Annotated in this window: 209 protein-coding genes, 10 pseudogenes, 2 riboswitches and 1 other annotated feature (2 of these 222 running past the window's edge); of the genes and pseudogenes, 117 read left to right on the top strand and 102 right to left on the bottom strand. The window is 61.5% G+C overall.

The genetic code is table 11. From position 1 onward, the window contains the following. Positions 1–185: the start of a GTP-binding protein gene (locus J3O30_RS14655; protein ID WP_207581019.1), read on the bottom strand. The gene continues 1,021 nt to the left of window position 1, outside the view; the window shows 185 of its 1,206 coding nt (coding positions 1–185); it begins with the start codon at positions 183–185; its stop codon lies beyond the left edge, outside the window. Positions 186–304: 119 nt separating this feature from the next. Further along, a complete protein-coding gene (locus tag J3O30_RS14650; protein WP_281438235.1) occupies positions 305–1,315 on the bottom strand; it encodes a zinc ABC transporter substrate-binding protein in 1,011 nt (336 codons plus the stop codon). Positions 1,316–1,417: 102 nt separating this feature from the next. On the opposite strand from J3O30_RS14650, the gene znuC reads away from it, so the two are divergent. From znuC to J3O30_RS14635, 3 genes are read left to right on the top strand one after another with little or no spacing between them, the layout of a single operon-like run. Continuing rightward, positions 1,418–2,341 carry a metal ABC transporter ATP-binding protein gene (gene znuC, locus J3O30_RS14645; RefSeq protein ID WP_207581018.1) on the top strand — a complete coding sequence of 308 codons (924 nt, stop codon included), beginning with the start codon at positions 1,418–1,420 and terminating at the stop codon, positions 2,339–2,341. Beyond that, entirely contained in the window at positions 2,334–3,149 is an 816-nt protein-coding gene (gene znuB / locus J3O30_RS14640; protein ID WP_207581017.1) for a zinc ABC transporter permease subunit ZnuB, read from the top strand. The genes znuC and znuB overlap by 8 nt, the downstream gene beginning before the upstream one ends. After that, positions 3,146–3,544 (top strand): Fur family transcriptional regulator, encoded by a 399-nt coding sequence (locus J3O30_RS14635; RefSeq protein WP_207581016.1) that lies wholly within the window; start codon positions 3,146–3,148, stop codon positions 3,542–3,544. The genes znuB and J3O30_RS14635 overlap by 4 nt, the downstream gene beginning before the upstream one ends. Positions 3,545–3,811: 267 nt before the next feature. Here the strand turns inward: J3O30_RS14635 and J3O30_RS14630 are convergent, their stop codons facing one another. After that, the gene (locus J3O30_RS14630) at positions 3,812–4,987 is read right to left on the bottom strand and encodes a hypothetical protein (protein ID WP_207581015.1); all 1,176 of its coding nucleotides are present in this window, start codon (positions 4,985–4,987) and stop codon (positions 3,812–3,814) included. A gap of 191 nt (positions 4,988–5,178) precedes the next feature. Between J3O30_RS14630 and J3O30_RS14625 the strand changes: the two genes are divergently transcribed. Both J3O30_RS14625 and J3O30_RS14620 read left to right on the top strand, forming a co-directional pair. Beyond that, entirely contained in the window at positions 5,179–5,754 is a 576-nt protein-coding gene (locus J3O30_RS14625) for a transglutaminase-like cysteine peptidase (protein WP_207581014.1), read from the top strand. Positions 5,755–6,088: 334 nt separating this feature from the next. Then, positions 6,089–6,487, top strand: coding sequence for an ester cyclase (locus tag J3O30_RS14620; RefSeq protein WP_207581013.1), 399 nt, complete (start codon positions 6,089–6,091; stop codon positions 6,485–6,487). Between the two features lie 11 nt (positions 6,488–6,498). Here the strand turns inward: J3O30_RS14620 and J3O30_RS33740 are convergent. Next, positions 6,499–6,859: pseudogene (locus tag J3O30_RS33740) on the bottom strand (hypothetical protein). Between the two features lie 332 nt (positions 6,860–7,191). Here J3O30_RS33740 and J3O30_RS14610 point away from each other — a divergent pair. Next, positions 7,192–7,593: a hypothetical protein gene (locus J3O30_RS14610; protein WP_207581012.1), complete on the top strand. Its 402-nt coding sequence runs from the start codon at positions 7,192–7,194 to the stop codon at positions 7,591–7,593. Between the two features lie 148 nt (positions 7,594–7,741). On the opposite strand, the gene J3O30_RS14605 is transcribed toward J3O30_RS14610, so the two are convergent. Both J3O30_RS14605 and J3O30_RS14600 read right to left on the bottom strand, forming a co-directional pair. Beyond that, positions 7,742–8,272: a gamma carbonic anhydrase family protein gene (locus tag J3O30_RS14605; RefSeq protein WP_207581011.1), complete on the bottom strand. Its 531-nt coding sequence runs from the start codon at positions 8,270–8,272 to the stop codon at positions 7,742–7,744. A 10-nt stretch (positions 8,273–8,282) separates the two neighbouring features. Next, complete coding sequence (locus J3O30_RS14600) at positions 8,283–8,978, bottom strand: fumarylacetoacetate hydrolase family protein (protein ID WP_207581010.1); 696 nt, start codon at positions 8,976–8,978, stop codon at positions 8,283–8,285. Between the two features lie 284 nt (positions 8,979–9,262). Between J3O30_RS14600 and J3O30_RS14595 the strand changes: the two genes are divergently transcribed. Together J3O30_RS14595 and J3O30_RS14590 are read left to right on the top strand one after the other, a co-directional pair. After that, positions 9,263–10,015, top strand: coding sequence for a nucleotidyltransferase domain-containing protein (locus J3O30_RS14595; RefSeq protein WP_207581009.1), 753 nt, complete (start codon positions 9,263–9,265; stop codon positions 10,013–10,015). Positions 10,016–10,192: 177 nt separating this feature from the next. After that, a complete protein-coding gene (locus J3O30_RS14590) occupies positions 10,193–11,005 on the top strand; it encodes a methyltransferase domain-containing protein (protein WP_207584341.1) in 813 nt (270 codons plus the stop codon). Positions 11,006–11,135: 130 nt separating this feature from the next. Here the strand turns inward: J3O30_RS14590 and J3O30_RS14585 are convergent, their stop codons facing one another. Beyond that, positions 11,136–12,116, bottom strand: a complete 981-nt coding sequence (locus J3O30_RS14585; RefSeq protein WP_207581008.1) for an SDR family oxidoreductase — start codon at positions 12,114–12,116, stop codon at positions 11,136–11,138. Between the two features lie 311 nt (positions 12,117–12,427). Between J3O30_RS14585 and J3O30_RS14580 the strand changes: the two genes are divergently transcribed. Further along, complete coding sequence (locus tag J3O30_RS14580) at positions 12,428–12,964, top strand: GNAT family N-acetyltransferase (RefSeq protein WP_207581007.1); 537 nt, start codon at positions 12,428–12,430, stop codon at positions 12,962–12,964. A 67-nt stretch (positions 12,965–13,031) separates the two neighbouring features. Here the strand turns inward: J3O30_RS14580 and J3O30_RS14575 are convergent, their stop codons facing one another. Continuing rightward, entirely contained in the window at positions 13,032–14,003 is a 972-nt protein-coding gene (locus J3O30_RS14575) for a quinone oxidoreductase (protein WP_207581006.1), read from the bottom strand. A gap of 68 nt (positions 14,004–14,071) precedes the next feature. On the opposite strand from J3O30_RS14575, the gene J3O30_RS14570 reads away from it, so the two are divergent. Next, positions 14,072–14,938: a LysR family transcriptional regulator gene (locus J3O30_RS14570; RefSeq protein ID WP_207581005.1), complete on the top strand. Its 867-nt coding sequence runs from the start codon at positions 14,072–14,074 to the stop codon at positions 14,936–14,938. Between the two features lie 108 nt (positions 14,939–15,046). On the opposite strand, the gene J3O30_RS14565 is transcribed toward J3O30_RS14570, so the two are convergent. Together J3O30_RS14565 and J3O30_RS14560 are read right to left on the bottom strand one after the other, a co-directional pair. After that, positions 15,047–17,029, bottom strand: coding sequence for an adenylate/guanylate cyclase domain-containing protein (locus J3O30_RS14565; protein WP_207581004.1), 1,983 nt, complete (start codon positions 17,027–17,029; stop codon positions 15,047–15,049). After that, a complete protein-coding gene (locus tag J3O30_RS14560) occupies positions 17,029–20,787 on the bottom strand; it encodes a FecR domain-containing protein (protein ID WP_207584340.1) in 3,759 nt (1,252 codons plus the stop codon). Before J3O30_RS14560 ends, J3O30_RS14565 begins: the two co-directional genes overlap by 1 nt. A gap of 128 nt (positions 20,788–20,915) precedes the next feature. Here J3O30_RS14560 and J3O30_RS14555 point away from each other — a divergent pair, with 128 nt between their 5' ends. Continuing rightward, positions 20,916–21,455 carry a Pycsar system effector family protein gene (locus tag J3O30_RS14555; protein WP_207581003.1) on the top strand — a complete coding sequence of 180 codons (540 nt, stop codon included), beginning with the start codon at positions 20,916–20,918 and terminating at the stop codon, positions 21,453–21,455. A 97-nt stretch (positions 21,456–21,552) separates the two neighbouring features. Here the strand turns inward: J3O30_RS14555 and J3O30_RS14550 are convergent, their stop codons facing one another. Together J3O30_RS14550 and J3O30_RS14545 are read right to left on the bottom strand one after the other, a co-directional pair. Then, positions 21,553–22,041, bottom strand: coding sequence for a RidA family protein (locus J3O30_RS14550; protein ID WP_207581002.1), 489 nt, complete (start codon positions 22,039–22,041; stop codon positions 21,553–21,555). Next, on the bottom strand, positions 22,035–22,760 hold the full coding sequence (locus J3O30_RS14545; protein ID WP_207581001.1) for an SDR family oxidoreductase: 726 nt from the start codon (positions 22,758–22,760) through the stop codon (positions 22,035–22,037). Before J3O30_RS14545 ends, J3O30_RS14550 begins: the two co-directional genes overlap by 7 nt. Before the next feature lie 186 nt (positions 22,761–22,946). Between J3O30_RS14545 and J3O30_RS14540 the strand changes: the two genes are divergently transcribed. Further along, positions 22,947–23,849, top strand: coding sequence for a LysR family transcriptional regulator (locus J3O30_RS14540; protein ID WP_207581000.1), 903 nt, complete (start codon positions 22,947–22,949; stop codon positions 23,847–23,849). A 101-nt stretch (positions 23,850–23,950) separates the two neighbouring features. After that, the gene (locus tag J3O30_RS14535) at positions 23,951–24,727 is read left to right on the top strand and encodes a DUF1194 domain-containing protein (RefSeq protein WP_207580999.1); all 777 of its coding nucleotides are present in this window, start codon (positions 23,951–23,953) and stop codon (positions 24,725–24,727) included. A gap of 156 nt (positions 24,728–24,883) precedes the next feature. On the opposite strand, the gene J3O30_RS14530 is transcribed toward J3O30_RS14535, so the two are convergent. Together J3O30_RS14530 and J3O30_RS14525 are read right to left on the bottom strand one after the other, a co-directional pair. After that, positions 24,884–25,573: a VOC family protein gene (locus J3O30_RS14530; protein ID WP_207580998.1), complete on the bottom strand. Its 690-nt coding sequence runs from the start codon at positions 25,571–25,573 to the stop codon at positions 24,884–24,886. Positions 25,574–25,733: 160 nt separating this feature from the next. After that, positions 25,734–26,168 (bottom strand): 6,7-dimethyl-8-ribityllumazine synthase, encoded by a 435-nt coding sequence (locus J3O30_RS14525; protein ID WP_007630468.1) that lies wholly within the window; start codon positions 26,166–26,168, stop codon positions 25,734–25,736. A 75-nt stretch (positions 26,169–26,243) separates the two neighbouring features. Next, positions 26,244–26,386: riboswitch (FMN riboswitch) on the bottom strand. A gap of 415 nt (positions 26,387–26,801) precedes the next feature. On the opposite strand from J3O30_RS14525, the gene J3O30_RS14520 reads away from it, so the two are divergent. Both J3O30_RS14520 and J3O30_RS14515 read left to right on the top strand, forming a co-directional pair. Then, positions 26,802–27,248: an SRPBCC family protein gene (locus tag J3O30_RS14520; RefSeq protein WP_207580997.1), complete on the top strand. Its 447-nt coding sequence runs from the start codon at positions 26,802–26,804 to the stop codon at positions 27,246–27,248. Between the two features lie 184 nt (positions 27,249–27,432). Further along, positions 27,433–27,753: a hypothetical protein gene (locus J3O30_RS14515; RefSeq protein WP_207580996.1), complete on the top strand. Its 321-nt coding sequence runs from the start codon at positions 27,433–27,435 to the stop codon at positions 27,751–27,753. A gap of 82 nt (positions 27,754–27,835) precedes the next feature. Here the strand turns inward: J3O30_RS14515 and J3O30_RS14510 are convergent, their stop codons facing one another. Continuing rightward, positions 27,836–28,060 (bottom strand): hypothetical protein, encoded by a 225-nt coding sequence (locus J3O30_RS14510; RefSeq protein WP_207580995.1) that lies wholly within the window; start codon positions 28,058–28,060, stop codon positions 27,836–27,838. Positions 28,061–28,254: 194 nt separating this feature from the next. Between J3O30_RS14510 and J3O30_RS14505 the strand changes: the two genes are divergently transcribed. The 3 genes from J3O30_RS14505 (at position 28,255) to J3O30_RS14495 (ending at position 31,352) form a co-directional block, all read left to right on the top strand. Next, positions 28,255–29,373 (top strand): adenylate/guanylate cyclase domain-containing protein, encoded by a 1,119-nt coding sequence (locus J3O30_RS14505; protein WP_207580994.1) that lies wholly within the window; start codon positions 28,255–28,257, stop codon positions 29,371–29,373. 72 nt (positions 29,374–29,445) lie between these two features. Then, complete coding sequence (locus J3O30_RS14500; protein ID WP_207580993.1) at positions 29,446–30,090, top strand: helix-turn-helix domain-containing protein; 645 nt, start codon at positions 29,446–29,448, stop codon at positions 30,088–30,090. Beyond that, the gene (locus tag J3O30_RS14495) at positions 30,087–31,352 is read left to right on the top strand and encodes an MFS transporter (RefSeq protein WP_207580992.1); all 1,266 of its coding nucleotides are present in this window, start codon (positions 30,087–30,089) and stop codon (positions 31,350–31,352) included. Before J3O30_RS14500 ends, J3O30_RS14495 begins: the two co-directional genes overlap by 4 nt. Here the strand turns inward: J3O30_RS14495 and J3O30_RS14490 are convergent. Next, complete coding sequence (locus J3O30_RS14490) at positions 31,341–32,258, bottom strand: LysR family transcriptional regulator (RefSeq protein ID WP_207580991.1); 918 nt, start codon at positions 32,256–32,258, stop codon at positions 31,341–31,343. The two genes, J3O30_RS14495 and J3O30_RS14490, sit on opposite strands and share 12 nt — an antisense overlap. A 206-nt stretch (positions 32,259–32,464) precedes the next feature. Beyond that, entirely contained in the window at positions 32,465–33,388 is a 924-nt protein-coding gene (locus tag J3O30_RS14485; protein ID WP_207580990.1) for a phytanoyl-CoA dioxygenase family protein, read from the bottom strand. Positions 33,389–33,485: 97 nt separating this feature from the next. On the opposite strand from J3O30_RS14485, the gene J3O30_RS14480 reads away from it, so the two are divergent. After that, entirely contained in the window at positions 33,486–34,310 is an 825-nt protein-coding gene (locus tag J3O30_RS14480) for an AraC family transcriptional regulator (RefSeq protein WP_207580989.1), read from the top strand. A 25-nt stretch (positions 34,311–34,335) separates the two neighbouring features. On the opposite strand, the gene J3O30_RS14475 is transcribed toward J3O30_RS14480, so the two are convergent. Next, a complete protein-coding gene (locus J3O30_RS14475) occupies positions 34,336–35,358 on the bottom strand; it encodes an LLM class flavin-dependent oxidoreductase (protein WP_207584339.1) in 1,023 nt (340 codons plus the stop codon). A 444-nt stretch (positions 35,359–35,802) separates the two neighbouring features. Here J3O30_RS14475 and J3O30_RS14470 point away from each other — a divergent pair, with 444 nt between their 5' ends. Next, a complete protein-coding gene (locus J3O30_RS14470; RefSeq protein ID WP_207580988.1) occupies positions 35,803–36,444 on the top strand; it encodes a metallophosphoesterase family protein in 642 nt (213 codons plus the stop codon). 147 nt (positions 36,445–36,591) lie between these two features. Here the strand turns inward: J3O30_RS14470 and J3O30_RS14465 are convergent, their stop codons facing one another. Both J3O30_RS14465 and J3O30_RS14460 read right to left on the bottom strand, forming a co-directional pair. Further along, positions 36,592–36,978, bottom strand: coding sequence for a hypothetical protein (locus J3O30_RS14465; RefSeq protein ID WP_207580987.1), 387 nt, complete (start codon positions 36,976–36,978; stop codon positions 36,592–36,594). A gap of 5 nt (positions 36,979–36,983) precedes the next feature. After that, a complete protein-coding gene (locus J3O30_RS14460; RefSeq protein ID WP_207580986.1) occupies positions 36,984–37,793 on the bottom strand; it encodes a thioredoxin family protein in 810 nt (269 codons plus the stop codon). Between the two features lie 119 nt (positions 37,794–37,912). On the opposite strand from J3O30_RS14460, the gene J3O30_RS14455 reads away from it, so the two are divergent. The 3 genes from J3O30_RS14455 (at position 37,913) to J3O30_RS14445 (ending at position 41,084) form a co-directional block, all read left to right on the top strand. Next, positions 37,913–39,133 (top strand): helix-turn-helix domain-containing protein, encoded by a 1,221-nt coding sequence (locus tag J3O30_RS14455; protein WP_207580985.1) that lies wholly within the window; start codon positions 37,913–37,915, stop codon positions 39,131–39,133. A 93-nt stretch (positions 39,134–39,226) separates the two neighbouring features. Then, positions 39,227–39,859 (top strand): PQQ-binding-like beta-propeller repeat protein, encoded by a 633-nt coding sequence (locus J3O30_RS14450; protein WP_207580984.1) that lies wholly within the window; start codon positions 39,227–39,229, stop codon positions 39,857–39,859. A gap of 310 nt (positions 39,860–40,169) precedes the next feature. Beyond that, positions 40,170–41,084 carry an esterase gene (locus tag J3O30_RS14445; protein ID WP_207584338.1) on the top strand — a complete coding sequence of 305 codons (915 nt, stop codon included), beginning with the start codon at positions 40,170–40,172 and terminating at the stop codon, positions 41,082–41,084. 200 nt (positions 41,085–41,284) lie between these two features. Here J3O30_RS14445 and J3O30_RS14440 read toward each other — a convergent pair whose 3' ends face one another. Further along, positions 41,285–41,818, bottom strand: coding sequence for a GNAT family N-acetyltransferase (locus J3O30_RS14440; protein WP_207580983.1), 534 nt, complete (start codon positions 41,816–41,818; stop codon positions 41,285–41,287). A gap of 84 nt (positions 41,819–41,902) precedes the next feature. Between J3O30_RS14440 and J3O30_RS14435 the strand changes: the two genes are divergently transcribed. Together J3O30_RS14435 and J3O30_RS14430 are read left to right on the top strand one after the other, a co-directional pair. Then, on the top strand, positions 41,903–43,645 hold the full coding sequence (locus tag J3O30_RS14435) for an ATP-binding protein (RefSeq protein ID WP_207580982.1): 1,743 nt from the start codon (positions 41,903–41,905) through the stop codon (positions 43,643–43,645). A 10-nt stretch (positions 43,646–43,655) separates the two neighbouring features. Continuing rightward, positions 43,656–44,057 (top strand): response regulator, encoded by a 402-nt coding sequence (locus J3O30_RS14430; RefSeq protein WP_164011395.1) that lies wholly within the window; start codon positions 43,656–43,658, stop codon positions 44,055–44,057. Positions 44,058–44,351: 294 nt separating this feature from the next. Here J3O30_RS14430 and J3O30_RS14425 read toward each other — a convergent pair whose 3' ends face one another. Next, a complete protein-coding gene (locus tag J3O30_RS14425) occupies positions 44,352–45,734 on the bottom strand; it encodes a PLP-dependent aminotransferase family protein (RefSeq protein ID WP_207580981.1) in 1,383 nt (460 codons plus the stop codon). Positions 45,735–45,856: 122 nt separating this feature from the next. On the opposite strand from J3O30_RS14425, the gene J3O30_RS14420 reads away from it, so the two are divergent. Next, positions 45,857–46,720 (top strand): DMT family transporter, encoded by an 864-nt coding sequence (locus J3O30_RS14420; protein WP_207584337.1) that lies wholly within the window; start codon positions 45,857–45,859, stop codon positions 46,718–46,720. A gap of 24 nt (positions 46,721–46,744) precedes the next feature. On the opposite strand, the gene J3O30_RS14415 is transcribed toward J3O30_RS14420, so the two are convergent. Beyond that, positions 46,745–47,359 (bottom strand): 3'-5' exonuclease, encoded by a 615-nt coding sequence (locus J3O30_RS14415; RefSeq protein WP_207580980.1) that lies wholly within the window; start codon positions 47,357–47,359, stop codon positions 46,745–46,747. A 227-nt stretch (positions 47,360–47,586) separates the two neighbouring features. Here J3O30_RS14415 and J3O30_RS14410 point away from each other — a divergent pair, with 227 nt between their 5' ends. Continuing rightward, entirely contained in the window at positions 47,587–48,054 is a 468-nt protein-coding gene (locus J3O30_RS14410; RefSeq protein WP_207580979.1) for a DUF4168 domain-containing protein, read from the top strand. An 82-nt stretch (positions 48,055–48,136) separates the two neighbouring features. Here J3O30_RS14410 and J3O30_RS14405 read toward each other — a convergent pair whose 3' ends face one another. Further along, a complete protein-coding gene (locus J3O30_RS14405; protein WP_207580978.1) occupies positions 48,137–48,523 on the bottom strand; it encodes a cupin domain-containing protein in 387 nt (128 codons plus the stop codon). A gap of 383 nt (positions 48,524–48,906) precedes the next feature. Further along, a complete protein-coding gene (locus J3O30_RS14400; RefSeq protein WP_207580977.1) occupies positions 48,907–50,118 on the bottom strand; it encodes an ROK family protein in 1,212 nt (403 codons plus the stop codon). A gap of 195 nt (positions 50,119–50,313) precedes the next feature. Here J3O30_RS14400 and J3O30_RS14395 point away from each other — a divergent pair, with 195 nt between their 5' ends. From J3O30_RS14395 to J3O30_RS14375, 5 genes are all read left to right on the top strand, one after another. Next, positions 50,314–51,588 (top strand): ABC transporter substrate-binding protein, encoded by a 1,275-nt coding sequence (locus J3O30_RS14395; RefSeq protein WP_207580976.1) that lies wholly within the window; start codon positions 50,314–50,316, stop codon positions 51,586–51,588. Positions 51,589–51,736: 148 nt separating this feature from the next. Continuing rightward, a complete protein-coding gene (locus tag J3O30_RS14390; RefSeq protein ID WP_207580975.1) occupies positions 51,737–52,621 on the top strand; it encodes a sugar ABC transporter permease in 885 nt (294 codons plus the stop codon). Beyond that, positions 52,621–53,472 (top strand): carbohydrate ABC transporter permease, encoded by an 852-nt coding sequence (locus tag J3O30_RS14385; protein ID WP_207580974.1) that lies wholly within the window; start codon positions 52,621–52,623, stop codon positions 53,470–53,472. Before J3O30_RS14390 ends, J3O30_RS14385 begins: the two co-directional genes overlap by 1 nt. A 38-nt stretch (positions 53,473–53,510) precedes the next feature. Next, complete coding sequence (gene ugpC / locus J3O30_RS14380; RefSeq protein WP_207580973.1) at positions 53,511–54,656, top strand: sn-glycerol-3-phosphate ABC transporter ATP-binding protein UgpC; 1,146 nt, start codon at positions 53,511–53,513, stop codon at positions 54,654–54,656. Between the two features lie 13 nt (positions 54,657–54,669). Then, on the top strand, positions 54,670–56,802 hold the full coding sequence (locus J3O30_RS14375) for a beta-galactosidase (RefSeq protein WP_207580972.1): 2,133 nt from the start codon (positions 54,670–54,672) through the stop codon (positions 56,800–56,802). 406 nt (positions 56,803–57,208) lie between these two features. Here the strand turns inward: J3O30_RS14375 and J3O30_RS14370 are convergent, their stop codons facing one another. Continuing rightward, positions 57,209–57,694 carry a hypothetical protein gene (locus J3O30_RS14370; protein ID WP_207580971.1) on the bottom strand — a complete coding sequence of 162 codons (486 nt, stop codon included), beginning with the start codon at positions 57,692–57,694 and terminating at the stop codon, positions 57,209–57,211. A 159-nt stretch (positions 57,695–57,853) separates the two neighbouring features. On the opposite strand from J3O30_RS14370, the pseudogene J3O30_RS14365 reads away from it, so the two are divergent. Further along, positions 57,854–58,083: pseudogene (locus J3O30_RS14365) on the top strand (ATP-binding protein); the annotation flags it as partial. A 111-nt stretch (positions 58,084–58,194) separates the two neighbouring features. Here the strand turns inward: J3O30_RS14365 and J3O30_RS14360 are convergent. From J3O30_RS14360 to J3O30_RS14350, 3 genes and pseudogenes are all read right to left on the bottom strand, one after another. Then, a pseudogene (locus J3O30_RS14360) lies at positions 58,195–58,977 on the bottom strand (dihydroxy-acid dehydratase); the annotation flags it as partial. Between the two features lie 291 nt (positions 58,978–59,268). Continuing rightward, positions 59,269–60,975 (bottom strand): adenylate/guanylate cyclase domain-containing protein, encoded by a 1,707-nt coding sequence (locus J3O30_RS14355; RefSeq protein ID WP_207580970.1) that lies wholly within the window; start codon positions 60,973–60,975, stop codon positions 59,269–59,271. Between the two features lie 315 nt (positions 60,976–61,290). After that, entirely contained in the window at positions 61,291–61,893 is a 603-nt protein-coding gene (locus tag J3O30_RS14350) for a hypothetical protein (protein WP_207580969.1), read from the bottom strand. A gap of 128 nt (positions 61,894–62,021) precedes the next feature. Between J3O30_RS14350 and J3O30_RS14345 the strand changes: the two are divergent. Beyond that, a pseudogene (locus J3O30_RS14345) lies at positions 62,022–62,228 on the top strand (GFA family protein); the annotation flags it as partial. A 1,262-nt stretch (positions 62,229–63,490) separates the two neighbouring features. Next, positions 63,491–66,274, top strand: a complete 2,784-nt coding sequence (locus J3O30_RS14340; protein WP_207580968.1) for an EAL domain-containing protein — start codon at positions 63,491–63,493, stop codon at positions 66,272–66,274. Positions 66,275–66,655: 381 nt separating this feature from the next. Here J3O30_RS14340 and J3O30_RS14335 read toward each other — a convergent pair whose 3' ends face one another. The 3 genes from J3O30_RS14335 to J3O30_RS14325 form a co-directional block, all read right to left on the bottom strand. After that, positions 66,656–67,315, bottom strand: a complete 660-nt coding sequence (locus tag J3O30_RS14335; RefSeq protein ID WP_207580967.1) for a hypothetical protein — start codon at positions 67,313–67,315, stop codon at positions 66,656–66,658. 694 nt (positions 67,316–68,009) lie between these two features. Continuing rightward, the gene (locus J3O30_RS14330) at positions 68,010–70,523 is read right to left on the bottom strand and encodes a CoA transferase (RefSeq protein ID WP_207580966.1); all 2,514 of its coding nucleotides are present in this window, start codon (positions 70,521–70,523) and stop codon (positions 68,010–68,012) included. Positions 70,524–70,551: 28 nt separating this feature from the next. Further along, positions 70,552–72,243, bottom strand: coding sequence for a GMC family oxidoreductase N-terminal domain-containing protein (locus J3O30_RS14325; RefSeq protein WP_207580965.1), 1,692 nt, complete (start codon positions 72,241–72,243; stop codon positions 70,552–70,554). Between the two features lie 155 nt (positions 72,244–72,398). Here J3O30_RS14325 and J3O30_RS14320 point away from each other — a divergent pair, with 155 nt between their 5' ends. Then, positions 72,399–73,334, top strand: a complete 936-nt coding sequence (locus J3O30_RS14320) for a LysR family transcriptional regulator (RefSeq protein WP_207580964.1) — start codon at positions 72,399–72,401, stop codon at positions 73,332–73,334. Between the two features lie 333 nt (positions 73,335–73,667). On the opposite strand, the gene J3O30_RS14315 is transcribed toward J3O30_RS14320, so the two are convergent. The 12 genes from J3O30_RS14315 to J3O30_RS14260 all read right to left on the bottom strand — a co-directional run bounded on the left by J3O30_RS14315 (position 73,668) and on the right by J3O30_RS14260 (position 85,783). Further along, positions 73,668–74,093: a pyridoxamine 5'-phosphate oxidase family protein gene (locus tag J3O30_RS14315; RefSeq protein WP_207580963.1), complete on the bottom strand. Its 426-nt coding sequence runs from the start codon at positions 74,091–74,093 to the stop codon at positions 73,668–73,670. 172 nt (positions 74,094–74,265) lie between these two features. Continuing rightward, on the bottom strand, positions 74,266–74,604 hold the full coding sequence (locus J3O30_RS14310) for a hypothetical protein (RefSeq protein ID WP_207580962.1): 339 nt from the start codon (positions 74,602–74,604) through the stop codon (positions 74,266–74,268). 7 nt (positions 74,605–74,611) lie between these two features. Further along, the gene (locus J3O30_RS14305) at positions 74,612–75,172 is read right to left on the bottom strand and encodes a hypothetical protein (protein WP_207580961.1); all 561 of its coding nucleotides are present in this window, start codon (positions 75,170–75,172) and stop codon (positions 74,612–74,614) included. A gap of 3 nt (positions 75,173–75,175) precedes the next feature. Further along, on the bottom strand, positions 75,176–77,539 hold the full coding sequence (locus J3O30_RS14300; protein WP_207580960.1) for a SpoIIE family protein phosphatase: 2,364 nt from the start codon (positions 77,537–77,539) through the stop codon (positions 75,176–75,178). Next, on the bottom strand, positions 77,536–78,708 hold the full coding sequence (locus tag J3O30_RS14295; RefSeq protein ID WP_207580959.1) for a methyltransferase domain-containing protein: 1,173 nt from the start codon (positions 78,706–78,708) through the stop codon (positions 77,536–77,538). Before J3O30_RS14295 ends, J3O30_RS14300 begins: the two co-directional genes overlap by 4 nt. Then, the gene (locus J3O30_RS14290; protein WP_207584336.1) at positions 78,705–79,211 is read right to left on the bottom strand and encodes a hypothetical protein; all 507 of its coding nucleotides are present in this window, start codon (positions 79,209–79,211) and stop codon (positions 78,705–78,707) included. The genes J3O30_RS14295 and J3O30_RS14290 overlap by 4 nt, the downstream gene beginning before the upstream one ends. A gap of 77 nt (positions 79,212–79,288) precedes the next feature. Continuing rightward, positions 79,289–80,941: an EAL domain-containing protein gene (locus J3O30_RS14285; protein ID WP_207580958.1), complete on the bottom strand. Its 1,653-nt coding sequence runs from the start codon at positions 80,939–80,941 to the stop codon at positions 79,289–79,291. Between the two features lie 145 nt (positions 80,942–81,086). Next, positions 81,087–81,974: a sugar phosphate isomerase/epimerase gene (locus J3O30_RS14280; protein WP_207580957.1), complete on the bottom strand. Its 888-nt coding sequence runs from the start codon at positions 81,972–81,974 to the stop codon at positions 81,087–81,089. Beyond that, positions 81,971–83,176, bottom strand: a complete 1,206-nt coding sequence (locus J3O30_RS14275) for an FAD-dependent oxidoreductase (RefSeq protein ID WP_207580956.1) — start codon at positions 83,174–83,176, stop codon at positions 81,971–81,973. The genes J3O30_RS14280 and J3O30_RS14275 overlap by 4 nt, the downstream gene beginning before the upstream one ends. A gap of 151 nt (positions 83,177–83,327) precedes the next feature. Beyond that, positions 83,328–83,639 (bottom strand): MocE family 2Fe-2S type ferredoxin, encoded by a 312-nt coding sequence (locus J3O30_RS14270; RefSeq protein ID WP_207580955.1) that lies wholly within the window; start codon positions 83,637–83,639, stop codon positions 83,328–83,330. Continuing rightward, positions 83,636–84,670, bottom strand: coding sequence for a sterol desaturase family protein (locus J3O30_RS14265; protein ID WP_207580954.1), 1,035 nt, complete (start codon positions 84,668–84,670; stop codon positions 83,636–83,638). Before J3O30_RS14265 ends, J3O30_RS14270 begins: the two co-directional genes overlap by 4 nt. Positions 84,671–84,781: 111 nt before the next feature. Further along, positions 84,782–85,783, bottom strand: a complete 1,002-nt coding sequence (locus J3O30_RS14260; RefSeq protein WP_207580953.1) for a LacI family DNA-binding transcriptional regulator — start codon at positions 85,781–85,783, stop codon at positions 84,782–84,784. 223 nt (positions 85,784–86,006) lie between these two features. On the opposite strand from J3O30_RS14260, the gene J3O30_RS14255 reads away from it, so the two are divergent. The 3 genes and pseudogenes from J3O30_RS14255 (at position 86,007) to J3O30_RS14245 (ending at position 87,722) form a co-directional block, all read left to right on the top strand. Then, on the top strand, positions 86,007–86,699 hold the full coding sequence (locus J3O30_RS14255) for a type 1 glutamine amidotransferase domain-containing protein (protein ID WP_207580952.1): 693 nt from the start codon (positions 86,007–86,009) through the stop codon (positions 86,697–86,699). Positions 86,700–86,749: 50 nt separating this feature from the next. Further along, a pseudogene (locus tag J3O30_RS14250) lies at positions 86,750–87,162 on the top strand (GFA family protein). A gap of 116 nt (positions 87,163–87,278) precedes the next feature. Beyond that, a complete protein-coding gene (locus J3O30_RS14245) occupies positions 87,279–87,722 on the top strand; it encodes an SRPBCC family protein (protein ID WP_207580951.1) in 444 nt (147 codons plus the stop codon). Positions 87,723–87,821: 99 nt separating this feature from the next. On the opposite strand, the gene J3O30_RS14240 is transcribed toward J3O30_RS14245, so the two are convergent. Beyond that, positions 87,822–88,721: an SDR family oxidoreductase gene (locus J3O30_RS14240; protein WP_207580950.1), complete on the bottom strand. Its 900-nt coding sequence runs from the start codon at positions 88,719–88,721 to the stop codon at positions 87,822–87,824. Positions 88,722–88,812: 91 nt separating this feature from the next. Here J3O30_RS14240 and J3O30_RS14235 point away from each other — a divergent pair, with 91 nt between their 5' ends. Together J3O30_RS14235 and J3O30_RS14230 are read left to right on the top strand one after the other, a co-directional pair. Further along, the gene (locus J3O30_RS14235; protein ID WP_207584335.1) at positions 88,813–89,637 is read left to right on the top strand and encodes a helix-turn-helix transcriptional regulator; all 825 of its coding nucleotides are present in this window, start codon (positions 88,813–88,815) and stop codon (positions 89,635–89,637) included. Positions 89,638–89,887: 250 nt separating this feature from the next. Further along, positions 89,888–91,399, top strand: a complete 1,512-nt coding sequence (locus J3O30_RS14230; RefSeq protein WP_207580949.1) for an Ig-like domain-containing protein — start codon at positions 89,888–89,890, stop codon at positions 91,397–91,399. 75 nt (positions 91,400–91,474) lie between these two features. Here the strand turns inward: J3O30_RS14230 and ftsZ are convergent, their stop codons facing one another. The 3 genes from ftsZ to J3O30_RS14215 form a co-directional block, all read right to left on the bottom strand. Further along, positions 91,475–92,497: a cell division protein FtsZ gene (gene ftsZ, locus J3O30_RS14225; RefSeq protein ID WP_207580948.1), complete on the bottom strand. Its 1,023-nt coding sequence runs from the start codon at positions 92,495–92,497 to the stop codon at positions 91,475–91,477. 217 nt (positions 92,498–92,714) lie between these two features. Further along, on the bottom strand, positions 92,715–94,082 hold the full coding sequence (locus J3O30_RS14220; protein ID WP_207580947.1) for a HAMP domain-containing sensor histidine kinase: 1,368 nt from the start codon (positions 94,080–94,082) through the stop codon (positions 92,715–92,717). Continuing rightward, positions 94,079–94,747 carry a response regulator transcription factor gene (locus J3O30_RS14215; protein ID WP_207580946.1) on the bottom strand — a complete coding sequence of 223 codons (669 nt, stop codon included), beginning with the start codon at positions 94,745–94,747 and terminating at the stop codon, positions 94,079–94,081. The genes J3O30_RS14220 and J3O30_RS14215 overlap by 4 nt, the downstream gene beginning before the upstream one ends. A 148-nt stretch (positions 94,748–94,895) precedes the next feature. Between J3O30_RS14215 and J3O30_RS14210 the strand changes: the two genes are divergently transcribed. From J3O30_RS14210 to ilvB, 3 genes are all read left to right on the top strand, one after another. Continuing rightward, on the top strand, positions 94,896–95,384 hold the full coding sequence (locus J3O30_RS14210) for a hypothetical protein (RefSeq protein WP_207580945.1): 489 nt from the start codon (positions 94,896–94,898) through the stop codon (positions 95,382–95,384). A 72-nt stretch (positions 95,385–95,456) separates the two neighbouring features. After that, positions 95,457–95,888 (top strand): hypothetical protein, encoded by a 432-nt coding sequence (locus J3O30_RS14205; protein WP_207580944.1) that lies wholly within the window; start codon positions 95,457–95,459, stop codon positions 95,886–95,888. Between the two features lie 346 nt (positions 95,889–96,234). Beyond that, the gene (ilvB, locus tag J3O30_RS14200) at positions 96,235–97,857 is read left to right on the top strand and encodes a biosynthetic-type acetolactate synthase large subunit (protein WP_246762762.1); all 1,623 of its coding nucleotides are present in this window, start codon (positions 96,235–96,237) and stop codon (positions 97,855–97,857) included. Positions 97,858–98,159: 302 nt separating this feature from the next. Here the strand turns inward: ilvB and J3O30_RS14195 are convergent, their stop codons facing one another. Continuing rightward, a complete protein-coding gene (locus J3O30_RS14195; protein WP_207580942.1) occupies positions 98,160–98,690 on the bottom strand; it encodes a 2'-5' RNA ligase family protein in 531 nt (176 codons plus the stop codon). A gap of 200 nt (positions 98,691–98,890) precedes the next feature. On the opposite strand from J3O30_RS14195, the gene J3O30_RS14190 reads away from it, so the two are divergent. The 14 genes from J3O30_RS14190 to J3O30_RS14125 all read left to right on the top strand — a co-directional run bounded on the left by J3O30_RS14190 (position 98,891) and on the right by J3O30_RS14125 (position 112,524). Beyond that, positions 98,891–99,364 carry a cupin domain-containing protein gene (locus J3O30_RS14190; RefSeq protein WP_207580941.1) on the top strand — a complete coding sequence of 158 codons (474 nt, stop codon included), beginning with the start codon at positions 98,891–98,893 and terminating at the stop codon, positions 99,362–99,364. A gap of 535 nt (positions 99,365–99,899) precedes the next feature. Next, on the top strand, positions 99,900–101,180 hold the full coding sequence (gene blh / locus J3O30_RS14185; protein WP_207580940.1) for a bifunctional sulfur transferase/dioxygenase Blh: 1,281 nt from the start codon (positions 99,900–99,902) through the stop codon (positions 101,178–101,180). 255 nt (positions 101,181–101,435) lie between these two features. Next, positions 101,436–101,692: riboswitch (cobalamin riboswitch) on the top strand. 173 nt (positions 101,693–101,865) lie between these two features. Beyond that, positions 101,866–102,882 carry an ABC transporter substrate-binding protein gene (locus J3O30_RS14180; RefSeq protein ID WP_207580939.1) on the top strand — a complete coding sequence of 339 codons (1,017 nt, stop codon included), beginning with the start codon at positions 101,866–101,868 and terminating at the stop codon, positions 102,880–102,882. 5 nt (positions 102,883–102,887) lie between these two features. Next, entirely contained in the window at positions 102,888–103,919 is a 1,032-nt protein-coding gene (locus tag J3O30_RS14175) for an iron ABC transporter permease (RefSeq protein ID WP_207580938.1), read from the top strand. Continuing rightward, the gene (locus J3O30_RS14170; RefSeq protein WP_207580937.1) at positions 103,916–104,680 is read left to right on the top strand and encodes an ABC transporter ATP-binding protein; all 765 of its coding nucleotides are present in this window, start codon (positions 103,916–103,918) and stop codon (positions 104,678–104,680) included. The genes J3O30_RS14175 and J3O30_RS14170 overlap by 4 nt, the downstream gene beginning before the upstream one ends. Before the next feature lie 101 nt (positions 104,681–104,781). Next, positions 104,782–105,345, top strand: a complete 564-nt coding sequence (locus J3O30_RS14165) for a hypothetical protein (RefSeq protein WP_207580936.1) — start codon at positions 104,782–104,784, stop codon at positions 105,343–105,345. Positions 105,346–105,699: 354 nt separating this feature from the next. Beyond that, complete coding sequence (locus J3O30_RS14160) at positions 105,700–106,623, top strand: MYG1 family protein (RefSeq protein WP_207580935.1); 924 nt, start codon at positions 105,700–105,702, stop codon at positions 106,621–106,623. A 200-nt stretch (positions 106,624–106,823) separates the two neighbouring features. Next, the gene (locus tag J3O30_RS14155) at positions 106,824–107,213 is read left to right on the top strand and encodes a cytochrome c family protein (protein ID WP_207580934.1); all 390 of its coding nucleotides are present in this window, start codon (positions 106,824–106,826) and stop codon (positions 107,211–107,213) included. Between the two features lie 145 nt (positions 107,214–107,358). Beyond that, positions 107,359–108,177 (top strand): cytochrome c oxidase subunit II, encoded by an 819-nt coding sequence (locus tag J3O30_RS14150; protein WP_207580933.1) that lies wholly within the window; start codon positions 107,359–107,361, stop codon positions 108,175–108,177. Positions 108,178–108,242: 65 nt separating this feature from the next. Further along, positions 108,243–110,012, top strand: a complete 1,770-nt coding sequence (gene ctaD / locus J3O30_RS14145) for a cytochrome c oxidase subunit I (RefSeq protein WP_207580932.1) — start codon at positions 108,243–108,245, stop codon at positions 110,010–110,012. Then, positions 110,009–110,722 carry a cytochrome c oxidase subunit 3 gene (locus tag J3O30_RS14140; protein WP_207580931.1) on the top strand — a complete coding sequence of 238 codons (714 nt, stop codon included), beginning with the start codon at positions 110,009–110,011 and terminating at the stop codon, positions 110,720–110,722. The genes ctaD and J3O30_RS14140 overlap by 4 nt, the downstream gene beginning before the upstream one ends. A 58-nt stretch (positions 110,723–110,780) precedes the next feature. Next, positions 110,781–111,500: a heme-copper oxidase subunit III family protein gene (locus J3O30_RS14135; RefSeq protein WP_207580930.1), complete on the top strand. Its 720-nt coding sequence runs from the start codon at positions 110,781–110,783 to the stop codon at positions 111,498–111,500. A 7-nt stretch (positions 111,501–111,507) separates the two neighbouring features. Further along, entirely contained in the window at positions 111,508–111,885 is a 378-nt protein-coding gene (locus tag J3O30_RS14130; protein WP_207580929.1) for a cytochrome C oxidase subunit IV family protein, read from the top strand. 57 nt (positions 111,886–111,942) lie between these two features. Next, the gene (locus J3O30_RS14125; protein ID WP_207580928.1) at positions 111,943–112,524 is read left to right on the top strand and encodes a dienelactone hydrolase family protein; all 582 of its coding nucleotides are present in this window, start codon (positions 111,943–111,945) and stop codon (positions 112,522–112,524) included. 131 nt (positions 112,525–112,655) lie between these two features. On the opposite strand, the gene J3O30_RS14120 is transcribed toward J3O30_RS14125, so the two are convergent. Continuing rightward, positions 112,656–113,573 carry a LysR family transcriptional regulator gene (locus tag J3O30_RS14120; protein ID WP_207580927.1) on the bottom strand — a complete coding sequence of 306 codons (918 nt, stop codon included), beginning with the start codon at positions 113,571–113,573 and terminating at the stop codon, positions 112,656–112,658. A 98-nt stretch (positions 113,574–113,671) separates the two neighbouring features. Here J3O30_RS14120 and J3O30_RS14115 point away from each other — a divergent pair, with 98 nt between their 5' ends. The 8 genes from J3O30_RS14115 (at position 113,672) to J3O30_RS14080 (ending at position 124,230) form a co-directional block, all read left to right on the top strand. Further along, positions 113,672–114,463, top strand: coding sequence for an SDR family oxidoreductase (locus J3O30_RS14115; protein WP_207584334.1), 792 nt, complete (start codon positions 113,672–113,674; stop codon positions 114,461–114,463). Positions 114,464–114,641: 178 nt separating this feature from the next. After that, positions 114,642–115,685, top strand: a complete 1,044-nt coding sequence (locus tag J3O30_RS14110; protein ID WP_207580926.1) for an AraC family transcriptional regulator — start codon at positions 114,642–114,644, stop codon at positions 115,683–115,685. A 176-nt stretch (positions 115,686–115,861) separates the two neighbouring features. Beyond that, positions 115,862–117,106: an efflux RND transporter periplasmic adaptor subunit gene (locus J3O30_RS14105; protein WP_207580925.1), complete on the top strand. Its 1,245-nt coding sequence runs from the start codon at positions 115,862–115,864 to the stop codon at positions 117,104–117,106. 234 nt (positions 117,107–117,340) lie between these two features. Then, on the top strand, positions 117,341–118,039 hold the full coding sequence (locus tag J3O30_RS14100; RefSeq protein WP_207580924.1) for an ABC transporter ATP-binding protein: 699 nt from the start codon (positions 117,341–117,343) through the stop codon (positions 118,037–118,039). Next, positions 118,036–119,175, top strand: coding sequence for an FtsX-like permease family protein (locus tag J3O30_RS14095; protein WP_207580923.1), 1,140 nt, complete (start codon positions 118,036–118,038; stop codon positions 119,173–119,175). Before J3O30_RS14100 ends, J3O30_RS14095 begins: the two co-directional genes overlap by 4 nt. A gap of 4 nt (positions 119,176–119,179) precedes the next feature. Then, positions 119,180–120,388 (top strand): ABC transporter permease, encoded by a 1,209-nt coding sequence (locus J3O30_RS14090; RefSeq protein WP_207580922.1) that lies wholly within the window; start codon positions 119,180–119,182, stop codon positions 120,386–120,388. Between the two features lie 309 nt (positions 120,389–120,697). Next, complete coding sequence (locus tag J3O30_RS14085; protein ID WP_207580921.1) at positions 120,698–122,185, top strand: right-handed parallel beta-helix repeat-containing protein; 1,488 nt, start codon at positions 120,698–120,700, stop codon at positions 122,183–122,185. A 554-nt stretch (positions 122,186–122,739) separates the two neighbouring features. Continuing rightward, on the top strand, positions 122,740–124,230 hold the full coding sequence (locus tag J3O30_RS14080; protein ID WP_207580920.1) for a right-handed parallel beta-helix repeat-containing protein: 1,491 nt from the start codon (positions 122,740–122,742) through the stop codon (positions 124,228–124,230). Between the two features lie 24 nt (positions 124,231–124,254). On the opposite strand, the gene J3O30_RS14075 is transcribed toward J3O30_RS14080, so the two are convergent. Beyond that, entirely contained in the window at positions 124,255–124,533 is a 279-nt protein-coding gene (locus J3O30_RS14075) for a nodulation protein (protein ID WP_207584333.1), read from the bottom strand. Between the two features lie 191 nt (positions 124,534–124,724). After that, positions 124,725–125,501, bottom strand: a complete 777-nt coding sequence (locus J3O30_RS14070; protein ID WP_207580919.1) for a protocatechuate 3,4-dioxygenase — start codon at positions 125,499–125,501, stop codon at positions 124,725–124,727. A 75-nt stretch (positions 125,502–125,576) separates the two neighbouring features. Here J3O30_RS14070 and J3O30_RS14065 point away from each other — a divergent pair, with 75 nt between their 5' ends. Together J3O30_RS14065 and J3O30_RS14060 are read left to right on the top strand one after the other, a co-directional pair. Next, positions 125,577–125,813, top strand: coding sequence for a hypothetical protein (locus J3O30_RS14065; protein ID WP_207580918.1), 237 nt, complete (start codon positions 125,577–125,579; stop codon positions 125,811–125,813). Positions 125,814–125,828: 15 nt separating this feature from the next. Continuing rightward, positions 125,829–127,409: a Na+/H+ antiporter gene (locus tag J3O30_RS14060; RefSeq protein WP_207580917.1), complete on the top strand. Its 1,581-nt coding sequence runs from the start codon at positions 125,829–125,831 to the stop codon at positions 127,407–127,409. Between the two features lie 68 nt (positions 127,410–127,477). Here J3O30_RS14060 and J3O30_RS14055 read toward each other — a convergent pair. Beyond that, a pseudogene (locus J3O30_RS14055) lies at positions 127,478–128,480 on the bottom strand (KUP/HAK/KT family potassium transporter). Positions 128,481–129,118: 638 nt separating this feature from the next. Between J3O30_RS14055 and J3O30_RS14050 the strand changes: the two are divergent. Further along, complete coding sequence (locus J3O30_RS14050) at positions 129,119–129,541, top strand: TIGR02594 family protein (RefSeq protein ID WP_207580916.1); 423 nt, start codon at positions 129,119–129,121, stop codon at positions 129,539–129,541. Between the two features lie 174 nt (positions 129,542–129,715). Here J3O30_RS14050 and J3O30_RS14045 read toward each other — a convergent pair whose 3' ends face one another. Further along, positions 129,716–131,131 (bottom strand): aspartate aminotransferase family protein, encoded by a 1,416-nt coding sequence (locus J3O30_RS14045; RefSeq protein ID WP_207580915.1) that lies wholly within the window; start codon positions 131,129–131,131, stop codon positions 129,716–129,718. Positions 131,132–132,359: 1,228 nt separating this feature from the next. Here J3O30_RS14045 and J3O30_RS14040 point away from each other — a divergent pair. Both J3O30_RS14040 and J3O30_RS14035 read left to right on the top strand, forming a co-directional pair. Continuing rightward, positions 132,360–132,872 (top strand): GNAT family N-acetyltransferase, encoded by a 513-nt coding sequence (locus J3O30_RS14040; protein WP_207580914.1) that lies wholly within the window; start codon positions 132,360–132,362, stop codon positions 132,870–132,872. Positions 132,873–133,068: 196 nt separating this feature from the next. Next, on the top strand, positions 133,069–134,001 hold the full coding sequence (locus J3O30_RS14035; RefSeq protein ID WP_207580913.1) for an ornithine cyclodeaminase family protein: 933 nt from the start codon (positions 133,069–133,071) through the stop codon (positions 133,999–134,001). Positions 134,002–134,202: 201 nt separating this feature from the next. Here J3O30_RS14035 and dapB read toward each other — a convergent pair whose 3' ends face one another. After that, positions 134,203–134,973 carry a 4-hydroxy-tetrahydrodipicolinate reductase gene (gene dapB, locus J3O30_RS14030; RefSeq protein WP_207580912.1) on the bottom strand — a complete coding sequence of 257 codons (771 nt, stop codon included), beginning with the start codon at positions 134,971–134,973 and terminating at the stop codon, positions 134,203–134,205. A 129-nt stretch (positions 134,974–135,102) separates the two neighbouring features. After that, positions 135,103–135,318, bottom strand: coding sequence for a hypothetical protein (locus tag J3O30_RS14025; protein ID WP_207580911.1), 216 nt, complete (start codon positions 135,316–135,318; stop codon positions 135,103–135,105). 196 nt (positions 135,319–135,514) lie between these two features. Between J3O30_RS14025 and J3O30_RS14020 the strand changes: the two genes are divergently transcribed. Both J3O30_RS14020 and J3O30_RS14015 read left to right on the top strand, forming a co-directional pair. Beyond that, positions 135,515–135,943: a VOC family protein gene (locus J3O30_RS14020; protein ID WP_207580910.1), complete on the top strand. Its 429-nt coding sequence runs from the start codon at positions 135,515–135,517 to the stop codon at positions 135,941–135,943. A 180-nt stretch (positions 135,944–136,123) separates the two neighbouring features. Then, the gene (locus tag J3O30_RS14015) at positions 136,124–137,128 is read left to right on the top strand and encodes a carbon-nitrogen hydrolase family protein (protein WP_207580909.1); all 1,005 of its coding nucleotides are present in this window, start codon (positions 136,124–136,126) and stop codon (positions 137,126–137,128) included. 169 nt (positions 137,129–137,297) lie between these two features. On the opposite strand, the gene J3O30_RS14010 is transcribed toward J3O30_RS14015, so the two are convergent. After that, entirely contained in the window at positions 137,298–137,900 is a 603-nt protein-coding gene (locus tag J3O30_RS14010; RefSeq protein ID WP_207580908.1) for a histidine phosphatase family protein, read from the bottom strand. A gap of 256 nt (positions 137,901–138,156) precedes the next feature. On the opposite strand from J3O30_RS14010, the gene J3O30_RS14005 reads away from it, so the two are divergent. Further along, a complete protein-coding gene (locus tag J3O30_RS14005) occupies positions 138,157–138,630 on the top strand; it encodes a VOC family protein (RefSeq protein ID WP_207580907.1) in 474 nt (157 codons plus the stop codon). Positions 138,631–138,715: 85 nt separating this feature from the next. Here J3O30_RS14005 and J3O30_RS14000 read toward each other — a convergent pair whose 3' ends face one another. Beyond that, positions 138,716–139,117: a GFA family protein gene (locus J3O30_RS14000; RefSeq protein ID WP_207580906.1), complete on the bottom strand. Its 402-nt coding sequence runs from the start codon at positions 139,115–139,117 to the stop codon at positions 138,716–138,718. 237 nt (positions 139,118–139,354) lie between these two features. Between J3O30_RS14000 and J3O30_RS13995 the strand changes: the two genes are divergently transcribed. From J3O30_RS13995 to J3O30_RS13985, 3 genes are all read left to right on the top strand, one after another. Beyond that, on the top strand, positions 139,355–141,238 hold the full coding sequence (locus J3O30_RS13995; protein WP_207580905.1) for an ABC transporter ATP-binding protein: 1,884 nt from the start codon (positions 139,355–139,357) through the stop codon (positions 141,236–141,238). A 101-nt stretch (positions 141,239–141,339) separates the two neighbouring features. Then, positions 141,340–141,936, top strand: coding sequence for a demethoxyubiquinone hydroxylase family protein (locus J3O30_RS13990; protein ID WP_207580904.1), 597 nt, complete (start codon positions 141,340–141,342; stop codon positions 141,934–141,936). Between the two features lie 28 nt (positions 141,937–141,964). Continuing rightward, entirely contained in the window at positions 141,965–142,780 is an 816-nt protein-coding gene (locus J3O30_RS13985) for an alpha/beta fold hydrolase (RefSeq protein WP_207580903.1), read from the top strand. A 38-nt stretch (positions 142,781–142,818) separates the two neighbouring features. Here the strand turns inward: J3O30_RS13985 and J3O30_RS13980 are convergent, their stop codons facing one another. The 3 genes from J3O30_RS13980 to J3O30_RS13970 all read right to left on the bottom strand — a co-directional run bounded on the left by J3O30_RS13980 (position 142,819) and on the right by J3O30_RS13970 (position 145,698). Then, complete coding sequence (locus J3O30_RS13980; protein WP_207580902.1) at positions 142,819–143,595, bottom strand: phosphodiester glycosidase family protein; 777 nt, start codon at positions 143,593–143,595, stop codon at positions 142,819–142,821. 22 nt (positions 143,596–143,617) lie between these two features. After that, positions 143,618–144,532: a 4-hydroxybenzoate octaprenyltransferase gene (ubiA, locus tag J3O30_RS13975; RefSeq protein WP_207580901.1), complete on the bottom strand. Its 915-nt coding sequence runs from the start codon at positions 144,530–144,532 to the stop codon at positions 143,618–143,620. A 335-nt stretch (positions 144,533–144,867) separates the two neighbouring features. Beyond that, positions 144,868–145,698 (bottom strand): SAM-dependent methyltransferase, encoded by an 831-nt coding sequence (locus J3O30_RS13970; protein ID WP_207580900.1) that lies wholly within the window; start codon positions 145,696–145,698, stop codon positions 144,868–144,870. A 111-nt stretch (positions 145,699–145,809) separates the two neighbouring features. Here J3O30_RS13970 and J3O30_RS13965 point away from each other — a divergent pair, with 111 nt between their 5' ends. Further along, a complete protein-coding gene (locus J3O30_RS13965; protein WP_207580899.1) occupies positions 145,810–146,400 on the top strand; it encodes a TetR/AcrR family transcriptional regulator in 591 nt (196 codons plus the stop codon). Positions 146,401–146,770: 370 nt separating this feature from the next. Continuing rightward, complete coding sequence (locus J3O30_RS13960) at positions 146,771–147,274, top strand: Lrp/AsnC family transcriptional regulator (protein WP_246762671.1); 504 nt, start codon at positions 146,771–146,773, stop codon at positions 147,272–147,274. A 148-nt stretch (positions 147,275–147,422) separates the two neighbouring features. Here J3O30_RS13960 and J3O30_RS13955 read toward each other — a convergent pair whose 3' ends face one another. The 3 genes from J3O30_RS13955 to J3O30_RS13945 all read right to left on the bottom strand — a co-directional run bounded on the left by J3O30_RS13955 (position 147,423) and on the right by J3O30_RS13945 (position 149,321). Beyond that, on the bottom strand, positions 147,423–147,788 hold the full coding sequence (locus J3O30_RS13955; RefSeq protein ID WP_207580898.1) for a hypothetical protein: 366 nt from the start codon (positions 147,786–147,788) through the stop codon (positions 147,423–147,425). Positions 147,789–147,816: 28 nt separating this feature from the next. Beyond that, complete coding sequence (locus J3O30_RS13950; RefSeq protein WP_207580897.1) at positions 147,817–148,431, bottom strand: chloramphenicol phosphotransferase; 615 nt, start codon at positions 148,429–148,431, stop codon at positions 147,817–147,819. Positions 148,432–148,508: 77 nt separating this feature from the next. After that, positions 148,509–149,321, bottom strand: coding sequence for a hypothetical protein (locus J3O30_RS13945; RefSeq protein ID WP_207580896.1), 813 nt, complete (start codon positions 149,319–149,321; stop codon positions 148,509–148,511). Positions 149,322–149,462: 141 nt separating this feature from the next. Here J3O30_RS13945 and J3O30_RS13940 point away from each other — a divergent pair, with 141 nt between their 5' ends. Beyond that, positions 149,463–150,338 (top strand): helix-turn-helix domain-containing GNAT family N-acetyltransferase, encoded by an 876-nt coding sequence (locus J3O30_RS13940; RefSeq protein ID WP_207580895.1) that lies wholly within the window; start codon positions 149,463–149,465, stop codon positions 150,336–150,338. A 26-nt stretch (positions 150,339–150,364) separates the two neighbouring features. On the opposite strand, the gene J3O30_RS13935 is transcribed toward J3O30_RS13940, so the two are convergent. Both J3O30_RS13935 and J3O30_RS13930 read right to left on the bottom strand, forming a co-directional pair. Further along, complete coding sequence (locus J3O30_RS13935) at positions 150,365–150,568, bottom strand: hypothetical protein (RefSeq protein WP_207580894.1); 204 nt, start codon at positions 150,566–150,568, stop codon at positions 150,365–150,367. A gap of 301 nt (positions 150,569–150,869) precedes the next feature. Beyond that, positions 150,870–151,328 (bottom strand): Lrp/AsnC family transcriptional regulator, encoded by a 459-nt coding sequence (locus tag J3O30_RS13930; protein WP_207580893.1) that lies wholly within the window; start codon positions 151,326–151,328, stop codon positions 150,870–150,872. A 189-nt stretch (positions 151,329–151,517) separates the two neighbouring features. Between J3O30_RS13930 and J3O30_RS13925 the strand changes: the two genes are divergently transcribed. After that, the gene (locus J3O30_RS13925) at positions 151,518–152,213 is read left to right on the top strand and encodes an AzlC family ABC transporter permease (RefSeq protein ID WP_207580892.1); all 696 of its coding nucleotides are present in this window, start codon (positions 151,518–151,520) and stop codon (positions 152,211–152,213) included. After that, the gene (locus J3O30_RS13920; protein WP_207580891.1) at positions 152,206–152,505 is read left to right on the top strand and encodes an AzlD family protein; all 300 of its coding nucleotides are present in this window, start codon (positions 152,206–152,208) and stop codon (positions 152,503–152,505) included. Before J3O30_RS13925 ends, J3O30_RS13920 begins: the two co-directional genes overlap by 8 nt. Positions 152,506–152,534: 29 nt before the next feature. Here the strand turns inward: J3O30_RS13920 and J3O30_RS13915 are convergent, their stop codons facing one another. After that, complete coding sequence (locus tag J3O30_RS13915) at positions 152,535–153,176, bottom strand: dihydrofolate reductase family protein (RefSeq protein ID WP_207580890.1); 642 nt, start codon at positions 153,174–153,176, stop codon at positions 152,535–152,537. A 90-nt stretch (positions 153,177–153,266) separates the two neighbouring features. Between J3O30_RS13915 and J3O30_RS13910 the strand changes: the two genes are divergently transcribed. Further along, positions 153,267–153,788, top strand: a complete 522-nt coding sequence (locus tag J3O30_RS13910) for a helix-turn-helix domain-containing protein (protein ID WP_207580889.1) — start codon at positions 153,267–153,269, stop codon at positions 153,786–153,788. Positions 153,789–153,800: 12 nt separating this feature from the next. Here the strand turns inward: J3O30_RS13910 and J3O30_RS13905 are convergent, their stop codons facing one another. The 3 genes from J3O30_RS13905 to J3O30_RS13895 all read right to left on the bottom strand — a co-directional run bounded on the left by J3O30_RS13905 (position 153,801) and on the right by J3O30_RS13895 (position 156,545). Beyond that, entirely contained in the window at positions 153,801–154,604 is an 804-nt protein-coding gene (locus tag J3O30_RS13905) for an ABC-2 family transporter protein (protein WP_207580888.1), read from the bottom strand. Between the two features lies 1 nt (position 154,605). Next, positions 154,606–155,406, bottom strand: a complete 801-nt coding sequence (locus J3O30_RS13900) for an ABC-2 family transporter protein (protein WP_207580887.1) — start codon at positions 155,404–155,406, stop codon at positions 154,606–154,608. A gap of 137 nt (positions 155,407–155,543) precedes the next feature. Beyond that, positions 155,544–156,545: an ATP-binding cassette domain-containing protein gene (locus J3O30_RS13895; protein ID WP_207580886.1), complete on the bottom strand. Its 1,002-nt coding sequence runs from the start codon at positions 156,543–156,545 to the stop codon at positions 155,544–155,546. A gap of 203 nt (positions 156,546–156,748) precedes the next feature. Here J3O30_RS13895 and J3O30_RS13890 point away from each other — a divergent pair, with 203 nt between their 5' ends. Beyond that, positions 156,749–157,282: an NADPH-dependent FMN reductase gene (locus J3O30_RS13890; protein ID WP_207580885.1), complete on the top strand. Its 534-nt coding sequence runs from the start codon at positions 156,749–156,751 to the stop codon at positions 157,280–157,282. Between the two features lie 20 nt (positions 157,283–157,302). On the opposite strand, the gene J3O30_RS13885 is transcribed toward J3O30_RS13890, so the two are convergent. Then, on the bottom strand, positions 157,303–157,449 hold the full coding sequence (locus tag J3O30_RS13885) for a hypothetical protein (protein WP_207580884.1): 147 nt from the start codon (positions 157,447–157,449) through the stop codon (positions 157,303–157,305). 139 nt (positions 157,450–157,588) lie between these two features. Between J3O30_RS13885 and J3O30_RS13880 the strand changes: the two genes are divergently transcribed. From J3O30_RS13880 to J3O30_RS13870, 3 genes are all read left to right on the top strand, one after another. Continuing rightward, complete coding sequence (locus J3O30_RS13880) at positions 157,589–158,260, top strand: response regulator transcription factor (RefSeq protein ID WP_207580883.1); 672 nt, start codon at positions 157,589–157,591, stop codon at positions 158,258–158,260. Further along, entirely contained in the window at positions 158,260–159,612 is a 1,353-nt protein-coding gene (locus tag J3O30_RS13875; protein ID WP_207580882.1) for a HAMP domain-containing sensor histidine kinase, read from the top strand. The genes J3O30_RS13880 and J3O30_RS13875 overlap by 1 nt, the downstream gene beginning before the upstream one ends. Positions 159,613–159,797: 185 nt before the next feature. Then, complete coding sequence (locus J3O30_RS13870) at positions 159,798–160,697, top strand: DUF3313 domain-containing protein (RefSeq protein ID WP_207580881.1); 900 nt, start codon at positions 159,798–159,800, stop codon at positions 160,695–160,697. 95 nt (positions 160,698–160,792) lie between these two features. Here J3O30_RS13870 and J3O30_RS13865 read toward each other — a convergent pair whose 3' ends face one another. From J3O30_RS13865 to J3O30_RS13855, 3 genes are all read right to left on the bottom strand, one after another. Next, complete coding sequence (locus J3O30_RS13865; RefSeq protein ID WP_207580880.1) at positions 160,793–161,275, bottom strand: BA14K family protein; 483 nt, start codon at positions 161,273–161,275, stop codon at positions 160,793–160,795. A 210-nt stretch (positions 161,276–161,485) separates the two neighbouring features. After that, positions 161,486–161,701, bottom strand: coding sequence for a hypothetical protein (locus tag J3O30_RS13860; protein WP_207584331.1), 216 nt, complete (start codon positions 161,699–161,701; stop codon positions 161,486–161,488). Positions 161,702–162,254: 553 nt separating this feature from the next. Next, positions 162,255–163,091 (bottom strand): alpha/beta hydrolase, encoded by an 837-nt coding sequence (locus J3O30_RS13855; RefSeq protein ID WP_207580879.1) that lies wholly within the window; start codon positions 163,089–163,091, stop codon positions 162,255–162,257. 498 nt (positions 163,092–163,589) lie between these two features. On the opposite strand from J3O30_RS13855, the gene J3O30_RS13850 reads away from it, so the two are divergent. Continuing rightward, the gene (locus J3O30_RS13850) at positions 163,590–164,549 is read left to right on the top strand and encodes a trypsin-like peptidase domain-containing protein (protein WP_207580878.1); all 960 of its coding nucleotides are present in this window, start codon (positions 163,590–163,592) and stop codon (positions 164,547–164,549) included. Positions 164,550–164,567: 18 nt separating this feature from the next. Here the strand turns inward: J3O30_RS13850 and dusA are convergent, their stop codons facing one another. Together dusA and J3O30_RS13840 are read right to left on the bottom strand one after the other, a co-directional pair. Then, positions 164,568–165,569: a tRNA dihydrouridine(20/20a) synthase DusA gene (gene dusA / locus J3O30_RS13845; protein WP_207580877.1), complete on the bottom strand. Its 1,002-nt coding sequence runs from the start codon at positions 165,567–165,569 to the stop codon at positions 164,568–164,570. A 183-nt stretch (positions 165,570–165,752) separates the two neighbouring features. Then, entirely contained in the window at positions 165,753–165,965 is a 213-nt protein-coding gene (locus J3O30_RS13840; protein ID WP_003540801.1) for a cold-shock protein, read from the bottom strand. A 722-nt stretch (positions 165,966–166,687) separates the two neighbouring features. Between J3O30_RS13840 and J3O30_RS13835 the strand changes: the two genes are divergently transcribed. Further along, on the top strand, positions 166,688–167,776 hold the full coding sequence (locus tag J3O30_RS13835; protein ID WP_207580876.1) for a preprotein translocase subunit SecY: 1,089 nt from the start codon (positions 166,688–166,690) through the stop codon (positions 167,774–167,776). Between the two features lie 101 nt (positions 167,777–167,877). Here J3O30_RS13835 and J3O30_RS13830 read toward each other — a convergent pair whose 3' ends face one another. The 5 genes and pseudogenes from J3O30_RS13830 to J3O30_RS13810 all read right to left on the bottom strand — a co-directional run bounded on the left by J3O30_RS13830 (position 167,878) and on the right by J3O30_RS13810 (position 176,130). Beyond that, a complete protein-coding gene (locus tag J3O30_RS13830) occupies positions 167,878–168,345 on the bottom strand; it encodes a DUF3828 domain-containing protein (RefSeq protein ID WP_164012128.1) in 468 nt (155 codons plus the stop codon). Positions 168,346–168,575: 230 nt separating this feature from the next. Further along, positions 168,576–171,362: a cadherin domain-containing protein gene (locus tag J3O30_RS13825; RefSeq protein WP_207580875.1), complete on the bottom strand. Its 2,787-nt coding sequence runs from the start codon at positions 171,360–171,362 to the stop codon at positions 168,576–168,578. 75 nt (positions 171,363–171,437) lie between these two features. Further along, positions 171,438–174,791, bottom strand: coding sequence for a metal-binding protein (locus J3O30_RS13820; protein WP_246762761.1), 3,354 nt, complete (start codon positions 174,789–174,791; stop codon positions 171,438–171,440). Positions 174,792–175,056: 265 nt separating this feature from the next. Next, positions 175,057–175,313 (bottom strand): annotated as a pseudogene (locus J3O30_RS33175) (calcium-binding protein); the annotation flags it as partial. Positions 175,314–175,743: 430 nt separating this feature from the next. Continuing rightward, on the bottom strand, positions 175,744–176,130 hold the full coding sequence (locus tag J3O30_RS13810) for a GNAT family N-acetyltransferase (RefSeq protein ID WP_207580874.1): 387 nt from the start codon (positions 176,128–176,130) through the stop codon (positions 175,744–175,746). A 257-nt stretch (positions 176,131–176,387) separates the two neighbouring features. Between J3O30_RS13810 and J3O30_RS13805 the strand changes: the two genes are divergently transcribed. Continuing rightward, positions 176,388–177,110, top strand: coding sequence for an SOS response-associated peptidase (locus J3O30_RS13805; RefSeq protein WP_207580873.1), 723 nt, complete (start codon positions 176,388–176,390; stop codon positions 177,108–177,110). 70 nt (positions 177,111–177,180) lie between these two features. Beyond that, positions 177,181–177,879 (top strand): hypothetical protein, encoded by a 699-nt coding sequence (locus J3O30_RS13800; RefSeq protein ID WP_207580872.1) that lies wholly within the window; start codon positions 177,181–177,183, stop codon positions 177,877–177,879. A 68-nt stretch (positions 177,880–177,947) separates the two neighbouring features. Here the strand turns inward: J3O30_RS13800 and uvrB are convergent, their stop codons facing one another. After that, the gene (uvrB, locus tag J3O30_RS13795) at positions 177,948–180,980 is read right to left on the bottom strand and encodes an excinuclease ABC subunit UvrB (RefSeq protein WP_207580871.1); all 3,033 of its coding nucleotides are present in this window, start codon (positions 180,978–180,980) and stop codon (positions 177,948–177,950) included. Between the two features lie 228 nt (positions 180,981–181,208). Here uvrB and J3O30_RS13790 point away from each other — a divergent pair, with 228 nt between their 5' ends. The 4 genes from J3O30_RS13790 to J3O30_RS13775 all read left to right on the top strand — a co-directional run bounded on the left by J3O30_RS13790 (position 181,209) and on the right by J3O30_RS13775 (position 183,203). Continuing rightward, positions 181,209–181,550 carry a hypothetical protein gene (locus J3O30_RS13790; protein ID WP_207580870.1) on the top strand — a complete coding sequence of 114 codons (342 nt, stop codon included), beginning with the start codon at positions 181,209–181,211 and terminating at the stop codon, positions 181,548–181,550. Between the two features lie 197 nt (positions 181,551–181,747). After that, positions 181,748–182,197 (top strand): DUF982 domain-containing protein, encoded by a 450-nt coding sequence (locus J3O30_RS33735; protein WP_311043801.1) that lies wholly within the window; start codon positions 181,748–181,750, stop codon positions 182,195–182,197. A gap of 101 nt (positions 182,198–182,298) precedes the next feature. After that, a complete protein-coding gene (locus tag J3O30_RS13780; protein WP_207580869.1) occupies positions 182,299–182,688 on the top strand; it encodes a hypothetical protein in 390 nt (129 codons plus the stop codon). Positions 182,689–182,825: 137 nt separating this feature from the next. Further along, a complete protein-coding gene (locus J3O30_RS13775) occupies positions 182,826–183,203 on the top strand; it encodes a hypothetical protein (RefSeq protein ID WP_207580868.1) in 378 nt (125 codons plus the stop codon). A 142-nt stretch (positions 183,204–183,345) separates the two neighbouring features. On the opposite strand, the gene J3O30_RS13770 is transcribed toward J3O30_RS13775, so the two are convergent. After that, on the bottom strand, positions 183,346–184,113 hold the full coding sequence (locus tag J3O30_RS13770) for an adenylate/guanylate cyclase domain-containing protein (RefSeq protein WP_207580867.1): 768 nt from the start codon (positions 184,111–184,113) through the stop codon (positions 183,346–183,348). Positions 184,114–184,346: 233 nt separating this feature from the next. Between J3O30_RS13770 and J3O30_RS13765 the strand changes: the two are divergent. From J3O30_RS13765 to J3O30_RS13745, 5 genes and pseudogenes are all read left to right on the top strand, one after another. Beyond that, a pseudogene (locus tag J3O30_RS13765) lies at positions 184,347–184,691 on the top strand (adenylate/guanylate cyclase domain-containing protein); the annotation flags it as partial. A gap of 191 nt (positions 184,692–184,882) precedes the next feature. Beyond that, positions 184,883–185,671, top strand: coding sequence for a DUF899 domain-containing protein (locus J3O30_RS13760; protein WP_207580866.1), 789 nt, complete (start codon positions 184,883–184,885; stop codon positions 185,669–185,671). 444 nt (positions 185,672–186,115) lie between these two features. Next, the gene (locus J3O30_RS13755; RefSeq protein ID WP_207580865.1) at positions 186,116–186,496 is read left to right on the top strand and encodes a response regulator; all 381 of its coding nucleotides are present in this window, start codon (positions 186,116–186,118) and stop codon (positions 186,494–186,496) included. A gap of 55 nt (positions 186,497–186,551) precedes the next feature. Beyond that, the gene (locus J3O30_RS13750; RefSeq protein ID WP_207580864.1) at positions 186,552–186,803 is read left to right on the top strand and encodes a hypothetical protein; all 252 of its coding nucleotides are present in this window, start codon (positions 186,552–186,554) and stop codon (positions 186,801–186,803) included. 178 nt (positions 186,804–186,981) lie between these two features. Beyond that, positions 186,982–187,037: a sequence feature (sul1 is cis-regulatory element that is thought to sense ions involved in sulfur or methionine metabolism; They are found in Alphaproteobacteria), on the top strand. Positions 187,038–187,106: 69 nt separating this feature from the next. Beyond that, positions 187,107–188,573, top strand: a complete 1,467-nt coding sequence (locus tag J3O30_RS13745) for a SulP family inorganic anion transporter (RefSeq protein WP_207580863.1) — start codon at positions 187,107–187,109, stop codon at positions 188,571–188,573. Positions 188,574–188,584: 11 nt separating this feature from the next. Here J3O30_RS13745 and J3O30_RS13740 read toward each other — a convergent pair whose 3' ends face one another. Beyond that, entirely contained in the window at positions 188,585–189,499 is a 915-nt protein-coding gene (locus J3O30_RS13740; protein WP_207580862.1) for a LysR family transcriptional regulator, read from the bottom strand. A gap of 101 nt (positions 189,500–189,600) precedes the next feature. Here J3O30_RS13740 and J3O30_RS13735 point away from each other — a divergent pair, with 101 nt between their 5' ends. The 5 genes from J3O30_RS13735 to J3O30_RS13715 all read left to right on the top strand — a co-directional run bounded on the left by J3O30_RS13735 (position 189,601) and on the right by J3O30_RS13715 (position 194,961). Further along, positions 189,601–190,482, top strand: coding sequence for an NmrA/HSCARG family protein (locus tag J3O30_RS13735; protein WP_207580861.1), 882 nt, complete (start codon positions 189,601–189,603; stop codon positions 190,480–190,482). Positions 190,483–190,604: 122 nt separating this feature from the next. Then, positions 190,605–191,414 (top strand): class I SAM-dependent methyltransferase, encoded by an 810-nt coding sequence (locus J3O30_RS13730; RefSeq protein WP_207580860.1) that lies wholly within the window; start codon positions 190,605–190,607, stop codon positions 191,412–191,414. Between the two features lie 371 nt (positions 191,415–191,785). After that, positions 191,786–192,133, top strand: a complete 348-nt coding sequence (locus J3O30_RS13725) for a DMT family protein (protein ID WP_164012071.1) — start codon at positions 191,786–191,788, stop codon at positions 192,131–192,133. 121 nt (positions 192,134–192,254) lie between these two features. Further along, complete coding sequence (locus J3O30_RS13720; RefSeq protein WP_207580859.1) at positions 192,255–193,766, top strand: DUF1800 domain-containing protein; 1,512 nt, start codon at positions 192,255–192,257, stop codon at positions 193,764–193,766. 10 nt (positions 193,767–193,776) lie between these two features. Continuing rightward, positions 193,777–194,961 (top strand): DUF1501 domain-containing protein, encoded by a 1,185-nt coding sequence (locus J3O30_RS13715; RefSeq protein WP_207580858.1) that lies wholly within the window; start codon positions 193,777–193,779, stop codon positions 194,959–194,961. A 339-nt stretch (positions 194,962–195,300) separates the two neighbouring features. Here J3O30_RS13715 and J3O30_RS13710 read toward each other — a convergent pair whose 3' ends face one another. Then, complete coding sequence (locus tag J3O30_RS13710) at positions 195,301–195,687, bottom strand: acyl-CoA thioesterase (RefSeq protein WP_207580857.1); 387 nt, start codon at positions 195,685–195,687, stop codon at positions 195,301–195,303. Positions 195,688–195,975: 288 nt separating this feature from the next. Between J3O30_RS13710 and J3O30_RS13705 the strand changes: the two genes are divergently transcribed. The 4 genes from J3O30_RS13705 to J3O30_RS13690 all read left to right on the top strand — a co-directional run bounded on the left by J3O30_RS13705 (position 195,976) and on the right by J3O30_RS13690 (position 201,848). Then, positions 195,976–197,793, top strand: a complete 1,818-nt coding sequence (locus J3O30_RS13705) for a methyl-accepting chemotaxis protein (RefSeq protein WP_207580856.1) — start codon at positions 195,976–195,978, stop codon at positions 197,791–197,793. 482 nt (positions 197,794–198,275) lie between these two features. After that, positions 198,276–199,844, top strand: a complete 1,569-nt coding sequence (locus tag J3O30_RS13700; RefSeq protein ID WP_246762670.1) for a heme peroxidase family protein — start codon at positions 198,276–198,278, stop codon at positions 199,842–199,844. A 206-nt stretch (positions 199,845–200,050) separates the two neighbouring features. Next, complete coding sequence (locus tag J3O30_RS13695; protein WP_207580855.1) at positions 200,051–201,364, top strand: extensin family protein; 1,314 nt, start codon at positions 200,051–200,053, stop codon at positions 201,362–201,364. A 136-nt stretch (positions 201,365–201,500) separates the two neighbouring features. Further along, positions 201,501–201,848: a CAP-Gly domain protein gene (locus tag J3O30_RS13690; RefSeq protein WP_207580854.1), complete on the top strand. Its 348-nt coding sequence runs from the start codon at positions 201,501–201,503 to the stop codon at positions 201,846–201,848. Between the two features lie 45 nt (positions 201,849–201,893). Here J3O30_RS13690 and J3O30_RS13685 read toward each other — a convergent pair. Further along, positions 201,894–202,232, bottom strand: a pseudogene (locus tag J3O30_RS13685) (SAM-dependent methyltransferase); the annotation flags it as partial. A gap of 144 nt (positions 202,233–202,376) precedes the next feature. Between J3O30_RS13685 and J3O30_RS13680 the strand changes: the two are divergent. The 3 genes from J3O30_RS13680 to J3O30_RS13670 all read left to right on the top strand — a co-directional run bounded on the left by J3O30_RS13680 (position 202,377) and on the right by J3O30_RS13670 (position 205,375). Continuing rightward, complete coding sequence (locus tag J3O30_RS13680; protein ID WP_164012059.1) at positions 202,377–202,772, top strand: Ohr family peroxiredoxin; 396 nt, start codon at positions 202,377–202,379, stop codon at positions 202,770–202,772. A 104-nt stretch (positions 202,773–202,876) separates the two neighbouring features. Further along, complete coding sequence (locus J3O30_RS13675; RefSeq protein WP_207580853.1) at positions 202,877–203,950, top strand: DUF3095 family protein; 1,074 nt, start codon at positions 202,877–202,879, stop codon at positions 203,948–203,950. 126 nt (positions 203,951–204,076) lie between these two features. Continuing rightward, positions 204,077–205,375 (top strand): epoxide hydrolase, encoded by a 1,299-nt coding sequence (locus tag J3O30_RS13670; protein WP_207580852.1) that lies wholly within the window; start codon positions 204,077–204,079, stop codon positions 205,373–205,375. 45 nt (positions 205,376–205,420) lie between these two features. Here J3O30_RS13670 and J3O30_RS13665 read toward each other — a convergent pair whose 3' ends face one another. From J3O30_RS13665 to J3O30_RS13655, 3 genes are all read right to left on the bottom strand, one after another. Then, positions 205,421–205,834: an NUDIX domain-containing protein gene (locus tag J3O30_RS13665; RefSeq protein WP_207580851.1), complete on the bottom strand. Its 414-nt coding sequence runs from the start codon at positions 205,832–205,834 to the stop codon at positions 205,421–205,423. Between the two features lie 27 nt (positions 205,835–205,861). Continuing rightward, positions 205,862–206,353: a MarR family transcriptional regulator gene (locus J3O30_RS13660; protein WP_207580850.1), complete on the bottom strand. Its 492-nt coding sequence runs from the start codon at positions 206,351–206,353 to the stop codon at positions 205,862–205,864. A 129-nt stretch (positions 206,354–206,482) separates the two neighbouring features. Then, positions 206,483–207,256 (bottom strand): siderophore-interacting protein, encoded by a 774-nt coding sequence (locus J3O30_RS13655; RefSeq protein ID WP_207580849.1) that lies wholly within the window; start codon positions 207,254–207,256, stop codon positions 206,483–206,485. A 267-nt stretch (positions 207,257–207,523) separates the two neighbouring features. On the opposite strand from J3O30_RS13655, the gene J3O30_RS13650 reads away from it, so the two are divergent. The 4 genes and pseudogenes from J3O30_RS13650 (at position 207,524) to J3O30_RS13635 (ending at position 210,981) form a co-directional block, all read left to right on the top strand. Further along, positions 207,524–208,135 carry a DUF1442 domain-containing protein gene (locus tag J3O30_RS13650; protein ID WP_207580848.1) on the top strand — a complete coding sequence of 204 codons (612 nt, stop codon included), beginning with the start codon at positions 207,524–207,526 and terminating at the stop codon, positions 208,133–208,135. A gap of 190 nt (positions 208,136–208,325) precedes the next feature. After that, positions 208,326–209,099 carry an alpha/beta hydrolase gene (locus J3O30_RS13645; protein WP_207580847.1) on the top strand — a complete coding sequence of 258 codons (774 nt, stop codon included), beginning with the start codon at positions 208,326–208,328 and terminating at the stop codon, positions 209,097–209,099. 198 nt (positions 209,100–209,297) lie between these two features. Further along, positions 209,298–210,248: pseudogene (locus tag J3O30_RS13640) on the top strand (acetylxylan esterase); the annotation flags it as partial. A gap of 4 nt (positions 210,249–210,252) precedes the next feature. Continuing rightward, entirely contained in the window at positions 210,253–210,981 is a 729-nt protein-coding gene (locus J3O30_RS13635) for an alpha/beta hydrolase-fold protein (RefSeq protein WP_207580846.1), read from the top strand. Positions 210,982–210,997: 16 nt separating this feature from the next. On the opposite strand, the gene J3O30_RS13630 is transcribed toward J3O30_RS13635, so the two are convergent. The 13 genes from J3O30_RS13630 to J3O30_RS13570 all read right to left on the bottom strand — a co-directional run bounded on the left by J3O30_RS13630 (position 210,998) and on the right by J3O30_RS13570 (position 222,831). Further along, positions 210,998–211,990 carry a dihydroxyacetone kinase subunit DhaK gene (locus J3O30_RS13630; protein WP_207580845.1) on the bottom strand — a complete coding sequence of 331 codons (993 nt, stop codon included), beginning with the start codon at positions 211,988–211,990 and terminating at the stop codon, positions 210,998–211,000. A gap of 48 nt (positions 211,991–212,038) precedes the next feature. After that, on the bottom strand, positions 212,039–212,446 hold the full coding sequence (locus tag J3O30_RS13625; RefSeq protein WP_207580844.1) for a hypothetical protein: 408 nt from the start codon (positions 212,444–212,446) through the stop codon (positions 212,039–212,041). A gap of 1 nt (position 212,447) precedes the next feature. Beyond that, the gene (locus J3O30_RS13620) at positions 212,448–214,025 is read right to left on the bottom strand and encodes a putative PEP-binding protein (RefSeq protein WP_207580843.1); all 1,578 of its coding nucleotides are present in this window, start codon (positions 214,023–214,025) and stop codon (positions 212,448–212,450) included. Further along, entirely contained in the window at positions 214,009–214,365 is a 357-nt protein-coding gene (locus J3O30_RS13615; protein ID WP_207580842.1) for an HPr family phosphocarrier protein, read from the bottom strand. Before J3O30_RS13615 ends, J3O30_RS13620 begins: the two co-directional genes overlap by 17 nt. Next, the gene (dhaM, locus tag J3O30_RS13610; RefSeq protein WP_207580841.1) at positions 214,365–214,763 is read right to left on the bottom strand and encodes a dihydroxyacetone kinase phosphoryl donor subunit DhaM; all 399 of its coding nucleotides are present in this window, start codon (positions 214,761–214,763) and stop codon (positions 214,365–214,367) included. The genes J3O30_RS13615 and dhaM overlap by 1 nt, the downstream gene beginning before the upstream one ends. After that, positions 214,760–215,380, bottom strand: coding sequence for a dihydroxyacetone kinase subunit DhaL (gene dhaL, locus J3O30_RS13605; protein ID WP_207580840.1), 621 nt, complete (start codon positions 215,378–215,380; stop codon positions 214,760–214,762). Before dhaL ends, dhaM begins: the two co-directional genes overlap by 4 nt. A gap of 47 nt (positions 215,381–215,427) precedes the next feature. After that, the gene (locus J3O30_RS13600; RefSeq protein ID WP_207580839.1) at positions 215,428–217,068 is read right to left on the bottom strand and encodes a dihydroxyacetone kinase subunit DhaK; all 1,641 of its coding nucleotides are present in this window, start codon (positions 217,066–217,068) and stop codon (positions 215,428–215,430) included. Between the two features lie 53 nt (positions 217,069–217,121). Then, positions 217,122–218,150, bottom strand: a complete 1,029-nt coding sequence (locus J3O30_RS13595) for an ABC transporter ATP-binding protein (protein ID WP_207580838.1) — start codon at positions 218,148–218,150, stop codon at positions 217,122–217,124. Next, entirely contained in the window at positions 218,143–219,240 is a 1,098-nt protein-coding gene (locus J3O30_RS13590) for an ABC transporter ATP-binding protein (RefSeq protein ID WP_207580837.1), read from the bottom strand. Before J3O30_RS13590 ends, J3O30_RS13595 begins: the two co-directional genes overlap by 8 nt. A 3-nt stretch (positions 219,241–219,243) precedes the next feature. Then, positions 219,244–219,456 carry a hypothetical protein gene (locus J3O30_RS13585; RefSeq protein ID WP_162117324.1) on the bottom strand — a complete coding sequence of 71 codons (213 nt, stop codon included), beginning with the start codon at positions 219,454–219,456 and terminating at the stop codon, positions 219,244–219,246. Further along, positions 219,453–220,406 carry a carbohydrate ABC transporter permease gene (locus J3O30_RS13580; RefSeq protein ID WP_207580836.1) on the bottom strand — a complete coding sequence of 318 codons (954 nt, stop codon included), beginning with the start codon at positions 220,404–220,406 and terminating at the stop codon, positions 219,453–219,455. Before J3O30_RS13580 ends, J3O30_RS13585 begins: the two co-directional genes overlap by 4 nt. Then, on the bottom strand, positions 220,403–221,371 hold the full coding sequence (locus J3O30_RS13575) for a sugar ABC transporter permease (RefSeq protein WP_007629705.1): 969 nt from the start codon (positions 221,369–221,371) through the stop codon (positions 220,403–220,405). Before J3O30_RS13575 ends, J3O30_RS13580 begins: the two co-directional genes overlap by 4 nt. A gap of 134 nt (positions 221,372–221,505) precedes the next feature. Continuing rightward, positions 221,506–222,831 (bottom strand): ABC transporter substrate-binding protein, encoded by a 1,326-nt coding sequence (locus tag J3O30_RS13570; RefSeq protein WP_207580835.1) that lies wholly within the window; start codon positions 222,829–222,831, stop codon positions 221,506–221,508. Between the two features lie 541 nt (positions 222,832–223,372). Here J3O30_RS13570 and J3O30_RS13565 point away from each other — a divergent pair. Further along, positions 223,373–224,249: the 5' portion of an MFS transporter gene (locus J3O30_RS13565; protein ID WP_207580834.1), read on the top strand. Its footprint extends 569 nt past the window's final position; 877 of the gene's 1,446 nt are visible here — the first part of the coding sequence; its start codon is at positions 223,373–223,375; its stop codon lies off the right edge, out of view.

Raw genomic sequence — 224,249 nt, 5'->3', positions numbered from 1 at the left:
TCCGTGCGCGAGAGATTGGCGCCGCCATCGCGCACCAGACTAGCGTCGATGTTCACTTCGCCCATGTCGTTGACGATGACGGCGACGCGCAGACCCTCGCGATTGACGAGCACATGGTTGAGTAGCGTCGTCTTGCCGGCGCCGAGAAAACCTGAAAGCACCGTGACGGGAAGTCTGTTGTTCATGGGACCTCATCAGATTATTATTAATGTTATATCATTACCTATGAATTGCCGAAAAAAAGCGGAACGGGGTTGTCCGCCTCTTTCCGCCTCAGCTCTCTCCGCGCGTCGCCGCATGGTGGTCATGCGTTGGAGAGACAGTCCTTCATGCTGTTGGCGATGCCGCGCATGAGGGTGAAGTAGAGATCAGGACCGGCCTTCAGCGTAGCGGCTTCGGGGTCGAGCACGGCTGACTTGGCGCGTGTGCCCTCGATGACGACATCGACGAGCCGCGGCTCGAACTGCGGCTCGGCAAAGACGCAAGTTGCGCCAAGCTCGCCAACCTTGCTGTGGATTTCCGAGACGCGCTCGGCGCCGGGGATGGTTTCCGGGCTGACGGTGATCGAGCCGGCGACGCGGATGCCGTAGCGGTGCTCGAAATATTGGTAGGCGTCGTGGAAGACGATGAAAGGTTTGTCCTTGACGGGAGCGACGGCGGCGGCGATCTCCTTGTCCAGCGCCGTCAGCCGGTCGTCCAGCGCCTTGGCATTGGCCTGATAGGTCAGCGCATTGGCGGGATCGGCGGCGACCAGCGTCGTGGTGATCATGGTGGCCATCGCCTTGGCGTTCATCGGATCGAGCCAGAGATGTGTGTCGAAGGCGCCGTGGTCGTGATCATGGTCGGCTTCGGCGCCATGTGCGGCTTCGGCCTCGCTATGTTCATCGCCGTCGTCATGCGGCTCGAATGCGCCGCCCTCGCGAAACGGCAGCTTCACGAGGCCGGGCGCGTCGTCGAGTGCTGCGATGCTGGCATCCGAACCCAGAGCCTGCAGCGGTTTTTCGAGGAAGGCCTCGAGGCCGGGGCCAACCCAGAAGATCACCTTGGCTTCCTGCAAGGCCCGCGCGTTCGAGGGCTTCAGATTGTAGGTGTGCGGCGAGGCGGCGCCGTCGACGATCAGTTCCGGCTCGCCCACACCTTGCATGATCGCCGAGACCAGCGAATGGATCGGCTTGATCGAGGTGACGACGACAGGCGCATCCGCCGCACGCATCGTGCCGGCAAAGAACAGAGCGGGGATTACCAAAGCCGGGATTGCAAGAACCGGCATTCTGAGGGCCAGCATTTTGAGGGCAGACCCCAAGGCGCGTTTCATTGGCATGCTCCGCTTGAATTCAAATTGTTATGTTATTACATCAATTGCGTTATGCTATAACGTGTGCGATAGCAGGACGCAACAGCACTTTCGGAAAATTTGATGCTCTCTCCCGCAAAGCCCCCCGCTGGTATCAGGGCCGAACCGCTGGTTTCGCTTGAGAATGTCGGCGTCCTTCGCAACGGCCGCTGGCTGGTGCGCGGCGTCGAATTTTCCGTGTCGCGCGGCGAGATCGTCACGCTGATCGGGCCGAACGGCTCCGGCAAGTCGACCAGCGCCAAGGCGGCGATCGGCGTGTTGAAGCCCAATGAGGGCAGGGTGGAGCGCAAGGCCGGCCTCAAAGTGGGCTACGTCCCGCAGAAGCTCTCAATCGACTGGACGCTGCCGCTTTCGGTGCGCCGGTTGATGACGCTGACCGGCCCGCTGCCGGAGCGTGACATGCTTTCGGCGCTCGAATCCGCCGGCGTCGCTCATATGCTTGATGCCGAGGTGCAGCATCTCTCCGGCGGCGAATTCCAGCGGGCGCTGATGGCCCGCGCGATTGCCCGCAAACCCGATCTGCTGGTGCTCGACGAGCCGGTGCAGGGGGTTGATTTCTCAGGCGAGATCGCGCTCTACGACCTTATTAAGTCGATCCGCAATGCGACTGGCTGCGGCATCCTGCTGATCTCGCACGATCTCCACGTCGTCATGGCCGAGACCGATACGGTCATCTGCCTCAACGGCCATGTCTGCTGCCGCGGCACGCCGGAGGCTGTCAGCCGCAGCCCGGAATATGTGCGCCTGTTCGGCAGCCGGGCGGCGCAGACGCTTGCCGTCTACAGCCATCACCACGACCATACGCACCTGCCGGATGGGCGCGTGCAGCATGCCGACGGCACGGTCACCGATCACTGCCACCCCGACGACGGACATCACGCGCATGACCACGATCATGCGCACGACCACGCTCATGATCATGACGATCACCATGGACATGAGCACTCGCATGCCCATTCTCACAGTGGGGAGGGCCGCCATGCTTGACGATTTCTTCGTGCGCGCCATCCTTGCCGGCGTCGGCCTGGCGCTGACGACGGGGCCGCTCGGCTGCTTCATCATCTGGCGGCGCATGGCCTATTTCGGTGATACGATCGCTCATTCGGCGCTGCTCGGCGTCGCGCTGTCGCTGCTCTTCGAACTCAATCTGACGCTGGCGGTCTTTGCCGTCGCCGCGCTCGTGTCGGTGCTGCTGCTCTTCCTGCAGAAGCGCCAGGCGCTGTCGGCCGATGCGCTGCTCGGCATCCTCTCGCATGCCACACTGGCAATCGGCCTGGTCATGGTCGCCTTCATGAGCTGGGTGCGGATCGATCTCATCGCCTTCCTGTTCGGTGATATTCTCGCCGTTTCCCCGACCGACATCGCGCTGATCTGGGGTGGCGGGCTCTTCGTGCTCGTGGCAATGGCCTGGCTCTGGCGGCCGCTGCTCGCGGCAACCGTCAATGCCGAGCTTGCCGAGGCCGAGGGGCTGAAGCCGGAGCGCGCGCGGCTGTTCTTTATGCTGCTGATGGCCGTCGTCATTGCCATCGCCATGAAGATCGTCGGCATCATGCTCATCACCTCGCTGCTGATCATTCCGGCGGCTGCGGCTCGGCGCTTTTCGGCGACGCCGGAGATCATGGCGGTGCTCTCCTCGCTTATCGGAGCTGTGGCCGTTGTCGGCGGGCTGTTCGGCTCGCTCACCTACGACACGCCGTCGGGCCCCTCGATCGTGGTCGCGGCGCTGATCCTCTTCATGTTCAGCCTGCTTCCCGTCAGGCGGCACCGCGCGGTCATGCAAGGACAAGGCTCATGACGACACCGCAACTCACCAAGAACCAGTCGCTGGTCTTTGATGTGCTCGAAAAGGCCGAAGGGCCGCTCAGCGCCTATACCATCCTTGACAAGCTACGCGACCACGGTTTTCGCGCGCCGCTGCAAGTCTACCGGGCGCTGGAAAAACTGCTCGAATACGGCGTCGTGCACCGGCTCGAAAGCATCAATTCCTTCGTCGCCTGTGCCCATCCCGGCGACGACTGCCACAGCCACGGCATCGTCGCCTTCGCCATCTGCGAAAGCTGCGGCCAGGTGACGGAATTCCACGACCACGAGGTCGACCACCGGCTGATGAGCTGGGTGCGCGGGCAGAAGTTCAAGCCGGAGAAGACGACGATCGAGATCCGCGGATTGTGCGAGACCTGCGCGGCGTGAAGCGAGGGATGCCCGCAAGCCTCAAATGCGCTGAGCGTAGGTGAGGGGGCTACACGGCGCATCCTTCATTACCCTTCGCTTGTGCAGAGTGCATTCGCGGTTTGCCCCCATATATGCAAGGCTGCAGGCTCGCGCTCGCCGAGCGGCGGTAACGATCCGCGCGTTGGTTCCCTCACGGTACTTGCTACCGATCGATATACAAAGCGATGACTCAAAAAGGCGAGGCCGGAGACCGGCCTCACCTTTTTCGTTTCTGCGCGGATAAGCTTAGTCCGGCTTGGATTCAGAGCCGCCCTTGCCGGAGCCGCCGTTGTCGCCCTTGCCGGAGCCGCCATTGTCGCCCTTGCCGGAGCCGTTGCCGGAGCCGCCATTGTCGCTCTTGCCGGAGCCGCCATTGTCGCTCTTGCCGGAGCCGCCATTGTCGCTCTTGCCGGAGCCGCCATTGTCGCTCTTGCCGGAGCCGCCATTGTCGCTCTTGCCGGAGCCGCCATTGTCGCTCTTGCCGGAGCCGCCATTGTCGCTCTTGCCGGAGCCGCCATTGTCGCTCTTGCCGGAGCCGCCATTGTCGCTCTTGCCGGAGCCGCCATTGTCGCTCTTGCCGGAGCCGCCATTGTCGCCCTTGTCGGAGCCGCCATTGTCGCTCTTGCCGGAGCCGCCATTGTCGCCCTTGTCGGAGCCGCCATTGTCGCTCTTGCCGGAGCCGCCATTGTCGCCCTTGCCGGAGCCGCCATTGTCACTCTTGCCGGAGCCGCCGTTGTCGCCCTTGCCGGAGCCGCCATTGTCGCCCTTGCCGGAGCCGCCATTGTCACTCTTGCCGGCGCCGCCATTGTCGCTCTTGCCGGAGCCGCCATCGTCGCTCTTGCCGGAGCCGCCGTTGTCACTCTTGCCGGAGCCGCCGTTGTCGCTCTTGCCCGAACCGTCTTTGTCGCCCTTGCCGTGACCGTGATCCTTGCCCTTGTCGCCGTCGTGATGATCGCGGTCCTTGTCGCCGTGATGATCGCGGTCCTTGTCGCCGTGGTGATCGCGGTCCTTGTCGCCGTGGTGATCGCGGTCCTTGTCGCCGTGATGATCGTGGTCCTTGTCGCCGTGATGATCGTGGTCTTTGCCGCCGTGGTGATCGTGGTCCTTGCCATCGCCGGTGTCATCTCCGCCGCCGGTATCGTTTCCGCCACCGTCAGCAACCTGGTTGCCGCTGTTTTCGGCAGTCGACCCGGTGCTCGATGTTTTCTTGCCGCTGCCGGTGCCCTGGCTGCTGGGGTCGCTATCTCTCGGGCTGAACTTGCTGCCGGCCGGAATTGATTTGGTCGGCATGCACAGCCTGTATTCGAGTGTGCCGCGAACTGCGCTGTTGCAGTTAACCACTGCCGGGGCTGCGGTTGCCAAGCTGCTGCTTGCCAGAAGCGAAGCTAAGGCAATGCCCAATTTCGATGCTCTGCTGATCATTTCAACCGTCTCCCAAGGTTAACCGAATGTTAATGGAGAGAGTTCGTATACTAACGATCAACTAACGTTAAGAATAAACAATAGTTAATCTGTGTCAGTTATATAATAAGGTTAAATTCGTAAGTATAAAATTTTAATAAATTTTTATACCGACTCTGTTATCGTGACGATACAAATAAGGGGAATCCGCTATGGCGCGTCTCTTTTCTCTTGCTGCTATCTCATTCATTCTCCTGGCTTTTCAGGCTGTTGCCGGGTCATCGCTACCTGTGACGAGAAGCATCGGCGCACCTGTGGGATTCGGCGCAGCCTGCGCCAAGTACAAATGGCTGTGCGGCAGGATGGCGGCGCAACAGCTGAACGACGCGGCAGGCATGGCGCTTCTTCAAAAGGTCAATCGTGCTGTAAATGGACGCATCATTCCCGCAGAAGATCGCCCCTCATCCGGATCCAAGGATGTTTGGTCACTACCGGTCGCCGGCCGTGGCGACTGTGAGGACTACGCCCTCCAGAAGATGAAGGACCTGATCGAGGCTGGGTTTCCCTCGAACCGGTTGGCGCTTTCCGTGGTCATCGGACCGCATGATCAAAACCATGTCGTTCTCATTGCCCGGACGGACGGCGGCGATTTTGTGCTGGATAATCTGACCAGCGCCGTGAAGCCCTGGCGCATAACCGGCTATACGTTTCTGGCCACGCAGGATTTCCAATCGCGAACGGGCTGGCGCGTGACGCTTGCTGGTCCTCGCGCAGGTGAGTTCTCCTGAACCAGACGCGTCGTCGTTCAATCGCATCGCCAAGGTGCCTAACGCCGACCGCCCAGGCTCGGCCGCGAATGGTCCCGTCTCGCAGACTGGGAAGTCTCCTGCAAGAGACCAGGCCTGCCGTTCCTCGGGCGAAGAGGGCGCGGCAATATTGGCTCCTTCAAACTCGTGAGTGAGCCGAAGCGGCAAAACACAAGGGAGCTCAGGTAACTCGATGAGAGCCGTTCAGCGCTGGCGTCAGAGGGCGCCGCGCTTCGAAAGGGCGCGCTCGCCGCTGACAAGCACCGGTTCCGGCACTATCTTCACCGCCGAGCTGTTGCCAAGCCTGGAACGAACCATGACGAAAACCAAACTTGTGGATCTCTATCGCGACTACATCGCCTGCCTCAACAGGCAGGACTGGCCGAACCTCGGGCAGTTCGTCGCCCGCGACGCGATTCACAACGAGCGACAGATCGGGTTGTCGGGTTACATCGCCATGCTGGAGCGCGATTTCGATGATATTCCGGACCTTTGTTTCAATGTGCTAATGCTAGTCGTTGACCCGCCTTACCTAGCGTGCCGGCTGAGCTTCGACTGCACGCCCAAGGGAGAATTCCTCGGCATCGATGTGAACGGCAGGCGAGTGACCTTCGCCGAGAACGTCATCTACGAATTTCGCGACGGAAAGATCGTCGAGGTCTGGTCGGTGGTCGACAAGGTGGCCATCGAAGCTCAGCTTCAGGGCGAGCGGTAATTGCGCGGACATCAGACGATGACGACGCGCTCTCCGAACGGGGTGTCGTCGTCGAAATTGCGGGTGCCGATCCGCTCGCTTTCGCCTGACAAGACCGGTTGCTCCGCTTGATGCCCAGCTTCTTCCCCTTCTTCCGATGCCGCGTGCGCAAACCGCTTCTGTGAGTTCTCCTCGTCGTGGACGATCAGATTCGCGTGCGGGATGAAATCGCTTTCGGTTTCCTTCTTGAGTGCCATCTGATCGGCGGTGATCTGCGACTGGCGGGCTGGCGACCCAGGCATTGTCGGGTTCGGAGCCGATCGATGTGCTGGTGCCGACCTTAGTGGGTTCGGACGGGGCGGTGGCGGAGATGGGGTTGATCGCGTCGACCATGAAATTCTCCTGCTGGTGGCAATTTGGCGAAACAGCGGTCGTTTTCTGGGAGGAAAAAACGGAACGGTCTTCGGACCAGTCAGGGAGACATATCGAGCCCAGGCAGAAAAACACAAGGGGACAGTGACGTCGCCGCCACCTCGAACAATGCCGAAATCGAGTGCAGGTACGGCAAATTCGACGAGGAATTGTGTACCCGACACACGGCCCAACGAATGATTTATGTAAGAATCGGAAACACTTTGTGACTAAGTGTCTCCAAAAGCAGCGTTTTTTGACTTGTCGCGTAAGCAGAGATGAAGGATATTCTGAAAACGTTGAGGGAAGCCTTCATGATCAGAATGATTGAAAACCCTGCCGAACTGGCTGGCGAGGATATCACCGGCAAATATATTCTCCGGAAGCTGAACTATCATTGGTTCGCTTACGGCAAGGCGGCCATTGTGACCGCCTGCAAGGGAACAATCCTGCATCTCGAGCGAGAAGAGACGGTTTATTCCGAGCGTTGGGGCCGTCGCGCCTATACCGGAACCGGCAAGCGTTACCCAGGCGGCATCTGTCCCATTTCGGCAATCGCCTGCGTTTGCGATACGCCCGATGACGTCAATGCCGTCATTCAACTGGATGTCGAAGCGCAGGACGAATTCTATCAGCTGATCGCCAAGGCGGAAGCCAGGGTTCAGGCGCTTGCCTCTTCCTCACGAAACAGCCAGTTTCTCGAAGCTGCCGAATAAGGCGGTTTTTCAACGAAATCAGCCTCGGGCCGTCATTGCGGCAATGGCGGAACTTCTCTGACATCCAGAATGCGGGATGCAGAGGCGTCGCGCAATCAGCCGCTTTCGCCGAAACTCAAGCACGTGTTCCCCGATTCTGCCGGCCCGATCACCCGATCTGCTTGAGATCGCGGGCGAAGCGTTGCCAGTTGGCGATGTAGTTTTCCGCCGAGCGGCGGATGGCTTCGATTGCCGCCTCGTCGAGCACACGCACGACGCGGGCGGGTGCTCCGACGATGAGGGAATTATCGGGGAATTGCTTGCCTTCGGTCACCAGCGCATTGGCGCCAACAAGGCAGTTGTCGCCAATCTTCGCGCCATTCAGAATGGTGGCGCCCATGCCGATCAGCACGTTGTCTCCGAGCGTGCAGCCGTGGAGGATGGCGTGGTGGCCGATGGTGCAGCCTTTGCCTGTTGTCATCGGGAAGCCCATGTCGGTATGGGCCATCACACCTTCCTGGATGTTGGTGCCTTCGCCGATGGTGATCTTCTCGTTGTCGCCGCGCAGCACGGCGCCGAACCAGACGCCGACATTCTCGCCGAGCTCGATCTCGCCGATAATATTGGCATCCGGTGCGATCCAATAGAGGCCGGCAGCGGCAAGTTTCGGCGTTGATCCGCCGAGCGCATAGACGGGCATGGCTCGCTCCTCAGACGATCTCGACCGATAGGGTGGCGACGCCGTCGATGCCGCAACTGATGCGATCGCCCCTGGCGACCGCACCGACGCCGGCAGGCGTGCCGGTCATGATGATATCGCCCGGCGCCAGCGTGAAGAGCTTCGACAGTTCGGCGATGATCTCCGGCACCTTCCAGATCATCTGGTTGAGATCGCCGTCCTGGACACGCTTGCCGTTCTGTTCCAGCCAGATATTTGCCTGCGAGGGGTGGCCGAGGCGGCTTGCCGGAACGATCGACGAGACGGGGGCGGAATGTTCGAAGGCCTTTCCGACCTCCCAGGGACGGCCGAGCTTCTTGGCCTCGCCCTGCAGATCGCGGCGGGTGAAATCGACGCCGACGGCATAGCCGTAAATGCAGTCGAGCGCGTCTGCGGCCTTAATGTTGGCGCCGCCGGATTTCAGCGCAAGCACACATTCGACCTCGTAATGCACGTCCTTCGAGAGTGGCGGATAGGGGAAGGCATTGCCCGCCGGCAGCAGGTTATCGGCATTCTTCTGGAAGAAGAAGGGCGGCTCGCGGGTGGGATCATGACCCATCTCGATCGCATGGTCGGCATAGTTGCGCCCGACGCAATAGACGCGGCGCACCGGAAAACGCTCGGCGCTGCCCTCGACCGGCAGCAAAACCGGTTGCGGAAGCGGGATGACGGTTGCGGGATCGGACATGAGCGGGCTCTTTCTGTTTTCGAGTCTTGCCGCATCTTAGACGGAAAACATCGCGCCGGGGAAGCGTCCCGGGCGTCCCGCTTCGGTGCATTGACGCTGTCAAGGTCGCAGGTTAACGTTGGCCATGAGCAGGATTTTTGCAGTTTCAACACAGTCTACGACCATCGCGCCGCGGTGGGTGTTAGACGCGTGAACTGAATTCCGTTCATTGCCGCTAAGACCAACCCGCCGGAGACGAGCGGGTTTTTTGTTGCCGCCCGTGTCCCGCATTCGAGGATGAAATCATGGACGATATCCAGAAGCATATTCTTGCGGAGCGGGCGCTGGCCGTTGCCCGTCGTTGCGTCACCAGCCGCTTTGCCGGGGCGGCTTTCGCCTACGTGGCTGGTTCGCTCATGCGTGGCGATGGGACTGCGTTTTCGGATATTGATCTCGTGGTCGTGTTCCCATCGCTGGAAAGAGCCTCGCGGGAGTCGTTCACTGAGGACGGTTTCCCGGTCGAGGCCTTCGTCCACGACGAACAGACGCTGGCGCATTATCTTCATGCCGATGCGGAGAGCGGCTGCCCCGTCATGGTCACCATGGTGGCGACCGGTAGCATCGTGGGCCTGGATTTCGACAGCGCACGCATCGTTCAGGCCAGGGCCGCAAGCATGCTCGCAGCAGGGCCAAAACCTCTTGCCGGCGCAAGCTACGACATGCTGCGCTATCACGTCACCGATCTTGCCGACGATCTGCGCGGGTCGCGCCCGCCCGAAGAGATCGCGGCCATCGCTGCGCAGCTCTATCAGAAACTCGCCGACCTCATCCTCCTCGGGCGTGGCGCGTGGGCCGGCCGCGGAAAGTGGGCGCCGCGTCTCATAAGAGCGCTCGATGCACAATTGGCAATCGAATTCGACGCGGCGTTCAGGCTGGCGGCAGAGGGCGACGCTACGCGATTTCTGGCTTTGGCCGACCGCGAGCTTGCCTTGCATGGCGGCCGCTATTTCGAGGGGTTCAGGCAGGACGCGCCGATGGAAGCGCGCCGCCTGGAATAATAAGGCTGCAGGGTTTCCAGCACCGAATTGAAGAATCCGCGGCGTTGTCATCTCCGACCGGAGAGTTGGTCAACCGACATTGCCGCAGACGCTGCTGAACGTCGCTCGGGCGAAAACAGGCCCTCAACACGTCATTCCATGCTAATCTTTGAGCCATCGGAAGGGATAGTGATGGCAATGCTGGAAACGGATAAGGTGTTCGCAGGCTCGGTTCCGGAAAACTACGACCGCTATATGGTTCCGTTGATTTTCGAACCTTACGCTGCGGATCTTGCGGGGCGGGCGGCATCCTTCTCGCCGAGCGCCGTGTTGGAAACCGCCGCGGGCACCGGGGTCGTTACCCGCGTATTGGCGCCAAGATTGTCGTCAGGCGCAAGCTATGTTGTCAGCGACCTCAACCAGCCGATGCTCGACTATGCCGCTTCCCGGCAAACGCCCGACAGCCGCATCCAATGGCGCCAGGCGGATGCTCTGGCGCTACCGTTTGAGGATGCGGCCTTCGATCTCGTCTGTTGTCAGTTCGGGGCGATGTTCTTTCCCGACCGGCCGGCTGCCTACCGCGAAGCAAGGCGGGTCCTGAAATCAGGAGGACGTTTTTTGCTGAGCGTATGGGATCGCATCGAAGAGAATGTGTTTGCGAATGATGTGACGAATGCTCTCGCCAGGATTTTTCCGAACGCTCCGCCGCGCTTCCTGGCACGCACGCCGCATGGCTACCACGACAAGGACCTGATCCGGTCGGAGTTGGAGGGCGCAGGTTTCTCCCATGTGGTGATCGAAACGAGGGCCGAACAAAGCCGCGCATCCTCGCCCCGCATTCCGGCCGTTGCCTATTGTCAGGGCACGCTTCTTCGCAATGAGATCGAAGCCAGAGAGGCAGGAAAACTGGAGGCTGCGACCGACTACGCTGCATCCGCGATTGCAGACAGGCATGGCGGCGGCGAGGTTGCTGCCAAAATTCAGGCGCATGTCATCGTGGCCGTGGCCTAGAACAGGATGATTTTAGGCCCGCTCGGCCTAATCTGAATCCTGTTCTTAAGAGTTAGAGCATGATGTCATGAGAAAACCGCACACACTTTTCAACATCATGCCAGAGCTGGCGAACACCCGAAGTACATGCCTAGCCGAGAGCGCCTTGGGCAGCGCAGATCCTGTCGATCAGAGCATCAAGTTCACCCCTTGGCGGACGGCTTTTGGCCAGGCGCTGCTTGAGGTACATGATCGGCTCGGCCAGAATTTCTTCCAGGCTCTCGGCGCAGGTGAAATCGCCGGCCACGCGCTTGACCTTCGAATTGTCGAAGATTGCCGTCCAGGCCTTGTCGCCGAGCAGTGGGCCTACCCACTCCGGATTGTATTTGATCAGGGTGTCCGTCGGAATGTGGACGATCTTCGCCTCGACGCCCAGCAATCTTGCGATGGTCTTTTGGATGTCGTCCCAGATATGTGCGCGATCGGAGGTGATATGGAAAATCTCATTTAGCGCTGCCTCCTTGGCGAAAAGTCCGACGAAAGGCATTGCGAAATCGACCGCGCGGGTCAGTGTCCACGGCGTGTGGCCGTCGCCCGCCACGATGGTGGGCTCGCCATCCAGCATGCGTCTCGCCATGACGTCGCTGTCGCCCATCATGATCGGCAGGCCGGTGCGAACGGTGTGGCTGGGACGGACGATCGTCCAGGCGAGTTTGATGGACTTCTTGAGCAACTCCTCGCCGGCAATCTTGGCCTGGCTGTAGGGCCAGTAAGGATTGATCGCCGGGGTCTCCTCGGTAATCAAATAGTGACGCGGCGGCTTTTCATAGACCGAGGCCGAAGAGATGAAAATGTACTGACCGCAATTGTCCGCAAACAGTTCGATGTCGCGCGCGACCTGATCGGGCGTGAAGGCGATGAACTGGCACACGACATCATAGTTGGCCTTGGCGAGATCGGCATAGTCGCGCGATCCCAGTTCGCCGACGATCGAGGTCACCCCCGCAGGCAACGGGTTGCTTCTCAAGCCACGATTGAAGACGCTGACATGATGGCCTTGGGCAACGGCCCGCTCAACGCATGGATAGGAGATTTGGCCGGTGCCGCCAATGAAAAGAACTTTCAAAGCCATGAGAGTGACCTCGGGGTCTGCGCGGGATCGATGATGGCTCTTCATAGCGCGAAAGAACTTGATCGTCTCCCAGAAATCTCGCCATCTGAGAATGGCAACGCCCAAGAGAGCCTCGTCCCGACATGCTCCGAAGGACTCGAACGGCGAGCGGCATGTGTTCGGGCTGTTGATGGGTGCAAGGAGCGGCGTTGCGGCGTGTCCTTCGAGGCTCCGGCCTTTGGCCTGCGCGCCTCAGGATGAGGGGCGTTGGCGGATGCCGCGCCTAGATGAGGGGCGCCGAGGATATCCCGTCCTCGATGAAGAGGTAGACAATGTCCGATAAAGAACTCAATGGCGCCGCGTCGCCGGCAATGAGGCGTACAGCGCGATTGAGGCTCAGGGCTCCTGCATCAACGGATATTCTTTTCCTGACCGAGCTTTTCTCCCGACCGGAGCTGGTCGCACACCGACCCGTGCCGCGGCCCGACTCGCCCGATGAAAGTGCTGCGCGGCTTGCCCGTGATATCGGGCATTGGAAAGATCATGGGTTCGGGCGTTGGGCGGTCGAAGCGAACGGCGCGCTGATCGGTTTCGGCGGCGTGACCGTTTCGAAGGAATTCGGCGGCCTCAATCTTTCGTATCATCTGCACCCCGAAAGCTGGGGGCAGGGATATGCCACGGAGCTGGTCCGGGAAACACTGACCTTTACCTTCGACGATCTGCATGCGGAGCGGGTGATCGGGTTGGTCCGCCCCATCAATGTCGCTTCAAAGCGCATTCTCGAGAAATACGGCTTCCATTTCGACCGCGAAGTGATGCTGCATGGCGCACCGACCAACATGTACACCCTCGGCGAACTCCGGACTTGAGGCCGCCGTAGAGGTTCGGGATGGCCGGTTTGCGCAGGCCCAAAACAGTCGCGCATTTTTGCTCGCTCTAAGGTACCAGCAAGATACTGCCGGCGGAGCGCCCCGACTCCATTTCTTCATGAGCCGTCGCAACATTTCTCAAGCTGTATTCGGCGCCGATCTGAGAGACGATCCCTGTTTCCATCGCCCGGACCGCCGCTTGAGCGGCCTCACGATATCTATCGATGTCAGTGCACCAAGCCATGATGCTCGGGTGAGAGAGCGCCTTGCCTGGCCGGAGTTCCTCGAGGGGAACGGGTGGAACCGGGCCGGCGGCCTGGCCGATGCTGACAGCCATGCCGAACGGTCGGACCGAGCGGATGCTTTTAACAAGCATGTCACCGCCAATTCCGTCAAAGGCGACGTCGACACCGTTTCCGCCCGTCAGCCCCTTGACCTCTGTGACAATATCCGCTCCCCGTCCGACCACGAGATGATCGGCTCCGTAGGATTCGGCGAGCGCCGCCTTTTCAGCGCTACTGACCGTGCCGATCACCGTGGCATTGAGCGACTTTGCCCAACGAACAAGCATGCTGCCCAGTCCACCGGCGGCCGCATGAATGAGAACACAACTCCCGTCATGCACATTGTAGGTCTTCGTCAACAGCATGTAAGCGGTCATGCCTTTGAGCAGCGAACTTGCCGCCGTTTTAGCCGAAATCGCCTTGGGAAGCTTAATCGCACGGTCGGCAGCGATGTTCCTAGTCGAGCAGTAGGCTCCGACCGGCGGTCCCGCATATGCGATATGATCGCCCTCTTTGAAGTTCTCGACGCCGGGGCCGACAGCTTCGACGACGCCTGCGGCCTCCGCGCCGATCACTGCGGGATATGAGGGCAGCGAGTAGATGCCCTTGCGGTGATAGACGTCGAGAAAATTGGTCCCGATAGCGTGATGGCGGATTTGGATCTCGCGGTTGCCGGGAGGATGGACACGTTGATCCTGGACCTGGAACTGAGCGACGTCGCCCGGCGAGTTCAGCAGTACAATCTGATCTGTCATCGTTTGTCTCCTTGATGCAGTCAAACTACCCGGTGGCGAGATGCGTTAAAATTCCCTATTGTCTCCCAATGATTGGGAAAGAATTCACACAAATCGATTGGGACGACCTGCGGCATTTCTTGGCGCTCGCACGGTCCGGAACGTTTCTCGGCGCGGCGAAGCAGCTCGGCGTTGAACATGCGACAATAAGCCGGCGTGTTGCATCGCTGGAAGCCAGACTGGGACGCAAGCTCATCGACCGTCGCGGACGGCGCGTCGTTCTAACCGCCGATGGGGAACAGGTTGCCAAGCATGCAATGCTTATCGCCACGCAAACTGCCGCAATCGAGCAGCTTGGTCGCAGCAGCTCGACTGAACTGCGTGGCCACGTAAGGATCAGCGCTCCTCCAGCGCTTTCGAGCGTCCTTCTGGCGCAGCCAATCGTGGCCATCCGGCGAGACCATCCAGCCGTCCAGATCACGCTTGTCGGAGAGAAACGGCTCGCTTCGTTGAACCGACGGGAGGCAGATATCGCTGTGCGGTTGTCGCGGCCAGAAGATGGCGACTATTCCATCATCAAGCTTGGCGAGATCACCTTCGACCTCTACGGCTCAAAGTCATACCTCGAAACCGTTGCGCCATCCGAATGGACCTTCATCGGCTATGACGAAACAATGAACGCCTCGCCGCAGCAGGCTCGTCTCATTGAGCTGGCCGCTGGCCGGCCGATAGCGGTGAGGTCATCGGTACTGGAATTTCAGGCCGCAGCGGCGAGGCTTGGTGGCGGTGTCGTCATGCTCCCGGATTTCGCCGTCGCGGAATCCGGCGATCTCCAGCGCATCACGGGGGAACATGCTCTTGGAAGGGACGTGTGGTTGGTCGTGCATTCGGAGATCAAGGACGTCCCCTCCGTGCGTGTGGTCGTGGATGCGCTCAAGCGCGCCTTCGGGAAGTGATCGGCTGCCAAATGGAGCGTCACATGCGCGAGCTACGAAGCTATTGAGGGCGCGCTTCATTTCACGGGTTCCATGCGCAGAACCTGGTTTTAGCGCTGCCCCGGATGATCACTCACCGCCGTCGCCAACCAGCGCATCCCGGACGATCGCGTAATAGGGGGCTAGCTCGGGCATGTCAGCAGCCAGCCTCTCGAAGACGTGGTCGGATGGCGCGAGCGTGCCGGCATATTTTGCATCGATGAACGCCCGATGGGCGGCGAGGGACAGCGGATCGGCCTTGTGCAGGACGGTGAAGACCGGCGACGTCACGGTGCGGCCCTTGACGATGATCCGGTCGAGCTCGACGACGGTGTAGGTGTCGGCGACCAGTCTTGCGGTATCCTCGCCGAGCAGCAGCGCTACGCCATAATTCTTCGAGGCGCCTTCAAGGCGGGAGGCGAGGTTGACGCTGTCGCCGAGGCAGGAATAGTCGAAGCGGCGGGTCGAGCCCATATTGCCGACGATGCATTCGCCGGTATTGATGCCGACGCCCATCTTCAGGACGTGCGGTTTACCGCCATGCGCTGCCGCTTCCCGCTCCAGCTGGTTGTTCAGCCTCGAAATCGCTGTCTGCATGGCAAGCGAGGCGCGCACGGCATGGAGGGCATGGTCGGGATCGTCGAGCGGCGCGTTCCAGAAGGCCATGATGCAATCGCCCATATATTTGTCGATCGTCCCGCCATGATCCATCACCACGTCGGAGAGCGGCGTCAACAGCCGGTTGATCAGACCGGTCAGCTGCTCCGGATCGTCCTTCAGCGTCTCGGCGATGGTGGTGAAGCCACGTACATCCGAGAACAGCACCGAGAGCGTGCGCCGCTCGCCGCCGAGCTTCAGTTGCGAGGGATCGTTCGACAGGCGCTTGACGAGATCGGGGGAGATGTATTGGGCGAAGGCGCGGATGATCTGCCGCTTGTTGCGGCGCTCCTCGGCATAATCGAAGGCGGCCTGGCCGAAGACGACCGAGATATAGGCGACCGTCGGGCCGAGCGGCGAGACGAAGACATGGGCAAGCCGGATGCCGGCAAAGCTTACGGCGGCGAAGGCGAGGAGGCCCACCGCACTGGTGACGATCGTCAGCCATCCCGTCGAGCGCCAGACGGTCGTGGCGGCAAGCAGCACCGATATCAGGATGCAGGCGGCAACCGCGGGCAGGCGGGCTTCGGCGATCGACAGGCCAGCACGAATATTGTCGTAGATGGTCGCCTGAATCTCGACACCGGAGACGAGTTTGCCGGTGTGAACCGTATAGGGCGTCGCAAAGGCATCGACACCGCCCTTGTCGATCGCGGGCGCATTCTGCAGGCTGAGGCCGACGAGAACGACTCGGCCCTTGAAATAATTCCGCGGCAGCAAATTCTCAGGGTCGAGCGCCTGGTAGTAGGAGACCGTGGGATAGCTGCGGGCCGGGCCGAAGGACTGGATGAGCCGGCCGGCCGACAGAATCTCCGCCGGCGTTCCCGACGTCTTCGCCAGCATGGCGGCAAAGCCGTCCTCATAGCCCGGAATGCGGCGGAAGATGCCGTCGCCGCTGAGATCGATCGAGGCGATGCCGGTCACAGCACCCGCTTGCGTCAGCTGCGGCAGCGGCGTGGCGCGGATCAGTTGCGAGGCCTGCGGCGTCTCGATCAGCGTTTCGTCGCCGGCAAGCACGGTGTCGGGACCGACGGCCTCGGTGATTGCCGCGTCATTGCCGGGGTTCGAGGGTTCGGCCATGATGATGTCGAGGCCGATGACACGGGCGCCGGCGGCGCGCAGCTGTCTCACGAGTTCGGCATGCAGGCTGCGCGGCCAGGGCCATTGGGCGTTGATATCGGCAAGCGACGGTTCGTCGATCGCAACGATGACAGGTCCACCTTGAGGCGGGCGTGGATCGTCGACGGTCGAGAGGTAATCGTAGCTTCTGAGCTCCAGCAGCGACCAGGCGGGCAGGCGTGACAACAGCGAGATGGCGATCAGCACCGACAGCGACAGTATCAGCAGCCTGAGACGGCGGCTCCCGGTCTGACTCCCGGTGGGCCTGGCCTGCCGAGGCTTATCCTGCTCCCGCATCAGAAGCGGACTTTGAGGGTGCCCTTGAAGGCGCGGCCCCAGCCGGGCACGCCCGGCGTGATCTCGAACTCCTCGTCGAGCAGGTTATAAGCGGCAGCTTCGAGTGCGATGCGCTTGTCCAGCGGTTCCCAGATCAGGTGGGCGTCGAGGCTCCAGTAATCGTCGAGCGTGGTGCCGAGATCATCGCCGTCGCGTTCGCCGACATAATTGGCGGCCACCGTCGCCTTGACCTTGGCCTCGTTGACCCAGGTCAGCGCGATCTGGCCGGAATTCTTCGGGATAAACGGCAGAGAGCCGCCGTAGTTCGGCTCCAGCGGGTCCTTGTTCTCCGATTCCATGTAGGCATAGGTGGCCGAGAGGCCGAAACCGGCGCCGAGCGCGACGTTGGCCGTGACGGCGGCGCGGTCGATGCTGCCGCGCGACAGCGGCAGGCTGTCTGCCGCAGGCAGCGCGATCAGCGGCAGGTCGATCGAGAAATCATGCAATTCCTGGTGCTGATATTCGACCGAGGTGAAGAGCCGGTCGGTCCACTCGGCATCCCATTGCAGCGCCACCGTATCGGTATAACCCTCGACGCCGATCGAATATTGGTTGGCCTGCAAACCGAGGATGCCGATCGGGGCAAGAGTGGGAACGCCGGTGTCGAGGCTCTGGCGCATGAAGGCAGCGCGCAGCCAATGGTTCTCGGCCGGTGCCCAGGCGAGGCCGAAGCGTGGCTCCAGCCGGCTGACATCGACGCTGCCGCCGCTCATCTGCGTGCCGAAGAGAGCATACTCGCCTTTGAGTTCGGGGGTGATCTCGTGCAGCACGTCGATGTAGGCGCGGGCGATGTTGACGCGGTTATTGAATGTGTCCGGGCCGTCGGTGGTCCCGGGGATGATCGGGAAGAGCGGAAAGAGTTCATGAAGGCGAGAGGAGGTGGTCGCGCTGGCATCGATCCAGCCGCCTTCGATGCCGTACCGCCAAGTCAGCGGTCCGCTGCCGATGGAATGGCTGAGCGCGGCGACATAGGCTTTTGAGGACAGCTCCTCCGTCCCGTCCAAGAATGGAATGATGTCGGGGTCAGGCAGACCGAGAACCGGTGCATCGTCTACCTGAAGAGAGGTGGACGTCTGCGATTTGCTTTCCGAATAGAGAAAGGCGCCGTTCAATATGTTTTCGTAGCCGAAGGTATGGCTCCAGCCGAGGCCGGCATTGGTCGTTTCGGTGATATTGCGCCGATAATTGTATTCCGAAGAGACTTCGGTGCGAACCCCGAAGCCCAGGAGGTTGAGGAAGTCCGTCAGTGACGAGCCTGCCGTCAGTGCGTTCAGCGTTCCATCGTTCTTGGCATGGTTGACATAGGCCACCACACGATCGTCCGGCGTCACCGTTGCCGTCAGATAACCATTGCCGCCGACGAGCTTGTTGTTGGTCTGGAAGCCGCCAAAGTTGCGATAGTCGCCGTCCAGCACCAGTTCTTCCCAGGTCAGGTTGCCGAAGAAGCTGAGCGGGATCGTCTCGTTCGAGAAGCCCTGGATTTCGGCCTCGCCGATGCGCCTTGTATGGCCGTCGACACTATTGATGCCGCCGCCGAGCGAGCCTTCGATGAAAGGCGTGCGCAGCAGCGTTGCCGAACGAGAGCGGCCGGAGAGCATGTGCGGATCAAGCAGCAAGCCCTGGATAAAGGATGAATAGCTAGACGCGTTGCCACGGTTCTGGATGACATTGTCATCGCTGAAGCTCGTTGCATTGACGTAAGGGAAGATGCTGCCCTTGATCGACTGGTCGATATAGCCGCTGCCTTCGAAGGGGCTGAAGACCGCATCCCCGTAATAGCGGCCCCAGGCATCCAGGCCCTGGAGGCGAAAAGCGTTGTTCAGCGTCGAGCCGGCATCCTCATTGGCGCCGAGCGCGCTGTAATCACCGCCACGGGCGCGCGAGCGGCGGAGAAATTCCTGCGCGTTGCGGATCGCGCCGTCGGCGTCGTAATCGTCGATATCGATGGCGGTGCGGAAGGAGGAGATGACCGGATCGTTCTTGTCGAGCCTGTCGGCATTGTCGACTGCCTGCTCGGAAGGGATGCGGTCGCCCTTTTCGTAGTGGGCGGCGGCGAGCATCAGCTGCGATTGCGAATGGGCTGGATTGGCGGTGCTGGCGGCCAGCAGGTCCTCCAGCGCCTTGTCGCGCTCGCCGGTTTGCAGGTAATAGCGGCCGCGGGCGAGGAGAGCGATGTCGAAGGAGGGATCGGCGGCGAGCGCCGCATCGATTTCGCGCTTGGCATCCTTCATCCTGGATTGGTCGAGATAGAGGATGGCAAGATTGCCGTGCGGGACCGGATCCTGCGGATCGAGGGCGATCGCCTTTAGGAACGCAGCCTCGGCCTCGTCATTGGCGTCGCGGGCGCTTTGCAGCAGGCCCATCGAGTTCAACGATCCCGAGGCCCCCGGCGCAAGCTCGATGGCGCGGTTCAGATCGGCCAGGGCGCCATCGATATCGCTTTCGTAACTCGCCTTGTAGGCGGCGCGTGCGGCAAGGGCGATCGGATGATTGGGATCGAGCGAGAGGGCGCGGTTGACCGCCTCCAGCATCTGGGCGCGGTCGTCGATCAGCTGCGCCAGCTGGGCGCGGATCGCAGGCAGGGTTGGGTCATCAGGAAAACGCTTTTCCGCATCCTTGATCAGGTCGACGGAGGCGCGGGGATTTTTGAGGAAGCCTGTCGTGTAGGCCTGCATGATCGCGCCATAGGGGCCGACCGCTGATGACGGCGGCTTTTCGACATGGGCTGGATCGGAAAGCGAACGGGCAAAATAGCCGCCATACTGCGCCATGTTCCGGCGGGCCGGATCAAGATGCGGCAGTGCCGCCGCAAACAGCCTTGCGGCTTCGTCATAGCGTTTTTCGGAGCCGGCGATCGTGGCATCGATCAGGTCGACGCGCGCCTTCTGGAGGGTGGTCAGCTTGCGCCGGCGAACCTCCTGAAGCGTCTTTGCGGCGACCGGCCGGCCGTCGAAGGCGCTCTGCACTTCGGCAAGCTCCAGCCAGTTCTCGGTGGTGCGACGTTCCGGCGGCAAAGCCAGCAGCCGGCGGCGCTCATCGGCCATGCGGCCTGCCGGCAACGGAGAGGTCGGCATCAGGCCGAAGCCATCGCGCAGGTTCAGGTAGAACAGCATCTGCTCGCGATCATCGGGTGTGACTATGACCAGCTTGCGCGGCGCCTGGCCGATCGTGGCGACCGCCCCTTCGCCTTCGTTCACCTCGACGCTGCCCTGCGGGTTGCTCAGCGCCACACGGCCTTCGAGCACGATCATCGAGGTTTTGCTGCCCTCGACGGTCATCGTCCAGTCGGTGCCGCGGATGGCGGCTGCGGCCGCTGGTGTCTCGACCGTCAGACCTTGGCCGCCACGCTCGGCGCGCGCCCAGATCGTTCCCGATTGCAGCTCCAGTGTCGTGTCGCCGCTGGCGGCCATTTTCTTGACCTGCAGCGATGAATTGCGGCCGAGGCGAACCTGGGTGTGGTCGGAAAAGACGATGGCGAGCTGGCCGTTGGCATTGGTGCGCAGCACGTCGCCGGTCAGGAGATCCTGATTGATATCGACGACACGCCAATTCGATACGTCGATGAAACGGACCTCTTCGCCGGTCTTGCGGGCGATGACGGAACCGGCGACCGGTGTTGCACGCTGGACCGGATCGGCCATTGCCGGCGGTGCGAGACCGGGACCAGCAAGCGCCAGCGCCATGCCCGCACGACAGATGTTCTTGGAATAACCCCGCATAACCCCAGACCCCATACCCGCTTCCCCTTTGTCCGTGTAGAGGGGAAAAGTCAAGCGCGTTGCACACGTGTTCTTGCTTTCGCCGTCAAGTGTAATATCAGGGAAACACTTGGGGATGGAGTATTCACGTGAGCGAATTCGAAACTGCAACTGAGGTTATGCTAAGCCAGCCGTCGAGCGCGGATATCGGCGTGGAGTATTTCGACCATATCAAGAAAATCAATGATATATTTTACGATCAGGTCAAGATATCCGATCAAAAGGCTGCCTATATCTTTACGTTCATGCTGGCCTTCCTAGTGAGCTCCAGCGAGGTGAGGGCGGTTTTCAGCCTGGGGCGTTATGTCAGCGGCACACCAGGGAGCATGCTGTTCTCCGGCTTGCTTGCCGCAGCTTCGGTCTTTTCCATCCTGTCGGCGATCCTCGTTGTGCTGCCGCGCCGTTTGGATAGCTCGACCTCGCTGTTCTGGGGCGCCTGGCAGAACCATCGAGATCTGTTCTTTGACGCGGCACTGCGGCGCGACGAGCGTTATCTCTTCGACCAATATCTCGAAAACGCCAACATCCTCTCCGCCATCGCTCGCAGCAAATACCGCTGCGTCACTTTTGCGTTTCGCGGTTTGATGGTGAGCGTCATCGCTTACGTCCTGCTATTGGTGGCGATGTGAGGATGGGGTTGTTAACAAAACTCATTTGCGCCGAGCGCACGCCAAGCCAAGAATGCAGGGGCGGTGAGACGGGCGCGCCGAAGCGCGCCCGTCCTCTTCAATCCTCGACCTCAAGAACGAGCTCCAGCTCGATCGGTACGCCGAGCGGCAGGCTGGCGACGCCGAGGACGATGCGCCCTGAGAGTTTTTCCTCGCCGAAGACCTGGAGCAGCATTTCCGACGATCCGTCCGCGACCTTCGGGTGATCGCGGAAATCGCCTTCGGTGGCGATATAGACGCCGAGCTTGACGATCCTGACGACCCTGTCCAGCGAGCCGAGATAGTCCTTGGCGGCCGCCAGCGCACTCAGTGTCGCCGTCTCGGCCGCCTTCCTGCCGTCCTCTGATGTCAGCGCGCCGCCGACACGGCCGATATAGCGCGGCTGGCGGTTGACAACCGGCAGCATGCCGCTGAAGAAGACCAGGTTGCCGCTCCTGACCGCCTCCACATAGGCCCCCAGGGGTGTTGGTGGCGAGGGAAGCGTGATGCCGAGTTCCTGCAGCCGGCGTTCTGCGCCGGCTGCGTGCGCTTGCGGGTGGTTTACCATTTGCCCAGATGTGCGCCGCCGTCGACGTGCAGCACCTCCCCGGTCACGCGTGGAGCTTCGGTCAGGAAGACAACCGCATCGACGACTTCCGCGACGTTGGAAATGCCAGCCATCGGCGACAGCGTGCTCAGGAAGTCCTTCGGATTGTCCTTGTGCAATGGCGTATCGACGACCCCGGGAGCCACGGTGTTGACGCGGATTCCCTCGCTTGCATATTCCATCGCCAGGTTCTTGGAGATCGCGTCGATGCCGCCTTTGGTCATCATGGCGACCGAGGCCGAGAAGCCGGCGATCGGATGGTCGATCAGCGGTGTGGTGATGCTGACGATGCTGCCGCCCGATTTCTGGGCCAGCATCTGCCGGACAACCAACTGGGTCAGGTGGATGAAGCCTTCGAGATTGGTCGAGGACAGCTTCCGGAAGTCGGTCATGGTGTAATCGACGAAGGGCTTGCTGAAGAAAATGCCGGCATTGTTGACGAGGGCGTCGATCGAGCCGAACCGGTCGATCGCGGTCCTTGTCACTCGCGCCGCGGTTTCGGCATCGCCGATGTCACCGTCGACGAGCGCCAGTCTGTCCGACGCCTGCAAGGCATCCGAGGCGCTGACCTGACGTGAGGTGGCGACGACATTATAGCCGCGCTCGATGAAGGCGTTGACGAGCCCGGCTCCGATACCCTGGGAGGCGCCCGTGACGATGACAGTCTTTGCGGTAGTCATGTTGAACTCCATAGTCTGGTCGGGCAACGCAGGCCTTACGAAGGCGGGTCGCTCGAGACGGGGCTGCTGCGAATGCGCCTCCATCGGGTTATGATCGTTTTCGCAAGGTGAATATGATGAAAACTCCATTCCCCGATTAGATGGAAATATCTGGATTCTCTTTTGCATCCATGCAAAAATCCTGGCATGGCAGACCTGAACGACATCGCGGTTTTCGTGAAGGTGGCGCAGTATGGCAGCTTCAGCCGCGCGGCCCATTCCCTCGGCATGCCGGTCTCGACCGTCAGCCGGAAGGTGACGTCGCTGGAGGAGCAGCTTGGTGTGACGCTGCTGCAGCGCACGACCCGCAAGCTTAGCCTGACGGCGCAGGGCCGGGCCTATTTCGATCAGTGCAGTGAGCCGCTCGCCCATCTTATCGACGCCGAGCAGGCACTCACGGAAACGCAGAAAAAGCCGGAAGGCCTGCTGAAGATCTCCGTGCCCGTCATTTTCGGGCAGGAGGTCTTCTACGAATTCGTATCGTCCTTCCTGAAGACCTATCCCGATATCCAGGTCGATCTCTTCGTCACCAACCTGTTCCTCGATCTGATCGCCGAGAATATCGATCTCGGCATCCGCTTCGGCGAACTCAAGGATTCCTCAATCATCGCGCAGCGGCTCGGAAAGAGCGTGCGTTATCTGGTCGCCGCGCCGGACTATCTGAAGGGCAAGGCGCCTCCCTCAGAGCCCCAGGACCTGAATGAGCATCAGTGCGTGTTGCTGAACGGCCGCAACGGCGAAGCGGAGTGGCATCTGGTCAGCGGCGGCAAGTCGGTCCGCCAGCAGGTGTCGGGGCCGGTCTCGAGCCGGGATTTCGACGCGGTGAGCGCCTTTACCAATCGCGGCCACGGCATCGGCCTTCTGCCTTCGACCTATTGCGACGATGAGATCAGGAGAGGTGCGCTCATCCGCCTGCTGCCGGACTGGTCGTCCGAGGAGATATTCGTGCATGCCGTCTATCCCACCCGCCGCTTCTTGCCCGCCAGATTGCAGGTCTTCCTCGACGCGCTGAAAGCATGGAAAAGCCCTTTGTGGCTGCCGCTGCATTGAGCCGGCCATCACCGAAAATTGAAACTACCGGCGTGGCCGGGCGTCCTGCATCGGCCAAGCTGTGCTAAGGTTGCGCGCTTGGATGGCGCGGGGATCTGCCGATGCTGACGACAGTTGCGGTGCTTATGGGTCTTTCCGGCCTCGTCCCGGCAGCGCAGGCGGGGGGAAACGAGGTTGACGTGACCCTGGTCCTTGCCGTCGACACCTCGCGCTCGATGGATTTCGAGGAGATCGGCATCCAGCGCGAGGGTTATGTCGAAGCGCTCAAGCACAAGGAATTCATCGATGCGGTGAAGGGCGGTCTGACCGGCCGCATCGCCATCAGCTATTTCGAATGGGCGGGCTATGTCGTCCAGGATTCGGTGATCGACTGGCAGGTCATCGAGACGGAAGCGGACGCGATCGCTTTTGCCGAAAAGCTCGAAGCCCGGCCGATTGCCACGCAGCGGCGTACATCGATCTCCACCGCGATCGCCCAAGGCGCCAGCATGATCGTTTCCAGTCCGTTTCCGTCCAGACGACAGGTGATCGATGTGTCGGGCGATGGCCCGAACAATTCCGGAAATCCAGTCATATCCGCCCGCGACAAGGCGGTGGAAGCAGGCATGATCATCAATGGCCTTGCCATTATGCTGCGGCCCTCCGATGCGCCGAACGGGCTCGACACATATTATGCGGATTGCGTGATCGGCGGCCCCGGCGCCTTCGTGCTGCCGGTCCGCAACATCGAGGATTTCGCCGTTGCCGTGCGCCGCAAGCTGGTGCTGGAGATCAGCGGGTTTTCCCCGCCGGCAACGGTGCAGAGAATCACCGGCGCCGAGACCGGGGTCGACTGCCTGGTTGGCGAGAAACAGTGGCGGGATTTTTTCGAGCGGTGACGGCGGGCGCGTGCGCCGACGCCGAATGAATGCACGGAGCAGCATGGAGGTGTCCTTCGAGGCTACTGGCCTTCCTCCTGCGCACCTCAGGGAGGTGCGCAGGAGGAAGGCATGCCTCAACAAGGGCTGTTTGAGTTCGCCGGAAAAGACCGCTGCCTATAGCGGCAGCTCTCGGCCAGACTGTTCACTGACCATGTAGTCGGCGTACCAGTCCGGCCAGCCCTCGTCGTGCTTGCCGCCGTTTCGCTTTTCGTGTTCGCCGTGGGCGGTCGCCGCGCGGCGCAGCGCTGATGCAAGGTCGCTCGAGGTCGCAAAGGCTGTCTCGTCGGCGTCGATGCGTCCCGCCAATCGCGTGGTGACCTCCTGGAATAGCCAGCCATTGCCATCGGGATCCTTGAACGAGGCGAAGGAGCGATAGCTGCGGTTTTCGGGATCTCGGCCGGCGATGCGCAGCCGTCCGAAGAGATAGGGCTCGTCCTTGCCGGCATAGACGCCGGCAGCGTCGTGGAACACGTCGCTGACCTCGACGCCGCGAGCGATAAGATCGCGGCGGGCGGCCTCGATGTCGGAGACGATAAGGTAGAGCCCCTGGGCGGAGCCAGGTGGCGCGGCGGTGACGTTCTTGCCGAAGATGATCGCGCAGCCGGAGCCGGGCGGGGTAAACTGGAGCACCCGGAAATCGGCATCATTGGCGAAGTCGGCGTCGAGCCGCCAGCCCAGGCTGTCGTAGAAACGTTTGGCGCGATCGACGTCGGAAACGGGGATGACGACCACCTCGAGCTTGGTGTCGACGGGCCGTGTTCGCGAATTTTCGATAGGGGTTTCACTGCGCATTGCATTGCTCATCTTCAGCTCCTTAAGGTTTGGGACGCATTAAGAATGGCGATACATGTCGGGGGTGAGTGGATCACAGCGCGGCGAGGGCGTCGAATCAATTATTCTGTCGGAATTGACCTGATGAAGACGGCGGGATCGGTCCCGCCGCCCCGGTTCGGGGGGAGCCGCCTTACGCGGCAAGAGCGGCGCGTGTCTTCCCGATTGTGAGCGCGGCCTTTGCGGCCTCCCGCCCTTTCTCGACGAAATGCGCGCGGTAGATCTGCTTATGGTGCTCGGTTTCCTGATACTGATGCGGCGTCAGCGAAACCGAAAGCACCGGCACGCCGGTATCCATGCCGGCGCGCATCAGCCCGTCGACCACCGCCTGAGCGACGAATTCGTGGCGGTAAATTCCGCCGTCGACGACGAAAGCCGCGGCAATGACGGCGCCATAACGTCCGCTTGCGGCCAGATCGCGGGAAAGCAGCGGCATCTCGAATGCGCCGGGAACATCGAACACATCGACCTGTTCGGGCGGCACGAGCTGATAGAAGCCGTCAAGGGCGCGGTCGACGATGTCGGCGTGCCAGCTGGCTTTGATAAAGGCGTAGCGGGTGGGTGTCATGGTAATCTCCTTTGGCGAACAGACACATCACCCAAGGCGATCACGAACGTCCCGACAGCCGCAAGGGCTGGGAACGTGCGTTCTCTTTCATCCGGACTATGACCGTCGGCTCAGGCATCTCACCTGATCTGCTGACCCTTCCGAGGAAGGCGCTCGCGGGCTCGCAATCGAAACTGCATACCGCCGGTAGGGACTTTCACCCCGCCCTGAGAACGGCCGGGACAATAGGGGGAAGACGAAGGGCTGGCAATAGGGCGAAATGCTTGCATCGCGGAGGCGGGGATGGGGTGAGGCGATCGCCACCTAGCTGGCTGCACCCCCCAGAGAGCCTTGTCCTGAGGTGCGCCGCAGAGGCCCCGAAGGACGCGGCGGGTGCGCGGATGCTAGATGAAGGCAGGGAGCAGCGTTGCGGCGAGTGCTTCGAGGCTCCGCCCCACGGGCTACGCGCCTCAGCATGAGGGACGTTGGAGGATGCCGCGCCGGTGCCGGGCGACGGGGGCGGCGTGGCCCGACCACCCTTGCTGATCGGGTACTTCCGCCTACATGCTCACGCGAGGACACCCACGTCAAAACAGCATGACCCGCTGATCCCGCCCGCGGCGAGGCAGGCCATGACAACTATCGGAGAGCGTGATGCCAGAATCTTTCGTCGTTCACCGCGAGGCGCATATTGCGGCGCCGCCGGCCGCAGTGTTTGCGCTGATGACCGACCCGCAGAAGATCCTGCGCTGGATGGGGACGGAGGCAGAGGTCGAGCCGCAGCCGGGCGGGCTCTATCTTGTCAACGTCACCGGTGCCCGCTTTGCGCGCGGCTCGTTTCGCGAGGTGGTGCCGGTTCATCGCCTTGCCTACAGCTTCGGCTGGGACGGCAGCGAGGTGGTGCCGCCGGGGTCGAGCCTCGTCGAGATCGACCTGATCGAGCAGGGGGGCGGAACACTGCTGCGACTGACGCATAGCGGCCTACCGAGCGCCGATCAATGCGCCGGGCATGCGGAAGGCTGGGCGCATTACCTTGGGCGGCTGACCGAGGTCGCCGCCGGGCGTGACCCGGGTCCCGACGCATTTTACGGCAGGACATGAACGGTTTTTGCGGGCCGGTGGATGGCCCTGAAGCGCCTGCCCTTGCGGGAAAACCAGCTGGCCGGCGCTGCGATGAGCGGTCCGAAATCGCTTCTTTTTCTCCCGCAAACATGAACGTGAAGTTCATCTCCAGTTCAATTTGGCGGCCCTAGGGTGGGAACGGCTGGATGAATTGGAGTTTTCGATGAAGGCACTTTCTATCGCGGCTGCCTTGCTCGCTGGCAGCCTCTCGGTCGGCACAGCTGAGGCGATGCCGATGGGGACAATCAATGTCCAGAGCAATGTCACAAGCGATGTCACGAAGGTCGACTATGCGTGCGGCCGCGGCTGGCATCTGACCCGCTGGGGCGAATGCCGGCCAAACTGGCGACGCCCGCCGCCGGTGGCCTTTTACGGCGGTCCGCCCCGCTGGGGCTGGGAGCGGCGTCACCGGGATTGGGATGGTCCGCGCTGGCGCGATGATTGGCGCGGCGATCACCACCGCCGTTGGCGGGATGACGACTGAAGCCTTCCCAGGGGCAAATTGACGAAGGCCGGTGCGATATTTCGCCCGGCCTTTTCTCTTGAATGTTACGACTGTGATCAGGTCAGATTTTGCTGACCAGCCAGTACTTGCCCTCGATCAGTTCTTCGAGTTCGATCGGATCCTTGACGCCGAATTCATACCATTCGACAAGTTCCTTCGCCTTGCGGCTGCTCTCCTGTGCTGTCAGCTCGACCTGATGCCTGTCGCACCACCGCCGAAGGATCGACGTCAGCAGCGTCATGTCATTCCCATCCAGCGGATCTTTCGGCCAGAAAATCGTGCCCATCGTACCCCTCAATCACACGATGACGAACCGCCGCATAATGGAAGCAAAACGGCGCAAGTTTAAAGCGTTATTTTTTGCTTTTCGCCGTGATGGAAGAATCTCGACAGGAATTGTCTGCGTGGAATGGCTGAAGGAGTCGATGGGGCTTCAGAAGGCATCCTTGCGGACGTCCCGGGGCGATGTCATGTTGAAGCATGGATCTGCCATCTCCCCTTGCCTGGTTGGTTGATGAGGCCGGTGCCTCGCCTGGTCCCGAACGGTTTCTGGCCGAGCTCGGGCGCCGGCTTTTGGCTGACGGCCTGCCGCTTTCGGGCGGCGCGCTGACGCTTTCCGTGCCGCACCCAATCATCGCTCGGCGCACCTGGCTGTGGCGGGCCGAGACCGGGGCCGTCATTGAGGCGCTGGCCTTTGCTGCAGCTCCGCAGAGTGAGGCCGGGCGCGACTGGCTGGGTGGGCTCGGGCCGGTGTGGGAGAGCCGGATCGGGCCTGCACAGGATAATCAGGCATCGGACGGGCCGCTGCTTGGCTGGGCGGGAGTTGCCAACGGGGCAGGGGGCGGCGCATTCGGTGCGGCCGAGGCCAGTCTGCTGCGCGAAGTCGCGCGTTTTGCCGCAGCGCCGCTCGCCGCTTTGGCGGCGCGGGAGGCGCGGGCCGCGCTGCTCGAAGCCTATCTCGGCCGGCGCAGTGCTGCCCGGGTGCAGGCCGGCGCGCTTGCCCGCGGCACCGGTGAGACCATCCGCGCTGCCCTTCTCTGTGCCGATCTGCGTGATTTCACCGCGCTTTCGGAAGTGACGGAGCCGCAGGCGATGATTGCCGCGCTCGACGCTTATTTTGATCGCGTCGCCGGCGCAGTGCACGCCTTCGGCGGCGAGGTGCTGAAATTCATAGGCGACGGCGTGCTGGCGATCTTTCCGGTCACCGCGACGTCGGGCGAAGCAGACATCGCCCGGGGGGATCGCGAGGCCTGCGAGGCCGCCCTGCGGGCGGTCGCCGCCAGCCGTGCCGGCATGAGCCATCTCGACCAGGTGCGCCAGGCCCAGGGGCTGGCGCCGTTGCCGTTCGGCGCGGCGCTGCATTTCGGCGAGATTCTATGGGGCAATATCGGTGCGGCCGACCGGCTGGACTTTACTGCCATCGGCCCCGCGGTCAATCTGGTCAGCCGCCTGGAAGGGCTCTGCAAGCCGCTCGGCAGAAACGTGCTGATTTCGGGAGCGGTGGCGGCGAATACGACGACGGCCTTGATGCCGCTCGGAGAGCATAGCTTGCGCGGCATTACCGACCCTTGCGCAGTCTTCACCCTGGCAGAAGCTTAAGTCACGGACAGGCGCTTGCAGTTATGCAAAGAAAATTTTGCAAAGATATCTTTGCAATGGTAAGCTTCTGGCATGAAGGATCCCCATCGCCAGACCGTCGCCCATTCAAAGCCGCCGCGCACCGTCAGCCGGGTCGTACCTGATCCCGTCGCGTTGAAGGCGCTGGCGCATCCCGTCCGGTTGCGCATGCTCGGCATGCTCAGGGTCGATGGACCCGCCACGGCGACGCAGCTGGCGGTGCAACTGGGATTGAACAGCGGTGCGACCAGTTATCATCTGCGCCAGCTTGCCCAATACGGCTTCATCGAGGAAGCGCCGCATGTTTCACGGCGCGACCGCTGGTGGCGGGCCAGTCACGAGCTCACCTCGGTGCCGGCAAGCGAGGCCGAGGGTGAAGCGCTGGATCTCGATCACGCCTTCAACCAGGCGGTCCTCTCCTTGCAGGTCGGCCAGATGCAGCAGGCGCTGGAGGAATATGCCGAACTGCCGGGGGAATGGCGCAAGGCGAGTGCTGCCAACGACATGATCATCCCGATGACGGCAAAACAGGCCGAGGCGCTGACCAAGCAGCTGACCGACATCATCCTCGAAGCGATGCGGGTAGCTCCGCCCTTGGGTGAGCCGGCACCCGGGGATATGGTTCCCTTCTCCATCATGCTGCATGCCTTTCCCTATCCGGGCCGGCTTCCGCATCGCGAAAAGGATGGCGAACCGTGAGAAGGGGCGGGCCTTTCCTAGCGCTTGCCGCAGCCGAGGCGCTTTCGCTTTCCGGCACGCGGCTATCGACCATTGCTATTCCCTGGCTGGTGCTGAGCACGACGGGTAGCCCTGTCCTGACCGGGCTGACGGCGATGATGGAGATGCTGCCCTATGTCGTCGCCAAGGCGCTCGGCGGGCCGCTGATCGACCGCGTCGGCGCCAAGCGCATCGCCATCGTCTGCGATACCGCTTCGGTGGCCGCGGTGGGACTGGTGCCGCTGCTCGATTTTTTCGGCCTGCTCGGCATGCCGGTGCTTCTGCCCGTGGTCTTTGCCATGGGCGTGCTGCGTGGGCCTTCCGACGCCGCCAAGCAGGCAATGGTTCCCGACATCGCCGCGCTCGCGAATGTGCCGCTCGAACGGGTGACCGGCGTCGCCAATGCGATCGAGCGGCTGGCCTCGACGGCGGGGGCGGCCGGCGCGGGCGCGTTGATCGGGCTGATCGGCCCGGGCCAGGCGCTCCTCGTCAATGCCGCCACCTTTGCCGCCGCCGCTCTGATCGTCGCAGTCGGCATCCCCGGGATGCGGCGCGCGCCCGAGCTATCCGGCGCACCCGACGTCCGACCGGCCGAAAGGGCTTCCTATCTCGACGATCTCCGCGAAGGCTGGCGCTTTTTGCGTGGCGATGCGGTGCTCGTCAGCATTGTCGCCATGGTGGCGATCACCAATCTGCTGGACCAAGCCTATCATGCGGTGCTGCTGCCTGTCTGGACACGCGATTCCGGCCATGGTCCGGAACTGCTGGGGGCGATGTTTGCGGCCTTCACCGGCGCTTCGATCGCCGGCGCGGCGATTGCGGCGGCGATCGGCGAACGGATGCCGCGCCTGATGGTCTATACCGTGGCGTTCCTCTTGACCGGATTTCCGCGCTTTTTCATCCTTGCGCTGGATGCGCCGCTCATCCTCATCTTCGTCACCTTGGCAATCGCCGGATTTGCCTCGGGATTCCTCAACCCGATCCTGTCGGCGGTGGTTTTCGAGCGCATCCCCAAGCCGCTGATCGGCCGCGTGACCGCGATGAATGCCGCCCTCTGTTTTGCGCTCATTCCCTTCGGCGGCCTCGTCGGCGGCGCGCTGATCAGCACGATCGGCCTTGCCGCGGCACTATTGCTCACCGGGCTTGCCTATCTCGCCGCAACTCTCTTTCCCCTTGCGCTGAAAAGTTTCCGTGGCTTCGACAAGGCTATTACCGATGCCGGTGCTTCCGTATCAAGGCGATGAGCGCGGTCTCTCGTGCCCCAACGCCTCGACCATCAGATCGACAAAACGATGGATGCGCGGTTCCAGCAGGTGCTTGTCGGGATAGAGCATGACGATCTTGGCGTCATCGGTTTCGAGGTCGGGGAGGACGTGCCGGAGACGGCCAGCGGCGAGATCGTCGGCGACGAGGAAATCGGGCAGGAGAGCGATACCCAGCCCCGCCAAGGCGGCGTCGCGGACCGCCTCTGCGCTGTCGAGCCTCAGGCGGCTGCGCCCCCGCGCCTTGATCCACGAGCCGCCTTTGCCGCGAAAACGCCAGCCTTGTCTTTGATTGCGGCTGGCGAAAATCAGGCAGTCATGGGCTGCGAGATCGTCGATATCGCGCGGCTCGCCGCGTTCGGCAAGATAGGACGACGAGGCGCAGAGCCGCGTCCTGTAGGTGGCGATCACGCGCGAGACCAGCCGGGAGTCCGATGCCGTCGCGCCGATCCGGATTGCCAGATCGAAGCCTTCCTCGACGATGTCGGCAAGACGATCGGTTTGGCTCATCTCCACCTGGATGTCGGGCCAGGCCCGAAGATATTCTTCCAACAGGGGCAGCACGACGCGCCGTCCGAAGGCATCAGGCACGGTGAGCCTGAGAACGCCGCGCGGCGTACCGCTCTTGCCTGCCACGCTCGCTTCTGCCTCGTCTACCGATGCGAGGATTTGCAAGCCACGGTCGTAAAACACTCGCCCTTCGTCGGTCAGGTTCAATGTTCTCGTCGTGCGGTTGAGCAGACGTGCGCCGAGCCGGTCCTCCAGGCGGATGACGGCCTTTCCCGCCGCCGAACGGGACAGGCCCAAGGCCTCGCCGCCGGCGATAAAGCTTCCGGCATCGACGACGGCCATGAAGATCAGGATATCGTTCAGGTTCGTACGCGGCATCAGGCAACTCGAGCGGTTCGCTACAGCCATAAGTCGGTCAGTCAGCGACCGATTCAAGGCTCGGACCATCAACGTCCAACGCGGCTGTAAGGTCCCGACGCTCCGCTTCTATGTCGGAGTGCGTTCGGTCTGATATTTCGAGATGGAGCTGACGCTGGTGCTAAGCCCGCGGCGGAGTTCGGCCGATTGGGACGCGGGAAGCCTGGCTACAGCATATCGCCGAGACTCCAATGGTTGTTCCATCGGGCGTCGATCTCGTCGTCGACATTTTGATATCTGATGTCGGTGGAGAGGCGCAGCCGTCGGCTGCTGTCCTGGTTGGTGGTCGAGGCGTGGATCATATGGGGCGAGTGGAGCACAACGTCACCAGCCTCATAATCGGCAGCGAGCCAGCGGGTGTCGAAGCGCTCCGCCATATCAGGGAGATCCTTCGACACCCAGCCGCCTTCCGTCATGTGGCTGTTATAGGCACTGATCCGCTCTTGCGGAGAAAGATCGTCGCTTGCGGCCTGGAACTCGGCCTCCATCTTGACGCCAAGCGCATGCGAGCCTTCGAGGTAGACCAGGCCGCCCATCTCGGTGGGAATGTCGCCGATCGGGATCCAGGCCGTCACCAGGCGGCGGGTGCCGCCGCGGAGGTAGACGAGATCGTAGTGAGCGGGTGTGGCCGTCGGCGATCCCGGCTGGGTGAAACGCATGATCTTGCGCTTGTGCAGATAGGAAATGCCCTGCAGGAAATCATCCATGAAGCGGATGAGCGGCGGTTGCGTGCAGAAGCCTTCATAGGCGGCGGAGCGGACGAGCGACATCAGGCGCCGGTCCGCCAGGCTCCAGTCGCAGCCGGTGGCCGATGCGAGCCCCAGCGTAAAATCGCTGCCGGGCTCGACCAGTCCTGTCGCAGCGAGGCGTTCGAAGACCCAGCCACGGAAGTCGATGATATCGGCCCGTGGCAGAAGACCTTTCAGCCAGACATAGCCATCGTCCTGGTAGCGGCGGCGGATGGCGTCGACGCCGATGGCCGGATCGGTCGGCGTGAGCCAGCCCATCCGCTCCGCAGCCAAGGTCTTGCCGTGGGCGGTAAGGGGAAAATCCGGCGTTCGGGTCTGCGCGGCTCTGGCGGCAATCGACATTTCAGCCTTCCTCAGCTTAAGTTGATTTGCCACCAATTAGCTGATCTGCAGGGATAATCGACATAGAGAAAATTGGCAGCTGGACTTTTCGCTCATCATGAGAGACGCCGAGGCCATCTATAGAACGCCGCTCGGCGCGGCCGGCGGCCTGGCGGTCATCGGAAGCGGCAGGCAGCACGCCCGCCATGCGGTGAGCGACCGCAAACTTCCGAGTTTCGCCGTCGTGCTGGTGGAGCGCGGGCCAGGCTGGCTGGAAACCGCAGCCAGCGGCCGGCTGAGGCTGACCGGGCCTGCTCTGTTCTGGCTGTTTCCCAACCGCACGCATTCTTACGCTCCCGACGAAGGCGGCTGGGACGAGCGCTGGGCGCTTTTCGAGGGATCCTTCACGCGAGACTTCGTCAGGCTGAGGATGATTGCCGAGCGGCACCCCGTCGTCGCCTTGCATCATCTCGATGAGCTGACGCGGCTCTTCGGCAAGCTTCATGCCGATCTGCTTGACGATACCAACCTTGGGCAGGCGTCGGCGGCATTGATGCTGCATCACATCGTCATCGCAGCCGCCAGACAGGCGAGCGGAGGGGCCAATCGACACCAGGGAAGGCCTGATATGGCCGACATCGTCGAAACGCTACGGCAGCGGGCGATGCAACCGCTCGATCTCGCTGCCTTCGCCGCCGAGCACGGCATGTCGCCGGCGACGCTGCGCAGGCGGTTCACGCTTGAAACCGGACTGCCTCCCAAAGCATTCCAGCTTCGGGTGCGCATGGACCATGCCAAACAGCTGTTGGCAACCACCGACCAAAAGATCGAAACGGTGGCCGCCATGGTCGGCCTGGACGACCCATTTTATTTTTCACGGGTCTTCCACGAGCGCGAGGGCTGCAGTCCTCGCGAATTCCGCGCTAGATATAGGCGGGTGTGAGCGCCCGGCAGCATCGGTCGGAGCGTCAGCGCCAGCCAAGCGCCGGGGCGACGTGGGTCAGGATCGCCTCGATGACATGGGCGTTGTAGGCAACGCCGAGCTGGTTGGGGACGGTGAGCAGCAGTGTGTCGGCCTCGGCGATCGCCTGATCCTCGGCGAGCTGCTTAACCAGGGCATCGGGTTCGGCGGCATAGCTTCGGCCGAAGATCGCCCGGGTCTTCTCGTCGAGGAAACCGATCTTGTCGTCCTCGTCATTGCCGTAGCCGAAATAGGCGCGATCGCGGTCGTCGACGAGTGCGAAGATGCTGCGGCTGACCGAGACGCGCGGCTGGCGCGTGTGGCCGGCTGCCTTCCAGGCCTCGCGGTAGGCGCGGATCTGGTCGGCCTGCTGGACGTGGAACGGCTCTCCCGTCTCGTCGTCCTTCAGCGTCGAGCTCTGCAGGTTCATGCCGAGCTTGGCCGCCCAGACGGCGGTAGCGTTGGAGCTTGCGCCCCACCAGATCCGCTCGCGCAGCCCCTCCGAATGCGGCTCGAGGCGCAGGAGGCCTGGCGGATTCGGAAACATCGGCCGCGGGTTGGGCTTGGCAAAACCTTCGCCGCGCAACACCTCGAGGAATACTTCGGCGTGATGGCGGGCCATGTCAGCCTCGCTCTGGCCTTCGGGCGGGGCATAGCCGAAATGGCGCCAGCCATCGATCACCTGCTCGGGTGAGCCGCGGCTGATGCCAAGCTGCAGCCGGCCGCCGGCGATGAGGTCGGCGGCACTGGCATCCTCGGCCATATAAAGCGGGTTCTCGTAGCGCATGTCGATGACCGCGGTGCCGATCTCGATCCGGCTGGTTTTTGCGCCGACGGCTGATAGTAGCGGGAAGGGTGCGGCCAGCTGGCGGGCGAAATGATGCACCCGAAAATACGCCCCGTCGGCACCGAGCTCCTCGGCCGCGACGGCAAGGTCGATCGACTGGAGCAGCGCATCGCCGGCCGAGCGCGTCTGCGATTGAGGCGAGGGCGTCCAGTGCCCGAACGAGAGGAAACCGATCTTCTTCATGCCGATGCCGCACCTTGAACCGTTGTGTAGGGGTCGATCGGTCATCGCACAGTTCCGGCCCGGAAGACAATCGGAACTGGTCGGGTGGGGCGCATCGATGTTGTCGGAACCGGTCTTTCGGCGGGAGGGCCGCCAAACGCCGGTTGCCGCAAACTCTCTGCCGTCCTGAGGTACACCGATCAGTTCTCGTCCTTCGAGGCCCTCACGGGGCACCTCGAGATGAGATCGGAGAGAGCCAACAGCCGCGCCCGCCGATCTCCTCAAGCGGAAGGAGAACCAATCGCGGTAAATGCCGGATATGGAGTCGGTTTTCGCGATGGCGGCGGGGTTTGCGTTTGTTATGATGCCGCGGACGGCGAAGGTGCGTGAGCCTCGGTGCCAACCCTTGCGCGCCTTCTCGGCCTTGACCGCGGGCCGTCACATTGCCGCCGAGAGGCTTGGAACATGCGCTACACGTTTGCCATAGGCGATATTCACGGCTGCATCGATCCGCTCGACAGCATGATCGATCGCATCACAACTTACGCTTCCGAGGGGACTGTGGTTTTCCTTGGCGACTATATCGATCGTGGGCCTGACAGCAGACGTGTCCTCGACCGGCTCATTGCCGGTCCGTCCGACCCGTGGCGCTGGATCTGCCTGAAGGGCAATCATGAGGACATGATGGTCGCTGCCTATGCCGATAGCGATAACAGAGCCGTATGGCTTGGCAATGGCGGATTTGAAACCGAGATTTCGTTTGGCGGCAGGGTTTTGCCCCAGCATCTGCAATGGGCGGCCGGTCGTCCGCTCATGCATTTCGATCGGCACCGCATCTTCGTCCACGCCGGTGTCGATCCCGCATTTCCACTGGAGCAGCAGAGCGAGCACGATCTTCTATGGATCCGGTTTCCTCCCGGCCGGTCTGAAGAGTATTGGGGCAAGCATTTGGTCCACGGCCATACACCGTCGCTATCCAATCCGGTGACGACAGGAAACCGCACCAATATCGACAGCGGCTGCGTCTTCGGCGGCAAGCTTTCCTGTGCGGTGTTTGATGATGACGTTGCCGGCGGGCCGATTGACTTCATCGAGGTGAAGGCATGAACTTAGCCGCGTCGATAAAGGTGTAAAGCCGCAGACGGCTGAGCGGGAGCAGTGCGCAGCGAGGTATCTATCGCCTCGCTATGACCCGTCAGCAAAAAAAATGGCGAGAACGCCACCCCGGAGGAAAGATTGATGGCGTTGGCACCATCACTGGCGGCCTATACCTCGCCTGCCGGCAGCAAGCCGCAGCCAGGGCGCCAAATGGAAGCCGCTCATCAGCAGGTACATCGGCACCATTCCGCCGATCGGCAGGAAATCCGGCGTGGTCGTGCAGATCATGTCGGCGCTGCTAGCCGTGGCCGTCAGCAGCGCCATGAGCGCAAATGTCGGGGCGGCGGCGAGCGACAGCCAATCAGCGGCGGCGAGGGTGCTCCAGGTGGATTTGCCCGGTTTACCGACGGACCCGTCTGCAGCGGCGGCCAGCGAGAGCCATTCGGCGGCGTTGAGGGCGGCGTTGCCGCCCGGGGCAGCCATGCTGGCGCCCGAGGCGGCGTGTTCGCCGCCCCTTTTCGAGGTGTGGAGGGGAAGCGGCATTGGAGTCACTCCTTGCCATATCGGTCGTGGTGGCGCCACCAGACGCCGGTTTCGTTGCGTCCCTTGGGAGCGCGGTCGAGCCATTGGTACATGCCCCAGAGCCCGTCGAGCCCGCGGGAATAGCTGGAATAGCTGTGGTAGACGGCGCCATCGGCAAGCTCGAAGGCGCTGACGCCCGGCCGGTCGCGGGTGTAGGTGGCGACATCGGTTTCGGTCATGGCGGCGATCTGCGCCACCGGTCCCTCGCTGCCGCGCAACTGCCATTCCTGCACGGTCTTGCCGGCCAATGGTTCGAAGGCGAGTGGTTCGGGGGCGGGCTGCTCGCGGCGGTAATTATATTCTATGTCGCCCTGGCGCTGCTGCTCGGGGGTGAACCAGACGCTGAAATCGCCGTTGAAGTCGCTGCCGAAGGAGGAGGCCCAGGGAAAGCTCCAGCCCATGCGCTGCTTGAATGCCTGAAGCTTTGCGATCGGCGCCCGCGAGATCGCCGTGAAGGCGACGTCGTGGTTTTCGAGATGAACGAAGAAGCCGTTGAATCCGTCGGCGATCGAGGAGCAGGACGGGCATCCGGCGGTGTAATCCGGCCCGAACATGAAGTGATAGACGAGGAGCTGCGAGCGGCCGCCGAAGAGGTCCTTCAGCGAAACGTTGCCCGCCTCGGTGTCGAAGCGGTATTCGTTGTCGATCCTGACACGCGGCAATTGCTGGCGCTTCATCGCCAGCGCGTCGCTCTGCCGCGTCAGCACCTTTTCCTCTTCGAGCAGATCGAGCCGCGCTTCCAGCCACTCCTGCCGTGTTCCGAGCTGTATCGTCATTGGGTCTTCTCCTTTGCCTGTCTATCGTCGTAGCATCCGGCGCAGGGTTGCCAGCCGGTCTCACGCAGATTACGGCCGGGCAGGGGAATAACGGGAGTGACAAGTGTGACGGGATTTGAATGGACTCGCTGATCACAGCCGCGGCGCGGGCGCTGGCATCGGGCGATGCACTCGGCGCGCTGAAGCGGGTGGCGTTGCGCGACGATGCGCCGGCACTGGCGCTGCGCGGCATCGCGATGGCACAGCTTGGCGATCTCGTTCGCGCCAAGGCGCTGTTGAAGAGTGCGGCGCGCGCCTTCGGCCCACGGGAGGCAGTGGCGCGAGCGCGCTGCGTGGTCGCCGAGGCCGAGATCGCGCTCGTCTCGCGCGATCTCACCTGGCCGCCGAAGGCGCTGGAAGCGGCGCGCAAGGTGCTGGATGCGCACGGCGACAGGGTCAATGCCGCCCATGCAGGCAATGTGGCCATTCGCAGGCTGGTGCTGATCGGCGGCCTCGACGAGGCCGAGCGCTCGCTCGCAGCACTCGATCCGACGCCGCTGCCGCCGGCTCTGCGGGCTGCCCACGAGCTGGTGGCGGCTGGCATTGCCGTCCGCCGCTTGCAGACGAGGGCGGCGCGTTCGGCGCTTGACCGGGCAAGGCTTGCAGCGCGCGCGGCCGATATCCCGGCTTTGACGGCGGAGGTCGAAGCCGCCGCCCTGGTGCTCGATACTCCGGCGGCGCGGCTGCTGTCGCGCGGGCAAGAACGTCCGCTGCTGCTTGCTGCGGTGGAAGAGCTGCTTTCCTCCGGCATGCTCGTCGTCGATGCCTGCCGCCATGTGGTGTGGAACGCTGGGACGGCGGTCTCGCTGGCGACGCGGCCCGTGCTGTTTGCGCTCGCCCGCGCACTTGCCGAAGCCTGGCCGGCGGATGTGGCACGGGGTACGCTCATCGCCCGTGCCTTCCGTGGCAAACACGCCGATGAATCGCATCGCGCCCGGCTGAGGGTCGAGATCGGCCGCCTGCGCGCCGAGCTGCGCGGACTGGCGGAGGTTTCGGCGACGAAGCGCGGCTTTGTGCTTTCGCTGCCCGGCGCCCGGGAGATTGCCGTGCTGGCCCCCCTCGTCGAAGGGTCTCATGGGGCGGTGCTCGCCTTTCTGGCCGACGGCGAGGCTTGGTCGAGCTCGGCCTTGGCGATCGCGCTCGGAGCGAGCCCGCGCACCGTGCAGCGGGCGCTGGATTCCCTGGCTGGGGAAGGCAAGGTGCAATCACTGGGGCGCGGGCGGGCACGGCGCTGGATGAGCCCGCCGCTATCGGGTTTCCCGACGATCTTGTTACTCCCCGGGCCGCTGCCGAGCGATTAGGATCGCCCGAGTTATAAGCAAGCCGAGTTTTAGGGAAGCCCGAGTTACAGGAAGGCCCGAGTTACAGGAAAGCTTGAGTTATAGGGAAAAGAGATGAAAAAATCAGCTGCGAATATCCTGCGTGAATATGGACCGTTTCCCGGCGCCGAGCGCGTCAATGGCGTCACCTTCGACGGCGCGCATGTCTGGTTTGCCTCGGGCGACCGCCTGAACGCGCTCGATCCCGCAAGCGGCGAGGTGGTGCGCTCGATCGAGGTCGCGTCCCATGCCGGAACGGCCTTCGATGGCGAGTTTCTCTATCAGATCGCCGAGGATGTCATTCACAAGATCGACCCGAAGACCGGCCGCATCCTCTCCACCATCCCGGCGCCCGGCAATGGCGGCGATTCCGGGCTTGCCTGGGCCGAAGGCACGCTCTGGGTCGGCCAGCACCGAGGCCGCAGAATCCATCAGATCGACCCGGAGACGGGCAAGATCCTGCGCACCATCGAATCCAACCGAGTCGTGACAGGCGTTACCTGGGTCGACGGCCAGCTCTGGCACGGCACCTGGGAGGGCGACGACAGCGACGTCCGGCGCATCGACCCCGAAACGGGGGAGGTGCTGGAACGTCTCGACATGCCCGAAGGCGTCGGTGTCTCCGGCCTCGAATCCGATGGCGGCGACTGCTTTTTCTGCGGCGGTGGCGGCAGCGGCAAGGTTCGCACGGTGCGCCGGCCGGGGTGAGAGCCACGCGCCACCGTGGTAGGGCCCGGTCGCGCGAAGTGGGAGCGATCGATCCAATAGATCGATTTGCGGGGACGCAAAGGCAAGGACGGGACGAGACGTCGTTGACGCTGCGCCGAAGACGCCGATGCGGCATATCCTCTCCCCGGCGGCCGTTTGCTCACCAGCAATCAGTGCGAAGCCGGAAATTGACACGAGCGCACTTGCAGAATTTCGATCGAGTGGGCGATTGATTTCGTCACTTAACGATCTACCTTCGCGGTTTCGGGCGAGGGCTTTGCCCGAAGCCGTTATGACCGCGGGAAAGACTTTGAAGCATCTGCACACAACGCTCGGGCCTAGGAGCAAATCTCAACTGGGGATGATCCTCCCGCATGAGCACGTCTTCGTTGACCTCAGGACACCCGACCAGCCCGGTTATGCCGAAGCAGAGACCGACGCCGTCGTTCGGCTGATGGCCCCGGAAATCGAGCGGATCAAGAAGCTCGGGGTGACGGCACTCGTCGAATGCTCGACGGGCGGCGTCGGACGTCGTGCGGATATCGATCTTGCCGTGTCGCTTGCTACGGATTTTCCGATTGTGGTTCCCACCGGCAATTACCGCGAGCCGTGGATCCCCGAATGGGTCCGCTATGCTTCCGAGAAGGAGCTTGAGGCGTGGATGCTTCGCGAGCTGACGGAGCAGATCGGCGAGACTGGGTTCCAGGCGGGCTGGATCAAGCTCAGCGCCGGCGATGACGGCATGACGGCGCTCGAGACGAAAATCCTGCGGGCAGCCGCGCGCGCGGCAGCGCAGACAGACGCCGTCATCGGCAGTCATACGATCAGAGGACGGGTCGTCATGGATCAGCTCGATGTCATCGAGGCGGAGGGCTACAGGGCCGACAGGTTCATCTCGATCCATACGCAGGAAGAAAAGGACTTCGCCTACAACGTCGCCGTCGCCGAGCGCGGCGCTTGGATCGAGTATGACCATGTCGGCAGGGCCGGGGACAAGGAGGTGGCGGAACTGGTGATGAAGGCGCTGGAGGCGGGCTGCGGCGACCGCCTGTTGTTGAGCCATGACCGGGGCTGGTTCGATCCGGCGCTGCCGATGGGCGGGACACCCAAGCCGTACACCCATCTTTCCACGGTCCTGCTGCCCGAGCTAAAACGGCGGGGCGTGGACGACGGGACCCTGATGCGCCTGACCCACGAGAACCCGTTCGAGGCTTTCGCCCGATAGGGGCAGGGGGCGGGCGAAAGAAACCTACCGGCGTAACCGTTTTCCGAGAAGCGCGATGATCACGTGAGCGGGGCGCCGATATCAACGGCCTGCTCAAAATCCGCAACTTGTCCGCATCGATGAGACCGGCCGGCGTCACGATGCCCTTGGCGGTGATTTCCTCTCCGAGGCTCGCAATCTCAGTACGACGATACGCCGACTTATACCGCTGGATCCTCATCGAACAAAAGCGCCATGCCGATCGCATCGATGAACCGGCCGTCGATACGCGCGGCGCGCCGAATTATGCCCTCGCGCACGAACCCTAGTTTTTCATAGAGTGCGATCGCCCGGAGATTGTCTTGGTAAACATCGAGTTCGACCCTGATAAACCCGACCTCCTGCGCGGCCCTTAATGTCGTCTCGATGAGCTTTCGTCCGAGACCCTGGCCGCGATAGGCCGGAAGAATCCCCATGCCAAGCTTTCCGCGATGGGCGTGCGACGGGAAGAAATGCCGGTTGATGTCGCACCAGCCGACGACCTCGTCTTGAGCGATAGCAACGAATTGCGGATTGGCTTTTGCAATCATGCCCATCACGAAGGCGCGCGTTTCCGGTAGCGGCGTCGCTTCCAGCATGGACAGGTATTTTTTCTCCCGCGCGACCACATCGAGCGTGCGATGAAAGCTGTCGATTTGGGCAGCAGAGATCGGTTCGATCCTGACGTCTGACGTATCCGGCGCGGCGGCGTCCATGCGCTTCTCCTTCGACGATCGCGAATGCATTCGGCGGCATGCCGCGGACTTTAGGGGAGCGTATAATTCACGGTCCGTCAACCTTTGCGTGTCAATTTCTCGGCAGCAGGCGCCATCAAAAGGTTGCAGATATTGAAGGTCAGGCTAACATCCCACATTACATTCGTCTTGGTGACACTCACCTGCGCGGCGGCTGTGTTGCTGTGCGGATTTGCCTGGCTCGCCGCCGTGAAGGTCGATGATCTCTCGCTGCGCCGGCAGGCCGACTTTGTCGACCAAGGACTGGAAGAGCAGATCGCGGCGCTTCCCCGAGAACAGGAAAGCATTGCCAAATGGGACGATGCCTTCCTTTATGCCAAGCAGCGGAACCATGAATGGCTGCTCGACAATATCGGCCGGTGGACGAGCCAGTATTTCGGGCACGACAGGACTTATATCTTCGACGATACCAATCGCCTGATGTTTGCGTTCCGCGACGGCGCGGATGCCATGCCGCCACGGCTCGGCAGCGACGACGGCCAAGAAATGACAGCACTCGCCGGGGAGATGCGCGCGGTTCTTGCCGAGCAGGCTGCAAAGCCCGGCACCAAACCGCTTGGTCAACTGGCGACGGTTCGTACGATCATGATCGGCAGCCGGCCGGCAATCGCCAGCGCGCGTCCCATTCTGCCGAGCTCGGCCAGGATGCAGGTCGAAGCGGGCCAGGAGTTCATCGCCGTCTCGGTCAAGTTCATCGATGAAAAAGCCGCCGAAAGCATCGCCCATTATGCGCGCCTCGAAGGATTGCATTTCGCGTCGAAAAGTGAGGACGGGCGCGCTGAGGTGCCGGTCTCGTCACGAGACGGCGGCACGATCGGTTATCTCGTATGGTCTCCTATCCTGCCCGGATTCATGCTGCTTCAACAGATCGCACCGGCTGGGCTTGGCTGCCTGGCGCTGCTGATCGCTGTCGTGTTCTGGCTCGGGCGCGGTCTTCATCGCACGTCGCTGACCTTGCTGGACAGCCAGGCTGAGATCACCCATCACCGCTACCATCTGGAAGAAATGGTGGCCGATCGAACGGCAGAGATCGAAAGGCAGAGAGAGGAACTGGACCGGCTGCTGGTGCACGAACGCCAGGTCAATGCGCTCCAGCGCCAGTTCGTTGCCATGGCGTCGCACGAGTTTCGCACGCCACTCGCGATCATCGATGCCGCCGCCCAGCGGCTCTGCCGCTCGACCACCAATGTCAGTGGCGGTTACGTTCACGAAAAGGCGGGCGTGATCCGCAGCGCGGTGGTGCGCATGGTCGATCTGATGGAGAGCATCCTCGCCAGCGGCCGGCTCGAAACCGGACAGATCACACTGAAGCGGAGCGAAGGCGATCTGAAAGCTCTGCTCGTCGCCTGCTGCGACAGACAGCGCCACCTCAGCCGCTCGCATGTGCTCCATCTCGATGTCGAGTCGATGCCCGATCTGTTGACGTTCGACCGCAGCGCGATGGAACAGGTCTTCACCAACTTGATTTCGAACGCCGTCAAATATTCGCCCAACGCGCCGAACATTTATGTTCGTGCCCGGGTTGAGGAAAAGACGGTAGAGATCGCTATTGCCGACAGCGGCATCGGCATGGATTCGGATGATCTGCCGAAGCTGTTCCAACCCTATTATCGCGCTCGCAGTGCTACGGGCATTGCCGGAACCGGCATCGGCCTGAACGTCGTCAAGCAGGTCGTCGAATTGCATGGCGGTACCGTTGAGGTGACGAGCGAGCTCGGCAAGGGCACAACATTTATCATTCTTCTGCCAATAGAGTTTCTATTGTCGGATCAGCACGTCGCAGCTTAGGGAAAAGCTTATGGTTACAGTCCTGTGCATAGAAGATGAAGTCGAGATCCGGAACCTCCTCGTCGAGGAACTGAGCGAAGCCGGGTACAAGACGCTCGAGGCCTCGAACGGCGCCGAAGGGCTGGAAATGATCCTGTCGAAATGGCCCGATATCGTCATCAGCGATATTTCGATGCCGGTCATGGACGGACACCAGCTTCTGGCGGAAATTCAGATCAATCACCCCGAGCTCTCCAACATCCCCTTCATCCTGCTGACGGCGCTGACCGACCGGGAAAACACGCTTGCCGGTCTGCGCGGCGGAGCGGCGGACTATCTGACAAAGCCGCTCGACTTCGACCTGCTGCTCGCCAAGCTTGAAGGTTGCGTGACGCGGCTGGAAAATGACAAGGCGGTCAATCGGTCGTTTTGAGGAGTGGTTTGGGCGATGATGAAGAGTGTGCCGTGCGGCCCCTGGCCCGGCATCAACTGGCGCCTAACCTCTCCCCGTCATTCCTGTGCTTGTCACAGGAATCCAGCCACGGCGCGTCTGCGCCGTGAATGACTCCATGCAGCCTTCAAGAAAGTCTTCCGCGCCCAAGGACTTGGGCGCACTGGATTCCTGTGACAAGCACAGGAATGACGGAGGAGAGGTGGGTGCGAGATGACCACGGATGCCGCAAGCTGCTGCCCGCAGCATCTCGGCCCAGTCCCCGCCTCACACTCCTTACCTCCCCAACACATCCCCCAGCATCTCGAACACTTTCGCATCTAGGGTCTGCGACACATTGAACCGCATGAAATTCGTCGCCGATTGCGACAGGCTGAAGGCATTTCCGGGAGCCAAAACGATTCTCTTTTCCAATGCGGCCCGCGCCACATCAGCGGCATCGACGCCATCGGGCAGGCGGCACCAGAGGAACATGCCGGCCTGCGGCTCCAGCCAGGGCACTATCCCCAGGCCCTTCAGCCTGGTCGAGACTTCGCTCATTGCCCGGGAGAGCCGCTGTCTCAGCGTCTCCACGTGTTTGCGATAGCTGCCGTCGCTCAAGACGTTCAGCACCAGCTCCGCCGTCAACCGGCCGCCGCCGAAGGAGGTGGCGATCTTGAGGTCGGTCAGGCCGTCGATCCATTCCGGTTTTGCGGCGACGAAACCGCAGCGGGCCGAGGCCGACAGGGTCTTCGAAAAGCTGCCAATGTGGACGACCCGTTCGAGGCCGTCGAAAGCGGCAAGGCGGGGGGCCGGCGCATGCTCGAAATCGGCAAAGATATCGTCCTCGATGATAGTGAGGTCGAATTGATCGGCGAGTTTCAGAAGCCGATGGGCCGTCACCGGGGAAAGCGTTGCGCCGGTGGGATTGTGGATGCCGGAGTTGGTGATGTAGAGCCGCGGCCGCTTCTCGGCGACGACTTGGGCAAATCGCTCGATATCGGGACCGGACGGCGTGTAGGGCACGCCGACAATCTTTGCCCGGTGGGCGCGCAGAAGCGCGTGGAAATTGAAATAGCAGGGGTCGTCGACCAGCACCGTGTCGCCGGGCTCGAGCAGGAAACGGCAGAGCAGATCGATTGCCTGGGTGCCGGAGTCGGCCAGCATGATCTGGTCGGGGGAGGCTTCGATCCCTCGTTCGCCCATGCGGCGGCAAATCAGCTGTCGCAGCTGCGGCAAGCCGAGCGGCGAGCCGTAATCGGCGAGCGCCGGTCCATCGGCGCGGGCAAGGGTTCTGAGCCCGCGGCGCATGCCTTCCCCCGGCAGCCAGGAGGGCGGCAGCCAGCCGCAGCCGGGCTTCAAGGCGGTTTCATCGGCCTCCAGCGATTGCCGGGATATCCAGAAGGGATCGACGGCGCGGTCGAGCTTCGGCCCGGCCTCGGCAAGCGCAAAGGGGGCTGCCTGGTTGGCGACGTAAAAACCCGAGCCCGGCCTTGCCAGGATCGCGCCTTCGGCGACGAGGCGCTCATAGGCGTCGACGACGGTCGAGGTCGACAGCTTCAATGTCGCTGCCAACCCCCGGACCGAAGGCAGCCTTGCACCGGGTGTGAGGCTGCGCCCCGCGATGCGCTGCCGGATCGTCGCGACGACCATCTCCACGCGCGTGCGTGCTTCGTCCATCTGTACTGCTTCCGCACCATAACAGTTTCGCGAAACCGTATCAGATTGTCACTGTCATGACTATCCGTATTGGCCGATAAGCGTGAAAGCAAAAAGGAGTGCAGCGCATCATGGAGCGCGAGATGGACCGCATGACGTCGGGATGGATCAATGGCTTTATCGGGGTGGTGATCTTCAGCGGATCGCTGCCGGCCACCCGTGTGGCGGTGATGCAGTTCGATCCGGTCTTCTTGACCGTGGCGCGTGCGGCGATCGCTGGCGTTCTGGCGCTTGGCCTGCTGATCGCTTTCAGAGAGAAGCGGCCGAGCCGGCGCGACATCCTCTCGCTTGCCATCGTCGCGCTCGGCGTCGTGGTCGGTTTTCCCCTGCTGACGGCGCTGGCGCTGCAGCACGTCACGTCAGCGCATTCCATCGTCTTCATCGGGCTGCTGCCGCTCTCGACGGCGGTCTTCGGCGTGATCCGCGGCGGCGAACGCCCGAAGCCGGCATTCTGGCTGTTCTCCATTCTCGGTAGCGCGCTGGTGGCGGGTTTCGCATTGATGCAGGGTCTGACCGCGTCGCCGGTCGGCGATCTTTTGATGCTGGCGGCGATCATCGTCTGCGGCCTCGGTTATGCCGAAGGCGGCCGGCTTTCGCGCACGTTCGGCGGATGGCAGGTGATTTCCTGGGCGCTGGTGCTGTCGCTGCCGGTCATGGTCGCGGTTGCGCTGTTCCATCGGCCGGCGAGTTTTGCCGGCATCGAAACGCCGGCGCTCGTCGGCCTTGCCTATGTCTCGCTGTTTTCGATGCTGATCGGCTTCATCTTCTGGTACCGCGGCCTGTCGCAAGGCGGCATCGCCGCCGTCGGCCAGCTGCAGCTGCTCCAGCCTTTCTTCGGCTTGGCGCTCGCCGCCACCCTGCTGCACGAACCCGTGACCTGGGCGATGCTCGCCGTGACGGTCGCCGTCATCCTGTGCGTCGTGGGTGCACGCAGGTTTGCGCGCTAGGGGAGAGTCCCGAAGCGGTCTCAGTCAGGTTTGATCGAAGGCTTCGGGCTGCAATTGCCCGATCCTCATCAGATGTTGCAGCGTGTATGACATCGACAGAGCATCGTCGAGCCCGTCATGCGCCCGTAGCGGAGGATGGTCGACGCCGAAATAGTCGGCCAGTTTGTTGCTAGGCGTCTTTGCCAAGTCCTCGATCGGCATGCCCGCAGCAATGAGAAGCTTGACGGCGTTGTCGAACCGATGGGCGGGGATGGAAGGTGGAATGCCTGCAATATAGCAACTGATGGCCATCATGTTCAGCTCATCCTTGCCCCACGACCAAAACCGGGCGCCGTCCGAGAAGCTGTCGACACCGGAAAGCGCATCCTGCAATGCCACGCCATGAGCATCGATGTCTTCTCCGGAAATGCTCGTCAGATCGGTGAAGTAAGGATCGAGCGGATATCTTTTGCCGAGGCGGTCGATGGGCCTGACATAAGACTTGTATGTATCCAGGATCGGATACTCTCCCTCGAGGCCGAGCTTGACGGCGCCGATCATTGCAACGACGGGGTCGGGATCGTGGGCCGCGCACCAAAATCTGCGTTGCGAGCCTTCGAGGCAGAGAAATTCACAGTCGAATATGATGGCGGTCTTCATTGTCGGCATTCCCTCCAGGCTGGTAGCCGGCACGGAAATTCCCGCACCGGTCTATACGTCGGCGGTCACAAAGCCGCCGCTCAATCGTCAGCAAATGGCCCCGTTACCGCCGCACCGTGCCCTCTTAGAGGTTCCATCGTCGCGACCTCGCCAGCCCTTGAGCGGCTGAGCGATCGACCGAGGCGGTCTTGCTGCCGACAAATCATGCACGTGAAAAAGGAACGAATATGATCACTCGTTACACACCCGTCGCAACGATGACCGCTGCGGTCTTCAGCCTGCTTGCTTTCAGCCCGGCCTCCGCTGCTGAGATGGCCCAGGCACAACAGCAGCCGTCGGCACAAGCGCAGCCGCCGGCACAGGGTCAGGCGCCGATGCAGGGACAACCCGGCGGCAACGGTGCGCCCGCCGCCGTCAGCGATCAGAAAATCGAGGCCTTTGCCGTTGCCTATCTGCAGGTCGACAAGGTCCGGCAGGAATATTCGGCCAAGATCGGCGCGACGAAGGACGAGGCTGGCAAGCAGAAGCTGCAGGCAGAAGCCAAGAAGCAGATGGTCGACACCGTCGAAGCCTCGAACGGCATCTCCGTCGAGGAATACTCCTCGATCCTGACGGCCGCGCAGAGCGACCCGGCTCTGGCCAAGAAAGTGCTGGAAAAGATCGGCACGCCGCCGCCGGGGCAGCAGCAGCAATAGGCTTAAACCGAAACGACGGGGCGGGCGGGCTGAAAGTCCACTTCGCAAGCACTTCCCGCGCCCGCCCCAATTCTGATGCGGCCTACTTGGCGGGCACGACCAGCGCCTCGCCCTTGCGCACGATGTAGGTCGCCAGCTCCGAAGCCTCGCCGTTGCCGACGTTCTTTGCCGAGTGCACCACGCCCGACGGAATGAACAGGGACTGGCCGGCCTTGAGCGTCACCGGCTGCCTGCCTTCGAGCTGATATTCCAGCGTTCCCTCGAGAACAAAGGCGATCTCTTCGCCAGGATGCGAATGCTTTGGCGCGAGAACGCCGGGAGCGAAATCGACGCGCACCTGAACGCCCTCATGGCCGGGCACGTCGATATCGTTTTTGATCAGATCGGTGCGTTGCAGCGGCTGTTCCGCATGCGCTGCCGTGGCGGCGCCCAGAGCGAGGGCGAGCGCCATAGCCTGGATCATTTTCATCGTGTCATCCTTCCTAAATTGACCTTTCCGGCTCGTTGGCCGCAAGGGCATTTCAGTCGATAATTGAACCGGGGATGTGTCGGGAAATCGGCATTTTTGTAAGCGAGTGTATCTAGGCAGCGGCGGCTCCGGGCTGTTCGGGTGGCGGGATTTTATCTTCTGTCCTGCCGTGCAAGCCCCCCTCTGGCCTGCCGGCCATCTCCCCCACAGGTGGGGAGATTGGCAAGTGGCTAAACCTTCCCGCCCGTCTACCGTTCGGCATGCTGTGACGCTTGTTGTTTTGGGAAGCCCTTGCGCCAGGCGATCTCCCCACCTGTGGGGGAGATGCCCGGCAGGGCAGAGGGGGGCTTGTAAGGTAGGACAATCCGGCCGATTCCCGTACCTCAAGCCGCCGACGTTGAGCCTCTAACCCCAGCCAGCGTCGCAATATCCGTCACACCACCCGATGACTCGAAGTCGAAGATCTTCTGGGTCACCAGCGCAGCCGCACCCCGGGCCCAGGAATTGTCCTCCCAGTCGGGCAGCAGCGGCGGCGCGGTCCTGAAGGTGCGGGCGGCCAGCGCCTCGCGCAGCGGCGTCAGGAAAGGGTCGCCGAGGGAGACGGCTTCGCCGCCGGCGACGATGACTTCGGGATCGGTGATGTTGACGAGATTGGCAAGGGCAGTGCCGATGCCGCGGCCGGAATCTCCGACAAGGGCGAGGGCGGTGGCGTCGCCTGATGCGAGCGCCTTGCGGAGATCGGGAAGACCGAGTTCGTCGCGGCCGATTGCCTCCCGCCAGCGCCGGAGCATCGAGATTTCGGAGTGATAGGCCATCAGACAGCCGCGCTTGCCGCATTCGCAGAGCCGGCCGTTCTCCTCGAAAAGCGTGTGGCCGAACTTGCCGGCAGCACCATTGGCGCCGCGATAGAGCTTGCCGTCGATGACAAGTGCACAGCTGATGCCGACGCCGACGGCCAGCACCGCCATGTTGCGGTGCTGGCGGCCGAGGCCGAAGAGCTGCTGGGCAATGGCATAGGCGTTGGTGTCGTCCTCCAGCCAGACCGGCACGTGGACGCGGGCCGCGACCAGCGCGGCGAGGGGGACGTTGTTCCAGCTGAAGCGGTGGCTGCGCACGCAGGCTGTCTGCTCGTGATTGATGACACCGGGCATGGAGATGCCGATGCCGGCGAGCCGGGCGTCGGGCCGGCCGGCGAGCTTCACCAGTTCGGGCACGGTGGCCGCCAAGAGGTCGGCGACCTGATCAGGGTCGTGGCCGTTAAGGCTGACCCGCATGGCGGCGACCGGGTTGGTGGCAAGGTCGGTTGCCACGCACTCGACCGAATCCACCATGAGTTTGAAGCCGACGGCAAGCGCGTGTTCGTAGTTGATATCCACCGGGATCGGCCGGCGGCCCGTGAGGCCGGGCACGGTCTTGCCCTCGATGACGATGCCTTCCTCCAGAAGGTCGGTGACGACGAAGGTGACGGCGGCCGGACTTAAGCCGATGACGGTGGCGATATCGGCGCGGCTTCTCGGCCCCTCGCGCCTGAGAAGGTTAAGAATGAGGCGTCGGTTCATGGCTCTCGCCGTGGTCTGGTCGCCTTTTAACTTCACGATGCATTCCTTAATTTTGTAAATTAATTATTGCGGGCCGAAAAGATCTATGCATAAGTTCGGCCGCGGATCAACTCAGCCAAGCGGATTATCGCTGGAATTGCGGGTCGATCGCATGTGTTGAAGGCCTGGTCGGTCGTTTCATGGAGGAGGCGGCGGTCGGGAGATATCGATCGATCAACTGGGAGGAATTCAATGACATTTTTGAAGCAATTTCCGTCGACCACCCGCAGACGCTTCCTGAAGGGCGCGGGCCTGGTTTCCGCCGCGGCTGTTACCGGCAGCTTCCCGATCCCGGCGATCGCGCAGGCGCAGGAGGTGACGATGATCTCCGCCGAAAACAACGGTGCTGCGCTCGACGCGCTGAAGGCGATCGCCGCGGGCTTCAGCAAGGAAGCCGGGGTCAACGTCGTCATCAACAACATGGACCACGAGGCCCACAAGACGGCCATCCGCAACTATCTGGTGGCCGGTGCCCCTGACGTCTGCTCCTGGTTTTCGGGAAACCGCATGCGCGCCTTCGTCAAGCGCGGCCTGTTCGACGATATTTCCGATCTCTTCGAGAAGGAAAAGTACAAGGACGTGCTCGGTGCGACCGCAGGGGCCGTCACCGAAGACGGCAAGCAATATGGCCTTCCCACAGGCGGCACGCTCTGGGGCATGTTCTACCGCAAGGATGTGTTTGCCGAGCATGGCCTGACGGTGCCGACGACGGCGGAAGAGTTCATGGCCTATGGCGAAAAGTGCAAGGCGGCCGGCATCACACCGGTGGCGATGGGCACCAAGGAATTGTGGCCGGCGGCCGGCTGGTTCGACCAGATGAACCTGCGCATCAACGGACTCGACAAACACATGGCGCTGATGAACGGCGAGATGAGCTATCTCGACCCGTCGCTGACCCCAGTTTTCGACCAGTGGGAAGCGATGATTTCCAAGGAGTTCTTCACGGCGAACCATACCTCCTTCGGCTGGCAGGAGGCGGCGGCGCTCCTGGCGCAGAAGAAGGCCGGCATGATGAATTTGGGCGCCTTCCTGCGCTCGGCCTTCACTGCCGAGGACCTGCCGCAGCTCGCCTATGCGACCTTCCCGGTGCTCGACCCCAAGGTCGGCCACTTCGAGGAATTCTCGGTCAATTCGATCCACATTCCCGCCAAGGCCAAGAACAAGCAGGGCGCGCGCGAATTCCTCGCCTATTTCTACAAGCCCGAGAACCTGGCTGCCTATCTGGAGCCGGGCGGCAACGTGCCGCCGCGTCATGACCTGCCGCCGAGCAAGGACCCGCTGGTCAATGTCGCCGTCGAGGTCATGAAAACGGTGCAGGGCACGTCGCAATATTACGACCGCGACAGCGACCCCGATATGGCCCAGGCAGGCCTCGTCGGTTTCCAGGAGTTCATGGCCAAGCCCGACCGACGCAAGGCGATCCTCACGCGGCTCGAGGGGACGCGTAAGCGGATCTATAAGATTTAGAGTTCTCCTCCCGGAGACGCTGGGAGTGGGCCTGTGCCCGCTCCCGAGGGGCGGCGGTATACGCACCGCCGCTCCAAAATGTGGAGGTGTCCTCCACACCTTCCGGAGCAGGCATAGGCCAACTCCTGTCATAATTGAGGCTCCAGAGATGTTAATGCTATGGCGCCGCCAGCGTTGGTGGCTTACCCCGACTTTGCTCATCGCGCCGGCGATCGTGCTGTTTTCTACCGTCATCCTGCTATCGGCCGTCCGCAGCGTCTGGATCAGTCTGCACGACTGGGATGGGTTCGGCCCGATGGTCTGGATCGGCTTCGGCAATTACGTCGAGCTCTATAACGATCCGCAATTCTACGTGTCGCTTAAGAACAATCTGATCTGGCTCGTCATGTTCATGGCCGCGCCGCCGATCGGGCTTGCCATCGCGCTCCTGGTCAACCAGAAAATCCGCGGCATGCGCTTTCTGAAGTCGCTGTTCTTCATTCCGCTGGTGCTGGCCTCGGTCACCGTCGGCGTCGTGTTCACCTGGGTCTATACGCCGGAATTCGGGCTGCTGGCGCTGATCTTCAAGGCGTTCGGGGCGACGGCGCCAGCGGTGCTCTCTGATGAGCATTTCGTCACCTTCGCCATCGTCATCGCCGCCCTCTGGCCGCAGGTCACCTTCTGCATGGTGCTTTATCTCGCCGGCCTCAACAATCTCAGTGAAGAGCTGATCGGTGCGGGGCGCGTCGACGGGGCGAGGGGCTGGAACATGCTGTGGCACATCGTGCTGCCGCAACTGACCCAGGTGACCTTCATCGCCATCGCCGTCACGGTGGTCGGGGCGCTCCGCTCCTTCGACATGGTGTCGGTGATGACATCAGGCGGGCCGTTCGGCTCTTCCTCGGTTCTCGCCTACCAGATGTTCGAGCAGTCGATCTTCTCCTACCGCTTCGGTTACGGCGCGGCGATCGCCTCGGTGCTGTTCGTGATCATGGCCGTGTTCATCGTCTGGTACCTCACCCGCATCATCCGTACCGAAGAGAGGGGAGGCTGATGTATCCTCGTCCCATTCCCGAGGCCGCCGTCTGGCAGCGCCGCCTCTATGTGCTTACCGTCATCATCGTGCTGCTGCTCTGGCTCTGCCCGCTGTTTGCGATCATCCTCACCTCGTTCCGCTCGACCGAGGATGTCATGGGCGGCAATCTGTGGGGATGGCCGACCGGCATCGGCGTGATCGACAATTACACTGCGGTCTTCACCCAGACGCCGATGGCCCGTTATTTCCTCAACAGCCTGATCATCACCATTCCCTCGGTGATCGGCGTGCTGGCGCTCTCGACGCTCGCCGGCTACGTGCTGTCGCGTTACCGCTTTCGCGGCAACATGCTGATCTTCGCGCTGTTTGTCGGCGGCAATTTCCTGCCGCACCAGATCATGATGATCCCGGTGCGCGACCTGATGGTGCGGCTCGACCTGATCGATACGACGGCGGCGCTGATCATCTTCCACGTCGCCTTCCAGACCGGTTTTGCGACACTGTTCATGCGCAATTTCATCGCCGCACTGCCCGATGAACTGTTCCAGGCGGCCCGCGCCGAAGGCGCCTCTCCCTTCCAGACGCTCATCCATGTGGCGATCCCGCTGGTGCGGCCGGCGCTGGCCGCACTCGCCATCCTGATCTTCACCTTCATCTGGAACGACTATTTCTGGGCCGTGGTGCTGACCGTCAGCGATAGCGTCAAGCCGGTGACGGCAGGCCTTGCCAATCTGCGCGGCGAATGGGTCTCGGCCTGGAACCTGATTTCCGCAGGCACCATCGTCGTCGCCGTGCCGCCGGTGGTGATGTTCTTCCTGATGCAACGGCATTTCATCGCCGGCCTGACCATGGGGGCGGTGAAGGGATGAGTGCCGCATTTTTCGTTTCAACAAGAGAGGGCCAGGACATGACCAGTCTCGAACTTCGGCAGATCAACAAGAATTACGGCGCCTATCATGCGCTACGCGGCATCGACCTTTCGGTCGCGCAAGGCGAGTTCATCGTCATGGTCGGTCCATCAGGCTGCGGCAAATCCACGCTTTTGAAATCGATCGCCGGCCTGGAGGAGATTTCCTCCGGCCAGATCCTGATCAACGGCCGCGATGTCAGCAAGCAGGAACCGGGCGATCGCGGCATCGCCATGGTCTTCCAGTCCTATGCGCTCTATCCGCACATGACAGTGGCGGAGAACATGGGCTTCGGCCTGCGCATGGCCAAGCGCCCGAAGGCCGAGATCGAGGCGGCCGTGGCGCGCGCAGCCAAGATCCTCCGGATCACCGATCAGCTCGACAAGCGGCCGAAGCAGCTGTCCGGCGGCCAGCGGCAGCGCGTGGCGATCGGCCGGGCGATCACCCGCTCGCCCGAGGTCTTCCTGTTCGACGAGCCGCTGTCGAACCTCGATGCGGCGCTTAGAACCCAGATGCGCGTCGAGCTCAGCAGCCTGCATGCCGAGCTTGGCGCCACCATGGTCTATGTCACCCATGACCAGGTGGAGGCGATGACCATGGCAAGCCGGATCGTCGTCCTCAACCGGGGGGTGATCGAGCAGGTCGGCTCGCCATTGGAGCTTTACCGCAATCCCGACAATCTTTTCGTCGCCGGCTTCCTCGGCGCGCCACGGATGAATTTCCTCGGCGTCACCGTCGACGACGTGTCCCGCCGCAACGTGACGGTTTCGGCGCCCGGTCTCGTGCCGGTGACAGTGGAACTGGCGCAGGCGACGGCGCTGTCGAAAGGCACCAGCCTGACCCTCGGCGTTCGTCCGGAGACGATATCGATGGTCGCCGATGCCAGTCAGGGTGGGGCGATCGAAGGCCAGGTCCGGCTGGTCGAGCATCTCGGCCGCGAGACCATCCTCTATGTCGACGCCGGCAATATGCGGACCATCGCTTCGGAAAGCGGCACCGGCAACATCACGGTGCAGCTGAGTTACGTCGCGCCCTTTGCCGCCGAGCAGAAGGTGGCGCTGAAGCTCGACGCCAGCGAGCTCTATCTCTTTTCATCCGAAGGCGGCCGCACGATCAGCGCCCGCAAGACCATTCTCGACAGATAGGAAAGACCATCCCGTGTCCGACAAGACCCTCTCCGTATGGAACACCGTCAAGACCGACCGCTTCCTCGTCGGCGCCCCGCATTATCCCGAGCATGTCGATGAAAGCTATTGGGAGCGCGACGCCGAGCGTATGGCGAAGGCCGGCTTCAACACCGTCAGAATGGCCGAATTCGCCTGGCATATTCTCGAGCCGAAGCTCGGCGCCTTCGACTTCGATCTCTTCGACCGCGCCATCGCCATGCTCGGCCGCTACGGCATCGGTACGATCCTATGCACCCCGACGGCGACGCCGCCGCGCTGGCTGACCGTGGCCCATCCCGAGGTCCTCCGGGTCGACGGCAAGGGCCGCCCGATGAGCCACGGTTCGCGCCAGCACTGCGACACGGCAAGCCCTGTCTTGCGTGAACACAGCCGGCGCATCACCAAGGCGATGGCCGAGCACTATCGCGACAATCCGCATGTCGTCGGATGGCAGACCGACAATGAGCTGAACACCAGCATGCCGGAGAGCTTTTCCGAGGCGACGCTCACCGAATTCCAGGCTTACCTTGCCGACACATACGGCGAGATCGGCAAGCTCAACCGTGCCTGGGGCGGCGATTTTTGGGCGACGGCCTATGATGGTTTCGACCAGGTGGTGCTGCCGATCGAATTCGGCCCGACCTTTCCAAGCCCCGGCCATCTGCAGGATTACCACCGCTTCCTCGCCTTCTCGACGGCGCGCTTCCAGCACGACCAGGTCGAGATCCTGCGCGCGGTGAAATCCGCCTGGTTCATCTTCCACAATCTCGGCGGCCTGCGGGATATCGATTTCCGCGGCCAGTTCAGCAAGGATCTCGATTTCGTCGGCTATGATATCTATCCGATGCTCTATGACGAGTTCCAGCGGCTCGGCAACCACGCCAAGGTGCAGGCGCTGCACCTCGATATCTGCCGCGGCTTCTCCGGCAACTACATCGTGCCCGAGCAGCAATCGGGCTTCGGCAGCCAGCCGGGCTTCTGCACGCTGACGCCGGAACCGGGCGAGCTACGCCGCATGGCGCTGTCTTCGGTCGCTCACGGCGCCGACGGCTTGATGTTCTTCCGCTGGCGTCCGGCCCATTTCGGCGCCGAGATCTACTGGATGGGCATCATCGACCATGACGATGTCGCCCGCCACCGCTATGAGGAAGCCAAGCGCTTCGCCACCGAGATGATTGCGCTGCAGCCGAAGATCCTCGGCACCTATGTGCGCATGGATGTCGGCATCGCCGGTTCGGATTTCGACAACCAGGAAGCTCACAAGACCTATCCGATCGGCCTGCCGAGCCCGCAGGACGATGCGATCCTGCTGCACCAGCATTGCTATGATCGCGGTATCGCCTGCGGCTTCATCCATCCCGAGGACGATCTTTCCAGGTTGAAGCTCTTCTATGTCCCCCATTGGGTGATGTGGAAGGGCGAATGGACGGCGAAGCTCGAAGCCTTCGCGGCGGCGGGCGGCACCGTCGTCATCGGCGCCCGCACCGGCACCCGCAATGAAGACAACCACGTCATCCGCGAGACCGCCCCCGGCACCACCCTTTCGAAGCTGACTGGCGTGTGCGTCGAAGATTTCGGCCGTCTGACCGCGCCGGGCGCCAACGGCCTGTTCGACGTGATGGAGCGCTCGGGCGGGCTCGTCATCCCGCCGAACAAGCCGGCCGAATCCCATCGCCGCGAACGCCGCTTCAAGATCGGCAACCGCGAAATCACCGCCGGCCACTTCTATGAAAACCTCGCCGTCGACGGCGATGTCGAAGTGATCGCCGCCTGGTCCAACCGCTATGCCGAAGGCCAGGCGATGGCAACCTCCCGCAAGGTCGGCAAGGGGCAGGTGGTCTATCTCGGCACCTATCTCACGCCTGAACTGACCGAGGCGCTCACTGAACGCCTCTTTCCCCAGGCCGGGATCGAACCGCTGGTCGGCGGTCTGCCCGAAGGCGTGGAGGTGACGATGCGGATGAATGAGGAACGGCGGCTGCTCTTCGTGCAAAACTATACCGACCAGCCGGCGTCTATCGGCGGCGTGCCGGCCGGGCGGGACCTGCTGGATGGGGAGAAGCCGGTGACGGGTAGGCTGGATCTTGGAGGCTATGGCTGTGCGATTGTTGAGCTGGAGGGGTGAGGCCGTGGCGCACCGCCCGTCCTTCGAGGCCCCTGCGGGGCGCCTCAGGATGAGGCTCTATGGGGCGCTGGCGCGAGACGGTGTCGTAACAGTAGACGTAGCAAAACCACGGCATTCCACCACCTGTAATTGGGCGCGGCACTCTCCAACCTCCCTCATCGGACAGAGGTTTCGCAGCATGCGTTGCCCCGGCGTCCGTAAGAGATAGGCTTCGGGTAGTGGCGTCCATTATCCGACTGGTGTGCTCGCCGGATGGTGTGCCGGAGCCGCATGGGCAAGTGTGTGCTGGTAGGTCGGTCGAAGTTATCTGAATGGCGGCGCGGATAGAGGCAGGTGAAGCGGGAGGAATTGTCTACGGTATTTTGTCGTCGACGGTTTTTCACCCGGCATGTTGATAGGGGTAGCCTCATTGCTGCAAAGCGCACAACCGCGACAATTGCGATTGCGCCCAGTCGCGAGCGGTTTGTTGAGTATTTTCGAGACCAGACAGAAGGCCACCGATTTCTCCGCTGATTTGGATATCGGAATCCAAAATCCGACATGCGGCGGTATCAAGGGACACGGTAGCCAAAACGTCACTATCAAGCTGTGGCAACTGAATGAGGTCCTCAGAACCGGACTCACACGTCAACACTGCCCTTGCCGAAAGAGTACTGACACCACTCGGAAAAGTACAAATCTTCACCGAAACGAGCTGAAATCTGGCGGTTTGATTAGGGCCAATAGGAATCTGTTCGCACAATTGTAGCGTGGCAATTGATCGGGCGATCGCAGGCCACTCAGGGCGATCGAGTGGCGATCGGCATTCTGCGAACGCTGGCGCGTGAAACAAAACGGCGACGGCGAACGGAATACAAATAGCCTTGATACCGTTCCCAAGCGATTTGCTCATTGTCGGTCCTTTGCGCAACGGCCTCAGGGTGCCCTGTTGTAAATCGTTATTAGGGTGGAATCGCGGCACCCCCGATGACGTCGTCTGGACCTTAATATCCTGGCCGACGGGAGGCGGTGGGGAGCCCTCTTGGTCACATTCCATTATCACATGAATGCCGCCCGCTTCCCGGCTTACAAAGACCTCTCCGGCGTCGACTTCACTACCAGCGAGATAAATGAAGCAACGGTGCGAGTTCATGGATGCGGCGCAGAATGTTGTGCTTATCGGCAGGCCCGGAACAGGCAAAACCCATGTTGCGACTGCCCTTGGCGTTCAGGCGAAAGGTCCGCTTCTTCTCCACGATCGAATTGGTCATCGCGCTTGAGCAGGAGAAGGTAAAGGGCAAGGCGGGGCCTTCGTCTCGGCCAAACCGGGATTGTAGTGGGAGCTTTCCCCTGGTGGGATCGTCCGATTGCGCATGCTTTGCGGCCGACAGCGGAAGCTTTTGGTCCCTGATGCTACCCTGTCACAGCTCCTTCATTGGCCGGTCTGGCAAGAGCGGCAAATTTAGCCAGCACGCCTGCGGTATATCGGGGTTTCGGTTGTTTCCATTCAGCACGCCGCCGCGAAATTTCTTCGTCTTGCAGATCGAGTTGCAGCAGCTTGCGATGCGCATCGATGGTAATTGGATCACCTTCGCGAACCAGCGCAATCGTGCCTCCGACAAAAGCTTCCGGGGTGACGTGGCCGACGACCATGCCCCAGGTCCCGCCCGAGAATCGTCCGTCCGTGATCAGCCCCACGCTATCGCCAAGGCCCCGGCCGATGATCGCGGCTGTCGGGGCGAGCATTTCCGGCATGCCAGGACCACCCTTTGGCCCGAGGTAGCGGAGGACGAGTATATCGCCCGGCTTGATCTTGTCTGACAGAATGGCATCCATCGCCGATTGCTCGTCTTCGAATACGCGTGCCGGACCAGTGATCACCAGATTCTTCAGGCCAGTAATCTTGGCGACCGCCCCACCTTCCGCGAGATTGCCTTTGAGGATCGCGAGATGGCCTTCGCTATAGAGCGGCGCATCCAGGGTCCGTATGACATTCTGGTCTGCCCTTGGTTGATCCGGCACGGTCTCCAGTTCTTCAGCGATCGTGCGGCCAGTGATGGTCAGGCAGTCCCCATGCAGGAGCCCGGCATTGAGCAACAGTTTCAGCACCTGGGGAATGCCGCCCGCCTGATGCAGGTCTACCGCCATATATTTTCCGGACGGCTTGAGATCGCAGATAACTGGAACCTTGCGGCGGAAGGTAACGGCATCTTTGCGCCGCCGATAGCGGAATAAGCGTCGTCGCCTTCATGTCTCGGCGAAGCTGCTTAAATGTTTCGCAAAGCATCCTGTCTTCATTCTGGGCTATGGGCTCATCGCCACCTGAGCAAGGCGGTCCAGCGGAAAAGTCATGCGAGACTCGGGCTGGTTGACGCGTTTTGTGGAGCGACTGAAAAAGCATGGCACTGCGATCCAGACCGCCGTTCTCGCGCAGCGCATATCCGTTGATCAAGTCCTCGAACGCGTCGGGATTGTTCCCACTCGCTGTCACATCTCCGGCAGGCCGGCCTTTCGGAAACCGTCGACAAAGTGGTCTCGTACGGATGCATCGCGCAGCGGCTGGGAGCTCAGCCAATGGCCAATGGTGAAATGAGGGTGGGCGATCAGGAACAATTCGGCTTCTCGCCGCGCCTCCTCACGGTGGCCCAATTGCGCAAGCGTAGCCGCCAGGAATTTGCGTGAGTTGGTACGATACGTGTCTTTCCTGCGGAGTGTAGCGGTTGCCGCCTCATAATCACGCGCGGCGTATTGCGCCTGCCCAAGATGACAAAGATACCAGCAGGCTGGATAGGGATTGAGCCGCAGAGCTTTTTCGATCTGCGCCAGTCCGTCGGCAACCCTGCCGTCCAGCACGGAAATGTCCGACATGGCGGCCCAGGTGTCGGCGTGGTTGGGGTCCAGCTCCAGGGCCTTGGCGAAGGCGGCCTCTGATTCCTCCCATCGCCGCTCATAAGCCAAAATGGTCCCCAGAACGTAACGGCAGCCGGCATCGTTGGGATCCAGCTCGACCGCCTTCTGCGCTGACGTCGCCGCCATCCGGCGGTTGGGATCTTCGGGCTCGCCGAAATGAGCCCAGGCAAGCCAACGGTTATAGGCGAGCAGACCGAGCGCCTCGGCATATGATGGCTCGAGCTTAACCGCGCGCTGGAGCAGCATATAGGCCTCACGCTCAGTTTGCGGCGACTCTTCCGTCAGGAGGCGGGCGCGCACACACAGATCGTACGCCTCAAAGTTCTTCGGCCGATTGCGCGGCGTCGGGATGGTCAGCCGGCCGACGAGGGCTTCGACAATCTTGGCGTTAACTTCATCCTGTAACTCGAAAACATCTTCCAGCGTCCTGTCAAACCTCTCGGCCCACAAGTGCTGGCCGGCAAGCGTGTCGACCAATTGGGCATTGATGCGGACACGTCCCATGGCGCGTCTGGCGCTCCCCTCCAGGACATAGCGGACGCCGAGTTCCTGGGCGACCAGCTTTACGTCGACCGGCTTCCCCTTGTAGCCGTACACGGAATTGCGCGCGATGACGAACAGGCCAGCCGTACGGGAAAGGTCGGTGATCAGATCTTCGGTCAAGCCGTCGACGAAAGGCGCGTCCGCTTCATCCCCACTCATATTCGTGAACGGCAAGACAGCGATCGAGGGACATTCGGGCAGCGGCAATATGCTCTGCAGCGCATCCGGCCAATGCCACACGTGGATCGGGCGCGTCAGGTTCTTCAGGTAGCGTTCGCCTGCATCAAAGAACCGGTCGCTAATCTTGCCGACGATCTCGCCGTGAACATTGGCTGAAATGCAGATACCTCCTGGTGCGGCCTGCGTCTCCAAGCGCGCCGCGACATTGACGCCGTCGCCGAGGACGTCTGAACCATCGTCAATGACATCTCCCAGATTGACGCCTACACGCAAAAGTAGGCGTCGATCTCCGGAAGCCTCGACAGTCGTGGTGGCCCGTTGCATTTCCAGCGCGGCTTCGACTGCGTCCACCGCGCTACCGAATTCGATTAGGAAGCCGTCGCCCATGACCTTGAAGATGCGACCGTTGTGGCGCGTCACAGCCGGCTCGATAACGCCAGAACGGAGTTCTCTGAGGTTCGCCAGCGTTGCGACTTCATCAGCCTCCATCAGGCGTGAATATCCCACCACATCGGCAACGACGATGGCAGCGAGACGACGCTGAAGAAATTGATCCGTCATGTGAGGACAAGCCCAACGACCAAATTAGCAAGTTATTGTTCAACTGCGGGTGAGTCAACAAGCCGTAAGAGGTAATGTCCAGGCGATCTCCACCTCCATCGAGCCGTCATCCTTCTTTGTGACCGACGGCGTCGCGGCGGACGACACGGAAATGAGTATCCACGGAAAGGGACGGTTCTTGAACGTCTGGCGATAGGTGGCGAGCGGTCGCATCGACTCGCGACGACAGAGTAGTAGGCAGGGAGGGAGCGCCCCACTATCGCGCAGAAGCCTTAGAGAGCGGGCTTTCTGGGATGATAGAGTGGACAATGTCCCCTAGTTGCCCCAGCCAATTTGGAACCGATCAAATCGAATCTCGCTCAACGGTTGGTTGGAGGGGCCCAGCTTTACCGAACGAAGAACGAGATGAAGCTCGGGGGAATAGTATTGTTCGAAAATGATCGGCGGCAATTCCGTCAGTTCCAGACGGCTGTTGATGGCCCAGACTTTGTAGGAACAAGATGCAATCGTTTCCTCTCCCAAGCCGTCGAACCTCATGAAAGTCGTGCCCGAAACGGATTTTTTGCCATTGATGAAAAGCGTGGTGTCGGATTGCCAGTTCTTCTTCTGCGGTAGATCGTCTAACGCAATCGCATTCGCGTATTTCAGCTCATGCGTCCCGCTGGCACTCACTCTCTTTTCGACGAGCAAGGGGTGCAAATATACAGCCGAGACCGGCTGCAACGAACCGTCGCGCTCCATCAGCCGTTGTTCGGTGAGACCCGGGCCGTCCGGCTTGTAGAATACGGAATAGAAAGGCGCCTCTCTGGTCAGCAGGACGCCCTGTTTGGTCTCATTGGCGGTTAAGCAATTGCCAAAGGCTGGTACCGCCAATGTTATTCCAACCAGTAGCGATAAACTTCTTAGCAAGATCGACATCCTAGATTCCCCTCATCCAACTCCGTATCATGGTGCTTGGGTGAAATTGGGGAAATCTAGTCTAAGTCGTCGGCCCGGGGCTCGCCCACAGCCTGACCGAACTTGACCTGATGACCTGCCATGAGAATTCGCTTGACGATTCGAACGCCTTCGCGCCGCATGCCAATACCTGCACCGAAAACATGGTGGCCTGGTTTGATACGATCACCAGCATAGAAAACACCGGCGCGACCGAAACCAACGGCGCCGACTGGGCCGCGGCAATCAAGGCGAACAACAACCAGCACCCCGATCACGATACCAGCTCATGGGCGGTGAGGGGACGTGACGACTGAGTCCAGTTCCGGCGGCTGCCGGTGCGGTGCTGGCGTTGCCGCGAAAAGCCGTCGTGCCGGGAGCAACGACAGCAACGACTTACTTTCAAGACGCTACACGGAGGGTGCCTGACGAACTGCTTTTCAGCCGCCTCGTGCCTCGACGCAGTTCGTCAGCTTCCGGCCTATAACGTTGAAAAATTTGTAGTTGGTTGTCCGGTTTTAAGCGATCATCCGCAAGCGCCGGCTCTCGCGTCCTTGTCAAATATGTATCGTCCTGAGGTTTCGTCAGCGCAGCGGTCAATATGATCGTTGGCGTCAAACAGTCCCTTCACGATCATACAAACGCTAACGAGCACGCCAAATCCTACTGCCGCTGCAATATATTTAAAAGCTCGGCGCATTTTGTTCCCGATGCACATCGCTGTCAGCGCGAAACGATATCTAAGTGCAGGCGGATCGCGCAAGCTCTCGCTTAGGCTGTGCACATCCTCCTGCGCCCGCGATGACTGCGCGGCATCCTCCCGCGCCCTCATGCTGAGGTGCGCAGCCCGCAGGGCGGAGCCTCGAAGCACGCCGCGACGCTGCTTCTTGCATTTGCCCAAGCTTGACGTTTGCAGGCTCTCCAGCGAGTTCCTAAAGCTGACGTGCTGCAGACTGGCGCAGTTGAGCAGTATCCTGGCCTCCTTCGGAGGCCGAGTTGAGGTTGGCGCCGGCACTTGTCACCGCTTCACAAACCGATAGGCGAAGCGATCGGTCTCGCCCTTGATCGAGGGATCGAGACGCATTCGCTCTCGGCTATTTCACAAGTCTGCTTAAATCCGCTTCGCAGCTCGAAGGCTGCAATCGCCACTGTGGAGCAAGCCAGCAGCAATGAAATCCAGGTCCGAAATCCTCTGCGCATGATGCATGCAGATATGAGCATTGCTGCACACGGTGTTATTGTGATCAACGCCAGCGACGTCATCTGCCGCCTTTCACATCCTGATTTGAGGTCTGCAATATCGCCAGATGCATCTATGGGCACAAGCGTATTTCAGCACGCATGTCCGTTTGAGGTTGCTGTGACTCGGGGGTGAGAAGCTCGAACGTTACGATGAGCACTTCGATCCCCACCGCACCAATTCATTCACCATACCCAGACACCCACCGTAAACGCTAATCTCACAACCCACCGAACAACCCGCCCGAACAGCCTCATTTGCCACCCATCCGCCCTACCCATTTCAACCTTCCTTAAGCGCCCACTGCTTAACGTGCCCCTCAAATCGAGGGCCTATTCCATGTTTACCGTTCTGACGTGCATCACCGAGCAGCATGATCTCACGCTGGTCGGGCTTGCGGGTTTGATCTGCTTTCTCGCAAGCCATTGCACGCTCGTTCTGCTCAATCGGGCGACATTGTCCGAGGGCGCGGTTCGCTGGGTGTGGCTGGTGACGGCGGGGGCGGCGGGCGGTTTTGGCATCTGGGCCACGCATTTCATCGCCATGCTGGCATACGATTCCGGCGTCGTCGTCGGTTACCATGCCGGATTGACGCTGGTCTCGCTGCTGGTCGCGATCGTGGCGACGACGGCGGCGGTTGCCGCCAAGATCGCCTATGACAGATGGGTGGCGAACGTCCTGGCGGGCGTGCTCTTCGGCGTGGGTATCTGGTCTATGCATTTCACCGGCATGCTGGCCATCGAATTCCCCGGTGAGATCTCGTGGAATGCGGGCTACGTGACGGCCTCGGTCGTTCTCGGCGTTGCCTTTTCGATCGCTGCCTTTCGATTTGCCGGCCGGAGCGGCCGGTCGACTTTCGGCAGGCTGGTGCCGACGGTTTTGCTGACGCTCGGCGTCGTCGCCCTGCATTTCACCGCAATGGCAGGGGTGACGGTCATTCCGGGCATCACCGCGCTCGATCCCGCCACGCTTCTTTCACCGGCACTGATGGCGGTGACGATCGCCGCCGTCACTTTTTCGCTGCTGGCGGCCGGGTTTGCGGCCGCCATTTTCGCCGTGCGTTGGCAGGCCAAGACCGCCAGGGCGGAGCGCAACTTCAAGCTCCTGGTGCAGGGGGTGACCGATTACGCGATCTATATGCTCGATCCGGATGGAAAGGTCAGCAATTGGAATGCCGGCGCCGAGCGCGCCAAGGGCTATAGAGCCGATGAGATCGTCGGCAAGGATTTCTCATTGTTCTATTCGGAGGAAGACCGCCGCAAAGGCCTGCCGCAGCAGGCGCTTCAGACCGCCCGCACTGAAGGTAAGTTCGAGGCCCAGGGGTGGCGTTATCGCAAGGACGGCTCCTCCTTCTGGGCTCATGTCGTCATTGACGCGATCTATGACGAGACCGGCCAACTGATCGGCTATGTGAAGATTACCAAGGACACCAGCAAGCAGAAGGCGGATGCCGACCGGATCGAGGAGATCACCCGCAATCTCGACGTCGCGCTCGAGAATATGGGGCAAGGCATCTGCATGTTCGACAGGGACGAGCGCCTGGTGCTTTGCAACAAGCGCTATCTCGAGATCTTCCGGTTTCCCGAAGGATCGGTGCGTCCCGGCATGGGCTACCGACAGATCGTCGACGTCGGCTATTCCGCCCATGCGGAGGATGCCGCAGAGGCATCCGTGCAGGCCGAGGCGCATTATATCAGGAACATGGCACTGATCAGATCAGGCGCCGGCAGCGCGGTTCACAAATATCCGAGCGGCATATCCATCCAGCAGAACGTCAACATGCTGCCCAATGGCGGCTGGGTCGTCACCTTCGAAGACATCACCGATCGCCTGAAATCCGAGGAGCAGGTCGCCTTCCTTGCCAAGCATGACGGCCTGACCGGCATGCCGAACCGGCTGCAGTTCGGCGAGAGCGTCTCTGAGGAAATGATGATCGCCGACCGGGTGAGGGGCAACGTCGCCGTCATCGGCATCGACCTCGACAAGTTCAAGGAGATCAACGATCAGCACGGGCACGGCACCGGCGACAAGGTCCTCGTCGAGCTGGCGCGGCGTCTCGACGAGGCGCGGCAGGAGGGCGAGTTCATCGCCCGGTTCGGAGGAGACGAGTTCGCCGCGACCAAGCGCTTCGATGAGCTGAGCGCCCTGCACGATTTCATCGCGCGGCTGGAAGGCGCGCTCGCGGGGACGGTTTCCATCGACGGCTTCGAGATCAGGAGCGGCGCCAGCCTCGGCGTGGCGATCTATCCGAGCGACGCCGCAAGCGTCGACGGGCTTCTCGCCAATGCCGACCTTGCGATGTACCGCGCCAAACAATCCTTGCTGCAGAGGGTCTGCTTCTACGAGGCTGCCATGGACGAGCATGCGCGCCGCCGCCGCTCGCTCGCCAAGGACCTCTGGGCCTCGATTGATCGCAGCCAGCTGCATCTGCACTATCAGGTGCAGAAATCGGTGCGAACGGGCGAGATCACCGGCTACGAGGTTCTGCTGCGCTGGCGGCATCACGAACGCGGCAACATCCCGCCGATGGATTTCATCGGCCTGGCCGAGGAATGCGGCGCGATCCTGCCGATCGGCGAATGGGTGCTGCGGGAAGCGTGCCGGGAGGCGGCGAGCTGGAACAACAGCGACAAAATCGCCGTCAACCTGTCGCCGATCCAGCTCGGCCATTCCGATATGGCGGCCGTCATATCAGACATCCTCTCGGAAACCGGTCTGAATGCCCGGCGTCTCGAAATCGAAATCACCGAAAGCTCGATCATCGTCGACAAGGACAAGGCCTTGCGGACGATGCGGCAGATCAAGGCGCTCGGCGTGTCGATCGCAATCGACGACTTCGGCACCGGCTATTCGTCGCTGGAGACGCTACGCTCCTTTCCCTTCGACAAGATCAAACTCGACAAGAGCTTCATGGCCGAGGTCGAAACCAGCCCCCAGTCAAAGGCGATCGTCAGAGCCATCCTGGCACTCGGCCGCAGCCTGGAGGTGCCGGTGCTGGCCGAAGGCGTGGAAACGCAGGCGCAGCTCGACACGCTCTTGGAAGAACAGTGCGACGAGGCGCAGGGTTATTTACTCGGAAAGCCCCAGGCGATGGGCGAGCCGGCGGTTGAGAGGGCGGCTTGAAGCGGCGTCCGGAGGGACAGGATTTTGGGTTTGACAGACGCCTGTCCGGTTCGCACCGATAACTGCCTCTCACCCTAACCCTCTCCCCGTAAACGGGGCGAGGGGACGTGCCCTGCGAGAGGTGGGAGGGGAACTGAGAGGCCCCTTCGCCCCGTTTACGGGGGTCCGAAGGGACGGGTCGAGACGCGTGGCTCGACCCCGGTCGGTGGCGGCAGCCGGATGAGGGGCAGCCCTCGCGGAGGTCTCAGACCGTGTTCTACACCCGAAATTGCTCAAAAAAATAGAGCATTTCCGCTACTTAGACAAAGACGGAAATGCTCTCGTAGTTTAGTGCGGAGCGCCACCACTGGGCGCTTCGCACCGCCTGCACCTCACTAGCGGCTATTCATCGAGAGTCGCCGGAGCGGCGTTCTCAAGCGAGGTGCGGATTTGATCGATCTTTCCATTCGCGTCGCCAACACCGAGAATGGTCTTGGCTTCGTCCAGAACGGCGGGGCTGACCTGACCGGTTTTCGTTGCCGAAGCCAATGCATCCTCGAGCGCCTCATCCCCCAACAAAGGGTCATCGCCTGCGGGCTCGATTCCATTGTCGAGTTCATACTGGGCATAAGCCACGGCATAGGCCGAAATGGCAGTCATGCGTGGGTCCGATGTGTGCATCAACGCCCTGTAGTTCCGCTTCAAGGAGTTAAGGCCTGCAAGCTGCGCCGACAGGTTCTTTTCTTTGGTGCTGGTTTTAGTCTCGCCTGCTTTCGCGGACTTGGACTTGCCCGCCGCCTCGCCAGATTTGCCTCTCACGCCTTGAGAGTTGGAGTTGCCGTGGGTCGAACCGCTGCCTTGGTTGCCGCTGCCATGGCTGCCGCTGTTTCCATTGCCGCCGCCATGACCGCCGCCATTGCCTCCGCCATTTCCACCACCATTGCCGCCGCCGTTTCCGCCGTCCTTTGCCAGTGCGGCCGAGTCGAGCCCGGCAATCGTTAACGGGCTTGCTGCAAGCGCCAGCGAAAGCACGGCCAGGGACGCTAAGGTTGCTATCCGCATCGTTGTTCTCCGTATCAGACCGTCAGGAGCCGTGCAGGGCACGACGTGAGCAGATATGAAAGATTAGACGGTGATCGCGCATCGCACATCGGACCGAGGTCCAGTGCATAGCCCCGGCTATGGTCCTACACGGCCTGAATTGCTTAACGTTTCGTTTCTTTGCTGTCCTGGCCGCTATAGTCTGTAGGGACATCGCCAATGGCCCGATGAGATCAAGGCAAGGACTGCCTCGGGGGCCTGCGTCCGGGCGTGACGGTGCAAGATGTGGCTGATCGCTACGGCCTGAAGCCGAACCACCACCTGTCATCGTGGCGAACGCTGGCGTGCTAGCGGCCATCGTCGCGGCCAACCTGGTGGTTCGAAACGAGGATCGAGAGGGAAAGGAGGTATGTGCTGCACCGTACCCGATGTTGTCGGCCCACGTTGTCTTCTGTCGCTTGATCTTTGATCGACATTCCATGGACGAGTGACAAGGAGTTTCTCCATGAGACTACGTTGGAGGTTCTAACGACGCGGCGGAGCCGACGTGAGGTGCATCGCCAATGGCCGGATGAGGTCAAGGCGCGGATTGTGTCAGAGCTTGCGACCGGGGCAACCCAAGGAGAATAGGGGATGGGATGAACCATCAACGTATGCGGTTAGGGCCGCCAATGGAACGCGTGTCAGCCATCGGCAGTTGAGACTTCCGACGCGTTTAGCTCGGCAGGTATTCATGGCTCCATGAGACGCTGGCCGATCCCGACGTGATCAACATCTCTATCTCGCTTTCGCTGTAGCCCACCTCCGACAATACCTTTGCCGTCGACGCTCCGTATTTTTCGGCGGGAGCCAACGAAGTTACCGTCGCCTGCGTCGACCTCACGGCGAGCGGATCAAGTTGTGTCACTGTGTGACCGCTGGGATGATCGGGGAAGATCGAGAACGAATAACTGCCGCGGTCCGTCCCCGGCGTGCCGTCGGCAACGCGCGCACTGCGGCTCCGGATGCTCTCGATATTGTCGCAGAGCGATACGCCGATGCCAGCGGCGATAAGGCGCTGATGCCAGGTTTCGGCGGGTCGGGTGGCGAACGCATCGGTCAGATAAGTCTCACGGTCGCCTGGAGCCAGCAGAGGCAAGCGCGTCAATCCCTGTACGCCCGAGAACCCGGGGAGGTCGTCTTCAGTTGCGGCCAAGAGAATCGAGCCGCCATCCTGCGTCTCGTAGACCCGCGCGAGCGCATTGAACCCTCTCGTCGCGCGTCCTGAAGGCTCGTCGAACGGCCTGCGGCCCTCATAGTCATAGCAGAATGGAATCTGCGCCAAACCCGTCAGCGCTGAAAGCGAAGTCCTGGGACGACCGATGACGCCGGTTCTTGACTTCTGGTAGAGCGCTGCGGCCACGCCGAGCGCTGCACCAAAGCCGCACATGACATCGATCGTGCCGACATGAGCGTGTTCCTCGGGCGTCTGCATCGAACCGCCGAACCGCAGCATGATGCCGGTTGCTGCCTGCACTAGGTCGTCATAGCCGAGATAGTTGGTGCGCGGTCCGGTGCGGACGCCGCCGAAGCAATCGATCTGGCAGAAGATCGCCTGTGGATTGAGGGCCTTCAAGCCCTCAACGTCGAGGCCCATGGCGTTGACCTGCCGGTCGGTCGCGTTCCAGACGACGACGTCTACGGACTTCACCAGCTTTTCGAAAGCGACCCGTCCATCAGGCGAGCTGATATTCAGCAGTGCGGATTGTTTGCCGCGCATATGCGACATGCCGAAGATCACCGTGTTCCAGCAGTCGTAGAGTGGCTTGGCCGGATCGATCTTGATGACCTCCGCGCCGAACCGGGCGAGATAGGCGACAGAATGCGGTCCGGCGATGACGTTGCAAAGATCGAGGACTTTGACGCCATCCAGCCATCCGCCAGCAGGACCTACTGCCGGCAAAGGCAATTCTGGGGCCTTTATCGTCCGCAGTTTTGCCAATGCGTCGGCAACGCTTCCCCAGGCGCGCGGCGCTGGGCTGAGCATGGCCTCGGCGCTTTCCTGCAGCCAGGCCATCGGTCCCGGCTGGGTCATGCTGCCAAGAACGGGGTCTTCGACCTCGATCATCAGTCCCGCCGCCTTGGCATGGTCGTCGGCGATCCATTCCTGCAGCCATCGCTGCGGCGCACCGGGGAACAGGCCCTCACCGAACACGCGCTCCCATTCGGCTGAAGTCTTTGTCAGGAAGATTTGCTTCATTCGGCCGGCGATCTTGTCGGCCCAGAATTTTGGCAATGGATAGACACCGAGCGAGACGTCGGATGACCATGCGGCGACGGGGAGATAGGTATCCTCTTCCTCGCGAAGTCCTTCCTCCACCAGTTCGTCATAGATGCCAAGCGTCTGCAGGCAGCGCTTGGCGTGGTTCTTGTGGCTCGGGCAAACGACGTAGAACATCCGGCCATCGCTGCACAGGAAGCTGCGATAGAACGGATCGAGGAATTCCTGAAGGTCGTCATAGGACATGTCCATCGGCAGGCCTTCGGTGCGGCGGCGCTCGATCTCCTGTTCGCGCTGGGTCTGGTAGCGCACAGGGTAATCGTCGATCTTGATCGAATTATAGGACAGGCCCTCCATGACTGCGGCGGCGAGCGGAACCTCGATGTGATCGCCATGGCCGGTCTTCTCGCGCGACTGCAGGGCAAAGACCGCGGCGGAAGCCGCCAGCATGGTGCCGTAGGCGGATGCCAGCGGCAGGGGCGAAAAGGACGGATTGATACCCATCAGTACTCGGTTCAGGCCCATGTCGGTGAAGACGCCGGAAGAAGCGGCAATGACGGTCTCAAAGGCCCGCCAGTCGCGGCGCAACCGATCGTTCGAAGCAAAGCCGGGGATAGAGACGCTGATCATTTCCGGCCGGGCCGCGCGCAACGCTTCGAAGTCGATGCCGAGCCGGGCCAAGACGCCCGGCCGGAAATTCTCGATGACGATGTCGGCCTCGGCGACCAACGCATTGGCCTCTTCGGCTCCAGCCTTGGTCTTCAGGTCGATCGCCACGATCAGCTTGTTGCGGTTGAGGATCGCGTTGGCCGGATTGTCCCAGAGCGGACCCGATGGTGGATCGATATGCACGACGGTCGCACCGAGATCGCCAAGGATCATGGCAACGGCCGGGCCGGCGATATACTGGCCGAAGTCAACGACCCGAACGCCCGAGAGCGGCAATGCGGAACGCGAAATCGATGTCATTGTGTGATCCTCCGAAATGCTCTTGTTCTTAGGCGTGCTTTTGCGCGTCGCTGATGATCCAACCGGCTGCCTTCTCGGCGATCATCATCGTCGGGGCGCTGGTATTTCCGCTGGTGATGGTCGGCATCACGCTGGCATCGACGACCCTGAGGCCATCGATACCCCGGACGCGCAGCCGGCTGTCGACCACGGCCATATTATCGTCATCGCGGCCCATTCTCGCGGTCCCGACGGGATGAAAGATGGTGTTGGCAATGTCGCCGGCCAGCTTTGCCAGATCGCCATCGCTCTGGAATTCGACCCCCGGCTTCCACTCGACAGGCTGGTATTTCGCAAGCGCCGGCTGGCTGACGATCGACCTGATCTGGCGGATACTGTCTGCGGCGATCCTGCGGTCCTCATCCGTGCTCAGATAGTTCGGTGCGATCGCAGGCGCTTCACCACGGCGATTGGAACGGACCTGAACACTGCCGCGACTTGAAGGATTGAGATTGCAGACACTTGCCGTGAACGCCGGAACCGGATGCAAGGGTTCGCCGAAGGCGTCGAGGCTGAGCGGCTGAACGTGATATTCGAGATTGGCATGCGCTCGGCCGGCGTCGGAGCGCGTGAAAGCCCCGAGTTGTGAGGGCGACATGCTCATTGGTCCGCTGCGCTTGATGGCATATTCAAGACCGATCCTGGCCTTGCCGATCAGGCTGTTTGCCAGCGTGTTCAGCGTCTTTACGTCACTGACCTTGAACACGGCGCGGATTTGCAGGTGGTCCTGCAGGTTCTGGCCGACGCCGGGGAGATCTTGTTTGACTTCGATGTCTGCCGCCTTCAGCACTTCCGCCGGACCGATGCCTGACAACTGCATGATCTGCGGCGTGCCGATAGCCCCGGCCGAGAGGATGACTTCGCGCTCGGCCCGAACGGACATGCGTTGGTTCCGGCGATAGAGAGATAGGCCGACGCAACGTTTGCGCCCATCGGGAGCCGTCTCGACGATCAGCTTGTCGACTTCGGCTTCTGTCCAGATCGACAGGTTGCGGCGATTGCGGATCGGGCGAAGAAAAGCCTTCGACGTATTCCAGCGCCATCCGGATTTCTGGTTGACCTCGAAATAGCCGACGCCTTCATTGTCGCCGCTGTTGAAGTCGGACGAACGTGGGATGCCAGCCTGCACAGCTGCGTCGGCGAAGGATTCGAGGATGTCCCATCTGAGACGTTGCTTCTCGATCCGCCATTCGCCACCATGGCCATGCATGTCGGAAAATCGGCTATTGTCACCCGTGACAGGATCAGCACCTCCATCGAGGCGGTAATGGTCCTCGTGCGCCTTGAAATCCGGCAGCGATTTTTCCCAGGACCATTCGCTGTCACCCGTTTGAGCGGCCCAGCTATCATAATCGCGCGACTGGCCGCGCATGTAGATCATGCCGTTGATCGACGAGCAGCCCCCGAGCGTTTTGCCGCGCGGATAACGCAGGGAACGCCCGTTGAGGCCGGCTTCCGGTTCGGTCTTGTAGAGCCAATCGGTGCGCGGATTGCCGATGCAATAGAGATAGCCGACGGGGATGTGAATCCAGGGGTAGTTGTCCTTCTTCCCTGCCTCGATGAGCAGCACGCGCTTGGAAAGGTCGCGGCTCAGCCGATTGGCCAGCAGGCACCCGGCCGAGCCAGCGCCGACGATGATGTAATCGTAGATGTGTGCATCTGTCGGGGAGCCGGTGGTCATCACGCCAGCGTCCCCGCAGAGCCGAATGGAACGGCGCTCAGATTATAAGCTGGATCATATTCCTTGGACATGATCATCCTCCTGGCAGCATATAAACGTTGTCCAAAGGCACAATCCAATGATAAATGCGACAATCAATTATAAGAGAATTTTATATGGCGGATCATCTGGACCTGAAGCTGCTGCGCGCATTCGTCACTGTTGCCCGGGAAGGCAACGTCACCCGCGCCGCGGAGCTTCTGCATCTCACACAGCCGGCGATTAGCCTCCAGTTGAAGCGCCTTGCTGACGATGTCGGGCTGACGTTATTCCGGCGAACGGCGAGCGGGCTCGAACTGACACGCGATGGCGCGTTGCTCGCCACCAAAGGGGAGCAGGTTATCGCCTCGGTCATGGAGTTCAGCCAGACCGCCAGGCACCTCACGGCGCAACTTCGCGGCAAGCTCAGGATCGGCACGATCATCGATCCGGAATTTACCCGTCTTGGTGCATTCCTGCAGGCATTGGTCGAAAGCGGCCCGGGAATTGAAACCGAGCTTCGCCAGGGAATGAGTGGAGAAGTGGCGATCGGTTTGAAACGCAACGAGCTGGATGTCGGGTTTTTCCTTGGTGATCTCGATGACTACGGATCAAGCACCCAGGTCCAGGATGCGGCGTCTGACGCGCAGTTCTTCATCCGTCCAATTTCGCATCTGACCTATCGTGTCGTGGCACCGCCGGCCTTTGCCAGCCTCGTCGCAGGGAAGGACTGGAAGGAGCTTGCCGAACTGCCGTGGATCGGCACGCCGCCGGCATCGGTTCACCACCGACTGCTGGCCAAGAAGCTCGGCAGCCTCAACCTCAAGCAGAATGTCGTCGCGCTAGTTGACCAGGAGACTTCGATGCTGGCCATGGTGCGAACGGGCCTGGGTCTCAGCTTGTGCCGCGAATCCATCGCCCTCGATGAGCGACAGACCAACGGCCTGGTCATTGCCGACAGGGTCGAGCTGCAGACCACTTTGGGCTTCGCATGCCTGCTCCCGCGTCGTTCCGACCCGAACGTCGCGCTCGCATTCGATATGATGGATCGCCTCTGGCGGAGTGACCTGTAGCTGCCGTTGGAGAGAGCCCTAAGTTCGCAATTGGCGCAAACCCGCCGCCTCCTGGGAGTGGCAACCTTCGAAATAACAAAGCATGTGGTCAAGGTGCGAGCACGACAGCGCCTATGCTACTCCCAATGAGCGGAGGATTGGGCGTGGATGCCACCTCTTCCTCCCTCGGCTCAATTCACGCCAAGCGCAAATCGAGAAGCGGATGCAGCTTTTTGAGATTCGGGCCGGACATTCGGCTGGCCTATTATTGGGCACACGCGTCGCAAACTGGTGATCACCCGCACGGGACTTGCGCCGATTGCGGAGCAAGGGGTGAAGAGGATCGGTCAGCCTTCAGAAGTGAACCTCGATAACCTCTGGAGGTTCTTTAGTGAAATCCGAATATCGTATCCAACGAGGGTTGACCCTAAATATCACCGCACCCTTCTCGACAAATTCTCTCTCAACTGGAACGCTTTTAAGATGCGCTTCCTGGTATCTCTCAATATCGGAAGCGAAAACCTTCATGGCATCGCCCTCATACTGAACCGAAATATTGTCGTCCCAGCCGACGACGAGTGCGACGCTGCTCTGCTCCGAAATATTTGCAAATTTGCGAGTGTGTTCAAAGGTATCGAACACGATTTCAAGGTTGTCCCGAACGGAAAAGTCGATGGCCGCAGCTTCAGGCGTGCCATTTCGATCAGATGTCGCGATCACAGCCAACGAGTGCTTCCTCAGGAATTCGAGAATCATTCGTTTGGATTGAATGTCGTCCATCGCTTCATCCTCGTGGATGGCTGGGAGAGTTACCGGCAGGATGCGAATACGCGCTCCCCTCCCAACGCAGCGGGACACAGCAATGGAGGGTGTCAAGGTCAGCGTCAACCATGCGGCGATCTGGAAGATGCCGGCTAAACACCGTTTACGGTGAGCCTTCGCCGAAGGAGGATCATGCCAATCGCAAATCGAGAAGCGGATGCAGCTTTTTGAGATTCGGCAGAGATTTCGCTTGCCAAGGATATTGGTGGGTGCCTTTGACGACGAGCAGCAGGTCGCCCATCTTTCTGGCTTCAATGGTCAACTTGGCCAGGAGATTTATGCCGGAGGAATTGAGGAACTCGAGACCGGTCAGGTTGAAGGTCACCTGTTTGTGCCCCTCGTGGAGCAGGCCTGTTATCAATGAGTAGATGGGCGCATAGGCGTCCGGTCCTGCCAGCCGAAATACCCCATCGAAATATACTTCGTTTTGTTCCGCCCATACGCGGAAGTTTTCGTCGCTGATTTCCATTCTTCGCTCACGGATTGGAGGAGGGCGGCATCGCCACGGCTGCAGTCGTCGTCAGTATGATACGCTCACCTTCACTTTCTTCGAATGCCCATGCCATTTTTGCGTCGTAATCGCTCAGAAGTGTGAGTAACCCCAAGCCGGAACCGCTTGCTGTTGATATGGCGTTGGTTTCGATTTGCTCAAGAAGAAGTTCTCCGGGGTCCCTCGATTGGAGGCGATGCAATAGCTGCTGAAAGCGAGAGGATGTCACGCCATCGATCGTGTTCTGCACCCTTATCAAAAATGATCCGTCGAATATGCCGGCTTCAATAAGGATCTCACCAGGCTGTCGAAACTTCACGGCGTTTTCGATCAGTTCGTTGCTGAGGTATCCGATGTCGTGATGCGCCTGCACGTAGCCCTTCTTCGAGCCCGAATACCGCAGAGCCATAACCTCCGCTATGAAGTCCGACGTCATTCCGGAGTGTTTCCATCCAAGCTGAAGGGGGCCATCCGTTAAGGTCAGGCGCGTGCCCGAATCCAGACTTATGCCGGCCAAGGATTCGCTGCCGTATACCGTTGGCCTCATGTCTCACCTATGCCGCACTGCGAGTAGCGTGATGTCGTCGTAAATCTTCTGCGATCCGATAAAGAGCATGAGTGTCGCGACAATTTCAGAAACGACTTTCTCAGCGCTCAGATCCTTCAAGCGAACTGCTTCGCGGCACAGGCGTTCGATGCCAAACAGTTCTCCGGCGTCATTTTCGGCTTCTGTGACGCCGTCCGTATGCAGGAGAATGAGATCGCCTTTTTCGAACGCGATTTCACGGGTTTTGATGAAGGCGGAGATATCGGCTTCCAGCCCGATCGGTATGCCCAGATCCATGGTGTCGATGCGCTCAACCTCGCCGTTCGCCCGAACGACGACAACTTCCTCGTGTTGTCCCGATAGGATCATCTCTTTTCCGTCGTAGTCAAGAAACGCCAGAGTGAGGTGCTTGTCGATTTTCGTCCTGACGATATTTTTAAACAGGGCGCTGTTCAGATCCGTGAGAAATTTCACTGCATCGGTGTTTCCGGCTTCCTGCAGGGCGCGGGCGACGGACTGAACCATCAACATCAATACGCCGCTTTCCAGCCCGTGTCCGGTAACGTCGCCGATGCCGATCTTCAACCGACCTCCGTTCTTCAATACGTCGTAATAATCGCCGCCGACTTCTTCCGCCGGCCTCATATAGGCTGCGATCTCGAGCGCCTGAAACTCCTCGAGCTCCTGATCCAGCGGAAGCACCATGAGCTGAATCCGCTCGGCGACGGCGAGTTCCGTGCCAAGACGTCTGTTTTCTCTCTGGAGCTGTGCGTTCAACGTCGAAATCTCTTCCTTTGCGTCTTCGATTTGCGCGGTTCGCTCTTCGACGAGCTGCTCGAGATTTTCGGTGTGATAGCTGATCTCTTCGGCCATCCGATTGAATGCTTCGCCGGCTTCGCCGACCTCATCCTTGCTTGTTATGGCGACCCTGACGGAATAGTCCTTCGCCTGAATCCGCTTGGCGGCACCGGCAAGCGCGCTGATTCCGCCGGTTATTCGTTTCGAGGCCGCAAATACCGCGATCGTCACGATCAGCAGGGACATCAGGATTGCCAGAATTTGGTAGAGCACGATCCGGTTCGTCGCGTCGGAAATTTTGGCCTGGGCGGCATAGAGCGAGGCATCGATTTCCCGCTCGGGCACAACCACGCCAAGCAGCATCGCTTCTTGCCGAACCGGGCCGCTGACCCAGAGATTGGTCGCAGGCAGTTTCTTGACGATAACGATATAGGGCACCTCGTTGCCGTCCTGCTGCAACAGCAAATGCTGGATGCCCTGTTCGCGGTCAAGCGCCAGTTTGGCGATCGCAGGCTGGGCGCTGCCCTTCAGCGAGCGCTCCAGGCCGGTCACCCCGGTACCGCTCGCATCGCTGGCGGACCGCAGACCGAGAGTTTTTTCGCCCGTGCTGTTGATCGCGACGACGTTGCCGTCGGACATGGCGAGAAAGCCAAAACCGGATTGGGCCACTTTGACATTTTCAACCGTCTGCGCCAGCTGGTCGAGTGTGATGTCGGCGCCGGCCGTCCCGGCGACATCCTTCCTGTCGGCTGTCCAGAGTGGATGAAAGAAACTGACGATCAGCTTTCCGGTGATGGCGTCCGTATAGGGCGCGGTCTGGGTGATATCGGCCGCGACCGGCCGCGTCTTCATATCCTTGGCCCAGCCCTGCCAGGACTCGTAAAGGCCGGGAAAAAAGAAGTCCCAGAAATTCGCCTCGTTGTGACCCGGATAGAGCCGGTCGAAGGTCTGAGCCTGGTCGGTATAGGGCGCTGTTCTGAAAATCGGCCGTTCTTTCGATCCGATGTAATACATCTGCAGCTTCGAAGCACCGTGCTGCAGCAAGCTCGGCGCTACAAGATCCAGAACCGCGCTCGCCTGGATATCGGTCTCAACGTCGGGTCTCGGCTTCTGGTCTTGTCCAAGCAAGTAGCCCCAGACGCTGACGACGGAGACTGAGCCCGGCGCGTTTTGAGACCACTTCCCCGTCTGATCGTAAGAGAGGCTGACGCTGCCGGGGGATGTGCGCGCGATTGCCGCGCCGACGTCCGAATTGCGCGCGGGATCGTCGATCTGCGCCTGGAGCACACCTGCGAGCGTGCTGACGTCGCTATGAACCTGGCGCAGCAGCAAACTCACCTGTGCTGCAGTCGAATCGGCATATGTGCGGATATATTCCTGGCTTGCAGCTTCAAGACCCTGGCCGACTTCGAGCGTTGCGTCACGCGATAGCCTCTGAACGTTCCAAAGCGCCAGTCCACCGCTGACCAGCAGGTCAAAGAGGACAGCCCCACCGACAACCAGGATGAACTTTGCTCGAAACGAGCCCAGTCTTATCGGTCCTTTCGACAATGATTTCCCGTCCATCATAACGGCTTTCGGCCGGAAGCCGCCCAAATCGGCCAGCCTGCATAACCCTTGGGGTGAAGGGCAGCAAAGACGTGATCTTTGAATCCTTGCCGGAACCTGCGAATGAAATCCAACGAGTCGCCCCGTCGAACCGCCATCTCACCGGCGTAGACATTTTCCCAGGCTTCGATGATGTCTGCGAAGTCCTGCGGATCCCCGTCAAGATTCGTGACCATGAAGTTATCGACCTTGATGGCATCGAACCCGGCGTCGGCGAGAAGATGACGGCTTTTCGGCCCCATCTCGACATCCATATCGAAGTGCCTGAACAGTTTGGCGACTTCTTCGTAAGTCCATTTTATCGTTTCCGCATGGGGCTCGCCCAGGCAATGCGAATTTTTTTCGTTGGTGATGTAGACGCGGCCGCCGGGCTTGCAGATACGGTAAAGCTCCCGCAGCAGCATCTCGGGACGGTTGAAAATCTGCAGCGAATGTCGGCAGGTCACAAAGTCGAATTGATTATCGCGAAGGAGCATTTGGGACGCGTCACCATAGGTGTACTCTATCCCCTGCAGATCGAAGTCGGCAGCGACCCTGCGTGCATATTCGAGGCTTCGTACGGAATGATCCAGCGCGACAAGGCGTGCCGGTTTGAATTCCCGTTGAACCAAGGCGGCGAAATCGCCAATTCCGCAACAGATATCCGCGATGACAAGGCCGCTGCGCAGACCGTGGCGAGGCAGGAGTTCGCGCTCGTGCCTCCAGGTCATTTTCGTCTGGGTGCGGAGAATGGGAATGAAAGTCTCATCCTCGACAAAGCTCTGGCCTGGATAAAATGACGAATCGTAGACTTCAACCGACAGGTTTGGTTGTGATGCCGCCAACGTTTGGAACAACGAAGTCGACCAGGCCACTACGCTGGACGTGATGATAACAATCTTCCGTTCCGGCTTGGTCCGGCAGCTTGCGGTCAGTATATCGGACAGAGCGACGAAGGCTGTCATGTTGATGTGCGTCAGACGTTTGACATTCAGGTAAACGACGCCGCTGTATTTTTCCAAACTTTGCCGCACCAGCTTGAGGGCATCGGCAATCTCGGTTGCACTTTCGGGCCGCATCTTGCCAGATAGCAACAGCTCCTGATTTGTCGGATCGAAACGGACGGTGAAGGGGTGAGCAAGCAGGTTCATTGAAAGTCCTCGGCCGAAGGGAAATCCGCGATGATCTGGATCCCGTGGGCGCCATCTTTCTCAATTCGGATAGCGGCGCGGAATAGGGTTGCCAAATCTCTAAGCAAAATCGTCCCATCGGACTTCATGACCAAGTCGGCCCCGGCGCCTGGGAGAGACTGGCGTTCGCCTGATCTCGCACCCGCCTGCTCACGGCCAGATGCTTCCTCGCAGGCAAACGCAATTCTCAGCCGATTGAACGTCGCGCCCCGATAGAGACGGAAACTTATCCTTCCCGGCTCACCTGTCGAACGGAAAGCAAGTTCAATGAGCTCGTTGGCCGCGACGGAAAGAAAATTCGAATATCGAGCGGGATCGCTGTGACCTTGGCCGAGAATGTCTGAGAGATATTCGGTAATCCTGTCGCAAAACTGCCACTTGGATTTGAACATCGCAACGTTCAGTTCCAGCGATACCATCGGCGCCAATGCCGGGTCATCGAAACCTGATGCTTCCTCTTCCAATACAGCCTCCATCAGCTTGCCTGGAGCCTCGGGTTGATGCATGCCCTCTCAAAACACGGCGAAAAATCGGTTTCCTGCTATGGCAGCGCGTGGCTTACGGATGTTTCCATGCGGGTGATGAACTCACTGATCGCCTCGACCGGAAGCGGCCTGCTCACCAGATAGCCTTGAAGCCTGTCGCAGCCCACACTGTCCAACCATTCCGCCTGACCTGGGGTCTCGACCCCTTCGGCCGTCACCTGCATGTCGAGACCATGTGCGAGGTTCACGATGCAGCGGACGATCGTCTGGCTTTTCGGATCGCTTTCCAGATCGGTGATAAAGTACTTGTCGATTTTGATGGTGTCGAAAGGGAATGTCTTCAGATAGCTCAAGGAGGAATATTCTGTCCCGAAATCATCCAGCGAGATCCGTATCCCCAGCACGTTGAGAGTGTTCAGCGTGTCGATATTGTTGACGGTCCGCTCAAGCAGGACGCTTTCAGTTATCTCAAGTTCCAGACGCTCGGGCGGGAATCCGACCAGGTCGAGCGTCTGGGATATCCGGTCGGTGAGGCCGCTGGTCAGGAATTCAGCTGCGGACACATTGACGGCGACGACGTAGTTCTCTGGCCAGTTCATCGCCTCGCGGCATGCCTGCTCCAAAACCCATGCACCTATATCAGGCATCATTCCATCAGCCTCGGCCATCGGAATAAATGCCGCAGGTGGAATTTTTCCAAGCAGTGGATGGTGCCATCTCAGCAATGCTTCGAAGCCGACAACGCAGCCGCCCTCGGCGATGGGTTGATATTCGACAAAGAATTGCTGTTGGATCAAGGCCATGCGCAGGCTGCGGCGCAGCAGTTCGCGTTGTTCCAGCGACTCAAGCATTGAGGCATCAAACGCGGCTGCTCGACCGCGCCCCTCTTTTTTCGCGGCATAGAGTGCAAGGTCGGACGCCTTCATAAGCTGCTCTGGATTTGTCCCGTCCGGCGGAGCTGTGGATATGCCGATGCTGGTGCCGACAAAGACCGCGATGCCATCTATCGTGAAGGGTTTCTTGAATGCGGCAACCAAGACTTCTGCTAGCCGGTGCGCTTTGGCCGGCTGTCCCGAGCCCATGGAAATGACGGTGAATTCGTCACCAGCCAGTCGATAGGCTCTGTCATCACCGGTCAGGCAGTCTTGAATACGCCTTGCAGCAAATTGGAGAAGCTTGTCGCCCGCCGGATGCCCAAGCGTGTCGTTCACGGGCTTGAAATCGTCAAGGTCGAGCTGCATCAGGGATAGTGTCTCGTTCGAGCCTGCGGTCTCCCGCAGCAATTCGGTGAGGTCCTCACTGAATTGGCGTCGGTTCGGCAGTCCCGTAAGCGGATCGTGGGTCGCCAGATGCAAAAGGGTTGCGCGCTCGTCGTCGGCGAGTTCCTCCGACCGGACCACGGCAAACAGATCGCCGATCCGATAGATCGTCAGCCCGTGCGACCCAGACCTGCCAAGATCGCCCGATACCCGCAAAGGCTTGCCGCTGTCATCCAATGAGCGGAAAGCAAGCGTAATCGCCGATTTGTCCAGCTCTGGAAAATGCTCCCAAAGTGACGCTGCCGGCTTGACAGAAGCAGGCAGCTCATTGCCCAGCAAATTCTCGATGGGATTGAAATCGCGGTCAAAGAACAAAAGCCGGTCGATTGAACTCGAAGCTTCTGGCTGTGTTTGTCCGAGGGCCGGGCTGGCCGCACGAATTTTCCGCATCTCCAAGCCTCTCCCAGCGAATGTCCTTAACCAGATATCGTAGCAAATTAACTGTCTCACAACTTGTGCACGTCAAGATTTACATTAGGCATATCTGATTCACAATCCCAAACCTTCGCCAACACGCTTACCGTGTGAGTTCACACTACACTGATCCAGCAGGTGGATTTCCATGATTGGAAGGCCGATGTATGGGGGACCAGGCAGTGGCAGCCCACAGCCCACGCACCATCTGCCGAAGCGCCAGGGCCTCCGCCCATCGGTCCGTCTGGTCGTTGCCGCTTCTGCCCGTGATCGCATAGGGTTTGGGGCCCAACTCACAGATAAAGACCAGCTCGGCGTCATCGGCGGCGCGTGATCGCCAGTTACGAAAACCGTACTCCCACCACTCGAGGAAGAGATCGACCCAGGGCCGGTGATGCGGGAAGGAGATTTCGATCTGCACCTGCTCGCTCGAGGCGACCCGGCCGTGAAATGCATGGGCATTCTGCAGGATGCGTCGGATGAGAGCGTGGTTCTCCTCGTCGACCGGAAAGGCGAATTCGCGGCTGACCAGGAAATGCGACAGGTCGGCCAGCAGCGGCAGTTCGGGTCGCTGATCCAGCAAATCCAGCGTAAAGAACAGGTCCGCGGTCATCCTGTCGCGATGGGTTTCGATGAACACGGGAATGCCGGCATCTTCAGCGAGCCGCATCCAGCCATCGAGAAGCGGCAGGCAGGCATCGATGCGGCGCGGGCGGATATCGGGTTGCAGGTTGATGTGACTGACCGGAAACTCCGCGGCCAGTTCCAGCGGCAGACGTAGATCCTCGACACTGCGAGGAAAGCAAACGCCCTCGATCTTTAAGCCGGTGCCCCGGATGGACTCGTTAAGGCGCACGACATCCCGGCGGTTGGTGTAATGTGCGCTGATGCCGTCGAAGCCCGCCTCGGAGATCATCGCGATGTTGTCGTCGAGTGTGCGCTCGAACCCATCGGTGTGCCGGCGCTCCATGGCCCAGAGCGACTGGAAGATCAGCAGCCTCTGCATCACGCCGCCCGTGCGCTTTTCAGAAGCGCTTTGAGGTTCACACCGGGGTCGGCCAGTTCCGGGAGGCTGGGGCTGATAGCTGCGGCAATCAACATCTCGGCGAGCTTGATGTCCCTGGCCAGGCCATTGCCGATGCCAAGGCCGGCGGCTGCCACTAGGCGGCCAGCGTCCAGATAGAATTCGAGCTCGCCATCCGCAGCCGAACGCAGGACGGTCTGATGGGTGGGCTGCGGCATCCCCACCACCTGGAGGCCAAGATCGTATTGGTCGGACCAGAACCAGGGGAGGGCGCTAAAGGTCTCGGTGACTCCGGCCATGTTTCGCGCCGCGGTTTCGGCCTGCGTCCTGGCGTTCCGCCAGCTTTCATAGCGAAAATGTCCGCCGCCGGGTTGGGCCACGGCCGCGCAATCGCCGGCCGCGAAAACGTTCGGCGCGCTGGTGCGAAGACAGGTATCCGTCAGGATCCCGTTGCCTGTGGCCAGTCCCGCTGCTTCCGCCAAAGCGATGTCCGGCAGGACGCCGATGGCGCCGACGACAAGATCGGCGTGCACTAGGCTGCCATCGGTCAGGGTGACGCCGTCGTCGCTGATCGCCGCCACGCTCCGGTCGAGGTGAAAGCGCACACCTTCGGCAGCATGTCTGGCGTGCAGCTTTTCGGCAAAACGTGTGGGGACGGCGCGGCCCAAAGGTCTCGGTGCGGCTTCGATCACGCTGACCGCGACGTCCTTTCTGCGAAGGACCGATGCGAGTTCCATCCCGATCAGACCGGCGCCGATGATCGCCACGTTACCGCCCGGCGCTACACGAGAGAAGATCGCTTCGGCGTCGGCGTGGGTGCGGAAGTCGAGCGCACGCGCTGCACCTTGACATGTGAGCCGTCTCGGCCGCGCGCCGGTGGCCAGAAGCAGCTTTTCGTAACGCAGTTCCCGCCCGTCGCTCAAGCGCACCGTTCCGGCGCCGGTATCGAGCGTCGAAGCCGACAAGCCCTTGAGATAGGTTATGCCGGCCGCTTCCAGTGCGTCTGCCGCGCAGATCAGCTTCATCTGCACCGCACCGTTGCCGGTCTTCGACAAAGGCGGCCGTTCATAGGGCAGGTGCGGCTCGGCTCCGATCAGCGTGACGGATCCGCAATAGCCTGCTTCGCGCAGGGCAAAGGCCGCCCGGGTGCCGGATTCGCCCGCACCGATGATGACGATACCGTCCATGTTTTCTCCATAGAAAGAGCGGCTGCGCTCGTGAGGAGACGCCGGCCGCACAGGATTAGCCGCATCAGATTTTGATTCATGCGACACGCTTTAGGCCTTGGTTTCATGCATGTCTTTATCCCGGAACCACTGCGCACTTCCGGGCGACATGCTAGCCGAGGGCGACACGAACCTCTCCGTCGATCACCTCTGCCGGATAGGTTTTCAGGTTCTCGCAGGCCGGAAGCCTGATGGCCTCGCCGGTGCGATAGTCGAAGGCGCCGGAATGTTTTGGACATTCCACCTCGAAATCCATGACCAATCCTTCGGCGAGATGGATCGCCTCGTGGGTGCAGAGGCCGGCGGTGCAGTAGACGCTGTCATCCGGACCACGGTAGATCGCGTAGGTGCGCCCGCCATGGTCGAAGCGGATGGCCCCTTCCTGTTCGATCTCGTCGAGCTTGCCAGCTGACACCCAGTTCATTCGGCGGCTCCCCCGACTTCCAGGCGGGCCTTGCGGGCTGCGAGTTTTTCCTTGCGCCTGCGGTAGCGTTCCTGCATCTGCGCCTCGCCTTCGGGCGAACCGTCGTGCCAGGTGCCGAACCACTTATCGAGCGGGATCAGCGCGTCGCCGTAGTTCACCTCGAAATATTTGTGATGGAGGTAATGCGCATAGGCGTGGCTATCGACCAGCCTCTCCTTGCCGATCTCGACCTTGTCGAAGCCGACATGGCCGGGAATGGCCCCGAAGCCCGCATAATGCAGCTGGTAGAGCATGATGATCGGGTTGGAGGGCAGGAACAGATGGTAGAACGCCGTTCCGAAATAGAGCAGGTGCTCGATCGGATGCATCGACAGCGACGACCAGGGCGAAGGGTTCACCGAATTGTGGTGGACCGAGTGCACCCATTTGTAGAGGAAGGGCGTGTGGATCAGCCGGTGTATGCAGAAAAAGTGGAACTCGTGAATGATCGGCACCACGAGCGCCACGAGTGCCAGCGTCCATGGATTTTCCGCAAAACTCAGCCACGGCGCATAGCCATTGGCGTAGGCCCAGAGCATGCCGACCTCGACGGCGGTCCAGATAGTCACGCCTGACAGGAAGGTGCGCAGAATATTGTCGAGGTTCTGGCGTTCGAACCAGAAGGCGTTGTTCCTGTGGTCGGCCGGGAACTTGCCATTGTACTTGAAGCGGTTTTCCTGCCGCTTCAACACGTAGAGATGCAGTTCGAAGGCACCGTAGAACAGGAAGACCGCGATGGCGTTCACCGCATAGAGCCAGGCGGTCCAGCCGAGGCTCAGCGATTTCATCGTGTCGACCGGGGGAATGATCCAGGCCCAGTAGGCGAGCGCAGAAACCGCAAAAATCAGGTTCCAGGGAAGGAAATAATGCGGCAGCCATTTCAGGACCACCATCAGCCGCGGCGGAAAGACGAAAAGCGGCGCGTTCTCCACATGCTGGTCCGGCGCCCAGTCGCCGCGCTTGTTGCGCTTGCCGAATTTCAGATCATCCATTGGCATCTCCTTAGGGCACGCCGGATGTTTCCGCGTCGCCCACATATCTGTGCTGACTGGAAAATAGCAGGGGCGCTGGTGAATGCCGAAGCCTTCCTTGATCTGATTAGATCAAAGCCCTTCCTTGGTGATGGTGATGAAACGGATCGGTGCCTGGTCCGGTTTGATATCGGTCAAGCCTATCCTATTCAGAACGAGATCGAGCGCGCGCCGCGCCTGCGCCTCCGGCGCCTGATCCAGCACCACATCCATGATGCCGTCCTGCAGCGCCGCTCGGGTGTAATCGGTCAATTCGTGCCCGACGAAGAACACGTCGCGGCCGCGCGGATGCCGGCGAAGCACTTCGATCAGGGCGGCGTTGGCGCCGCCGGCATTGTACAGTCCGGCAAGGCCGGGATACGTTTCCAGCGCCGACCACAGGAGATCGGCGCTGAGACGCTCCTCATCGCCGCCAAATCCCAGCCATTCGAAGCTGGAGGCGCCGGGATAATCACGAAAGTAATTGGAAAAGCCGCGGATCCGATCGCGATGCACTTGATAGATGGGGTGGCAGATTGCAACGACAGGTCCGGCCCGCGGAGCCATTCGGCTGATATAGAGTGCGGCCGTCCGGCCGGCAGCGTTATTGTCGATGCCGATGAATTCTCCGACGTGCTCGGACGCGCGGGTGACGACCTGGACGATCGGCAGGCCCTGCGCATTTACCTTTTCCACCGCAGCACCGATCACCGGGCTGCTCGGCACGGCAAGGATCAGCCCGGCCCGTGAAAGGTCGGTGGACAGGATGCGTCGCGCAATTCCCTCGGCGTTCATCTCGTCGGTGAAGCTGCGATGCACGACGACCAAAGGGTCGAGGGTGGCGGCAATTCTCTCGAAAGCAAGGGAAAGGCGCCGGTAGAAGCTGGTCTCCGGACGAACCATCAGCACTTCGATCCTAAGCAGGCCGCGATGGGTCTCGGGAAGCTTGCGCGGGTAATCCAGGCGACGTGCGGCGGATATGACCTTCTCGACAAGTTCGGGACGAACACCCCCACGCCCGTTCAGCACCCGCTCGACCGTTGCGGTTCCCACGCCGGCATGGCGGGCGATGTCCCGATAATTCGGCTTGCTCACATTCCAGGTCCCTTGCGCGCCCTCGTTGATCTCTGCGCGTCAGATCTTCTCTTCTTACATCTTCGCTTCAATTCTCACAGATGGTATTTGGAGGCTCTGACTTGTGTCGCAGGGGCGACCGATCTATGATTTCTCCAGTTCAACATGAGATTGCAGGCCGTATTTCACCGTAAACCGGACGCGGAAGGTTTTGTCCTCCGGCCGGACCGAAGGAGTTGGGCAAATGAAAATTCTCATGGTTCTCACATCGCATGATCAACTGGGAAACACCGGCAGGAAAACGGGCTTCTGGCTCGAGGAACTCGCTGCCCCATACTTCGTTTTCCGTGACGCCGGGGCCGAGATCACACTCGCTTCGCCGAAAGGGGGCCAGCCTCCGCTCGATCCGAAGAGCAACGAGCCGGCGTTTCAGACGGAAGATACGCGGCGATTTGAACGAGACCCGGCCGCGACGGCTGCGCTCGCCAACACTTTGATGCTGTCTGACATCGACCAGGCGGATTATGACACCGTGTTTTTCCCCGGCGGCCACGGCCCGCTCTGGGACCTGACGAACGACCGCAATGCGCACTCGCTGATCGAGGAGACGCTTGCAGCGGGAAAGCCGCTGGCGCTCGTCTGCCATGCGCCGGGGATATTGACCAATGTCAAGGCGCCGGACGGCGGACCGATCGCGAAGGGGCGGATAGTTACCGGCTTCACCAATTCCGAGGAGGCGGCCGTGCACCTCGTCGAGATCGTGCCTTATCTGCTCGAAGACGTGCTGAAAGAGCAGGGGGCGAAGTTTTCGGCGATGGAGGACTGGGCCGTGCATGTCGTCCAGGACGGGCTGCTGATTACCGGACAGAACCCAGCCTCGTCGAAACAGGCGGCCCGCCTTCTGCTCGATGCGCTCGGTAAGCACGCGGCAGCCTGACGCCCGCAGGCGGCCTTGAGCATTTCAACACCAGACGAAAGGTGCCTGGCATGAGCCGGAAATATACGGGGAAATGCGCCTGCGGCGCGGTGCAGTTCGCCTTCAATACCGATCCGACTTTCGTCGCCGACTGCCATTGCCTGGATTGCAAGAAGGCCTCGGGCGGCGAAGCCGCCACCTTTTTTGCCGTGCCGCAGGACGATTTCACCCTGACCGCCGGCAGCCCGAAGGCGTTTCACTATATCGCCGATTCCGGCAAGGTCTCGATCGCAATTTCTGCCCGGATTGCGGCGCGAGGTTGTTCAGTAGCAATCTAGAGAGTTTCCCCGGCCTCGTCTTCGTCACCCTCGGCAGCCTGGATCGGCCCGAGCTGATACAGCCGGGGGTCGAGATGTTTACCAAACGGCGGCTTGCCTGGGCAACACCGCTCCACCTTCCACAGTTCGAAGGCATGCCGGGCTGAAGGGAGATTCGACTTCTATCGATCTTTCTTGAAGAAAAGATCAATCCCGTGTCGGATCGGCCAGATCTTATCCGTCGTTAGCTCGTCCATTCCGTCCATCTAAAAGGATCACGAACATGCCGAACACTATACGCCTGCATCGCGTTCTGGCGACCACCCCGGAGAAGATTTATCGCGCATTCATCGAAGCGGACGCGCTTGCCAAGTGGCTTCCGCCGAACGGCTTCCTCTGCACCGTACATCATCTGGAGCCGAGCGTCGGCGGCACGTTCAGAATGTCTTTCCGCAACTTCACGACCGGCAACAGCCATGCTTTCGGCGGCGAATTCCGCGAGCTCGTCCCAGGCCAACGCGTTCGCTACACCGACAAGTTCGACGACCCCAACCTGCCAGGCGAAATGGAGGTCACCGTGACGCTGAAGAAGGTGTCGGTTGGTACCGAGGTGGATATTACCCAGGCAGGCGTGCCCGACGTCATCCCGCCTGAGGCTTGCTATCTCGGCTGGCAGGAGTCGCTGAAAAACCTCGCGAGGGTGGTTGAACCCGATATCCAGGAATAGCTTGGTTCAGGCAGCCTGTCGGGAGCGGATCGCACAGGCTGGCGCCGACACACAAGAGCGCCTCACTCTGAGGCGCTCCGTTCGACGCCGCGGCGGACCTTACCCGCCGAAATAGGCCGGATGGTCGATATCGGCGATAAGGCCGGGCTGGGTCGGGTGCCAGTCCAGCAGCGCGCGGGTATGTTCGCTGGACGTGGGCACGTCGAAGCCGGCGAACATCGCAAACCAGCCGAAATGTTCTGCCGCCTCTTCCCGCGACAGCGAGACGGCGGGCACGTCGAGCCGCCGGCTGATGACCTCGGCGATCTGCCTGAATGGCACACCCTCCTCAGCAACGGCCAGGAAGGGTCCGCCCACGGCGCCGCGCTCCAGCGCCAGGCGATAGAGGCGGGCGGCATCGAGCCTGTGCACCGCCGGCCAGCGGTTCTGGCCTTCGCCGATATAGGCCGAAACACCCGTTCGCCGGGCGAAATCGATCAGGATCGGCACGAAGCCGTGGTCGCCATGGCCGTGCACCGAAGGCGGAAGCCGGACGGTCGAGGCGCGCACGCCGCGCACGCCGCGCGCGACAAGCGATACCGCGGTGATTTCGGAGGCGCGGGGATAGGTCTCGGTGGTCGGCATGGGCGGGTCCTTTTCGGTGCCGACGCGGCCGGGCGCATGGCCGAGGCCTGCGGTGACCAGCAGCGGGCGGCTGGAGCCCTGGAGGGCTTCGCCGAGCGCCTCGATGGCGCGCCGGTCGAGGGCGCAGTTTGCGGCGAATTTCGAGAAATCATGGTTGAAGCCGGTGTGGATCACGCCGTCGGCCTCGGCCGCGCCGCGCTTCAGGCTTTCCAGATCCTCGAGCGTGCCGCGATGGACCTCGGCGCCCGCGGCCGACAATTCCTCAGCCCCCTTTTCTGAGCGGGTGAGGCCAAGCACCTGATGGCCGCCAGCGATCAATTCGCTGACGACGGCCGAGCCGACCCAGCCTGTGGCTCCGGTGACGAATACGCGCATGTCGATATCTCCGTTTTCGATGGAGACAGATATCGGGCAAGGCCCTATCATGGTAAAGTAGTGATCTTATCATGGTATAATGGCTAACAGCATGAGCGAATTCGTCACCTTCGAAAACCGGCTGGGCGCCTATCTCAAGGGCCGCCGCGCCAAGCTCGACCCCGCAGCCCTCGGCTTTGCCGGCGAACGCCGCCGCACGCCGGGCCTGCGCCGCGAGGAGGTGGCAAACCGAGCCAATATCAGCCCCACCTGGTACACCTGGCTGGAGCAAGGGCGCGGCGGGGCGCCGTCCGCCGATGTGCTCGACCGGATCTCGCGGGCGCTGATGCTGACCGATGTCGAGCGCGAGCATCTGTTCCTCATCGGCCTCGGCCGACCGCCCGAGGTGCGTTACCGCAGGCAAGCGGGCGTCACGCCCAGGCTGCAGGGCGTGCTCGATGCGCTGGACCCGAGCCCGGCGCTGATCCGCAACGCCATCTGGGACGTGATCGCCTGGAACCGGGCGGCAACCGTGCTGCTCACTGATTACGGCGCGCTGCCGCCCGAGGAGCGCAACGTGCTGCGCTTCATCTTCCTCGATCCACGCGTGCGCGCCGCCCAGTACGACTGGGAAAGCGTCGCCCGCTTCGTCGTCGCCGCCTTCCGCGTGGACGCGGCCCGCGCGGGTGCAGCGGCCGAGGTCGAGCCGCTGGTCGACGAACTCTGCCGCAAGAGCCCGGAATTCCTGGCGATGTGGCGCGACAATGACGTGCGCACCCATGGCGAGGGCGCCAAACACATCAAGCACCCGGTGCTTGGGCTGCTCTCTTTCGAGTATTCGGCCTTCCAGGTGGACGGGCGGCCGGATCTCAGCATGGTGGTTTATAACCCGGCGACGGCAGCGGATGCGGAGAAGATTAGGGCGGTGGTGGGGTGAGGATTCTAGTCGGGGTCTAAGTGCGGAACTGATACGACGCGCACCCGCCTCGTCCTTCGAGGCTCCAGCCTTCGGCTTCCACGCTTCAGGATGAGGCGCTCTTGAGCGTTGGCGCTCGGCAACCTCTTGCGGCATGACAAAATTGCAAAAAGCTAAAATGCCACTTTTACTAGAAAATAATTTGACCTTCCCCTGCAATGGCTGTTTCCTCCCAATCGACCAAGGCGAATGGATCTTGAAGGAGATATCCATGACAGTGTTTGCAAAACCCGTGGCGGTCGATGACTCGCACACCGTCTACGAGAGCGACGTTATTTCAGGCAATCTGCTGGACAACGATATATCAGCGGCCAACGGCAATATGTTTCTCAACTTCTTCGACGGCGAGAGGGTTCTCGCCAAGAAGGATGGGCAGGTCACCGATATCGGGGGCGAGCACGGGACGTTCCACGTCAAGGCTGACGGCTCATACACCTATACACTAAACGAGGCCGCCAAAGCGGGCTTCCTTAACGGAATGACGCTGAGAGAGACGATCGGCTACAAGATTTCCGACGGCGCCGGCAATACGGATGTCGGACATTTCACGCTAGACATTCACGGGGTGACCAGTGCGCCGGTCGCGGTCGACGATGCCTTTACCTTCCGCGAAAGCGGCGCGATGGCGGGCAACGTGCTTGCCAACGACATTGCCGGGGAGGCGGGTCATATCTTTCTGCGCTCAGTCGAGGGCATCAGCGTAAGCGCCACGCGGAGCACCGACGTCGCCGGTGAATTCGGCACCTTCCATTTTTCGGCGGACGGAGGCTTCACCTACGATCTCGATCCCGCCGTGAAGGCGGGTCTCAACGATGGCGAGCATGTCACGGAGACGCTTCAATATTACAAGGTCTCCGACGGCGCCGGTCACGCGGATGCCGGCGTGATCTCGCTGACCGTCGACGGCGTGACGGACGGCAAGTCGTTGAACACCAATCATGTTGAGTCCCAGGCGGAGGTGGTGCGCCCCTTCCTGGACCATTACGAACTCCAGGGGGTCGCGGTCGATCCGCAAACGGGCAAGTTTTACGTCAGCTCCGGCCATGGTTTCCCGGATGATTCCATGGTGAGCATTTACGACAACGCCTCGGCCTTTGAAGCAGACAATGCCAGCGGCGCCATCTCTCTTGGCGAATATGACATCGGCGGAACCTATTTTTCGGTCCGCGGCGGCGAGATCATCGGAAGAACTAACGAGGTCAAAGGCGAAGGCCCTTTCCCCGATCAGACCTATCTCGCAAAGTGGGACGCCGCAGACGGATCGCTCGATCAGCAGGGCGACCCGATTCCCGGCCTTATCGGCGAGAATGGGGCGGGTACGTTCGACTGGGGTGGATTCACGGCCGTCAATACGATGCAGGATTCGACCGGCATCTATGTCGTCGGCCGCATCGATGATGCGACCTGGCAGGTCTCCAAAATCGATCCCGACACGCTGAACCCGATCGAATCCAAGACTTTCGCCGCCGGCGGGCTGGGATACGGCTTTGCCGTCGACGGCACGTTCTTCTTCGGCGATTCCTTCGGAAGCGAGCATATCGGCACGGCATTCGATTTCGAAACCGGGGTCAAGACAACAATCGATGTCAACATCGCCATATCGGGAGATGACTCCACCACCAACGTGGTCTATGACGCGGCGGCGGACTCTATCTACATCACCAACACTGAGACCGACGAAATCTCCGTGGTGCACAACATCTCGGACATATTGTTTGTTTGACGGCCTTAACCGCGTGACGTCGCCCCGTCCGTTCGTTGTACTGGGCGACGTTTAGCCATGATATCAGCGGCGGCGCTATTGCAGCGTGCGCGTCTGGATCTGCTCTACGACTGGTTGAGAAGCGGAGGCGGGCATGGCACTGCCTTCCAGGCCGGTTGCCACGACCGAGACGCGGAACCTGCCGTCAAGGCTGCGGTCGAAGATGGCGCCGACGACGATGTCTGCGTCTTCCTGCACCTCGTCGCGAATGCGGCTTGCCGCTTCGTCGACTTCGAACAGTGTCATATCCGAACCACCGGAGATCGAGATCAGCACGCCCCTGGCGCCCTTCATCGAGATATCGTCGAGAAGCGGGTTGGCAATTGCCGCTTCCGCCGCCTTCATCGCGCGGCTTTCACCGGAGGCTTCGCCAGTGCCCATCATGGCGCGGCCCATGCCGCGCATGACCGATTTCACATCGGCGAAATCAAGGTTGATCAGGCCTTCCTTGACGATGAGATCGGTGATGCAGCCAACGCCGGCATAGAGCACGCGGTCGGCCGTCATGAAGGCATCGGCAAAAGTGGTTTTCGCATCGGCGATGCGGAAGAGGTTCTGGTTGGGGATGACGATGACCGTATCGGCTGCCTGGCGAAGCGCCTCGATGCCGATCTCCGCCATTCGCATGCGGCGGTTGCCTTCGAAGGTAAAGGGTTTGGTGACGACGCCGACTGTCAGGATGCCGGCCGCACGTGCGGCGCGGGCGATGACGGGTGCCGCGCCCGTGCCCGTTCCGCCGCCCATGCCGGCGGTGACGAAACACATGTGCGACCCGGCCAGGTGATCCATGATCTCATCGATCGATTCCTCAGCCGCCGCATGGCCGACCTCCGGCAGGGAACCGGCGCCGAGACCCTCGGTCACATTGGCGCCGAGCTGGATGCGGCGCGTCGCCTTGGAGGTGGCGAGGACCTGCGCGTCGGTATTTGCGGCGACGAATTCGACGCCTGCCAGGTTTTCCGCGATCATATTGTTGATCGCATTACCACCACCACCACCGACGCCGATCACAGTAATGTGCGGCCGCAGTCCCGAAATGCCGCCCTTGGCGTCCGTCATCGCGCTCTCCTTTGATGCTTCGTTCACGCCACGCCCTCGTCGCGGATAGCGAATCGTCGCTTAGGATAGCCGTCCAACAAGGCAGAGGCGAGGCGAAAGACGTCTCGTCGACAGCGGCGGCGATCGGTAAAGGGGCGGGTCGCGGCTTTGAGGGCGGGAGCATCATGTCGAGAACGGACAGTTATGCTTCTGAGGCGCTCAATTTTCCACCTCGACCTTACCCCGCCACTCCCACCGCCACCGGCAAACACAATATGCACACCAACCCCACCGCCCCAGCCTCGAGCGCCAGCGACCCGCCATAAAGCCCCGCCAACTCGTTCACGATGCTCAGCCCAAAACCATTGCCAGGGACGCGTTCGTCCTCCCGCACGCCCGGCAGCAGCACGGCGGCGAGGCGGTCGGCGGGGATGCCCGGGCCGTCGTCCTCGATGGTGATGCGGGCGATCGGGCCGTCGCGCCCGGCGCGGATGGTGACGCGCGAGGCAGCCCATTTGAAAGCGTTATCGATCAGGTTTCCGAGCATTTCCTCGACATCGCTTTCGTCGCAGGCGACCCGCAGGCCCGGGGGGATGTCGCTGTCGAAGGCAATCCTGCGCTCGGCATGGATCTGGCCGATCGCCCGGTAGAGATCGGCGAGCGATGCCGCCATGTCGGTGCTGGCAACATTATTCGACGAGGCCATCACCCGGCGGGCGGCGGCGAGGTGGTGCTTGATCCGGTTGTCGATCCGGGCGGCCAGACTACGCAATGCGCCTTTGGGGTCGTTTTTATCGTCGAGCGCCAGCAGCAGGCTCGCCACCGGGGTCTTGAGGCCATGGGCGAGGTTTGCGAACTGCATGCGCGTTGCCGCGAGCCTCTCCTCATTGGCCGCCAGAAGCGCATTGGTTTTCAGCGACAGCGGCGCAAGCTCGGCGCTCGCTTCCTCCGGCAGGCGGGCGCGTTCTCCCCGGTTGATGGCATCGATATTGGTCGCCATGGATGTCAGCGGCCGCAAGCCAAAGCGGATTTGCCAAAGGGTGCCCGTCATCAGCACCAACCCGAGCAGCAGCATGCAGGGAACCAGCCAGAAGAGAGCGCGAAGCGCCGGGCCGACGAGGGCGATCATCGGCGCCGTCGCGGTGATGGTCAGCGTCATGCCGTCGATGCTGCGCACGGCTTGGCGAAGGTAGAGCGGCCCTCTTCCGCGATCGCCGCCCCTGCCTGATGTCGGCATGCCCGTCAGCACATGGCGCAGGTCCTGCCGTGGCGGCGGTGCGTCTATCGTGCCGTTCATCAGGGAGCGGGAGGTCAGGCGCTGCTCTTCGGCGTCGACCTGCCAGTACCAGCCCGATGAGGGGCGATCGAAAGGCGGCGCATCGAGCGGCGCCGACAGGGTGATCCTTCCCTCTGCGTCGCGCATCACGGCGCCGGCGAGGGCGCCGATCTGTGTGTCCAGACGCTGGTCCACCTGCTCGCGCACCACAGTCTTCAGCGCTAGCCAGAGCACGAGGGCGGCCACAGCGAGCGCCAGCGTCACGAAGATGCCCGAGAACATCAGCAGCCGGCCGGCGATCGATCTCGGCTTGAAAGACGAAGCCTTCATGACTCCGCTGCCGACGTCAGAATATAGCCGCGGCCGCGCACCGTCTCGATGCGGTCGCTCCCGAGCTTCTTGCGCAGCCGGGCGATGATGACTTCGATGGAATTAGAGTCGACCTCGGCATCGCCGTCATAGACGCGCTCGGTCAGTTCGCGCCGGTCGACGACCATCTCCTTGCGCAGCATCAGGCAGGAGAGCACCCGCCATTCCAACGCCGTCAGCTTCAGCGGCAGGCCGTCGAGCTCGAAGGTGCCGAGCTGGGCATCGAAGACCAGCGCGCCGCAGGTAAGCCGCGCGGCGCCGTGGCCGGCTGCCCGGCGCACCAGGGCGCGCAGGCGCAAAACAAGTTCTTCCACCTTGAAGGGTTTGGCGAGGAAATCGTCGGCGCCGGCCTTGAAGCTTGCGACCTTGTCCGGCCAGCCGTCGCGCGCCGTCAGCACCAGAACCGGCAGGTTGCGGCTGCCCTCGCGCCAGCCCTTCAGCACGCTGACGCCGTCGATCTTCGGCAGGCCGAGGTCGAGGATCGCGACGTCGAAGAGTTCGGTCAGCCCCGCGTGGAGAGCGTCTTCTCCGTTGCGCGATATGTCGACGACGAAGTTTTCCGATCGCAGCACGGCGGCGATCCGGCCGCTCAGGTCTTCGTCATCTTCGACGAGCAGTACGCGCATGGGGCAGGGCTTTCATCGGGGCCGGGCATCTTTGGGGACGGACCAAAACTATCGGGCCGAGCTTAACTCAATCTGAACGGAGAGGTTCAGGCGGGCGACGGGGTGGAACGGCTAGAGTGCGACCACTACTGATGCAAGGAACAGATATATGCCGAATGAAGACCAGGACAACGTGCATACCGAGGGCGCAGCCACGCCCGTCCCGCCAGGACAGCGCCGGCGACGGCTGGCGATCCCCGTCATTGCTGCCGCCGTGGCGCTTGTCATCGGTGCTGTCGGGGGTGCGGGCGCGGTGAAAATGATGCGTCCTATGCCAGAGATGGCGCCGCTGGCGCCGGTGGCGATTTCGGCCATGCCGGCATCGAGCCTCGTCACGATCAAGGGCAAGGTCGCCGAGATCTACGGCAACAAGTTCGTGCTGCAGGACGATAGCGGCAAGGCGCTTGTTGAAACAGGCCGAGCCGGCGAGGGTGGCGCGCTCGTTACCCGAGACGAGGCCGTCACCGTGCAGGGGCGCTTCGACGATGGCTTCGTGCATGCGAGCTATCTCGTTCGCCAGGACGGACGAACCGAAGCGCTGCGCCCGCCGAAAGGTCCGCCGCATCGACCATTTGAGGATTTCGATCACAGGCCTTGACGGGCCGTGAACCAAAGCCGCGTTGCGGTGTTTACAAACGTGCTTCTCAATTCCCGCAAAGGAACAATTCCCATGCAAAGACTTCTCCTATCAGGCCTTGCTCTTGCCGCACTGGCCGGCACCGCCTTCGCCCAACAACCGCCCGCCCCGCCACCCGCCGGAGCTCCGCCCGTGGCGGCCGACCCGGCCTCACCACCACCACCACCGCCACCGCCTGCTTCCGGTGATAACGAGCCGATGATGGGTGGGCCGGATGCGCGGCCGGGAGATCGTCCCGATGACCGGTGGCATGGTTCGAGAGACGATATGGGTTTCCGCGACGACAGGGGTTTCCGCGGTTTCCGCGGTCATCGCCCGCCACCGCCGCCGCCGTCCAAGGCCGCGCATTTCCGGATCGAGGATGGGGCCACCCGGATCGATCTGAAATGCGCCGAGGATGAACCGATGAAGGCCTGCGCCGACTTGCTGCTCCAGGTCATGGACCGCCTGCAGGGCCAGAACTAATCTTGAACACCCCGGCATAGCCAGGACATCACACGATGATGCAACCGCCCGCCTTCTCGCACGGGCGGTTTCGTCTCCTTCGGAAGCATTGACGACGAGCCGATTTGCCTTTAGCTGTGACGCTATGAAAATCGCATTGGTTCTGGCAGTGGTGATCGGGCGCATGGGCAGGATGGTGTAACCATCCAGCGAAAGCACCCATGCGCGGTAAGCAGGCTCCTGACGGGGCCTTTTTTTATGCCCTGAATTTGGGCGCGGGCCTCGTCGGACTTTCCACACATCATCACACTGATCAAGGAACGGAACCATGAGATCCCGTCATTCCATCGACACCCCGCGCGCGCAGATGACCGGCGCGGAAATCGTTCTCCAGGCGCTGAGAGACAATGGCGTCGAGCATATATTCGGCTATCCGGGTGCTGCGGTGCTGCCGATCTACGACGAGCTTTTCCAGCAGGAAGACATCAGACACATTCTGGTTCGCCATGAACAGGGAGCCGGCCATGCCGCCGAGGGATATGCCCGCTCGACGGGCAAGGTCGGCGTCATGCTGGTGACCTCAGGCCCCGGCGTCACCAACGCGATCACGCCCCTTCAGGATGCCTTGATGGATTCCGTGCCGCTCGTTTGCCTGTCCGGCCAGGTGCCGACGTCGCTGATCGGCTCCGATGCCTTTCAGGAATGCGATACCGTCGGCATTACCCGCGCCTGCACGAAACACAATCGGCTGGTCGGCGACGTCAATGATCTGGCGGCGGCCATCCACGAAGCCTTTCGCATCGCCGGATCGGGCCGGCCCGGCCCCGTTCTGGTCGACATGCCGAAGGATGTGCTGTTTGCGAGCGGAAATTATACACCGCCTGAGGCAGTCGCCCCGAGGACGAGCTATCAGCCGGACCGCCTAAGCGACATCAGGGAGATCGAGGCTGCGGCCGCTCTGATGGCGACGGCACGTAAGCCGATTATCTGCGCGGGCGGCGGTGTCATCAATTCCGGTCTTGAAGCGTCAAAACTGCTGAGTGAACTGGTCGATCTCACCGGCTTTCCCGTCACGTCGACGCTGATGGGGCTCGGCGCCTATCCGGCTTCCAGCCCGAACTGGCTGAAGATGGCCGGGCTTCACGGCTCCTACGAGGCCAACATGGCAATACATGACTGCGACCTCATGCTCTGCATCGGGGCGCGCTTCGATGGCGGGCTTGCCGCCAGCGTCGATGGTTTCTCACCGAATTCCCGGAAGATCCAGATCGATATCGATACTTCCTCGCTTAACAAGACTGTGCGCGCCGATATCGCCATCCGGGGCGATGCCGCGGGTGTGCTGGCCGAGCTCGTTCGCCTGTGGCGGGCGCTGCCGCAGGCGCCGGACCGGGCGCGGCTGACCGAGTGGTGGAGCGCGATTGCCGACTGGCGGGCGCGCCGATCGTTTTCCTATGCGAAGCGCGAGGACGTCATCATGCCGCAATATGCCATCGAGCGGCTTTATGAACTGACGAAGCATCGGGATACCTACATCACGACGGAGGTCGGCCGGCATCAGATATGGGCGGCGCAATCTTACGACTTCGAGCGACCGAACCGCTGGGTGACGTCAGGCGGCCTGGGGACGATGGGATACGGGCTGCCCGCCGCCCTCGGCGTGCAGATCGCCAATCCCAACAGCCTTGTCATCGACATCGCCGGCGATGCCTCCGTGCAGGTGACGATGAAGGAAATGTCGGCCGCCGTGCAGCACAACGCGCCGATCAAGATCTTCATTCTCAATGGCGGCGATCAGGGAACGCAGCGCCAGCACGGAAACCCGGATTTCGTGAAGCTTGCCGAAGCCTATGGCGGACATGGCATTCGCTGCGAGAGGCTGGCCGAACTCGACGATGCAATCCTGGAGATGATCGAGGTGGACATGCCTGTTCTGTTCGACTGCCGCGTCGCCGACAGTGCCCACTGGCATGGCACACCGTCAACTTAACCCAGCGGCACACCGATCAGCCCTCATCCTGAGGTGCGCAGGCCAAAGGCCGGAGCCTCGAAGGACGAGGGCGGGTGGCTCGGCGCTTAAGTCCACATCCACCGCCAGATGAACCGCCACTGGCCACCCTCGTCCTTCGAGGCCCCCACGGGGCTCCTCAGGATGAGGGTGGAGAGAGGGCGCGGCTTGTGTCACCGGAAGGTCCTGCGGTGTGCCAACGGCCAGACTCCGCCCGGCATTCATCCTCTGCATCGACCACTGAAAGCTGTCGTATCAAGCAGGTCGCCTTGCGCCGCCGGCCGTCATTGCTGCGTCAATGCGATCTCGCTCATTAGCTCCACAGGCGGAAATCGGACACAGTCTGCGGCATCGAAATTCACCGCGAACTGCATCCGGTTTTCGTTCGCCCAGTTGATCGCGATCTCTGATTTTGCCTTCGGCACTTTTGCGGCGACGGTGCAGTGAGGTACCCAGTTGCCGGGCCTATAGTGCTCGTGACAGCATGCGGGATCGATCTCTTGGTGCAGTGCCGCGTGCAACTGGAAAAGCGCGTCGTCCGCAATCGGACGCGCCCATAAGACGATGAACTCGTTCTCGAAATAACTGGCACCCGAAAAGTTCACGGTCACGGTCGAACGCGTGCGGAAAACACGCTCGAACGCCTCGGCCAACCGATCGGAAGCAAGCTCTTGATAGACGGCGAGGGTGAGGTGGCGAGGATAGTTCAAAGCCCGCATCGAAGCGATCTCTTCGAATACAGCGGCTTCCTCCCAGAGTTTGAAAACCGGCGACGCGGTCTCGTTCAGACATTTGAGGCTGACCCCGTAAGACATGCGCGAGCGTTATCAGTCCATCCCGGCTGAACCATAGCTTTACATCGTTGCCGATGTCGAGCAGCCGCCGGCATTGCAGGATATCGGGCGGCTTTGTCTGTTTTTCCGCCGCGGGGATTCGACTATCATGGGATGCTTGAACGAGGCGCAGCAGGGGTGACGACGCGGCCGTTGGCAAAAGCTTGCCGAGGGAGGTAGAAATGTCGAGTTTCAGGAGCGCCGTGGTTTCTTTGCCCGGTAAGGAGCGGTTGGCGAGAACGCCCTTCGGCGCGAGGATCGTCATCCATGCCACGGCCAAGGAGACCGGCGGCGCGTTCGGGATGTGGGAAACCTTCACCCCGCCGGGTCATGGTCCGGCCCCGCACACGCATACGCGGGAGACGGAAGTCTTTCGAGTCATCCATGGGCTCTACCAATTTCAATGCGGCGACGAGGAGTTCGATGCGCCTGCGGGAAGCGTCGTCGTTCTGCCGCCGCATGTACAGCACAGCTGGCGAAACATAAGCGACGAACCCGGTCAGATGTTCGGCATGGTGACGCCGGGCGGATGTGAGCAATTGTTCATCGATATCGACGCCTTCGGTGCTGATACGCCCGCGAAAATCGCGGTGATCGAAGCGCGATTGGGGATCATCAACGACATGACGCTGGCGCTCGGATTGAAGAGCCCATGATGGCGCTGATCGACCATCGCGGCCTTGCGTAAGATTGACAACGGAGCTTATGGGGGCGGCGTCCTCCAACGCTGCTCATCCTTGAGGTGCGGAGCCCGCAGGGCGGAGCCTCGAAGGACACGCGGCGGCACTGCTCCGCATCAATATTGCCGCCGCGCCGAGCGCCCGCCTCGTCCTTCGAGGCTCCTTCGGGGCACCTCAGGATGAGGCTCTCTTGGGGGGCGCCGGGGCTGGCGGAAAAGGGCAGGATGCGGAAGCTTTGCCGACCAGGTGAATGCTATCGGCTCGATGTCTGACGCCCACTCTCGCTCTATTCCCGCGCCATCGCCCGCCAGGCGACCGGCGGGATGGCGAAGGCGCGGGAGAAGGCGCGGTTGAAGGCGGCTTCGATGGCGTAGCCGGCATCATTCAGGTTTGCGGACTTGCCGCAGGCGCGGGGAGAGCCAAACGCCTATTCTTGCGCTCGGCAATATACTTGTGAGATTGTATCGATATACATGCGATACTGCATGATGCAGGTAGCATGGGGGCTTCGATGACATCCGTGAGGGTCAATGAGCTGATATCGGTGACGGGACAGCCCGCTGCCGCGGGCTTTGCCGCTTTTGCGGCAAACGGCTTTGCCGGCGTCATCAATGCCCGGCCGGATGGCGAGGAGCCGGGGCAGCCTGGCAATGCCGCGGAAAAGGCTGCTGCTGCTGCCGCGGGGCTCGCCTACAGCTTCGTGCCGGTGAAAGGGGCCGAGATCACCGAGGCCGATATCCGCGCTTTCCAGATGGCGATGACGCAGGCGAAGGGGCCGGTCGTTGCTCATTGCAAGAGCGGCACACGGGCGCTGACGCTCTATGTGCTGGGAGAGGTGCTCGACGGGCGGATGCAGCCCGGAGAGGTCGAGGTCTTCGGCCAAAGACTCGGCTTCGATCTTGCCGGCGCACGCCGCTGGCTGGAAAAGCGGGCTGGGCAGGCGGCTGGTGTGAAGGCTTTCTTCGAGCCCCGCAGCTGCAGCGTGCAATATGTCGTTTCAGACCCGGTGACAAAACGCTGTGCCATCATCGACCCGGTGCTCGATTTCGACGAGATGTCGGGCGCGACGGGAACGGCGAATGCCGACGCCATCCTCGCTCATATTGACAGCGAGGGGCTGACGGTCGCGTGGATCCTCGACACGCATCCGCATGCCGATCATTTCTCCGCCGCGCATTACCTCAAGAGAAAGACCGGCGCGCCGACGGCGATCGGCGCCCATGTCACCGACGTCCAGGTGCTCTGGAAGGAGATCTACAACTTGCCGGCACTCGAAACCGACGGCTCGCAGTGGGACCGGCTGTTTGCCGATGGCGACACCTTCGAGATCGGTGGGCTTGAAGCCCGTGTGATGTTTTCGCCCGGCCATACGCTTGCTTCGGTGACCTATCTGATCGGCGATGCCGCCTTCGTGCACGACACCGTATTTACGCCGGATTCCGGCACGGCGCGCACGGATTTCCCCGGCGGCAGCGCCAGCGCCCTCTGGCACTCGATCCAGGTCATCCTGTCGCTGCCCGATGAGACCCGGCTCTTTTCCGGCCACGACTATCAGCCCGGCGGACGCCACGCGCGCTGGGAAAGCAAGGTGGCCGCCCAGAAAAACGGTAACCCGCATATATCAGGCATCGACGAGGCCGGCTTTGTGGCGCTGCGCCAGGCGCGCGACCGCACGCTGCCGAAGCCGAAACTGATGTTGCACGCGCTACAGGTGAATATTCGGGGAGGCAGATTGCCGGAGCCGGAGGGAAATGGGCGGCGGTATCTGAAGATACCGCTGGATGCGTTGTAGCAAGAAGTAGCGTGCGGCGTGCTTCGAGGTTTCGCCCTCTCGGGCTGCGCACATCAGCATCAGGGACGTTGGCGGATGCCGCGCTCACGACAGCGGGAACGGGAGAAAGCGGCGCCAACGCTCAAGAGAGCCTCATCCTGAGGAGGCGAGGATGCAGGTATTACACCGGCCAACAGGCCCCCTACGTTCCGTCTCTATTTTTCACCCGCACGAACCCAATCCTCCGCAATAGGCATTGACGTCTTGCGGGCAGGCGACGTAACTGGGGGCGACGGTTCCCTGAAGATGACTCCAAGGGGATTAATAGGGAACACGGTAAGGACGACCCAGCAGGGACCGAGACCGTGGCTGCCCCCGCAACTGTATGCGGATTGTCGATCATCTCAGGTGTGGCCAGCGACTGGCCATCTCTGAAGGGCTTATAGCCCTGCCACTGCGAGATATCGCGGGAAGGCGGATGAACCGACGGATATCCGCAAGCCAGGAGACCTGCCGTCAATCACGATCCAATCAACCGGGCGGGGATGCCCGGACAAGGAACAGACATGATTGACCTTCTGAACCTTCGCCGAATTTCGGCATGCATCCGTCTCGATTGGGCCTCCTGCGGTTAGCGCACGTATCACCGTGCCTTCGGCCGCGGGTGCGGCATAACCATGCTTTTTCTCTTCAATCGAGGTTTTTCATGCGCCAGATTCTCGCCACCATGACATTTGCCTTCGGGCTGATCGGCCTTGCGGCACCGAGCCTTGCCGCCACCCAATATCCTTTGACCATCACCAATTGCGGTCAGCAGGTGACGTTCCAGAAGGCGCCGTCGAAGATCGTTTCGATCGGCCAGGGCATGACTGAAATTCTCTTCTCGCTCGACCTTGCCGAGAAGATTGCTGGTACGGCCGTCTGGGTCGGTCCCGTCCTGCCGCAATATGCCGAGGCTAACAGCAAGATAAAGCGTCTCGCCGACAATGATCCGAGCTTCGAATCCGTTGTTGGGCGGGAGCCCGACCTGGTGGCGGCCGAGTTCGAATGGCATGTCGGCGCGCAGGGCTCCGTCGGCAAGCGGGAGCAGTTCCAGGATCTCGGGATCAATACCTATCTCGCGCCGGCCGATTGCGTCGCCAAGGTCAACACCGATGGCGGCGACGGTGTGCGCAAGGAGCTGTTCACGATGGAGCTGGTCTACCGTGAGATCGCCGAGCTCTCGGAGATCTTCGACGTGAAGGAGCGCGGCGATGCGCTGATTTCCAAGTTGAAGAAGCGCGAGGCGGATGCCGTCGCGTCGATATCAGGCGCATCGGGCAAGAACCTGCCCATCGTCTTCTGGTTCTCCAGCAAGCAAGTCAATGGCGATGCTTTCATCGCTGGCAAGAACAGCGCGCCTGCCTATATCCTGAAGGCGATCGGCGCCAGGAATGTCGTGACAACCGAAGAGGAATGGCCGCTGGTTGGCTGGGAAACCATTTCTCAGGCGAACCCGGCGGTTATCGTGTTGGCGACCATGGACCGGCGCCGCTACGCCGCCGACGATCCGAAGGTCAAGATCGATTTTCTCGAGAACGACCCGGTGACCAAGGAGCTTGACGCGGTCAAGAACGAGCACTTCGTGATGATGGACGCGCAATCGATGAACCCGACGATCCGTACGATCGACGGCATCGAGACCTTGGCGAACGGCATCAAGTCCTTCGGTCTCTCGCAGTGAAGGCAATGTCGGTCAGACAACACGGATGGTGGGCGCTTGGCGCGCTCACCATTTCTGCCTTTCTGCTTCTCGGGCTGATGATCAGTCTCGCTGTTTCGATCGGGGAGATCGCGATCCCGCTAGCGACCACGGCGGAGGCGGTGTCGAACCGGCTGTTCGGCACGGATTTCGAGCTCAGCCGCATCCACCAGGGCATCGTCTGGGATTATCGGCTGAGCCGGGCGCTGGTTGCGGCCAGCGCCGGCGCGTCGCTCTCGCTCTGTGGCGCCGTGCTGCAGGCGCTGCTGCGCAATCCGCTGGCCGAACCCTACGTGCTCGGCATCTCTGCCGGCGCCTCGACGGGAGCGGTCTGCGTGATGATCCTCGGCTTCGGCTACGGTGTTTTCGGCCTGTCGAGCGGCGCCTTCATCGGCGCGGTCATCGCCTTTCTGCTGATCGGCTTCCTTGCGACGGGTGCGGGGGGAACCGGCGAGCGCATCATCCTTTGCGGCGTCGCCGGCTCGCAGCTCTTCAATGCGCTGACCTCCTACATAGTGACGACATCGGCGAATGCCGAGCAGGCGCGCGGCATCCTGTTCTGGCTTCTGGGGTCGCTCAGCGGCGTGCGCTGGCCGGATGTCTATCTCTCGGTGCCGATCGCGCTTGCCGGCTTCGTCATCTGCATGGCCCATGTCAGGGCGCTCGACGCCTTCTCCTTCGGCACGGATGCGGCGGCCTCGCTCGGCATTGCCGTGCGCCGCGTCCAGATCCTGCTGTTCGGCCTGACGGCGGCGATGACGGCAAGCGTCGTCAGCGTGGTGGGCTCGATTGGCTTCGTCGGCCTCGTCATTCCGCATGCCGCCCGCTTTCTCGTCGGGCCGGGCCATCGGCGGCTGCTGCCGGCAACGGCGCTCGGCGGCGCAATCTACATGGTCGGCGCCGATATCGTCTCGCGCATCATCATCCCGCAGCAGGTCCTGCCGATCGGCGTCGTCACGGCGCTCTTCGGCGCGCCGGCCTTCGCCGTCATCCTCTATCGCGTCCGGAGGAGTGCATGAGCATTACCATCGATGCGGTGAGTTTCGCCGCCGGCGACACGGTCATCGTCAACGGCGTCAGCCTGACGGTGGCAAAGGGCAAGGTGCTCGGTCTGCTCGGGCCGAACGGCTCCGGCAAATCGAGCCTGCTCAGGCTGATCTGCCGGCTGCGGAAGGTCCGCAGTGGCGTCATCCGGCTGGGCGAAGACGATATCGCCTCGCTGTCACGCGCAGCCCTTGCGCGGCGCATCGCCTTCGTCGAGCAACAGTCGACGACCGATACGCAGCTGACGGTGCGCGACGCGGTGCGGCTCGGCCGCACGCCACATCGCGGGCTGCTCTCGCCCTGGGGCGCGGAGGACGATGCCGCGGTCGATGAGGCCTTGTTACGGGTCGACATGGGGGAGCGGGCGGGCCAGCTCTGGCAGACGCTGTCGGGCGGCGAGCGCCAGCGTGTCCATATCGCGCGGTCGCTGGCGCAGGCGCCGAGCGAGTTGTTGCTCGACGAGCCGACCAATCATCTCGATATCCAGCATCAGCTCGACATTCTCCAACTGATCTCGAAACTCGGCATCACCTGCATCGTCGCGCTGCACGATCTCAACCTGGCGGCGATGTTCTGCGACAGCCTGGCGGTGCTTCAGAAGGGCGAGGTCGTCGCCTCGGGCGCACCGGAGCATGTGCTGACGGAGGATATGATCGCCCGTGTTTTCGGCGTTCGCGCCCATGTCCAGAAATCGGCCGTGCATGGCCGGCATCATATCCAATACGTCATGGATTGAGCGGCTGGGAATTCGTTCTCAGGGAGAGGCTTACTGGCATTTTTCCAGGACTGGCGTATGATTTCCTGGGGCGCGCGCGCCCGGTCGAACGGAGTTTCGCGATGCTCGAAAGAAATCAGTTTCCCCTGCGCCCGGTCGTTCCCGGTTTCGCGGTCGCCTGGGTCGTCATCATTTCAGGTGCTAGCGTCGCTCTCAGCCTGCTTTTTGCCTGCGTGACGCCCTTCGTGGCCTTGGCGGCGGTGTCAGCGGTCATTCTTCCTCGGCGGATGGCGGTGACGGCGGTTTTGCTGGCCTGGCTCGCCAACCAGATGGTCGGATATCTCCTGCTCGGTTATCCCCAGACTTGGGACAGTTATGCCTGGGGCTTGGCGATCGGTATCGCTGCAATCGCATCTCTGGCGGCAGCGCTCGGAGTGCTTCGTCTCGCGGCGGACCTTGCCGTCACCGCGGCTGGCGCCTTCATGGCCGGCTTCGTTGCCTATGAAGGCGTACTCTTTGCCGCAACGGCGGTGCTTCCGTCAGGCGAGAGCGCGTTTTCGGCGTCGGTCGTGGCAAATGTCCTGCTGATCAATTCTATCGCTGCGATCGGGCTCATCTGCCTTCATGCCGGCGCGGCGGGTGGCCGTGCGCTGGTTGCAAGACAGCCGGGACCGGCGCTGTCTTAGGCCTCTGATTTCATGCACGTCGTTCGGCCAAAACCGCTGCGCAGTTGTTTCGGCCGACCTTTACAGGCCTCGAAGGGCGAGGTGGGTGCGCCAGCGGAAGGAGCAGCGCTGCAGCGCGTCCTTCGAGGCTTCGCCCTGTGGGCTACGCGCATCAGGATGAGGGGCGTTGGAGGTTTCCGCGCCCAGGCTTCGGGGATGCCGGGGGTTTGCTCTTGCTATTCCACCGCGGCAGTCACTGCAGGCGCCAATACGCCAAAGTCCAAGAGCCTCATCCCATAGAGGCTTGTCGTTATATCCGCCAACCGCTATCTGGTGCTGACCCAGGCGGACCCGCCGAAAACGACAAGGCCTTTCATGATCCCCAATTTTCTCGTCACCCATTCCGGTGGCTTCCATGCCGACGAATTGCTGTCGAGCGTCATCCTGACCCGGCTTTTCCCGCAGGCGCGCATCGTCCGCAGCCGGGCGCCGGAATGGATCACGCCGGGCAAAGACCGGATCATCTACGATGTCGGCGGCGTCTACGACCCCGATGCCGGGATATTCGATCACCACCAGCGCGGCGCGCCGTTGCGCGACGATGGCCAGCCTTACAGCTCGTTCGGCTTGATCTGGAAGCATTACGGCCGTGATTATCTCGCAGCCTCCGGCCTTCCCGAAACACATGTCGATGTGGTGCATGGCTCTTTCGATGCCGGCTTCGTGCTGCCGATCGATCTGACCGACAACGGTGCGCTCAGCCCCTCGGGACCGCTGGCGGGGCTAACGCTGCCGGCGCTGCTGGAGACCCTGAAACCGGTTTTCGACGAAGCGGACCCCGAGGCAGACGATCGCGCCTTCCATGCGGCTCTTGCCATTGCCCGCAGTTTCGTTGAGGCGAGGATCGCCCAGAGTGCCGCAAAACTGCGGGCCGAGGCGATGGTGCATCGGGCGATCGAGGCTGCGGGGCAAGGGCGTGTTCTGGAATTGCCAAGAGGAATGCCCTTCCGTCCCGCCATCGTCAAGGCCGGCGCCGATCACCTGCTGTTCGTCGTCCACCCGCGCGAAAAAGATTGGTGCGTGACCGGCATCCGCCGTGCCGAGCAGGGTTTCGAGCTCAGGGCCGATCTGCCGGCAGCCTGGGCCGGTCTTGCTAATGGAGAGTTGGAGGCGGTTTGCGGCATAGAGGGTGCGACCTTCTGCCACAACGGCCGCTTCATCGCCGCCGCCAGAACCCGCGAGGCGACGCTTGCCATGGCCGAGTTGGCGGTAAAGGAAGCGCTCTCGATCGGGGAGTAGTCAAAAAGGGCGTCAGCTGGCGTGGCAGTTATCCGCGTCGGGTCCACCTGGTATCAGAGGCGTTCAGGTGACCCAAATGTGGAAGCGATTGACTTGCATCCGCGAAGGACTAAGCTTTGGGCCATAACAACCACCACCCACACGCGAGAGATAATGGACGGTGTGAGTGGCTGGCGACCTTGAGGAGGATGAGGTTTGCCATGGATTACCGTGTTGTTCTGCTGATTGGTGCAGCTGTGACTGCCCTTTTCCCTGCTGTCGGCGGGGCGCAGGAGGGTGATGCGACGGCGGGCGCCACCGTTTTCAAAAAATGTGCGACCTGTCATATCGCCGAGTCCGATACGAACAAGGTCGGCCCGTCGCTGAACAAGCTGTTTGGCAGGAAGGCGGGAACGCATCCTGATTTCGCCTATTCGGCCGGCATGAAGGCGGCAGGCGAAGGCGGTCTCGTCTGGGACGAGACGGTGCTGCGTGACTATCTGCACAATCCGAGAGCGAAGGTGAAGGGCACGAAGATGGCGTTTGTCGGCCTGAAGGACGACCAGGAGATCACCGATCTCATCGCCTATCTCAAGCAATATTCCCAGTGAGGTTGAATACTCCAAATGACGGGTCGCGGCCGACGGCGCATGCCTAAATTGCCGTAATTGCCGATATTTTCTATCTGTGCGATAATAAACACGGACTTTCTGCGGAATGCGGTTTCACGGTCAACCTGCTCGAGGAGGAGCGGAAATGGCTGTCGTGCTGATCCTCGTCCTGATTGTCGTCGGCTCGGTGCTGTTCCATGTGCTGAGCCCGTGGTGGTGGACGCCGATCGCGTCCAACTGGACCTATATCGACAGTACCCTCGTCATCACCTTCTGGATCACCGGCACCGTTTTCGTAGCGGTGATTTCGTTCATGGCCTACTGCGTGTTCCGCTTCCGCCACAAGCCCGGCAACCGGGCGCATTATGAGCCTGAAAACCGTCGGCTGGAATTGCTGTTGGCAGGGGGAACGGCGGTCGGCGTCGCGGCGATGCTGGCGCCCGGCCTCATTGTGTGGAACCAGTTCATCACGGTGCCCGCCGATGCCGCATCGGTCGAGGTCGTCAGCCAGCAGTGGCTGTGGAGCTTCCGCCTGCCGGGCGCGGACGGAAAGCTTGGCCGTGCGGAGACGCGCAACGTCACTCCTGACAATCCGCTCGGCCTCGACAAGAACGACGCAAGCGGCCTCGACGACGTCATCATCGAGGGCGGTGAGCTGCATCTGCCGATCGGCAAGCCGGTGCACATATTGCTGCGCTCCGTCGATGTGCTCCACGATTTCTACGTGCCGGAATTCCGCGCCAAGATGGACATGATCCCCGGCATGATCACCTATTTCTGGCTGACGCCGACGCGGACTGGGACCTTCGAGATCCTCTGTGCCGAACTCTGCGGCGTCGGCCACCCGCAAATGCGCGGCACCGTCGTCGTCGACGACGACGCGGACTACCAGACCTGGCTCGGGCAGCAACAGACTTTCACCCAGCTTACGGCGTCATCGGGAGAGCCGCCGCAGGCAAACTGACTTCGGCGCAGCCGCCGGAGCCGCTTGATGGCTCAGTTAACCGGCGGGGAAAGGGAAGAGAGATCATGGTCGAGATTCCATCCGGCAGCATTCCATCCGCCGAAGTCGAGGATGTCGAGCTTTACCATCCGAGAAGCTGGTGGACGAAATATGTGTTCAGCCAGGATGCCAAGATCATCGCCGTGCAATATTCGATCACCGCCATCTCGATCGGCCTGGTGGCGTTGGTACTCTCCTGGCTGATGCGGCTGCAGCTTGCTTTCCCCGGCCATTTCGCCTTCATCGACGCCGATCACTATTACCAGTTCATCACGATGCACGGCATGATCATGGTGATCTATCTGCTGACCGCGCTGTTTCTCGGCGGCTTCGGCAACTACCTCATTCCGCTGATGGTCGGCGCGCGCGACATGGTATTCCCCTACGCGAACATGCTGAGCTATTGGATCTATCTGCTCGCGGTGCTGATCCTGGTTGCGGGCTTTTTCGCCCCCGGCGGTCCGACCGGGGCTGGATGGACGCTTTATCCGCCGCAATCCGTTCTCTCCGGCACGCCCGGCGGCAAGGACTGGGGCATCCTGCTGATGCTCTCCTCGCTGATCGTCTTCATCATCGGCTTCACCATGGGCGGCCTGAATTATGTGGTGACCGTGCTGCAGGGGCGGGCGCGGGGGATGACGCTGATGCGGATGCCGCTCACCGTCTGGGGCATCTTCACCGCCACCGTGATGGCGCTCTTGGCCTTTCCCGCGCTCTTTGTCGCCTGCGTCATGATGCTGTTCGACCGCGTGCTCGGCACCAGCTTCTTCATGCCCGCCATCGTCGAAATGGGCACGCAACTGCAGCATAGCGGCGGCAGCCCGATCCTGTTCCAGCACCTGTTCTGGTTCTTCGGGCACCCCGAAGTCTATATCGTCGCGCTACCTGCCTTCGGCATCGTCTCGGACCTGATCAGCACGCATGCGCGCAAGAACATCTTCGGCTATCGCATGATGGTCTGGGCGATCGTCATCATCGGCGCGCTCAGCTTCGTCGTCTGGGCGCACCATATGTATGTCAGCGGCATGAACCCGGCCTTCGGCTTCTTCTTCGCCACCACGACGCTGATTATCGCTGTCCCGACGGCGATCAAGGTCTACAACTGGGTGCTGACGCTGTGGCGCGGCGACATCCATCTGACGCTGCCGATGCTCTTTGCGCTCGCCTTCATCGTTACCTTCGTCAATGGCGGCCTGACCGGTCTGTTCCTCGGCAATGTCGTCGTCGACGTGCCGCTGTCGGATACGATGTTCGTCGTCGCGCATTTCCACATGGTCATGGGTGTGGCGCCGATCCTCGTCATCTTCGGGGCGATCTATCACTGGTATCCGAAGGTGACGGGACGCATGCTGAACGAGGCGCTCGGCCAGATCCACTTCTGGATCACCTTCCTCGGCACCTATGCGATCTTCTTTCCGATGCATTATCTCGGCCTGCTCGGCGTGCCGCGTCGCTACTACGAGCTCGGGGAGACGGCCTTCGTTCCACCTTCGGCCCATACGCTGAACATCTTCATCACGGTCATGGCGCTGATCGTCGGGGCCGGGCAGATGGTCTTCCTGTTCAATCTGGTCTGGAGCCTTTTCCGGGGCAGGGAGGCCGGCGGCAATCCATGGCGGGCAACGACGCTCGAATGGCAGACGCCGCAGACGCCGCCGGCGCACGGCAACTGGGGCAAGGACCTGCCTGTCGTCTACCGCTGGGCCTATGATTACAGCGTGCCAGGGGCGGCCGAGGATTTCATCCCGCAGAATGTGCCGGCAAGCGATGGCATCACCCGGGAGGTGCCGGCATGAACGTCATCCTGCTCTTCCTTGCCGCAGTCGGCGCCATCATCTTCTGGTGGCTTTCCGGGCAGCGGCTGACCTCGAAGCCCTGGCTGGAAGCCGGATCCATGCAACTGCCGGATCATCATAGCGCCGATCGGCCACCCGTGCCGGCGGTGAAAATCGGCCTGTTCGTGTTTCTCGGCGTCGTCGGCGCGCTCTTCAGCCTTGCTGTCAGCGCCTATTTCATGCGCATGGCGTCGGCGGACTGGTGGGGGATGCCGGTTCCGCGCCTGCTCTGGGTGAACACGGCAGCACTTGCCTTGAGCAGTGCCGCGCTGCAATGGGCCAAACGAGAAGCGCGGCACGGCCGCATGGAAGCCCTGCGGCCAGCGCTTGTGACGGGACTTGCGCTTGCGGTCTTCTTCCTCGTCGGACAAATCCAGGCTTGGCGGGAACTGACTGCAGCCGGCTACGTGCTTGCCGACAATCCCGCCAACAGCTTCTTCTACATGCTGACCGGCCTGCACGGACTGCATATCCTCGGTGGGCTTGCCGTGCTCTCGCACACGACCGTCAGGGCATTCTCAACCGACGTCGCGCCGGACAGGCTACGCCTCAGCGTCGATCTTTCCGCCATCTATTCGCATTTCATGCTCGCCGTCTGGCTGTTGCTCTTTGCCCTCTTTGCCGGGTGGGCGAATGATTTCGTCGATCTCTGCCGCACATTGCTGAAATAGGGGCTGAAATAGGGGCTGAAATAGGGGCTGAACCAGGGGCCGAACTAGGAGGTTGCAGATGGCACAGACTATCGAGACGCACGGCGAGCCGGACCTCAGGCCGGTCGGTCTGCGCGGTATCGCCGCCGATTTCAGCTCGGATCAGCGCGCCTTCAAGACGGCGTCCTGGGGTAAGGCGATGATGTGGATCTTTCTCCTCAGCGACACCTTCGTCTTCGGCTGTTTTCTGATCGCCTATATGACCGCCCGTATGTCGACGCCGGTCGCATGGCCCAATCCGAGCGAGGTTTTCGCGCTCCATATCGGGGGCGAGGATGTTCCGCTGATTCTGATCGCAATCATGACCTTCGTGCTGATCTCAAGCAGCGGCACCATGGCGATGGCGGTCAATTTCGGCTATCGCCGCGACCGCCACAAGACGGCGATGCTGATGCTGCTGACCGCACTTCTCGGAGCATGTTTTGTCGGCATGCAGGCCTTCGAATGGACCAAGCTGATCACCGAAGGCGTGCGCCCCTGGGAGAACCCGTGGGGGGCAGCACAGTTCGGATCGACATTCTTCATGATCACCGGCTTTCACGGCACCCACGTCACGATCGGCGTCATCTTCCTCCTCATCGTCGCCCGCAAGGTCTGGCGGGGCGATTTCGACGAGGAGCGCCGCGGCTTCTTCACCAGCCGGAGAGGGCGCTACGAGGCCGTCGAGATCATGGGCCTCTACTGGCACTTCGTCGACCTGGTCTGGGTCTTCATCTTCGCGTTTTTTTATCTGTGGTGAGGTCGTCATGAACGAGACAACGGCGCATGCACACACCCAAACGGCGCATGCACAAACACCGCATTCACAAGCCCCGGGACAGCAGCACCCGATCCGGCTCTATCTCTTCGTCTGGGGCCTGCTCTTCGTGCTCAGCGCCTGTTCCTACATGGTCGATTATCTCGGCATCCAGAGCTATCTCAGGTGGACGCTGATCCTTGTGTTCATGATGCTGAAGGCCGGGCTGATCGTCGCCATCTTCATGCACATGGCCTGGGAACGGCTGGCGCTGGTCTACGCCATTCTGCTGCCGCCGGTGCTGGTGCTGGTTTTCGTCGCGCTGATGGTATCGGAGGCGGACTATACGATTTTCACCCGGCTCGCCTTCTTTGGGGCTGGGCCGTAGATATCGGTCATCGGTTCCGAATTTTTATCGAATAGACTATTTCAACCGGAAGCAATTATGGCCGAGATTTTGCTGTTCCACCACGCACAAGGGCTGACCCCTGGAGTGCGCGCCTTCGCCGACGAGATCAGGGCAGCCGGCCACATCGTGCACACGCCTGATCTGTTCGACGGACGCATATTCCACAGCATCGAGGAGGGGCTTGCCCATATTGGCGAGATCGGCTTCGACGCCATCAGGGAGCGCGGCGTCCGGGTCGCCGACCAACTGCCTCCCGAACTGGTCTATGCCGGGTTCTCCTTCGGGGTGCTGCCGGCGCAGAAGCTGGCACAAACACGGCGGGGCGCCCGCGGGGCCCTGCTTTTTTACTCCTGCCTGCCGATCAGCGGCGAATGGGCTTTTGGACCTTGGCCGGACGGCGTTGCGGTGCAGATCCATGGTATGGACAACGATCCGATCTTTGTCGGCGAGGGTGACGTCGACGCCGCCCGCGAGATCGTGGCGAAGGTCGAGGACGCAGAGCTTTTCCTCTATCCCGGCGATCAGCACTATTTCGCCGACAGTTCGCTGCCATCCTATGACGCGGATGCGACTGCGCTCCTCACCACCCGCGTGCTTGAGTTCCTGCATCGCCTCTGATCCTGGCGTCGGCCCTGTCGTAGGTGTGACCTCCGGGAGGTCAGACATCTTCGTCGGCGCACGCATGGAGAGGCGATGCTCGGGCGATTGAACGGCCCCATCCCGGCGTCACCCTGTCGCTCATCGAGCAATCAATCCGCATGCAGCAGCGGCGAGGCCTTCAGCGTCCCGACGATGTGGTCGATGAAGGCGCGAACGCGATGGGGGATGGGGCCACCGGCAACGTGGACGGCGTGAATCAGTTCCAAGTCTCCCGGGTTGCAATCCTCCAGCAAGGCGACAAGGCTTCCCTCGGCAATTTCGGCCGCAACGTGGAACCGGCCGAGACGGGCGATGCCAGCGCCGGCAAGCGCCATCTGCTTCATCGTCTCGCCGTTGTTGACCACAAGGCTTCCCGACACCGGCTGTTCGATATCCTTGCCGTCGCAGCGGAAGGGCCATGACGGCCGGGCGCGGCGGAAGCTGAAGGTCAGGCAGTCGTGATGTTCGAGATCGGCCGGGATCTGCGGCCGCGTCTTCAGCGCAAGGTAGGATGGCGAGGCGCAGACGACGCGCCGGGACTGGCCGAGCTTGCGGGCGATCAGGCCGCTATCCGGAAGGTTTCCCATGCGAATGGCAACGTCGGTCTTCTCAGCGACCAGATCGACGATGCCGTCGGTGAGGCTCAGCTCGACGATGAGATCGGGGTTGCGGGCGACGAAATCAGGCATGGCGGGTGCGACGAACATAGTTCCGAGGGGCACGGTGACGCTGACGCGCAGCCGGCCGCGAACAGCGCCGCCCGCCGCTTCCTGATCGGCGTCGTTCAGATCCTGCAGGATTCTGAGTGCGGCGCGATGATAGGCTTCGCCTTCCTCCGTCAACGTCAGGGCGCGCGTGGTGCGCAGCAACAGGCGCGTTCCGAGCCGTGCTTCCAGGCGGGCGATCAGTTTGCTGACGGCGGACGGAGTGATTTCGAGGCTGCGGGCTGCGGCCGAAAAGCCGCCCTCCTGGACCACGCGGGCAAAGACTTCCATCTCGCCTGAACGCTCCATCAGAACGCGCATCATTGAGGAACCTCGTTCACAGGTGCATGTCCATTTCAGGCAATAGTTCTTTGTCTTCTCAGATCATAAATTGGTCCAGAACGCAATTTGGAGACCTCATGATGGACTTGAAACTGACTGACAGGACTGCACTCGTCACCGGCGGCACCGCCGGCATCGGGCTGGAAATCGCCCGCGCGCTGGCCGCCGAAGGCGTACGTGTTATCATCACCGGCCGCGACCGGAGCAAGCTCGACACTGCCATCGCCGATATCACGGCATCGGGCGCCAAGGGCGTCAGCGGGATTTTGGCCGATGCCGGTACCGGTGAGGGGGTTGCCGAGATCGCCAAGGCGGCACCCTCCATCGATGTCCTGGTCAACAATCTCGGCATCTATGAAAGCAAAGCATTCAACGACATCAGCGATGCCGACTGGAGCCATCTCTTCGAAGTCAATGTGATGAGCGGCGTGCGCCTGTCACGCATCTATTTGCCCGGCATGCTGGAGCGGAACTGGGGCCGGATCATCTTCATCTCGAGCGAATCCGCGCTCGCCATCCCGCAGGATATGATCCATTACGCCACCACCAAGACAGCGCAGCTTTCGATTTCACGTGGATTGGCACAGTTGACGCGCGGCACCAACGTCACCGTCAATTCGGTGCTGCCCGGGCCGACCCGATCCGACGGCATCGAAGCCTTCCTGCGCGGCCAGGCGAGCGATCCTTCCGCGCCCATCAAGCAGATCGAGGCCGAATTCTTCGCAACCGCACGCTCCGCCTCGATCCTGCAGCGCATGGTGGAGGCCGAGGAAGTGGCAAGCCTGGTCGCTTATCTCGCGAGCCCCCGTTCGTCTGCTACCAATGGCGCGGCGCTCCGGGCCGAAGGCGGCCTCGTCAACACCATCGCATAAGGGATGGTGTGACCGATACACTGCTGACGATCACCGCCGTCACCTTTGCCGAACGGAGCAAGGAGGCGGCCGTGGCCGCGGCCGGATTGCTGACGAGCACAGGATGAGCGCGGAGAGGCGGAGCCAAAAATCCCTACCTAAAACGTGATGGAGGTCGCTTCGGGCGAGGATCTCGGCAATGATGACCATCTATTCGCCACGATCCTATCAGGCCATGCTGTTTATTCCGCTTCCCTTCGCCGTTGCCCTTCTGCTGCTTGTCCTCTTCGTTACCGTCCTCAGGCAGGACGAGGAGGCGGCGCCGAACCGGCCGTTTCTGGCGCTTATCCTGCTCGCCGCGCTGCAATCCGTGCTCTCCGGCTTGCGCTGGGGCTATGGGGTGCAGACGGTGGGGATGGTCGCGCCGGTGATCGCGGCGATAGTGCCGCCGCTCGCCTATGCCGGGGTTTCCCGGCTGGTCCGGACGAGCCGGCGGCCGCTGCCGGTGCGGATTGCGCTGCATGCCGTGCCCGCCGTCGTTATCCTGCTTCTGACGGCTTTCTGGCGGGATGCGATCGATATCGCGCTGGTGCTTGTTTTCGTCGGTTATGCCCTGGTCATCCTGCTTCTGATGCGCCCTGGCGCAGATGCGCTGCGGCTGGCGCCCTTCGAAGGGGCGGTGCCGGCCTATCGGGCGATCATCTTTACGGCCGCCGCCCTGTGTCTCTCGGCCGCGGTCGATACCTTCGTCTTCCTCGACCTTACCTCGGCACACAGCGAGCGCGCGCTGACGCTGATCAGTATAGGAAATCTCGCCGTCCTCGTCATCCTCAGTATCGCGGCCGCCGTCGCCAGCCGAAGCCGGGCGCCTGCCGAGACGGTGGAGACAGCCCTGCGGCCGGAGACGAGCGAGGATAAGGAGACGATCGCTGCGGTCGATGCGCTGATGGAGGCAAGGAAACTCTATCGCGACGCCAATCTCAATCTCGACCGGCTGGCCCGCAAGGCCGGCATCCCGGCGCGGCAGATTTCGGCGGCGATCAACCGGGCAATGGACAAGAACGTCTCGCAATATGTCAACGACTACAGGATCGGCGAGGCCTGCCGGCTGCTCGCCGCCACCGAGAAACCGGTGACCGAGGTAATGTTCGAGGTCGGCTTCCAGACCAAATCCAATTTCAACCGCGAATTCCGCCGGGTGACTGATATGACGCCGCTGGCATGGCGGCAGCGGAAGGGGTGAGAGGATGTTCAGCCTGAGCCGACGAGTTCCAGGCCGCCTCTAGGGAAGCGATGGCGGCTGCCGGTGAGCCGACCGCGACCTCTCTCCGCCCTCATCCTGAGGCGCCCCGCAGGGGCCGCGAAGGACGAGGCCGGCCACTCCCACGTACACAATCGCGATCGAGGACTCCCTGGATCGTGTTCCAGGTCGCGATTTCTGCCGGGTCGGCGATGTTTGCCGGCATGAACACCACATCCGAACATGACCGAGACCTTGCCGCCAAGCTCAGATCGCTTTCGATCGAGCCCGCGGCCTTCGAGACAGAGCCGCCGAAGCCTCATGCCCGGCGGCGCACGACCCCTGGCGCAATGCTCGTCATTGCGGCGGCGGCATCGCTGGCGGCGGTTCTTTCCAATGGATCCGAGGCGCTGCAGCGAATCGAGACCGCGCTTGCGGGGTTTTCGGGCAGCGACCTTGGGATATCCGCCGATGGGGTGGAGGCGCCAGCCAGGCGCGGTGCCGCCGTTGAGGGGGTACGGACTCCGATCGAGGATGGAGCGAAGGGCACGACTGCTTCGACCCGGGAAATCACCGGCTCCGGTTATGTCACCGCACTCGTTATCACCACCGTTTTTTCCAAATATGAGGGCCGGATTGTCGCGGTCGGGGTGGAGGCGGGCGATAGCGTCGTCGCGGGGCAGGTGCTGGTGCGGCTCGACGATGCCGGCGCGGGCTTTTCGCTTCGGGGCGTGGAGATTGCCGGGCGGGCGGCGGCATTGGCACTTGATGCGAGGAATATCGAACTAGCGCAGGCGCGGTCGTCGCTTGCGCGCGCAGGGCGGCTCGCCCGACGTGATGCGATGTCGGCGCAGGCGCTGGAGGAGGCGGGGACAGCTGTCGACCGGGCCGAGAATGCAGCCCAGCAGGCAAGACAGGATGTCAAAAAAGCGGAACTCGAGATCGACAAGGCGCGTGAGCAGGTGGAGGCGCTGACTGTGCGTGCGCCGATCTCCGGCACTGTCACGCGGCTCGACGCGCATGTCGGCGACACGGTGCTGTCGCGCGAGGACAGCGTGCGGGAGGATGAAAGCCTGCTCGTCATTACCGATATGGCGAGCCTGGTCATCGATGCCGATGTGGCCGAAGCCAATATCGCGCTGATGCGGCCGGGCTTGTCAGGCGAGGCGGTGCTCGACGGCTTTCCCGGCCAGCCCTTTGAGGTCGAGGTGTCGAAGATCGCGCCTGTCATTTCGCGGGAGAAGGGGACGGTGACGCTGCGCCTGTCGCTGGCGTCTCCGCCGCCAGGCATGCGGCCTGCCATGGCTGCGCTCATCCGGCTGGTGGTGGGTGAGGGGGCGGATGTGGGTGCGTCGGCGGGTGGTGCCCATCACTCGCCCCCGTCCTTCGAGGCTCCGGCCTTTGGCCTGCGCACCTCAGGATGAGGGCTGATTGGGGTGCCGGCGGGGCTCCGCCTTCGGCCTCAGTGCCGCAGAATGAGGGCGGGTTGGCGCGCCGTCTGGCCGGGGATGATTGCTGTGCTGGGTAGCTGCGGCTTGCGGCGCGGCAAACCGCGACTTCTCTCCGACCTCATCCTGAGGTGCCCCACAGGGGCCTCAAAGGACGAGGGCGGCCACCGGTTACCGGCCACGGATCAACGAAGCACCAAGGAGCAGAGCATGACCGACATTCAAGACCCATATATCGCGCTTGCCGGCGTCAAGAAGGCGTTCAGGATCGGGGCGAAGACCATACCGATCTTCTCGGGGCTCGACCTTTCCATTCCGCGCGGCGATTTCGTTGCGGTGATGGGGCCGTCGGGTTCGGGGAAATCGACGCTGCTGAATTTGCTTGGCGGCATCGACAGCCCCGATGCCGGCGAGATCCGCATCGGGCGCAGCCATCTCGAGCAGATGGGCGAGGGTGCAAGAGCCGCCTGGCGGGCGCACAGCATGGGCATCGTCTTCCAATTCTACAATCTGCTGCCGATGCTGAATGCGGCGGAGAATATCGAGCTGCCGCTGCTGCTCAAGCCGCTGGGGCGCAAGGAGCGGCGGGCGCGCGTCGATACGGTCATGGATCTCGTCGGGCTTACCGGGCGGCAGCGGCAGTTTCCGTCGAGTATGTCGGGCGGGCAGCAGCAGCGCGTCGGCATTGCGCGCGCCATCGTCTCCGATCCCGATCTCATTCTCTGCGACGAGCCGACCGGCGATCTCGACCGGAAATCGGCGAATGATATCCTCGAGATGCTGGGCCTCCTCAATCGCGAGCTTCGGAAGACCATCATCATGGTCACGCATGATCCCGAGGCCGCCGCCTTTGCCCGGCGCACGCTGCATCTCAACAAGGGCGAATTCGTCGAGGGGGAAAGCCGATGACCTTCGTCGAGCTCATGCGGCGCAATGCCTGGCGCAAACGGCTACGCGCCGTTTTGCTGATGTTTTCGGTCGGCATCGCCTTCCTGATCTACGGGCTGACGGCGAGTTTCGTCACCGGCAGCCAGAGCGCGGCCGGCGCCAGCGACAATCTGCTCGGCGTCTTCAACAAATCAGGCCGGGGGCTGCCGCTGCCTTTTGCTTATCTCAACCGAATCGCCGCGGAGGGTGATGTCGCGGCCGTCGCCTATACGGCGCGCATGCGAGGCTTCGTCGAGGTCGAGAAGAATGTCGTGGCCGTCAGCGCGGTCGATCCGCAGGCGATTGCCGCCGCCAATGGCGCCGAACTCGGGTTGACGCCAGAGCTGATCGCGGCGCTGGAAGAGGGTCGCGACCGGGTGCTCGTCGGCAGGGCATTGGCTGAGGCGCAGGGCTGGTCGGTCGGCCAGCGCATCGGCGTCACCAGCCAGATCATGAAGGCCGACGGCAGCCGGAACTGGAGCTTCACCATATCAGGCATCTTCGAGGGTTCTGATGCCGGCACCGACACCTATTTCATGCTCGCTCGCTACGACATGGTCAATGCCGCCCGCGCGCGCGACAAGGATACCGTCGACGCCTTCGTGGTGCGCCCGCGCGAAGGTGTCGCCTCGGGCCTGTTGGCGGCGCGCATCGATGCGCTCTTTGCCAATTCGGCGGCGCAGACCCGGACGCAATCGGAAAAGCAGTTCCTCGAAGCGTTTCTGCGGCAATTCGCCGATGTCGGGCTGATCGTCAGCCTCGTCGTCGGCGCCGCCTTCGTGACGATCCTGATGATATCGGTCAACACCATGCTCTTCGCCATCAGGGAGCGCCGCTTCGAGATCGGCGTGATGAAGGTGCTCGGCTTTTCTCGCGGGGCGATCATGGCGCTCATTCTCGGCGAGACGCTGTTCATCTTCGCCGTCGGTGGCGCCGGTGGGCTCCTCCTCGCCAAGCTCGCAACTTTCTCCATCGGGCCGGAATTCGGCCTCGTCTTCAGCTTTGAGGTACTGCTCAAGTCCGCCGCGATCATTGTGGGGCTTGGCTTGCTGACCGGGCTGTTGCCGGCCCTGAACGCCATGCGCCTGCCAATCGTCAACGCCTTCAGAATGAGATAATCCAATGTCATCAGCGCTCAAGCAGACCTTTCTCATGATCAGAGTCAACCTCGGAAGCCTGCCGCGGCGGCTGTGGATTTCGCTGTCGATGGTGCTGTCGGTCGCCCTCGTGGTCGCTGTTTTGTCAGGCTTTCTGGCGATGGCGCGCGGCTTCGAGGCCGCTCTTGCCGGCGCCGGCTCGCCCGATATCGCCATCATCCTCGGCGGCGGCACCAATCAGGAGACCGGCTCGGACGTGCCGGCCGATGCGATCCGCAGCCTGACTGCCATGAGCGGCGATACCGGGATTGCGCGCGATGGCGCCGGCGGACTGGCGCTGTCGCGCGAGACCATCGTGCCGATCGATGTAAAGGGGAGCGACGGTGCCGAGCAGACGCTGTCGCTGCGGGGCATGGACCGGGCCGGGATCGATCTCCGGGGCCGCGCCCGGCTTTCGCAAGGGCGGCTGTTTGTATCAGGCGCGCGCGAGATCGTCGTCGGCGCCCGCGTCGCAGAGGCTTTCCCCGGCTTTGGCGTCGGCCAGACGGTACGGTTCGGCGCGGTCGACTGGACCGTCGCCGGCCATTTCACCGCCGGCGGCAGCGCCTTCGAGTCAGAGATCTGGGCGGATCTGGACGCGGTGCAATCGGCCTTCGACTGGCAGGGGCAGGTGCAGAGCCTGCGCGTGAAGCTTGCCGGCGTCGACCCCGCAACAGCGTTGGCGACGCTGCGCCAGCGCCTGTCTGATCTATCTGGCACGCCGCTCACCACCATCTCGGAGGCCGATCTCTATGCCGCGCAGGCCGAGCGGACCGAGAGGCTGATCCGCTTGTTTGGCTGGCCAATCGCGCTGCTGATGGCGATCGGCGCGACGGCGGGCGCTTTGAACACGATGATGAACTCGGTCTCCGACCGCGGCGTCGAGATCGCCACGCTGCGCCTGCTCGGGTTTTCCAGCCTGCCGGCCTTCGCCGCCACCTGGTTCGAGGCGGTGCTGCTTTCCGTGGCTGGCGCGGGTTTCGGCATCCTCGCCTCCCGCCTTGCCTTTAACGGCTGGCAGGCGAGCACAATGGGCGCCAACAACACCAAAATGGCGTTCCAACTCGATGTGACGTTTGATGTGATCCTGACTGCCGGCGTGCTGGGGCTTGCGATCGGCATCCTCGGCGGCGCCTTGCCGGCGCTGGCGGCTGCCCGGCTGCCGCTGAGTTCGGCGTTGCGGGCGAGGGGGTAGGAGGCGCCGTGATTGTCACCCGCCCTCGGTCGGCGCGCTTTGCGGCCCAGTCATCACAGAACCGTGCGACGCCGTCGGTTCATGCAATTACCGTGCCGGATATTTTTCGGATAAGTTGCATCTTTCCAATATCTTAGTCGACTGGGGTGTTTGCCTGTGGAAGAAGGCCCGCGAACCTTCTCGCTGCCGCATTGACAACATCTTGTCGCCTTCTTGCCGTGGCCGGTTGCCCCCGCTGCGTCGGATCGACCGATACCGATTCGATTCTCGCGGCTCATAGCGATCCGACCAACAAGGCAACACGGCGATATGACAACCTATTATGTGAATTCAGCAATCGGCTCCAATCAGAACAGCGGAACGAGCGAGAAATCAGCTTTTGCGACATTATCCAAAGTGGAATCTTTGACGCTGAAAGCCGGCGACAGCGTGCTTCTCGCCAAGGGCAGCGTGTTCAACGAGCAGTTCGATATCAAAAATTCCGGCAGCGCGAGCGCGCCGATCAAGATCGGCAGTTACGGGACGGGGGACGCACCTGTCATCCATAGCGGCGGTGACGGTATCCACAGTCTTTATGCGTCGAACATTGTCATCGAGAACCTGAAGATATCGAACACAGGCGGTGCGGCCATTTATGGCGGCGATGTCACGAACTGGACGGTCCGCAATGTCGAGATCGCCAAGTCGGGAATGTCGGAAAACGCCGGTGCCGTCACCTTCAGGAACAGCAAGAACGTCACGATCGAAGACAGCAAGATATCGGATGTCAAAGGCGACGGCTTCTGGATCGAAAAGGTCAGCGGCGTCAAACTTCTCAACAATACCGTCACCAGCGCCAATGGCTCGACGGCCGATGCCGTGCAGGTCAACGACAGCAGCAATATTCTGATCAAGGGCAATCATCTCGACCAGACTGATGCCAGCAGCCCGAAGGGGGTGATCGCGCTGGTGCGGGCCACGGATGCGGTGGTCGAGAATAATACGCTCACCGGGGGTGGCTTCGGCATCAGTGCGCCCGCGGGCAAGAATGTCGCCATCCGCGACAACGACATATCCGGATTTCACGGTTACAGCTGGTCTTTCGCCGTTGGTCTCGGCGATCAGGGTAGTGCGCGAGATTACGACATATCGGGCAACCATATTCACGACGGCGCCTGGGGAGTGGCCGTCAGCGGCGCCATCGGCACCAGCTATACCCTCACGAATATCAAGGTCCACGACAATGTCTTCGACGACCTCACGCAGTCAGCGCTGAAAGTAGACCGGCCGGCATCGGGCACGTTCTACAACAATACCATCGAGAGCGGGGTCAATGCCACCAGCCTGTCGCCCGCCGTCGTTGACGCGCACACCTTTTCCGTCAGTAACAACCATACGGTCGCAAATGTCGAGACGGCGCTTGCAAGCACGAATACCAAGGCTGCCGCAGTGACGGACGCGGCCGCGGATCCGGCGATTGCCGCTGTTCATGATAACCTGAAGATCCTGACCGATACGGGCGCCGCCCATCATGGCAATCTTCTCGAAAACGACAGTTCGGACAACGGCACCCTGGTGCTTCGCCGCTTCGGAGACGAAAGCGTGGGCAAGCACGGACTGACTCTGACCGGGGACTATGGTTCCATCCACGTGGACAGAGAGGGCAACTATGCCTACACGCTCGATGACACGAAGCTCCCCGACCATAGCGGACATGTGAGCGAGTCCTTCAGTTATGGTGTCGACGATGGAACCTCGCATCATAGCGACGCGGACACGCTGACTGTCTTCATCCATACGGATGGCTTGCTGAGCTGAGGGTAGGGGACGGCCTCTCGCCGCCCTCACCCTGACGTGCCCCGAAGGGGCCTCGCAGGGCGAGGGCGGCCACCCCCAGTGCTATCGAATATTTCAGATGGAGTTAGGGGCGCTCAGCCACCCCGCCCTCGTCCTTCGAAGCTTCGCCCCGCTGGCTACGTGCCTCAAGCATGAGGGCTGACCGGTGTGCCTTCTAAATGGTGCACCGATTGGTAAGCCACACCTTCTCTTCGGCCTCATCCTGATGGGGCCTGGGCTCCGAGGACGAGGGCGACCACCGAAGAGAACTGGTCTGCTGGGTACCTCGCCTGACCGTCAATAAAAGGTAGGTTACCGTTCATTCACCTTTCGGTCGTTATTTTATATATTGTTTACGTTTAAGTTGTATTATTGAGGATGCAGCCACCGCCAGGCTTCTCGGGAGCAAGGCAGGCCAAAGGCCTGTCTATCGCCGTATGGCATAGAAGGCCCTCCAGCCTTTCGCCCCGACCGCATCCGATCCACTCGTCGCCGCTCATCCAGAGGGCTGCGCGACAATGCGAGAACAAGGCGATATGACAGTCTATTATGTGAACTCGGCAACAGGGGCCAATAGCAACAGCGGAACGAGCGAGGACACGCCTTTTGCGTCCTTCTGGGCGGTGGAAAATCTGAAGCTACAGCCCGGCGACAGTGTGCTGCTCGCTGCCGGTAGCGTGTACAACGACCAGCTCGACCTCAAATATTCCGGCACCGTCAGCGCCCCGATCACCATCGGCAGCTACGGGGTCGGCGATGCGCCCGTCATCCACAGTCCCGGCGACGGCATTCACAGCCTCTATGCCTCCAATATCGTCATCGAGAACATCAAGATTTCGGATACCGGCGGTGCAGCCATCTATGGCGGCAGTGTTTCGAACTGGACGGTGCGCAATGTCGAGGTCGATCACACCGGCTTGGCAGGCAAGGCCGGTTCCGTCACCTTCCGAACCGGCTCGAACATCACCATCGAAAACAGCACGATCAACGACGTGAACGGCGACGGCATCTGGATCGAGAAGATCAACGGCGTCACCCTCATCAACAATACCGTCACCAACGCCCATGGAACTGCGGCAGACGCCGTGCAGATGAACGACAGCAGCAACATCCTGATCAGCGGCAATGTTCTCGACCAGACGGGTGCCATCAGCACAAAGGGCGTGCTGGCGCTCATCAGGCCTGTGAATGCCCTAATCGAGGATAACACGCTGGTTGGCGGCGGCTTCGGGGTGAGCGCTCAGGCGGGCACGAATATTGCCATCCATGACAACGACATTTCAGGATATGGCGGTTACAGCTGGTCCTACGCCATCGGTCTCGGCGACCAGGGCGATACGCGGGATTATGATATCTCGGGCAATTATATCCATGACGGCGTATGGGGCGTGGCGGTCAGCGCTGCCGGCACCACCAGTTATATTCGTGAAGATATCGATATCCATAACAACGTCTTCGACGACCTGTCGCAGGCAGCGCTGAAGGTCGACAGACCTGCATCCGGCGCCTTCCACGATAATGTCATCGCAAGCGACGTTACGCCCTACAGCATATCGCCGGCAATCATCGCGGCGAACACCTTTCCGGTCAGCAACAACACGACGCTCGACGAGGCCCAGGCGACGCTTTTCGCTCACGATAGTCTCACTGCGGCAGATACGACGCACGTGGACGCGGCCCCGGCGATTGTCGCAACCCATGACAGCCTGAAAATCTCAGCCGACACGGATGGCGCCCATCATGGCAATCTCCTTGAAAACGACAGCTCGGCCAATGGGACCCTGCTGCTTCGCCGCTTCGGGGGCGAGGTCGTCGGCAAGGATGGCCTGACGCTGACCGGCCAATACGGCAGCATCCATGTCGACGATCACGGCGACTATAGCTACACGCTCGACACGACGAAGCTTGCCGGGCTTAGCGGAAACGTGAGCGAGACTTTCCTCTATAAGATCTCCGATGGGGTCGCGCATCATTTCGACACGGATACGCTGAGCATTTCCATCCATGTGGATGGCGTGCTGACGTGACGGGGGATGCCGGCGGCAAACTCATCAGTCGCCGAGCAGGATCCCGGTGACGTCGATTTCGATTTCCGCGCAGATGATCTCGTATTCGGTAATGATCGCCGGATCGGCCGACATATCCTTGCGCATGCGATCGAGGACGGCGCAGGCCTCGCCATAGGCTCCGCACAGTTCGTAAAGATGGGGCTGGCTCGCCGCGGCCGCTCGGATCGTTGCCCTCGTCGCGGGCAGCCTCATCATCAGCCTGGCCAGCCCCTGTTCGGCGACCTGCCGGGTGATGTGTGCTACACCTTCATTCCTGACCATGCCATCGACCCTCGCTGCCTGTATTCTGCTGTCGAGAGTTAGTACGAAGGAATGCTGCATCTGGTTTCATGCCGGATGCGGAATTAGATTAGCGCCGCGTGTCTTCCGCTGAGCCCGGCATTGCGCGCCAGAATTGGAAAGGCACTTGGTCAACCGCTGGCGATTGGCGGCTTTCTCCCTGGGTTGTCCGCTCAGGAGGAGAGGCCGATCGTGATGGTGGCGGAAAGCACGCCGCCGTCGAGCTTCTCGAAATCGAACATGTGATCGGCGGCATCCTCTGGGATAAGGCCGTCGGCTTCAGTGCGGGTATCGCGGGGAGGGCGTCCAAGATAGTCCGGATGTTCGCCATAAATGATGTCGCTCAGCGTATCGTCGAAATAGATTTGGCTGACGAGAAGCTCCTTGCCTTCGACCAGGATGCGGCAGTGAACATGCGGCGTGCGGCCCTTGTACCATCCGGGATAGGCCGTCAGGAAGCTTGCCTGCCCCTCAGCATCCGTCAGTTGGCGCCCGCGAAAGGCGAGCCCGCCGACCGCCTCGGCGTCGCCGAGCGTACACATGTCGGCCGCCTCGCGGCCGGAATAGACGCCGCGATGATCGGTATGCCAGATCTCGATATCGGCATTTTCGACCGGGCGGCAATCGGCGGCATGGACGATGCGCACGGCCAGCCGCAACGGCAGCCCCGCCTTTCCTTCCGAGACGTCCTGACGGGCCGGAATATTGTTGACATGGCAGGGGCCAAGGGTCTGGGCGGTGGTCACGATGCAATTCGGACGGCTGCGGAAGAGCGGCGCAGGCAACTTTTCCAATGCGACCGACTTTGTGCCGCCGCTCAGGAAATCCGTTCCCTTCCAGTCGAATGTCCTGGCGGCAACGGTGATATGCCGCCGTGGCCAGATGGCTGCCGCAGCCACGGTTGAAGCGACAATAGTCGCACCTCCAAGCACGAGGGTTCGCCTTTTCATATGTCTTCCTTTCTTGAAGACGCAGCGTGTAAGGAGGATGCGCAGGAAGTTCCAATTAAATCCAGACAATGATTGATGGCAACCTGGGCCGAAGTCTCCAATCTTGCCATCAACGAGCTCCCGCTGCGTCTTATAGGCTTGCCAGATATCCTCCTTGGTCGGCCGCTGATGGCAGAGGCGGAAATTATCTTCGGCCGCATCTGGACCAAAACAGCCATTTCCGATCTTGCAACCTTTACAGCGCGGCGCGTCTTTTCAGATGCGCAACGTCGCTGTAACTCTTTGGAGCAGGCATCCGACATTCGTTGCTGAGCCAGGGCAGGGCACATGGAACCAACCCACTTATTCGAGCTTGTTATCGCGATGTTTCTGGCGATCATCGCGCTGCACTATGCTGCCCACAGGCTCGGACTGCCGCCGTCCGTCGCGCTGCTGACCGGGGGCGCTTTGCTGGCCTTTGTGCCGGGGCTGCCGGCGATATCAGTCGATCCCGAGCTGGTGCTGGTCATCTTCCTGCCGCCGCTGCTGATGGATGGCGCCTGGTCAATTGCGTTGTCGCGGCTGCGGCGCCATATGATCGGGATCGCCTCGCTTGCCGTCGGCGCGGTACTCTTCACCTGCGCCGTCGTGGCTGTTGTCGTCCATCTTATCTTTCCATCACTTCCCTGGGCCGCCTGCGCGGCATTGGGCGCGATCGTTGCGCCGCCGGACGCGGTTTCAGCGCGCGCCGTGCTGGAGCGCGTAAGATTGCCAAGGCGCCTTCAGATTCTGCTGGAAGGCGAGAGCCTGCTCAACGATGCGAGCGGCTTGGTTCTCTTCCGTTTTGCCGTTGCCGCCGCCGCAACGGGAGCCTTCAGCGCGGGGGAGGCGGTTGGTAACTTCTTCGTGCTGGCGCTCGGCGGCGCCATCGTCGGCATCGTGATCGGAGCGGCGTGGGTCAAACTTATCCGGCATCTCGGCGACGACTATCTTATCATCGCCGCCACCGTGTTGCTCGGCTGGATTTCCTATCTGTTTGGCGAACTGCTGCATGTTTCCGGCGTCATCGCCACCGTTACCACGGGCCTGATCGCTTCCTGGCACCAGCACACTGTATTTTCAGCGGCGACGCGCATGCGAGGCACCTCGTTCTGGACGGTGATGATCTTCCTTATGGAGGCGGCGGTCTTCACACTGATCGGGCTGTCGCTCCGGGATGTCGTCGAACGCGGCGGCGGCTTTAACACTGTGATCGCGACGATGGGACTGCCGATGCTGGCGATCCTCGTGACACTCGTGGTCGCGCGTTTCGCCTGGGTCTTCGCCTCCGATCTCGTCATCAGGTCGTGTGCAGCGCTCGGGTTCACGCGTGCCCGGCCGCTCGGAGCAGGCGGGGCGACCGTTCTGAGCTGGGCAGGCGTGCGCGGGGTGGTCACGCTCGCTTTGGCGCTGAGCCTGCCCGAGGATTTCCCGGGCCGTGACTTCATCCTCGCCACGTCCTTCGCCGTCATTCTCGGAACCGTGCTGGTGCAGGGCACGACATTGGGGCGGGTGATTGCTTGGGCGCGGCTGGCGCCGGAGACGGAAAGAGCGCGCCTGACAATGAGCCAGGCCGAAGCCGCCATGGCACAGGTGCAGCTCGGGATCGTCCAAAACCTGGCATATGACGCAGAGGGAAAGCTCATCCACCCTCAATTGCTGGAGCGCTATCAGCGCAGGGCGACAGCCATCGTCGACTACGCCGAGAGAACCGAGCATTACGTGCCGCTGCTCCATGCTCATTTTGACGTCGTTCTCGAAGCGGTTGCGACAGGGCGACGGGAACTCATTCGTCTCCACCGCGCCGGCGACATCGATGACGAGACGCTGGACGAGCTGGAACGCGATCTCGATCTCGAGGAGCTGAGCGCGATCTCGGCCAAGGCCTGACGTTCAGTGTCTCACGCGTGGAGCTCGCGAAGCGGGCCAACTGTCGGAGCTCTCTTCGCTGCCACGCTCTAGATGGCAACCTGTTCACCGAGCTCGACGACACGGTTCGAGGGCAGGTTGAAATAGTCGGAGGGATCGATCGCCAAGCCTTCCAGCGCCATGAATATGCGCTCCTGCCAGCCGGGCAGTCCGGTGTTCGGCGTCCTGACGAGGTTCCGGCGGCCGAGATAGAAGGAGGTCTTCATGATCTCGAACTTGAACCCTCCCTCCCGGCAGAGGGCGAGCGCTCGGGTGACATCGGGGTCGTCCATGAAGCCGAAGGTGAGATCAAGCCGCACAAAGCGCGGCGAGAGCTGGCTGATCTTAATGCGGCGGCTGTCCGGAACATAAGGTTCGTCTTCGGTCCAGACGCTCAGGATGACGTTCTGTTGGTGGAGCACGTGGTTGTGCTTGAGATTGTGGAGCAGAACATTCGGCGTCCGATCCGGAACGCTGGTCAGGAAAATCGCCGTTCCCGGAACGGTGACCGGCGAATGGTCCGACTTTCGTTCGATCGACCTTATGAAGGAATCGAGCGGGATCTCGTTGTTGGCACGCAGCCGCTTCAGATAGGCCTGCCCTCGGGTCCACGTCCACATCAGGATCATGATCGCCAGCGCAAGGGCGACCGGAACCCAGCCGCCATCGTAGATTTTCAAGAGGTTGGCTGCCAGGAACAGGACTTCGATGAGGAAGAGCGGCAGCAGCACGACGGCGGCGAGCACGAGTCTTCATCAGCAGGGCGAGAAGCGAAAGCGTGCCGCCTTCGCCATCATTGTCCGCTCTGAGAAGGAAGAGCACATATTTGAAGGTCACAATGATCGTCAGCGTCCAGACCATCAGCGAAATGAGGCCGACGACCTCGGCCTCGTGGACGCCATCGGCGGCAAAGGGCCTCAGCGCCTCACGAAGGGCATAGAGCGGGCTGGTGCCGATATCGCCATATACGACGCCGATCGCGCCGACGACCAACCCGACGAAGCCCTTTCGGCCGGTACCTTCACCCGTTCTGTCTGCATGTGTCGACGTCATGGTTCCCCGCTCATGCCACCTGGCCTTGAACACAAACATATGCCGCATTGCAGAACGGCAAGTAAATTGATGTGGCGTGCGATTTTTTTGTGAGCAGTCAGGACGCCCAAACCGGTGCAACCATACGGTTAACACGCGCGGCGGCTGTCGGTTGTCCTGGGGCATTCATGTCCGTAGCCGGCAGGGGTGATTACCGGCTTTTGCTGGGTGATTGGAGCCATGTGCACTGTATTACTTGGCGCATCTAAAGTATTATTCATAGTTATCCTGAATGTAGCTCGTATAGGTGACAACCAAAATCGCACACTATCGTCAACTCCCTGGCGAATGATCTTGGCGCTCAAGCACTTGCGGGGTGCGGTGCGTCGCCTCTGAATGAACCTCGTTCGGATAGCGGATGTCTAGCCAACTTGCCTGCAAAATATGCGTTCTGCCGGGTTTGCGATGGTCGTGTCCATCCGAGATCGATGGCTTGCACTGGGTGATTTTCGGTCTCGTTTCGGACAAATTCTTGCCGCCAAAATGCCAGTATTAGTTGTTTCTAAATCACGCCATAATTGGCACCTACGTTGCCGCTCCTGATTTATTCTTTGCCACATTTCTGAATTTCAACATTATACAAACAATGGTGGGTAACTATGAAAGTTATTCTCGTCATCGTCCTCACGGTGCTTGCCGTGCCCTGTGAGGCGGACATGCTGGGCACGGCATCCAAGTACAAGAGCATGCACGAACGCTCCATTTCCTTCCTCAGCATCAATCCCCGCAGGGTTTCGTGGTGCGGGGCGTTCCTGGCCTTTGTCGCCAAGCGATCTTTCCGGCAGCCGCCGCCCAATCCTAATATGGCGATATCCTGGAAAAATTTCGGCAGGCCGGTCTTCTTCCGCTCAGCCAGGCGGGGAGACGTGGTGGTGATCCGAAGCGGCCGACGCTTCCATGTCAGCCTGTTCGATCACATCGACCAGCGCCGACAGTACGTCTACCTGTTCGGAGGCAATCAATCCAACCGGGTGCAATTGTCCAGGTATCGCGCCAGTTCGGTCGTCGCAGTGCGACGATGATGCCGGCTTGCAGGCCGAGTGCGCGCGCGTGGCCGGTGGCCGACCTCGTCCTTCGAGGCCCTGCGGGCACCTCAGCAAGGATGAGGTGGGAGAGAGGGTGCGGCTTGTGTCGCCGCGCCGTGCCAGGGGCCAGACTCTGCAAGGCAATGGATTGGCGACGGACGCAATTGCAGGTTAGCGCGGATAGGAATTGCCGCTGACACTCCTGAACGCGGTGATGATGCTCTCCACCGCCAGTTCTGCATGATCCGATGTCGTTTGGAAATTGGTGACGGAGAGGCGCAACACGTCGCGGCCGCGCCATTTGGCGCCGCCGGCGAAGATCATGCCGTCGGCCTGGATCCTTTCGATCGTCTTTCGGGTCAGGGCGTCGCCTTCTTCGGAGGGCAGGTCGGCTCCGAAGCGGATGACGAGCTGGTTCAGCGTCACCTCGTTTAGAATGGCGATGCCGGGCTCGCGAGCAAGCAGATCGGCTGCCAGCCGCGCCGAGGCGCAGCACTGGTCGATGAGGGCGGCCACACCCTCGCGGCCGAGATGTTTCAGCATCGCCCAGGTGGCGAAGCCGCGCGCGCGCCTCGAAAGCTCCGGCACGTAATGGGAGGGATCGCGTTCGCCTTCGCCGGCGAGCGGCAGATAGCTTGCGGCGATCGTCATGGCGCGGCGATGGGCGAGCTCGTTGCGGACGATCGCATAGCCGCAATCATAGGGCGTCTGCAGCCATTTATGGCCGTCGGTCGCCCAGCTGTCGGCCGCTTCGATGCCGCGGCTGAGATGGCTGGTCTTCACTGACGCCTGCGCCCAGAGGCCGAAAGCACTGTCAACGTGCACCCAGGCGCCTTTCGCTTTCAAGAGGGGGATGATGGCGGCGAAGTCGTCGAAGGCGCCGGTATTGATCTGCCCGGCCTGGAGAATGGCGATGACGGGACCGGAGACCGTATCGAGCGTGCCTGTCAGCGCGGCCAGGTCGATCCGCCCCACTGGATCTGTGCGCACGCGCAGCACGCGATCGTGGCCGAGGCCCAGGAATTGCAGCGCCGAGAACACCGTCGTGTGGGCGTCGTCGCCGATCAGCACGGTGATCTCGGGCCCGCCGAACAGGCCATTGGCATCGGCATCCCAGCCGACTTGGCGCAGCACCTCGCCGCGTGCGGCGGCAAGGCAGGTGAAGTTCGCCACGGTCGCGCCCGTCACGAAGCCGACCGAGCTTTCGGCCGGCAGCTTCAGGAGATCGAGAAGCCATCTTGCAGCAACGGTCTCGACGGCGGCCGCGGCCGGAGCGACAGTATGATTTCCGGCATTCTGGCCCCAGGCGCTGGTAAGGAAATCAGCCGCGACACCGACCGGATGCGAGCCGCCGATGACCCAGCCGAAAAAACGCGGGCCGGTCGTCGCGTGCAGGCCGGGCTCGGCGCCATCCGAGAGCTGCCGGATGACATCGAGCATATCGGAACCGGCGGCCGACAGCGGCTCGTCGAAAGCGGCGAGGGAGGCGGCGTAGTCGTGAGTGGGCACATGGCGGGCGGGCGCTGCTTGCCGGAACGCGGCCGCAAGCCGAGCGGCTTCCTGAAACAGAGATGCGATTGCCGACATGCGGATCCCCTTCTGTCGTCGATCCTGAAGGGCCGCCGCTCAAAGCGAACTGCTCTATCAAGGCAGTTTAGCCGATATCGCCGGCGCTGTCGTTGCGCGCCTCGAGGACGCATATTGAGGTTGGCGCACAGTATGCCGAGCGCTCCTGCCCAGGGCACTGCCCGAAATCGTCGTTGCTACGAGTGCGAGAGCTGTAGCCCCGCGAAGTCCTGGCACATACAGGAGGATTTGAGTGGCAGCCGCCTTCGGCGCACGTCTCGCCTTTACCGGGATGCTTAAGATAAATCGAGCATAGCGGGAGATGCCTTCTTATTCTCTCCAATAACCACCCTACAATATGCTGTTCATTTCTGAAATTATTAACATCTGCTTAAAATCTATTGCATTTTACCAAGTATCATTCAATAATGTGGAAATATCATTCGCGCCGCTGTCAAGGCCGCTCTGCCAATCAGCGAGGGATATGCATTGAAGTATTTCGTTGTCTACGCGCTGGTGTGCTCTATGGTCGGGATAATTCTTCTCGTCTTCATCCATCAGATTGCACCCTTCAAAATGGACAGACTCAGCGATCAAGCGACCGCTTGGTCAGCCGCTACATCGGCGACCGTGTCAGCCGCTACATCGGCGACCGAGTCAGCCGATCAATCGCCGACCAGGTTAGCCGATCAAATGGCGACTGGGCCGAGCGAACAGCCGGATGAGCTGGTCGTTCGGTCGACGCGCGAACCGGCGACCGACCAACCAGCCGTCCAGCCGCCCGATCAATGGGACCTCCGGCCATCGAACCAACCGGTGGTCATGCCATTCAATCAATCGGGCGTCCGGAAGGGCGGCCGGGTCGGAACTTCGGCGGAGTAATCGCCAGCGGAGCATCGGCCTCGCCCTTGGAGGTTCTCGCGGGGCGCGACTCAGAGTGAGGTCTCCTTGGAGGCGCGTGCATCCTTCTGCGCCGGCTAGCATATGCGCGGCATCCTCCAACTCATCCTGAGGCGCGTAGCCCATAGGGCGGAGCCTCGATGGACATACCGCAGCGGCTTCTTGCATTCTTTCCACGTCAGTGCACCCGCCTCGTCCTTCGAGCCGTGCAGGCGCCTCAGGATGACGCTCTCTCAGGCGCTGGCGCGAGGGGTGGCGCAATAGGAGCAGGAATCGAAGTCATCGCGTCGGCTTGCATCGGCCGGAGCCCTCTGTAATGACGTAGCTGAGATTTCCGAGGAGGTCTCCGATGGATGCGAGCGGCGTGACGATCAGGCTTATCCAGGCAGACGAAGTGGAGGCTTTCCGGCGTATTCGCCTGGAAGCGCTACGCGCCGAGCCGTCCTCCTTTGCGAGCCGCTACGAAGATTGGGAGATCTTGCCCGACGAGGAGTGGCGCAATCGCCTGAACGAGCCGGTTTTCATTGCGTTTCAGGATAATGAGCCCGTCGGTATAATGGGCCTGCTGCGGCAGCGCTCGAGCAAGATGGCCCATCGCGCGACGATCATCATGGTCTATATCCGCGCCCACCTGCGCGGAACGGGTCTCGCTGGAAAGCTGCTGGAGGCGGTTTCCGATCACGCAGGCGACTTCGGCATTCGGCAACTGGAACTGTTCGTCAGCGCGGAAAACCCCGCGGCAATCCGCTTTTACCAGCGGCAGGGCTTCTCCGAGATCGGCAGGATCCCCGGCGGGGTTCTGGAGGAGGGCAGGGAGATCGACGACGTTATAATGGCTCGCCGTCTGGTCGATTGGGCCTGACGGGGAAATTCAGCTCAAACCCCTTTACCTCATCTATTGACCTCAAGCGCGGTTGGGGTCGCAGGATGCCGGCATTAAAGCGCGTCGCGATCTTTCAGAATCGCTCCTTGCGCTTTAGCTCGTTGTTTTTGCGCATGTCGTTGCCGCAAAACCGCTGCACACTTTTGCGCGACATGCTTTGGGCTGGAGGTTTGCCGTGACGAAGATTCTGAGAGACGAGGATCTGGCCGGCAGTGCGTTGATGGGCGTGGCGATGGATGCGCTCGAGACCGCTTTTCTCGCGAGAGCCGGCAATCGGCTGGTCTCTCCGCCCCGGCATCATGTGTCCTTTCCCGATCAAGGCGATCTCGTCTTCACCGTCGGCGGTATCCTTGGCGACAAACCGCTCGCGGGCTTTCGGGTCTATGAGACATTCGGCGGGACGGAGCATTCGCAAATCGTCGCGGTGTGGTCGGCCGACGATGCCAGGCTCAAGGGCATCGTCCTCGGAGAACGCCTCGGCAACCTCAGGACCGGCGCCATCGGAGGTCTCGCCATCCGCCATCTCAGCGCGCCTGATGCCAGGATCGTTGGGATCCTCGGCAGCGGCGCGCAAGCGCGAACTCAGCTTGCCGCAGCCGCCGCCGTTCGAAAACTGGACCGTGCCCGCGTCTATAGCCGCGACGAGAAAAATCGCGCCGCCTTCGCGGCCGAAATGCAGCACGCCCTGGGGCTGGAGGTGGACCCTGTCGGTAACGCTTGCGAAGCCGTCGATGACGCCGACATCGTCATCTGCGCGACGACGAGCCAAACGCCCGTCGTCCATGCGCGGGATCTGAAGCCCGGCGTGCATGTCAACACCGTCGGCCCGAAAACGCTTCGGGGATACGAGCTCGGCCTGGATGTCGCTGATGCCGCAGCGGTAATCGCGACGGATTCTCCCGAACAGGCCCACGCCTACGCTTCGCCCTTTTTCCTCGCCGGCTCCGGCAACGAAGATCGTTTGGCCGACCTTGCCGACATCATTGCCGGGAGGACGGCGGGGCGAGGATCGCTTGGAGAGACGACGCTGTTTTGCTCGGTCGGCCTGGCCGGAACCGAAGTCGTCGTCGCCTCGGCAATCCTCGATAGGTTAGGGGTGTCGGTGTAGGCTTTGATTCGGGGGCGCGGCTTTAAGCGTTTGTTTTTATTCATGTTATCGTTGAGTAAGAGGCGAGGCAGGGATATCTACGACGTCAAATAAGAGGGCACGACATCCTCCAACGTCTGGCCGTGCGGCAACCAGAGATGCGCTCAGAATCTGATTCAAGGACGCGCTTCAAGCCTCTGTTCACCCTGTCCATTCGCTCCTTCACTCCAGACCCAGGACATCCCGCATGCCGTATTCGCCGGGCGCGCGTCCTGCGACCCAGCGGGCGGCGGCAAGCGCGCCGCGGGCAAACATGCCGCGATCGAGAGCCGAATGCGAAAGTGTTATGACTTCCTCGGCGGCGGCAAACAGCACGCTGTGTTCTCCTACCAGCCCGCCGGCGCGCAAGACGGCGAAGCCGATCTCGCCGGGCGGCCGCTCGCCGGTGATGCCGTCGCGCCCGCGCCGCTCGACGGATGCCAGGGAAACGCCGCGGCCCTCGGCGGCCGCTTCGCCGAGCATCAGTGCCGTGCCGGACGGCGCGTCGATCTTCCTGTTGTGGTGGGCCTCGAGGATTTCGATATCCCAGCCATGCGCGGGAAGGGCGCGGGCTGCCTGAGCGACGAGACCGACCAGCATGTTCAAACCGATGGAGAAATTACCAGAGCGCAGGATCGGAATCGTCCGGGCAGCCACTGCGATCCGGTCGAGGTCATCCGGCTCGAAACCCGTCGCTCCGATCACCAGCGCCGGACCGCCGGCTGATGCACACAAGCCGGCAAGTTCGGCGGCAGCGCTTGCCGTCGTGAAATCCAGGATCACATCGGCCTCCGCGATCGCATCCGATCGGTCGATCAGCCCGGCGCCTGCAGAGCCCTCACGACCGATGCCGCCGACGAACGCAAAAGTCGGATCGGCTGCCAGCAGCGGCAGGATGGCACGACCCATGCGGCCGTTCGCACCAGCGACGGCTATTTTGATTGATGAGTTCACGGTCTTTCCTAGCTGGGATATTTCCGACGGGAGGGCTGTTTGCATCCGGCATTCGCGCCGGAGAAGGGGATTTGCAACTACCGCATTCGGCTGCCGGCGCAAAGCCGGGTCTCCTGTGGCTGCCTGACGTTACCAGTTGCCGGGGTCGGCGGTGTGATCAATGCTGGCGAATTCATCGGCCTTTTCCCGATCCAGCTTCACCTCCCTGGTCACCCTTGTCTCGTCGGTGACCGCATAGCGGTCAGGGACCGGTCCTCTTGATAGTTCCTGATATAGGAGCAGTGCAGCCTCCTCGGCAGTATCTGCCTCGATCTCCCGGGTGATTGATACGGTGAACTTGTGCATGGCTTCTGCCCTCTCGATCGGCGCGCAGGCTTACCCGTGGCTTGAGCAGTCTGACACGAGTTTTGTGTCGAGGACACAAAAAGCGTGTCGTCTAGAATATGATTCATGCGATGGTTTTAGGTCTCTGTTTTTATGAATTTCTTGGTGCCAGAAGCGGCGCATACTTTTGAGCGAACTCGACCGGTGAGGAAAGATCATGCGCTTGAACCAGGTGACCGTTACGATGCCTGACCTCGATGCGGGCTGGGACTTCTACTGCGTCCTCGGTCTCAGGCCCGTCGTCGACGCCCGTCCTCGGTATGCGCGCTTCGTCTGTCCCGACGGGGACAGCACCTTCTCCCTGCATCAGGGTGAAAGCGGCGGTGGGGGAACCACAGTCTATTTCGAGTGTGAGAACCTAGACGAGACGGTCGGCCGCCTTAGTGAGGCCGGCCTTCACTTTGTGAGCGGACCCGAGGACAAGAGCTGGCTCTGGCGCGAGGCGGAGCTGCTCGACCCCGGCAGCAATCGCATCATCCTTTATTTCGCCGGATCGAACCGCGTCGATCCGCCGTGGCGAGTGGATCAAGGCAGGCCCGAAGTAGGGGCTTCGGCGCCGAGGGATCCCCGCCGCTCCCCGAATTGACGAATCGCGGTCGCCTCGGCATCTTTAACTCGGCGTGGCCTAACGCCGAACCTCCCCAGACCTTCCCCAGCAGGGTCTTCAACCGGAGGCAAAGGGGTTTTCGTCTCGGGTCGTTACTTTGGTCCTGATGTTTCGGGCCTGTTGCTGGGGAACGATGTCCGGAACGTGAGAGGCCCTGATATGACTGAGAATGGAAATTTCAAGCGGCGGGTGCGTGCGCGCGCCGCCAAGACGGGTGAATCCTATACCACCGCCCGCATGCATCTGCTGCCCAGCTCGGCGGAAGACGTAGCGCCCGAGGTGAGGCGCCTGCGTCTCGCTGTGGCGCAGACCACTCATGCAGACGATCCCCGTGACATCGACAAGCTCCGCCGCAGTGGTCAGGAGATTCGCCTGCTGATGCGGCAGGCGCGGCAGGCGGGGGCACGGCTCGTGCACTTTCCCGAAGGTGCGACGTCAGCGCCGAACAAGCGCATCATGTCGGAAATCGGGCCGCGAGAGATCGGGCCATCCGATTGGCGGCGGTTCGAATGGGCCGTGCTGCGTGAGGAACTGGATGCAACGCGCAGGCTGGCGCGCGAACTCGAGCTCTGGACGGTCATCGGCTCAGTACATCCGCTGACGGAACCGCATCGACCGCACAACAGCCTCTATGTTGTCTCCGACCACGGCGAATTGGTGACGCGCTATGACGAACGCCTGCTGTCCAACACCAAAATTTCCTTCATGTACACGCCGGGGTCGATTCCTGTGACCTTCGAGGTCGACGGCATCCGCTTTGGCTGCGCGCTCGGCATGGAATGCCACTATCCAGAGATTTTTAGCGAATACGAGCGGCTAGACGTCCATTGCGTGCTGTTTTCGACGACAGGCGGTTCACCGGCTACTGAACCGTCTTTCGCCGCAGAGGCGCAAGGGCATGCGGCGAGCAATAGTTACTGGGTCAGTTTCTCGATCCCCGCCCATCCCGGTCAGGCTGATCCTGCTTCTTCAGCGATCGTCGCGCCTGGCGGCCGATGGGCGGCGCAATGCCCTACGGATGGCACGGCCGCGATATCGGTCGCCGATATCGACGACAATCCCGGCGATCTTTCCCGTCCTTGGCGGCGCAAGGCGCGGAGCGGGCTCTACGAACCGCATCGCGTTGCCGGCGACCCGCGCAGCGACGGCCGGGATATGTTTTAGAGCCACGTCGTGTCGAACCTCACCCCGAGGCGGCCAGCAAGGCCTCGAGGGGTGAGGCGTGCCCGAGACGCTGCTGCAAGTCGGAGGTGTCGATCTCCGACATTGAGCCGCGCTATAAATCCGCAATGAATTTTGGCGGGCCGCGGCGGTCACCAGGCATGAACCCTTGTTACGCAACGACGTCGGATATCGTTTCGGCCGAAGCGCCTACCAGACTGAACTCGCCGTCGCGAAGGCGATAGAATCCGTATTGGGGAACGGGCAGTTCCAGCATCTCTCGTTTTGAAAGGCCAGAATAGACACCGCGGACCAATCTGCCAAACAGCCCGTGAGAAATCGCGACTGTCGGTCCGCGTATGCCTGAGATCCAGTCCTTCGCCCGGGCACAGGCAGCATCAAAGCTTTCTCCGTCGGGAGATTTGAAATACCAATCAAAAGCGTCGGACCCGTCCAGCATTCCCGGAAACTCGTTGTCGATTTCGAACTTGGTCATGCCGTCCCAACAGCCGATGGTCACCTCCATCAGCCGCGGTTCCTGGTGGGATTCCAAAGGCAATATCCGTTTCACTCGAGCCGCAGTCTCTTTCGTTCGACCTAGCGGGCTAACTTGGAGTTGGAATGAACGCTCGGTGCCTGCGACTTCCTTTTTCAGAAGCTTCGCCGCCTGTTCGGCCTGTTCGATACCGCGCTCCGTAAGGGATGAATCTTTCTGGCCTTGGAAGCGGCCTAAGCTGTTCCAAATGGTCTCGCCATGGCGAAGCAGGAAAATCATCAGCGTTGTTCCAGGCAAATCAATGCAACAATGAGGGGTTTATTGAAGCGAAGAGGACGGTGCAGCCATGCTACAGATCAATGATGACTGCAATTGGCGCGATCCGGAGAGCCAGGCCCTCTTTTATCGGCTCTTTGCGTCCGCTTGGCAGCGCTCGGCAGTCCCTCCCGAGAAATTGCTACCATGGGCTGGAGAAAGACGGTTTGCCTCATATCTAACGAAGGAAATGCGAAACGAAGAGCGAAAGGACCGCGCAATGGCGAAGAATACGATCTGCGTATGGTATGACAAAGACGCCGAGGAGGCTGCCCGCTTTTATGCCGCGACGTTTCCAGACAGTGCCGTAGGCGCCGTCATTCGTGCACCGGGAGATTATCCGGATGGCAAGCAGGGAAACGTCTTGGTCGTTGAATTCACCGTTGCGGGTATTCCTTGCATCGGCCTGAACGGCGGTCCCGCGTTAAAACACAACGAAGCCTTTTCATTTCAGATTGCAACCGACGACCAGGAGGAAACCGACCGCTACTGGAACGCCATCGTCGGCAATGGCGGCCAGGAGAGCGAGTGCGGCTGGTGCAAGGACAAATGGGGTGTGTCCTGGCAGATTACGCCACGTATCCTTTCCGAAGCGCTCGCGGCAGGTGGCGACCAGGCAAAGCGGGTTTTCGATGCGATGATGACCATGAGGAAAATCGACGTCGCGGCGCTCGAGGCGGCTCGGCGCGGCTGAACCTTCACGCAGTAGGTTTTCCGGAGTGTCGGGTCCGGTGAGATTGACCTACATTTCCAGGGTCCTTCGGAAACGGGACAGGCTGTCAAAACCAGAGATCGCGCACGCAGCGCTCTTTGGACGGAAGATCTTCGAACGTATCCAGGCCGTCGAAGTGATCGATTGGCAGATCGGCGACCAGATCCGGCGGCGCAAGCCGGATGTTGACCGCCATGCGCCGGCGGCCATCCTTTTGAAGCCGCAGGCCGCGCCAGCTCAAGACACAGGCGCAGGATGGGCAGAACAAGATTTCGAGGGACGAGGTCTCCCGGCCGGAGCGGGTATAGGAGGCGGTTTCTCCGCTGAGAGCGATACGCTCTCCTTCGTAATCATAGGCCCAGAGCGTGCCGTAGCGGCGGCAGAGAGTGCAGTTGCAGGCGGTGATCGAGCCGGGATCACCTCTAAGTGTCCAACTCGCCTTGCCGCAATGACATGAGCCCGTCAGCATGAGCGTCAGTTCAATCCTGCTTCTTGTTCAAGGACGGCATCCTGCCTCAATGGCGCGACGACCGCAATTGGGGCTTTCGGGCGCTCGCTGTCCCGCGCTCGCCAGGCTCTGTTTTGGCGATATTCCCGTTTGGTCAATTTATAAAAGTTCTAATTGAGATGGCGGCCAAAAGATGATCCCATACGACTTGGCGTAGTCCGAGTCCACGCTTCCTCCCAATTTTGATCCGAGCGGCCCATGTCGATTTCCGATGCGATTTACCGTCCCTTCGAAACGTTGATCCGGCCGCTCGACATTCCCTACCGGCCGCTGCCTTCCAAAGGTCCGGTGACGGTGCTCCTGCACTTCATCTCGATGTTCCGTGGCGTGCTGATCGCGCTTGCGCTTTGCTCCATGGTGTTCGAGTTGATCAACCTGACGATCGTCTGGGGGCTTTCGGTCATCGTCGATGGCGTGACGCAACAGGGCGCCGCCGCCTTCTTGCACAATGAATGGCTGCTGTTGACCGTTCTCGGCTTCCTGATCTTTCCGGTCATGCCGATCGTGTCGTTCATGCTGAATACGCTGAACTCGCATACTTTAGGCATCGGCATGCCGGCTGCCATTCAATGGCAGGGACATAAGGCGGTGGAGCGGCAAGACCTTGCCTTCTTCCATGATCTCTATGCCGGCCAGGTTGCCTCACGCCTCTCGCAGGTATCCTCCGCCGTCCAGCAGCAGATCCTTGCCGGCTTCCAGTCCATCCCGCGCTTCCTGATGCAGCTGGTGGGCTCTGTGATCCTGCTGAGCGCACTCGCCTGGCAGCTTGCCCTGCCTGTCGTCGTCTGGATCGCGCTCAACATCGCATTCACCGCCAGGATCGTGCCAACCTTCGTCCAGCGCTCGCGCCGCACCGCCAAGCAGCGCAGCCTGGTCGCCGGCGCCATCACCGATCTTTATACCAACATGCAGATGATCAAGCAGTTTGCGGCCGAAGACAGCGAGGCCGGCGCCATCCGCCGCATCATCCAGAGGACCGTGCAGACGCAGCACAGCGAACAGCGTATCTATCGGTCGTCGGAAGTGACTGTCGTCATTCTCAACACGCTGCTGTGGCTGACCATGCTGTCGATCGGATTTTCCGGCCTTGTCAAAGGCTTCCTCACGGTCGGCGAGTTCGTCGGAGCGGTCTACATCCTCAACCGGCTGTCGTCGCAGATCTTCGTCTTCCTCCAGATGGGCCAGCAGATCTTCCAGGCGATCGGCACGATCAAGGACGCCATGCCCGTCATGACCACACCTCCGACGATCACCGACCGGCCGGATGCGACCGAGCTCAGTGTTCAGCGCGGCGAAATACGTTTCGAGAACCTCCACTTCGCCTACAAGTCAGGCAAGCCTGTCATCAACGACCTGTCGCTGACGGTCCGGCCCGGCGAGAAGGTGGGTCTGGTCGGCCTCTCCGGCGCCGGCAAGACCACGCTCGCAAATCTGCTCCTGCGCTTCTACGACATCGGCGACGGCTCGATCCTGATCGACGAGCAAGACATCCGGGCGGTCACGCAGTCAAGCCTTCGCCGCGCGATCGGGGTGATCGCGCAAGACGTCGCACTGCTGCACCGGTCGGTCGGCGACAATATCCGCTACGGCCGTCCAGAGGCGACGCAGAACGAAATCGAACGGGTGACGAAGATGGCGAGCGCCGATGCCTTCATCGCTGATCTGACTGACAGCGAGGGCCGCAGGGGCTATGACGCCTTCGTAGGCGACCGCGGCATCAAGCTCTCCGGCGGCCAGCGCCAGCGTGTCGCTATCGCCCGCGTTCTGCTGAAGGACGCGCCGATCCTGGTGCTCGACGAAGCGACCTCCGCGCTCGATAGCGAATCCGAAGCCGCCATCCAGGGGCGGTTGAACCTCGTCATGGAGGGAAAGACGGTGATCGCCATCGCCCACCGGCTGTCGACCATCGCCAGGATGGACCGGATCGTCGTGCTCGATCGCGGGCGGATCGTGGAGGAGGGCAGTCCGGACGAACTAGCCGAAGGCGACGGCCTGTTTGCCCGCCTGTGGAAACGCCAGACCGGCGGCTTCATTCCCGAAGACATCGTTGAAGCATTTCCGGCCTCACCCAGGGCTGACTGAGTCGTTGAATTTTTTGTCGCGGCAGACTGAGTCGACGCACCCTTGACGATCACGGCGGCACTCCTGCCTATTGCCTGCAAGGGAACCGGGGCAGGGTGGTCATGATCAATCCGTCGAGCAACTCGGGAATGCGCGACGCCGATGTCACCATCCGTCGCATTCTCAAGGTCAACCATGCGGGCGAGTTCGGTGCTATCAGGATCTATGGCGCCCAGATCCTGATGGCCCGGCGGCTGTTTCCCGACATCGTGCCGGCGCTTGAAGAGATGCGTGAGGACGAGATCGACCATTGCCGGCTGTTTCGCGAGGCAATGCCTGCAAGGCGCGCCAGGCCCTGCCGCGTCATGGCCTTCTGGAGCCTCGGCGGTTCCGTACTCGGCATCCTGACGGCGCTTGGCGGGCGCAACATGATCTGGATCTGCACAGAGGCCGTTGAAAGCACGGTCCACCGCCATCTCGAAGACCAACTGGCCTTCCTCGCCAAGCGCGATCCCGAGCTTCACGCCCTGATCGCCTCGATACAGGAACAGGAGCTGGCGCATCTGAGGAAGGCTGAGGACAGTCAAAGGAGACGGGGCCTGAACCACGCCTTGCTCCTGCCCGTCATCGGCTCTCTGACCGATCTGATGATCTGGCTCTCCACCTGGGGTGACTCGAGCTGGATGCGCGCCGAAATGACACGTGCGGGGAAGGGATAGGCTTTGACGGGGAGGTTCGGAGGAAGCAATGGCGGCAGAGGCAACGGTAAACTTTGAGGTCGGTGGGGATCATGTTGTCGGAACATTGCGTCTGACGGCCTCGGCAAACGCACCGATTGTCGTGCTTCTCCATGGGTTCGGAGGAACGCGGCACGAACTCATGATTTCTCAGACCGGCACCGGTATCTTCACGCATACGGCGGAGAAGCTCGCGTCTCTCGGTTTTTCGAGCCTAAGGATTGACTTTCGAGGTGTCGGCGAAAGCGGCGGACGCTTTCAGGACACGACATATAATCGCCAAATCGAGGATTGCATCGCCGCCATGGACTTCGTCAGCGATCTGCCGTCGGGTGGTCCGAATGCGATCTTTCTGCTGGGATGGAGCCAGGGTGGCCTGGTTGCTGCCGTGGCGGCGGGCCGAACAAATCGACCAGCGGCGGTCGCGCTCTGGGCCCCTGTCGGCGAGCCGAAACTATCCTTTCCAGCCTTGATTGGGCGTGATGTGTATGAACGGGCGCTCGAAAACCGATCGCCCACCAAGCTTCAACTTCCGTGGGGCTCGTCCATGACTCTCGGCCATGACTTCTTTGCCGACGTCGAAAGCCTGGATCCGCTGGACGAGATTGCTAAGTATGATGGCCCGGTTTTCCTTGCCGAAGGCAGCCTGGATACCGCCATTCCTGTGGGAACAGCGGCAAAGTTCGCTCGGGCGCATAAGGGGGCACACCAAGTTTGGGAGGCTCCCATGGATCACATTTTCAACACTTGTAAGAACGTCGATATGCTGGACCGGCTGATCACGGCCACGGCAAGGTTTTTTGGTGACCGGCCGGATGATAGATGAGGCACAAGGCTCAACGCCCGCCTCAATGAATACCGGTTCTATTCGACAAGCCCGAGGATCGGGCCGTAACCGCCGTGCCAGGAGCGGTCGTTGCGGCCCATTGCCGGATGGTAAAGCCCGACACCGTTTCCGCCATCGAGAAACAAGGCGTCGGGGCATTTCAGATTATCGCGGAAGAGCCGCGCGAAATCGTCGAAATTCACCCCGTCTTCGCTGATCGCCAAGCGAACCGTGCCGGCCGCGCAGACGCCGACACCGCTTCGGCGGGTTCGATCCGTCGAGCCTGGGATGAAGATCGGGTTCAGCGTGCCGGCGATGACAAGCATCGGGCCGGACTGTGTAGCGAACCGCACTTTGGGCGCAAGCTTCAGAAATTCATCTGTAGGGAGGATGCCTGCGCCGGTTTCACTCAGAAAGAACACGCCGTTCGGCTTCTTGTAGAAATTGGGTACCTGGCTGGCGGAGCTTTCGGCCTTTGCGGTATTGGCGGGTTTCAATTCCCTGCTGTTTTCGACATACAGTCCCATCGGCGAAAAATCGGCCCGGTACATGCCGGCGTTGACGGCCAACACCAGCGTCTTCCCCGCCGCGTGAACGGCTTCGGCAAGGCTTGAAAAGGTGCGGTACGGTGCGCCATCGGCGCCCTTCCAGAACAGGCGGAGGTCGGCTTTTTCAAGGTCCAATGTGCAGACGACGTATGCCGCATCTTCAAAGGTTTCCCGCTCGCATTGTCCGGCATGCGCTCGATGTGGGGACATCATCATTGCTGTCAGCATCATGGCCGCGGCGAGCATGCCCTGTTTCAGATAGGTCATTGGTCTCACGGTCTCGACCTCGTCAAAATGTGCCCGACAAAGCCGTGCAGGCGAGTAGCACGCCCGTCAGGATATTGGCGAGGAAGAGGCGGTAATTCAGGTCGGGGCGGGCAAGGTCGATCCGCCGGGTCTGCCAGGCGAGATGAGCGGCGATGACCAGCATTCCGATTGCATAAGGCGGCGACATGTCCAGCAGCCAGCCGCCGAGCGACCAGGCCCCGACGGCCAGAGCATAGAACAAGCCGATCCACATCTTGCCGTGCCTGCCGAACAGGATTGCCGTCGACTTCAGGCCGAGGCGGGTATCATCCTTCAGATCGACATAGGCGTAGACCGTATCATAACCGATCTGCCAGGCGATGGCCCCGCCCCACATCAAGACGGCGCCGGCCGGAATATGGCCTGCAAGCTCGGCCCATGCCATCAGCATCCCCCAATTGAACGCTGCACCCAGGACGGCCTGGGGCCAGTGGGTGAAGCGCTTGCAGAGCGGGTAGATGAAGACCAGCGGCAGAACCGAGATTGCCACCAGGCACGTATAGGGTGTCAGGAAGAGTAGAAGCGATGCCGCAGCCACGAGTTCCACGGCCAGAAAGACGAAGGCGTGCAGGGTGCGGAGCTCCCCACTTGCAAGGGGCCGGAAGCGAGTCCGTTCCACATGGCCGTCAAACTTCCGATCCGCGATGTCGTTGACCGTGGAACCGGCACTTCTCATCAGCACGGCGCCGAGAGAGAAGATCGCCAACTGCAAGAAGTTCGGCAGACCGTGCGATGCCTGGATGAGGGCGGCCCAGCATGGGAAAAGCGTCAACCAGATTCCGACCGGGCGATCGAGCCGCGCCAGTCGCGTGTATGGCCGCCATGCGGCCGGTAACCGGCGATCCACCCAGTCGCCATGGTTGATGTCGCTGAGATCAGGGCGGCTGAGTGTCGTCATGATGTGATCTAAAATTCCTATCGCAATAAACCGGATGCCTCAGCTTTTCATCGCCATCGGTGACGCCGAGAATAGGAATTTTTGCAAGCACTGCAACGGCAGTCTGCCGTGACTAAAGCGCGTCGCGATCTTTCAGATTCCCTCCTTGCGCTTTAGCTCTTTGTTTTTACGCATGTCGTTGCCGCAAAACCGCTGCAAACTTTTCCGCGACATGCTTTAACATCCCCGCCCGCATGACCTGCCGAATGGATACGCCGGTTATGCGTGAGCCGGCTGGATGCTGTCATCTACAACGCTGAGGTCCAAGTGTCGCAATTCAATCGTTACGACTATTCCTATCTCCCCGCCCATATGACGTGCGGGCCAGCGCCGCGATCCGGTGCATCCCTTGGCAGGCCGAAGAAGCGCTTTGCCATTTCGGTGGGGCCGAGATCCTCCAGAGAAACGAACCCCAGGCTCAGCAATCGCTCGGAGATTTCCTTCGGATCGAAGTGTGTCAGCCACGGTTCGCCGGCCGCAGCCGTGCGCGATCCCATTTCCGCCGCGCGGGCACGGCGTTCGGGTGAATAATTTTCGAGGGGTTCGCTGTAGTCGAAGACGACGGATGCGCTCGGCAGGCCGGCGACGAAGCGCAGCAGGGAAAAGACCGACGCCTCCTTGAGATAGGGCACGACGCCGAGCCAGATGAAGAAGGATGGCGTTTCCAGCTTGAAGCCGGACGCGACGAGGCACTCTTTGAGATCTTCCTGCTCGAAATCGACCGGAACGAATGTCGGCGGGGCGTGCGTCAGCTCGGTTTCGTTCAGCCGCGTCTGCTTCCAGCTTTGCGTGGCAGGATGATCGACTTCGAAGACCTTCAGGCCGGCATGGGGATTGCGCAGTGCAAAGGTGTCGAGCCCGGCGCCGAGGATAACTGCCTGCCGGACGTCTCTTGCTACGGACAGGGCAAGGCAGTCTTCGGCATATCGGCTGCGTGCCGCCATGAAGAGGCGAAAGGATCGCGTAGAGGGGTCCCGGGCTTTCAGGTCAGCCTCGGCGCTCGCCTCCTCACCGAGTATCCGGCGAGCGTAGGGGTCGAAGAAGATTGCGCCGCCATCGACGTTCTGGTGCGCCGCCCTGTAGGCTGCAGCGCCCAGCGCGGTGCGGCTTGGTTCCGATGCTCGCATGAAAGCCTCGTTGTCTGTAAACCTTGGTCCCGACGCCCGGACCGTAGCTGACCCTTGTCATCGCGGGCAGGTTAAAACACGATTTTAACGATGTAAAGATTAGATCAAGACATGACTAGGGATAAAACAGCGACCCGCTATCATCACGGCAATCTGCGCCCCACGTTACTGGCGATGGCAAGGGCGCTTATCGAGGAGGGAGGCCCGGCGGCGCTCAGCATGCGGGAAATCGGTCGCCGCGCCGGGGTCTCGGCTCCGGCGGCCTACCATTATTTCAACAGCCTTGACGCCATCGCGGCGTCACTTGCCGAACAAGGCTTTGCCGAACTCAGCGAAACCATTGATGCCGCCCTGGATGGTCCCCGGCGACACCTGCTTGCCGGCGGCATCGCATATGTCGCCTTTGCCCGCGCGAATCCGGGCCTCTATCGGCTGATGTTCGGGGAGAGTTTTCAGGCCTATTCCAAAGGAAATGAAGCGATCCGCGCCTCGCGGGCGCGGGTTTACCGGCAGATGAAGGACGATCTGGAAAAACGGCTGACGCCTGAGGATGTGCCGATTGCCGCGCTCTTTCTTTGGTCGTTGACGCACGGCCTTGCCTTGCTGATGATAGACGGCCAGGTCGAACCCGACGCGGATCTCGACACGAAGATCGAGGATATCCTGAAGTTCGCCGGCATGAGGCTGCCTGCAGCGAGATAGGCGGTCGACGCCTTGAGCAAAAGCGAAAGGCACGAACATTCGGCAAGGAGCCCAAGACATTCGATCATTACCAAGCGGTACGAGCGGTACCGAGTGCCGTGGTATGAGAGGAAGAAACGTGGGCGACGTACGCCTTGAGCGACACGACACAGTTTCCCGGACAGCTGAGTTTGTGCAACGTCAAGTGCTTCAGCAATAACTCTGCGTCGCGCTTCTCGGATAGCGGAAATGTCACAGTCATGCGAGTTTCTCCAACGAACAACCTGAGCGTCTACAGAAATAATGGTTAAATTTTTTTGCGCTGCAACAAGAAAATTTTAATAATAAAATTAAAATCGATTAGCTTTTCGGGTGGGATTTTTAAAATCGTTTGAAATTTGGTTCTGCGCTGGAAGCTTTCAATTCGCCGTCGGATGCACTCGATGCGATCGATCGCCACATTCTGCGCGTACTTCAGCGCGACGGGCGCATTTCGAATGTCGAGCTGGCAAAGGAGGTAGGCCTGTCACATTCGCCCTGCCTGCGCCGCGTGCGGCTGCTGGAAGAAGCCGGGATCATCGATCGCTATGTCGCCGTGCTGGATCCGGCAAAGGTTGGGGCGGGGCTGACGGTTTTTGCCCGCGTATGGTTCAAGACCCAGGATGCCGAGGTCGCCCTGCGCTTCGCCGAAGCCGTGAGACGGTTTCCCGAGGTGATGGAATGTTACCTGACGACGGGCGAGTGCGACGCCGTGCTTCGCATCGTCACCACCGATTTGCACAGCTATTGGCGTTTTCAGGCCGACCACCTGACCCACATTCCGAGCGTCCTCAGCGTCAAGACCGACGTGCCGATGGAAACGCTTAAGCGAAGCTACGAGCTGCCGCTGCGATAGGTCACGCGTGGCGCCTTGCCCGTCGTATGGGTGCCGTCGGGTGGCCAGCGCCGTCCTTCGAGGCCCTTGCGGGGCGTCTCAGGATGAGGCCGGAGAGAGGGTGCGCCTGGGATAGGGGCACCTCAGTGAGGCTGGCGAGAGAGCGGCACTAATCACGGGGAGGAGGGTTGCTGGTTCTCGTCAGCCAGATGATGCCCAAGACCAGGAGCAGGATCATCGCGCCATGGGTGATATAATCGAGCGTGGTCTGTGGCCCGACGCCGATGGCGATAGTGAAGGCGCCGACGAGGGTGCCGAGGAGGGCGAAGGCCTGGGCGCAAAGCGCCGCCGTTCGGCTCCATCGCCGGTTCAGGACAAGCGAGATCAGGCCGAGCAAAAGAGCGGCGGCTATCACCGCTTCGGCAATCATCGCCTGGTGATGCTCGTGTCCTTCGAGGATAAAGCCGGCATGGGTGAGCGAGGCAGTGGCATAGAGGCACGTTTCGATCAGCAAGAGGATCGAGAGGGCTTTCATGGCATGTCTCCCCTGGGCCGATGAGGGCCTATTGCTCCATCCCATCACCTGCGGCAGAGATGGTTGCGACATTCCGGCTAGATGCGGCGTTCAAAACATGGTTTCGAATAGCGTCCGCACTTTCCCCCGGTGATGCGAAAGTTACGTCCAGGACGAGCGTATTTTGATGTTGAGGATCGAGAACGCAAGCTCGTCGGCTGCGTTCTCTCGAGGCTTCTACATCTATTGATTTTAAGTGGACGCGGCGTGCGGGTGTAGAAATGCGGCGTGCCAACTCATCCTCGTCGCAGAGCAATCGGATCGGCACCAGCAAGGCTTGGCGCTGTTGAGCCGCGGCAGCAATTTGTTGAAAAGTGCGCATGCTGCGTTCATCGCCTTCAATACCGGCATGCGTGAAGATGAAGTTTGCCGAGGGCGCGCCATAGGCGACGATCGCATCCAAGACGGCTTGCCGAACTCTTCCGGTGTATTCCCATATTCCGTTTGGGAGGGGAGATGTCCCGTCATCATCGATGAGGCGCAGTATCGGGTTATTGAACCAATGATTGTCGACAATCTTTGCGGAAAAAAGGGGGCTCAATTCTTTGGCGATCGCGAGTTTCCCGACGCCTGGAAAACCGATCAGCAGAATGAAAATATTCATACGGAGCAAACCTCCCCACTCTCGTCTGACATAGTCCGTGTGGCGCATTAGGGCTTTTCAATCCTCCCAGCTTACGCTCATTCAACCTGGATATGGATATGGTCGTCGTGGCGGGCGGCGCGGCAGCCTTGGAAGCGGACATGGCTGTTGGTAATGCCAAGCGCGTTCTTCAGATGCGGCTCGATGAAGATCTTCTGCAGGCCGAAGCGCGCCACGCCTTCGCTCGTCAGCCAGGCGACCGCGGCCGATGTGCGCTGCTCCTCGATGCCATAGGCCGGAAACAACGGCTGCAGCGCGTCGAAATCCCAGCGTGTGGTAAGCCAGTCATTGCGCCCTTGGCATGGCAATTCGTCGCCCGGCGCGGGCTGCTCGAAAGCGAAATAACCGATCGGGGAGCGGGTGACGCCATCCAGGAAAGCGTCGTCCGCATCCTTGTAATAATAGGCGAAGTCGAGCTTTTTTCCGTCGGCATGCGAAAGGTGCGGCAGCAGCGGAAAGCCGTTGACGAAGGGGAAATTCGCATCCAGCGCGACGGTGACGGTACCGGGAAATTCCTCGTTCATGTGGGCGGCAAGCGCTTTTGCCAGATCGCGCAGGTGAGGGGTGACGTAGTTGCGGTTCAGCAGGCAATAGATCGGGGAGCGGACCACGAGCCTGTCTGTGGCGCTTGATATGCAGGAGAGGGGTACCCGCCCGACCATCGGGGCTGCGAGGCTCGCGGCAAATGTCGCACCGGCATAGCAAAACAGGAAGATGGCGAGCTTCGTCAGAAAGCGCCGGATGCCCCAGGCGCGCGACGCGGCCAAGGCGATGAGATAGGCGATGCCGCTGATCTGCGTGAGCAGCGTCAGAAGGAGAACGATCAGGACGTGGAGAGCAAAACGGAACACGGGGGAGGCCTTGCGGGACGTTACCATCCCTTAGGCGAGGGGATGGGGATCCGCAAGATGGCTGCAAACCGCCGACCGGCGAGACCTCTGCTTTTGATCTCAGAATTGACAGGATCAATTATCTGACTTAAGTCAGATAATATGGCTTGCGATCCTGTCTCCCGCGTCCGTCGCTTCAACCGTGCCGTCACTTCCGAAGTCGGCGCTCTCGACAGCTCTTTCCTCGGGCGCGGGCGTCCGCTCGGGGCTGCCCGCGTGCTCAATTCGATCGGACGGGGACAATCGGATGTTGCCGTGATCCGCGATTACCTCGGTCTGGACTCGGGCTTGATGAGCCGTCTGCTGCGCAGTCTGGAAGAGGAGGGGCTCATCGAGACGGTGCCGAACCCTCAGGACGCGCGTCGCCGCATCGCCAGATTGACCAAAATCGGTCAGTCCGAGTTCCAGGCTTATGAAGCGCTTTCCAATGCGCAGGCGGAGGGATTTCTGGCACGCCATCGCCGCCCGGAAGAACTCCTACGCGCCATGGACATCGTTGCTTCCTCGCTGAGGCGCGACCAGATCGTGATCGAGGAGACGGACCCTCGGCACGAGGACGCCAGCTATTGCTTGAGCGAATATTACGGCGAACTTTCACGCCGGTTTGAGAAGGGCTTCGATGTATCGCTGTCCCGCGATCCCGACGCCAAGGATATGACCCGTCCGCGCGGTGCGTTCCTGGTGGCCTTGTCCGATGGCCTGCCGATCGGCTGCGTCGGGTTGAAGGGTAGCGGTGGCGAGGTCGCGGAGATCAAAAGGCTCTGGGTCGCCCCCTCCGCGCGTGGCCTCGGGCTCGCAACACGCCTCATGTTTGCCGCCGAGACCATCGCCCGCGAGCTATCCGTCAAGCTCCTCCGTCTGGATACGAACAGTGCGCTTTCCGAGGCGCAACAGCTCTATCGCGGAACCGGCTGGCATGAGATCGACCGGTTCAATGACGACCCATATCCCGACACGTTTTTTGAAAAGCGACTTTAAGCCTCTCGAGCCACCGCCGTCGGGTCCTACTGGTGGTCCAACTGCTTCGACAGCTCGGTAAAAAGCCTGTCGCGGTCAGTGTTCATCTGGATGAGATCGACGGCAATGGTGATGGCGCGGCGCCCTTCGATGCTGTCGATGTCGAGCTTCCTCTCGCAGCACCATAGCCGAACTGCATCGGTGACGATTGTTATTTCATCATCATTGAGTGAGATGAGCGATAGGAGCATCGTCGTGCCATCCGAAAAGCGGCAAGAGCACCTATGGTCTCTCAAGCGGAAGTGCCGATGCCGATGGGCCGATGGCGCTCACTCTACGCTCATTCCCCAGCTACACCACCGCTATTTCTCTGACACGGTTTGGTGCCTGCCCGGCCGGACGCCCGTATCCTCTGGCAATCTGAGCTTGTCGATCGGCATCATGCTCAAGACAGAACGTTTCGAGGAATGCGTCCTCGGAGCGTTCGTAGATCTCGACGGACATGCGCGCGAATTGAAGAATGCCGGCGCCTTGTTCTTTTTCTCACGGTCGTCAGACCGGAACCTGCCATGACTGCTTGATCTTCTGCATCGGGATTTCCGTCTTGATGTTGCGGACGCCTTCGATGCGGCCGAGGTGTTCCATCTGGAAGCGCCTGTAGCCGTCCAGATCTGGAGCCACGACCCGGAGGATGAAATCACAGTCGCCGGCCATCAGATGGCATTCGACGATCTGGGGCAGCTTCTCCGCCGCACGGCAGAAGGCCGCCGTCGTCTCTTCGTCCTGAGCCAACAACCAGATGCGGACAAATACGCTGAAGCCCATGTCGAGCTTCACCGGGTCCAGCAATGCGACGTAATGTCTGATGATCCCGGCTTCTTCGAGCATCCTGACGCGCCTCAGACACGGTGACGGAGACAGTCCGACCTTGGCGGCCAGTTCGGTGTTCTGGATTCTGCCGTCCTGCTGCAGGACGCGGAGTATGGCGCGATCTATGGAATCCAGCTTCATTGGCGTCCTCTGCTCGTGATTGGCTAGTCATTGGCACGGGATGCCAATAAAATGGCAATACATATTTGAGAACGCAACCAATCGCTCTCGGGATTGCGATAATAATTCAGGCGACGCACCGCTGTTCGCGGCACGCTTTCGATAACAAGGGTTACCGAGGTGACGGACTGCATCTCTGAAGACATCAGCATGCCCGCAAAAGGGCGATCCGAGGCATGGCGCGGCCTGAAGGCGGCGATCCCGATCATGCTGGGCTTCGTGCCGTTTGCGCTGGTGCTCGGCGCGCAGGCCGCCGGCAAGGGATTTACGGCCGTTGAGGTGCCGCTGATGACGGGGCTGAATTTCGGCGGCGGATCGGAGTTTGCCGCTGTGGAGCTTTGGTCCTCGCCGCCGCACGTGCTTCTCATCGCCGCCATCACCTTTCTCGTCAACAGCCGGCATCTGCTGATGGGAGCAGCACTTGCCCCCTTCATTCGCCATCTGTCGAAAAGACAGGCGCTGATGGCGCTGTTCTTCATGTGCGACGAGAGCTGGGCGATGGGACTGGCGGATGCGAGGAAGGCCCGGGCCAATCTCAGCCTGGGTTATTTCTTCGGCGTGGCGCTCGGCCTCTATTTTTGCTGGGTCATCTTCACGACCATCGGCGTCTTGGTCGGACCGATCCTCGGCGACGTCACCGAATACGGTTTCGACATGGCGTTTCCGGCCGTGTTCCTGGTGATGCTCGCCGGCATGTGGAAGGGCGCGAAAGCAGCACTTCCCTGGCTCGTCAGCCTGTTCTTCGCGGCTGCAACCTACCTGGCGCTACCGGGGGCCTGGTATGTTCCGGCAGGCGCGCTATCCGGCGTTGCCGCGGCATTCCTGATGGCGCGCGCCGATGGCTGATCCGCTTTACCTCACCGCGATCGTGCTGATGGCGACGGTCACCTATCTCACCCGCATCGGCGGCTATCTCTTCCTGCGCAACCGCGCGCTCGGCCCGCGCCTGCGCATCGTCATGGAGAGTGCTCCGGGCTGCGTATTGATCACTGTCATCGCACCCGACTTCGTCACCGGCCGGCCGGCGGATCTGATTGCTCTTGCGGTGACGATGCTGGCGGCAGCCCGGCTGCCCGTGCTGCCGACCGTCATCATCGCCATTGCCGCCGCAGGCATCCTGCGGCACGCGCTGGTGTGAACGAATGCCGATTCCGATCGGCGGCTCGTTTATTTTGCGAGCACGATGTGCGTGGCGTGTTCGGTGGCGACATGCTCGGCGACGCGGAAGCCGAGAGCGGGCAGGTCGATGCCGGTGAACATTGCTTCGCCCTTGCCGAGCACGACGGGCGAGAGGGCGAAATGCAATTCATCGATCAGGCCGGCCTGAAGATATTGGCGCACGGTGCTGACCCCGCCGCCGATCTTCACATCCTTGCCGCCGGCCGCGGCCTTCGCCTTTTCAAGGGCGTCCTCGATGCCGCCGGTGACGAAGTGAAAGGTCGTGCCGCCCTCCATGACGAGGGGTTCGCGGGGATAGTGCGTCAGGATGAAGGTTGGCGCATGGTAGGGCGGGTTTGGCCCCCACCAGCCCTTCCAGGCCTTATCAGGCCAATCGCCGCGGATGGGGCCGAACATGTTGCGGCCGAGGATGAAGGCGCCGAAATTGGCCATGCCACGGGCGGCATAATCCTCGTCAATTCCTTGCGAGCCGTCGTCCTTTCCCTGCATCGCGCGAAACGTGCGGGTATGGAAAAACCATTGAAACATCTCAGTTCCGCGCTTGCCGAGTGGATCTTGCATGCTTTGCTCCGGCCCGGCGCCGAAACCATCCACGGAAAGGGAAAATGCTGCGACACGAACCTTGGACATGGTTTCCTCCATCTGATTGCAAATTAAAACTGGTTGTTTTGTCGCATAAGTGATCCTATAATGCAACCAGTTTTTTGAAGGAGATGCCTGGTGGATGTCGAACTGCGCTCGGGCTGCCCGATCAACCTGACGATGGAAGTGCTGGGCGACAGGTGGACCCTCATCATCATCCGGGACATCATGTTTGGCAACCGCCGCCATTTCCGCGATCTGCTGACCCATTCGGAGGAGGGGATCGCCTCCAACATTCTAGCAGCCAGGCTGAAGCGCCTGCTCTCGCTCGGGTTTATCAGCAAGCGGGACGATCCGAGCCACAGCCAGAAAGCAATCTACAGCCTCGAGGAGCCGGCCATCCAGCTTGTTCCCGTCTTCGCCATGATCGGCGCCTGGGGGCGGCGCCATCTGCCTGTCAGCGAGGAACTGAGCATCCGCGCGCAGCTTCTCGAAGAAGGCGGGCCGCCGCTCTGGGACGAATTCATGGAGGATCTCCGGCAGATCCATATCGTCGATCCGATCGGTGGAGCCAACGGCACGTGCACTTCGGCGGTGCTGGCGAAGCTGACGGCGGCGTTCCTCGAGGTCCGCGCAAAATCGTCGGCGCCGGTCTCCTGATTTCGAGAAAGGTCAACCGCCGGCGCCCTGGTATTTGCCGGTGGCGTATCGCCAGTGAGCGATCGATATCAACACCCAAACGGGGCCGGCGGCGAGCGCCACTGGCCCGGCCCAGTCCCCAAGGAGCGGGATAGATTTGCCGAGCAGGGCGCCGACCGGGACCGAACTGGTCAGGGCCAACGGAACCGCGGTGATGAGGGTGATCTGGATGCCGCCGGGAAAGATGTTAAGGGGGTAACGGGTCAGTTCCCAAAAGCCGAAGAAGATCGAAAACAAATGGTTGGACCGCACCCACATCAGCGCCGTCGCGCCGATCATGGTGATCAGCGCACCGGTCAAAAGCGTCGCGCTGATGAGCGTGGCAATGAGGAACGACACGGACCAAACCGACCAGGTGAAGTCGACCGACAGAATGGCCCAGCCCATCAGCGCTGCCGCGAGGATGACATGGCCGGCATAGCCGATATTGAGGCCGGAAAAGACCAGGTAGGCCCAGGGGCTCAATGGCTTGACCAGCAGCGTATCGTAAGTGCCGAGCCGCACCAGTTCTTCAAGGTCGCGCAATTGCACGAAGCTCATCGCGGCGCCGAGAGAATAGGCGAGCAGCTGGAAGCTGAACAACAGCGCCAGCTCCGGCAAGGTCCAGCCGCCCAGCGTGTGAAAGCGGGCGAGCAGGATGCCAATGGTGGCGAAGACGCTGCCATAGGAAAGGATCTGCGCGAAACGATCGAGCCAGAAAGCGCCGCGATATTCCATCTTTGAGCGGACATGCATCCGCACCAGCAACGGAATGACGCGGAGGTGATGAATGAGCACGTCAGCCTCCTTGCACGGTGATGCGGCGGGAGGCTGAGCGCCACAGCCAGAGCACGCCCAAGAGGAACACTCCGGCCCAGACAAGGCCGAGGCCGAGATGAAGGCAGGTGTCGGCAGCCGAAAGCCTGCCGAGATAGACCGCATTCGGATAATAGACGACCCAGGCGAAGGGCAGGTGGCGGGCAATCGTCGCCAGCGGTTCGGGAAAGAACCAGAATGGCACCAGCAGGCCCGAGAAGAGATGCAGCAGGGCGCCGAGGATCCAGTCCAGCGAGAAACTCGTCATCAGCCAGAAGGCGACGAGCCCGGAGACCGCCGACATCAGAAATACGAGCACGAAGGACAGCGCCCAGAAGGCAATGAACATCAGGCCATCAAACAGGCTTGCCGGCGGCAGCATGCCGTAAAACAATGCGGTGAAGGCGACGGTCGGGATGACCTGCGTTGCCAGGCGATAGAAAAAGCTGCCGGATTCATTAGCGAACAGATAGAGCGGATAGGACAGCGGCTTGAGCAACCAGACAGCGATGTCACCGGTCTTGAGCGACCGGCCGATCTCGCCGATGATCCTCTCAGGCCGGGTGGCGCCCATCACTGCGCCGCCGAGCAGCGCATAGGTCACCATCTGCTGCAGCGAGACGCCGTCGACCACGGTTGCGCCGACGCCGGCATAAACGGCCAGCCAGATGGCGACGCGGGCGACGACCTGCACCAGTTTGCCGAAGATGTTGGCCCAGACCTCGTTGCGGTAGGCGAGCTGCGCGTGGAAGGCGCTTCGGGTGAAGGCGAAATAAGCGCTCATGGTGCCCGCGCCCGGGCGTTTCGGGTGAAGGCGAGATATGCGCTCATGGTGTCCGCGCCCGGGCGTTGCGGGTGAAGGCGAGATAGGCGCTCATGGTGTCCGTGCCCGGGCACTGCGGGTGAAGGCGAAATAAGCGCTCATGATGCTCGCGCCCGGGCGTCGCGGCCCTGGTAGAAGGTGCGGATGACCTCTTCGATGTCGGGCTCGTGCAGCGCCACATCCTTGAGGTCGCGCTCGCTTCCCACCTCCGAAAGGATTTTGACCAGCGATATGTCTTCGCGCTCGATCAGATAATTCTTGCGCAGGCCCTCGTCGCTGACCAGCGACGCCGTTTTGAGCGGCAAAGGTCCCGGATCGCTGGCAAATTCGAGTGTCAGTCGCCGGGCCGAGCCCAATGCCCCGCGCAGGCTCCTCAATTCGCCGTCGAAGATCAGCCTCGAGTGATCGACCATGATCAGCCGCGGGCAGATGGTTTCGATGTCCTGCAGGTCATGGGTGGTGAGGATGATGGTGACGCCGCGCTCGCGGTTGATCTCCGCAAGAAAGCGCCGCACCGCATCCTTGGCGACCACGTCGAGCCCGATGGTCGGTTCGTCCAGAAAGAGGATCTTCGGATCGTGCAGCAGCGACATGACGATCTCGGCGCGCATGCGCTGGCCGAGGCTGAGCTGGCGCACCGCGCGGTCGAGAAAGGGCGTGAGGTCGAGCAGCTCGCTGAAGCGCCGGAGGTTATCGGCATAGCGGGCGGCTGATATATCGTAGATGCGCTGGTGCAAGGTGAAACTGTCGACCAGCGGCAGGTCCCACCACAGCTGACTGCGCTGGCCGAAGACAACGCCGATCTCGCGCGCATTGTCCATTCGCTTGAGATGCGGTGTGCGGCCAAGCACGGTAAGCGTGCCGGCGCTCGGTACCAGGATGCCGGTCATCATCTTGATCATGGTGGATTTGCCGGCGCCATTGGGGCCGAGATACCCCACAGCTTCGCCGGCCGCGACGTCGAAATCGATGTCGGAAACGGCCAGAACCTCTGTATATTCGCTCGTCACCAGCGTCTTTAGCGCGCCCAGAAAGCCCGGAAATCTCTTGTGCTGCCGGAAGCGTTTGCTGACGCCCCGGGCTTCGATCAAAGCCGTCATATGTATTTCCCGCCGACTCGGCAGCTGTGAGGATTGGAACCCAGGCTAACGCCGGGCTCGGCCAGTGCAAGCAAAAGTCGCTTTTGGCTGTCACTCAATCGCCCAATTCAAAGTGCTGCGGCATCCTTCGCGCATCCGAAAACACGCGCGGCGCCGCAGCCTTTTGCGTTGACAGCGGTGATCAATCGATCGCTGTTGGGGTCATGAAGATTCTCGCAATATCCGGCAGCGCTCGGCGCGATTCCACCAATACGGCCATGCTGCGGGCCATCAGCGTCGTCGCACCAAGTGAGATCGAGATTGCGATCTTCGATGGCGTGGGATACCTGCCGGTATTCTCGCCTGATCTCGAGGGGGAATCCCTGCCGGCGGCGGTGCGGGATTTCATCGACGTGATCGCTCGGAGCGACGGGGTGATCATCGCCAGCCCGGAATATGTGCGATCCATTCCCGGCGGCCTCAAGAATGCGATCGACTGGCTGGTGTCAGGAGAGCAGATCGTCCACAGGCCCGTTGCACTGCTGCACGCATCACATCGGGGCGATGACATGCTGGCAGGTCTGCGCACGATCCTTGCGACCATCACCGACCGCTTCGCGGACGATATCTTTCTGCGGCTTCCTTTGATGAAGCTGGAACCGGCCGAGGTGTTTCGGGCTGTCGCGACGGTGGAGAACCGTTTGAGGGTGCAGGCCTATCTTCAGGCCTTCTCGGCCTATTGCAAGGCAGCCGGCTAAATCGCCTGAGGTCCGCCCGGTCATCGGATCTCCATCAGCAGGCCGCTCTCGAACGCTGTTTTTTCCTGGAGCGTGTGCAGTATCACGAGCGGGGCTGCGAGCAGCGCGGCGAGGATGAAGGCGGAGAGGAAATGCCTCTTGAGGAAACGGAGGATAGGTCGGATCATCTTGATCTCCAGATGCCGCGGATGTCCTTTGTACTGGACCTCAACAATTGCGGCAGCATGACCGGCTGCCTTGCAAGCTCCGCAATGCTGCCGCAACCCTTGTGGCGGACAGAGGGAAGGTCAAGAGAACAGGCGGGCGATGCGGATATTGTTGATAGAAGACGAGCGGGAGCTGGCCGAGGCGCTGTCGGCAGCGCTTGGCAAACATGCGATCGTCACCGACCACACGATGCACCTGGCCGATGCCGTCGAGCTGACGCGGCAGAACCTCTACGACGCGATCCTGCTCGACCGGCGCCTGCCCGATGGAGAGGGGCTGAGCTTCATTCCAGAGCTGAGGCGGACGGGGAAGGATACGCCGATCATTGTGCTGACGGCGCGCAACGAGCCGAAGGAACGGGTTGAAGGGCTGGACCTGGGCGCCGACGACTATCTTGGCAAGCCGTTCCTGGTCGAAGAGCTGATGGCGCGGCTGCGGGCCGTGCTGCGGCGGGCGCCGGGTCTTGCCGAATTGCAGATTACCGCCGGGCGGATGGTGATCGATCCGCTGCATCTCAGCGTCACTGTCGCAACGGTGCCGCTCGACCTGCCGCGACGCGAACTTCTGGTGCTGGCCGCCCTTGCAAGGAGGAAGGAGAAGACCGTGCTCCGCTCGACACTGGAGGCGGCGGTTTATAATTACGAAGAGGAAATCCAGTCGAATGCGCTCGATGCGCATATTTCGCGGCTGCGCAAGCGGCTGATCGATGCCGGCGCCGGTGTCGCGATCCATAATATCCGCGGCGTCGGCTATCTCATGAAGGAAGAATGATGGCCAAGGTGCAATACGCCAATCCGTCGCTTTGGTGGCGGCTCAGCTGGCAGCTCAGCATCGTTTTCGTCGCCGTGGTGGCGGCTGTCATCGTCGGCCTTTGCGTTTACGGGGCGATGATCCTCTCGCCGAACGTCGCCATGGAATACAGGCTGACCGCAGCGCTCGATGAGGCGCTGATCCGCGATACGCAGGGCAAGCTCGTCATCGTCGACAGCCCGCGCCTTAGCGCCTTCAAGGCCGAGAGCGACAGGCTCTGGTTCGTCGTAGCTGCGCCGGACGGGCAGACTGTTTCCTATGGCGCCGTGCCGGAGGCCTATCAGGTGCTTGGCCCCTATGTGCACCTGATCAAGGAGGCCGATATACGCGGTGCCGCCTTTACCGGCGAGAGCGCCTCGATCGACAGTGTCGAGACGGGGATCGGGCCTTTCCGGGTGATGTATGGCGGCAACCCGAGCCGGAGCGCCACCTTCCTGACCATGCTCACAGAGACCTATCCGATCTATGTGCCGCTGCTGGCGGTCGCTCTGCCGGCGGTCTTTTTTGCTGTGCCCCGGATTGTCGGGCGGGCGCTGAGGGGGATCAGCGACGTGGCGCGTGCCGCAGCGGCAATCGAGCCGCGCCGGCAGGGCGCACGCCTTCCCGTGAGCGGCATTCCCCGGGAAGTGTCGCCGCTCGTGACCGCCTTCAACAGTACGCTGGAGCGGCTGGAGAATGAATTCCGCAAACGCCAGCGCTTCCTGATCGATGCGGCGCATGAGCTGCGGACGCCGATCGCCATCATGCAGACGCGTATCGACGGCATGCCCGATGGCCGCGAGCGGCAGCGGCTGCTCGACGACGTGGCGCGGCTGGCCGAGGCGGCCGAACAGCTGCTCGATTTCGAGCGAAACGACCAGGCGGCCGATCTTGACGAAACGGTCGATCTCGTCGGCATCGCCCGCACTGTGGTTGCCGACCTCGCGCCACTGGCAATCGCGGGCGGCTACCAGATCTGCTTTCAAAGCGAGGTGGAGAGCCTTGAACGCCGCGGCAGCCCTTCCGCCTTACCGCGGGCGGTCAGCAACCTGGTGCGCAATGCCATCGACCACGGCGGCAATGGGGGCATGATCACGGTCGCGATATCGCGCTCGGCTTCCGGCGGCGGCAGGATCAGCGTCGCCGACGAGGGGCCAGGCATTCCGGCCGAACATCGCGAACTGGTGTTCGAGCCCTTCTATCGCGTCACTCCAAGAAGCAAGGGCGCCGGTCTCGGCCTCAGCCTCGTCAAGCAGGTCGCCGCAAACCATGGCGGCGCGGTCAGCATCGAGAGCAGTGCAGCCGGGACACGAGTGATGATCGAACTCGCATAGGTAGGTCAGGCTGGCTTGAGCCGCAACCGCCCGCCGGAAGCGACCTGTAATGTTGCGGCAATTCTCGACCGCCACTTTCGCCTGAGACTAGAGCGCGGCGCGTCTTACAAGACGCGCCAAGGACGCTCTAGCGCTTTAAACCTGCGCATAATCCTTTCCGGAAATCGATTTCGATTTTCGGGGTTATGCGCTATCGGCGACGGAGGCCAGACAGCGTGCGCAGCAATCCATTTTCATTTTCTTTCCTACAGGCTCCGAGGGGCTTGTCTCTCGCCTTGCCGGTGGCGCTTGCCATGACAGCGGCAGGGTGCAGCTCGGTGCCCCTCAAGGGGGCCGGCACGCTTTCCTTCTACGGCAATCTCGGCCCGCCGAAGGGCAAGTTGTCGAAATCGCGCGTCTATGTCGATGGGACGCGCCTTAGCCCGGCAAAGACGGTGAATATCGTGCCGACAACCTTCGCTTTCAGCGCCGCGACCCGCGTCAAATCGGACGCCGACCGGGTGATGGTGGCGAACGCGCTGGACCGGGCGCTCTGCATTTCGCTCAGCGACAAATATCAGCTGGTCTCTTCAGGCCAACCGGCGGACCTGACGATCCGCTCCGTTGTCACCGACATTGTACCGACCAATAAGGCGATGGCGGGTGTTTCCACCGTTGTGACGGTTGGCACCGGTTTCGTGCTGCCCGTCGGCGTGCCGCGGCTGCCGGCCGGCCTCGGTGGACTGGCGGTCGAGGCTGAGGCCGTCGACCGCGATGGTGTGCAGCGGGCGGCGATCGTCTGGTCGCGCGGGGCAAACTCGCTGCAGAACACTCCCCGCGTTTCCGAAGTCGGCGACGCCTATGGCCTGGCGTCGAAATTCAGCAGCGAATTTTCCCGCATGCTGATCAAAGGCAAGGAACCGAAGGGATTGGATATCTCGCTGCCGTCGGGGCAGCGAATGAAATCCTGGCTCGGCGGAAAACCGAAATACGCCGCCTGCGACGCCTTTGGCCGGTCGCCCGGACTGATGGGAGCTGTGGCCGCCAAATACGGCGCGCCGCCGCAATGGACCGAGAAGAAGCCGAAACCGGCGGCGACCTACTGAGAGATACACGCTCAGTCTTGCCCCAGGCGTTGCCCGTGCGGCATCAAAAAGCCCCGCATTTTCATGCGAGGCTCGCTGTTGACGGGTGGATCGGTTTATTGGCACTCGCGGCGCGGGCCGTAGCTCGGCTGGAAGGTATTGTCGTAGGCGCGGTAAGACCGGTAGCGGCTGTAGCAATAGTCGGCATGCGAGCTGTAGGCGCGTGAAGAATAGGCGCGCGGCTGCGAGGCGATGATGCCGCCGATGAGCGCGCCGGCAGCGAGCCCGCCGATGATGGCGCCGCTATTGTCATGGTGGTGATAGTGACGATTATAGCCACGATCCCATCCATAGCGGTCGTCGCGGTAGTAGCTGCCATCGCGATAGTGGTGGCGGTTTCGGTACCACCTGTGATCATTACCGAACTGCCCAGGGCAATTGGTGAAGTTGTTGCAGCCGACGGTCATGATATGGGCGGCACTTTGAGACGCCGGTTGCGCCGATTGCGCCGGACTCGGCACGAAGGCAGGGCCTGCCGAGGCCGGCATTCCGGAGAAAGCCGTCGCTATCGACAGGGCAATGATGGCGAATCTGTTCATTTCTCTCACCTTGGGTAACGGATGTTCGAGGGGGTAACGCACGGGAAGGGGTTTGGTTTCATTTTGGGATGAAAGGCGCGATGTATGTGCGCATCTGCTAACGCAGCGGGGTAAAATGGGACTCGGCCAACGGCGGTCGATGCGGTGGGTCGCGGCCTGCCGGAGACCGGAAAGAATGCTGCGTTCGAGCGTATAGCGGGTTGCGCGTTATCAGGTTCGCTTCCCGCCGGCCAGCAATCGAAGCTGGTTCTCGTCATGCACGCCTTGCCGGTAGAGCTCGATGATAAGTGCGCCTAGACGGGCGGCTTCCTCGCCTGATCGGTCAATCTGGAGCTCTCTACACAGCGCTTCATGGACACGCCTGCACACATCGAGATCTTCGGATGCGAGCGGTTCGTCACGCGTACTGAACAGCTTGTCTGACATCGCAATCTGCCCTCTTTCGATGCCGTGAATCGCTATCGGTGAAAAAAAGATAATTTCGTGATCCTTGCTCTGCAAGATGGGCGAACGTCCGATATTCAAAAACAATTCGGGGCGCGCACGCCCGGAAGGATACGGACGAGGGCAGTGCGCATGGGTATGAGACCGATGGTCGTGTCGGCCTGACAGGCAGCGCGAGCATGGAAATCTACCTGGTTGCGGGGTCCTTGCCGCTTTGCTGCGACAGACGCAGTTCTTTCAGCCTTTTGGTTTTCTCGCGGCGAGCCCGCTGCTCTGCTTCGATGGTTTCCTTGGCGGCTCGCTCGGTGTTTTCGAAGCGATCCTGCCGGTAAGCCTTTGATGAGGGTTCACGTTCTCTTGTCATGGCCGCTAAACGCAAATCGGCGAAAACGGTTTCATGAGAAAACGAGGGAGCCGCTCTCAAAAAATCGAGGTGGTCGGCGTCGCCCGTCTATTGCAGCCGACGGGTGCTCAAATCTGTCGTGGCGGTCAAGTCATGCCGCGGGCGCCTCACCGGCGCCCGCGGCATGACGGATCATTCCTTAATGAAAGCGAGGATGTCCGGATTGATGATGTCGGCATGGGTCGTGCACATGCCGTGCGGAAATTTCTCGTAGACCTTCAGCGTGGCGTTCTGCAGCAGCTTGGACGAGAGCAACGCAGAGTCGGCGATCGGCACGATCTGGTCGTCGTCGCCGTGCATGACGAAGGTCGGCACGGTGATGATCTTCAGGTCTTCGGTGAAGTCGGTTTCCGAGAAGGCCTTGATGCCGTCGTAGTGCGCCTTGGCGCCGCCGATCATGCCCTGGCGCCACCAATTGTTGATGACCGGTTCCGATACTTTCGCACCCGGTCGGTTGAAGCTGTAGAACGGGCCGGCCGGCAGGTCACGGTAGAACTGCGAGCGATTGGCGGCGAGCTGCCTGCGCAGGTCATCGAAGACCTCGATCGGCAGGCCGCCGGGATTGGCATCGGTTTTTACCATGATGGGCGGCACGGCGCCGATGATGACGAGCTTGGCGACGCGGCCCTGCGGCTGGCCATGGCGGGCGACGTAATGGGTCGCTTCGCCGCCGCCGGTGGAGTGGCCGATATGGACGGTATTCCTGAGATCGAGATGCTCGACGACGGCTGCGGCATCGGCGGCGTAATGATCCATGTCGTGACCGTCGCCCACCTGGGTAGAGCGGCCGTGGCCGCGCCGGTCATGGGCGACGACCCGGTAGCCCTTCTCGAGGAAGAACAGCATCTGGGCGTCCCAGTCGTCGGAGCATAGCGGCCAGCCATGATGGAACATGATCGGCTGGGCAGTCTTCGGCCCCCAATCCTTGTAGAAGATCTCGACGCCGTCCTTAGTCGTGACTGTGCTCATGTCATGGCTCCTTGGTTGATTGGATTGATGCGGTCGGAAGTTTGCGCCGTCGCCGGCGGAATTGGCAAGACTACGAGCGCCGTTGCCCCGAAGGCTTGAGCAAGAAGCTGGGGCGTGAGGTAACACCGGCGGAATATGCTGATGTTGTTATTGAATACCCTTTTCTATTATGTTGATATGACAGAAGTTTGTATGGCCCGGTGCGATGGTCGCCGCAACAGGCTTGATGGCGTCGCGACGGCAGCTGATTTCACGGGCGAACGTCTGCAATGAGCCAGTTTTTTTCCGTTCGTTCAAGATATCTGTCCGGGTAGTTCGATATATCTGTCCGGCTAGTTATGTTCGCGTGCTCCCGCAATTTCAGGCAGCCGCCCACGCTCACTTGAACGCCGGTCGACGCCCAACCATCTAATCCTCAACAACAGTATGATGGCGAACCGTCGCAACCGAGACCGCTTTGGCCGCGGACGACCGTTACTCCCGCCTGAGGATTAAATCATGGGTTACATGGACAAGGCGATAGCGCCTCAGAATGACGGGGCGCTGATCGATGTCTATTCGCAATCGATCGCGGCAGCAGTCGACACGGTCGGGCCGGCCGTCAGCCGGATCGAGAGGGTCGGTGGCCGGCAGGGGCACGGGTCGGGCTTTGCCATCTCGCCTGATGGATTGATCATCACCAACAGCCATGTCGTCGACGACGCCAAGGTCGTTCGCATTACCACGCCCGATGGCTTCGTCACCGAGGGCCGTGTGCTCGGCCGCGATGTCGATACCGATATCGCCCTCATTCGCGCCAATACAAGCACCGGCGCCTGGGCGAAGCTCGGAGATTCCCAACGCCTGCGCCGAGGCCATATCGCCATCGCGATCGGAAATCCTCTCGGTTTCGAGTGGACTGTCACCGCCGGTATCGTCTCAGCGCTCGGCCGGTCGATGCGGGCAGCCAGCGGCCGGCTGATGGAGGATGTCATCCAGACCGATGCGGCGCTCAATCCCGGCAACTCAGGCGGACCGCTGGTGTCTTCCAGCGGGGAGGTGATCGGCGTCAACACCGCCGTCATCCAGGGCGCGCAGAGCATCGCCTTTGCCGTGGCGTCGAATACGGCCAATTTCGTTGTTTCGGAAATTCTCCGCTACGGCCAGGTGAGGCGCGCCTTCATCGGTATTTCAGGCGATACGATCGTGCTGCCGCGCCGGGTGGCACTGGCGGCGGGCACGGTGCAGACGACCTCCGTCCGCATCCGCCGCGTCGAGCCGGAAGGGCCGGCGGCAAAGGGAGGGCTGCAGGAGGGCGATTATATCCTCGCTATCGACGGCAGTCCGGTCGGCGGCGTCGATGATATCGTCCGATTGATGGATGGCAGCAGAATCGAGAGGGATACCGAGATCCTGGTGTTTTCAGTAGCAGGCCGGATCGTGAAGAAGACCCTGCTGCCGACGGCGCGGACGCCCTGACAAAGACATCACCTCACGTCAGGCGCTGACCGCCTCCTGCTCCGTCCCTGAAAAATCGACAGCCGCAAAGGCCGCCGCCAGCACCTCCGGCCCGGCGCCGCTCTTGGCTGCATCGGTCGACAGGATCTGGCGGTAGCGCCTGGCGCCGGGCAGGCCGGTGAAGAGGCCGACCATATGGCGGGCCACGTGCTGCAGCCGGCCGCCGGCCGCGATGTGGCGTTCGGCATAGGCCATCATCCGATCACGCAGCGCTTCCCAATCCGGTTCGCCCGCCGGCGCGCCGAAGAAGCGCTGGTCGATTTCGGAAAGGATCGCGGCGTTCTGGTAGGCGGCCCGGCCCAGCATGACGCCGTCGACATGTTCGAGATGGGCGGCGGCTTCATCAAGCGTGCGGATGCCGCCGTTGATGCCGATGAAGATGTCGGGCCAGCGCTGCTTCATCCGATAGACAATGTCGTAGTCGAGCGGCGGGATCTCGCGGTTCTCCTTCGGGCTCAGGCCCTTCAGCCAGGCCTTGCGGGCATGGATCCAGATTGCGTCGGCGCCGGCATCTAGAACGCGGGTGATCAGCGCCGGCAGCGCCTGTTCCGGCTCCTGCTCGTCGACGCCGATCCGGCATTTCACTGTCACCGGCACGGTCGCTGCCGCCTTCATCGCCCCGACGCATTCGGCCACCGTCTCCGGCGTCAGCATCAGGCAGGCGCCGAAGGTGCCCGACTGCACGCGGTCGGAGGGGCAGCCGACATTGAGATTGATCTCGTCGTAGCCGTAGGGTTCGGCGATCTTCACCGCCTCGGCAAGCTTGGCCGGGTCCGATCCGCCGAGTTGCAGCGCCAGCGGATGTTCCGCGGCGTCATGGCCGAGCAGCCGGTCGCGCGGACCGTGGATGATCGCATCGGCCACCACCATCTCGGTATAGAGCAGCGCCTGCCGGCTGATCTGGCGATGGAAATAGCGGCAATGCCGATCCGTCCAATCGATCATCGGGGCGACCGCAAAAATCGGGCTCTTCTGCGTCATCGACGTTCCATAATTCGTTGTTCTCTGGGTGCCGCAAGGGCCCCGCACCGCCGCGGGGGCGGGACCATCTCTTCAGCGCGCATATAACATCTGGCGGTGCGATCGACAAATGACGGTGACGCTGCAAACAGAAACGGCGCCCCTTGCGGAGCGCCGTTCATGCCGCCGAAGCGGAAGTCTGACTTACGAAGCCGAGATGTTGACGGCCTTCGGGCCCTTGCCCATGCGGTCCGGCTCGGTGTCGAAGGTAACCTGCTGGCCTTCGCGCAGCGACTGGATGCCAGAAGCCTGCAGCGCAGAGATATGGACGAAAACGTCCTTTGCGCCGCCGTCCGGCGTGATGAAACCAAAACCCTTGTCCTGGTTGAAGAATTTTACGGTGCCCTTGGTGGCCATTGGGATCGTCCTTTTCCCTTAGTCTGTGTAGTATCCGCGCCCCCGAGAGGAAGCGGACGGCTTTAGCTTTCGCCCCGATCGATGGGGACGAAGGGTCAGTCGGAGAAGTCACGTACGGGGAAAGAACGTCTACGTAGGCGGGTAGTCCCGCGCCGCCTTCCAAACGGAAGGGATTACCACATCTGTCCAGTCACCGGCATGCAAATGCCCGAGTATCAAATTGGTGGCAGCTTTTCGGGCAAAAAGCAAGTGGGATTATTTTGGCATGCCCGCATCGATGGCAGGAAATGTCGAAGATTCAGATACTTGAGGAAGAGTTAGCGGTTCCTTGCATGGCTGTGCCAGAGCGGGATTCCGTTCCGAAACGGGATGAGCGGTGGTGGCGTCGGCAAACAGGATTTGGTCACAGCCCGCAAGCCTCAGATTTTGGAGACTTTCGGAACGTGACCGAGAGGGTACGGGAGAGGACCAAGCTGGACCGAGTGGTCGAAGCTCCACGAAAATTGATTGGAACTCGGCCAAGCTGGAGTGCTGGCTAGCCAAATAGTCAGGCCGGGCACTTTGGAAGAAAATCATGGAGCGCTACCGGTTGGTGGCCAGAATGCAAGGAGTGCTTAAGTCCGATTCGGAAGTCCTTGACTTCGCATGATCGGACTCACTACACGCTATGGATGGCACTCGCGAGACGCGAACCATCAAGATCGGTGACCGAAGGAAGTCGAATGGATTCGCGGCAAACGGTCATCACCTTCGCGTTTGTCGGCATCGTTTACGTGCTGGGTTTGCACGTCCCACTCCCTGGGATCGATTTGGATGCCTTTACCGGCCAGAGTTACACTGTCGATTCCGGCATGCTCTCTCGTGTATCGATCCTAGCCCTCGGACTGATGCCCCTCTACGCCGCGCTGGGACTTGCGGAAATTGCACGGTTGATCGGTTTTCCTTGGCTCAAGCGGAAGGACAAGCAAAGCGGAAACATCGGCCCAGGAGCTGTTGTCGTTGTGATCGCGCTAGTCGTTGCGGCTATGCAGGCTTGCGGCATATCAGGCGGCTTGGCCGCGACGCCTCTCGTCGATGACGAGGTGACTAATTTCACCATCCTCACGATTGCATCCTACATGGGCGCGACGGCGTTTACGATCTTTCTTTCCGACCGGATAAGGATCGCGGGCCTGCGCGACGGCTTCTGGCCGGTCTATTCGATTCCAATCCTGTTAGGCCTACCAAACAACGTAATCATGTCAGTCGAAATGACGAGAACCGGAGCCGTGCCTTCGACGCAATGGCTGATCGTCGCGGTTTATCTCGTGATGTCGGTCGCGGCCGTGGTTGTAACGTCTGTCTTGTGGAGATCGGCATGTCGTGAAACTGGCGTCGTCGAAGGAGAAGCGGTCGAGCCCAAGGAAATTCTCATCTGGCCGCCGGTCCTTGCTATCACCGCTGCAGTTTATGTGTTGGGCGTCATCGCCTTCATTGCCCCAAGTCTTGCTGCTGCAGCGCAAGGGGCGACCCTGCAAGTTATCGTTCTCGCAATAGCATCGATCCTGATCCCGCTCGTTGTTTTCTCTTATATTAGGAGACTCAAGGTCGCGAATATTCGTCTGATTGTGATCGCAATCATTATCGCCTTGATCCAGATATTGCTGCTCGTCTCCGGCGCTATTGTAAGTGCATTCATTCAGCTTCCAGTCAGCCCAGGCGCCATCGGAGTCATCGTTTTGACGGTCACAGCCCTTGGGCTTCAGGACCGGGATAAAGTCAAAGTGGAAGGCTCATTGAGACCTCATGTCTCAGCCCAGACTGACTCATGATCGCTTCAACTCACGGAAACGCTTAGCTCTCTCGGCCAGTTCCCCTCGTTAGTGCTCGAGTAAAGGGTGCGGCACTTGCTCTTTCGGTGCTATAGCTACCGCTACTGCGCATCACCCAGCAAAGCGCTTAGGCTCCACGGATTATTCCCCTTCTGATTGGCGATATCGTCGACCTTCCAGCCGCCGTGCTGCCGCACCAGCGTGTAGAAGAGCGTCACCTCGTCGCCGTTTTCGAACTGCACTTCCACCTCGGCCTTATTATCCAGCAGGATGGGCTGACCGATCCTGACGTCGCTCGCCGCGCCGTCCTGGCCCGCGATGACGGGATCGAAGTCGATCGCGCCGACATCGCCATCGGGCGTGTTGTCGAGATCGGCCTGGAGCAGCTCGTTCAGATGGTCGGAGAAAAAGATCGAATAAGGCGAGGGCGCCTCGGCGTCGCTATTGTCGGTGTTGTAACTGTAGAGCGCCTTGAGCAACGCCTTCGGTGTCTTGTAGGTCTCGGCCGATGCGGGCAAGGCTGCAAGCGCCGACACGGCAAGGGCCAGGATGAATGTGGGAAGACGCATGCGGGCTCTCCTCGGATGAGCAGAAATCATAACCGAAACGGACGTCCAGGTGGAGCTGCATTTTTGAAAGGAGATTGCCCGGGCACGGCCGCTGGCCTTGCCAGTCTCCGGCCGGTGTCTGCGGGCGATTACCAGGAAAGTCGGCCGCTCGTAGCGAGGCGGGGAGTCCGGCCTCTCTTTGTCGGGATCGCCGGTGAAGCATCTTGCGTCCACCGGCGATCGTATCGCGATTAAATCAACGCTTCATGCGACAGGCTGGTAAACGACGGCTCGAAGACGTCCTTCACGGCGATCGTGAAATCGTGGCTGGTGGTGTTTCCAGCCGCGTCATAGGCCTCGGCGGTGAAGGTCAGGCTGTGGTCGCTTTCGAAGTCGATCGCAGCCTTCGTCTGGATCTTGTTGCCGACGAGCTTGAAGATGCCGTCCGCGTCGTCGGTCAGCCGCCACTTCACCGCGCCGCCTTCCGGATCCACGGCGGAGAGAAGGCCGACCGAGGTGCCGATCGCGACATTCTCGGATATCGAGCCGCGCGAGAAGGCAAGATTGATCGGCGCCTTGTTGACTGGGGCTTCGTTGACGTCGAGGACGTTGATCGTGATGTCCTTTTCGACCGTGACCTTACCGTCGGACACCGCCACCTTGATCGTGTACGATTTGGCTGTCTCGTAGTCCAAAGCCTTCGAGGTGACGATGCGATTGCCATTGAGGCGGAAGTGATCGTCGGCGCCGTCGATTAGCTTGTAGGTAAGCGTGTCGCCATCGGCGTCCTTTGCGCTGAGCAGGCCGAGCGTGGTCCAGATCGGGGTATTTTCCAGCAGGGAGGTTTTCGATAACTGGATATTGGTCGGCGCGGCATTATGGTCAGCCGTGAAGGTGCCCTTGGCGAAATCGTAGACACCATCGGCAAAACGAGCGATTTCGATATCACGCAGCGTATCGGTACCCTCTTTGGCGCTCGTCAGGATATGATCAGCATTGTTCATCGCGAAGGTATAATTGGCAAAATTGCCGGAGAAGACCGCCGTGTCGATGCCAGCGCCGCCAAACAGTGCGTCATTGCCGGCGCCACCTTCGAATCGGTCGTTGCCATCGGTCCCGAAGAAATAGTCGTCGCCACCGCCGGTCTTGACGTCGATACCGAAGGCGGTGCCATAGATGTCGACGTGGCGGTTTGCCAGTTCGTCGGAGAGGTCAGCATGGGCGCTGTCTGTCAGCGTCAGTGCGAGGACATCGTTCTCGTAACCCGGCTTGTCGTATTTGACGATCTTGTCGAAGCTTTCGAACTGGGCGGCCGAAGCGAGAACCTCGGCTCCCGCCGTTTCAAGAATTTCAACATTCTTGATCGTCAGGCCGGCAAGCCCGATGGATTCCTGCCCCGGGCCTAAAGTAGGTTTGATGACCTGTAGCGTGTCCGTGCCGGCGCCGCCATCGATTACTCCGGAAAGCGCGGAAGAGTGTGACTGCAAGTTGATGGCATCATTGCCATCGCCGGCATCAATATCGAAGGCCTCAGGGGCGGTCGACATATTATCGCCATCGGTGATTTTATCGTCGCCCGCGCCGCCTTTGATGACGTCATTTCCGACGCCGCCGAAGATCTGATCGTTGCCATCGCCGCCGGTCAATTTGTCGTTGCCGGCATTGCCGTTGATCGTGTCGTTGCCGCCGCTACCATCGAAAGTATCGTTGCCGTCGGTTCCCGTAAATATGTCGTCACCGCCGCCAGTCTTGACGTCAATACCGGAGACCGTGCCAAATATACTAGCCCGACTGTTTCCAAGCTCGTCGGAAAGATCGACATGGGCCTTGTCCGTCAATCTCAAGATGGCGATGGAGGAGCCGAAAGCGTCCTTCGTTCCCGAGATTTTGTCAAAGCTTTCTAACTGCGCGGATGAACCGGTAAAGCCATACTCATTCGTTTCAAGAATTTCGAAATTCTTGATCGTCAGCCCGGCTATCCTGGATACGCGCAGTGTATCAATGCCGGTACCGCCATCGATCGTGCCGGAAAGCCCCTGAGATTGTGTCTGGAGGGTTACGATATCGTTTCCGTCGCCGGCATCGATATTGAAGACTTCTGATGAAAGACTCGAAACATCACCATCGACGATTACGTCGTCGCCCTTGCCACCGATCAACCGGTCATTTCCACCATTGCCGTTGATGTAGTCGTTACCGTCGCCGGCGTCGAAGATGTCGTTGCCGGCAGTTCCGGTGAGAAGGTCGCGAGCGCTCCCGGTCGTGACGTCGATGCCGGAAACGTTAGGGCCGCCAAAGATGTAGTTTAGCTTGCCTGCCAACTCGTCGGAAAGATCGACATGGGCGCCGTCTGTCAAGACCAGCTGCACGGAAGAATCGGAGCCGGTACCGATGATTTTATCGAAGGATTCGAATTGTGCCGTCGATGCGGTCACGCTGGATGTCGCAGGCTGGAGAATCTCGACGTTCTTGATCGTCAGGCCTGTCAGATCATTGGCTTGCAGCGTGTCGGTGCCGGCCCCGCCGTCTATCGTTCCCGATATCTTGGCGAAAGAGCCGGTGAACAAAATCACTTTGTCGTTGCCATCGCCGGCATCGATATTGAAGGTTTCAGCGACATCGGAAAAATAATCTCCGTCGCTAATCGTGTCATTACCCGCGCCGCCCTTGAGGACGTCATTGCCGACGCCGCCGTAAATCTCGTCATTGCCATCGCCGCCATTCAGCGTGTCATTGCCTGCTTCACCATTGAGCAAGTCGTTACCGGCGCCGCCGCTCAGCGTGTCTGCGCCACCACCACTCACTATGGTGTCGTTGCCGGCGCCCGTCGTGATCGTATTGGGGCCGCTCGAGCCCCTGACGCTCGCGGAAACCGAGCCCAACTCGTCGGCGAGGTCTGCCACGCTGGAATCTGAGACGGTGAGGGCGACGGCGGAGAGAGGATTAGCGGCGGAGTAGCGGATAACGTCGTAAGCTTCGAATTCAGCGCCGGTCTTGGTAATTGTAGCGCCGTTGGTGTCCAGAATGTTCAAGGCCATATTCAAACTTTCAAAAAAGAGGTTGGCGACGCATCCCTGAATCTGGGAGCGATCATGTTGAGGTTAGATCAGCGCTTAGTGCAGCAGGCTCGAAAACGATGGCTCGAAGACGTCCTTCACGGCGAACGTGAAGTCGTGGCTGGTGGTGTTTCCAGCCGCGTCATAGGCTTCGGCGGTGAAGGTCAGGCTGTGGTTGCTTTCGAAGTCGATCGCGGCCTTCGTCTGGATCTTGTTGCCGACGAGCTTGAAGATGCCGTCCGCATCATCGGTCAGCCGCCACTTCACCGTGCCGCCTTCCGGATCGACTGCTGAGAGGAGACCGACCGATGTGCCGATCGCGACGTTCTCGGAGACCGAGCTGCGCGAGAACGAGAGCTTGATCGGAGCGTGGTTGATCGGCGTTTCGTTGACGTCGAGCACGTTGATCGTGATGGCCTTTTCGACGGTGACCTTGCCGTCGGAGACGGCAACCTTGATCGTGTGGGATTTGTCCGTCTCGTAGTCGAAGGCCTTCGAGGTAACGATGCGATTGCCATTGAGGCGGAAGTGATCGTCGGCGCCGTCGATGAGCTTGTAAGTAAGCTTGTCGCCGTCTGAGTCTTTGGCGCTCAGCAGGCCGAGCGTTGTCCAGATCGGTGTATCCTCGGAGAGGGAGGTTTTCGAGAGCTGGATATTGGTCGGTGCCGTATTGTTGAGTTTGAATGTTTCCGTGGCGAAATCGTAGACGCCATCGGAAAAACGCGCGAATTCGATGCCTGTCAGCGTATCGGTTCCTTCCTCGGCGCTGGTCAGGATGTGATCGCCATTGTTCAAAGCCAGGGAATAATTGGCGAAATTGCCTGAGAAGATCGCGGTGTCGATGCCTGCGCCGCCGATCAATTTGTCGTCGCCGGCACGGCCATTGAAAAGGTCGTTGCCTCCACTGCCGTCGAAAATATCGTTGCCGTTGGTGCCGACAAACTCGTCGGCGCCGCCGCCGGTCTTGACGTCGATGCCGGAGGTGTAACCGGTAATGAACGCCCCGACATCTCCCAGCTCATCGGAAAGGTCGAGATGGTTGCCATCCGTCACAGCTAATGACGCGCGCGAACTGTCGAACGGATCGGTCAACCAGATGATCTTATCAAAGCTTTCGAACTGCGCGCTCGAACCCTCAACCAGGCCAATCGTTTGAAGGGTTTCGATGTTCTTGATCGTCAGGCCTGTCAGCGTGGAGGCTTGCAAGGTATCAATCCCGGCACCGCCGTCGATTGCTCCGGAAGCCAGTGAATCATATCTTTGAATAGTTATGGCATCGTCGCCCTCGCCCGCATCGATGTCGTAGACCTCAGGGGTAACGTCGAACAGTTCACCATCCGAGATAAAATCGTTGCCGGCGCCGCCTCTGATGACGTCATTCCCGGTGTTGCCCGAGAGCTGGTCATCGCCGTCGCCTCCATTCAGAATGTCATTGCCATCTCCGCCCGTGAGCAAATCACTGCCATCACCGCCGTTCAGAGTGTCGTTGCCATCTCCACCATGGATCCAATCGTTTCCGTCGCCGCCGTTCAACGTATCGGCGCCGTAACCGCCTGCGATTTTATCGCTGCCTGCGCCGGTGGTGATGATCGAATCGCCTCCGCCGAAGTCGGTCACATCTGCGACGGCCGAGCCCAGTTCGTCAGAAAGGTCTACCGTCCCGGAATCTGAAAGGAACAGAATGACGGGGGCGAGAGGATCGGTTGGCGAGTTGCGGATGACATCGTAGGCTTCGAACTCGGCGCCGGTCATGGTCGTTATGAAGCCATACGTATCGAGGATATTCAAAGGCACATTCGGTTGGGTATCATTGCTTGTGAAGGTTTCCGTGCCGAAATCGTAGAGGCCATCGGCAAAGCGGGCGAATTCGACGCCTGTCAGCGTATCCGTCCCTTCCGCAACACTTGTGAGGAAGTGATCGCCATTGTTCAACGCAAAGGAATAATCGACGAAATTGCCTGCGAACAGCGCCGTGTCGATGCCCGCGCCGCCATTAATGGTGTCGTTGCCGGCGCCGCCGGTCAATTTGTCGTCGCCGGCATTGCCATTGAGGATGTCGTTGCCACCGCTGCCGTCGAAAATGTCGTTGCCGTCGGTGCCGGTGAACTCGTCGTTACCGCCGCCGGTCTTGACGTCAATGCCGAAGGCATCGCCGTCGACGAACGCTCCCAGATCTCCCAACTCGTCGGCGAGATCGAGGTGGGCGCTGTCCGTCAGTGTCACTGCGGCGCGAAAGTCGCCAAACGGATCGGTCGACCAGACGATTTTATCGAAGCTTTCCAATTGTGCGCTCGATCCGGCGACCGACCATCCTGCCGTCTCAAGGACTTCGATGTTTTTGATCGTCAAGCCCCGGAGCGAAGCGGCTTGCAGCGTATCGATCCCATCGCCGCCATCAATCGTTCCGGAATTCAGCGGAGCCAATGTTCCTACGCTTATGGAATCGTTGCCGTCGCCCGCATTGATGTCAATGACTTCCGCGCTTAGGCCGAAAAGTTCACCATCGTCAATCGTATCGTTGCCAGCGCCGCCTCTGATCACGTCGTTCCCGACGTCGCCAGAGATGTGGTCATTGCCGTCACCGCCATTCAGCGTGTCATTGCCAACGCCACCATTGAGGCTGTCGTATCCTGCGCCGCCGTTCAGCGTGTCTGCGCCGTCGCCGCCTGCAATATTGTCGTTGCCTGCGCCTGTCGTAATCACATCGTTGCCGCTTGTGCCGATCACATTGGCGGAGCCAGAGCCCAGTTCGTCGGAAAGGTCTACAGTGCCTGAATCCGAGATGACTAGGTTGACCGGGACGAGAGGATTGATTTCGGAGTCGCGGATGACGTCGTAGGCTTCGAACTCAGCGCCGATTTTGGTAATCGTCGCGCCATTCGTGTCCAGAATATTCAGCGGGGTGCCCGGCTCGGTGCTGTTGACCGTGAAGGTTTCCGTCCCGAAGTCGTAGACGCCATCGGCAAAGCGCGCGAATTCAACGTCTGTCAGTCTATCCGTGCCTTCCAGCACGCTCGTCACGACGCGACTGCCATTGTCGACCGCGAAGGAGTAATCAGCGAAATTGCCTGCAAATGCAGCCGTGTCGATGCCCGCGCCGCCATCAATGGTGTCGTTGCCGGCGCCGCCGGTCAGTTTATCATCGCCGTCGTTGCCATTGATGAGGTCGCTACCGCCGCTGCCGTCGAAAATGTCGTTGACGTTGCTGCCGGCAAACTCATCGTCGCCGTCGCCGGTTTTGACGTCAATACCGGAGAAGCCGCGGACAAGAGTGCCAAGATCTCCCAGTTCGTCGGAAAGATCGAGGTGGGCGCTGTCCATCACCACCAGCGAGGGGTCATAACTGAAGACGGGGTCAGTTGACCTTACGATCCTATCAAAGCTCTCGAACTCTGCGCTCGAACCGCTAATCTGAAATGCTGCCGTTTCAAGGTTTTCTACATTGTTGAGCGTCAGGCCGTGGAGCGACCAGGTGCGCAACGCATCGATGCCATCACCGCCGTCAATCGTTCCCGACGTAAACGCAGCGAAGCTGTCTATGGTTATGACGTCGTCGCCGTTGCCTGCGTCGATGTTCAGGATTTCCGGCAGCGGGCCCTCAGGTCCAAAGTTAAAACCGCCATCGGTGATTCGATCGTTGCCATCACCGCCGACCAATTTGTCGTTGCCGGCATTGCCGTAGATTATGTCGTCGCCGGCGCCACCGGTCAGTGTGTCCGCGCCGTCGCCGCCTGAGAGGATGTCGTTGCCGGCACCGGTCGTGATCGTGTTGTCGCCGCTCGAGCCGGTCACATCCGCCGATACCGAGCCCAGTTCGTCAGCTAGGTCCGCGGTGGAGGAGTCGGAGACGGTGAGGGAGACAGGTCCGGAAGGATTGGCTTCAGAGTAGCGGATAACGTCGTAGGCTTCGAACTCGGCGCCGGTGTTGGCCATTGGGGCGCCGTTTGTATCCAGAATATTCAAGGCCATATTTTAATCTTCCCCAAAAGATGCGTTTTACTCTGAAATATGAGAAATCCCCGAAAGAACTGTTTATCGGCTCGGCCGACGACAACCCCACGGGGATCTATGCCAACCATTAATGAAGTTTTCAATGAAAAATTGTGATTTTTTCTTGGTCTTTTAACGAAAAAGTAAGGCTGAAATACTGGGAAAGGACTTTAAATTTGCAAACCAAAAGGCGTATTTTAGTCTTTTAATTTATACCCCTCCTATTCGGACATAAGCTCGCGGTATAAGCGTGAAAAACTGTATTCGTTTGGCGCGCTTTGGCATTGCGCGTCGGCGCCTGACCGTCGGCGTCGCTATTCCGCCTGATGACGGGCTTGGCGCCTGCCGTTTGAGGGCGGCCTGTTGAGACCTCTCATGCGAGCTTGATGAGGCCCGCCGCGGTGGGGGAAAATCCGCAGCCGCGGTAGAAGCCGGTCAGGTGCGGTTCGAAATCGACATGCAGCCACTCAGCGCCGCGCTCCTGCGCAACTCTCGTCGCTTCCCTGACCAGCCGCGTCGCAATCCCCTGCCGGCGCGTGTCGGGATGCACTGAGGTGTCGAGAATGAAGGCATGAATGCCGCCATCCCAGGCGACGTTGACGAAGCCGACGAGTGTGTCGTCGTGATAGGCGCCGATATGGGCGAGGCTGCGGGGCAGGATGCGAGAGAAATCCGGTGCTTTCGGCGTGCTCCAGGCGGCTGACCAGAGGGCGTTGAGTTCGGCGGGCGAGGGGAAGGGGTCGATGCGGAGTTCGGGCATGGGTGGTTTCCGATTCGTAGTCGCGCCGCTTGCCGGACGTGTTTTCTCCGCCAATTCCGCTTGCTTCGCAATAGACCGATGGCTGGGGCAGGCCTCCTCTCAGCCTTGAGGTCAGGGCGCCCACTTCTCATCCTTCATTTCTGTGTCCTCATGGCCGCGAAGGGGCATTCCTGAATGGACACAACTGACGCTTCGTTGACGACGTCTCTGTCGAGAACATAATCGGAACATCTAATACTCCATCGACAGAGAGCGCAATGTGCGGACGCATCTTCGTTAAAACTTCGCTTGAAGAATTGATCAGCAATTTCGCCTTTGCGGTGAAGGGCGGGGATATCGACGGGCTGGGAAATCGCTTTCCCCGATGGAATGGAGCGCCGTCGCAAGATTATCCTATTATTATCAGGGATATCGTGCGCGAACCCGATACGTTAGGCCCCATATTCGTGACCGCGCGCTGGGGTCTGATGCCTTCCTGGGCGAAGCCCGGCGGCAGGCCGCCGCCGGTCAACGTCCGCTGCGAGGGGATCAGCTCCAACGGCATGTTCCGCTCTGCCTACCGGTTGCGTCGCTGCCTCGTTCCGATCAATGGCTTCTTCGAATGGAAGGACATTCACGGGACCGGCAAGAACAAGCAGCCCTATGCCATCGCCATGACGGACGGCTCGCCTTTTGCGCTCGCCGGCATCTGGGAAGCATGGACGGATGAGAAGGGCGCGTCCATCCGCAACTTCGCCGTCGTCACCTGTGAGCCGAACGAGATGATGGCGACGATTCATGACCGCATGCCCGTCATCCTGCATCGCGAGGATTACGAGAGATGGCTGTCGCCTGAGCCGGACCCGAACCATCTCTTGAAACCCTTCCCGGCGGAGCTGATGACGATGTGGAAGATCGGCCGAGATGTCGGCTCTCCGAAGAACGACAGGCCGGAGATCATCGAAGAAGTCGAGGACGATCCGGAACCGACGCTGATCTGACTTTACCGGCTCGGGCGGAGCCATTCACGAAACCATGCGGCAGAGACATCCTCATGAGGAGAGGAAACGCATGCAAGACGATATCGGAACGCTCCTAAGGTCGTTCCTCAATAATGCCCTTCGCAAACAGCCTCAGCGTCGTATTCGGGATTTTGGCGGCTATGAGGTTGGCAAGCGCCGAAAGCTCGATGTCATCGAGCCGATCGCGCGAGATACGGCAGATTTTCTCTGCACCTATCTCCACATCAGGCTGCACGGCGAACCGGCGAGCAGGGAAGGCGTCGCCTCTGCCGTCGCCGCAGCCTTGAAGAATGTCTCCGATGAGTTCGCCTACAAGCTGACCTGGCACAATGACGAGGCATGGAGCACCGTTTGCAACTCGGTCGCGGAGTTTTTGGAAAGGTGCCTGCAGATCGAGCCGAAACCCTATGATGGCTCGCTGACGGCGCAATCGGACTATAACGGGTGGAAGAGCTGGGAGATGGTCATCAGCGGCGAGACGCCGAGGGGAAGATGGCGGCACTCCTGGAAGGAGAAGGCCGGCGACGATTTCATCGGGTTCCATGGCGATGTCTGCATGGGGCGGATCTTCAAGATCGATCTGACGGGGTCAGACGAGCGCTGGTACTGGCTGATCGCGGCCGACGGCAGCCCTCGACGCGGATGGCCGGCGGCGGGGTTTGAGGCGAGCGCCAGGAGTGCTGCCTGTCGGGTGGAGCGGATTTATTTTGCGCTGGTGGCGGGGACGGGGAGGACGGGGTGTGGGTGAAGGGAGGTGGTGTTCGCCGTGTTCGTAAATTTGCGGAGTGGGCACGGTCACTCGGCGCTGCGCTTGCCTCACCGCCCCGGCCGCCCAGTCTTCCCCTTCGTCCGTCCCTTGCGCTTCTGCTCGCCCGGATCCTCATAGCTCCCCACACCCGTCTTCCCGCGTACGACCGGACGCACGTCATCGCGCTCCGGCTGCCCCTCAAGCAACGGTGAAAACCGCTTCGTGGCCTTGGCGGCATCCGGCTTTTCCGGCACATGCCCGATGACTGGCTTTTCCGTTCGGCCGACAGTCATTTCGTCGAGGTCGTTCTTGCGGAACAGGCCCTTCTTGGCGGGTTCGGCGATGTCGCGGCCCATGTCGTCGAGGGCGGGTTTGCGGAAGAGCGGAGTGGCGGTGTCAGTGCCTGGGCCCATGTCGTCGATCGAGGGTTTGGCGAAGTAGGAGGTTCCACGCCCGCCCTCGTGGTTCGAGACGGCCCCCTGGGCCTCCTCACCATGAGGGCTGTTACTCGAGCGCGCTGCTTTGTTCTTACCATTGGGGCGGCCGCTTTTGCCCTCCATCGCCTTCGCTTCCTCGCGGGCCATCGGGTCGTCCATGGCGGCGAGTTCCACTGCCTTGAGGCGTTTAATTTCGTCGCGCAGGCGGGCGGCCTTTTCGAAGTCGAGGTCGGCGGCGGCGTCGCGCATGCTCTTTTCGAGGGCGTTGAGATGGGTCTGCAGGTTGTTGCCGACGAGGTTGCCGCCATCGGCGAAGCCCTTGCCGGAGACGCCTGATATATCGGCGCGGACGTGGTCGCGTTCGTAGACGCTGTCGAGGATGTCGGAGATCCTGGCCTTGACCGATTCCGGGGTGATGCCGTGCTCCTGGTTATAGATCATCTGCTTTTCGCGACGGCGGCTGGTTTCCTCCATCGCCCGCTTCATCGAGCCGGTGACCTGGTCGGCATAGAGAATGACCTTGCCGTCGACGTTACGCGCGGCACGACCAATGGTCTGGATCAGCGAGGTCTCGGAGCGCAGAAAACCTTCCTTGTCGGCGTCGAGGATGGCGACGAAGCCGCATTCGGGAATGTCGAGGCCTTCGCGCAAAAGGTTGATGCCGACCAGCACGTCGAAGGCACCGAGGCGCAGATCGCGGAGGATTTCGATGCGTTCAAGCGTGTCGATGTCGGAGTGCATGTAGCGGACGCGCACGCCCTGCTCATGCAGATATTCGGTCAGGTCCTCGGCCATGCGCTTGGTCAGCACGGTGCAGAGGGTGCGGTAACCCTTGGCGGATGTTTCGCGGATTTCGCCGAGTACGTCGTCGACCTGGCTGCGGGCCGCGCGGACCTCGACCGGCGGGTCGATCAGGCCGGTCGGGCGGATCACCTGTTCGGCGAAGACGCCGCCTGATTGCTCCATCTCCCAGCCGCCCGGTGTCGCCGAGACGGCGATGGTGTCGGGGCGCATGGCGTCCCATTCCTCGAAACGCAGCGGCCGGTTGTCCATGCAGGAGGGCAGGCGGAAGCCGTATTCGGCCAGCGTCGCCTTACGGCGGAAGTCGCCTCGGTACATGCCGCCGATCTGCGGCACGGTGACATGGCTTTCGTCGATGAAGACGAGGGCATTGTCGGGGATGTATTCGAACAGCGTCGGCGGCGGATCGCCGGGGTCGCGGCCGGTGAGATAACGGGAATAATTCTCGATGCCCTGGCAGGAGCCTGTGGCTTCGAGCATTTCGATATCGTAGCGGGTGCGCTGCTCCAGGCGCTGCGCCTCCAGCAGGCGGCCGGCCTTCTCCAGCTCGGTCAGGCGAAGCCTGAGCTCCTCCTTGATCGACTTGATGGCGCCGTTCAGCGTCGGGCGCGGAGTGACATAGTGCGAATTGGCGTAGATCTTCACCGATTTCAGGTCGCCGACCTTCTGGCCGGTCAGCGGGTCGAACTCGGTGATGGCGTCGATCTCGTCGCCGAACATCGAGATGCGCCAGGCGGCATCCTCCAAGTGGGCGGGGAAAATCTCGATCGTATCGCCGCGCACCCGAAAGCTACCACGGGTGAAATCCATGTCGCGGCGCTTATATTGCTGGGCGACGAGGTCGGCCAGCAGCTGGCGTTGGTCCAGCCGGTCGCCGACCGACATCTGGAAGGTCATCGCCGTATAGGTCTCGACCGAGCCGATACCGTAGATGCAGGAAACAGAGGCGACGATGATGCAGTCGTCGCGCTCGAGCAGCGAGCGCGTCGCCGAGTGGCGCATGCGGTCGATCTGCTCGTTGATCGAGCTTTCCTTCTCGATATAGGTGTCGGAGCGCGGCACGTAGGCTTCCGGCTGGTAATAATCGTAGTAGGAAACGAAATATTCCACCGCATTGTCGGGGAAGAAGTTCTTGAATTCGGAATAGAGCTGGGCGGCCAGCGTCTTGTTCGGCGCCAGGATGACGGCCGGGCGCTGCGTCGCCTCGATCACCTTGGCCATGGTGAAGGTCTTGCCCGAGCCGGTGACGCCGAGCAGCACCTGGCTGCGGTCGCCGTTCTCCAGCCCCTCGACGAGATCGCGGATGGCGGTCGGCTGGTCGCCGGCCGGCTCGTAATCCGACTGCATGCGGATCGTAATGCCGCCTTCGGATTTGTCGGGCCGGGCAGGGCGGTGCGGCGTCCAGATCTTGCCGTTCTTGTGCAGCGGATTGCCGCTCTCGATCAGCGCCGACAGCGCCTCGACGGTGGCGGTGACGGCGGTGCCGGCCTGCAACGACGAGGCTTCCTCCAGCGTCGTATCCATGCCGGAGACGGGGTTGAGGCCGGCGGCGGCGCGCGTCTTCGGGTCGGTGGAACCGCCCATCGAAGTTCCACGGGCGCTTTTTGAAGCGGCAATCTCCACCTTCTTGTTGACGCCGACGGCCTCCGAATGCTTGCGCGCCTCATTTTCCACCTTCTTGCGGTGCTTGCCCGCCTTTGAGGCGATTTCGCGCTGCGACTCGACGCCGGAGCTTTCGGCATCTGCCTCCAGCTGCTTTACCCAATCGGCGACGGAACCCGACAGCGGAGCGCCCTCGAAGGACGATTGCGGGGCTTCCTCGAAGCCATTCGGGGCGGGGGATTTCTTCGGAGATTTGGCCATGGCGGGAATATGGAGAGAGTTAGCGCGAAAGGGAAGAGGGAAAGAGTACAAAAGGGAAACGAATGAATCGTTCAGATTGGCGAATAATGTTGGGCGCGGAATGTTGGCAAAGAGGCTGCAATGAGGTTTTCCCGAGTACATAAATAAAAAGTCTGTGGTTGAAAAGCGGATCACCTCCCGCGCTGAGGGCGGCAATGTTACAGCTATTGCGGGAATCGGGGACCATTCATGAAAAAGATCATTATCGCATTCGCGGCGACCGCTGCACTGGCCAGTTGCGCCAAACGTCCTGACGCCATCGTGCAGGTCGATATTCCGATGGCGGCTTATACGAACCTTGGCTGCGAAGCTCTCGCTGTCGAACTGAAAAAGGAGAGAGCTAAGCTGGACGACTTGTCGAAGCAGCAGATCAGTGCGGCGAACGGCGATGCCTTCGGCGTCTTTCTCGTCGGCGTCCCAATCGGCAGCGTTGCGGGGGGAGACAAGGAAGGCGAGATTGCCGCGTCGAAAGGCAAGGTTTCCGCCATGCAGTCCGCTGGTATGAGCAAGGGCTGCAAGTTGCCCGCCTGACAACGGGCGGCCGCGGCTTCGTTGCCAGGGCACCTAGGGACGTGGCGCCGCTAAGCCGGCGCACCCGCATCGTCCTTCGGGGCCCCTGCGGGCCACCTCAGGATAAGGCTCTCTTGGGCGCCGGCGGTTATCTCAAGATCTCTCTTGAGCGCTGGCGCGGCATCCTCCAACGCTCCTCTTCCTGAGGTGCGCAGTCCATCGGACGGAGCCTCGAAGGACGCGCCGCAACGCTGCTTCTTGCATCCTTCCGATGTCGGCGTACCCGGCCTTTCAATAGTGATACCATCCGGGCGCACACTGGAACCGAGATCGGTCTTCCGCAGTTATTCCTGGTCAATTCAGCTTCAGGTGTTATTGCCATTAGCGACCATCCGTCCTTCTGGGGAAAACCGATTTCCATCGATCTTGAAATCGGCGAACGGCTGGTTCTCCGCTCGCCGCAGGATGCGCTTTATGCCCTCGTCTCGGACTGGCCGATCCATGGCGGCGTCCATCAGCAGAGAACGATTGATTTCTGCCGCGCCTGGCTTGCCGGGCGCATGCCGGCCGAGACGGTGAGGCAGGCCTTTATCCTTGCGGCGCTGGAAGCCGGCGTGCCGATCGATGATCATGAGGACGATGCCGGTCATGCGGTCGACAGCCGGTGACGCCAACGATATTTCTTGCCATGTATTGCAAATATTATTCCCGCTGTGTTTGTGGGAATAGGCAGCGTACATGCGCTCCGATTCTTTGGAGACTTTAAGAAATGAGAATAAAAGTCTTTGTTTGCGCTGCTCTGCTGGCGCTCGCCGGCTGCAACGCCCCGGTGTCGCAATCCGTGGCAGAGTCCCAGCGTCCGCCCTCAAATGAAGTCCGGCAGAACTTCATCAATATTGTGTTCAAGAGAAGCTATAGACACGAAGCAGGAGAAGTCGTCTGGGCGCGCATATCCAGCGTCGTTCTGCTCGATCCCGAAAAACAGATCTATGCTTACTGTGTCCGGGTGGTGCCGAAGCACAGCTGGGGAGACTGGGCCTATCTCGGGGTCTCGTTCACAGAGGGCAAAGTGCTGGGCGCAACGGCGAATGACGATCGATGCCGCGACAAGCGGCTGCGTTACTACCCGTTTCCTGAGATGAACGGCATGAAGACCTGACGAAAGAGACGAGGGCTCGGGCCGCGTCGCCGTTCCAGGCCTTGTTGACCGGCGGCGCGGCATGCCTCCAGCGTCGTGGTAGCGCCGCCATCCGGAAAGCTCGATCTATCGATTTTAATAGAGGAAGATCCAACTGAATGAAAAACAAATTCCTTGTCTGCGCCGCTCTGCTGGCGCTGACCGGCTGCCAAACGCCAGCGCCGCAGTCCGTTACAGATTCCCAGCGGCCGCCTTCCAGCGCAGTTCGACGCGAGTACATCGACGCTCTGCGGGGAACCATTAAACCGGGGAACTTCGTAAAGGCGGAGATTTCCAGCGTGGTTCTGCTGAATCCGGAAAAGCAGATATACGCTTATTGCACGCGCACGACGGAACGCAGCAATCCGAACTGGTCCTATATCGGCCTGGGCTTGCAACACAACATGATATTGTACCTGAAAAAGAACGACTATCGCTGCCATGATAAGCTGCTGCGTTATTATGATTTTCCGGAATTACGCAACATGAAGTACTGAGGAAGCGGCGGGGCGCTTGGCAGCCTCGCCGAGCACCTTTCGGGCGTCGTCAGAACCAGAGATCCCTTCGCTTGTTCCTGAGTTAACCCGCTTACAGTCGGTTCCCCCAGCAATCAAAGCGTGAAAAAAGAGGTGCGGTACTTCAGCCCTTCACCAGCACGCTTGCTTGCACCGGCTGTTCGATGCCCTTCAGCGCAAGCATGCGCGTTTCGGCGCCTGCTGCGAGGTCGGGAGCCTTCGTCGCCGTTTCCGCAGAGATCAGAATCTCGCCCGCCGCGGCTTGGGATTCAAGCCTGGCCGCCTGGTTGACGATGCCGCCGATCGCGGTGAAATCACTGCGGAAGCTCGAGAATTCGCCGATCTGCACCTCGCCGGAATGGATGCCGACGCCGACGCCGAGGGTGCGGCCGGGCAATGTGTCGAGCACCAGGCCGTTCAGCGCCGCGGCGCAGTTTCGCTGGATCTCCTGCGCGGCCCGGATCGCGGCGACGGCGTGATCGTTGCGGACGATCGGGAAATTGAAGATCGCCATCAGGCCGTCGCCCATCTGCTTGTTGACGATGCCGTCATGCGCCCAGATCGCCTGGGCGCAGCGATCCTGGAACAGGCTGACGATCTCGCTCAGTTGCACAGCCTCGATGCGCTCCGACAGATCCGTGAAGCCCCTGATATCGGCAAACAGGATGGTCGCGTCGACGGTGATCTGGCGCTGCTTCTTGACGTACTGAAAGGAACGTTCGCAGATCGTGCAGATATCGGGGTTCATCTTGCTGCGGGTGATGCCCAAGGCGCGGAACGGCAAGGCGAGCGGGCCGCCGATCGGGATCGGCATATGCATCTGGTCCCAGCAGCCGCGGCAGATCCTGGCGCTGCCGTGGCTGGTCTGCCGACTGGAAGAGGCTGTGGTCATATCGAACAATCCGTCGCCTTATAGCCAAAAAACAAGCTTCCGATACTCGCCTGCTTTTGGCAACTCTGCTGATAGTCGAAGGCTGCGATGGCTTGAAGTATTTCGTCTGGCGCCATTCTTATCGGACCGCTCGCCGCCAATTCGACTATTGCGCGGGTGCGACGATAGCATCGCGATGGGACCTACTATAGGATGTTGTTAACAATACCTTCGCTCTCCAGGAAAGACCGGGGATGGAGCGCCGTCTTGCAGCTATCCTAATCGCCGATGTCGTCGGTTACAGTCGATTGAGCCAGATCGACGAAGAGGTCACGCGTGCGCGTTTTCAGGCGGACCAGAATGATGTCTTCGAGCCGGCGATCGAGCGTCACCATGGCCGGCTGGTCAAAACCATGGGCGATGGTTCGCTGGTCGAATTCCAGAGCGTCGTCGATGCCTTGCGTTGCGCGGTGGAGGTCCAGCAGCGGAAAGCCACGCACAACGCCGTGGCCCTTCCGGAGCACGGGCTCGAGTTCCGGATCGGCATCCATCTCGGCGATATCATCGTCGAGGGCGAAGACATCCAGGGCGACGGCGTCATTGACGCGCTCCATCCAGCACCTGTTCACGCATCATCCGGACCGGCGCTGCGGCTGCGATCGGGGCAATGGGAATACGGTCACACTTGTTACTCCCACTGTTCGATTTCCGATGCGAGACTATGTCCGAACAACGCGCGATGAGCCGGGCTTCGAGGCGCGGGAATTCGCCCCAACGAGGAGATTGAGCCATGACTGCTTCAGCCGAAAATGGAAAGAGAGGACAGAGCATGCAGAGACCGGCGGTCGTGGCGCTGGAGGCTTGGGAGGCGGCGCGCGAGCAGATGCTGGTAAAGGAAAAGGCGCAGACCCGTGCGCGCGATGCGCTGGCCGCCGAGCGCCGGCGCATGCCGTGGATGGCGGTCGAAAAGGCCTATGCGTTCGAGGGACCCCAGGGCAAGGTCAGCCTGCCCGAACTGTTTGAGGGCCGTCGCCAGCTGATCGTCTACCGCGCCTTCTACGAGCCAGGCGTCTTCGGCTGGCCCGAGCATGCCTGCCGCGGCTGCTCGATGGTGGCCGATCAAGTGGCTCACGTCGCCCATCTCAACGCCCGCGATACGACGCTGGTATTTGCCTCACGCGCGCCGCAGGCCGACATCGCCCGGCTGAAAGCGCGGATGGGCTGGACGATACCATGGGTGACGATCACCGACAGTTTCGACAAGGATTTCGGCGTCGACGAGTGGCACGGCACCAACGTGTTCTACCGCGACGGCGAGCGCATCTTCCGCACCTATTTCATCAACAACCGCGGCGATGAGCAGATGGGCGGCACCTGGAACTACCTCGATATCACGCCACTCGGCCGCCAGGAAGTCTGGGAGGATTCGCCCGAGGGCTATCCTCAGACCCCGACCTACAAATGGTGGAACTGGAACGACGCTTATGTGCCAGACGCCGAGCCGGACAAGAAGTGGGTCGATGTCTCCGACGCCGGCGAGGCGGCGTTCCGGGCCGAAAGTGCAAATACGAAACCGTGAGCGAGGTCGAGTTGCGGCGGACCGGAGGCCAAGGGCTTCGGTCCGCCGCAAGGCGCTGTCAAATCATTGGATCTCCCGCCATGGGACGTTGCCTTGCCGGTCACGGTGGCGGGCAGGTGGGCCGCCGACTCGGCACAAATCCGCTTTCCGCCAGCATTCAGCAGCGCCACCATAAAAACACCTGACAGAAGAGCGCTCACTGCCGTATCGAGCCCGGTGCGGCTGGAACTTTTGCGCCTTCGTCCTCTGTGATGTGTTCCGGGCTGTCTCCTACGGCGAAGCGCCGTTGGACGGCATTCTGCTGCTGCAGTGGAGGATTAGCCAGCGGCGGCGTCTGATGTCCGAAAGAAATTCAATGCAGAGTGGAAACATTTTGGGTCGACGGCGTTGTACCCGTTACCGGCAGTGTGCCCGAGCACCCGGCTTTGGTGAGGAGGCTTAGCCATGAAGGTCATGATCGTTGAAGATGAGAATACTATTGCGTTGGAGCTCGAACGCATTGCGCAAGAGGCCGGGCACCAGACAATCGGGCCGGTTTCGACGGTTGAGCAAGCTCTCGCCTATGCTCAGAAAAGCGATGTGGCGCTGGTCGATCTCAACCTCTCCGACGGGCTGAGCGGCGCTCAGCTTGCCCGTCGGCTGATCGACCGCTTCGGCGTGGACGTTATTTTCGTGACCGGCAGTCCTGAGAGTGTCGGCAACGGTATCGCTGGAGCGTTCGATGTGATCTCCAAGCCTTTCTCCGAGGAAAGGATTGTCAGCGCGCTCTCGCGGGCAGAGGCGGCCCGACGCAAAGATTTCGACCGCAGCAGGGCAGCGATCTGATAAGAAGGAGATTGACGTCGTGCACGTCGCTGGACCTTCCAGGGAGATGATCCGGATGAAGCACACACTCGTTGCCATTCTCTTCACCCTCACGGCCTGCGCCAGCGCGCAAGACCCGCAGCCTCTTTCGGGTAGCCTCACCTATCGGGGAAAGGTCATTCATTCACCCTATCGTCCGGGAACTGTGGTCAAACATACCTTTCTCGGTCAATTCGGTTACCGTGTTTTCGAAAGCTATGTGGTTCAGCCGGACGGCACACTCAAGCTTACGTCCCAGAGCACAGGCCCGGACTTTCTCTGGCAGTGAGGGTGGCTTCGGCTCCAGTCGCGCCATCGCGCAGGAGGACCTTCGCGGCGAGTTTTCATCGCCCCGTCCGGCACGATCGCAAGCGGCGCATCAATTTCGCTCGCAGCTTTCGCTTTCATCCCTGCGAAATTGAATGTTGCGCTGCAGCAAAAATCTCGTCTATACCACGGACATTCACCACGGACCCGGTGAGACCCCGGGTGGCTCTTCTGGCCGCCGATCCGCCAGATAACGCAAAACCTGCATGTCGCGACACGACCGCTCGATAGAGCGAGCCCGGCCATGCTTTGCGAGACTCTATCCATGCTGCTTTCCTCCATCCGTCGTGATTGGTCCGCCAATCCCACGCGCGAAATGCTTGCCGGTGCGGTTGCGACTTTCGCCCTGATCCCCGAGGTCATCGCCTTTTCATTCGTGGCGGGGGTCGATCCCGAGGTCGGCCTGTTTGCCTCTTTCGTCATCGGCATCGTCATTGCGTTCACCGGCGGACGCCCGGCGATGATTTCGGCGGCGGCCGGGTCGGTCGCACTGGTCGCGGCACCGCTGGTGCATGCCCACGGCTTGCCCTATCTCTTCGCGGCCGGGCTGCTGGCGGGGCTGATGCAGATCGTGTTCGGCCTGCTGCGGCTCGGCGTGCTGATGCGCTTCGTGTCGAAATCCGTGCGCACCGGCTTTGTCAATGCGCTTGCCATCCTGATCTTTGCTGCGCAGATGCCGCACATCATCGGCGCCGGCTGGACGGAATATGCCGTGCTGAGTGCCGGGCTTGCGATCATCTATCTGACGCCGCGGATCACGACGGCGATCCCGTCGCCGTTGATCTGCGTTCTGATCCTGACCGTCGCCTCGATCGGGTTCGGACTTCCCGTTCTGACCGTCGCCGACCTCGGCAAACTGCCGGATTCGCTTCCGGTGTTCGGCTGGCCGGCGGTGCCGCTGACGCTGGAAACCCTCCGGATCATCGCCGGACCCGCACTTGCCATCGCCATGGTCGGGCTGCTGGAATCGATGATGACCGCGAGCGTCGTCGACGAGATCACGGATACGCCGAGTTCGAAGAACCGCGAATGCACCGGTCTTGGCCTTGCCAATGCAGCCGCGAGCCTATTCGGCGGCATTGCCGGCTGCGGCATGATCGGCCAGACGGTGAGCAACGTGAAATATGGCGGGCGCGGCCGGCTCTCGACGCTGTTTGCCGGGGCGTTTCTGCTGATCCTGATGGTGCTGCTGAAGCCGTGGGTCTCCGAGGTTCCGGTCGCCGCGCTGGTGGCGATCATGGTCATGGTATCGATCGACACTTTCGACTGGTCGTCGCTCAGAGCGGTCGTCGTTCATCCCCGGATGTCGAGCGCCGTCATGGTGGCGACCGTCGTCGTCACCGTCTTCACTGCCAACCTGGCGCTTGGGGTGACGGTCGGGGTGCTGCTCAGCGGCGTGTTCTTCACCTTCAAGGTCGCCCGCCTGCTGCGCATCGAGGTGGCGCCTGATCAAGCCGTCGGGCAACGCATCTACCGTGTGTCCGGCCAGGTGTTCTTTGCCTCCGCCGACGTCTTCGTCGAGGCCTTCGACGTTCAGGACGCGATCGGCAAGACCGTGCTGATCGACGTCTCCGAGGCGCATTTCTGGGACATCACCGCCGTTGCCGCACTCGACAAGGTCGTGCAGCGCTTCCGGGCGCATGGCATCGCTGTGGAGGTTGCCGGCCTCAACCAGGCCAGTTCGATGCTGATCGAAAGCCTCGATGGCAAGGTGGTGCTGGAGGGGGTGTGACGGGGCTACCGCTATATGATGGCGAAGTCGTCGCTGCCATCGGCTCCCGCGTTCAACCGTCTGGCGGCGAGTTCGATAAAGGTCTTGACCAGAGGCGGCAGGTGCCGGCTGCTCGGATAGACGACGTGCAGGCCGCCGACCGGGGTCGTGTAACCGTCGAGAACGCGGCACAGCCGCCCATCCCTGATGCAGGCATTGGCGACCCCATGGGGCAGTCGGGCGATGCCATAACCGGCGATCGCTGCGGCCATGACCGCCTGCATTTCATTGGCGGCAAAGCGCCCCGAGACCGAGACCGTTTCCTGTCCGTGCGGGCCTTCAAGCAGCCATTGCGCATGGGTGGATTGGCCGGCGATGACGCAGTGGTGGCGGGCGAGATCCGCCGGGCGATCGGGCGCGCCGCAGCGGGCGAGATAGTCGGGGCTCGCGCAGAGCAAGCGATGCGTCGAGCCGAGCTTGCGGGCGATCAGCGTCGAATCCTCCAGGATGCCGGTCCGGAAGGCGAGGTCTATGCCGTTTTCGACGAGATTCAGCCTGTCGTCGGTCAGCCGCAACTCGACCCTCGACTTCGGGTAGGTCGCCAGAAGATCGAAGATCGCATCCTGCAGGAAGTGGCCACCGAAGCCGACCGGCGCCGATATGCGGATCGTGCCGGCAGGCTCGGTTCTTGCTTCCGCAAGACGCAGGTTGGCGCCTTCGATCGTGCGGAGCGCCTGGCTGCTTTCCTCGTAATAGAGGCGGCCGGCATCCGTCGGGCTGAGGCTGCGGGTCGTGCGCTGCAGCAAGCGCACGCCGAGTTCGCGCTCGAGAGCGGCAATGCGTCGGCTGACGGTTGTCTTCGGCATGCCGAGCAGCCGCGCCGCGGCGGTGAAGCTGCCGGCCTCGATGACGCGGGCGAAGATCACGATATCGTTGAGGTCGAGCATTGTATCCTGATGTGGTACGATGTTTCTCAACTATAAGCCATTATGGTTCAATGCGACAGGCCCTAACTTTGCTCCGTCAGTCACAAACAAGGAGCAGACAGATGAGCAACATTAGAAGCGTTCTGGTCACCGGCGCCACCGGCCAGCAAGGCGGCGCGGTCGTGCGTGCGCTTATCGCGCGGGGACACCGCGTCAAGGCGATCTCGCGCAAGCCGGACGGCGACGGCGCAAAGCAGTTGGCTGCGGCAGGGGTCGAGGTCGTCGCCGGCGATCTGAATGACGGCGCATCCGTGGCGAAGGCTGCAAACGGCGTCGACACGATGTTCCTGATGGGCAACAGCTACGAGGCCGGGACGGAAGCGGAAACGCGCCAGGGCATCACCGTCGCCAATGCGGCGAAGGCCGCCGGAATCGGGCACCTGATCTATTCCTCCGTTGGCGATGCCGACAAGAAGACCGGCATTCCGCATTTCGACAGCAAGTACCTCGTCGAAAAGCATATCGCAGGCCTCGGCATTCCCTATACGATCAGCGCGCCCGTCGCCTTCATGGAAAATACCGTGGCGCCCTGGGCGATCGACGGGCTGCGCCAACGCGTCTATGCCGCGGCCCTGCCGCCAACCCGGCTGCTGCAGCAGGTCACCATCGACGACATCGGCGCTTTCGTCGCAGCACTGGCCGAGCGGCGCGAACAGGTATTCGGCAAGCGTTTCGATATTGCCGGCGACGAATTGTCCGGCGAGCAGCAGGCGAAGATCCTATCCGAGGCGCTCGATCGGCCGATTGCTTACCGCGAACTGCCGATCGCCGCGATGCGGCAGCAGAGCGAGGACGCGGCGCTGATGTTCGAATGGTTCAACCGCACCGGCTACGATGTCGACATCGCTGCCCTGCGCCGCGATTTCCCCGATGTCGGCTGGCACAGCTATGCCGATTGGGCGCGCGGCTTCGACTGGAGCGTTCTCGGCAAGGCATCCGCCTGATACACTCTCCGTCGTTCCCGGCTTGAACCGGGGACGACGGAGAGCCCGACGCGCCTTGTGCGAGGCGACGGATCGCTCGGCTCTACGGCGATAGACCATCGTTCTTGAAGAGGGAGGCTTCGATGCCGTCGAGTTTCAATGTCGAAAGTGCGGATGGTTATGAGCGGCTGATGGGGCGCTGGAGCAAGAGGCTGGCGCCGCTGCTGATCGATTTCGCCGGATTGGCGGATGGGGATCGAGTGCTCGATGTCGGCTGCGGCACCGGCAGTCTGGCTTTTACGCTGGCGGAAAGACCAGGCTTGAAGGAGATCGCCGCCATCGATTATTCGCCGGTTTTCGTCGAGGCGGCGACGCGGCGCAATACCGATCCGCGGATCGCGATCCGACAGGCAGATGCCTGCGCGCTGCCGTTCGAGGATAACCGCTTCGACCGGGCGATGTCGCTGCTCGTGCTGCATTTCGTGCCGGAGGCGGGAAAGGCGGTGTCCGAAATGCGCCGTGTCGTTCGCCCGGGCGGCATGGTCGCCGCCGCCGTCTGGGACCACTATGGCGGGATGTCCGGCATGCGGATGATGTGGGACACTGTTGTCATGCTCGATGAGCAGGCGTTGCCGCTGCGCCGCCGATATTGTTTTCAGCCGATGATGCGACCGGGAGAAATGAAGGAAAGTTTCGTCAGCCAGGGCCTTGTCGACGTCGAGGAGACATCGCTGCTGATCCGGATGGAATACCTCTCCTTCGACGATTACTGGGAACCGATTGCCGCCGGTGAGGGGCCGCTCGGCAAGTATGTCGCTGGGCTGGATCCGGCGAAGCGAACGGCTGTGGATGGCGCGGTCAGGGCGGCATATGAGGCCGGCGAGCCCGACGGGCCGCGGTCCTTCGCGTCGGTGGCGTGGGCGTGTCGGGGCAGGGTGCCGGATGGCGGTTAGGTGTCGGTTGTGACGGCTGCCGAGATAGCGAGCATGCGTGGGCGCCCCAGAGAGCCTCATCCTGAGGTGCCCCGCAGGGCCTCGAAGGACGAGGCGGGCGTGCCGGCACCGAATGAAAGCAAGAAGTAATGTTGGCGTGTGCTTCGAGGCTCCGCCCTCTCGGGCTGCGCGCCTCAGCATGAGGGGCGTCGGGGATGCCGCGGCCCCCAGAGCCGTGGTGCAATACCCCGATCACCGATCCACATCGTCGCGCCGGCGTGAGACGATTGGTCTGAGCCTTGGGGCTTGCCGTCGAATGGTGGCGTGCTAGGTAAGGCCTGCCGGTATCTGGCCGGATTACCTATGCCCGCTCCACAGCCCCGAGTTATTCCATGTCGTTTTCTCCCGCCGCCCTCTGGCCCGTCGTCATGCTGTTTGCGTCCAACATCTTCATGACCTTTGCCTGGTACGGGCATCTCAAGCACAAGGGCAGTGCCATCTTCCTTGCCATCCTGGTCAGCTGGGGAATCGCCTTTTTCGAATATTGCCTGGCGGTGCCGGCCAACCGTATCGGCTCGGCGGTCTATACGACGGCCCAGTTGAAGACGATGCAGGAGGTGATCACGCTGCTGGTCTTTGCCGGCTTCTCGATCTTTTGGCTCGGCGAGAACCTGACGTGGAATCATGCGATCGGCTTCGCGCTCATCGCGATCGGGGCATCCTTTATCTTCCGGGCATAAACTTTAATTTTTTCAACAGATTACAAATCGTCCATGTCCGGAAATCGCCACATTTCCTACAGATTGGCGTCGCAATCGGCTGGCAGCTTGTCACTACCACGTGATCAGGAGTTGACCGGCCATGAGCCTCTCTTTCCCGACGATGGCGGCGATCCGGTTCGGCTATGGTTTCCGTCCGGGTGAGGCGCCGCCGCAAAGCAAGGACGACCTGATCGGTCAGCTCAGCAAGGGGGCGGCGGCAACGCCGGACTTTCCGCTTGGCGGACCCGAGACCCGCCACCGCGCGATCCTCAGCCTGCAGGAGCAACTGAAGCAGATCCGCCAGGACGCCAAGTCGGTGACCGACGATACGACGCAGCGCGAGATGCGGAAGGGCGTGCAGCGGCAAGCGCAGCAGCAGTTCCAGCACGATGTAAATCTGCGCCTGATGCAGGCGGTGCTGTCGCCGTACGGCTTCTACGAGCGGCTGGCGACCTTCTGGACCAATCATTTCTCCACCAGCGCCAATAAAAGCCTGCCGATGCGCCTTATCGTACCGCTCTACGAGGCCGAGGCGATCCGGCCGTTCATGTCGGGCGGGTTCGGTGATCTGCTGCGCAGCGCCACGGCCCATCCGGCCATGCTGATCTATCTCGACCAGGCGGATTCGCTCGGGCCGGATTCAGCCGGCGGCATCAAGCGCAACAAGGGACTGAATGAAAATCTGGGTCGCGAACTGCTGGAACTGCACACGCTCGGCGCCGGCAGCGGCTACAGCCAGGCAGATGTCACGGCGGCGGCCATGGTGCTGACGGGGCTCACCATCGACCGCAAGGAGATGGACATCGCCTTCCGGCCGAGTATCTCAGAGCCCGGCACGCATGAGGTGCTCGGCGTCAGCTATGGCGGGCGCAAGCGCTCACGCGACGACTATCTCGACATGCTCGACGATCTCGCCATCCACCCGAAGACGGCGGCGCATATCAGCCGCAAGCTTGCAGTGCACTTTATCTCCGACCAGCCCGACGAGGGGATGGTGTCCGACATGGCCATGGCCTGGAAGAAGACGGATGGTGATCTCACAGCCGTCTACACCGCCATGCTCGACCATCCTGCCGCCTGGCGTGACGAAGGCGCCAAGGCGCGCCAGCCTTTCGATTATGTCATTGCGGGTCTGAGGGCGCTGAATGCGGGGCCGGTCAACGGCGTCGTCGGCAGTTTCCTGGCGGCAAACCAGCAAGGCACCGATGAGGGCGACATGGCGGCGAATACGCCTGGAATGGCAGGGTCGCCTGTAGCGACGGGTCCTGCCGGCGAGGCGAGGGACACGCGGCTCAAGGCCTTCCGGACGGCGCGGGCGTTGGGGCAGGGGGCGCTGAAGCGCATGGGCCAGCCGACCTGGCTGCCGCCGAGCCCGGCCGGCTTCGAGGAAGGCTTCTCCACCTGGATTACCGGCAGCCAGCTTGCCGAGCGGTTGGCCTGGGCAAGGCGGGCTTCTGCACAGTTCGGGCGCGACGAGGATCCGCGCGAATTTCTGAAATCGACGCTTGCCGATGCGGCGCGCGATGAGACGATCCGCGTCGTGTCGCAGGCGCCGAACAAGATCAGCGGACTGACGCTGGTGCTGGCATCGCCCGAATTCAACCGCCGATAGGAGGCTCGTCATGACGCTGTCCATGAACCGGATCTCGCTTTCCCGCCGTGGCTTTCTGACGTCGGCCTGCTGTCTGGCCGCTGCCCCCGTCTTCACGCCGGTCACCTTTGCGGCGATGCCGGGAGACAATCGTTTCGTCACCATCGTATTGCGCGGCGCGATGGACGGGCTGGACCTAGTGCAGCCCTATGGCGATGCCGGTTTTGCCGCGCTCCGGCCGACGCTGGCGCTGACGCCAGATACAGGGCTTCTCGATCTCGACGGGCATTTCGGCCTCAATCCCGCCGCTGCCGACCTGATGCCGCTGTGGAAGAGCCGGGAGCTTGCCTTCGTGCACGCGGTGTCGACGCCCTATCGCGACCAGCGCAGCCATTTCGATGGGCAGGACATGCTGGAATCCGGCGGCGAACATGTCGCCGAGGAAAAGACTGGCTGGCTGAACCGAGCGCTCGCCGCCATTCCGCGCTCGGATGCGCGCAAGGCGATCGACGTCAACCCCTCGACGGAGCTTATTCTCTCCGGCCCGAACGACGTCGACGTCTGGGCGTCGGATTCCAATCTGGCGCCGGCACGCGACGAGATGCAATTCCTGATGCGGCTTTATGCCGGCGATCCGCCGTTTGCTGCTGCACTTGCCGAGGCAACGCGGGCCGACACCGCCTCGATGATGGTCGAGCCGGATGGCCAGCGCGGCGAAAAGACCGCCGATGTGGCAGCGCTTGCGGCCAACATGCTGAAGGGCGACTACCGCATCGCCAGCTTCTCGATCACAGGCTGGGACACGCATATCGGCCAGGCCGGCCAGTTCAAGCGGCCGGTGCGGGATCTGGCGCAGGCGATCAACACGCTGAAGACGACGCTTGGGGCCGAGATCTGGGCAAAGACGGTGGTGCTCGCCATGACCGAATTCGGCCGCACCGCCCGCCAGAACGGCTCCGCCGGCACCGACCACGGCACCGGCGGCTGCGCCCTGCTTGCCGGCGGCGCCATCAACGGCGGCCGCATCCTCGGTCGCTGGCCGGGCATCGGCGACGGTCAGCTGCTCGACGACCGCGACCTGATGCCGACCGCCGACGTGCGCGAACTCGCCGCGGCGATGTTGTATCGGCAGTTCGATGTCGGCGTGGATGATCTGACGGGGAAGATCTTTCCCGGGTTGGGGTTTGACAAGGGGTCGCAGTTTTTGCGTGGGTGAGGAGAAATCCCGCTCTCCCCGTCATTCGCTTGTACCCAAGAAGTTCAGTGCTCGGAGCGTAGGCGAAGAGCAAGGATGCCGGCCCGCCCTCTCCAGCCTTATCCTGAGGTGCGTAGCCCACAGGGCGAAGCCTCGAAGGACGGGGCTGGCCACCGGCCTCGGCAAATGGACGCTGCTCGACGGCGTCAACCGCCGCCCTGGTCTTCGAGGCCCCTAACGGGGCACCGGCTGATCGTTGCTGGTGCCGCCTGCGAGCTGATAACCATGCCCATCACCACCTTGATGTGAAGGAAGACCTCCGGCGAGCCGACCATTTCCATGCTCTCGACCCCTGGTCCGTCACGCCTCGGGAACTTGTTTCGGTTTGCCGTCTTCGTCGAGCGCCACCATGATGAAGGTGCCGGCTGTGACCTTTTCCATCTTGGCGTAACGTGCACGGTTCGCCCAGGCTTCAACGATCAGCGTGATCGAGGTGCGGCCGACGCGATCGATATCGGTATAGACCGACAGCGTGTCGCCGATCTTGACCGGCAGCTCGAAGGCCATTTCCTTGACGGCGGCGGTGACGACGCGGCCTCTGGCGCGCTCGGTGGCGCGGATGCCTGAGGCAAGGTCCATTTGCGCCATGACCCAGCCGCCGAAGATATCGCCGGCCGGATTTGCATCGCCGGGCATGGCAAGCGTCCTGAGCGTCAATTCGCCTCTCGGTTTGGCGGCATCGGTCATCAAGGGTCTCCATCTGGTGTGGGCCGTAGGCCGGCGATTCACTGGACGATAGCCTAGTGCAAAGGCTGTGGGCTGTAAAAGACGGCATGGCCCGGCGCTGCAGCTAAGCGCGGCGAAAAATATTGCAGCCGTTGCCTATCGAAATTCCATTCGATTTCAAACGGTTGACTTTAAGTGCTTCGGCCTTCCCTCACGGTATTTAATCATTCTCTAAATAAGCTTTACGCTCCAGTAATTCCGGCAATTCAAGATGGGTCTACATCATTTACGAGAATCGCCGGGAACCCCATGCGCAACGTCAAGATTTCCACCCGCCTTTACTGCCTCGTAGGCTTCACCCTTGCCGTGCTGGCGGCGACGATGGTGTTCTTTTTGAACTATTCCTATTCCGAACTGGAAGCGGAGCGGAAGGCGGGGCTGGCGCAGATGGATGCGACGGCGCTCGGCATATTCGACAAATATTACAGGATGGAGCAGGCGGGCACGATGACCCGCGAACAGGCGCAGGCGGCCGCCAAGGACGTGATCGGTGCGATGCGCTACGGCGCCGACGGTTATTTCTGGATCAACGACATGCATCCCACCATGGTGATGCACCCGATCAAGCCGGCGCTTAATGGCACTGATATCTCGCAGATGAAGGATCCGAACGGCAAATTCCTGTTCGTCGAATTCGTCAACAAGGTGAAGAAGGATGGCAAGGGTTTCGTCGACTATTACTGGCCGAAGCCGGGCGCCGATCAGCCGGTGCTGAAATATTCCTATGTCGCCGGTTTTGAGCCCTGGGGTTGGATCGTCGGCACCGGGGTCTATGCCGATGATCTTGCCGCGCTCTATCGTCAGAACGCGATCTGGGCGGCGGTGCTCTGCCTGCTCGGGGCCGCCGCCACGATTGCCATCGCTTACGCCATCGTGCGCAGCGTCACGGCGCCGATCGCCCGGCTAAAGGCGGCGATGAATGCGATCGCCGCCGAAGAGGCGTCAGTGGAAATCGCCGGCAGCGACCGGCGCGACGAGATCGGCCAGATGGCCAAGGCATTGCTGGTGCTGCGCGACTCCGTCGACGAACGCAGCGCGCTGCGCGGACGGGAAGATGAAAGGCAGCGGCAGATCGAGGATGAGCGACGCGGCAACGAGGCAAGCCTGCGCTCGGCCTCCGACCGGCAAAACCGGGCAATGCAGGCGCTCGGCGTTGGCCTGGAAAAGCTCGCAGGCGGCGATCTGACAGTTGCGATCGACGATATCGGCGAGGATTACGCCAAGCTTAGAAGCGATTTCAACACCGCCGTCGATGCGTTGAACGGCGTTATCCAGGCGATCGCCGAATCGAGCCGCGTGGTCAACGAGAGCGCCAACGACATCAGCGAAGCGACCGGCAATCTGTCGAAGCGCACCGAACAGCAGGCGGCAGCCCTCGAAGAGACGGCAGCGGCACTCGACGAGATCACCGCGACGGTCAAGACGGCATCCGAGCGGGCGAACGAGGCGCGCGAGATGGTGGCCGAGACCAAAGTCAGCGCCGGGCGCTCCGGCGACATCGTCCGCAATGCGGTGACGGCGATGGGCCGCATCGAGGAATCCTCGAGCCGCATCAACCAGATCATCTCCGTGATCGACGAGATCGCCTTCCAGACGAACCTTCTGGCGCTGAACGCCGGCGTCGAGGCCGCGCGCGCCGGCGAGGCGGGCCGTGGCTTTGCCGTCGTCGCCCAGGAGGTGCGCGAACTCGCGCAGCGTTCGGCCAATGCGGCCAAGGAGATCAAGACGCTGATCAGCCGGTCGGCGGCGGAAGTCGAGGGCGGAGTGGCGCTGGTGCGCTCGACGGGCGAGGCGCTGGTGGAGATCGAAGGGCTGGTCAACCGCGTCAACGACCACGTGGCATCGATTGCGACGGCAGCCCGCGAGCAGTCGACCGGGCTCAACGAGATCAACGGCTCCGTCAATCATATGGACCAGATGACGCAGCAGAACGCGGCAATGGTCGAGGAGACGACGGCGGCAAGCCGCACGCTTGCCGACGAGAGCACCCAGCTGAAGACGCTGCTTGCGAATTTCCGCCTGCGCGCGGAGCAGCGGGCCGAAGCGAGGTATACGCGGGCCGCGTGAGTAGAAGAGCGAAGCAACGCCTCGAAACAGCTTCAGATCGGAACGTCAGGAAAAGAGCCGCTACGACGGCTCTTTTTCGTTGTGGCGGCATCATCGCGGAATCGCGACGCAGCATGATCCGGAGTAGAGAGGATCGTGGACCGGCGGAATTCCAAGAAATTCAGGCTGATATACCCAGGCGATGTGCTTGGTAAAAGGCAGCAGATTCAATCCATAAGCGAATCTCGTTGCAATTTATCCTCCGTTATGCTTCATTCAGGTTGTAGTTGAGGGCAGGGCATTTCGACGATAGCGATTGCTGTCGTTGCGGAAGCCACCATAATTCTCCAATTTCGCAAACTATCCGGGACCACGGCCACGGCGGCCTTGGCATGGCCGTCGTGTGTCTCCCGAATTCGAGGATTCCAGTCCTCCGCATCCGATAACGCTGCCCCTCATCGCATCGCTGCCGCATTCCAGTTCAGTAACCGAGGGAGGCCGAAATGGCTCGCAGCAAGCATGGTTCGCCAGTAAGAGGCATGGATAGCGTCGCGCATTCGAGTGTTCGCGACCAGAGATTCGGGAGGATGTTTCGCAACCTGCCGGCCGCCGCGTTTACCGAGGATGCACTCACCGATCTTGCGAAAACGATGTTCCAGGGGGAGTTCGCCGAGAAGATCGAAGAGGGAAAACCCGTCGATGTCGCGCTTGACGAGCGGGAGCCCGAAGACGAGAACCCGGCAATTCCTGCCGGATTCACCTATTTCGGTCAGTTTCTCGATCATGACATCACATTCGATCCGGTCTCGTCGCTCGACCGCTTCAACGATCCGGATGCTCTGCAGGATTTCCGTACGCCACGCCTCGACCTGGACTCCGTCTATGGTTCGGGGCCGGCCGATCAGCCTTTCCTCTACGAGGACGATGAACTTCATCTGTTGCTCGGGGACGACAAGGATTTCGACAAGACTCGAAACAGCCGCCCCGATCTGCCGAGGAACGCGGCCGAAATCCGGCGCGCGCTGCTCGGCGACAAGCGCAACGACGAAAACGTGATCGTCTCGCAGCTCCACGCCACCTTCCTCCGGTTCCACAACAAGGTCGTCGATACGTCGCGCAGCCGCGATTTCGGGCTCTGTCAGCAGACGGTGCGCTGGCACTACCAGTGGATCGTCCTGCATGATTTCCTGCCCCGTATCATCGGCAAAGAGACCTACGAGCGCGTCATCGTCGGGAGAGGCGAAAAGCCGAATGTCCGCTTCTACAATCCACAGGGCCGCTACGCCTTCATCCCCGTCGAATTCTCGGTGGCGGCATACCGATACGGTCATACAATGGTGAGACCGAGCTATTCGCTGAACCGAACCGTCACGAGGCCCGACCCGATCGAGCAGCGGTTCAACGGGAAAAAGGCAAAGTTCAATCGCATTCCGATTTTCTCTCTGACTGACGTGATCCAGCACCCGCGGGCAAATTTGAACGGTTTTCGCGAGTTACCCGACTTCTGGGCGATCGACTGGGCCTTCTTCTTCGACGGGGTCGCGCCCGAAGGGGCGCCGCCGGCTGGCGCAGTCCTGCCGCAGCCCTCCTACAAGCTCGATACGACGTTGGTCGATCCGCTGACGAGCCTGCCCGATCACCAAAGGGAGCCGATCCATATCCGCAGGGCGCTCGCCGCCTTGAACCTGCTGCGCGGCTGGCGGCTCGGACTGCCTTCCGGCCAGGCGGTGGCGCGCCATATGGAAATGGAGGCGCTGTCGGATGAGCAGCTGTTCGACAGCGAGGATGCCGAGAGGAAGCGGGCGCGCGGCGCGTTGCTGAGCGATCAGTCCGGGATTTTCAAGGATAACGCGCCGTTGTGGTTCTACATCCTGCGCGAGGCGGAGATCTTTGGAAACAGCCAGCATCTCGGGCCGGTCGGCGGCACGATCATCGCCGAGGTCATCGCCGGCCTGATCCGCGAGGATCGGCATTCCTTCCTGGCGCAATGGCCGAAATGGCGGCCGACATTGCCGAGCGCAGGGGCGGGGCATTTCACCATGGCGGATCTGATCAATTTCACCAACAGGTAGCCGATGTCGAGCAAGGCTGCGGGAGTGGCCGGGGAGGACGCCGAGCAAAAGTTGCATCTATCGCCAATCTCAGGGCCGCGAAAGCGGCCTTTTTCATATTCGTCGCGTTCAGATTGTGCCGGTAAGTTTTCATTCACCGTTCTTAATTAAAATTGGAGTGAGTTTTTTCTGTCACTGCCCAGTCGGCCTGCGGAAGCGATAAGAGTATGGCGTTTGTTTCCTTTCCTCGGCGAGCCCTTTTGCCCCTGCTGCTCTCGGCGTCGCTGACCACCTGTTCGATCAGCGAGGGGCTTGTGCCGCCGGCCAATGTCGACAACGGCACCAGAGTGAGCTCGATCTCGCCGGCGGCGCGCATGGCGCCCTCGGTCCGCATGGCGCGTTCGGAGCGCCTTGCGCCCGCGGAAAGCCAGGCCTCCTATCCAGTTTCCAGTGCGCCTGCCGGCAATAGCCAGGGGTCCGTCGACTACCTCGATACGCCGAACCTTGCCGGCGCCGGCCATGCCGCGCCGGCGGCGCGCAGGGGCCGCCTGCCGATGATCGACAGCGACGAGGCGCTGGCGGCGGGCCAGTCGAGCAGCAATTGGGGCGGCACGCAGAACCTTGCGGTCCCGTCCGGCGGCGTCAATATGGATGACGAGCTTGGGGCAGAGCCGGTCGTCGGGTTGGCGCAGGAACAACAGCAGCAGATCGCCGAGGGAAATGCGACGGAGCCGGTCGTTGACGGAATCGGCACCGATAGCCCGAAGCAGGTGAACCAGCCGCTACGCCAGCCCGTACCGCGGGCGATGCCGCAGCCGGCGGCACAAGCGCAAATGAGCCGGGCGCCGGCCTGGAACGACGGCAGCCCTGTGGTGGCGCCGTCACGCGTTCCGGAAGAGGACGAAAGCGAAGAGGTCGCGATGCTGCGACCGAACAATCCGATGATGAGCGAACCGGCGGCACCCGTCGACCCCAGCGTCATGCCGACCTCCGAGCTTGCCTGCCGGCGCGAGCTGAAGCGTATGGGTGTGCTCTTCGACGAAAAGGCGCCGATTTCCAACGGGCCTGCCTGTCAGGTGCCCTATCCGGTGTCGCTGAAGGGGCTTTCCGGCAATATTGGCGTGCAGCCGGCGGTGACGCTGAACTGCCAGGTGACGCTCGCCTTCGCCAAATGGGTGAAGAACGAGTTGGCACCGTCCGCCCGCTACCGCTACTGGAGCGGCATCAAGACGATCCAGCCGCTCGGCGGCTATTCCTGCCGGCGCATGAACAACAGCCGGCAGAAATACAATCCGATGTCGGAACACGCTCGCGGCAACGCGATCGACGTCGGCAAGTTCGTGCTGAAGAACGGCCACGAGATCGACGTACGCAAAAAGGGTCTCTTTTCGCTGCGCGAAGGCCGGCTGCTGAAGGCGGTGCGCAGCGACAGTTGCCGCTATTTCAATACCGTGCTCGGCCCTGGCAGCAACCCCGAACACTGGAACCATTTCCATTTCGATCTGCGGTCCCGCAAGAGCAGCAAGGCCTATTGCGACTGATGCATTTCGCCTTGAACCGTGGCGCGCGGGTGCGGCTTTGTCGCGGCAAAAAAGCCCGCTGGCAGAAAATGGTTCATCCCTGCGGTCCGGCGCGCTATAGATCGGTCAAGCGGATTGCCGTTCGAGAGTTTGATCCATGAGCTATGATTTCCATGTCGGCCAGAAGGTCGTCTGTATTAACGATACCTTCAAGCATGTCAGCATCGACCAACTCATTCGCAAGGGCGAGATCTATACGATCCGCTGGGTCGGCGAATATACCCATTATATCGACGGCACGTTCATCGGGGTGAAGCTCGCGGAAATCAATCGCGGCAATGACGACGGGCCGGAAGGTTACGGCGCGGCCGACATGCCCTATCGCGCGACGCGTTTCCGGCCGCTGGTGAAGGACAAGATTTCATCGCTGCGCAAGCTTCTGGCCCCGACGCCCGATGCACCGGTGGAGCCGAAGGAAAAGATCAAGAAGAAAGAAAAGGTCTGAGCGCCGGTCTGCCTCGGCCGGTCGCGATGGAAGGCCGTGATCCGATCAGGCCGGCTTCCTGCTGAGGAACAGCCCGGTCTCCTTGCTGACATCGAGCGCGCTGCCGCCTTGCCGGAAGGCATCGGCGATGGCCTGGCGGAAGCGGCTGAGCTGAGGCTCGTCGGCGCCTTCGCCGGGCGGATAGGAGGTCAGCGCCAGAAAAGCATCCTCAGGCTCGGTGATCCGCATGCTTGCCGGATACTGCGACATTGCCATGTTTCCGAATTGCGACCGCATCACTTGCTCGGCGGCGTCATGCCCAAAGGCTTCGGCGGCCGGATCGGTCGGGGCGCTGCCGAAGACGGTCGTCAGGCGATAGACCTCGCACATGTTGCCGACGCCGTTGGGTTGAGCGGGCTCTTCTTGCTCTCCAAATAAATCGTATCCGATTAAATCGGAATAGTGTTGACATCGAATTCGGTTCGGCCTATTAACGCGTATCCGATCAAATCGGATGCGCGTAAAAATCAAACCGAAAGGATATGAATCATGACCGAGAAGCTTCTCTTTGCCGGCAAGACCCACATCACCGGCGGCCGCAACGGCTATGCGCGCAGTAGCGATGGCACGCTCGACATCAAACTGCCGCAGCCGCATCCGGCGGCCGAAAACCTGTTCGGCGCCGCCTGGTCGGCCTGCTATATCGGCGCCATCGAGCTCGCTGCCGCGCAGCGGAAGATCACGCTGCCGGCCGGTCCTGAAGTCGATGCCGAGATTACGCTCAACGGCGACAACGGCTCCTACTTCCTGCGTGCACGGCTCAATGTCAGCCTGGCAGACATCGATCGCGAGATCGCGCAGGAGCTGATCGAGGCAGCCCACGGCATCTGCCCCTATTCCAAGGCGGTCCACGGCAACATCGACGTCGAAACCAAGCTTGTCTGAACGGGAAGGGCCGGCCTCGCGCCGACATTCCAAGCGGGGGTCTGCCGATCGGCGGCAGACCCGTTTCTGAGCTGGCAGCAACCCTGCCGATCGGAGGACGTGCCATGATCAACAGCGATGCGCAGCTGCGCCGGGCCTATGACGAGTTTTCGCTTGTGCTCGATCCCGAGGTCTACGAGCCGCTGCCTGACGATTGGCTGATCGGCATCACCGACGTCGTCAGCTCGACTGAGGCGATCCGCTCCGGGCGCTATGAAGACGTCAATTATGCCGGCGCATCGATCATCGCCGCACTCGGCAATGCCTGGGGCTCGTTCGATTTCCCCTTCGTGTTTCGCGGAGACGGAGCGGCCTTCGCCTTGTCGGCGAATGGCATCATGGCCGCGACATCGGCCCTGCGTGATGTGGCGGGCTTTGCCAAATCCGATCTTCATCTCGACCTGCGTGTTGGGCTCGTCACTGTCGGCGAAATCCGCGCGAATGGACGTGATGTCAGGATCGCGCGCTATGCCGCTTCCGAGAGTGCGACCTATGCGATGTTTGCCGGAGGCGGGCTCAAATGGGCGGAGCGACAGATCAAGAATGGGTGCTATCTGGTGAAGCCCGGCCGTTATGCTATGAGGCCTAACCTGACCGGCCTGAGCTGCGACTGGGCGCCGTTCCCAAGCCAGCGGGGTGAGATCCTGTCGCTCTTGGTCGAGCCTCGTGACGATACCAGCCCAGAGGTCTTTGCGGCGCTGGCGAAGCGCGTGCTTGGGGTTTTCGACGCCGCGCCGCGCCGGTCTCATCCACTTCCCGGAAATATGGCTGTCCACAGGGACGGCGGAAAGCGGGTCGATGCTCCGCACTGGTCGGAGGTCGCCTCCAATTCGGATTTCCGCAAGTTCGACGACGGCCTGCGCCTGACGCTCGACTGCGCGCCGGAGCAGATCGACGGCGTCGAGGCCATGCTCATTGCGGCGCGGGCGCGCGGCGAGGTCGATTTCGGACTGCACCGCCAGTCGCATGCGCTGATGACCTGCCTCGTGCCATCCGGCCGCCCGGATTCGCACCTGCATTTCCTCGATGGAATGGACGGCGGTTATGCCAAGGCGGCCGAGATGATGGAGGAGGGCGCCCTTGCCGTGGCATCGCGTCAGCCTGAGAGGCCCATTCGCGGCGGTCGAGACATAGCCTGACAGGGTAATTGACCCCTCCATAGCCCCGGCGCATAGTCCGGGCAGACGCGAATGACCTACTGTTGCAACGAGGTCGGCCAGTCGATCCTCGTCCATTCCTGCAGATCGAACGGAGAGGAAAGCGTCATGTCACCGACATCCCTATCAATGCCCACCCGGCGCGAACTGCTGGCCGCCACCGCGGCAGCCGGGGCCATTAGCATGCTTGGCGGGACCGGGAGCGCCGAGGCGAGCGGCGAGACGATTACCTCCTTCAGCGTCAACTTCCCCGAGGAGGCGCTCGACGATCTGCGCCGGCGCGTCGCGGCGACCCGTTGGCCGGACAAGGAGACCGTTACGGATGATAGCCAGGGCGTACGGTGCGAGACGATCCAGAAGCTCGCGAACCATTGGGCGAGGGATTACGACTGGCGCAAGATGGAGGCCCGGCTCAATGCGCTGCCGCAGTTCGTCACCGAGATCGATGGGCTGGATATCCACTTCATCCACGTCCGCTCCAAGCATGAAAATGCGCTGCCTATCATCGTCACCCATGGGTGGCCTGGCTCGATCATCGAGCAACTGAAGATCATCGAGCCGCTCACCGACCCGACCGCGCATGGCGGCGGCGAAGCGGACGCGTTTCATGTGGTGATCCCATCACTGCCAGGCTATGGCTTCTCCGGCAAGCCAACTGCGCCGGGTTGGAATCCTCCTCGCATTGCTCGTGCCTGGGTGACGCTGATGCAGCGCCTCGGCTACACCAGGTTCGTGGCGCAGGGCGGCGATTGGGGGAATGCGGTCACGGAGCTGATGGCTTTGCAGGAACCGCCGGGATTGCTCGCCATCCACACGAACATGGCGGCCACGGTTCCGGCCGATATCGCCAAGGCGCTCGCCGCCGGCGGGCCGCCGCCCGCAGGCCTCTCGCCCGATGAAAAGCACGCCTGGGATCAGCTCGACGACTTCTACAAGAATGGGCTGGGCTACGCCATCGAGATGAACAACCGGCCGCAAACGCTCTACGGGATCGTCGATTCGCCGGTCGGTCTCGCGGCCTGGATGCTCGACCACGACATACGCAGCTACCAGATGATCGCCCGTGTTTTCGACGGAAAGCCTGAGGGGCTGACGAAGGATGATATCCTCGACAACGTCACGCTCTACTGGCTGACGAATACCGCAATCTCCTCTGCACGCCTCTACTGGGACAATGCGCATTTTCCATCGGGAGGCTTTTTCGACCCCAGGGGCATCAAGATTCCGGTTGCCGTGAGTGCCTTTCCCGACGAAATCTATGCGGCGCCGAAGAGCTGGTCGGAGAAGGCCTATCCGAAACTCATTCACTACAACAGGCTCGACAAAGGCGGCCACTTTGCCGCCTGGGAACAGCCTATGGCTATGGCGGCTGAGCTGAGGACGGCATTTGGATCGCTGCGCCAGTAAGGCAAAAAAGTGCATTGTGCCGAACCGGGTTCGCGCAACGCGCCTTCACTCTTTGCGGCTCTGCTGCGAGACGAGCTTTGCGAGGATTTCACCGAGCTGAGGCGGTGCCAGCTCGGTTTCGCAGTCTATCTCGGCGGCGGCAAACCATCTGAGCGCTGTGTGTTCATCACCGATAAGTCGCGGGGAGCCCTGCCATCGATCGACGTGATAGACGTGGAATGTGGCGGATGCTCCGGGCGGGCTTTCCGAAACGAACATTCCTGCCGATTGCCAGTGCTGCGGCGTCACGCCGATTTCTTCCCACAATTCCCGGCGCATCGCCGTCTCGGCGTCTTCGCCGCTCTCGACATGACCGCCCGGCAAGCTCCACCGATCCGCGTGCGTCTTGCGTTCGGAACTTCGCCTTGCGAGTAGAACGCTCGCATTCACAATCAATGCGCCGATTGCGATCTCGGGCATATCACCAGGTGCCGACATGTGTCGCGATCATGATTTTTCCGGTTTGACCTGTGCCCGTAGCAGGTTGTCGCGCAGCCGCGTCACCGATTTCTGTACGACGGGGAAATCATCGCCGAGGCCGACGGCGTCGATCAGGACGGAGCTGGGATCGGTTTCGAGAAGATCGCGTCCCGCCGGCGTCAGGCTCACCCGCACTTGCCGTTCGTCGGCGGGATCGCGATGGCGGGTGATAAAGCCGACTGACTCCAGCTTCTTGAGAATGGGCGTCAGCGTGTTGGATTCGAGAAACAGTTTTTCCCCCAGCGTGCTGACGGTCTGTTCGTCCTCCTCGGAAAGGGCGACCATGGCGATATACTGGGTATAGGTCAGGCCGATCGCGTCCAGGACCGGCTTGTAGGCGCGGCCGAAGGCGAGATTGGCTGAATAGACCGCAAAGCACAGGAAGTTCGAAAGCTTACGGCCGTCACCATCAGTCTTAGGGGAGTTTGATGCGGGCTGTTTTGCTTTAGATGCGGGCATGGGCCTATCCTGTTTCAATATTTATCAATTATATATATCGCATCCGATTAAATCGCAATGGTAAAGACGGTGTTTTATCCGGCCGTCGCCCCGATTTCCGGAGCGGCGGCCAGTGTCGAGCTCTTCGGCTTAAGCGAACTTTTCCGTCGCATCAGCCTTGCCGAACACCCAATAACCGGACGCTTTGATCCAGCCGAGCGGGTAGCTTCTTTCCGTCAGCAGATAGGCGCGGATATTGCGTGTCACCGAGGCTTCCGCCGCGACCCAGATGAAAGTTTCCGGCAGGATATCGACCGTGGCCAGCAGTTTCAGCAGGGCTGCGGCATCGGTTGCCTTGGAGAGAGGCCGGTGCGCCCAGTGGACGTGCAATTCGGCTGACGTGTCGAAGGTCTGCTCTTCCACCTGGCCGGTGACGGCTGCGACTGTGGTGATGATAGTTCCGGCGGGGCTCTCCTCGATCCGGCGGCCAATCGCCGGGAGCGCCGTTTCGTCGCCGATCAGCAGCCATCGTTTGACGTTCGCGGAAACCACGGCGGAGCCTCTTGGCCCGCCGATTTCGAGCCTGTCGCCGGGGCGGGCGCCGATCGCCCACCGCGTCACCGGGCCTGCCTCGTGCAAGGCGAAATCGATGGTCAATTTCCGCCCGGCATTATCATAGCGGCGCGGCGTGTAGTCACGGCGCTCTTCTCCGCCATCGGCGGCCGGTACGAAAATCTTGATGTGGTCGTCGGGCGCAAGGCTGATGAAATCGGCAAGATCGTCGCCGGTCAACGTGATGCGGCGCATGCCGGGGGTGATATCGACGACGCTTTCGGCCGTCAGCGTGCGCCGTGGCGTGTCGTGGCGCACCCGCTCGATGGCAGGGGCCGGCGACGTCTGGTCTTTGGGTTGATTGTTGTCCATGTGTCCTCAGGAGCTTTGAAACTCGATCCGCAGGACACAGTCGCGCAGATCGAAGCCGCAAAGCCGTTCGATCATACGCGTTGAGTGACGTTAACGCTTACGTGGCCGGGTGACCCGGCCATTGACGGGTTTGATGTAGCCGACGGTGGCGGCGCGTGCAACCGCATGGCGGCTGCGAAATCCGATGATTGCCGAAGTTTAACTTTTCGCAGCCAATTCGGTCGGGCAAAGTCGGCCATCAATCGCAAGGACGGAAGGGCGGGCCCGATGGACAGCAGGATCGAGGAAGTGCTCAGCATCTATCACGCGATGATCGAGACGGAGCACAACAGCCCGCGCGAGCTGCCTCCGGGCGGTCGCGATGGCGGACAGGACCAGCGGCTGCGCGCGGTCGGACCAGAGACCGGACAGTTCATCAATATCATCGCCAGGAGCCTCAGGGCGCCGACCATTCTCGAACTCGGCACCTCCTTCGGCTATTCAGGGATATGGCTGGCAGACGCCGCGCGTGCCTCCGGCGGCCGGCTGATCACCATGGAAATGCACGATTACAAGTCGGCTTATGCGCGCGACATGGCCGTCAAGGCGGGTCTTGCCGACCACGTCGAATTCAAGGTCGGGGACGCAGTCCAGATGATCGGCGCGCTTTCTCAGGGCATCGACTTCGTGCTTGTGGATCTCTGGAAGGATCTCTACCTTCCCTGCCTCGAGGCCTTCTATCCCAAACTCAATCCGGGCGCGATCATCGTCGCTGACAATATGCTGCGTCCGGGAGGCGACGATGTCGGACGCTACGGCGAAGCCATCCGCGCCAAGCCGGGCATATCAAGTGTGCTGCTGCCGGTCGGCAACGGGCTCGAGGTCAGCCATTTCGACTGAGGTTGAGGCGAGGTTGGTTTTAGCGATCAGGCCGGCTGCGTCGAATGCCGGGAGGCGGATGACCTCGCGCCTCAGATGAGCGATCCGACACGGTGTTATCGACTAACCGATTTTCACCGGGTCCGGATCCCCGATCTCGAACCCATGCTCTTGCCCCTTCGACAGTCTCAACATGTGAGGAAACCGGATCATGATGATGAACAGACGGACTTTCTCGGCCGCCCTCGTTGCCGGCGCCGCCGCCACTCTTCTCTCCAGCCGCGGCATGGCCGCGACATCGGCTCCGGTGAAGGCGCGCAATGTCGTGCTGGTGCATGGGCTGTTTGCCGACGGCTCGTGTTGGACCGAGGTGATCGCGCGCCTGCAGGCTGCCGGACTGAACGCCACGGCTGCACAGAACCCGCTGACGACGTTGCCCGACGCCGTCGCCGCCGTAAAGCGGGTGCTCGACCGGCAGGATGGCCCGACGGTTCTGGTCGGGCATTCGTTTTCCGGCATGATGGTCACCGAGGCTGGCGTTCATCCCAACGTTTCGGCGCTCGTCTATGTCGCTGCGCGGGCGCCGGATGCGGGTGAGGATTATACCGCGCTTGCGAAGACCTTCCCGACGCCGCCGGCTTCGGCCGGCATCGTCTTCGACGGCGACGAGGGACGCTTGAACGAAGCGGCCTTCCTTCGCGATTTCGCCGGGGACCTGCCGGAGGCGAGGGCGAAAGTACTTTATGCCGTGCAGCAGCCATTCCAGAAGGCGCTGCTGACCGGCAAGACTACGCAGGCCGCCTGGCGTTCGAAGCCGAGTTGGTATGCCGTCTCGACCGAAGACCGGACGATCAATCCCGATCTCGAACGTTTCATGGCCAAGCGCATGGGGGCAAAGACGGTCGAGGTGAAGGCCAGCCACCTCTCGCTGATTTCCCATCCCGACGAGATCACCCAGCTGATCCTGGAGGCGGCCGGGCAGTAATTTCCGACGCCGGGCGGTGGTGTCTATGGGACGGTTACTCTGTGCATAGCGGATGCACCGTCGTAGTGCACGTCACCCGCCCCCGCCCTTCGAGGCTCCGGCCTTTGGCCTGCGCATGAGCGCTGCTGGCGAGAGCGGGTGGGAAAGTAGCCGTCACATCGTCTTGCGCGACCGGTGCTTTCACGCGACAAAGTCCAGATGAGTATCCCCACAACCCACCCATTCTCCTTCGATCCGACCTACGGCATGCAGCTCGAAGAGCTTCTTGCGGTCAAGCCGCCCAAAGCGCCTGATGGTTTCGACGATTTCTGGGAGGGGCGTTATCGCAAGGCGTTGACGGTCGATCCGCAGCCAGTGCTTTCCCGCAGCGAGATCACCCATCCAGATTGGCATGTGCTCGATCTCGTCTATGTCTCCACGGATGCGTTCCGGATCGGCGGTTGGCTCATCTTGCCGCGTCAGGGGCAGGTGCGGCGCGGCCTTGTCGTCGGGCACGGTTACGGCGGGCGGGATCATCCGGATTTCGACCTACCGGTCAAGGAAACGGCATTGATCTTTCCCTGCTGCCGCGGGCTGTCGCTCAGCGCCCATCCGCCGATTTCCGAAAACCCGTCCTGGCATGTGCTGTACAATATCGACAAGCTGGACTCCTATATCATCGGCGGCTGCGTCGAGGATATCTGGCTAGCCGTCTCGACGCTTGACGCGCTCTATCCCTGGCTCTCGGGGAATATCGGCTACAGCGGCATCAGCTTCGGCGGCGGCGTCGGGGCAATAGCGATCGCCTACGACGAGCGCATCGATCGCGGCCATCTGGCGCTGCCGAGTTTTGGGCACCAGCCGCTGCGCCTCGACCTGCCGAGCGTCGGCAGCGCACAATCGGTGCAGGAATATCAGGCAGAGCATGGAAATGTGCTCGAAACGCTCAGCTTCTACGATGCGGCGACCGCAGCACGGCGGATCGAGGTGCCGATGCTGACGGCAGTGGCGCTTTTCGATCCTTCGGTGGCGCCGCCCTGCCAGTTCGCTGTCGCCAATTCGATACCGAAATTTAATGAAATCTTCATCCTGGACGCCGGGCATTTCGACTACCCTGGAAGTGCTGAGCAAGAGGCGGTTCTCCGCGACAAGATCGGACAGTTCTTCAGGTGCCATGAACCGCGAATACCTGCGCTGGTACAGTCAGCGTCTGCATCGAGACATGGAGATGCTGGTTTTCGGCCATGCCGGCGCCAAGGTGCTGGTGTTTCCGACGCGGGAAGGGACCTTCCTGGAATATGAGCAGCTTGGCCTGGTCGGAAGCCTAGCCGACAAACTGCAGGCCGGCCAACTCCAACTCTATTGCATCGAGGGACTGGCCGCCGAGAGCCTTTATGGCTCTGACCGCCATCCGGCCGAGCGTATCCGCCGACATGTCGCACTGGAGGATTATATCCTCAACGAGGTGCTGCCGCTGATGGCGGCGAAGAACCCGCATGACTGCACCATCGTGCATGGATGCAGCCTCGGCGCCTTCCAGGCGGCGAGCCTCTTCTTTCGCCATCCGCATCTCTTCTGCAAGCTCGTCGCCTTTTCCGGACGCTACGACCTCACGATGAAGGTAGAATCCTTTAGCGACCTGTTCGACGGCTATTACGATGACAGCGTCTATTTCCACACGCCGACGCATTTCCTGCCCGGCCTCGGCTCCGACTGGCGGCTCGACAGGCTACGTGAGCGCGACATCGTTCTCACCATCGGCGATGCCGATCCCTTCCTCGATAACAACCGCTATCTCAGCCGGCTGCTCGGCGAAAAGAATATTCGCCATCAGTTGCATGTCTGGGACGGCCGCGCCCACCGCGCCGGGGCCTGGCGGAAGATGGCGGCGCTTTACATCTGACGTCTGTGGTACACCCTTATGGCCAATGCAGCGCTGCAGTCGCCACCGGCGCGTCCCAGAGCGCGATCTCCTCGTCGGTCAGCAAGGCGAGGGTGATCGATAGTCCCTGCATGTCGAGCGAGGTGACGTAGGTTCCGACCAGTGAGCGCTCGATCGGGATGGCTTTCTCCTCGATGAAACGGCGGGCGCCATTATAGGCGAGGTAGAGTTCGGCAGGCGGCGTGCCGCCGAGGCCATTGACGAACAGCAGTGCTTTGCTGTCCGGCGTCACTGAGATGTCGCCAAAGATGGTCTCGCAGAGATGGCCGATGATGGCGTCGGAGGCAGCGAAGGGCTGCCGGGCATGGCCGGGTTCGCCATGGATGCCGACGCCCATTTCCATCTCGCCGGGTCCGAGCGTAAACGTCGTGCGCTCGGTCTGCGGCACCGTCACGCCGTTCAGCGCCACACCCATCGAGCGGATGCGTGTGTTCATCCCCTCGCCAAGCTGTTTCAACTCGGCGAGCGACATGCCGCGTTCGGCCGCAGCACCAAGGATCTTTTCGACGATGAGCGTGCCGGCAACACCGCGCCGGCCGCGGCCATCACCGGTTCTCGACGTCTCGATGTCGTCGCTGACGACGACCATGTCGAGGTTATGGCGGTCGCCTGCCATCTCGATGGCCATTTCGAAATTCATCAGGTCGCCGTCGTAATTCTTGACCACGAGCAGGCAGCCGGCGCCGGTATCGACCTCTTCGATGGCGGCAATGATCTGGCTCGGCGTCGGCGAGGTGAAGATATGGCCGACACAGGCGGCATCCAGCATGCCGTGGCCGACGAAGCCGATATGCATCGGTTCATGCCCGGCGCCGCCGCCGGAGATCAGCGCCACCTTGCCAGGGGTGAGATGGCGGCGGCGGATGCATCTGCGCTCGGCCCCGAACACCACGAAGGCCTCATGGGCGCGCACGAAGCCTTCGACGCTTTCGGCGACCATGGTTTCCGCAGTGTTCATGAACTTCTTCATCAAGCCCCCAAGGCCAAAAGCATTACGTTACGTCAAGCGGCTCACTCGTCATTCCGCGTCCGATATTGCGACGATCTTCTGCACCAGATCGGAGATCGCCTCTTCAAGAAGACGGTTTTTCCTGTCGTCACCGAAATCAGGCACCATCAGCGACAGGTGCCGCAATTTCTCTGAGTGGCCGACATCCGGCAGCTTTCCGGGATGGGCGGCCTGATAGGCTTCGAGAAAGCGCTCCTGTTCGGTGGCGCTGAAGTGGCAGACGCGGACGATCGTCGCGAGATGGCGCGCCGGCAGCGGCGTCGCATAGGTCGGGCTGGTGATCTGGGTGACGAAGCTGCGATGCTTTCCAAGCGCCGTCGCCAGGCGCTGGCGCGTGCCCGATGGCCTGTTGTCGATGATCTGCGCCAGAATGGACTTGTAGGCGATAATGGCGTCTTCGGTGTCTTCGCGCGCCATTCTATTCTCCGGCTGCCCTTGTGCCATCGGCATTGAGGCCGATGATCGCCGATCTTATCGCGGGACGCCGGGCCGGCGCCACGGAAAAATGCCGGAGGCCGGCAGCGAGCAGTGCAGGCAGATAGCTGGGATCGCCGGCCATGTCGCCGCAGATGCTGACCGGCTTGCCAGCGGCAAGCTTCACCGCCTCGGCAATCAGCCGGAGCACGGCGGGTGCTGCCTTGCCGGCATCGGCGTCGACGTCCTCTCGGGCGGAGGCGGCAAGATATTGGGTGAGATCGTTGGTTCCGAACGAGAAGAATGCCGCAGATCCGAAGGTGTCGAGCATCAATGCCGCCGCCGGCACCTCCACCATCATGCCGATCGGCGGCATGCGGTGGAGCAGGGAACGGCGGCCGAGCTTTTCGGCCTCCTCGCGGAATATCTCGCGCATCCTGTCGATTTCGTCGGGAAAGGTCACCATCGGCAGCATCACCGAAAGCCTACCGAAGACGGCGGCGCGCAGCAGGGCGCGTGCCTGGACGCGGGCGATTTCCGGCTGGGCAAGCAGCAGTCGGATGCCGCGCAAGCCCGAGGCGAGAGCCGGCAGGTCTTCGAGGCCAGCGAGCGGCTTGTCGCCGCCGATATCGAGCATGCGGATCGTCACCGGCCTTTCGCCCGCCTGCTCCAGCACGCGGCGATAGATTGCCAGCTGCCGCTCCTCGTTGGCTGCATCGGCGACCGAGGCAGTTGAAAATTCCGAGCGCATCAGGCCGACGCCCGCCGTTGCCGGATCGAGCGCATCGATCTCGGCGGGCTCGTTGATGTTGATCGAGAGCAGGATCGGCACGCCGTCCGCCGTGCGCAGCTCACCGCCAGCGGTTTGTGTGTCGCCGGCAGGCGCTTGTGCGGGTGCGAGCGGCGGGATCAGCATGCTGCCCGCCTGCAGGACGACCGCACCGGCGTTTCCGTCGACGCTGACAGGATCTCCGTCCACGGCCGAAAAGCGGCCCGTGCCAACCACCATCGGCACCGATTTCGCCCGGGCGAGCAGGGCGACATGGCCGGCGGTGCTGCCTGCAAACAGCGCGATGCCGCCGCCGTTCGACCAGTCATGGGCGAGAAAGCGGCTGGGCTCCATGTCCTTGCCGACAAAGACGGAGCCGGACGGGAAATCGGCGATCGGGGTGCCGGCGAGCGCGCCGAGCACGCGGTTCTTGATGTCGAGAATATCGACGGCACGCGCCCGCATCTGCTCCTCGTCGGCCGCTTCGAGTTCACCGATATAGGCGTCGAGGGTGGCGACCCAGGCAAAGACGACGTTCGCGTCGGTTTCCATGCGGGCGCCGGTCGCTTCCGCGATCGTCGGATCGCGCAGCACCTCGATCTGGAAATCGATGATATCGCGGCTTTCGGCGTCGGCTCCCTCGGCAAGGCGCTCGAGTTCGCCGATCGAGATGTCGATCGCCTTTTCCAGCGCGGCGTATCCGCCGGCGGTCCGAGGCGCGGCGGGAGCGCCTGGCCGCTCGGCCAGAAAGGCCGGGCCGGATGCGATGCCCGGGGATGCGCTCTTCGCTTTCAGTCTAAGCGGTCCGGCCATGTTTCTTTTCCTCATCGAAATTGCGCTCGATGAGTCCCTTCAGGGCGCGGATCGCCTCTTCTGCAAGAATGCCGTCGGCGCGGATCCTGAGGATCGACCCCTTGCGGATTCTCGCGCCCATGATCTTGATGATGCTCTTGCCGTTCAGCCAGACATCGCTGCCGTTGACCGCGACCTCGATCGAGCAAGGGAAGGACTTGGCAAGCCGCGTGAAGGTGACGGAGGGGCGGGCATGCAGCCCGACACCGTGCTTGACTTCGACCTCCGTCTGGCAATTCACCTTAGATGGCTCGGGCAATCGCTCGGGCTCCTGTTTCTCTATGCGCAATCCGCTCGTCATCAGGGCGATAGTTCCTCGGCTGTGGCGACCACCTTGGCCAGTGACGCGCCCCCCGACGCCTCGGCGGCGGCGATGACGGCGCCCTCGACCAGCGGGGCGTTGCAGATGGAGACGAGGGCCGAGCGGGGAAGGCCCAGCATTTCGATCGCCATCTCGCTGTTGGTTTCGGCACCGCCGAGATCGACGAAGACGGCAACCCCGGCATCGGACCAGGCGGCCTCGATCGCTCTGAGGATGCCGCCGGCATCGGTGCCGAGCTCGCCATGGACGTTGCCGCCCGACCAGGAGAGCGGCACGCAGTCGCCGACCATCTGCCGCACCATGTCGGCGATGCCCCGTGCCACAAGCGGCGAATGGGAGACGATCACGATGCCCACATTTGCGGTCTTTCCATTCATTCCGGACGGTGCTCCCCGAGATAACGGCAGATCGCCGTGGTCAATAGTGCGCAGCTCGAGGCGCCGGGATCGACGTGGCCGATCGAACGGTCGCCGAGATAGGCCGCGCGCCCGCGCATCGCCTTCATATCAGCCGTGCGGCTGGCGGAACGTTCGGCCTTGCGGGCGATCGTGCCGAGCGGTGAGCGGCGGGCGAGTGCCGCATGCACGGGATAGAGCACGTCGAGCAATGTCTTGTCGCCGGCATGCGCCCGTCCGCGCCTTGCCACCGCGTCGATCGCCTGCTTCAGCACCAGCGAAAAATCGGCCTTCGCCTCGCTTTTGCGAAGCTCACGGCCGATCTCCATCAGCAGCGTGCCGTAGAGCGGCCCGGCGGCACCGCCGACATTCATCACCAGCGTCAGGCCGATCTTTTCCACTGCGTCGGGGAAGGGCAGGCTGGACAGGCTTTCGCCTTCGGCGCTCACCGCTTCGCAGCCGCGCCGCATATTGGTTCCGTGGTCGCCATCGCCGATGGCCCGATCAAGCGCGCAGAGGTGATCGCTGTTTTCCGCGATTGCCGCGCGGCACACCTCGATCAATCCCGCAACTAGCACCGGTTCCGCCTGCACTGCCATCCTCCCTGTCGCCGCGCCTGCCACGCGGCTCTCAAACTTTACTCCGGTCAGACGAGGCTTGCCACCACCCCGAACGCGCCGGCAACCGCGACGGCGCCGGGATCGGCGACGCCCGCCAGATCCCTTTCGCCGACATAGGTGGCGCGTCCGGCTCTTGCCTTCATCATCGTCTTCGTCGACTCGGCACCGGCTGCCGCAGCCCTCGCTGCGGCGGCGATATCGCCGGATGCAAAGGCCTTCAAGGCGGGTGCCAAGGCATCGACCATCGTCCGGTCGCCGACTCCGGCGCCGCCATAGAACGTCATCCTATCGAGCCCGGCAAGAAGGGCAGCGGCGATGTCGGCTTTGTCAGCCATCGCTTTTGCCGCCGCGGTGAAGAAGATCGACAGCAGCACGCCGCTCGACCCGCCCATGCTGGTGCCGAGGATATCGCCGAGCGAGGCGAGCGTTGCCGCCGGCCGGTCGAGCGGCAGCGTGTCGAGGCGGGCAAGCACGCTGCGGGCGCCTGTCGCCACTGTCGAGCCGGTATCGCCGTCGCCGACGCGGCCGTCCAGCCTGTTGAGTTCGCTTTCCTGCGAGATCAGATGCTCGCAGAGCGCCGTGATCAGGCGACGGTTGCGCGTGTTTTCCCCGGCTGCGGCCGCGCCATTCATGCCGGCCGCCGCCCTCGGTGCGGCGATGACGTTGATCTCGTGGCGTTCGACGGCAGGCATCCAGGCATGCGGTTCGACCGCCACCGTCAGCGCCGCCTCGCGAGCGGCATCCAGCCGGATCAGCGACAGCGAGAAACCGTTCATATTGAGCGCGGTCATCATCGGCGCCGGCCCGATGATCAGCCGGACGCGGCGGCCAAGCGGCGAGGAGAGCACGGCATTGGCAATGACCGCCATTTCGAGCGGCGGCACGGCGCCGAGATTGTTGATGAGGAGGGCGTGGCTTGCTCCTTCGCGCAATGTCGGTGACAGGCGCGCCACCATGGTCGCGACAATATCGGCAACCGGCTGCAGCGTGATGCGCTCGACGCCCGGCTCGCCATGGATGCCGAGGCCGAGTTCGCCCTCGTCGGCACCGAGACGATCCTCATGCGCCTGGCCGGGCACGCTGCAAGTGGAGAGTGACATGCCAAGCGAGACGATGTCGCCCGCTGCTGAGGCGGCATGGGCCGCGACGGTCTTCAGGTCGTCGCCCCTTTCGGCGTGATAGCTTGCGATCTTGTGGACGAACAGCGTGCCGGCGACGCCGCGCGGCTGGTTGATGTCGGGGATGGCGATATCGTCGGCGACGATGACCATCTCGACGTCGAAGCCTTCGGCGCGCGCTTTTTCGGCGGCGAGGCCGAAATTCAGGCGGTCGCCGGTGTAGTTTTTGACGATCAGCAGCGCGCCCTTCGGGCCGGTCACGGCGCGGATCGCCGTCAGCACGGCATCGACGCTCGGCGAGGCGAAGATTTCGCCGGATACGGCCGCCGTCAGCATGCCCTTGCCGACGAAGCCGGCATGGGAGGGCTCATGGCCTGCGCCGCCGCCCGAGATGATCGCCACCTTCGACTTGTCCCAATCCGCGCGCAGAATCACTTTGATGTCGGGAAAGCTGTCGAGGCGGGCGAGACGACCGCTGCCGCTCGTCAGGAGCAGACCGTCCAGAGCTTCGGTAACGATGCTTTCTCTGCGGTTGAAGAAGTGTTTCATCGATCGAGACCCGTCTGTTTGTTTTTCATGCCATCGTCACGTCTGTTTGCCGGTCAGGACAGGCGCTGTCCAGCCGCATCGAAATAAAGCGGATCGCGCAGCGTCAGGCTGATCCGGTCACCCGGCGCAATCGCCAGATATGGATCAGCAAGTGTCACGAGCTTGTGATCCCGCGCGGGCTGCTTGGGATCGGCAACCCTGATGTGCAGATGGTTCTGGTCGCCGAGATGCTCGATCCAGTCGATGGCGGCATTGGCTTCCTTGCCGACGATGATGTCGAGATGTTCGGTGCGGGCGCCGACCGTCTTCGTGCCGGCCGGCGGCTGGCCGCCCGGGAGCAGGTCCGCCGGCAGAAGGTTGATGTGCGGCTGGCCGAGACGGGCGGCGACATGCAGGTTGGCGGGATTGCCGTAGATCTCGCGCGGCGTTCCGACCTGCATCAGCCGCCCCTCGGCGACGATGCCGATGCGGTCGGCCATGGTCATCGCTTCCACCTGGTCGTGGGTGACATAGAGCAGCGTCGAGCCCAGTTCCTTCTGGATGCGCTTCAGCTCCAGGCGCAGTTCGGCGCGCAGTTTGGCGTCGAGAGAGGAGAGCGGCTCGTCCATCAGATAGATCGCCGGCCGGCGGACCAACGCGCGGCCGATCGCGACACGCTGCATCTCGCCGCCGGAAAGCCTGGTCGAGCGGTTCTCCAGCTTGTGGTCGATGCGGACCATACGCGCGACCTCGCGGACGCGACGGTCGATCTCCACCGCACTCAGCTTACGGACCGGCGCCTTCAGCGGGAAGGCAAGGTTCTCGTAAACCGTCATGTGCGGATAGAGCGAATATTGCTGGAAGACGAAGGCGACGTCGCGCTCGGCGGGTGCTTCGGCGGCGACATCGCGGCCTCCGATCTCGATGCGACCGCCATCCGGCCTTTCAAGGCCGGCGATCAGCCGCAGCGTCGTGGTCTTGCCGGCGCCTGTGGGACCGAGCAGCACGACGAACTCGCCGTCGCGGATCGAAAGATCGAGGTCGGCCAAGGCCTGGGTATCGCCGAAGCGTTTGGCGAGGTTCCTGAGGATGACATCAGCCATGCCGGGTCTCCTGATAGAGCGAGGATGCCACCGCACGGCCCGATGTGCAGTCGAAGAGCGCGAGTTTTTCCGGGTTGAATTCGAGGCCGACGGTTTCGCCGATCCGGAAGCTGCGATTGGCGGGAACACGGGCCTTGATCAGGCCGCCCGGGGTTTCCACAGCCACGACCTGATTGGTGCCGAGATATTCGCTGCCGTAGATGGCGCCGCGGAGCGCCGAGGCGTCGCTGAAGCGGATATGTTCCGGCCGCACGCCGAGCGCCAGCTCGCTTTCGGCCATGTCCTCTCGGATCTCGGGAACGGCGACATCGGCGCCGTCGAGCAGGATGGAGCGGTCGCCGCTTTTCAGGCCCGAGGTGAAGCGCATGAAGTTCATCGGCGGCGAACCGATGAAATCGGCGACATACATGGTTGCGGGCTTGGCATAGATCTCCTGCGGCGTGCCGAACTGCTCGATGACGCCATGGTTCATGACGGCGATCTTGTCGGCCATCGCCATCGCCTCGTGCTGGTCGTGGGTGACGTAGACGGTGGTCGCGTGGATTCGGTTGTGCAGTTCACGCAGCTCGTGGACCATGATCTCGCGGAACTCGGCGTCGAGCGTGCCGAGCGGCTCGTCCATCAGGAAGCATTTCGGGCGCCGGACGATGGCACGGCCGAGCGCCACGCGCTGCCGGTCGCCGCCGGCCAGGCCCGATACCGAGCGGTTGAGAATATGATCGATCTGCAGCAGCCGAGCGGTCTCTTCGACACGCTGACGGATTTCGGCCTTGGCCATGCCCTGCGACAGCAAAGGGAAGCCGATATTCCTGCGCACGTTCATATGCGGGTAGAGTGCGAAGAGTTGGAAGACGAAGGCGATGTCGCGGGCGCTGGCGCGGTTGAACGTAACATCCTCGCCGTCGAGATAGATCTTGCCGCTGCTCGGCAGCTCGAGACCGGCGATCATGCGAAGCGTCGTCGTCTTGCCGCAGCCGGAAGGCCCGAGCAGCGCCAGGAACTCGCCGTCATGAACAGTGAAGCTCGAATCCTGCACGGCGACGAAGCTGCCGAACTCCTTGCGGAGATTTTCGATCCGGATGTCCGCCATGGTTCACTCCGGGAATTTTGAGACGATGATGAACATCACCGTGCCTGCAAGCAGGGTGACCAGCGAATAGGTGTAGAGCACCAGTAGGAAGGGTTGGAACAGCATTAGGAAGCCGAGCCCGATCAGAACGGTTGCGATGGTCTCCATCGGGCCGCGGCGCAGGAAGAACGGCCGTTTTGGGCGGGCAGGGGTGCGTGTTTCGATCAGGTGGGTCATTTGCGGACGGCTCCGAAGGTGATGCCGCGCAGCAGCTGCTTGCGCAGGAGAATCGTGAAGACGAGGATCGGGATCAGGAAGATCGTCGTGCCGGCGGCAACAGCCGGCCAGTCCTGCCCGCCTTCGCCGATGATCGTCGGGATGAAGGGCGGCGCGGTCTGCGCCTCGCCCGAGGTCAGAAGGGCGGCGAAGGCATATTCGTTCCAGGCGAAGATCAGGCAGAAGATCGCGGTGGCGGCGATACCGGTTGTGGCCTGCGGCAGCACCACCTTGCGGAAGGCCTGCAGCCTCGTATAGCCGTCGATCATCGCCGCTTCCTCGTATTCGCGCGGGATTTCGTCGATGAAACCCTTGAGCAGCCAGACGGCGAGCGAGACGTTGACGGCGGTGTAGAGCAGGATCATGCCCACGGCCGTGTCCGACAGACCGAGCTCGCGATACATCAGGTAGATCGGGATGGCGACGGCAATCGGCGGCATCATGCGCGTCGACAGGATGAAGAACAGCAGGTCATCGGCAAGCGGCACCTTGAAGCGCGAGAAGCCATAGGCGGCGAGCGTGCCGAGGAAGACCGCGAGGAAGGTGGAGCCGAAGGCGATTACCAGCGAATTGATGAAACGCGGCAGGAAATTCGACGGGCCGGCGATCACCATGTTGCGCTTGCGCGTCACCTCCTCGCAGGTGCCGGCCGGCGCCGGCAGCGAGGCGATATAGTCGGGAGTCTGCCGCGTACGCGTGGTGAACAGGTTGCAATAACCTTCGAGCGACGGCGTGAAGACGATCTTCGGCGGATAACTGATCGAATCCGGCGGCGATTTGATGCTGGTCAGGAAGATCCAGACGAGCGGGATGAGGGTGATCAGCGCATAGAGGATGACGATCGTGCCGGCGATGCGCTTGCTGGAACGGTTCGGTTCGACGACCGAATGGGCTGAGTTGGCGGCGGTCATCGTTGCTTCACCCTGTTCAATGCCTTGACATAGATGTTGGCGAGGCCGAACACCGCGACGAAGAGGACGATGGCGAAAGCCGAGGCCCGGCCGGTCGCCCAGCTTTCGAAGGCGACGCGCTTCAGCGTGATCGAGGCAACCTCGGTGACGGAGCCCGGCCCGCCGCCGGTGAGCAGCGTCACCATGTCGAACATCTTGAAATTCTCGATGCCACGGAAGAGCACGGCGAGCATGATGAAGGGCAGGGCCATCGGCACGGTGATCGACCAGAACTGGCGCCACGGCGAGGCGCGGTCGACCTCGGCCGCTTCGTAGATATAGTCGGGGATCGAGCGCAGGCCGGCGAGGCAGATCAGCATCACATAAGGCGTCCACATCCAGGTATCGACGATGATAATCGCCCAGGGCGCCAGAGTGACATTGCCGAGCATCTGGATATCGGAGGTTGGAATGCCTGATACCAGCGACACCGCATAGGCGAAGAGGCCGATTTGCGGCTCGTAGAGGAAGCGCCAGAAATTGCCGACGACGGCGGGCGACAGCATCATTGGGATCAGGATGATCGTTGTCCAGAAGGCATGGCCGCGAAACTTGCGGTCGATCAGATAGGCAAGGCTGAAGCCGATCACCGTCTGCAGGAGGATGGTCCAGAAGACGAAATGCGCGGTGGTCTGCATCGCCTGCCAGATATCGGGGTCGTTCAGAACGCGCTGGTAATTTCCAAGGCCGACGCCCTGAACCGGCGCATTCGGCCGGTTGGCGCGGTAATTGGTGAAGGAGAGATAGATTGCCCAGATCAGCGGGAAGATGTTGATCGCCAGCAGCAGGATGATCGCCGGAGCGATAAACAGCCAGGCGATCGCCCTGTCGGAGAGGCCGCGGACGCGCCGGGCGACCGAGACCGGCGTTGCCCTTGCTGTCGCATCGACTGCATTCTCGACTATGGAGGAATGGGAAATGGTCAAGTTTTCACCCGATCTTTGGGATGTGGGTCTTTTGGGATATGGGAGATCTGGCGGCCCGGCTCGTCTGCCGATCCGGGCCGCCATCCAGGTAAGGATGGCGCGCAGAGGGGTGCCGCCTGTCCTGTGGTCGGACACTAGATCTTGCCGTCGTCCTTGAAGACTTCTTCCCAGTCCTTCACCAGACCGTCGAGCGCTTCCTTGGCTGTGCCGTTGCCGGCAACGACGTAGTTATGGACGCGTTTCTGCATGTCCTGCAGGAGGGTGGCATAGCTTGGTTCGGCCCAGAAATCCTTGACGATCGCCATGGAGTCCAGGAAGGCCTGGGCGTAGGGCTGGCTCTTGGCAAAGCCTGGCGCATTGACGACGGAATTCAGGCAGGAATAACCGCCGAGTTCCCACCACTTGGCCTGAACGTCAGGCTGGGCGAACCACTTGATGTATTGAAGTGCTGCGTCCTTCTTGTCGGAATAGGAGACGACCGAAATGCCCTGTCCGCCGAGCTGGGCGAAATGCGCCTTTTCAGCCGGATTGGGGAAGAAGCCGATCTTGTCGCCGCCGACCTTCTCGTCCTTGTAAAGACCGGGCCAGGTGAAGGCGAAGTTCATCTGCATGGCAACCTGGCCGGATTTGAAGGCATCGGCGGATTCGACCATGTAGACGTTCGAGCTGCCGGGCGGTGTGCAGCAATCATAAAGGGACTTGTAGAATTCCAGTCCCTTCACCGCATCGGCCGAGTTGACGAAGCCTTCCATGTCGTAGGGCTTCTTCGGGTTCTCGTACTGGAAACCCCAGTCGTAGAGGACGTTGGTAACGCCCATGGTGATGCCTTCAGAGCCGCGCTCTGTATAGATCGAGGCGCCGTAGACGGTCTTGCCGTCGATCTCGCGCTTCTGGAAGAATTCGGCGATCTGCTTCAGCTCATCATAGGTCTTGGGGGCGGCCAGATCCCGGCCATATTTTCCCTTGAACTCCTTCTGCAGTTCCGGTTTCTCGAACCAGTCCTTGCGGTAGGTCCAGCCGACGACATCGCCCATGGCCGGCAGCGCCCAATAGTTCGGCGTGTTCTTCGGCCATTCCGAGTAGCCGACGACCGTCGCCGGCACGAAGTCATCCATCTTGATGCCTTCCTTGTCGAAGAAGTCGTTGAGCTTGACGTAGTGGCCGTTTTCGGCCGAGCCGCCGATCCACTGGCTGTCACCGATGATGAGATCGCAGAGCTTGCCATGGGAATTCAGCTCGTTGAGGAAGCGGTCGGCGTAACTCGTCCAGGGAACGAATTCGAATTTCATCTGCGTGCCAGTCTTGGCGGTGAAATCCTTCGACAGCTCGACGAGCGCGTTGGCGGGATCCCATGCGGCCCAGCAGAGCGTCAGTTCATCGGCTTTGGCGAGATTGGGCAATGCCGACGACATGACGAATGCCGTGGCGAGCCCCAAAAGGGCTTTCGATGTTTTCTGCATAAGTTCCTCCCAGAACCAAGGGCCGGCTCCCCGCCGGCGTCGCATGTTCACCCATTTCAGAGAATGCTCACATGAACTCCTCAATCATCATGTTTAGCAATGTGTTTAGTAATAGCAATTTATATAAACATTGCAAGCGGCAATCGTTGCTGCACTGCACAGGTGGCTCGCCAAGCGGGCGGGGAGTTTGCGGGACCAATCTCAGCGCTTCTTGGAAATTTCGTTCGCGAGCGTACCGATACGGGGAAATCTGACCTCGCGGCGAGATTGGCCGCAGGATATGGACCTCGACGCCGCTCCTGTTTTCCCGGGAGCGGTTCAAACTTGGCCTCGCTCCGGCGGGGCCTTTTTCTTAAGGTCGCGCCGCCCGCCGCGTCGGGAATATTCCCGAGCAGTGCGAGATTTAGCCTTTCCGGCCGTGCGCAACGAGCGTATGCAGCCAGTGCGCGGCGTGTTTCCGCGTTCTCCCGCGCGGCAGATCTCCGATCGGCTTCCTTCCCGTTTTCCTGCCGCGGCATCCAGACTTTTCATTGGCAGATCGATGACCACGGCAGAGACGAGCGAGAATCGGCAAGAGGCGGCAAGCGGCCGCCAGGCGAAGATCGTGGCGCTGGTTGTTGCCGTTTCCTTCTTCATGCAGATCCTCGACGGCACGATCGTCGCCACCTCGCTGCCGCAGATGGCGGCAAGCTTTAATGTACAGCCGGTGTCGATGAGCATCGGCATCACCGTCTACATGCTGACGATGGCAGCCTTCATTCCTTTGTCGGGCTGGCTCGGCGACAGGTTCGGTGCGCGCCGTATCTTCCTGATGTCGATCGCCGTCTTTACCGCCGCCTCGCTGTTCTGCGGGCTGTCCGGCAGCCTGGCGGAATTTGTGCTGTGGCGCGCCGTCCAGGGGGCGGGCAGCGCACTGATGACGCCTGTCGGGCGCATCATCGTGCTGAAAAACGCCCGCAAGTCCGAACTCGTCCAGGCGATCGCGTTGATCACCTGGCCGGCGCTGACGGCGCCGGTGATCGGCCCGGTGCTCGGCGGCTTCATCACCACCTATGCCAGCTGGCACTGGAACTTCCTCATCAACATCCCGATCGGCATTCTCGGCATGGCACTGGTGCTGCGCTTCGTGCCGGAGCAGCGCGAGGCCAATCCCGGCCGGCTGGATTTTGTCGGCTTCATCCTGAGCGCGGCAGGGCTGACTTTTCTTCTCGCCGCCCTGGAGCTTTCGATCAAATGGGAAGGTGGGCTTTTGCCGGTCATATCAATGCTGGCGGCGGGCGTCGTGCTGTCTGTCATGGCGACACGGCATTTCCTCACCGTCGATAATCCGCTGCTCGAGCTTTCGGCCTTCCGCATCCAGACGTTCTCGATGTCGACGCTGTCGGCAGGCACGGCCTGCAGGGTGGCGATCAATGCGA

This window comes from Rhizobium sp. NZLR1 (genome assembly GCF_017357385.1).
Taxonomy (GTDB): domain Bacteria; phylum Pseudomonadota; class Alphaproteobacteria; order Rhizobiales; family Rhizobiaceae; genus Rhizobium.
The sequence above is the reverse complement of the archived record's forward strand: the minus strand, read 5'-3'. Positions and strand labels throughout refer to the sequence as shown.

What these genes read in the sequence shown, in the direction of transcription:
- J3O30_RS14650 (WP_281438235.1), bottom strand. Translation starts at nt 1,315, where the DNA reads ATGAAACGCGCCTTGGGGTCTGCCCTCAAAATGCTGGCCCTCAGAATG.
- znuC (WP_207581018.1), top strand. Translation starts at nt 1,418, where the DNA reads ATGCTCTCTCCCGCAAAGCCCCCCGCTGGTATCAGGGCCGAACCGCTG.
- znuB (WP_207581017.1), top strand. Translation starts at nt 2,334, where the DNA reads ATGCTTGACGATTTCTTCGTGCGCGCCATCCTTGCCGGCGTCGGCCTG.
- J3O30_RS14635 (WP_207581016.1), top strand. Translation starts at nt 3,146, where the DNA reads ATGACGACACCGCAACTCACCAAGAACCAGTCGCTGGTCTTTGATGTG.
- J3O30_RS14630 (WP_207581015.1), bottom strand. Translation starts at nt 4,987, where the DNA reads ATGATCAGCAGAGCATCGAAATTGGGCATTGCCTTAGCTTCGCTTCTG.
- J3O30_RS14625 (WP_207581014.1), top strand. Translation starts at nt 5,179, where the DNA reads ATGGCGCGTCTCTTTTCTCTTGCTGCTATCTCATTCATTCTCCTGGCT.
- J3O30_RS14620 (WP_207581013.1), top strand. Translation starts at nt 6,089, where the DNA reads ATGACGAAAACCAAACTTGTGGATCTCTATCGCGACTACATCGCCTGC.
- J3O30_RS14610 (WP_207581012.1), top strand. Translation starts at nt 7,192, where the DNA reads ATGATCAGAATGATTGAAAACCCTGCCGAACTGGCTGGCGAGGATATC.
- J3O30_RS14605 (WP_207581011.1), bottom strand. Translation starts at nt 8,272, where the DNA reads ATGCCCGTCTATGCGCTCGGCGGATCAACGCCGAAACTTGCCGCTGCC.
- J3O30_RS14600 (WP_207581010.1), bottom strand. Translation starts at nt 8,978, where the DNA reads ATGTCCGATCCCGCAACCGTCATCCCGCTTCCGCAACCGGTTTTGCTG.
- J3O30_RS14595 (WP_207581009.1), top strand. Translation starts at nt 9,263, where the DNA reads ATGGACGATATCCAGAAGCATATTCTTGCGGAGCGGGCGCTGGCCGTT.
- J3O30_RS14590 (WP_207584341.1), top strand. Translation starts at nt 10,193, where the DNA reads ATGCTGGAAACGGATAAGGTGTTCGCAGGCTCGGTTCCGGAAAACTAC.
- J3O30_RS14585 (WP_207581008.1), bottom strand. Translation starts at nt 12,116, where the DNA reads ATGGCTTTGAAAGTTCTTTTCATTGGCGGCACCGGCCAAATCTCCTAT.
- J3O30_RS14580 (WP_207581007.1), top strand. Translation starts at nt 12,428, where the DNA reads ATGTCCGATAAAGAACTCAATGGCGCCGCGTCGCCGGCAATGAGGCGT.
- J3O30_RS14575 (WP_207581006.1), bottom strand. Translation starts at nt 14,003, where the DNA reads ATGACAGATCAGATTGTACTGCTGAACTCGCCGGGCGACGTCGCTCAG.
- J3O30_RS14570 (WP_207581005.1), top strand. Translation starts at nt 14,072, where the DNA reads ATGATTGGGAAAGAATTCACACAAATCGATTGGGACGACCTGCGGCAT.
- J3O30_RS14565 (WP_207581004.1), bottom strand. Translation starts at nt 17,029, where the DNA reads ATGCGGGAGCAGGATAAGCCTCGGCAGGCCAGGCCCACCGGGAGTCAG.
- J3O30_RS14560 (WP_207584340.1), bottom strand. Translation starts at nt 20,787, where the DNA reads ATGCGGGGTTATTCCAAGAACATCTGTCGTGCGGGCATGGCGCTGGCG.
- J3O30_RS14550 (WP_207581002.1), bottom strand. Translation starts at nt 22,041, where the DNA reads ATGGTAAACCACCCGCAAGCGCACGCAGCCGGCGCAGAACGCCGGCTG.
- J3O30_RS14545 (WP_207581001.1), bottom strand. Translation starts at nt 22,760, where the DNA reads ATGACTACCGCAAAGACTGTCATCGTCACGGGCGCCTCCCAGGGTATC.
- J3O30_RS14540 (WP_207581000.1), top strand. Translation starts at nt 22,947, where the DNA reads ATGGCAGACCTGAACGACATCGCGGTTTTCGTGAAGGTGGCGCAGTAT.
- J3O30_RS14535 (WP_207580999.1), top strand. Translation starts at nt 23,951, where the DNA reads ATGCTGACGACAGTTGCGGTGCTTATGGGTCTTTCCGGCCTCGTCCCG.
- J3O30_RS14530 (WP_207580998.1), bottom strand. Translation starts at nt 25,573, where the DNA reads ATGAGCAATGCAATGCGCAGTGAAACCCCTATCGAAAATTCGCGAACA.
- J3O30_RS14525 (WP_007630468.1), bottom strand. Translation starts at nt 26,168, where the DNA reads ATGACACCCACCCGCTACGCCTTTATCAAAGCCAGCTGGCACGCCGAC.
- J3O30_RS14520 (WP_207580997.1), top strand. Translation starts at nt 26,802, where the DNA reads ATGCCAGAATCTTTCGTCGTTCACCGCGAGGCGCATATTGCGGCGCCG.
- J3O30_RS14515 (WP_207580996.1), top strand. Translation starts at nt 27,433, where the DNA reads ATGAAGGCACTTTCTATCGCGGCTGCCTTGCTCGCTGGCAGCCTCTCG.
- J3O30_RS14510 (WP_207580995.1), bottom strand. Translation starts at nt 28,060, where the DNA reads ATGGGCACGATTTTCTGGCCGAAAGATCCGCTGGATGGGAATGACATG.
- J3O30_RS14505 (WP_207580994.1), top strand. Translation starts at nt 28,255, where the DNA reads ATGGATCTGCCATCTCCCCTTGCCTGGTTGGTTGATGAGGCCGGTGCC.
- J3O30_RS14500 (WP_207580993.1), top strand. Translation starts at nt 29,446, where the DNA reads ATGAAGGATCCCCATCGCCAGACCGTCGCCCATTCAAAGCCGCCGCGC.
- J3O30_RS14490 (WP_207580991.1), bottom strand. Translation starts at nt 32,258, where the DNA reads ATGCCGCGTACGAACCTGAACGATATCCTGATCTTCATGGCCGTCGTC.
- J3O30_RS14485 (WP_207580990.1), bottom strand. Translation starts at nt 33,388, where the DNA reads ATGTCGATTGCCGCCAGAGCCGCGCAGACCCGAACGCCGGATTTTCCC.
- J3O30_RS14480 (WP_207580989.1), top strand. Translation starts at nt 33,486, where the DNA reads ATGAGAGACGCCGAGGCCATCTATAGAACGCCGCTCGGCGCGGCCGGC.
- J3O30_RS14475 (WP_207584339.1), bottom strand. Translation starts at nt 35,358, where the DNA reads ATGAAGAAGATCGGTTTCCTCTCGTTCGGGCACTGGACGCCCTCGCCT.
- J3O30_RS14470 (WP_207580988.1), top strand. Translation starts at nt 35,803, where the DNA reads ATGCGCTACACGTTTGCCATAGGCGATATTCACGGCTGCATCGATCCG.
- J3O30_RS14465 (WP_207580987.1), bottom strand. Translation starts at nt 36,978, where the DNA reads ATGCCGCTTCCCCTCCACACCTCGAAAAGGGGCGGCGAACACGCCGCC.
- J3O30_RS14460 (WP_207580986.1), bottom strand. Translation starts at nt 37,793, where the DNA reads ATGACGATACAGCTCGGAACACGGCAGGAGTGGCTGGAAGCGCGGCTC.
- J3O30_RS14455 (WP_207580985.1), top strand. Translation starts at nt 37,913, where the DNA reads ATGGACTCGCTGATCACAGCCGCGGCGCGGGCGCTGGCATCGGGCGAT.
- J3O30_RS14450 (WP_207580984.1), top strand. Translation starts at nt 39,227, where the DNA reads ATGAAAAAATCAGCTGCGAATATCCTGCGTGAATATGGACCGTTTCCC.
- J3O30_RS14440 (WP_207580983.1), bottom strand. Translation starts at nt 41,818, where the DNA reads ATGGACGCCGCCGCGCCGGATACGTCAGACGTCAGGATCGAACCGATC.
- J3O30_RS14430 (WP_164011395.1), top strand. Translation starts at nt 43,656, where the DNA reads ATGGTTACAGTCCTGTGCATAGAAGATGAAGTCGAGATCCGGAACCTC.
- J3O30_RS14425 (WP_207580981.1), bottom strand. Translation starts at nt 45,734, where the DNA reads ATGGACGAAGCACGCACGCGCGTGGAGATGGTCGTCGCGACGATCCGG.
- J3O30_RS14420 (WP_207584337.1), top strand. Translation starts at nt 45,857, where the DNA reads ATGGACCGCATGACGTCGGGATGGATCAATGGCTTTATCGGGGTGGTG.
- J3O30_RS14415 (WP_207580980.1), bottom strand. Translation starts at nt 47,359, where the DNA reads ATGAAGACCGCCATCATATTCGACTGTGAATTTCTCTGCCTCGAAGGC.
- J3O30_RS14410 (WP_207580979.1), top strand. Translation starts at nt 47,587, where the DNA reads ATGATCACTCGTTACACACCCGTCGCAACGATGACCGCTGCGGTCTTC.
- J3O30_RS14405 (WP_207580978.1), bottom strand. Translation starts at nt 48,523, where the DNA reads ATGAAAATGATCCAGGCTATGGCGCTCGCCCTCGCTCTGGGCGCCGCC.
- J3O30_RS14395 (WP_207580976.1), top strand. Translation starts at nt 50,314, where the DNA reads ATGACATTTTTGAAGCAATTTCCGTCGACCACCCGCAGACGCTTCCTG.
- J3O30_RS14390 (WP_207580975.1), top strand. Translation starts at nt 51,737, where the DNA reads ATGTTAATGCTATGGCGCCGCCAGCGTTGGTGGCTTACCCCGACTTTG.
- J3O30_RS14385 (WP_207580974.1), top strand. Translation starts at nt 52,621, where the DNA reads ATGTATCCTCGTCCCATTCCCGAGGCCGCCGTCTGGCAGCGCCGCCTC.
- ugpC (WP_207580973.1), top strand. Translation starts at nt 53,511, where the DNA reads ATGACCAGTCTCGAACTTCGGCAGATCAACAAGAATTACGGCGCCTAT.
- J3O30_RS14370 (WP_207580971.1), bottom strand. Translation starts at nt 57,694, where the DNA reads ATGAGCAAATCGCTTGGGAACGGTATCAAGGCTATTTGTATTCCGTTC.
- J3O30_RS14355 (WP_207580970.1), bottom strand. Translation starts at nt 60,975, where the DNA reads ATGACGGATCAATTTCTTCAGCGTCGTCTCGCTGCCATCGTCGTTGCC.
- J3O30_RS14350 (WP_207580969.1), bottom strand. Translation starts at nt 61,893, where the DNA reads ATGTCGATCTTGCTAAGAAGTTTATCGCTACTGGTTGGAATAACATTG.
- J3O30_RS14340 (WP_207580968.1), top strand. Translation starts at nt 63,491, where the DNA reads ATGTTTACCGTTCTGACGTGCATCACCGAGCAGCATGATCTCACGCTG.
- J3O30_RS14335 (WP_207580967.1), bottom strand. Translation starts at nt 67,315, where the DNA reads ATGCGGATAGCAACCTTAGCGTCCCTGGCCGTGCTTTCGCTGGCGCTT.
- J3O30_RS14330 (WP_207580966.1), bottom strand. Translation starts at nt 70,523, where the DNA reads ATGACATCGATTTCGCGTTCCGCATTGCCGCTCTCGGGCGTTCGGGTC.
- J3O30_RS14325 (WP_207580965.1), bottom strand. Translation starts at nt 72,243, where the DNA reads ATGACCACCGGCTCCCCGACAGATGCACACATCTACGATTACATCATC.
- J3O30_RS14320 (WP_207580964.1), top strand. Translation starts at nt 72,399, where the DNA reads ATGGCGGATCATCTGGACCTGAAGCTGCTGCGCGCATTCGTCACTGTT.
- J3O30_RS14315 (WP_207580963.1), bottom strand. Translation starts at nt 74,093, where the DNA reads ATGGACGACATTCAATCCAAACGAATGATTCTCGAATTCCTGAGGAAG.
- J3O30_RS14310 (WP_207580962.1), bottom strand. Translation starts at nt 74,604, where the DNA reads ATGGAAATCAGCGACGAAAACTTCCGCGTATGGGCGGAACAAAACGAA.
- J3O30_RS14305 (WP_207580961.1), bottom strand. Translation starts at nt 75,172, where the DNA reads ATGAGGCCAACGGTATACGGCAGCGAATCCTTGGCCGGCATAAGTCTG.
- J3O30_RS14300 (WP_207580960.1), bottom strand. Translation starts at nt 77,539, where the DNA reads ATGATGGACGGGAAATCATTGTCGAAAGGACCGATAAGACTGGGCTCG.
- J3O30_RS14295 (WP_207580959.1), bottom strand. Translation starts at nt 78,708, where the DNA reads ATGAACCTGCTTGCTCACCCCTTCACCGTCCGTTTCGATCCGACAAAT.
- J3O30_RS14285 (WP_207580958.1), bottom strand. Translation starts at nt 80,941, where the DNA reads ATGCGGAAAATTCGTGCGGCCAGCCCGGCCCTCGGACAAACACAGCCA.
- J3O30_RS14275 (WP_207580956.1), bottom strand. Translation starts at nt 83,176, where the DNA reads ATGGACGGTATCGTCATCATCGGTGCGGGCGAATCCGGCACCCGGGCG.
- J3O30_RS14270 (WP_207580955.1), bottom strand. Translation starts at nt 83,639, where the DNA reads ATGAACTGGGTGTCAGCTGGCAAGCTCGACGAGATCGAACAGGAAGGG.
- J3O30_RS14265 (WP_207580954.1), bottom strand. Translation starts at nt 84,670, where the DNA reads ATGGATGATCTGAAATTCGGCAAGCGCAACAAGCGCGGCGACTGGGCG.
- J3O30_RS14255 (WP_207580952.1), top strand. Translation starts at nt 86,007, where the DNA reads ATGAAAATTCTCATGGTTCTCACATCGCATGATCAACTGGGAAACACC.
- J3O30_RS14245 (WP_207580951.1), top strand. Translation starts at nt 87,279, where the DNA reads ATGCCGAACACTATACGCCTGCATCGCGTTCTGGCGACCACCCCGGAG.
- J3O30_RS14240 (WP_207580950.1), bottom strand. Translation starts at nt 88,721, where the DNA reads ATGCGCGTATTCGTCACCGGAGCCACAGGCTGGGTCGGCTCGGCCGTC.
- J3O30_RS14235 (WP_207584335.1), top strand. Translation starts at nt 88,813, where the DNA reads ATGAGCGAATTCGTCACCTTCGAAAACCGGCTGGGCGCCTATCTCAAG.
- J3O30_RS14230 (WP_207580949.1), top strand. Translation starts at nt 89,888, where the DNA reads ATGACAGTGTTTGCAAAACCCGTGGCGGTCGATGACTCGCACACCGTC.
- ftsZ (WP_207580948.1), bottom strand. Translation starts at nt 92,497, where the DNA reads ATGACGGACGCCAAGGGCGGCATTTCGGGACTGCGGCCGCACATTACT.
- J3O30_RS14220 (WP_207580947.1), bottom strand. Translation starts at nt 94,082, where the DNA reads ATGAAGGCTTCGTCTTTCAAGCCGAGATCGATCGCCGGCCGGCTGCTG.
- J3O30_RS14215 (WP_207580946.1), bottom strand. Translation starts at nt 94,747, where the DNA reads ATGCGCGTACTGCTCGTCGAAGATGACGAAGACCTGAGCGGCCGGATC.
- J3O30_RS14210 (WP_207580945.1), top strand. Translation starts at nt 94,896, where the DNA reads ATGCCGAATGAAGACCAGGACAACGTGCATACCGAGGGCGCAGCCACG.
- J3O30_RS14205 (WP_207580944.1), top strand. Translation starts at nt 95,457, where the DNA reads ATGCAAAGACTTCTCCTATCAGGCCTTGCTCTTGCCGCACTGGCCGGC.
- ilvB (WP_246762762.1), top strand. Translation starts at nt 96,235, where the DNA reads ATGACCGGCGCGGAAATCGTTCTCCAGGCGCTGAGAGACAATGGCGTC.
- J3O30_RS14195 (WP_207580942.1), bottom strand. Translation starts at nt 98,690, where the DNA reads ATGTCTTACGGGGTCAGCCTCAAATGTCTGAACGAGACCGCGTCGCCG.
- J3O30_RS14190 (WP_207580941.1), top strand. Translation starts at nt 98,891, where the DNA reads ATGTCGAGTTTCAGGAGCGCCGTGGTTTCTTTGCCCGGTAAGGAGCGG.
- blh (WP_207580940.1), top strand. Translation starts at nt 99,900, where the DNA reads ATGACATCCGTGAGGGTCAATGAGCTGATATCGGTGACGGGACAGCCC.
- J3O30_RS14180 (WP_207580939.1), top strand. Translation starts at nt 101,866, where the DNA reads ATGCGCCAGATTCTCGCCACCATGACATTTGCCTTCGGGCTGATCGGC.
- J3O30_RS14175 (WP_207580938.1), top strand. Translation starts at nt 102,888, where the DNA reads ATGTCGGTCAGACAACACGGATGGTGGGCGCTTGGCGCGCTCACCATT.
- J3O30_RS14170 (WP_207580937.1), top strand. Translation starts at nt 103,916, where the DNA reads ATGAGCATTACCATCGATGCGGTGAGTTTCGCCGCCGGCGACACGGTC.
- J3O30_RS14165 (WP_207580936.1), top strand. Translation starts at nt 104,782, where the DNA reads ATGCTCGAAAGAAATCAGTTTCCCCTGCGCCCGGTCGTTCCCGGTTTC.
- J3O30_RS14160 (WP_207580935.1), top strand. Translation starts at nt 105,700, where the DNA reads ATGATCCCCAATTTTCTCGTCACCCATTCCGGTGGCTTCCATGCCGAC.
- J3O30_RS14155 (WP_207580934.1), top strand. Translation starts at nt 106,824, where the DNA reads ATGGATTACCGTGTTGTTCTGCTGATTGGTGCAGCTGTGACTGCCCTT.
- J3O30_RS14150 (WP_207580933.1), top strand. Translation starts at nt 107,359, where the DNA reads ATGGCTGTCGTGCTGATCCTCGTCCTGATTGTCGTCGGCTCGGTGCTG.
- ctaD (WP_207580932.1), top strand. Translation starts at nt 108,243, where the DNA reads ATGGTCGAGATTCCATCCGGCAGCATTCCATCCGCCGAAGTCGAGGAT.
- J3O30_RS14140 (WP_207580931.1), top strand. Translation starts at nt 110,009, where the DNA reads ATGAACGTCATCCTGCTCTTCCTTGCCGCAGTCGGCGCCATCATCTTC.
- J3O30_RS14135 (WP_207580930.1), top strand. Translation starts at nt 110,781, where the DNA reads ATGGCACAGACTATCGAGACGCACGGCGAGCCGGACCTCAGGCCGGTC.
- J3O30_RS14130 (WP_207580929.1), top strand. Translation starts at nt 111,508, where the DNA reads ATGAACGAGACAACGGCGCATGCACACACCCAAACGGCGCATGCACAA.
- J3O30_RS14125 (WP_207580928.1), top strand. Translation starts at nt 111,943, where the DNA reads ATGGCCGAGATTTTGCTGTTCCACCACGCACAAGGGCTGACCCCTGGA.
- J3O30_RS14120 (WP_207580927.1), bottom strand. Translation starts at nt 113,573, where the DNA reads ATGATGCGCGTTCTGATGGAGCGTTCAGGCGAGATGGAAGTCTTTGCC.
- J3O30_RS14115 (WP_207584334.1), top strand. Translation starts at nt 113,672, where the DNA reads ATGGACTTGAAACTGACTGACAGGACTGCACTCGTCACCGGCGGCACC.
- J3O30_RS14110 (WP_207580926.1), top strand. Translation starts at nt 114,642, where the DNA reads ATGATGACCATCTATTCGCCACGATCCTATCAGGCCATGCTGTTTATT.
- J3O30_RS14100 (WP_207580924.1), top strand. Translation starts at nt 117,341, where the DNA reads ATGACCGACATTCAAGACCCATATATCGCGCTTGCCGGCGTCAAGAAG.
- J3O30_RS14095 (WP_207580923.1), top strand. Translation starts at nt 118,036, where the DNA reads ATGACCTTCGTCGAGCTCATGCGGCGCAATGCCTGGCGCAAACGGCTA.
- J3O30_RS14090 (WP_207580922.1), top strand. Translation starts at nt 119,180, where the DNA reads ATGTCATCAGCGCTCAAGCAGACCTTTCTCATGATCAGAGTCAACCTC.
- J3O30_RS14085 (WP_207580921.1), top strand. Translation starts at nt 120,698, where the DNA reads ATGACAACCTATTATGTGAATTCAGCAATCGGCTCCAATCAGAACAGC.
- J3O30_RS14080 (WP_207580920.1), top strand. Translation starts at nt 122,740, where the DNA reads ATGACAGTCTATTATGTGAACTCGGCAACAGGGGCCAATAGCAACAGC.
- J3O30_RS14075 (WP_207584333.1), bottom strand. Translation starts at nt 124,533, where the DNA reads ATGGTCAGGAATGAAGGTGTAGCACACATCACCCGGCAGGTCGCCGAA.
- J3O30_RS14070 (WP_207580919.1), bottom strand. Translation starts at nt 125,501, where the DNA reads ATGAAAAGGCGAACCCTCGTGCTTGGAGGTGCGACTATTGTCGCTTCA.
- J3O30_RS14065 (WP_207580918.1), top strand. Translation starts at nt 125,577, where the DNA reads ATGGCAACCTGGGCCGAAGTCTCCAATCTTGCCATCAACGAGCTCCCG.
- J3O30_RS14060 (WP_207580917.1), top strand. Translation starts at nt 125,829, where the DNA reads ATGGAACCAACCCACTTATTCGAGCTTGTTATCGCGATGTTTCTGGCG.
- J3O30_RS14050 (WP_207580916.1), top strand. Translation starts at nt 129,119, where the DNA reads ATGAAAGTTATTCTCGTCATCGTCCTCACGGTGCTTGCCGTGCCCTGT.
- J3O30_RS14045 (WP_207580915.1), bottom strand. Translation starts at nt 131,131, where the DNA reads ATGTCGGCAATCGCATCTCTGTTTCAGGAAGCCGCTCGGCTTGCGGCC.
- J3O30_RS14040 (WP_207580914.1), top strand. Translation starts at nt 132,360, where the DNA reads ATGGATGCGAGCGGCGTGACGATCAGGCTTATCCAGGCAGACGAAGTG.
- J3O30_RS14025 (WP_207580911.1), bottom strand. Translation starts at nt 135,318, where the DNA reads ATGCACAAGTTCACCGTATCAATCACCCGGGAGATCGAGGCAGATACT.
- J3O30_RS14020 (WP_207580910.1), top strand. Translation starts at nt 135,515, where the DNA reads ATGCGCTTGAACCAGGTGACCGTTACGATGCCTGACCTCGATGCGGGC.
- J3O30_RS14015 (WP_207580909.1), top strand. Translation starts at nt 136,124, where the DNA reads ATGACTGAGAATGGAAATTTCAAGCGGCGGGTGCGTGCGCGCGCCGCC.
- J3O30_RS14010 (WP_207580908.1), bottom strand. Translation starts at nt 137,900, where the DNA reads ATGATTTTCCTGCTTCGCCATGGCGAGACCATTTGGAACAGCTTAGGC.
- J3O30_RS14005 (WP_207580907.1), top strand. Translation starts at nt 138,157, where the DNA reads ATGGCGAAGAATACGATCTGCGTATGGTATGACAAAGACGCCGAGGAG.
- J3O30_RS14000 (WP_207580906.1), bottom strand. Translation starts at nt 139,117, where the DNA reads ATGCTGACGGGCTCATGTCATTGCGGCAAGGCGAGTTGGACACTTAGA.
- J3O30_RS13995 (WP_207580905.1), top strand. Translation starts at nt 139,355, where the DNA reads ATGTCGATTTCCGATGCGATTTACCGTCCCTTCGAAACGTTGATCCGG.
- J3O30_RS13990 (WP_207580904.1), top strand. Translation starts at nt 141,340, where the DNA reads ATGATCAATCCGTCGAGCAACTCGGGAATGCGCGACGCCGATGTCACC.
- J3O30_RS13985 (WP_207580903.1), top strand. Translation starts at nt 141,965, where the DNA reads ATGGCGGCAGAGGCAACGGTAAACTTTGAGGTCGGTGGGGATCATGTT.
- J3O30_RS13980 (WP_207580902.1), bottom strand. Translation starts at nt 143,595, where the DNA reads ATGACCTATCTGAAACAGGGCATGCTCGCCGCGGCCATGATGCTGACA.
- ubiA (WP_207580901.1), bottom strand. Translation starts at nt 144,532, where the DNA reads ATGACGACACTCAGCCGCCCTGATCTCAGCGACATCAACCATGGCGAC.
- J3O30_RS13970 (WP_207580900.1), bottom strand. Translation starts at nt 145,698, where the DNA reads ATGCGAGCATCGGAACCAAGCCGCACCGCGCTGGGCGCTGCAGCCTAC.
- J3O30_RS13965 (WP_207580899.1), top strand. Translation starts at nt 145,810, where the DNA reads ATGACTAGGGATAAAACAGCGACCCGCTATCATCACGGCAATCTGCGC.
- J3O30_RS13955 (WP_207580898.1), bottom strand. Translation starts at nt 147,788, where the DNA reads ATGAAAGCCCTCTCGATCCTCTTGCTGATCGAAACGTGCCTCTATGCC.
- J3O30_RS13950 (WP_207580897.1), bottom strand. Translation starts at nt 148,431, where the DNA reads ATGAATATTTTCATTCTGCTGATCGGTTTTCCAGGCGTCGGGAAACTC.
- J3O30_RS13940 (WP_207580895.1), top strand. Translation starts at nt 149,463, where the DNA reads ATGGCTTGCGATCCTGTCTCCCGCGTCCGTCGCTTCAACCGTGCCGTC.
- J3O30_RS13935 (WP_207580894.1), bottom strand. Translation starts at nt 150,568, where the DNA reads ATGCTCCTATCGCTCATCTCACTCAATGATGATGAAATAACAATCGTC.
- J3O30_RS13930 (WP_207580893.1), bottom strand. Translation starts at nt 151,328, where the DNA reads ATGAAGCTGGATTCCATAGATCGCGCCATACTCCGCGTCCTGCAGCAG.
- J3O30_RS13925 (WP_207580892.1), top strand. Translation starts at nt 151,518, where the DNA reads ATGCCCGCAAAAGGGCGATCCGAGGCATGGCGCGGCCTGAAGGCGGCG.
- J3O30_RS13920 (WP_207580891.1), top strand. Translation starts at nt 152,206, where the DNA reads ATGGCTGATCCGCTTTACCTCACCGCGATCGTGCTGATGGCGACGGTC.
- J3O30_RS13915 (WP_207580890.1), bottom strand. Translation starts at nt 153,176, where the DNA reads ATGTCCAAGGTTCGTGTCGCAGCATTTTCCCTTTCCGTGGATGGTTTC.
- J3O30_RS13900 (WP_207580887.1), bottom strand. Translation starts at nt 155,406, where the DNA reads ATGAGCGCTTATTTCGCCTTCACCCGAAGCGCCTTCCACGCGCAGCTC.
- J3O30_RS13895 (WP_207580886.1), bottom strand. Translation starts at nt 156,545, where the DNA reads ATGACGGCTTTGATCGAAGCCCGGGGCGTCAGCAAACGCTTCCGGCAG.
- J3O30_RS13890 (WP_207580885.1), top strand. Translation starts at nt 156,749, where the DNA reads ATGAAGATTCTCGCAATATCCGGCAGCGCTCGGCGCGATTCCACCAAT.
- J3O30_RS13885 (WP_207580884.1), bottom strand. Translation starts at nt 157,449, where the DNA reads ATGATCCGACCTATCCTCCGTTTCCTCAAGAGGCATTTCCTCTCCGCC.
- J3O30_RS13880 (WP_207580883.1), top strand. Translation starts at nt 157,589, where the DNA reads ATGCGGATATTGTTGATAGAAGACGAGCGGGAGCTGGCCGAGGCGCTG.
- J3O30_RS13875 (WP_207580882.1), top strand. Translation starts at nt 158,260, where the DNA reads ATGGCCAAGGTGCAATACGCCAATCCGTCGCTTTGGTGGCGGCTCAGC.
- J3O30_RS13870 (WP_207580881.1), top strand. Translation starts at nt 159,798, where the DNA reads ATGCGCTATCGGCGACGGAGGCCAGACAGCGTGCGCAGCAATCCATTT.
- J3O30_RS13865 (WP_207580880.1), bottom strand. Translation starts at nt 161,275, where the DNA reads ATGAACAGATTCGCCATCATTGCCCTGTCGATAGCGACGGCTTTCTCC.
- J3O30_RS13860 (WP_207584331.1), bottom strand. Translation starts at nt 161,701, where the DNA reads ATGTCAGACAAGCTGTTCAGTACGCGTGACGAACCGCTCGCATCCGAA.
- J3O30_RS13855 (WP_207580879.1), bottom strand. Translation starts at nt 163,091, where the DNA reads ATGAGCACAGTCACGACTAAGGACGGCGTCGAGATCTTCTACAAGGAT.
- J3O30_RS13850 (WP_207580878.1), top strand. Translation starts at nt 163,590, where the DNA reads ATGGGTTACATGGACAAGGCGATAGCGCCTCAGAATGACGGGGCGCTG.
- dusA (WP_207580877.1), bottom strand. Translation starts at nt 165,569, where the DNA reads ATGACGCAGAAGAGCCCGATTTTTGCGGTCGCCCCGATGATCGATTGG.
- J3O30_RS13840 (WP_003540801.1), bottom strand. Translation starts at nt 165,965, where the DNA reads ATGGCCACCAAGGGCACCGTAAAATTCTTCAACCAGGACAAGGGTTTT.
- J3O30_RS13835 (WP_207580876.1), top strand. Translation starts at nt 166,688, where the DNA reads ATGGATTCGCGGCAAACGGTCATCACCTTCGCGTTTGTCGGCATCGTT.
- J3O30_RS13830 (WP_164012128.1), bottom strand. Translation starts at nt 168,345, where the DNA reads ATGCGTCTTCCCACATTCATCCTGGCCCTTGCCGTGTCGGCGCTTGCA.
- J3O30_RS13825 (WP_207580875.1), bottom strand. Translation starts at nt 171,362, where the DNA reads ATGGCCTTGAACATTCTGGACACCAACGGCGCTACAATTACCAAGACC.
- J3O30_RS13810 (WP_207580874.1), bottom strand. Translation starts at nt 176,130, where the DNA reads ATGCCCGAACTCCGCATCGACCCCTTCCCCTCGCCCGCCGAACTCAAC.
- J3O30_RS13805 (WP_207580873.1), top strand. Translation starts at nt 176,388, where the DNA reads ATGTGCGGACGCATCTTCGTTAAAACTTCGCTTGAAGAATTGATCAGC.
- J3O30_RS13800 (WP_207580872.1), top strand. Translation starts at nt 177,181, where the DNA reads ATGCAAGACGATATCGGAACGCTCCTAAGGTCGTTCCTCAATAATGCC.
- uvrB (WP_207580871.1), bottom strand. Translation starts at nt 180,980, where the DNA reads ATGGCCAAATCTCCGAAGAAATCCCCCGCCCCGAATGGCTTCGAGGAA.
- J3O30_RS13790 (WP_207580870.1), top strand. Translation starts at nt 181,209, where the DNA reads ATGAAAAAGATCATTATCGCATTCGCGGCGACCGCTGCACTGGCCAGT.
- J3O30_RS13780 (WP_207580869.1), top strand. Translation starts at nt 182,299, where the DNA reads ATGAGAATAAAAGTCTTTGTTTGCGCTGCTCTGCTGGCGCTCGCCGGC.
- J3O30_RS13775 (WP_207580868.1), top strand. Translation starts at nt 182,826, where the DNA reads ATGAAAAACAAATTCCTTGTCTGCGCCGCTCTGCTGGCGCTGACCGGC.
- J3O30_RS13770 (WP_207580867.1), bottom strand. Translation starts at nt 184,113, where the DNA reads ATGACCACAGCCTCTTCCAGTCGGCAGACCAGCCACGGCAGCGCCAGG.
- J3O30_RS13760 (WP_207580866.1), top strand. Translation starts at nt 184,883, where the DNA reads ATGACTGCTTCAGCCGAAAATGGAAAGAGAGGACAGAGCATGCAGAGA.
- J3O30_RS13755 (WP_207580865.1), top strand. Translation starts at nt 186,116, where the DNA reads ATGAAGGTCATGATCGTTGAAGATGAGAATACTATTGCGTTGGAGCTC.
- J3O30_RS13750 (WP_207580864.1), top strand. Translation starts at nt 186,552, where the DNA reads ATGAAGCACACACTCGTTGCCATTCTCTTCACCCTCACGGCCTGCGCC.
- J3O30_RS13745 (WP_207580863.1), top strand. Translation starts at nt 187,107, where the DNA reads ATGCTGCTTTCCTCCATCCGTCGTGATTGGTCCGCCAATCCCACGCGC.
- J3O30_RS13740 (WP_207580862.1), bottom strand. Translation starts at nt 189,499, where the DNA reads ATGCTCGACCTCAACGATATCGTGATCTTCGCCCGCGTCATCGAGGCC.
- J3O30_RS13735 (WP_207580861.1), top strand. Translation starts at nt 189,601, where the DNA reads ATGAGCAACATTAGAAGCGTTCTGGTCACCGGCGCCACCGGCCAGCAA.
- J3O30_RS13730 (WP_207580860.1), top strand. Translation starts at nt 190,605, where the DNA reads ATGCCGTCGAGTTTCAATGTCGAAAGTGCGGATGGTTATGAGCGGCTG.
- J3O30_RS13725 (WP_164012071.1), top strand. Translation starts at nt 191,786, where the DNA reads ATGTCGTTTTCTCCCGCCGCCCTCTGGCCCGTCGTCATGCTGTTTGCG.
- J3O30_RS13720 (WP_207580859.1), top strand. Translation starts at nt 192,255, where the DNA reads ATGAGCCTCTCTTTCCCGACGATGGCGGCGATCCGGTTCGGCTATGGT.
- J3O30_RS13715 (WP_207580858.1), top strand. Translation starts at nt 193,777, where the DNA reads ATGACGCTGTCCATGAACCGGATCTCGCTTTCCCGCCGTGGCTTTCTG.
- J3O30_RS13710 (WP_207580857.1), bottom strand. Translation starts at nt 195,687, where the DNA reads ATGACCGATGCCGCCAAACCGAGAGGCGAATTGACGCTCAGGACGCTT.
- J3O30_RS13705 (WP_207580856.1), top strand. Translation starts at nt 195,976, where the DNA reads ATGCGCAACGTCAAGATTTCCACCCGCCTTTACTGCCTCGTAGGCTTC.
- J3O30_RS13700 (WP_246762670.1), top strand. Translation starts at nt 198,276, where the DNA reads ATGGCTCGCAGCAAGCATGGTTCGCCAGTAAGAGGCATGGATAGCGTC.
- J3O30_RS13695 (WP_207580855.1), top strand. Translation starts at nt 200,051, where the DNA reads ATGGCGTTTGTTTCCTTTCCTCGGCGAGCCCTTTTGCCCCTGCTGCTC.
- J3O30_RS13690 (WP_207580854.1), top strand. Translation starts at nt 201,501, where the DNA reads ATGAGCTATGATTTCCATGTCGGCCAGAAGGTCGTCTGTATTAACGAT.
- J3O30_RS13680 (WP_164012059.1), top strand. Translation starts at nt 202,377, where the DNA reads ATGACCGAGAAGCTTCTCTTTGCCGGCAAGACCCACATCACCGGCGGC.
- J3O30_RS13675 (WP_207580853.1), top strand. Translation starts at nt 202,877, where the DNA reads ATGATCAACAGCGATGCGCAGCTGCGCCGGGCCTATGACGAGTTTTCG.
- J3O30_RS13670 (WP_207580852.1), top strand. Translation starts at nt 204,077, where the DNA reads ATGTCACCGACATCCCTATCAATGCCCACCCGGCGCGAACTGCTGGCC.
- J3O30_RS13665 (WP_207580851.1), bottom strand. Translation starts at nt 205,834, where the DNA reads ATGCCCGAGATCGCAATCGGCGCATTGATTGTGAATGCGAGCGTTCTA.
- J3O30_RS13660 (WP_207580850.1), bottom strand. Translation starts at nt 206,353, where the DNA reads ATGCCCGCATCTAAAGCAAAACAGCCCGCATCAAACTCCCCTAAGACT.
- J3O30_RS13655 (WP_207580849.1), bottom strand. Translation starts at nt 207,256, where the DNA reads ATGGACAACAATCAACCCAAAGACCAGACGTCGCCGGCCCCTGCCATC.
- J3O30_RS13650 (WP_207580848.1), top strand. Translation starts at nt 207,524, where the DNA reads ATGGACAGCAGGATCGAGGAAGTGCTCAGCATCTATCACGCGATGATC.
- J3O30_RS13645 (WP_207580847.1), top strand. Translation starts at nt 208,326, where the DNA reads ATGATGATGAACAGACGGACTTTCTCGGCCGCCCTCGTTGCCGGCGCC.
- J3O30_RS13635 (WP_207580846.1), top strand. Translation starts at nt 210,253, where the DNA reads ATGAACCGCGAATACCTGCGCTGGTACAGTCAGCGTCTGCATCGAGAC.
- J3O30_RS13630 (WP_207580845.1), bottom strand. Translation starts at nt 211,990, where the DNA reads ATGAAGAAGTTCATGAACACTGCGGAAACCATGGTCGCCGAAAGCGTC.
- J3O30_RS13625 (WP_207580844.1), bottom strand. Translation starts at nt 212,446, where the DNA reads ATGGCGCGCGAAGACACCGAAGACGCCATTATCGCCTACAAGTCCATT.
- J3O30_RS13620 (WP_207580843.1), bottom strand. Translation starts at nt 214,025, where the DNA reads ATGGCCGGACCGCTTAGACTGAAAGCGAAGAGCGCATCCCCGGGCATC.
- J3O30_RS13615 (WP_207580842.1), bottom strand. Translation starts at nt 214,365, where the DNA reads ATGACGAGCGGATTGCGCATAGAGAAACAGGAGCCCGAGCGATTGCCC.
- dhaM (WP_207580841.1), bottom strand. Translation starts at nt 214,763, where the DNA reads ATGAATGGAAAGACCGCAAATGTGGGCATCGTGATCGTCTCCCATTCG.
- dhaL (WP_207580840.1), bottom strand. Translation starts at nt 215,380, where the DNA reads ATGGCAGTGCAGGCGGAACCGGTGCTAGTTGCGGGATTGATCGAGGTG.
- J3O30_RS13600 (WP_207580839.1), bottom strand. Translation starts at nt 217,068, where the DNA reads ATGAAACACTTCTTCAACCGCAGAGAAAGCATCGTTACCGAAGCTCTG.
- J3O30_RS13595 (WP_207580838.1), bottom strand. Translation starts at nt 218,150, where the DNA reads ATGGCTGATGTCATCCTCAGGAACCTCGCCAAACGCTTCGGCGATACC.
- J3O30_RS13590 (WP_207580837.1), bottom strand. Translation starts at nt 219,240, where the DNA reads ATGGCGGACATCCGGATCGAAAATCTCCGCAAGGAGTTCGGCAGCTTC.
- J3O30_RS13585 (WP_162117324.1), bottom strand. Translation starts at nt 219,456, where the DNA reads ATGACCCACCTGATCGAAACACGCACCCCTGCCCGCCCAAAACGGCCG.
- J3O30_RS13580 (WP_207580836.1), bottom strand. Translation starts at nt 220,406, where the DNA reads ATGACCGCCGCCAACTCAGCCCATTCGGTCGTCGAACCGAACCGTTCC.
- J3O30_RS13570 (WP_207580835.1), bottom strand. Translation starts at nt 222,831, where the DNA reads ATGCAGAAAACATCGAAAGCCCTTTTGGGGCTCGCCACGGCATTCGTC.